Here is a 162,975-nt window from a genome sequence, read left to right as displayed (position 1 = left end):
GCCACCGCCTGATCACACTTAATAACGCCACGTTGATCACTCCTGTGCCTCCTGCTCAATGCTGAGCAGGACAGTTTGACTACGTGGGTCAAATTTGGATGCAAATACCTAGGTTTAGTGGCTCACTATTGGATGCAATTCAACAAGCTATGACAACGCGCTGGCCGAAACGATTAACGGGCTGTACAAGACCGAGTTGATTCACCGCCGTGCGCCTTGGAAAACGAAGGAGTCTGTGGAATTGGCAACTCTTGAATGGGTGTCTTGGTTCAACCACCACCGACTGCTGGAGTCGATTGGGTATATTCCACCTGCCGAGGCTGAGGCCAACTACTATCGGCAACTCGCTGAGAAGGCCAACACCGAAGTGTTAACTTAAACCAACTGGCCTCCTCGAAATGCGGGGCGATTCAGCTTCAACTAGCAATAGGAAGCGCTGTTTATAAACAAGCTCAAGAGCTAGTGATTCAAAAAGTGACCAAGCCGAAAAAAGGGATTGGCTTTGTGATCTAAGAAGGATTTTTTCGAAAGATTAGATTTTTTTCTTGCACTCCTCTTCTTCGAGAAATTTTTTAAGTTCCTCACTGCGATTTTTCATTTGCATGTATCCTAAAAATGTTGCCAAAGATTTGTGCCCTGTCATTGCGAGAATGTCCTCAAACTTGATTGATTCGTCCTCGCACATCCTGCTCGTCGCTTCGTGTCGTAAGTCGTGAAAACGAAAATTCTTGACCTTTGCACGCTTGCGTAGGCTTATGAATGCTTCGCATACAGCATCAGCAGATGGAAATTGGTGAAATATGCGATCTTCGCCAGCAGGGCAAGTTTGCTTTTGTGAGGCAATGATTTGGCGAGCTTTTGTAGATAGAAAAATTGTTCGTTTTATTTTGGTTTTTGAGTTCAATTTTGGAATTATCAAATCGAAACCATGATTACGAATGTCGCTGAATTTTGCAAGCGTGATTTCTTGTTCACGCATAGTGGTGTCTCGATATGCGAGGTACTCGTCAATCACTGAGTCAATTGTGAATTTTTTGCCGTTTGTGATGGGGGCGCCCCTAGCTAGGGTTTTGAGTTGTTCTTCGCGCCAAGCTATTGCGGTACTTTTTTTCGTGAAGCGTTTTTGAATTGACTTTTCGCCGCTCCGATTGATTCGTGCTTCGAACCGAATCTGACCAGACTTCAGCACGATCTTGCTGACGCCATCTTCTGAGAACTCTCGTGCTGTCATGTGTAAACCTTTAAGAATTTCCACGATTGTGGGTTTTCTGTGGGTTTTTGTAAATTATGAAGGTAAATTATTCTATAAGCCTATGAATTTGTTCGTTTTATGTAGAGTTTTTCCTTTGGTACGTACTCCCCTGCTAAGGGAGTATGGGGTGTAGAGCCTCATCGAGGGTTCGAATCCCTCCGTTTCCGCCAGCAAACCCTAAAAAGCCGTTGTTAATCAACGGCTTTTTTCATTTCTGTGTTTTAAAGATGTATTTCAAGACACATCGTCAAAGTCACACCGTCGACGGGCATTAGCCAATCTATATCAGGCCTCGTACAGAAGCCAACCGATCGGTACGCCGCTATCTAGACGTAACCACTCGGTCACGACATCGCGTTCGATGCTCACATTGATGGCGCCAGAGGGCAGAGGAATTTGTTGGTGCGTATAAAGTGGCCTGGCTTTGTGCTTGGGCGACGCACGTTGTGAGTGAGATAAAACGCGCCCATCTCTGTCCGTCACCAACACAGACAGCACCTGAATGTCTGCCAGTGTTTGCTTTAAGCGGGTTTCAAGATAATACGAAAAAATTGAGCGAACAAACTCAGATATCCATCAGTGCATGCGCGATCAAACCGGCAATGCTGATGCAATTGCTGCTGTGCACCACCGAGTTGGTGCTCCAAATGCAGTTGACGCCCGCCGTCTGGATGAGTTGCATGGCATCGTCAGAAAACAGCGCATGGATGACGGCCACATCTACAGACTGAGCCCCTGCCTGGCGCAGCAATCTCGCCGTTTGAGCGAGGGTGTGCCCACTGCTGGCGATGTCATCCAACAAGACAACCGCACGTCCGGTCACATCGACGTCGGGCAAAGCAATCTCAACGTGTCGATCGCCACGGCGGATTTTTTTGCACACCGCATGGTCGAGCCCATGTGGCTTGGACGCCTCGGTGATCCATTGTTCGGACTCTTCGTCAGGCCCCATCAGCAAGATATCGGGGCACTGCTGAAACGCGTAGTCAGACAGCAAAGACGCGGCGCTTAAGGCCAAGGCTTGTTGAGCTGGCACAGCCTCTTGTAATGTTGCGACGCGGTGCAGGTGCGGATCCACGGTGATCACCGCATTAAACAAATCAGCCAAGTGTTGTCCCACAATTTTTTGGCTGATGGCCTCACCAGGAAAAAAAGCGACATCTTGGCGCATATAGGCCAGATAAGGCGCGACCAACGTGAGGTGCTTGGCGCCGAGTTGGCGCGCTGTTCGTGCGGTCAATAAGAGTTCAAGTAATTTCGCGTTAGGGTTGTTGAGTGAGCGCAGCACCACCACGCGAGGTGGCAGATTTGGGGGCAGGCGAAGTTTGATTTCTCCATCCGGAAAAACATGTAGCGCCACTTGGCATCGCGATAACCCTGCGGCGTCCGCAATCTGTGTTGCCAATTCTATTTCGTCTTCAAAGTAAAGCAACATACTTGGCGTTTGCATCAAAACTCCACAAAGGCATGAGGCACATCGTCCGCGTTGCCAACGCTGTAGCCGGTCGATTTTTGACAGGCCTGACGGGCGAATTGCAAATCGGATGGAAATTGCGCGTAGACGCGGTAGAGCAAGTCACCGAGCTCAACTTTTTCACCCAACTTTTTGACCAGATCAACACCTGCTTGACGAACCTTGGGCGCTCCGGCAAAGCCTGCGATGCGTGCGAGTTGAAAATTGTCGATGCTGCTGACAACGCCCGCCCGCTCGGCGCAGACATCCAAACTTAAAGGCCCCAAGTTCAGATCGTTGTGATCGAACGGGTGGGCGCCTTGGGCTTGGATGATGTCATTCATTTTGCTCAAGGCGCGTCCTGAATCCAGAATATCGCGCGCGATTGCAAACCCATCTCCGCCGCGCACATCGGGGCTGAATTCGATCAGTCGCCCAGCCAGACGCAGAGATTTTTGGCGCAAATCGTTGGGCGCACGCGGGTCGTTCTCCAGCACCCGCATGACATCGCGCGCCTCAAGAACTGGGCCAATGCCGTAACCAATGGGCTGACGCCCATCGCTGATGACGACATCCAATGACAACTTCAAACGGTTCGCCACATATTCAAACAAACGCCTCAGTTTTTGGGCCTCTGGCATGGAGCGAACCTTGGCGGTCGGTCCGATGGGGATGTCCAGCACCAAGTGCGTGGAGCCTGCGGATATCTTTTTCGACAGAATGGACGCGACCATCTGCGCTGGCGAGTCCAAAGACAAAGGTCGCTCGACTGAAATCAGCACATCGTCCGCTGGCGACAGATGCGCGGCACCTCCCCAAGTGAGGCAGCCATGATGCGCTCGCACAATGGCTGCCATTTTTTCAAAAGGCAGTTCGACTTGGGCCAGCACTTCCATGGTGTCTGCTGTGCCGGAGGGTGAGGTGATGGCGCGCGACGATGTTTTGGGGCAGACCATGCCATGCGCTGCCACGATGGGTACGATCAACATCGAGGTGCGATTGCCTGGAATGCCACCAATGCAATGCTTGTCCACCACCAGTCGCTCTTTCCAGTCTAAGCGTCGTCCGGCTTCGATCATGGCCTGAGTCAGGTAGTAGACCTCTTCTCGGTCCAGCTCGTCTCGGTGGGTCGCCACCACAAAAGCGGTCAGTTCGATTTTGGAATAGTGGTGGTCGGCCACATCGTGAATGATGGCGCGAAAGTCATTGAGCTCCAATCGTTCACCCGCCAGTTTGCGATGCAAGGCTTGAATCGATGCCGGCGGGTCGGCTTGTGACACGGTCACCAGTTCACCGTTGGGTAAACCCAGTTGTGCAAAGGCCGCGTTGGAGAGGCCCAGCTCATTGCAAGTCAAGAAATCGCCGTTTTCGACCACATTCAGCGTAGCCAAAATGCTCGCCCCATTGGCGCACACTTCCACTTTGGACAGCGCCTTGAAACCTTCGGTGCGATAGATCTCGCAATCTTGGTGCATGTACGCCACGTTCTCGTGGTACGTGTCAATCGACATGCGCCGCAAGCTCAGGCGCCCACTGACAGGGCATTCGCTTTGGGGCGTCGTCGTCGTCTTTTTGAGTTTGCTCATAGGTCCAAGGTTAACGGACCATTTGGGTCATGTTCCACATGGGCAAGAAAATGCCTAGCAAGAGGGGGCAACCAAGCTGGCCACGAAGCATGTATTTGCATCGATGCGCCAATTTTTCTAAGGCGCCAGCGATTTGTTTTTGTGCGTGTCAGTTGGGAAAGATATGACGATTTATGTAGCAATTGTCGATTTAATGCGTAAAAGTTAAAAAATATCAATTTAAATTAATACTTAACAGTTATCTGTGTAATACTCTTGTTCATGTTTTGAGACCTTGATGACTACCTAGGCATTGAATGCTGCGGGTGAAAGAGGGGCAAGACGCTATACCGAATTGGCAGGAGTTTGAGATGAAAAACATGGAACATGATCAGGTAGGACACAGCACCAAAGCGCGACGTCGCCCTTATATGGTTGTGGTGTTGGTTCTCGTCACGATCCTAGTCTGTGTTTTTGGGTTTCTAAATTTGCGCAGCGCCCTGATCGAAAGCAAAGAGCAGTTAGCGGCGTCTTTTGCCCAGCGCATTCTTTCAGCGTTGATGCTCAATGACGAGCAGCAAGTGGCTTCATTGATGAAGTCTTTAGAGGGGGTTCCTGGTGTGCAAGTCGCTGAACTGGTGGCCAACAACGGCCAAACTTTAGCCAGCTATTCGCGTTCAGGTTTGCCAGTTGATTACGCCCAACAGGCTCAGTTTGAATTGGCGACGCACTTGGATGACAACAAACTTCACATCATGGTTCCGGTGTCGTTTGATACCCAAATCATTGCCAATTTGTATTTGTCGATCGACTTGTGGGCCTCGTGCGCGCCTTATTTTGTCTGGCTTGGTGGTGCCTTGTTTGTGTTCGCCGCGCTGTATCTGCTTGTCAAACAGCGCAATGTCAAGATTCGTATTGAAAAAATCACGCAGCCTCCTTCATCTGGGGGCGGTGGTACGACGTTTAATGTAGACAGCGCGATGCGCCAAGCACTGACAGAGGCGGACATCACGTTGAAGTACCTGCCGATCATGCGTTTGGCTGACAAGGGTTTATTTGGTGTTGAAGTGCTGGTGAGTTGGCTGCACCCATCTGGACAGCGATTGAATATTTCTCCAGCAGATTTCATCGCGCTGGCTGAGCAAAGCGGTATGTTTTTACCTTTTGGATCTTGGGTGATGACGACCGCTTGTCAGCAAGCTGCGATTTGGCATCGTCAACACGGTCCTTTGGTTTTGTCTCTGAATTTGTCAGCCAGCCAATTGCAAAATCCGACGGTGGTTGATCAAATTCATGAGGCGTGTGCTGCCGCTCAATTTCCACATCAATTTATTGAATTTGAAGTGAATGAGTCGCTTCTGTTGCGCCAGCCTGAATTGATGAAGCAAGCGGTTCAAAACTTTGTAGATAAAGGCATGAGTTTGACTTTGGATCGATTTGGTTCAACCCATCAATCTGTCGCGCTGTTACAAAGTTTGCCCATTCGGAAGATCAAGCTAGATCACAAAATGCTGGATATCGCTTCAGAAGACGCCGAACTCAGCAGCACATTGCACATGATGACTGCGTTTGCGATGGCCATGAATGTGAATGTCATGGTCGATGGGGTTAATTCAGCCGCACAACGCCAATCGTTGCACGCGATGGGATGTGTTTTGGGGCAGGGGGCTTATTGCGGTGTTGCCATGTCTGCGGATGAGTTCTCAGAGTTTTTAGCTTGCCGTTCTCTGATTGGGCCAGTACCTATGCCTTTTGTTCAAGCGCGGGCCTCAGAGCCGCTTGGGCGTGGGGCTGATTTTGTTCCGCAATCACCCATCACTGCTTAATTAAGAAAGCCCCTCTTCGGGGCTTTTTAACGTGTCGAACAAATTAGTTCGCACAGAGGATGTGTGCATTATTTGCACATCTTTATGCTTTCAACAGCTTAAAAACAAGGCAACACTTTGTCCGTGTCTATGGGTTTAGACAAATAGCCGACCGCTGGAAAGTGTCGGCTGATGCAGGCGCGCATTTGTTGCTCATCCGTGACCAAGTGAAGGTTGCTCTGAACGATGGCGCTTTTACGTGCCAAGGCTTGAATAGCCGAGGGTTGTAATCCGAGTGATTGAAGTGCGGCAAGACTGAGCGTGTCTTGACCCGGCATAAAGCAGGCAGAGAGTGGTAGATCGCCTACGCGAACAGGAACACCTGAGTAAATGTCGATCAAGTCACGAATCGATACGCCAATGACATCAGGCGCCGCGCTCATGGATGCCAAAGAAAACTGTTCCGAAGCATCAGCTACGTTTTGAGCCTCTGTGTTGCCTGTTCGCGAGCAATGCCAAATTGGATCAGCCCACAAAGATGTGGCGCATGTGACGAGTGCCAATGTGCTTAGGCAGCGGGCTAGTTTTGTGAGCCGGAGTTTCATGGTTGCAACATGGCGGTGTTAGCCGTCAAACCCTTTGGTGCGCAATCAGGGCATTTGTCACTTTGCTGCACGTTGCGTAAAAACTTAGGTAACTCTTGCCAAAAATCAGCGGGCGATCTGTCAGGGCGTTGTGACAGCCACAAAGACACAAAACCGGAAACAACGGGGGCGGCAAAGCTGGTGCCCACGCCGCGAAATTCTGTCATTGGCCGCTCAGAACCAAAGAAATCTAAATCGTAGGTGGCAATTTTGAGCTTGTTGACACTCCATGGCTCATCGCTGCTGAGCTTCTTGCCGCCACCAGGGGCATACACCACCGTACGTTTGTCTAGTGCTGAATAGACTTCAATTCGATTTTCAGCGTCAACGGCACCAACGGAAATCACACCTTGGCAATTGGCAGGTTCGGGCAACGGTTTTTGAAAGTTGTTGCCAGCGGCGGCCACAATGAATATTTTTCTGTCAATGAGTGTTTGGATGAGCTGCTGGAGGTCTGGGCCGCACACCGGACTGCCGCCTGCTAGGCTCAAATTGATGATGCGCGCAGGATTGGCATTGAGTGGCACGCCTGCTACCGGCAAACCTGCTGACCAAGCAATGGCGTCTAGCAAATCTTTACGACTCATGCCACATGCGCCAAACAAACGCACAGGTAAAACTCGGGCTGAGGTGTTGACGCCAAAAGCGCCATCGACCCCATTGCCTGCAACCAAGCTTGCGACTTCCGTGCCGTGTGTGCGAAAAGCAGCGGACATTAATTTGTTACCGCAACGTGCTTCGCGCTCATCAGGGCTGAAGTTGGGAGAACGACCACCTCGCAAATTATTGGGGGGCGACAACATGTCATAGCCTGGCAACAACACGCCTGCCAAACTGGGGTGATCGGCAATCACGCCGCTGTCGATGACTGCCACAACGATCGTGTTCAAGCCGGGCTTGACATGGTTGGTGTTGATGGCTGCGGGAGCGGGTTGTTTTGGGCGAGCCGCCCCTAAATGCCACGGTGCCTCCTGCGCCATAGATGCGCTAATGGCTAGCGTCAATGTCGCAATGAGAAATGAACCGTAACGTCGCATTGAGTTCCCTTGTTGTTGGAATAAGTAAATTAGATAATATTCATTAATTCATGACAATTTTAAACAAAATAGCTACTTAATTTTAATTTGACGTAGGTTTATTCTTGAAAAACTGCAGCTTCACAAGGCAATGTGATGGTGATGGTGGCCAAACCTTGCGTTGGAATGTGGCGCTTGATTTGACCTTGGTGCCTGTCGATCACGGTATCGATGAAATCTAGGCCGAGTCCAAATCCAGCGAGCAGGTGTTCGTCTGTTTTTGTCGCGACGGTATTTTTCAGGCTGATGCAAACTTCTTGCACACAAGGTTGTGAAATTTGGAGTGTGATGCTGCTGTGCTGTGGAGAAAACTTGACAGCGTTCACTAGCAGATTGACCAAAGCCCGGACCATCAGTCGGGTGTTCACCTTCACAAAAAGCGGCAAAGCTTCGCTCTCGTCCACGATGCTAAGTTGTTTGCTGAATGCGAGATCGCGTACTTTCTCAATGGCATCATTCAGCAACTCATCCACCAACACGGTTTGCAGGCTGTAGTGAGGCTGTTGTGCCGTGATGGTGAGGATGAAGTCGTCCATCATTTGCAGCAGCGTTTGTGAATGCTGAACAATCTTTTGCCGTTGCACACGCGCTTGGGGATCTTCGATCACGCCTTTCGGGGGGCGAGTTAATGACATGATGGAGGCGAGAGGCGTTCGCATGTCATGCGACAAAAACTGCAACGCTCGGTCGCGTTGATTTTGGTATTGCCGCAACTCTGTGATGTCCAGCAAGATCAGCAGATGAAAACTCTCGCCATTGGGTGCGTTGACAGACGTGCTTTTCAAATAAAAGTCTCGCAGACCGAGCGATGTTTCTAATTGAAAGGGGGGCGATGCGGTTGAGTCTGCCAAGGGTTGAGGCAGTTGTAGGGTTTCGAAAAAGATGGACCGCTGACTGCCTGGGGTCAGCTGCGTTTCGTTGAGCAATTGTTTGATGCGCTGGTTGCTCAACAGTAATTCATCGCGTTGGTCAAAGATGACCACGGCGTCGGGCATTTCATCAATGATGGCAGACAAAAAGTTCAGCTCGCTGCGCACCGAGTCGATGGCGTGGTCGAGCAGTTTGGCATGCTGTAAAACCACTTCATGTGAGTTCACGATGTCGTGTTGAATTCGATGCGTGTGTCTGAACTCACGCAGCAAAGTGGCTTTTTCTTGCACGAAATTCACAATTGCATCCAAGCGTCCCCAAGCCCAAAGCGGTTGCAAGATCACGGTGACCAATAAAAATGCGGTTGGATCGAGCCAGTAATTTTCTTGCGTCAATGCGGCATAGCTGGCGCCAACGCTGATGGCCATCAGCGTCACAGCAAACGCTAAGGCATGGTGAGGCGACAAGATCAACAAGCTCAAAAGCATCAAAATGACAGCGAAGCATGAAATACCAAACACCATGGATGACGGTGCCACATCAATCAAGGCTTGGTTCAGCGATGCATTGAGTACGCTGGCCAAAATGGCAACCCCGGGTGTGCTGGCGTTGTGTTGGCCCGAGTAGATCGTGGGGTAGCGATCGCCAAGACTGGGCGCTGTGACGCCAATCAATACGTATTTGTCTTTGAACAAAGGCAAAAAAGCATTGGATGTCAGGGCGTCAGACAGTGACACCAATGGAAAACCAATGCTTGGGTCGACCATGCGAAACCGTTGGTAAGGCTTGGTGTTTGTCCCATCCAGTCCTTGCAAGGCGAAAGCAAAGTGAGGCCATTGTTGCTCTCTTGCTTGGAAACCTCGGATCACGCCGTCCACATCAAACAAGGCGTTGATGTGCCCTAGCGTCACTGCCGCGTCGAGAGGTGCAACGGGTGGGGTGGGGCGAAAGTGATGTCGCGCATCGTCTTGCAGTTCAAACACCAGCGGCAAGACGGTGTTGTGGCGTTTCATTTGTTCGGCAAACGCAGGGTCTTGATCGCTTCGATCCAAAAAAAGCAGATCAAAGCCAATCGCTTTAGGACGATAGCGGTCGTCATCTAGCCGTTCAAGCAGCTGTGTGTAGCGATTGCGTTTGAGTGGCCACCCTCCAAGCTCTGTGAGCGAGCGATCATCGACGGCCACGATCACGATGTCTTGGGTGGCTTTGAACCCATGTAAGCGCATCAAATGGTCATACAAGACGTTGCCGAATGGTCGCGCTAAATCTGCAAATATCAGGATGGCGAGAATTCCGAGCACGGAGAGTGACGTGAGCCACCATTCGCGCCTGAGCAAGCTCTTTTGTTCGCGACGGCTATTCACTGCGCAGCCGTGGGGAGTGCGATCAATTCAAAAGCCCCAGACTGATGTACACCCGCTTGGTCTGCCGAGGCTTTTGCCAAGGGGTAGGACAGAGACCAGTTGTAATAACCAGGGCGCAGGTCTTTGACCGCAAATTTTCCATTCAACGCGGTGAGGTTGTGGGTGCGAATGACTTCTTGGTAAAGCGCGCCGTTTTGTCGATTCAGAGTGAATGCAATGGATGAGCCATCGGCCAGTGGCGTGTCAAACACGGCGCTGCATCGCGCTTGTTCTGTGCTGGCGGGGGCGGCACAAAAAGCCATCAGTGCAGGCGAGCCCAAAAGCCCGTTCTTTGAAACGGCCGCCACTTGATAGAACATCGCTTGGTTGATCAAGCGGTCGATTCTGAACTCTGGGGTGGCCCATTGCTGCGTTCGTCGCAGACCACTCAAATTGGCGGTGGTGGCGATGTCGGCTTGAAAGCTGCCTGCGTTGTCCATGTGCTGCAGTTGCACTGACACTTCGGTTGGATGGCTGGCCGATTTGGAGAAGCTGGCATAGCGCGGCGGCGGCAACAAAGCTTCGGGGTCAGAGGCTTTGCCTGAGGGGTCAATGGTGACGCCCATGCCCTGCGTCAAGTCAACGGATTCGAGGTCTGCATTGCCCTGAGTTTTGACAATGCCTTCGGTGACTTCAACCAAACTACTTTGGGTTTCTGGTGAAAAGCCAACGCGAAATTGGGTGCCTCGCACGCCCATGACCGAGCGTGGCGTTCGAATTTCAAAGGGCGTCAGGGGCGAGCGCTCTTTCATGACATCAAGTTCAACACGCCCATTGGCCAGTTCCAAGCGCACTTCTGGCGCTTTTTCTAGTGCGTTCTTGCGCAGGGTGCTGAGTTTCAGAACAGCGCCAGAAGGCAAGCGCATGATGGAACTGTCTTCTAGCAACAGCGCCGTATGGCAACCTGCGGGCACTTTGATCAGGGCGCCTTCATGCAGAGGGGTGCCAACGAGCAGCTTGGTACTGCCTTGCTCTGGGTTGTAGCTGCTCGCGCATGACATGCCCATCACACGCGCGACGGAGGACCAGTGCTTCACGCTTTGACGAGGAATGGACAAAGTTTGCCCGACGGTGATGCGATCGGCATCTTCAAGCAGGTTGATGCGTGCGACTTGACTGATGCCTGCTGAAGACACGAAATACTTGCGTGACAACTCTAGCAAAGTGTCGCCAGATTTGACTTTGTAGGCGATCAAGTCTTGTGCTTCATCGGAGGGCAACACACTCAAGGCGTGAGCATGAGTGACGAAAAGCGCCGTAACACCGAGCCATGAAATACCTAAGCCACGAGAGAGTCTAGTCATCGGGATGTCCTTCATGAACGGTCATCAATCGGTAACCGTAGCCGTGTACGGGGCGCAGGCGTAGGTGCATAGAGGTCGCCGATAAATCGAGCTTTTTGCGAATCCAAGCAATGTGCACGTCGAGTGTGCGCGACAGAGCCTGCATGTCGTTGCCCCACACTTCGTGGGTGAGTCGTTCGCGAGAGATGGCGCGCTCTGCGTTTTCGAACAAAAACAAAGCCAGCTTGAATTCTTTTTCCGACAAGGTTTGCGTTTTGTTTTGAAACGTGACGGTGTTGGCCACTTTGTTGAACTTGTAGTCCAGCAGGGTGCGTAGGCTCTCTTCGTCATTGCGGTCACGGTAGGTGCGACGCAGCAGCGCTGCAACACGGGCCAAAAACTCTTTAGGGCGAACAGGTTTGACACAGTAATCATCGGCGCCCGCGTTCAGTGCATCGGTGATGTCGAGTTCGTCAGAGCGGCTGGTCAAGAACAAAACAGGCTCTTGCAGCGATTTGACTTGGCGAATGTGTTTGAGTACGTCAAAGCCCGATAAGCGCGGCACACGCCAGTCGAGCACAAACAAATCAATGGTGTCTCGGCCAATGGCCTTGACCATGTCTTCTCCATTGCTGAACGTGCTGACGGCATGGCCTGCGCCCTCCAAAATCTCGCGCACGTGTTGGGCGAGATCTGGTTCGTCTTCAAGTAGTCCTATATACATCAATTTATTCTAATTGACGTATGTAGTGAATTACAAAGTGTTGGTTAATGCTTTTACAAGCGTATCGTCGATTTCAGGCATCACGCCAAACCAGGATTTGAAGGCGGGACGTGCTTGGTTGAGCAACATGCCCAAGCCATTGACGGTGGCATTGCCTCGCTGTCGTGCTGCGGCGAGCAAGGGGGTTTCCAGTGGCACATAAATGGCATCAGACACCAAGGCGGAGACCGGCAATTCGTGCAGCTGCAAATCTAGCTCGGGCTGGCCATGCATGCCTTGGTTGGTGGTGTTGACCAACAAAGCGGCACCTGCCAAGGCTGCGTGGCGTTGCGACCAATCGAAAGCTTTCACGGGCGTGCCAAACTCTTCGGCCAGTGCCTGTGCTTTGCCAAACGTGCGGTTGATCAGGCGAATTTCGGTGGCACCTTCGTCCATCAAACTCAACACAATGGCGCGCGCTGCGCCACCTGCGCCCAGTACGACGATGGGGCCCGCATCGGCACGCCAACTGGGTTGGGCGTCGCGCAGGCTTTGCAGGTAGCCAAATCCGTCGTTGTTGAAGCCATGCAAGGCGCCATCGGCTTGCACCACGATGGTGTTGATGGCGCCCATGCGCTGGGCCAGCGGTTGCACCCAATCCATGTAAGCCATGGCGGCAACTTTATGAGGAATGGTGAGGTTGCAACCCGCGAGTCCCAAGGCTTTGAGGCCGCGGATCGCGTCACCCAAGTTGTGGGGCTCGACCGGAAACAGGCCGTAAGCGCCCCGCAGTTGGTACTGACGAATCCAGTGGTTGTGAATCAGGGGCGAGCGCGAGTGGGCCACCGGCCAGCCCATGACGCCCGCCATGATGAATGTGTTGTCCATGTTGTTTTCAGTGTCAAAGAGCCGCAATGGTAGCCAATGAACGGCGCTTTTCGCTGACGAATCGGCGACGCCTCAGCCGGGTGAGCCGGTCGCCTTGCGCCAAGAATGTGTGTGGCTCAGTGCGCAGCGCGCGCGGCTTTGAACCAGTCCAAGCCCGCCGATGTACCGCCGGGTTGACCGCCCAAGCGTGGTCGGTATTCACAGCCCACCCAGCCTTGCCAGCCGCAGGCCTGCGAGACCTCGTCAATGACGGCAAACAAATACGGGTAGTTGAGTTCACCGATGTCGGGTTCGTGGCGCTCCGGCACGCCCGCGATTTGAAAATGTCCGACGCGTCCGGTGGGCAGGTATTGGCGAATCTTGCTCGCCACATCGCCCTCGACGATTTGGCAGTGGTACAGATCCATTTGCACCTTCAGGTTGTCGGCGCCGACCATGCCAATGATGTCGTGGGCGTGATCTTGGCGGTTCAAAAAGAAGCCCGGAATGTCACGGGTGTTGATGGGTTCAATCAACACATCGCGGCCCGCTTTGGCCGCCAAGGCTGTGGCCCATTGGAGGTTCGCCACATAGGTGCTCAAGTTGCTGGCGCGTGTCTGGCCCTCGCCAAGCAAGCCCGCCATGAGGTGAATGCGCGGGCAGTTCAAGGCGTCGGCATAGGTCAGCGCCAATTCGACGCCTTGGCGAAACTCAACCTCTCGCCCAGGGATGCTCGCCGTGCCGCGCGTATTGCTGTTCCATGCGGCATCGATGCTGGCTGCATCTGTGCCGCCGGGTGGGGCGTTGAACAGCACTTGTTGAAGCTGGTGGTCTTTGAGGCGCGCTGCCAATTCTTCTTTGGCAAAAGCGTAGGGAAACAAATATTCCACCGCAGTAAAACCGTCTTGGGCCGCGGCTTCAAAGCGGTCCAGAAACGGCAACTCGGGGTACATCATGGAAAGGTTGGCGGCGAATTGAGGCATGGGGCGTGTCCTTACCAACGCGCGCCAAAGGCGTCGCGCAGTTCTTGAAGTTGGGTCTGTGACAAGGGGGAAATGGGGGCGGGCGTCAGCGTGGCCAAACGCGCGGTTTCTTCCAGCTCTTCCAGCGTGGCCATGGCCGAGGCGGGCGAGTCGTGCCACACATTGGGGCCTAAGCGTGACAGCATGACGGCGCGAATCGGTGTGCCTTGTTGGCCGTAGCGCAAGATGGCGCGTTCTACCGCGTCTGCTGCGGCCACCGCACCGGGGCGGTGGTAGTCGATCACCGGCACATGACCGACTTTCATCACGAAGTAGGGCGTCACCGCGGGCAACAGTTCGCGTGGTTCTGCCGTGGTGTGCGTCACGTCATCGCGCAGCGTGAGTGCGACGCAGTGGGTGCTGTGGGTGTGAATCACGCAGCGAATGTGGGCGTCAAACTGACGCGCTGCCGCGTAAATGCGGGTGTGCAGCGCGATGGTTTTGCTGGCTCGGTCACCGCTGACTTGTTCGCCTTGCAGGTTGAGCTTGGACAAACGCGCGGGGTCTAAAAAACCCAAACAGGCGTCGGTCGGCGTGATCAAAAAACCATCGTCCAAACGCACGCTGATGTTGCCTGCCGTCGCATGCACATAGCCACGGGCAAACAAACTTTGTCCCACGCGACAGATTTCTTCACGGGCTTGGTTTTCAGTGAGTGCGGTCATGCCAACGCCTGTCACGCCAATTGCGCAAATGCTTTGGTGAAAAAGTCGTCTGTGCCAAAGTTGCCCGACTTCAAGGTCAGATGCACCGCACCATGGGGCGTGTGCGCGTGGCACCAAGGCACGCCCGGGTCAATTTGCGGGCCAATTTGCAACTGGGTGATGTGCAGGGCTTGCACGCAAGCGCCCGAGGTTTCACCGCCTGCCACTACCAGTTGCCGCACGCCCAGCGCGACCAAGCCATTGGCAATGGCGGCCATCGTGTGTTCCACCAGCGCACCAGCGGCTTCAACGCCCAACTGTGCTTGCGCTGCTTTCACGGCATCGGGCGCGGCGGATGAATAAATCAACACGGGGCCTGTGCTCAGGTGCGGTTGCGCCCAAACCAGTGCGCTGGCCACGACATCGGCGCCGCCTTGTGTGCTGCGCGCTAAGGCCAGTGGGTCTACCGCCAAAGCGGGGTGGCCTGAGGCTTGGAAATGCGCCACTTGGCGCAAGGTGGCCTGCGAGCAACTGCCCGACACCACGGCTTGCAAACCCTGCGCAGCAGGCAAGGTGCTGGACTGCGCCGTGGGGCTAAGCCCAAAGTTGGCCGGTAAACCAATGGCCACGCCTGACCCTGCGGTCAGCAGCGGCATGCCTTTCAACGCGGGCCCCAGTTTGAGCAAATCGTCGTTGGACACCGCATCGACCACGGCGATGGCGATGCCTTGCGCCTTCAACTCGCCGATGCGTTGTTGCACGGCGGCGGCACCTTGGGCCACGGTGCGGTGGTCAATCAAGCCAACCCGTTTTTGGCATTGCGCTTGCATGACGCGCACCAAATTGGCGTCGGTCATGGGCGTCAGCGGGTGGTCCTTCATACTGGACTCATTGAGCAGCACATCGCCCACGAACAAATAGCCTTTGAACACGGTGCGACCGTTGTCAGGAAAAGCGGGCGTGGCGATGGTGAAGTCGGTGTGCAAGGCCTGCATCAAGGCCTCGGTGACGGGGCCAATGTTGCCCGTGGGTGTGCTGTCAAAGGTGGAGCAGTATTTGAAATAAATCTGCTGTGCGCCTTGCGCTTGCAACCACGCCAACGCCGCCAACGATTGGGCAATGGCCTCAGCTGGGGCGATGGTGCGCGACTTCAAGGCGACCACCACGGCGTCCACATCGGCCGCCAACGGCTCGGTCGGAACGCCAATGGTTTGCACCACGCGCATGCCCGCACGCACCAAGTTGTTGGCCAGGTCGGTGGCGCCCGTGAAGTCGTCGGCAATGCAGCCGAGGTGAATCTGCTTGGCCATGGTTTATTGGAATCCCATGACGTGCGGCAGCCAGTTGCTCAAAGCGGGCACAAAGGTCAACACCACCAACACGACGCCGTGCGCCCACAAGAAAGGCGTGAGTTCGCGTGTCAAGTCAGACAAGGGCACGCGTGACACGTTGGATGTGACGAACAGCAAGCCGCCGACGGGTGGCGTGATCATGCCCAACGTCAGGTTGTAAATCACCACCATCGCGAAGTGAATCGGGTCAATGCCCACTTTGGCCGCCACAGGCGCCAAGATGGGAACCAACACCATCACACCTGGCAACGGCTCAATGAAGATGCCGAACAGCAGCAAGAACACGTTGATGACGATCAAGAACATCCAAGGCGAGAGGTGCATGTCGGCAATCCAACCGGCCACGATTTGCGGCACGCCTTCAATCGTCAAGATCCAAGCAAACGAGGCCGACATGCCGATGATCAACAGCACCGAAGCGGTCAACATGGCTGAGCGTGCCAAGATGTCTGGCACCGCTTTCCACTCCAAGGTGCGGTACACGTATTTGCCGCAGAGCAGGGCGTAGAACACGGCCACGACGGAGGCTTCAGTGGGGGTGAACCAGCCCGAACGCATGCCACCCAAAATCAGCACCGGCAACAAAATGGCGGGTGTGGCTTTCCAGGTGGTGAGCCACATTTCTTTGCGGCTGGGTTGTTCGTCATCGCCTTTGTAGTTGCGCACTTTCGAGACGTGCCAGTTGACCACGCACATGGCCATTGCAATCAAGATGCCAGGCATGATGCCCGCTACAAACAGCGCACCGACCGAGACGTTTTCGTCTGCTAAGGCATAAATGATCATGATGATCGATGGCGGAATGATGGGGCCGACGATGGCCGTCGACGCGGTCAATGCAGCAGCATAAGCACGGCCATAACCTGCTTTGTCCATCATGCGAATCAGCATGGAGCCAGGGCCTGCGGCATCGGCCAAGGCCGAGCCAGAAATGCCCGAGAAGAAGGTGAGCGACACCACGTTGGTGTAGCCCAAACCACCGCGCTTGTGACCCACAAATTGGCCCGCAAACTTCAGCAGCACTTCGGTGAGTGAGCCGCCACTCATCAGTTCAGCGGCCAAGATGAAAAACGGCACGGCCATGAGCGGGAAGCTGTCCACGCCGGTGAAGGTTTCTTTCAGTATGACGAGCAGTGGAAAGTTGCCCGACACCAATAAGGCGGTGACGGTGGAGAGCCCTAAAGCAAAAGCTACGGGTACGCCCACAGCTAAGTAGATGCAGGCGGAAATAAGGAGAATGACGCTGGCGTTCATAAGTGTGCAATCAAGGTCAGAGCGACGCGCTGGCGGTGGCGTCAAAGTGGGCGTCAGCGGCGAACTTGCGTTCAAGCACGTAGTCGCGCACGATCAACAGCCAGTGAATCAGGGTCATGGCTGCACCAATCGGTAACGCGGCATAAATGTAGGCAAATGAGATTTGCGTGGCCGGTGTTTGTTGGTATTGGGTACGGTCCATGTAGTCGATGCCATACCAAGTCAAGAACACAAACAAAGCTGCGAGCAACACAGCAATGAAGGCGCGTAGCGCGATGGCCATGGGGCGCGGCAAGCTGTCTTGCAAGTTTTCAACGGCAATGTGGCCGCCGTAGCGCAAGACAGGCCCGCAACCAATGAACGTGAGCCAAATCATCAAATGGCGGGCCACTTCTTCGGCCCACTCGATGGACACGTTGGTGGAGTAGCGCAGCACCACGTTGGCAAAGATGATGACCGACATCACGGCAAGCATGATGATGAGCATCCATCGGTTGGTGGCCACAAAGTAGCGTTCAAAGGTTTTCATAGCACGAGCCTTAGAGACTTAAAAAAGGCGGGTGGCCTTGCGCGCCTGAACGCGTTGCCCCCGCCTAGAATTTCCGCCCTTTTGAAAGGGCGGCCGTCTTATTTGACGTCTTGAATTTTGCGAATGTTGTCTGCGCCAAATTCTTTGGAGTAGCTGACATACACATCGCGCAGAGAGTTGCGGAAGGCTTGGCCGTCCACTTTGCGCACCACAGACATGCCGTCTTTTTCAAGTTGGGCGATGCCGTTGTTTTCGTCTTCGTTGACCTTCTTGCGTTGGGCCACCGTGGCACTCTTAGCTGCTGCGTAAAACACTTTCTTATCCGCATCGCTGAGCTTGTTCATCAAACGTGGCGAGGTGATCAGCAGAGCGGGCGAGTAGACGTGGCCGGTCAGCGACAAGTGCTTTTGCACTTGTGAAAACTTAGAAGCCAAGATCACAGGAATCGGGTTTTCTTGACCATCCACAGTGCCTTGTTGCAAAGCGCCAAATACCTCAGGGAAAGCCATGGGCGTGGGCTGAATGCCAAACGCGCGGTAGCCGTCCATGTGCACTTTGTTTTCCATGGTGCGCATTTTCAAACCCGCTGCATCTTCTGGTTTGACGATGGCATGTTTGCTGTTGGTCATGTGGCGGAAACCATTTTCAGTCCACGACAGAGCTACCAAACCTTTGGCTGGGAACTTGGTCAAGATGTCTTGGCCGATGGGGCCATCCATGACTTTGCGAGCGTGGTCGTAGTCACGGAACAGGAAGGGAATGTCTACGATTTTGACTTCAGGCACAAAGTTGCCGACGGGGCCTGTGGAGGTGTTCACCAAGTCCAAGGTGCCCAATTGCACAGCTTCGATCATTTCGCGCTCGCCGCCCAAGGCGCTGCTTGGAAATTGTTGGCACTTATAGCGACCTTGCGTGCCTTTTTCAACCTCGTCGCAAAACGCGGTGCTGCCCACGCCATAGTGCGAGGTTTGGGTGGTGGCATATCCAAGTTTCAAGACGGTTTGCGCTTGGGCGCCAGTAATACCGGCAGCCAGCAGGCTCAAGGCAATCAGGGAATGTTTCATGGGTTGTCTCCTTTAAAAGTTTGCTGAATTATGAATAGGGAATGTGGCTCAAGCGCTTGGGGTTTTCGCGCTCGGCAGTTCGATGCCTGGGAAGATTTTGATCACGGCGCTGTCGTCTTCGCGGGCGAAACCCGCGGTCGACGCTTGCATGAACATTTGGTGTGCGGTGCTAGAGAGTGGCAGCGGAAATTTGCTGACACGCGCCATGTCGAGGACCAGGCCTAAGTCTTTGACAAAAATGTCGACCGCAGACAGCGGGGTGTAGTCACCGGCCAGCACATGGGCCATGCGGTTTTCAAACATCCAGCTGTTGCCTGCGCTGTGGGTGATCACTTCGTACAAGGCTTCGGGCGCGACGCCCTCGCGCAGACCCAAGGCCATGGCTTCGGCCGCTGCGGCGATGTGCACGCCGGCCAGCAGTTGGTTGATGATCTTGACTTTGCTGCCCGCCCCCGCGTGGTCGCCCAGTTTGTAGACTTTGGCGGCCATGGCATTGAGCATGGGCTCGCATTGGGCATAGGCCTCGGGTTTGGCGGCGGTCATCATGGTCATGTCACCGCTGGCCGCTTTGGCGGCGCCACCAGAAATGGGGGCGTCGACGTAGCGCAAGCCCAGTTGTTCTAGGCGCGCTTCGAGGGCGACCGACCAGTTGGGGTCCACGGTGGAGCACATCACAAACACGCTGCCCGGTTTCATGGTGGCTGCGCAGCCGGTGCCGTCCCCATGTTTGCCAAACAGCACTTCTTCGGTTTGTACGGCGTTCACCACGACCGAGACCACCACATCGCAGGCGGCACCCAGTTCAGCCAAGCTGGCGCAGGCGTGGCCGCCGTCTTTGGCAAAGTCTTGGGCCGCTTCGACGCGGACGTCAAACACATAGGGGGCAAACCCAGCGCGGCGCAGTGAGCCCGCCATGCCTTTGCCCATAGCGCCTAACCCGATTAATCCGACCTTCAAATGTGTGTGTGGCATAGCTTGATTTCAGAAATTGGTGTGATTGTCATACAAATTCTGGAGCCTCTCTGCGGGCTTTTTTCTAGGATTTACCCTTAATTTTTAGGGATCAACACCTGAGCCAAGACGCTGCCTTCTTGTTGCCAGAAGCGGCTATCGGCTTGCTGAATACGTTTGGCGGCGTTGCGCATGTGAAGGGTAGCGAGGCGATGGGCTTGTTTGGCATCACCCTCAACAATGGCTTTGACGATGGCGTGGTGTTCCTGCCGAACCGCTTGTGCGAAGTCTGCGCGACGCGCTTCGTTGGCGCGTGTCACTTGCGTGCCGCCGCGCAAAAACTGACCGAGGAAGTCGAGTGTGCCGATCAGAAATGGGTTGCCTGCGGCTTTGGCAATGGCTTGGTGAAACAGCACGTCTTCTTCGACGCCATCTTTGCCGTTTGCCACGGCGAGGTCCAGTGCAGCAAGTGCGTTTTGCAGATCTGCCACATCGCTGGGGCTGCGGTGACTGGCGGCGAGTTGTGCGCATTCGGCTTCGAGCGCGCGTCTGACTTCAACGATTTGAAGTACAGCTTCGCGTGAGTCTGCCAAGCGCGGGTCAAAGTTGAGGGGCTCAAAGGCCGCTTGGTGGTGGACGTACACGCCGCTGCCTTGGCGCGACTCCACCAAGCCAATGGACTTCAAACGCGACAAAGCCTCACGCACCACGGTGCGGCTGACTTTGAACAGCTCCACGAGTTTGGCTTCCGTGGGCAGCTTTTCGCCAGGGCTGAGACGCCCTTCGCGAATTTCGTTTTCAAGGCGCTGCGCCACTTGCACCGACAGGCGTTCGGAGGAGACGACGGGCGTGAAAGAAGTTGTCATACAAATACATCCATTCCCACGATCATCGCAGAAATGTTGTGCCAGCTGCGGTTGTGGGGAACTTTGTTCTTGTTGCCTGTGACCAGCGTATTTAGGGGGCCATGCGGCATAGCTGATGTGGGCATTTATCTTCATATGTCGATATATTTGCTAATTTCTTTTTGGTAAGTGCTGGGTGAAGCGTTGCTCTTTGTAAGACGGCTCGCAAAGTGTGGCATGTGACAGTCGAACGGCGTTATCGCAAAATTGCACGATTTTGTAGTTATTTCATTTATTAAGACATACGTTGTATTTAAACTTATAAATATCGCTATAATTGCTTGCTGCCTCCGAGTTTTTTTAACTACAACTCGTCAATAATAAAATTGATAGTATGTAGTTTTTGATAGTTTGTTTGCTAAAATTTTGGCAAGGAGTTCATATGTCTAATCAATCTGATTCGCTTGAGAGTGTTGTTATCGGTGACGGTGTAGTCGTCAGAGGCACATTTACTGTGCCTTCTAAAGCCATTGTTAACGGTGTTATTGAGGGCGATTTAACAGCAGAAGAGGTCTTAATCGGCCCAACTGGAAAAATCACAGGCCGCGTTTCTGCCAAAGTGATCGATGTGCGTGGTCAACTCCACAACACCATCATCAGTGAGAAAAGCCTCATCGTGCGCTCGACCGGTAAGATTGCTGGCAAAGTTCAATATTCTGAAATTGAAATTGAAAAAGGTGGCGAAATCGAAGGTACTTTGAGCCAAGGTGCTGACGGTCCTGCGATTCAAATGGGCGCGACTGCTTCCGCAGCCTAAAACATTTTTCGACGTCTGACATGTTGTTACATCGATTGTTTGTAGGTGTTCGCCTGCTGCCGGGTCTGGTTTCCCAGGGATGGACCCGTCAGTATGAGGATGCCCGCATCATCTTGGAGCAAAACGGGGACTTGCATTACCTGAACATCAGTGCGCGTGTGCAGCGTCTGTTTGTTCGCGGTGGCATCGTTTCTGCAGGCGTGTTGCTTTTTATGGTGTTGGCCTTGGCTGTCACCAGCGTGAACCTGATGTGGAGTCGCTCTAAGCTAGAGCGTTCGCATGAAGAGGTGTACCGAGCCTTGCTCAGCAGTGCGTCTGAGAGCAACGGTGACTCCGGTGAGAAGCTGTCAATGAACGACGAGCAAATGGTGGCGTTGGCGCAAACCATTCGTGATCGTGACATCAGCATTCGTCGTTTCGTTGATACGTCCATGGTGGCGGTGTCACAAGAAAATTCATCGATGAAGTCGCAGTTGGAGTCTTCAGGACTGACTGAGAAAATCGTCAAAATCATTCAGCAAAATGCGGCCAATGGTGGTTTCAACTTAGACGACGATGTCAAAGGCAACCCATTGCTGCGCGGCAAAGTCGCTGACGAGCTGGCCACCAATCGCTCCTTGCGTGAAGTGCTGTACGCATTGCCCAGCTCAATGCCCGTGCCCAACTTCAGTGTGACCTCTGATTTTGGCATTCGTCGCCATCCTATTTCGGGGCAAACCCATTTCCACACCGGCTTGGACATGTTGAGCCAAACGGGCGATGAAAAAGTACACGCCGTGAAGCCTGGTGTGGTCGTGCTGGCCCAGTTCCATGCGCAATACGGCAACATGGTGGTCGTGCGTCACACCAATGGTGTGGAGTCTTTGTATGCACATTTGGCCAATATCGCGGTCAAGTTAGGCGACAAAGTGACGAATGAATCTGTATTGGGCAATATCGGCAGTACAGGTTCTTCCTCGACGGGCAAGCATTTGCATTTGGAAATTTTGATTGGCGGCTATCCTGTCAATCCACAAAAAGTTATCAGAACGGCTCAATATGTTCAGCAAATCCAAAACAAGCAGCTCTAATCTTTCTGCTGAAGTCCCCTCGGCGCCAGAAGTTGAAGAGGCTGTTCACGTAGAAATTCCACAGGTGTCAACACCTCCCGCACCCGCAGCAGCCAGTTCTGCACTAACTCAGCGAAATAGCATGATGGACATGATCACAACCACCGCCAGCAAACCTTCCATTTTGAGTGAGGGCTTTTCGTTCCGTGGCGAAATCAGTGCCAAAGGTGCGATCCATGTGGAAGGCGCTTTGAACGGTCAAATTCAAGTGGATGAATTGACAATCGGTGCACGCGGCCAAGTCGAGGGCGTGGTCACTTGCAGCAGTTTGCACATCAAGGGCAAGTTCTCAGGCACCGCGACTTGCAATGAGTTGATCGTGACATCGTCTGCTTCGGTGGATGGTCATGTGGTTTACCAAACGTTGTCGGTGCAAAAAGGTGCCTCCATCAAGGGTGAGTTGCTGCTGGTCAAGTGATCCCAAGTCATGCCGGTTTCTTTAGCTTGACGATGTTTTTATGAGTGATCACGACACGTCCATCGACGGCAGCCTTTTGCGACTGCAGCGGGAAACCCGTGGCTGGACCATGACCGATATGGCCGTGCGTTCGTGTTTGTCCATCAAACAAATTCGCCAGTTGGAAGAGGGCGGCTCAGAGTCCTTCTACAGCGACGCGGTCAAGTTGACAGCCGCGAAGAAAGTGGCGTCTTTGTTGGGTTTGGCCGTTGAGCAAGTGCTCGGTCAGCCGGCTCGCTCTTTGTCTTTAAGTTCGGATACATCGCCGCAGCCGTTGAACTTGGCAGATGACGCACCTTCAGAAGCCGAGGCTCGTGCAACAGTCACACCTGCCGAGCATGTACTTGCGCACCCCGAGCCGGAACTGACCGATGCTGCACAGGCCGCTGCACAAGCGTCGTCTGATTTGGACAATGCCCCTCAATCAACCCACACATCGTTGTGGGTGATGGCCGCTTTGTTTGCCGCTGCTTTGCTGGTGGCTGCTTGGATGAACCCAAGCGCAGAGCCTGTCGTGCCAGAGGCCGAGCCTCCTTTGCAGACGTTGCCCACAGAGGCTTCAGAGCCAGCCAGTTCTGTGGCTGATGCGGCGTCTGATGCGGTGAGCACCACGCCTGTTGCTTCTCAATCCCGTGTCACGGACGCTCAAGCTGCTTCGTCGGCGGCCGCATCACCTGCCATTCGCGCGTCAGACGCTGCCGAGACTGCATCTCGCTAAACACGCATTGGCGGGTCAGTCTTTCGACCCCAAGGCCAACGCTGCTGCTCGGGACGCAGCCAACTGTTGAGCATCTGGCGCTCCCAAAGACCAACCCCCCATCTGTTCGACACACAGCGCGTGCATGCCCTGAACCCAAGTGGCCGAGTCATTCAAGCAAGGGATGTAGCGAAACACCTCGCCGCCCGCATGCAAATAGGCCTCTTGCGCTTCTTGCGCGATCTCTTCGAGCGTTTCCAAGCAATCGCTGGTGAAGCCTGGGCAAATCAAATCCACGCGCTTGACGCCTTGTTCTGCCAACGCTACCAAAGTCGGTTCGGTGTAGGGCTCCAACCATTTGGCTTTGCCAAAGCGCGACTGGAAGGTGACCATGTATTGCGCCTTGGTCAGTCCCAGCGCTTCGCCCAGTAAGCGTGCTGTTTTGTAGCACTCGCAGTGGTAGGGGTCGCCCATGTGCAAGGTGCGTTCTGGCACGCCATGAAAGCTCATCACCAAACGCTCGGCTTGGCCGTGCTCGGCCCAATGCGCGCGGACACGGTCGGCCAATGCCGCGATGTAGCCAGGGTGGTCGTGGTAATGGTTGATGAATCGAAACTCGGGCAACAAACGTGTGCGCAACCCCCACTTGTAGATGGCATCGAACACACTGGCCGTTGTGGTGCCTGAATATTGCGGATAAGCGGGCAGTACCAAAATGCGTGTGAAGCCCTCGGCTTTCAGCGCGTCGAGTTGCGAAGCCATGGAGGGGTTGGCGTAGCGCATGGCATAACGCACGGTGATGTCTTGTCCGGCCGCATCAAACGCAGCTTGCAGAGCCTGCGCTTGTTGCGCGGTATGCACCTTCAGCGGAGAGCCTTCGGCTGTCCAGATCGTGGCGTATTTAGCGGCTGATTTGGCGGGACGTACCCGCAAGATGATCCCGTGAAGAATGGCCATCCAAATCAAACGTGGAATCTCGACCACCCGCGGATCACCCAAAAACTCAGCCAAGTAGCGGCGTACGGCGGCGGCAGTGGGCGCATCGGGTGTGCCCAAATTACACAGGAGCACGGCGGTGCGCGGTGTTTGGCCGTGCGAGAAGGGGGGTTCTTTGGCGAAAGCAGGTTTGATCAGCATGCGGTATTCTCGCCGACCTATGCTTCACCACTCCAAAATTCAGGCCATTACCCTCGACCTTGACGACACCCTGTGGCCCATCATGCCGGTCATTGTTCGCGCTGAGCAGTCCTTGCAAGATTGGTTGCAAGCGCACGCCCCGCAAACCGCGGCCTTGTGTGCACTGCCCGACACCAAACGCGCCATGCGTTTGCAGGTCGAGCAACGTTTTCCTGAGTTCAGCCATGACTTGAGTTTTTTGCGCCGCGAATCGATTCGTGCCAGCTTGGTGGCCGCGGGCGATTCGCCTGAATTAGCCGAGACGGCGTTTGACGTGTTTTTTGCGGCACGCAATGCGGTGTCGCTTTACCCCGGTGTGGCGGATGCCTTGGCCAAGCTGGCGGCGCGCTACCCCTTGGTGGCACTGTCCAATGGCAATGCCGATGTGTTTCGCACGGAGGCGGCGCCACACTTTCACTCAGCCGTCAGCGCGCGGGCTTTTGGTGTGGCCAAACCCGATGTGCGTATTTTTCATGCGGCAGCGGCACAACTCAACTTAGATCCTGAATGTGTCTTGCATGTGGGCGATGACGCGATGGCCGATGCGTTGGGTGCTTTGAATGCGGGCATGCAGGCCGTGTGGATCAATGCCGAGGGGCATGTTTGGGACGAAAAAATCGCTTCGCACGCATCGCTGCCTGCTGGACTCAACGCCTCACCCCACCCCGCATTACCCCACTTAAAGCAACCGCTGACCGTGCGGCATTTGTCCGAGTTGTGCGATCACCTCTTGGCCTGAGCGAACCGCGCCTTCTAAAGTGGAAGGGTAGGGGCCTGCCACGTAATCGCCACAGGCCCACAGATGGGGCGCAATGAAGCAGGCAGGTCGGTACAACTGCGGCGTGCAGGCCAGCGTGGCCCGTTTTTCCACCACGGTTTGCACCACGCTGAGCTGGGTGAGTCCCAGTTGCTGTTGCACTTGCTGCAGCACTTGGGCTGCCAAGGTTTCGCGTGTGCCCACGCTGGCGCTGACCACGCAGGCCAGCAAGCCAGGTTGTTGGGTCAAGGCGCCACGGTCAAAAATGAATTGCGCGGGGCCCGCTGCAGTCGCTTCCCCATCCATGGCCATCTGCTGGGGTGTGTCCGTTGTTTCACCGTCGCTGTGCAGCGCCATCATGGGTCGTGCCAAGCCTTGAAAGTTTGGGTCCTTGCAATGCAGGTAGACGGTGGCAATCGCCTCATGCGTTAAGGCCGCAGCATCTTGGGCCCATGTTGGGTTGATCTCCGCCGCCAGCCGCGCAGCCTCCCAAGGTGGGCAGGCCAGCAAGAGGGTGTGGTGCGCCGTGTTGCCCGCACATTCGGCGTGTCGTTTTTTCATCGCATCAGCCGTGATGCGATGCCCCATGTGCACCTTGACGCCGCGCGCCTTCAGCCATCGCAGCGCAGGCTCTGGCAGCAGCGCGCCCAAATCAACGCGTGGCACGAGCAAGTCGGAACTGCCCGCACCGCCTAGCAACGCGTCGTGCAGCACACGCAAAAACACGGTGGCACTGGCGCGGCGGATGGGGGTGTTCAGGGCCGACAAACACAGCGGCTCGATCAGCGTTTGCATCACCCGAGTCGGCAATCGCGACTGGGCACACAAGTCTGCCACCGTCCACTGTGCATCGCAGGTGAACCCCGCCCATTGCCATTGCGCACAGGCTTTCAATAACTGGACTTTGTCGCCCAGCGTCCAACCGCGTGCGCGGGCGATGCCGGCCAACACATTCAGGGGGGTGGGCCAGTCGGGCAATACCAAGCCACTGCCATCGGCGAAGCGCACATCCAGCGGCATGCGGTGCAGCACGTCCTCGACCGCAACGCCGACTTTTTGCATCAAAGCCAAGGTGTCGCGGTAGGCGCCAATCAGAATGTGCTGGCCGTTGTCCAGCGGCATGGCCTCTGAACCGCGATCGTGCGTGTGACTGGCATCTTCTGTGGGTGGTTCGGGCGCTTGGTTTTTTGAAAGTGCGTTGGGTGTTGGGCCCAAACTGCGGGCCCGTCCGCCTGCGATGGCGGCGGCTTCAAACAGTTCAACCTGCCAGCCTTGCTCGATGGCCGAGACCGCAGCGGCCAGTCCCGCCCAGCCTGCGCCGACGATGGAGAGGTGTTTCACAGCCAAACAGCGCAGCGCCGTGGTTTAAAAACGGCCCAAGGCTTGCATCTTCCAAGCCAGCCAAAGTTTGCGCAACGGGGTGAGCGCCACGCGTTGCTTGAGCACGGGGAATTTTTGGGCTTCGATCTCGCGCAGCAAGGTGCGGTAAATGCTGGCCATCATCAAGCCTGGTTTTTGCGTGCGCCAATCGGCGGCGGGCAACAAGGCCAAGGCTTCGTCGTACAAGGTGTGGGCGCGTTGGGCTTGGAATTGCATCAACGCTTGGAAGCGCTCAGAGTCGATGCGGTTGAGCACTTCGTGCGCTTTCACATCGAACTGTTGCAACTCTGACACGGGCAGGTAAATGCGTCCGCGCAGCGCGTCTTCGCCCACATCGCGAATGATGTTGGTCAGCTGAAACGCTTGGCCCAGCTTGTGGGCATACGCCGTGGTGGCCGCGTCAGTTTGGCCAAAAATCTTGGCCGACACCTCGCCCACCACGCCCGCCACCAGATGGCAATAGCGCGTCAAGTTGGGGTAGTCGAGGTAGCGGGTTTGGGTCAGGTCGAGCTCGCAGCCCTCAATCACCGATTGCAAGGGCGCCTCTTCAATGCCAAACGTGGCGCACCAAGGCATCAGCGCTTGCATGACGGGATGGGTGGGGTGGCCCGCAAACGCTTGGTGCACCTCGTTGTGCCACCACGCCAGCTTGCTGCTGGCCACGCCTGGGTCAGTCACTTCATCGACAACGTCGTCGATTTCGCGGCAAAACGCATAAAACGCGGTGATGGCTGCCCGCCGTGGCTGTGGCAAAAACAAAAAGGCGTAATAAAAGCTGCTGCCAGAGGCGGAGGCTTTTTGCTGAACGTAGTCTTGAGGTGTCATGTCGGGGTGAATTATCGGCGTTGCTGCGCGCACATTTTTCACTTACATCCGCCAACAGCGCCAAGCGATCCACAGCGCGTCGCTTTTGTGCAGGCGGGGGCGCGGCCACGCCGTGCCATCGCCGCCAAGTTGGTCTTGCAGCGCATCGAGTTTGTCGAGCAGCGCCAAACCGCCTTGCACCACGGCACGCAGCTCCCAACCCGCACGACCCGGCACGCGGTGCACCAAAGGCGCACCTTGTGCCATCAACGCGCGGGCAAAGACCAATTCTTCGGCGAGGGTGTGGCCTTCGGGCAGGTAGTCGCGTCCGCGCTGCACATCGAGTTGGCGGTCTTGCCAAAAGTTGATCAATTGCAAGGCGCTGCAAATGGCATCGCTTTGTGCCAAAGACGTGGCGTCGTGCACCCCATACAAGTGCAGCATCAAGCGGCCCACGGGGTTGGCCGAGCGGCGGCAGTAGTCGAGCAGTTCCACGCGGTCGCGGTAGTTCTGCCCTGCTTGGGTGTACGCCACGTCTTGCTCAAAGGCGTCCAGCAGGTCAAACAGCGGCTGGGCGGGCAGGGCGTGTTGCTGCACAGCTTCCTGCAGGGCGTTGAAGACCTGGGGCCAGCGGGTGCTGATTGGGGCGCGGGCCGTTACGTGAACATTTGTGTGACTATTTGGGCGAGCACTTGAGTGGGGCTCTAAACCCGTGCCTGAATCCATGCCCAAGCAGGCTTGCAAATCGGCGCGGTACTGCGCCAAATCTGCCAAGCGTTGGTTGGCGGGTGCGTCGCCCTCGTCGGCCAAGTCGTCTGCGGTACGGGCAAAGTGGTACAGCGCCACGATGGCAGGGCGCAGGCGGGCAGGGCACAGCCACGACGCGACGGGGAAATTTTCGTAATGCTCGATGGAAGACATGGTTGGGGCGATTGTGGCTTGCCCCAATCGGCTACATTACTAACCAGTTAGTCATTAGCGATCAAACCACCATGTTGCACACCCTCTTTTCTCGGGCCCGCGTGCCTGTCGCGCTCCTGTCCTTGGCTGTTTTGGCGGCCTGTCAAAAGCCACCTGTGGCGCAAGACCCCATTCGTGCCGTCAAAGTCATGACTGTGGGCGCGACGGCGAGCACCTCCGAGCTGGAGTTTTCGGGGGATGTGCGCGCGCGCGTGGAGTCGAGCTTGGGCTTTCGGGTGGGCGGCAAATTGCTCAGCCGTGCTGCTGAAATTGGCCAGCGCGTGCAAGCCGGCCAGCTGCTGGCGCAATTGGACCCACAAGATTACCGCTTGGCTGCCGAGGCTTCTACTGCGCAATTGGTGGCGGCACAAACCAACCGCGATTTGGCGGCGGCCGATTTGAAGCGTTACCAAGATTTGCGTGCGCAAGGCTTCATCAGCGCGGCCGAGTTGCAGCGCCGCGAAGCGACATTCGCTGCGGCACAAGCCCAGTGGCAACAAGCCCAAGCGCAAAACTCGGTGCAGGGCAACCAGTCGGGTTACACCCGCTTGGTGGCGGATGGTGCGGGCGTGATTACCGCCATTGATGCCAATGCCGGTCAAGTGGTGGCGGCGGGTCAGCCGGTGGTGCGTTTGGCTTTGGACGGCCCGCGTGACGTGGTGTTTGCGGTGCCTGAAGATAAATTGGCCTTGTTCAAAACCGGCCAAACCGTGGCCGTGCGTTTGTGGGGTCGCGACAAAACGCTGCAAGCGCACATTCGCGACGTGGCGGCCAGCGCCGATGCCGTGACGCGCACTTTCTTGGTCAAAGCTGCGCTGCCTCAAGGGGCCGATGCCGTGTTGGGTGCCACCGTGACCGTGGTGAAACCCGCCACATCGAGCACGGCTGCGGCCACCCTCAAGTTGCCCAGCAGCGCCCTGCGTCTAGATGGCAACACCACGGCGGTGTGGGTGTTGGACCCCGCCAGCATGACCGTGAAGTCGCAAGCGATTGACGTCAAAACCGCTGACGGCAACGATGCGGTGGTGAGCTCGGGCTTGAATGCCGGCGATCAGGTGGTGATGTCGGGCGTGCATGTGCTGACTGCGGGCCAAAAAGTGTCGATCTTCGGCGCTGGGAAGTGAGCTGACGATGGACAAGTTCAACCTCTCCAAATGGGCGCTGGATCATCCAGCGCTGACCCGCTACCTGATGGTGGTGCTGATGCTCTTGGGCGTGGCCGCCTACTTTCAGTTGGGCCAAGACGAAGACCCGCCGTTCACCTTCCGCGCCATGGTGGTGCGTACCTACTGGCCAGGCGCGACCGCCCAGCAAGTGGCCGAACAGGTGACCGACAAGCTGGAGCGCACGCTGCAAGAGGTGCCCTACGCCGACAAAATCCGAAGCTACTCCAAGCCCGGCGAGTCGCAAATTATTTTTCAAATCAAAGATTCGTCCAAGCCCGGTGATGTGCCGCAAGTTTGGTACGCCGTGCGCAAAAAGATTGGCGACATTCGTTACACCTTGCCGCAAGGCGTGCAGGGGCCGTTTTTCAACGATGATTTTGGCGATGTGTATGGCGTGATTTATGCCATCGACGCACCGGGCTTCAGCCCTGCCGAGGTGAAGAAGTTTGCGGACGATGTGCGTCAGGAATTGCTTTACGTGCCGGATGTGGCCAAAGTGGAGCAGTTTGGCGTGCAAGATGAAAAAATCTTCATCGACATTCCACAAAAACGCTTGGTCCAAATGGGCTTGGACATGAACGCTGTTTTGGCGCAAATTGTCCAAGAAAATGCGGTCGAAAACGCAGGCCTCGTGCAAGCGCCGTTGGACAACATACAACTGCGTGTCCAAGGACAGTTTCAAACCGAAGCTCAATTACGTGCCATGCCCATTCGCGGCAGCTCGGGCCAGCAGTTCAAGTTGGGCGACATTGCCAACATTCAGCGCGGCTACGCCGAACCCGCATCGGTCAAAGTGCACCACCAAGGCAAACCGGTGATCGCTTTGGGCGTGTCGATGGCCAAGGGCGGCGACATCATTGCGCTGGGCAAGTCTTTAGAGGCAGCCACGGCACGCATTGAGAAAACCTTGCCCTTGGGCGTGACCTTGGTGCAGGTGCAAGACCAGCCCAAGGCGGTGACCAAATCGGTGGGTGAATTTATCTCGGTGTTGATCGAGGCCGTGCTGATTGTGTTGCTGGTCAGTTTTGTGGCTTTGGGCTTGCACAAAGGCGGCCGCTTTGGCTGGTACGTGGATGTTCGCCCCGGTCTGGTGGTGGCCATCACCATCCCGTTGGTGTTGGCGATGACCTTTTTGGCCATGCAGTATTTGGGCATCGGTTTGCACAAAATCTCGCTGGGCTCACTCATCATCGCGCTGGGCTTGCTGGTGGATGACGCCATCATTGCGGTGGAGATGATGGTGCGCAAAATGGAAGAGGGCTACGACCGTGTGCGTGCCGCCACCTTTGCGTACGAAGTGACAGCCATGCCCATGCTGACGGGCACGCTCATCACCGCGGCTGGCTTTTTGCCCATTGGCATGGCTAAGTCGACGGTGGGTGAGTACACCTACGCCATCTTTGCGGTGACGGTGGCTGCGCTGGTGTTGAGCTGGTGGGTGTCGGTCTACTTTGTGCCGTATTTGGGTACTTTGCTGCTCAAGGTCAAACCGCACACCGAGAACGCCGCCGAGCACGAACTGTTTGACGGTCCGTTTTATGCCAACTTCCGCCGCGCCGTGACGTGGTGTGTGGCGCACCGCTGGAAAGCGATTGCTGCCACCGTGTTGATGTTTGCGTTGGGCATTGTGGGCATGGGCCGCGTGCAGCAGCAGTTTTTCCCCGATTCGAGCCGTCCTGAAATTCTGGTGGACCTGTGGTTTCCTGAGGGCACGTCTTTCAAAGCCAACGAGGTCGTGACGAAGGCCGTGGAACAGCGCATGCTTGAACAAGATGGCGTGCAAACCGTGAGCACTTGGATTGGCTCAGGCGTGCCGCGTTTTTACTTGCCCTTGGACCAAGTGTTTCCGCAGACCAACGTGTCGCAATTGATCGTGGTGCCGCAAGATTTGAAGCGCCGCGAATCCTTGCGCTTGGCTTTGCCCGCATTGCTGGCGCAAGAGTTCCCCGAAGCGCGAGCCCGCGTGAAGTTGTTGCCCAACGGGCCACCTGTGCCTTATCCCGTGCAGTTTCGCGTGATGGGCGCTGACCCCAAGGTGCTGCGCGAGCGCGCCGATGAGGTGAAAGCGGTCATGCGCCGTAACCCCGCCACACGCGGTGTCAATGACAACTGGAACGAAGCCATCAAAGTGGTCAAGTTGCAGATCGATCAGGCCAAAGCGCGCAGCTTGGGCGTGAGCAGTCAGTCCATCGCGCAAGCCATGCGCACCTTGTTTGTGGGCACCACAGTGGATCAGTTCCGCGAAGACAACAAGCTCATTGATGTGGTGCTTCGCCAGCCATTGAACGAGCGCGATGCCATCAGTGACTTGGCCAGCGCGTATTTGCCCACAGCCTCGGGCCGCATGATTCCGGCCACCGAGATCGTGCAGCCGGTCCTGACGTGGGAGCCGGGCGTGATGTGGCGCGAAAAACGTGAATACGCCATCACCGTGCAGTCCGACATCATTGAGGGCCTGCAAGGCGCTACGGTGACCAGCCAGCTTCATCCCGAATTGAAGAAGCTGGAAGAGGCATGGGCGCAGTCGGCCCAACCCAACTACCGCATTGAGGTGGCAGGTGCGGTGGAGGAAAGCTCCAAGGGCTCTAGCTCCATCTCGGCGGGCATGCCCATCATGTTGTTCATCACGTTCACCTTGTTGATGTTGCAACTGCACAGCTTCAGCCGCGCGCTGCTGGTGTTCATCACTGGACCGCTGGGTTTAATTGGTGTGGCGGGGGCTTTGCTGGTGCTCGATCGCCCCTTTGGCTTCGTCGCTTTGCTCGGCGTGATTGCCTTGATGGGCATGATTCAACGCAATTCGGTGATCTTGATTGACCAGATTGAGCAAGACCGAGCCGCGGGCATTCCGGCTTGGGAGGCGATTGTGGAGTCGGCGGTGCGCCGTTTACGCCCGATTGTGTTGACAGCTGCCGCTGCCGTGTTGGCCATGATCCCGCTCACACGCAGCGTGTTTTGGGGCCCGATGGCCGTGGCGATCATGGGCGGCCTGATCGTGGCGACCGTTTTGACCTTGCTTGCGTTGCCTGCAATGTACGCGGCGTGGTTTAAGGTCGAAAAGCCGTCTAAAATCTCCAGTTGACCGATTTCAAACGGGTGGTCTACCAAGGCCACCCGTTGTTGTTTGAAAGAAACCCGCGCGGGTGGCGAAATTGGTAGACGCACCAGGTTTAGGTCCTGACGTCCGCAAGGATGTGCGGGTTCGAGTCCCGCCCCGCGCACCACTTGATCTTGAAAATTGAAAGCAAGCGGCTCAAAAGCCGCTGCTGACCCTGCCAAATTAGGAGAAACCACATGGCTGTGACCGTCGAAACTCTGGAAAAACTGGAACGCAAAATCACGTTGACGCTGCCTGTCAGCGCCATCGCTGCTGAAGTTGATGTGCGTTTGAAGCGTGTGGCACGCCAAGTCAAGATGGACGGTTTCCGTCCAGGCAAAGTGCCCATGAACGTGGTCGCACAGCGCTACGGTTATTCCACCCAAATGGAAGTGATGAACGACAAAGTGGGCGAGGCTTTCAACTCGGCCATCCAAGAAGCGCAATTGCGCGTCGCTGGCCAGCCCCGCATCAACGAAAAAGAAGGTGCCCCCGAAGGCGAAATGCACTTTGACGCCATTTTCGAGGTGTACCCCGAAGTGAAATTGGGTGAATTGTCTGCGGTGACCGTTGAAAAAGTGTCTGCCGAAGTGACCGACGCTGCCATCGACAAAACCATCGACATCTTGCGCAAGCAACGCCGCACATTCGCCCAGCGTCCTGCTGACGGTGCTGCACAAGACAGCGACCGCGTCACCATCGACTTCGAAGGCAAGATCGACGGCGAGCCTTTCCAAGGCGGCAAAGCCGAAGACTTCCAGTTCTTGCTCGGCGAAGGCCAGATGCTCAAAGAATTTGAAGACGCTGTGCGTGGCATGAAATCGGGTGAAAGCAAGACTTTCCCTTTGAGCTTCCCCGCTGACTACCACGGCAAAGATGTGGCCGGCAAGCAATCCGATTTCTTGGTGACTTTGAAGAAAGTTGAAGCCGCCAACATGCCCGACGTGACCGACGAGTTGGCCAAGTCTTTGGGCGTGGCTGACGCCACCGTGGCCGGTTTGCGCGCTGACATCAAAAACAACCTCGAACGCGAAGTGAAATTCCGTTTGTTGGGTCGCAACAAGCAAGCCGCTTTGGACGCTTTGGCCAACCAAGCTGAACTCGACTTGCCCAATGCCAGCGTGCAAGCTGAACTCGAGCGCATGGTGGAAGGCGCTCGCGCTGATTTGAAGGCCCGTGGCATCAAAGACGCCGACAAAGCGCCGATTCCTGATGACGTGTTCCGTCCACAAGCTGAAAAGCGCGTGCGCATGGGCTTGGTGGTGGCCGATTTGGTTCGCACCAACAACTTGCAAGCCACGGCTGAGCAAATCAAAGCGCACATCGAAGAGTTGGCATCGAGCTACGAAAAGCCAGCTGACGTGGTGCGTTGGTACTACAGCGACATGAGCCGCTTGGGCGAAGTTGAAGCGGTCGTTATTGAAAACAACGTGACTGACTTCATCTTGTCTCAAGCGAAGGTGACCGACAAAGCGGTCTCGTTCGACGAATTGATGGGTCAATCCTGATCCGTCTTCGGTCATAAGGAAACAACATGAGCGCACTGGAAACACAAGCCTTGGGCATGATCCCCATGGTCGTCGAGCAGTCGGGCCGCGGCGAGCGGTCTTACGACATCTATTCACGTTTGCTCAAAGAGCGCGTGATCTTCTTGGTGGGCGAGGTGAACGATCAAACCGCCAACTTGGTGGTGGCGCAATTGTTGTTCCTTGAGAGCGAGAACCCCGATAAGGACATCTCGCTCTACATCAACTCCCCCGGCGGTTCGGTGAGCGCAGGCATGTCGGTGTTCGACACCATGAACTTCATCAAGCCGCATGTGTCCACGCTGTGTATCGGCATGGCCGCCAGCATGGGCGCGTTTTTGTTGGCAGCCGGTGAGAAGGGCAAGCGTTTCTCGCTGCCTAACTCCAAGGTCATGATTCACCAGCCTTTGGGCGGCGCCCGTGGTCAAGCGACCGAAATCGAGATTCACGCCCGTGAAATCTTGAAGACGCGCGACCAATTGAACCGCATCTTGGCTGAACGCACCGGTCAACCGCTTGAGAAAATCGAGCGCGACACCGAGCGCGACTACTACCTGAGCGCTGACGAGTCCAAAGACTACGGCCTGATCGATCAAGTGATCACCAAGCGCGGTTAATCGCGTTTTTCTCCCCTCTAAATACACATCCATGGCTGACAAAAAAGGCGCTTCTGGCGAAAAAACGCTCTACTGCACGTTCTGCGGTAAGAGCCAGCACGAAGTCAAAAAACTCATCGCAGGGCCTTCGGTCTTCATTTGCGACGAGTGCATTGACTTGTGCAACGAAATCATCCGTGACGAGTTGCCCAACGCTGATTTGACCAAGGAAGCGGGCAATGCGTTGCCAACGCCAGCCGAAATCAAAGCCAACCTTGACAACTACGTGATTGGCCAAGAGCCCGCCAAGCGCACCTTGGCGGTGGCTGTGTACAACCACTACAAGCGGTTGAAGCACAAAGAGGGCGCCAAGAAAGACGACGTGGAGCTCTCGAAGAGCAACATTTTGTTGATCGGCCCCACCGGCTCCGGCAAAACCTTGTTGGCCCAAACCCTGGCCCGCATGTTGGATGTGCCTTTTGTGATGGCCGACGCCACCACCTTGACCGAAGCCGGTTATGTGGGTGAAGACGTTGAAAACATCATTCAAAAGTTGCTGCAAAGCTGTAATTACGATGTCGAGCGCGCTCAGCGTGGCATCGTCTACATCGACGAAATTGACAAAATTTCACGCAAATCCGACAACCCTTCCATCACGCGTGATGTGTCGGGTGAGGGTGTGCAACAGGCCTTGCTCAAGCTGATCGAAGGCACCATGGCGAGCATTCCTCCCCAAGGTGGCCGCAAGCACCCGAACCAAGACTTCTTGCAAATCGACACGACCAACATCTTGTTCATTTGCGGCGGTGCGTTCGCGGGCTTGGAAAAAGTGATCGAAGGCCGTACCGAAGCCTCTGGCATTGGTTTTGGCGCCTCCGTCAAGAGCAAAGAAAGCCGTAGCCTGACTGAAGTGTTTGGTGAGGTGGAGCCGCAAGACATCATCAAATTCGGTTTGATTCCCGAATTGGTGGGGCGTATGCCCGTGATCGCGGCCTTGGCTGAGTTGACCGAAGATGCGTTGGTGCAAATCTTGACCGAGCCTAAAAATGCGTTGGTCAAACAGTACGGCAAACTCTTGGCCATGGAAGGCGCTGAGCTGGAGTTCCGTCCTGGCGCTCTGCGTGCGATTGCCAAAAAGGCCTTGATTCGCAAAACAGGTGCACGCGGTTTGCGTTCTATCCTTGAACAATCGCTGATCGACACCATGTTCGAATTGCCGAACTCGTCAAATGTCGAAAAAGTGGTGGTTGAAGAAGCCACCATTGAAGAGAATAAGCCGCCATTGCTGGTGTACCGAGAAGCCGCCAAGAAGGCTTAAAGATTCATCTCGGGGACAGCGCACATCGCCTGTCCCTTTTTAATTGGAAGGCTGACCATGTCTGGACAACCCCCGCTGCCCGCTACCCCTCTTGAACTGCCGTTGCTGCCTCTGCGCGACGTGGTGGTTTTCCCACACATGGTGATTCCGCTGTTTGTGGGGCGCCCCAAAAGCATCAAGGCCTTAGAAGCTGCGATGGCGGCCGAGCGCCGCATCATGTTGGTGGCCCAAAAAGCGGCCGCCAAAGACGAGCCTGCTGTGGGCGATATGTTTGAAGTTGGCTGCGTGTCGACCATTTTGCAAATGCTCAAGCTGCCCGATGGCACCGTCAAGGTGTTGGTCGAAGGCCAGCAACGCGCCAAAGTGGACGGCATCGAAGACGGTGAGTCGCATTTCACCGCCCACGTCACACCCATCGAAGTCGCTCCCGCAGAAGCTGGCAGCGAGGTCGAGGCTTTGCGCCGCGCCGTGATGCAGCAGTTCGACCAATACGTCAAACTGAACAAGAAAATCCCGCCTGAAATTTTGACATCCATCGCCAGCATTGACGATGCAGGCCGTTTGGCCGACACCATCGCTGCGCATTTGCCATTGAAGCTGGAAAGCAAACAAGTCGTGCTCGACCTGTCGAATGTGCGCGACCGTTTGACCAATCTGTTTGAGCAGTTGGAGCGCGAGGTTGACATCCTCAACGTCGACAAAAAAATCCGCGGTCGCGTCAAGCGCCAGATGGAAAAGAACCAGCGCGACTTCTACCTGAACGAGCAAGTCAAAGCCATTCAAAAAGAGCTGGGCGAAGGCGAAGAGGGCGCGGACATCGAAGAGATCGAGAAAAAGATCAAAGCGGCCCGCATGCCCCAAGAGGCACGTAAAAAGGCCGATGCTGAGCTGAAGAAACTCAAGCTCATGTCGCCCATGTCTGCCGAAGCGACGGTGGTGCGCAACTACATCGACGTGCTGATTGGCTTGCCTTGGAGCAAGAAAACCAAAATCAAGCACGACTTGGGCAATGCCGAAAGCGTGCTCAACGAAGACCATTACGGCTTAGACAAAGTCAAAGATCGCATCTTGGAATACCTCGCGGTGCAACAACGCGTCGACAAAGTCAAAGCGCCGATTTTGTGTTTGGTCGGGCCTCCTGGCGTGGGTAAAACCTCGTTGGGTCAGTCCATCGCCAAGGCGACGGGGCGCAAGTACGTGCGCATGGCCTTGGGCGGCATGCGCGACGAGGCGGAGATTCGCGGCCACCGTCGCACCTACATTGGCGCCATGCCTGGCAAGGTGCTGCAAAGCTTGACCAAAGTCGGCACGCGCAACCCCTTGTTCTTGCTCGACGAGATTGACAAGTTGGGCACCGATTTTCGTGGCGACCCATCGAGCGCCTTGTTGGAAGTGCTCGACCCCGAGCAAAACAATAAATTCGGCGATCACTACGTGGAAGTCGATTACGACTTGAGCGATGTGATGTTCGTGGCCACCTCGAATTCGATGAACATTCCACCGGCCTTGTTAGACCGCATGGAAGTGATTCGCTTGTCGGGTTACACCGAAGACGAAAAAACGCACATCGCCATGAAGTATTTGCTACCCAAGCAGCTCAAAAACAACGGCGTGAAAGACGAAGAGTTGGCGGTGGATGAAGCGGCCATTCGCGACATCGTGCGCTACTACACCCGCGAAGCGGGCGTTCGTTCGTTGGAGCGTGAACTCTCCAAGATTTGCCGCAAAGTCGTCAAAGCTTTGCTGCTCAAACAAATGACGCCACAGGTCAAAGTGACCGCCGACAACTTGGCTGACTTTTTGGGCGTTCGCAAATACTCTTACGGCCGTGCTGAGGCTGAAAACCAAGTGGGCCAAGTGGTCGGCTTGGCATGGACCGAAGTGGGCGGCGATTTGCTGACCATCGAAGCCGCCATCATGATCGGCAAAGGCACCATCACGCGCACCGGTTCGCTGGGCGATGTGATGAAAGAGTCGGTCGAGGCCGCTCGCACGGTGGTGCGCAGTCGGGCACGCCGTTTGGGCATCTCTGAAGAGCTGCTGGAAAAGCGCGACATTCACATCCACGTCCCCGATGGCGCCACGCCCAAAGACGGGCCCAGTGCCGGTGCGGCGATGGCTACAGCTTTGGTGTCCGCGCTCACGGGCATCCCTGTGCGTGCGGATGTGGCCATGACCGGTGAAATCACCCTGCGTGGTGAAGTGACTGCGATTGGCGGCTTGAAAGAGAAGCTCTTGGCTGCGTTGCGTGGTGGTATCAAGACCGTGATGATTCCTGAAGAGAACGTCAAAGACCTACAAGACATTCCTGAGAACGTCAAAAATGGGTTGGAGATTGTCCCCGTTCGGTGGATCGATAAAGTCTTGGAAGTGGCCTTGGAGCGCATGCCAACGCCCTTGCCCGATGAGGTGCCTGCTGTCGCAGCCGCTGTCACAGATGAGGCCACCAAAGCGACGGCAGTTAAACATTGACATTAAATGCCTGAAGTTTTTGGGTTGCGCTGATTTCTTGGAAAAAGTGCGCTAGAATACAAGGCTTATGCGGGAATAGCTCAGTTGGTAGAGCGCAACCTTGCCAAGGTTGAGGTCGCGAGTTCGAGTCTCGTTTCCCGCTCCAAATTCGATAAGGGAAGCAACAGCTTCCCTTTTTCGTCAAAGTAGATGGCGCGATAGCAAAGCGGTTATGCACCGGATTGCAAATCCGTTTAGCCCAGTTCGACTCTGGGTCGCGCCTCCAAAATCTTGCCGTTACTGTTCACGCAGTAGCGGCATTTTTTTCGTCTGCGCACTTCTGCATGCTTCCGGCACACTTTCAACGCTACAAGGCACTTATCCAAGTGCTTCATTGCGCCTTGTAGCCCATTCGAAATCCGCCCCAATGCTGGCCTGCCACCATGATGGGTACAGACAGGTCATGCATGATTTCACCTGTATCGCGTTTGTAGGTTTGCAGTAATAACTTTTGCGTGTGCGAACCGCAGCGGCTGCCGGTTCTATCACTGAAAATACGTTTACTGCGGCTGCTCACTAAATCTACGTCGTAGCGTCCGGTTAGCGGCTTGGCAAATTTATCGTTGTGCGTGGGCACGTAGCCGCGTTTGTTGGTGCAAATTGCAAACACCAGTTCGGGGCAGCTTTTCAACACGGTTTCCTGAATGGCGGGTAGAACTTGGTCGGTGAACGCATCAAACTTTGAGCTGTACTTTTGGGGGTTGGTGTTCACGATGGCTCCGTGCTCCAGACTCAGCAAATCAGCCTGACTGATCTTGCCCTGCGCCACACCTTCTTCAAACACCGCTTGCACCGCATCGGCTGCAGCACGCGCCACAGCGAACATGCGCCTGTGAATGGTTTCTAAATTCAACTCAACCAGCTTCTCGTAAAAGCCTTCGCTCAGTTCTGTCAGTCCCATGGTCTGGCGTTCTTGAGATTCGATGCGTAGGCCGAAGCTTGCTAATTCGTGTTGAATCTCGCCCAAATAGTTGGAGATGGTGTTCACTTCTTGCGCCGAATGGCTTGATGTTTGCACGATCCCGTCCATCTGTTCAGACAGCTCACTCGACGAATTCAAAATGCCTGAGAGGCGTTGGCCCACCTGCTCGATTTGCGTGACGTTGGCTTTTACATCGCTGAGCAACTCGTTCATGTTGTTCACTGCCAAGCCCGTTTGGCTCGCGATACCTCTCACACTTTCGTCAATTTCTTGAGTGGCTTCAAACGTCTTTTCAGCCAATTTACGCACTTCGTCGGACACAACGGCAAAGCCTTTGCCATGTTCGCCTGCTCGTGCGGCCTCAATGGCTGCATTCAAAGACAGCATATTAATTTTGTTGGCAATGTCTTGAATCAGCCGAACAACATGATCGATTTTTTGCGAGCTGGCTTGCAAATCCGTGATCGATGACGACACCATCTGCGTACGCGCACCCATGTGGCGCATTGATTCGATAGTGTTGTTCAACTCGACTTGGCCAAATTGAGAATTCTCACGGGCTTGTTGTGCCAATTGGGCGACCGACGCCGCATCTTTGCTGACACGGTTGGAGTTATGCGCCAGCGATTGCGAGGAGTCAGAAACTTGCGCACCCTTGTTGGCAAGGGCCTTCATTTCTTGGCTGATGGTGTTGGCTTGCCACGATAAATCTGCCAAGGTGATGGAGCTGTTCTCCACCACCAGTGTCATGTCGTGCACGATTTTGAGCAAATTCAAATGTCCTGCGTCTAGTTTTTCAAGTGCAGGCCCCAGCAAGGCATCGGCGCGCCAAGCAGACGAAACGGATGGTCCAGAAACGGATGTGTTGTGAACGTCGGTGTAGACCTGCTGGATGAAGTGATGGAGCTCTGCGATCAAGGCCTGCAAATGGCCCAATCCAGACTGAACGCTGCTTAGCATTTCAGCACTTTCGCCGTCTGTTGCGGACGGAACTGTGCTTGAGATGGCGAGCTCAAGCTGGCCCTGCTGCAAGGCTGCCATGCCTGCACCGACTTGGTCCATTGCCACTTTCTGACCTTGTAGATGCGTTGCGATAAACCTTGCAAGATCGTTCAACTCTGACGGCAACTGTTGCCACGATTCACCAAGAGATTCACTTTTTTGCAATGTCAGCTTGAGTGACCGAACACCCGCTACCACTGGGTGCAAAACAATCCAGCCTATCAACAACAGCAAGAGAACAGACATCACCAGCAAGCCCCCAAGCCAAGTGCCGGTTGTACTTTGGATCAATTCAATCGGAAGCAGTGACAGGATCAACCCGCCAAAGCATGCGATCAGCAAGGCGCTGATTAGTACAAAAAAGACAAGTCGTCTTTGGATGGAGTGCAGCACAAAAGCTCCGCAATAGGTTCAAATTTCAAGGGGCCTGAATAAACAGGCAATTTACAAATTATCAATCATCGCCATCGAATTCTCGGTTTTACGGCGTCGCTGCATCGATAGAACGGGCAGCCACGCCATCTGACATTTCTACGACGTGTTTGAGATGCCCATTTACAACATTTCGTCGACAAAATGACACGGACCACGGTTGCGCTTGGAGGTTGAGTGCATAGATGAAACTATAAAATTAGGTTCATGCAATTTCCTGATCACGTAAAGCTTTCCCGACATTTTTCGACGCGTCGTGAGGCGTTTGTGCAAGGCTTGAAGGATGCGTTGGGTGCCCCCGTGTTGGTGTTGTTCGCAGGGATGATCGGCTTCGGCGCGATGGGCCAAACGCATGGGTTTGATGCGTGGATGACGGGGCTGACGAGTTTGCTGATGTTCGCATTGCCCGGCCAAGTGGTGCTGCTGGAGATGCTGATTTCGGGGTCGTCGTTGTTGGCGATTGCCTTCGCGGTGACGCTGACATCGGCGCGTTTTGTGACGATGGTGGTAACGCTGTTTCCGCAACTGCACCGGCAAGATCGCAACCGTGGTTTGTACGCGTGGGTGCACTTGTTGGCGATGACGGCGTGGGCGGTGTCGATGCGCGAGTTCCCGAACATGTTGCCCAAGTACCGCTTGAGTTATTTCATTGGTCTTGGGCTGCCGTGCTGGATGGTGGCTTTGCCGGGCACGGTGTTGGGCTATCTGGCTGCAGGCTGGGTGCCTGCGGCGGTGACGCTGGGGCTGGTGTTCATCAACCCTTTGTTTTTCTTGCTGACGTTCACCGAGGTGAAGCCGTGGGCCAACCGCATCGCGATTGTGTTGGGCTGCGTGATAGGCCCAGGTTTTTATATGCTGGACGCGAACAGCAGTTTGCTCACCACCGGTTTGGTGGCGGGCACGCTGGCTTACGTACTGGACCGCAAGTGGCTGCGGCCTAAGCCGGTGGAGGTGTCGGCATGAGCGCCGTGGTTCAGTCCGCTGTGCAGGGGTGGGCTCCGTGGCTGGCGTTGAGTGCTGCATGCGTGGGCACGTATGCGTGCCGTGCGTTGGGTGTGAAGTTGTCGGGGCACATTCATGCCGAGAGTGAGTTCTTTAAGTGGATTTCTGCGGTGACTTACGCGATGGTGGCCGCCCTGACAATTCGCATGATCGTGATGCCTTTGGGCTTGTTGTCCACCGTGCCGTTGTGGCTGCGCGTGTTGATTTGTGCGCTGAGTTTGGGGGTGATGGTGTCTAGCCCCAAACGCCGCTTGGTGCCCGCGTTGTTGACGGGCACTTTGCTGATGTTGGCGTATGGGGTGACGCGCTGAGCGCCTCTATGTTGTCAATTCACCATGACCAATTTGCCCATCACGCCGCGTGAGCCCATGTCGGCATACGCCTGCTTGAGCTGCGCCATGGGCGGGGTGTTGTGGATGACGGGTTTGATTTTTCCGGCGCCGTACCACTGGGCCAGCTCTTGCATCATGGCGGCGTTGGCAGCGGGTTCGCGGCGCGCAAAGTCGCCCCAGAACACGCCCACGATGGAGGCGCCTTTGAGTAAGGCCAAGTTCCAAGGCAGCGCGGGAATGGGGCCTGCGGCAAAGCCGACCACCAAGTAACGGCCGCGCCATGCGATGGAGCGGAAGGCGGGCTCGGCAAACTCGCCGCCGACGGGGTCGTAAATGACGTCGGGGCCTTTGCCGTCGGTGAGGGCTTTGAGGGCGTCGCGCAAGTTCTCGGTGCTGTAGTTGATGGTGGCGTCGGCACCGATGGACGTGCAGAGCGCGCACTTTTCAGCGTTGGACGCCGCCGCGATGACGCGTGCGCCTGCGGCTTTGGCAATTTGAATGGCCGCTGTGCCCACACCGCCCGCAGCGCCGAGCACCAACACGGTTTCGCCCGCTTTGAGTTGGCCACGGTCCATCAGCGCGTGGTGCGAGGTGGCGTAGGTCATGATGAAAGCGGCGGCATCGACCGCAGGGAAGCCCGCGGGCAAAGGCATGCACAGCTTGGCGGGGGCCAAGGTGTGGGTGCCAAAACCACCGGTGCCGCTGAGGCAGGCCACGGCTTGGCCGACTTTGAGGTGGGTCACGCCTTCGCCCACGGCCTCGATGGTGCCCGCGTATTCAGAGCCGGGCACGAAGGGCAGGGGCGGCTTCATTTGGTATTTGTTTTGCACGATCAACAGATCGGGGAAGTTCAAGCTGGCCGCTTCGATGCGAATCAGCACCTCGCCTGCACCGGGTTGGGGCGTGGGCAGTTCTTGCCAAGTCAGGGCGTCGACGCCGATGGGGTTTTCACAAAGCCAAGCATGCACAGGAGTCTCCTTTGAGTGTTTGCGCAATGATAGGGGGCGGCCGCTGCTGGGGTTGTCTCAAACTCTACAATTGAAAAGCAATTAAAGGCTCGCATGAACATTTTGATTTCGAACGACGATGGCTTTCAGGCCCCAGGCATCGTGGCCTTGTACGAGGCGCTGAAAGATTTGGGGCGCGTCGAGGTGGTGGCGCCCGAGCACAACAACAGCGCTAAGTCGAATGCCTTGACCTTGCATTCCCCGCTGTACGTGCAAACCGCCGCCAATGGCTTTCGTTATGTGAACGGCACGCCCGCCGATTGCGTGCACATTGCGCTGACGGGTTTGTTGGACTACAGGCCCGATTTGGTGGTGTCAGGCATCAACAACGGCGCCAACATGGGCGACGACACGATTTATTCAGGCACCGTGGGGGCGGCGATGGAGGGCTATTTGTTTGGCATTCCGGCCATTGCGTTGTCTCAAGTCGAAAAAGGTTGGGGGCACATTGACGATGCCGCTGCTGCCGCCCGCGCCTTGGTGTTGCAGATGCAGCAGCAGGGGCAGGGGCAGGGGCAGGGGCAGATCAAGGGTGAGCCTTGGCTGCTGAATGTGAACATTCCCAACCAGCCACTGGCGCAACTCAAACCCCTGCGGGTGACGCGCTTGGGCCGTCGCCATTCAGCGGAGCGCGTGATCACACAAACCAGCCCACGCGGCGAAACCATGTATTGGATTGGCAGCGCGGGTGCGGCCAAAGACGACAGCGATGGCACCGACTTTCATGCCACGTTTGAAGGCCATGTGTCGGTGACGCCCCTGCATGTGGACCTCACCGAGCACGCCACCTTGCCCCTGTGGACCCAGCGTTTGAGCGAGAGCAAGACGGCATGAAACCCAGGCCAAGTTTTCCGGCGCGTTTAGACACCTCGAACGACTCAGCCAAGCCCAAGGCTTTGCTGGGTGCCACGCGTGTGGTGACACCGCAAACGGCGATGCGCGCTGTGTCAGCCCCCTTGGCCAGTCCGACCGGCATGGGCCTTGATTCGTCGGCGGTGCGCAGGCGCATGGTGCAAAAGTTGGCCGAGCAGGGCGTGCAAGACACCGTGGTGCTGGACGCGATGGGGCGCATTGAGCGCCACCGTTTCGTCGATTCGGCCTTGGTGAACCAAGCCTACGAAGACACGAGTTTGCCGATCGGTTTGGGACAAACGATCTCCAAGCCCAATGTGGTGGCCCGCATGATTGCGCTGCTGCGCGAAGCGCCCGGTTTGCAAGCGACGCCTGGCTCCCAAGCTGCATCTTTAGGGCGGGTGCTCGAAATTGGCACGGGCTGTGGCTATCAAGCGGCGGTGTTGTCGTTGGTGGCGCGTGAGGTGTACAGCATTGAGCGTTTGCGGGGCTTGCACGACAAAGCCAAAGAGAACTTGCGGCCCATGCGTTTGCCCAATGTGCATTTGATGTTTGGCGACGGCATGTTGGGTTATCCCAAGGGCGCGCCTTACAGCGCCATCATTGCCGCCGCAGGGGGCGAGGCGGTGCCGCAAGCGTGGATTGATCAATTGGCGGTGGGTGGGCGCATCGTGGCGCCCATGCAAACCACGGCGGGTCAGCAGGCCTTGGTGGTGATTGACAAAACGCCACAAGGCTTGCAGCAAAGTTTGCTCGAAGCGGTGCACTTCGTACCTCTAAAATCAGGCATTGCTTGACGACGGAGAAAAACGCATGTTACGTGCAGGAAAATGGGGTGCTGTTGCCCTGATGACAGCCTGTGTGCTGTCGGGGTGCGCCAATAAAACACGCCAAGCGCCTGTGGATGAACGCTCTTCCCAGATATCGCGATCGGCGACCAAGCCATTACCTGGCGCTGAAAACACGGGCAAGACGGGTTACTACACCGTCAAACCGGGCGACACCTTGATTCGCATTGGCATGGACAACGGCCAAACTTGGCGCGATTTGGTGCGCTGGAACAATTTAGAAAATCCCAATTTGATTGAAACCGGCCAAGTGCTGCGCATTGCACCGCCTGCGCCAGAAGTGACCGCGGCCAAGCCTGCGACCACGCCAGCCACCGCCAACGCGTCTGCGCCTGCTGCGGGTGTGGCCCCCGCGTTGCCTGCGGCCAGCGCCGCGTCTGCTGCGGCTGGGGTGAAACCTGCCGCGCCTGTGGCTGCCGAGGTTGAAGAGGCGGTGAATTTTCAGTGGCCCACCCGAGGCAATTTGATTGCTGGGTTTGACGAAGCCAAAAACAAAGGCTTGGACATTGCGGGCAAAGCCGGAGACCCCGTGCTCGCCGCTGCCGATGGTCGCGTGGTGTACGCCGGTGCGGGCTTGCGCGGTTACGGCAACTTGATCATTCTGAAACACAACAACACCTACTTGACGGCTTACGCGCACAACCAAACCTTGCTGGTGAAAGAAGACCAAGCCATCAAGCGCGGTCAAAAAATTGCCGAAATGGGCAACAGCGACGCCGACCAAGTGAAACTGCATTTTGAAATTCGCCGTCAAGGCAAACCGGTGGACCCCGCCAAATATTTGCCTGCGAACTGATGACCGATACAACGACAGAAAAGAAATGGCCAGACAACGCGCTGACCATTGAATCGATGGACCTCGAAGCCCAAGGCGTGGCACACCGCGCCGATGGCAAGGTGGTGTTTGTGGAAGGTGCCTTGCCCTTTGAGGTGGTGCGCGCCAACATTCATCGCAAGAAAAACAACTGGGAAATGGGCTCGTTGCTGGAGGTGATGCAAGAGTCGTCACAGCGCGTGACGCCGGGTTGTGAGAACTTCGGCTTGCACGCGGGTGCCTGCGGCGGCTGCAAGATGCAGCATCTCGACGCCACGGCACAAGTTGCCATCAAGCAGCGCGCGATGGAAGACAACCTGTGGCATTTGGGCAAAGTCAAACCCGAGACCATGTTGCGTCCGATTCAAGGCCCTGCGTGGGGCTACCGCTACCGCGCCCGTTTGTCGGTGCGTTATGTGGTGAAGAAGGGCGAGGTGTTGGTGGGTTTTCACGAGCGCAAGAGCCGCTATGTGGCGAACATGCGCAGCTGCCGCATCTTGCCGCCGCATGTAGACGCCATGCTGCTGCCCTTGCGTGCCTTGATTGGCAGCATGGAAGCGCGTGAGACTTTGCCGCAAATTGAATTGGCTTGTGGTGACCACGTCACCGCCTTGGTGTTGCGCCACATGGAGCCGTTGAGTGATGGCGATATGGCGCTGTTGCGCCAGTTTGCTGCCGAGCACGATGTGCAGTGGTGGTTGCAGTCCAAAGGCCCCGACACGGTGAAGTTGATGGACGAAGCCGGGGCTGTGCCGCTGTCTTACGCTTTGCCTGAATTTGGCATCACCATGCCGTTCAAGCCCACCGATTTCACGCAGGTCAACCCCCACATCAACCGCGTGTTGGTGACCCGTGCTTTGCGTTTGTTGGATGTGAAGCTCACCGAGCGCGTGATTGATTGGTTCTGCGGCTTGGGCAACTTCACTTTGCCTTTGGCGACGATGGCGCGTGAGGTGCTGGGCATTGAGGGCAGCGAGGCTTTGGTGGCGCGCTCGCGCGAGAACTTGGTGGTCAATCAAGCAGGGCGTCACACGCCTTTGGCGCCCACGCAGTTTGTGGCGCGCAATTTGTTTGAGATGACGCCTGAGTTGCTGATTCAAGACGGCGCGGCCGACAAGTGGCTGGTGGACCCCCCGCGCGAAGGCGCTTTTGCGTTGGCGCAAACCTTGGCAACGCTGCACGAGCAGCCTGAGTTGCGCCAAGGCTGGACGCCGCCCAAACGCATCGTCTACGTGAGCTGCAACCCCGCCACGCTGGCGCGAGACGCGGGTGTGTTGGTGAACTCGGCGGGTTACCGCATTTCTGCTGCGGGCGCGGTGAACATGTTTCCGCACACGGCGCATGTGGAGAGCATGGCGGTGTTTGATTTGGCTTGAGGCCGATCAGGCAGTGCTCACGCGCTGTTTCAATAGACGCAAAAAAGGCTGCTCATGAGCAGCCTTTTTGGTGGGCGCTGAACGCCTAGGGCGTTCGCGTTGGGTGCAATTTACTCGCGCTCACCGCTCGTCAAGCCCAATAGGGCCAACAAACCTTGGAAAACGTTGATGACGTCCAAGTACAGCGTCAGGGTGGCGCTGATGTAGTTGGTTTCGCCGCCGTCGAGGATTTGCTTCAGGTCATACAGCATGAAGGCGCTGAAGATGCCGATGGTCAACACCGAGATGGCCATCATGCCGGCCGACGAGCCAACGAACACATTGATGATGCTGCCCACCATCAGTACCATGGCACCGATAGTCAGCCATTTGCCCATGCTTGACAGATCACGCTTGATCACGGTGGACAAGCTGGCCATTAAGAAGAACACACCGGCTGTGCCACCAAAGGCGGTCATCACCAACTCAGCGCCGTTTTTGAAGCCCAGCACCATGGCGATCATGCGAGAGAGCATCAGGCCCATGAAGAAGGTGAAGCCCAACAACACATACACGCCTGTGACGCTGTGTTTGGTTTTTTCGATGGCGTAGATGAAGCCAAATGCGCCTGCGAGCATCAAGATCATGCCCAAGCCGCCAGAGAAGACATGGCTCAGACCCGTGGTCACGCCTAGCCAAGCACCCAGCACTGTGGGCAGCATGCTCAGAGCGAGCAAAACGTAAGTGTTGCGCATGACGCGGTTGCGCTGTTGTTCGTCTAAAACGTAATGGTCAGCAGTTTGGAATTGGTTGTACATACCAAGGTCTCCGAAAAACACCTGCACATGCAGATGTGGCGAATTCTAATGTGTCTGTTCCTTTGGGTTTACTTCCTACTTTTCTTGAGGTTTCTTTTGCTTTCAGCGGCTTAATTCGACCCTTCTCAGTCGGTATGCTTGAGCCCTTTTCAACTGACTTCTCGAATTGCCATGAAGACCAAACATTTCCTCGAATCCGCCGACATCAAAGCCATCGCAGCCGCTGCTGAAGCCGAAGCTTTGAAAAACAACTGGGCGGTGACCATTGCCATCGTGGACGACGGCGGTCATTTGCTGTCTTTGCAGCGTTTGGATGGCGCGGCGCCTATTTCTGCGCACATCGCCCCTTCCAAGGCCAACACCGCCGCTTTGGGGCGTCGCGAAAGCAAGATTTACGAAGACGTGGTCAACGGTGGTCGCATGTCTTTCTTGAGCGCCCCCAACCTCAAAGGCTTGCTTGAAGGTGGCGTGCCGATCATGAAAGACGGCCAGTGCATCGGCGCCGTGGGCGTGAGCGGTGTCAAGTCCAACGAAGACGCGCAAATTGCCAAGGCTGGCATTGCGGCCATCGGCCTGTAATCGTTGCTTGACTGGCGCTTGATTTAGTAAATCAAGCGTTCAGGGCTGATTTCTTGCAGGATGGTGGTGGCAATTTCTTCAATGCTCTTGTGCGTGGTGGACAGCCAGCGAATGCCAGCGCGGCGCATCATGGCCTCGGCTTCGGCCACCTCGTGCCTGCAGTTGGGCAAGCTGGCGTAGTTGGAGTTGGGGCGGCGCTCGTTGCGGATTTCACTCAGGCGCTCGGGCTGGATGGTCAGGCCAAAGATTTTCTTTTTGTGCGGCATCAAGGCGGGCGGGAGTTGGCGGCGCTCAAAATCTTCGGGAATCAGCGGGTAGTTGGCGGCTTTGAGGCCGTACTGCATCGCCAAATAGAGACTGGTGGGCGTTTTGCCGCTGCGGCTCACGCCCACCAAAATCACGTCAGAGGACTCTAAATCGCGGTTGAGTTGGCCGTCGTCGTGGGCCAGGCTGAAATTGATGGCTTCAATGCGGTCGTGGTATTCCTTGCTTTTGCTCACGTCCGAGAAGCGCCCAATGCGGTGGTTGGATTTGACGCCCAGCTCTTCTTCCAGCGGATTCACAAACGTGCCAAACATGTCCAACAGTCGGCCTTTGCAGCCTTCTTGAATGACTTTGAGCACGTCCATGTCGACCAAGGTGGTGAACACAATGGGCTTGCGGCCTTCGACTTCGGCGGTGTGGTTGATTTGGCGCACGGCTTGGTGGGCTTTGTCGACCGAGTCGACAAAGGGCAGGCGAATGTGGCGAAATTTGAACTCGAACTGCGCAAGAATGGCGTTACCAAAGGTCTCGGCGGTGATGCCAGTGCCGTCAGAGATGAAGAAAACGGTGGGATTGGGCATGAAAAACTTTCAAGTTCAAGAGCGGATTTGCACACGTTGGGTGCGCCAAAAGGTGAGGGCAGCCACCTACAATTGCCCATTATCTGAATTTCGCCACCGCTTCTCGGCAACCTATTCAAAAAACAACAAAGTTGCGCATTTGCGTGTGGCCGCGCCGGTTTTAACTTTTGGAGCTTATCCATGTCAGCACTGTTCAGCCCTACCGCTTTGGTGGTCCCGTTCGAAAACCTGAGAATGACCGACGTCGAGTCGGTCGGCGGTAAAAACGCCAGCTTGGGCGAGATGATTTCGCAATTGCCCTCGGGCGTGCGTGTCCCCACAGGCTTTGCCACCACGGCCCATGCCTTCCGCGAGTTCTTGGCTTACGACGGTTTGGTCGACAAAATCAATGCCCGTTTGGACAAACTCGACACCGAAGACGTGCGTGCTTTGGCCGAAGTTGGCGCCGAAATTCGCGCCATGGTGGAAGCGCAGCCTTTCCCTGCGGATCTGCAAAAAGCCATTTCAGAAGCTTTTGCAACTTTGTCCGCTGGTAACCCCGCGGCCACGTTTGCGGTGCGCTCCTCGGCGACTGCCGAAGATTTGCCAGACGCTTCGTTTGCAGGCCAGCAAGAAACCTTTTTGAACGTGCACGGCATCGATGAAGTGCTGCACAAGATGAAAGAAGTGTTTGCGTCGCTCTACAACGACCGCGCCATCAGCTACCGCGTGCACAAGGGCTTTGCCCACGCCGATGTGGCCTTGTCTGCGGGCGTGCAACGCATGGTGCGCTCGGACTTGGGCGCCGCCGGTGTGATGTTCACCATCGACACTGAATCGGGTTTTGAAGACGTGGTGTTCATCACCTCAAGCTATGGCTTGGGTGAAACGGTGGTGCAGGGCGCTGTCAACCCTGACGAGTTTTATGTGCACAAGCCCATGTTGCAAGCGGGCAAACGTGCGGTGATTCGCCGCAATTTGGGCTCCAAGCTCTTGCAAATGGAGTTCTCGACCGCCGAAGAGAAAAAAGCCACAGGCAAATTGGTGAAAACCACCGATGTGCCCACCGAGTTGCGCAACCGCTACTCCTTGACCGACGCGGATGTGGAGCAACTGGCTCGCTACGCGGTGGTGATCGAAGCGCATTACGGTCGTCCGATGGACATCGAATGGGGCAAAGACGGTACGGATGGTTTGCTGTATATCTTGCAGGCGCGTCCTGAGACGGTGAAGAGCCAAGCCAAGGGCCAGTCAGAGTTCCGCTACAAACTCAAAGGCCACAGCACCGTGCTGGCCGAAGGTCGCGCGATTGGTCAAAAGATTGGAACGGGCCCTGTGCGCTTGGTGCACAACATCAGCGAGATGGACACGGTCCAGCCTGGCGACGTGTTGGTGACCGACATGACCGACCCCAACTGGGAACCCGTGATGAAGCGCGCCAGCGCCATCGTGACCAACCGGGGTGGTCGTACCTGCCACGCTGCCATCATTGCGCGTGAGTTGGGTATTCCTGCGGTGGTGGGCTGCGGTGATGCCACCGAGCGCTTGAAAGACGGCACCTTGGTGACCGTGAGCTGCTCTGAAGGCGACACCGGCTTCATCTACGACGGTCTGCTGGAAACGGAAGTGACCGAGGTGCAACGCGGCACGATGCCCGAGATCAAAACCAAGATCATGATGAACGTGGGCAACCCACAGTTGGCCTTTGACTTCGCGCAATTGCCCAACCAAGGCGTGGGCTTGGCCCGCTTGGAATTCATCATCAACAACAACATTGGTGTGCACCCCAAGGCGATTCTGGACTACCCCAATGTGGATGCCGATTTGAAGAAGGCGGTGGAGTCTGTGGCCCGTGGCCATGCGTCACCTCGTGCTTTCTATGTGGACAAAGTGGCTGAAGGCATTGCCACCATCGCTGCCGCGTTTTGGCCAAAGCCCGTGATCGTGCGCATGTCCGACTTCAAGTCGAACGAATACCGCAAACTCATTGGTGGTAGCCGCTACGAGCCCGAGGAAGAGAACCCCATGCTGGGCTTCCGTGGTGCCGCGCGTTACATCAGCGAAGACTTCGGGGAAGCCTTTGCCATGGAGTGCGAGGCTATGCGCCGCGTGCGTACCGAAATGGGCCTGACCAACGTGCAAGTCATGGTGCCGTTTGTGCGTACTTTGGGCCAAGCGGAGCGTGTGACCAACTTGTTGGCCGAGCACGGTTTGAAGCGCGGCGAAAACGACCTGAAGGTCATCATGATGTGCGAAGTGCCAAGCAACGCCATCCTCGCGAACGACTTCTTGAAGTTCTTTGATGGCTTCTCGATTGGCTCCAACGACTTGACCCAACTCACCTTGGGCCTGGACCGTGACTCTGGCTTAGAGCTGCTCGCCGCTGACTTTGACGAGCGCGACCCCGCCGTGAAAGCCTTGCTGACGCAAGCGATCTCTGCGTGTTTGGCAAATGGCAAATACGTGGGCATTTGCGGCCAAGGCCCGAGCGACCACCCTGACTTCGCCCATTGGTTGGCCGATCAAGGCATCAGCTCGATTTCGCTGAACCCAGACAGCGTGATCGAGACCTGGAAATCTCTCGCCAAATAAGCCAACGCGGCGCAGCGTGACCAAGATCTCAGGGACTGTTGCACAACCGTCGTCTCATGGACGTGCGTTTTGGGGCGTGCTGTGCCTGTTTGGGGTCACGTTGCTTGCCATGGCGTGGGCGTGGCATTGGCCCGACCAGTCGTTGTTGCATTTTTGGTTGGTGGCTCAGGCCATGCCCGTGTTTTATGTGATCTTGGCATGGTGGGGGGCGCAAGCGCCAACAGAGGATCGCGATGCCGTTTAAACCTTGGCGCTGGCGTTTGGTTGTGGCGGGCTTGGTCGGGTTGGTCGTCTTGTCCGTTTGCTTGCTGATTGCGGATGTGATGGGCGTGTCCAAATCCGTCATCAATGGTTTCTTCTTGGTGGCTTCCATCATTGGTTACGCGACCATTGGTATGTTTTGTCGCACCACCATGGCCGATGAGTATTACGTGGCAGGGCGTCGCGTCAGCGCCCCGTTCAATGGCATGGCCACCGCGGCGGATTGGATGTCTGCCGCGTCGTTTTTGGGTGTGACCGGTCTGTTGTTGTCCGATGGCTTTGTGGGCGACGGTGTTCATGCCGGTGGTTTGGCTTATGTGTTGGGTTGGACGGGTGGTTTTTGTTTGCTGGGCTTTTTGTTTGCGGCCAAGCTCAATGCGTCGGGTGCGACCACCATTCCTCAGTTTTTAGGCCAACGTTTTGACAGCCCCGTGGTGCGCTGGCTGGCGGCTTTGGGGGCCATTTTGTGCTCCAGCATTTACTTGGTGGCACAGATTTACGGTGTGGGCTTGGTGGCTTCCATGCTGTCAGGTTTGACCTTTGAGCTGGGTGTTTTCTTGGCCTTGGGGGGCATTTTGTTGTGCTCCTTTTTAGGCGGCATGCGCGCGGTGACGTGGACACAAGTGGTGCAGTGCGTGGTGATCGTGGCGTCCATGGTGGCGGTCTCTGTGGCCGTCTCATGGCAGACGCAAGGGCATCCCGTGATTGCGGTGGCGGCGGCTCAGTCGTTGCAACAAATGGAGTCGCGCATCAAAGTGATTGAGGCAGACCCCGCCGAGATGGCGACGCGCGAGGTCATGGCCCAGCGCATTTGGGACCTCGACGCCAAGATGGCCGATCCGCTGAATGCCCGTGAGTTGGAGCACCAAGTGTTGGCCAAGCAGATTGCAAAAGCCAAGTCTGACAACGCGCCTTTGCGTGATATTCAGCGCTTGGAGACGAACCCAGCTTGGCGAGAAACGGGGGTCGATCGCTTGCTGCGGGCGTGGCAATCTGAGCGCGACAGTTTGGCGCAGGCCATCAAACATCCCGTGGGGTTTCAAGCGCCTCGACAGGAGGGGTTCACGCAGGGGTGGCTCAATTCGATGGCGCTGGTCTTTTGTTTGATGATCGGCACGGCCGCATTGCCGCACATTTTGGTGCGCTCTTACACCGCTGCCAGTCCTGCGCAGGCTCAGCAATCGATCGTTTGGGCCTTGGTGTTCATCGTGATTGTGTATTTGTGCGCTTCATCGTTGGCGGTCTTGCTCAAGTCGTTCGTGTTGAACGAATTGGTGGGCGCTCATTTGAACCAATTGCCCGAATGGGCCGACCGCTTGAAGTTGCGCAAGTTGGCCTTGCTGAGCATCACTGACTACAACAACGACGGGGTGGTGCAGTACGCCGATATTCGGTTGATTGAAGAGTATTTGGTGTTAGCAGTGCCTGAAATTGTGCGGATTTCCCCCGTGTTCACGGGCCTGATCGCCGCTGGCGCGCTGGCGGCCGCGTTGTCGACCGCTGATGGTTTGTTGTTGACCATTTCGAATGCGTTGGCGCAAGACTTGTATTTTGAAACCGTTAATCCACAAGCACCACCGTTACGACGCGTCATGCTGTCCAAAATTTTGTTGATGGTGGTGGCGCTGTTTGCCGCATGGTTTGCGACGAATCGACCGGTGAACATTTTGTTTTGGGTGACCTGTGCATTCTCGTTGGCGGCCTCGACGTTTTTCCCTGTGTTGTTGTTGGGCTTGTACTGGCCAGCGATGAGCCGCGCGGGGGCGGTGGCAGCGATGGTGTCGGGTCTTGCGGTGTCTTTTTATTACATCGTCGCCAATCACCCATGGGTTCAGTTGTATTTAGACCTTCAGCCTAGCGATACGTTGTGGTGGGGGTTGGAGCCTATTTGCGCCGGTGTTTTTGGCGTGCCGGTGGGTTTATTGATGGGATTCGTCTTCAGCAAGCGCTGGCCACAGAAAAATTGACTATACTAGTGGGCTTTCCCTTGCTGCACTGCGTCTGACGCCGCAAGCAGCTTCAACCCACAAGGAGTGTCCATGCGTCATTACGAAATCATTTTGTTGATCCACCCGGATCAAAGCGAGCAAGTTCCAGCGATGCTGGAGCGTTACAAAGGCATGATCACCGCAGGTGGTGGTGCTATTCACCGTATGGAAGACTGGGGCCGCCGCCAGTTGGCCTACATGATCAACAAGCTCGCCAAAGCTCACTACATTTGCTTGAACATCGAAGCTGACCAAGCTGTGATGTCTGAACTCGAACACGCGTTCAAGTTCAACGATGCTGTGTTGCGTCACCTGACCGTCTTGAAGAAGAAGGCTGATACAGCGCCTTCACTCATGATGAAGACAGTTGAGCGCGAAGAAGCCCGTAAGACTCAGCAAGCTGAGTTCGCAGGCTAATTTTTGCCTTATTGCAAGGTGTGAATCACGTTGTTTTGAACGCTTGCATCGCAGAGGTTTCGGCCATGCGGTACACCCCAGCAGGTTTGCCTGCACTTGATTTGAGGCTCGAACATGAGTCTGAAATCGAAGAAGCGGGGCACAAGCGACAAGTCAAAACAAGTGTCAAAACAGTCGCTTTGGGTGCTTTGGCTGAACGCTTAGTTCGTCATCCCTTAGGTAGCCTTTGGCAGTTCACCGGTTTTTTAGCCAGTCCTCGCAATAGCAAAAACGTCGTTCTTCATATTCAAGATTTTCAGCAAATTTCATAGGAGGCCCAGATCATGGCCACATTCAAGAAATTCAACAAAGACAAGCGCCCTAAGCGCAACACGCAATCTCTGCTCTTCAAACGCAAGCGCTTCTGCCGCTTCACCGTCACGGGCGTTGAAGAAATCGACTACAAAGACGTCGACACATTGCGCGATTTCATTGCCGAAAACGGCAAAATCATCCCCGCACGCCTGACCGGCACACGCGCCATTTACCAACGTCAGCTGAACACAGCCATCAAGCGCGCACGCTTTTTGGCCCTGGTGCCTTACAGCGACCAGCACAAGATCTAAGGAGCCCGACCATGCAAATTATTCTGCTCGACAAGGTCGTGAACCTCGGCAACCTCGGCGAAATCGTCCGAGTGAAAGACGGTTACGCACGTAACTTCTTGATCCCTTCAGGCCGTGCACGTCGTGCTACTGAAACTGCGATCAAAGAATTTGAAGTGCGTCGCGCTGAACTTGAAAAAGCTGCTGCTGAAAAGTTGGCTGCTGCTCAAGCGCAAGGCGAAAAATTGGCCGGTACATCGGTCAAGCTCAGCCAAAAAGCTGGCGTGGACGGCCGTTTGTTTGGTTCGGTCACCAACCACGACATCGCTGAAGCTTTGGCAAAAACCGGCTACGCCGTTGCCAAATCGCAAGTGCGTATGCCTACAGGTCCCATCAAGATTGTTGGCGACAGCACCGTGAGCGTGGCTTTGCACACTGACGTGGTGGTTGAGATCACTGTGTCTGTGTACGGCGAAACTGCTTAAGTTTCTTCCGCTCAGTCAGAAGCCGCTCTTAGGAGCGGCTTTTTTCTTTGTTTTCCCCAAATAGCGCACGGCTTATCCACAGAGTTATCCCAAGGCATCTGTTGCATGGGGCTTAGGATGCGTGTTTTACAGGATGCTTATGTCAGCCGCTTTGTCCAGCCTTGAAGAAGGCTTTTCCGCCGATCAACAAATCGCCCAGTTGCGCATTCCACCGCATTCGGTGGAGGCAGAGTCCAGTGTGCTGGGTGGCTTGCTGTTAGACAACGCGGCGTGGGACCGTGTGGGCGATTTGCTCGTCGATGGCGACTTTTACCGCTACGAACACAAGCAGGTGTATGCCGCCATTGGCGCGTTGGTGAACACCAGTCGCCCAGCTGACGTGATCACCGTGTACGAGCATTTGCAGGCCTTGGGCAAGGCCGAAGAAATTGGCGGCTTGGGCTACTTGAATGCCTTGGCGCAATACGTGCCGAGCGCGAGCAACATTCGCCGCTATGCCGAAATCGTGCGTGAGCGCTCGATTCTGCGCAAGCTGGTGACCGCCAGTGACGAAATTGCCACCAACGCCTTCAACACGCAAGGTCGTGCGGTGGCCCAAATCTTGGACGAGGCCGAGCAAAAGATCTTCAACATTGGTGAAGAAGGCTCGCGCATGAAGCAGGGCTTTCAGGCCATGCCTCAGTTGGTGGTAGATCTGTTGGACCGCGTTCAAGAAATGGCCGACAACCAAAACGACATCACCGGTGTGCCGACGGGCTTTGTTGACTTTGACCGCATGACCTCGGGCTTGCAGCCTGGCGACTTGATTGTGCTGGCGGCCCGTCCGTCCATGGGTAAAACCGCGTTGGCGATCAACATTGCCGAGCATGTGGCTGTCAATGAAGGCTTGCCCGTGGCTGTGTTCTCGATGGAAATGGGTGCGTCGCAGTTGGCGGTTCGTATTGTGGGTTCGATTGGTCGCGTGGACCAAGGTCACTTGCGTACGGGCAAGCTCAGTGACGATGAGTGGCCGCGTTTGACTGAAGCGATTGAGAAGCTGCGCAATGTGTCGCTGCACATTGACGAAACGCCGGGCCTCACGCCCAGTGAGTTGCGCGCCAACGCACGCCGATTGGCGCGTCAGTGTGGCAAGTTGGGCTTGATCGTGGTTGACTATTTGCAGTTGATGAGCGGCTCTAGCAGCAGCGGTGGTGACAACCGTGCCACTGAAATTGGCGAAATTTCAAGGGGCTTGAAGATGCTCGCCAAAGAGCTGCAGTGCCCCGTGATTGCCTTGTCCCAGCTCAACCGAAGCGTGGAACAGCGGACCGACAAACGCCCCATGATGAGTGACTTGCGCGAATCGGGCGCCATTGAGCAAGACGCGGACGTGATCATGTTCATCTACCGCGACGATTACTACAACAAAGAGTCCAAAGAGCCCGGCGTGGCAGAGGTCATCATTGGCAAGCAACGTAACGGCCCCACAGGCACCGTCAAGCTGGCCTTCTTGAAGCCGCTGACCAAGTTCGAGAGCTTGGCCAGTGGCTACAACAACGGAGACTTTTAAGTCTTAGAGCACATCGCTGGCAAAGTCTGCCAGTCGTGAGCGCTCACCGCGAGCGAGGGTGATGTGCCCGCCGTGTGGCCAGCCTTTGAAACGGTCCACGGCGTAGGTCAACCCTGACGAACCTTCGGTCAAGTAGGGCGTGTCGATCTGGGCCAAGTTGCCCATACAGACGATCTTGGTGCCTGGACCCGCACGGGTGATCAGTGTTTTCATTTGCTTGGGCGTCAAGTTTTGCGCCTCGTCAATGATCAAGTACTTGTTCAAGAACGTGCGCCCGCGCATGAAGTTCAGGCTCTTGATTTTGATGCGGCTGCGAATCAACTCATTGGTGGCTGCACGGCCCCATTCGCCTGAGGTGGTTTCGGTTTTGGCCAAGACTTCCAGGTTGTCGTCCAATGCGCCCATCCATGGGCCCATTTTTTCTTCTTCAGTGCCGGGTAAAAAGCCGATGTCTTCACCGACGCTGACCGTGGCGCGGGTCATGATGATTTCGGTGTAGCGGCGATCGTCCAAGACTTGCGTCAAACCCGCGGCCAAAGCCATCAAGGTCTTACCCGTTCCTGCTGTGCCGGTGAGGGTGACGAAGTCAATCTCGGGGTCGGTCAACATGTTCATCGCGAAATTTTGTTCGCGGTTGCGGGTGGTTACGCCCCACACGGCATTTTTGAGATGGTTGAAATCTTTGAGTGTTTTGAGCACCACATTTTTGCCACGAATCTCAGTCACCCGCGCGTACAGACTGGGCTCACCCGCCGCTTCGTAATACACAAATTGGTTGATGTGCAAGTCGGCCACGATGGGGCCGCTCAAGCTGTAAAACGTCTGGTTGCCACTTTGCCAGCTCTCCACCGATTTGGCGTGTTTGATCCAGAAGTCTTGGGGCAAGGCAATGGCGCCCGAGTACAGCAGGTCACCGTCTTCTAAGGTCTTGTCGTTTTGGTAGTCTTCGGCGGCCAATCCCAACGCACGTGCTTTGACGCGCATGTTGATGTCTTTGGAAACCAGCACCACCTCACGCGGTGCGTGAACTTGTCGCAAGGCTTCGACCACGCCCAAGATTTGGTTGTCAGCCTTGCCTTGGGGCAAGCTCGATGGCAACGTGAAATCGAGGACCTGTGTTTGGAAGAACAACCGACCGCCGACTTCGCGGTGGCCTGTGCCGTCTAATTTGATGCCCGTGGTGATGTCTGCGCCATGCGTGGCTACGAGTGCATCGAGCGTGCGACTGGTTTGGCGTGCGTTACGCGCGACTTCGGTCATGCCTTTTTTATGGCCGTCGAGCTCTTCCAGCACGATCATGGGCAAGAACACATCGTGTTCTTCGAAATTGAAGAGGCACATCGGGTCGTGCATCAACACGTTGGTGTCGAGCACAAACAATTTGGTCGGCCCTGTGTGCTTTGGCTTTTTCTGACGGGCAGGGCTGCTGCGTGTTGGGGTGGACTGGCGCTCTTCGTCGCGTTGTTTGGCGGCCGGTGCTTCTGCGTGGCGAGGGCTTTCGTGACGGGTGTCACGAACCTTGGTTGCGGGGGCTTGCGTTTTCGCTACAGGCGCTTTGGTTGGCTGGACTGAAGCCACGGGCTCCATGGGTGCTTCTTTTTCGTCGGTTCTGCGCGCCGATTTGTTTTTGGCAGGGGTATGGAGGGCTTCGGTATTCAGGAAAGCAGCGCGTTTGGCAGGGGCAGGAGGCAATGGCATGGAAGGGCTTTGTGTGAAGTAACGAAAAAGATGGACTCAAAAACGAAAAAGCCGCCTGGAGGCCAAGGCGGCTTGAAGAGAGTGCGTGTTCGCTTTTGTGAACGTCATAGAACCACTATAACCGAGCTCTGTGACGTTTCTAGGACAGGGTTAGGCGCCTGCTTTTTTCAAGGCTTTGACGGCCTTCAAAACATCATCCACGTGACCTGGCACTTTCAAACCGCGCCATTCTTCTTTGAGCAAGCCGTCAGGGCCGACCAAGAAGGTGCTGCGTTCAATGCCTTTGACTTTTTTGCCGTACATGATTTTGTTTTTGACGACGCCAAACATGTGACACATTTTTTCTTCAGTGTCTGCAATCAACTCGAACGGAAGTTCAAGTTTGGTTTTGAATTCGTCGTGCGATTTCATGTTGTCGCGTGACACGCCAAAGACGATGGCACCCGCTTTGACAAAGTCTTTGTACTTGTCGCGGAACTGCATCGCTTCGGTGGTGCAGCCGGGGGTGTTGTCTTTGGGGTAAAAGTACAACACCATCATTTGGCCGTTGTGGGAGTTGTTAGAAACCTTGATGCCACCTGTTGCATTGGCCTCAAATTCGGGAAGGGGTTTATTGACAACAATTGCCATAGCGCTCAATCAGGTGTGACAGTGGAGACGGCCGGATGAAGGGAGCGACTGTCTAGACAGCCCCCTTACGGCAACCCGCTATTTTAACTTAGAAAGATGAGCGGTATGCCCTTCATGCCATGCGCAGTTGCAGACGTACTTATTCATTACCTGCCGCGGGTTCAATCAACAACGCCGCCGCCACTTTGCGGCCTTCGCCCGCCAAAATGTTGTAGGTGCGACATGCTGCTTGCGTGTCCATCGTTTCGAGGCCGATGCGTTTGTTCATCAGCGCAATCAGCCACTCTGGTTTGGCAAAGCGCAGACGTTCGCCGCTGCCAAAAATGACAAGCTCCACATCGAGTTCTGCCAATTGTGTGAAATGTTGTGGGCCTAAATCTTCAAAGCGTGCGCATTGCCAATCCTCGCGAGTGCCCGCAGAGGTGATCAACATGCTGTGTTGTACCTTTTCACCTTGAATGGCCACCCAGCCAGGTCCGTAGCTGGTGACGGACAGGGTGTCGATGCGATCGGGTTGTAATTTCATAAATGCCTTGAGAACTGTGGTCAAATTATAGGTTTTCACCCTGTAAAAGAGCCCTCGGAGGGACTTTGAAGAAGATCCAAAAATCCAACAAGCTGTCCAACGTCTGTTATGACATTCGCGGTCCCATCATGGACCGAGCGCGTCACATGGAGGAGGAAGGCCACAAGATCATCAAACTCAACATCGGTAATTTGGCCGTGTTTGGCTTTGATGCGCCTGAAGAAATTCAGCAAGACATGATCCGCAACTTGCCCACCTCGGCGGGTTACTCCGACAGCAAAGGTATCTTTGGTGCGCGCAAAGCGGTGATGCATGAAACGCAAAAGCAAGGCATCAAAGGTGTCACGCTGGACGACATTTACCTGGGCAACGGTGCCAGTGAGTTGATCGTCATGGCCACCAACGGCTTGCTCAACGATGGCGACGAAATGTTGCTGCCCGCGCCTGACTATCCCTTGTGGACAGCGGCGGTGAGCTTGTCCGGCGGCACGCCCGTTCACTACCTGTGCGACGAAGCCAATGGCTGGATGCCCAGCATTGACGACATTCGCGCCAAGATCACGCCCAACACCAAGGGCATTGTGGTCATCAACCCCAACAATCCCACGGGTGCGTTGTATTCGGATGCGTTGTTGCTTGAGATCGTGGCTTTGGCGCGTGAACATGGCTTGATCATTTTTGCCGACGAGGTGTACGACAAAGTCTTGTATGACGACGTCAAGCACACACCGATTGGCAGCTTGAGCGAAGACGTGTTGACACTCACTTTCAACTCGCTGTCCAAGAGCTACCGCTCGTGCGGTTACCGCGCGGGTTGGTTGGTGGTATCGGGCGATAAGAAGCCTGCAGCCGATTACATCGAGGGCTTGAACATGCTCTCGAACATGCGTTTGTGCGCCAACGTGCCAGGGCAGTGGGCGATTCAAACGGCCTTGGGCGGCTACCAAAGCATCAACGATTTGGTGGGTGAGGGCGGTCGTTTGCGCAAGCAACGTGACTTGGCTTATGAACTCATCACAGCCATTCCCGGCGTGACATGTGTGAAGCCGCAAGCCGCGCTGTACATGTTCCCGCGCTTAGACCCCAAGGTCTACCCGATCAAAGACGACCAACAATTCTTCTTGGAAATGTTGGAAGAAACCAAGGTGATGTTGGTGCAAGGCACCGGCTTCAATTGGCCTGACACCGATCACTTCCGCATCGTGTTCTTGCCTCATGTGGATGACTTGCGTGAGGCCATCTTGCGCATCGCTAAATTCCTCGAAAACTACAGAAATAAAAACGCAGTATGAAACCGATTCAAGTAGGCCTGTTAGGCATTGGGACCGTAGGCAGCGGCACATTTGAAGTGCTGACACGCAACCAAGAAGAAATCCAACGTCGCGCTGGTCGCGGCATTGAAGTCACGATGGTGGCTGACCTCGATGTGGCGCGCGCCAAAAGCATCGTGGGTGCGAATGTGCAAGTGGTGGACGATGCGCGCAAGATCATCGCCAACCCAGACATCGACATCGTGGTCGAACTCATTGGCGGCTACGGCATTGCCAAGCAACTCGTGCTCGAAGCCATCGAGGCAGGTAAGCATGTGGTGACAGCCAACAAAGCTTTGCTGGCTGTGCACGGCACAGAAATCTTTGCAGCCGCCCACAAAAAAGGTGTGATGGTGGCGTTTGAAGCCGCTGTGGCTGGTGGTATTCCGATCATCAAAGCATTGCGCGAAGGTCTGACGGCCAACCGCATTCAGTGGCTGGCCGGCATCATCAATGGCACCACCAACTTCATCTTGTCCGAAATGCGCGACAAAGGCTTGACCTTTGACGACGTGCTCAAGCAAGCACAAGCCTTGGGCTATGCCGAAGCTGACCCGACCTTCGACATCGAAGGTGTGGACGCCGCGCACAAAGCCACGCTCATGTCGGCCATCGCGTTTGGCGTGCCTGTGCAGTTTGATAAGGCCTATATCGAAGGCATCACCAAACTCGAATCACAAGACATCAAATACGCCGAACAACTCGGCTACCGCATCAAGTTGTTGGGTATTTCCAAGCGCACCGCCGCAGGCATTGAGCTGCGCGTGCACCCTTGCTTGGTGCCTGCCAAGCGTTTGATTGCCAACGTCGAGGGCGCGATGAACGCCGTGATGGTGCACGCCGATGCCGTGGGCACCACGTTGTATTACGGCAAAGGTGCGGGTAGTGAGCCTACCGCCAGCGCCGTGATTGCCGACTTGGTCGACATCACACGTTTGCACACCGCAGACCCGTTGAACCGCGTGCCGCATTTGGCCTTCCAGCCTGACGCGATGAGCAACTTACCCATTTTGCCGATGGCCCAAGTGGTCACCAGCTACTACTTGCGCTTGCGTGTGGCAGACCAAGCCGGTGTGCTCGCCAAGGTCACAGGTATTTTGGCGAACGCCGACATCAGCATTGATGCCGTGTTGCAGCGCGAAGCCGGTGAGGGCGAGAGCCACACCGACCTCATCATCTTGACCCACGATTGCGTGGAAGCCAAGATGAACCAAGCCTTGGCTGAAATGCAAAAGCTGACCACCGTGTTGGCCCCGATCACCCGCATCCGCAAAGAAGAGTTGAACTGATGCTGTATTTGTCCACGCGCGGCCATGCCGAGCGCAAGCGTTTTTGTGAAATCCTCCTTGAGGGCTTGGCCCCTGATGGCGGTTTGTATTTGCCCGAACATTACCCACAGGTGGACGATGCCGCGCTCACGCGTTTGCGCACCACGTTCAAAACCCAAGGCTACGCAGCCTTGGCGTTTGAACTGCTGTCGCTCTACATCGACGACATTCCTGCCGCTGACCTGAAAGCCTTGTGCGCCAAGACCTACACCCAAGAGGTCTACGGCACTGAGGCCATCGTGCCAGTGCGCAAGTTAGATGATGGCTTGCTGGTGGAGGCTTTGTCCAATGGCCCCACGCTCGCGTTCAAAGACATGGCCATGCAACTGCTGGGCAACTTGTTTGAGTACGAGTTGGCGCGCCGTGGCGAAGAGCTGAATATTTTTGGCGCTACTAGTGGCGACACCGGCAGCGCCGCCGAATACGCCATGCGTGGCAAAAAAGGTGTGCGCGTGTTCATGACCAGCCCGCACGGCCGCATGAGCCCCTTCCAGCAAGCGCAAATGTTCAGCCTGATGGATGAGAACATTCACAACATCGCCATCGAAGGCGTGTTTGACGATTGCCAAGATTTGGTCAAAGCCGTGTCCAACGATTTGGACTTCAAAACCAAATACAAAATTGGCACCGTCAACTCCATCAACTGGGCACGTTTGTTGGCACAGGTGGTGTACTACTTCGCCGGCTATTTCCAAGCGACCACGGCCAACAGCCAAAAGGTGAGCTTCACCGTGCCCAGTGGCAACTTTGGCAACGTCTGTGCCGGCCATGTGGCCCGCATGATGGGCTTGCCTGTGGACACCTTGGTGGCCGCCACCAACGAAAACGATGTGTTGGACGAGTTCTTCCGCACCGGCGTGTACCGTGTGCGCGGCAGTGCCGACACGCACGAAACCTCCAGCCCATCCATGGACATTTCCAAGGCCAGCAACTTCGAGCGCTTTGTGTTTGATTTGCTCGGTCGCGATGCGGCGCTGACCAACGACCTGTTTGGTGCGCAAATCTCGAAGAACGGCAAGTTCGACCTGAGCGGCAACCCACACTTCGCAGAAGCCGCCACACGCTACGGCTTTGCCAGCGGCAAGAGCACACATGCCAACCGGTTGGCCACCATCCAAGACGTGCACAAGCGCTTCGGCGAAATGATTGACACCCACACGGCCGACGGCGTGAAAGTGGCGCGTGAACACCTCAAGGCCGGTGTGCCCATGATTGTTTTGGAAACCGCCTTGCCCATCAAATTTGCCGCCACCATCGTGGAAGCCTTGGGCCAAGAGCCCCATCGCCCTGCTAAGTTTGAAGGCATCGAAGCCTTGCCCAAACGCGTGCAGGTGATGAAGGCGGATGTGGCGCAAATCAAGGCCTACATCGCCAAGCACTGCGACCACGCATGAAAGTCGTCGCCTTTGCCGGTTACTCCGGTTCTGGCAAAACCACACTGGTCGAGCAGTTGATCGTGGAGATGCGCATGCGTGGCTTGCGTGTCTCGGTGGTCAAACACGCGCACCACAACTTTGAGGTCGATCAGCCCGGCAAAGACAGCTGGCGCCACCGCGAAGCGGGGGCGTTTGAGGTGGTGGTCGCGTCAAGCCAGCGCTTGGTGGTGCAACGCACCTTTGCGCAACCCACTCGGTTGTCCGTGCACCACTTGTTGGCTGAGGTGTATGAAGGCGTCGATTGGGTGTTGGTCGAGGGGTTCAAACAAAGCGACTTGCTCAAAATCGAAGTCTGGCGACATGCCTCGGGTCAGCCCGTGCGCTACCCCGATGATGATTTTGTGGTGGCCGTCGCCACCGATTCGCCCCAAGCGCTGCCTGAACCCACGCTTCGTCCCCTTTTGGATTTGAATGACGCCCAAGCCGTGTGCGCATGGCTGATCGATCACGAAGACCGTTTTCACTACAACCCACGCCCGATATGACACGTCCTGCACTGCGGTCTCTTGATGAAGCTTTGCCTCAATTGCTGGCGCAAGCCAAGCCGTTGCACACCAAGCAAACCGTGTCTACGTTTGATGCCGATGGCCGTGTGCTGGCACACGATGTGACCGCAGCCTTGCAAGTGCCACCCCAAGACAACAGCTCAATGGATGGTTATGCCGTGCGCGCAGCAGACTGTGCGCAAGCCGGTGCGGTGCTGCGTGTGACGCAGCGCATTCCGGCGGGCACACATGGCACGCAGCTCCATGCAGGCGAAGCCGCACGCATCTTCACGGGGGCACCTATTCCGCCCGGTGCAGATGCTGTGGTGATGCAAGAAGACTGCGAAGCCCGAGAGGGCGAGCAAGTCCAAGTGACCAAGGCCGTACCCGCAGGGCAGTGGATTCGCCGTTCGGGTGAAGACGTCACACGCGGCGCCACGGTGCTCACCCAGGGCACTCGCTTGACGCCTGCTGAGTTGGGTTTGGCCGCCAGCATTGGCTTGGCGCAGTTGCAGGTGTCTGCACGTCCGCGCGTGGCTTTGTTCTCGACGGGTGATGAGCTGGTCATGCCCGGCGATGTGGCGCCTGAAGCCATGCCTGCTGGCGCCATTTACAACTCCAACCGTTTCTTCTTGCGCGCCATGTTGCAGCGCTTGGGCTGCGAGGTGACCGATCTGGGCATCGTGCCCGACAAGCGCGACGCCACCATTGCCGCCTTGCGCGATGCAGCTTTGCACCACGATTTGATTTTGACCAGCGGCGGTGTGTCGGTGGGCGAAGAAGATCACATCAAACCTGCGGTGGAGAGCTTGGGCGAATTGAACCTGTGGCAACTCGCCATCAAGCCTGGCAAACCCTTTGCGTATGGCAAGGTGAACCGTGAAGCAGAAGGTGACGCTTGCCACTTCATGGGCTTGCCCGGCAACCCCGTGTCCAGCTTTGTGACCTTCTTGTTGTTGGTCCGTCCGTTTGTGCTGGCCTTGCAAGGTGTGACGAAAACCGAGATCGCACGCACCGACACGACGGCCCATTTCGATTGGCCCCGCGCGGACAAGCGCCGTGAGTTTTTGCGCGTTAAGCGCAACGCCCAAGGCGGCTTGGACTTGTTCCCTAACCAAAGCTCTGGCGTGCTCACATCGGCCGTGTGGGGCGATGGCGTGGTGGATAACCCTGCTGGGCAAACGATTTCAAAAGGCGATACCGTTCGCTTCATTTCCTTTGCGGAATGGCTGGCATGACTGGAGCGCCTCACGTGACTTTGAATGTCAACCTCAAATACTTTGCATCCATTCGCGAAGCCATCGGGCAGGGCGGTGAAACCCTGCGTACGCAAGCCACCACGCTCAACGCTTTGCGTGATGAGCTGATGGCACGTGGCGGTGCGTATGCGGAGGTTTTGGCGCCTGGCCGCGCTGTGCGCACGGCTTTGAATCAAGATCTGTGTGACGGCGACGCGGTCCTCAGCGAAGGTTGCGAAGTCGCGTTCTTTCCACCCGTGACCGGCGGCTAAACCTTCAGCAATTTCGCGAGGCGATTGATGACTTTCACTGTCAGCATCCAAACCCAAGACTTTGATGTGAGCCAAGAGCTCTCGGCCTTGCGTGCGGGTGATGCGCGCGTTGGGGCCGTCTGCTCTTTTCTAGGTACGGTGCGCGAGCGCAACGAGGGCAGTTCGGTGGCGAGCATGGAACTTGAGCACTACCCCGGCATGACCGAGAAGTCCATCTCGGCCATGATGGACGAAGCGAAGCAGCGCTTTGACATCTTTGCGGCCCGCGTGATTCACCGCGTGGGTTTGTTGCAGCCCGAAGACCAAATTGTGTTTGTGGCGGTGACCTCGGCGCACCGCGGCGAGAGCTTCAAGGCCTGTGAGTTTTTGATGGACTACCTCAAAACGCAGGCACCTTTTTGGAAAAAAGAAGTCACCCCCGAAGGCGCGCGTTGGGTGGATGCGCGTGTGAGTGACGACCAAGCGTTGGCACGCTGGGGCATTCAAGCCAGCAACAGCGCAGCGACCCAATAACACCCTTGTTGGGGCGACGCTTTGCGCTTTAGCCGCAGATTTTTATCTCGCGGCTAAGGCGTGCCGCAATCTGTCAAGCTGCACAGAGTTTGATGCACATCAAGGGCAAGGTTGGCTTTGTCTCTTGAAATAAGTCGTATCAGCCTCAGCTACGAGGCTATTCAATAGCTTGCTGCGGAGTTCCTATGCGCCTTGACAAACTCACCACTAAATTTCAAGAAGCCCTGTCCGAGGCCCAAAGCTTGGCCTTGGGCGGCGATCACGCCTACATCGAACCGTCTCATGTGTTGGTCGCCATGCTGCGCCAAGACGATGGCCCCAAATCATTGCTGCAACGCGCAGGTGCCAATGTGGTGGGCTTGCTGGCCGCGGCTGAATCGGCCATGAACCGCTTGCCCAAAGTTGAGGGCCAAGAGCAAGTGCAGGTTGGGCGTGACACCGTGTCGTTGGTGCAAGCGGCTGAAAAAGAAGCCATCAAACGCGGTGATCAGTTTGTGGCCAGCGAGTTGTTTTTGCTCGCCATGTGTGACAACAAGGGCAACTGGGGCAAGATGGCCACCGAAAACGGTTTGAGCCGTCGCTCTTTAGAGACGGCCGTGACGGCGGTGCGCGGTGGGCAAAAAGTGGACAACGCCGAGAGCGAAGGGCAACGCGAGTCGCTCAAAAAATACTGTGTTGATCTGACCGAACGTGCGCGCAACGGCAAGCTGGACCCCGTGATTGGCCGTGACGACGAAATCCGCCGTGCCATTCAGGTGCTGCAGCGTCGCACCAAAAATAACCCCGTGTTGATTGGTGAGCCTGGCGTGGGTAAGACCGCGATTGTGGAAGGCTTGGCGCAGCGCATTGTGGCGGGCGAGGTGCCTGACTCGCTCAAAGGCAAACGCGTGCTGTCGCTGGACATGGCCGCTTTGTTGGCCGGTGCCAAGTTCCGTGGTGAGTTTGAAGAGCGCCTGAAAAGCGTGTTGACCGAGTTGGCCAAAGACGAAGGCAAGACCATCGTTTTCATCGACGAGCTGCACACCATGGTGGGCGCAGGCAAAGCCGAAGGTGCGATGGATGCGGGCAACATGCTCAAGCCCGCTTTGGCGCGCGGTGAGTTGCATTGCGTGGGTGCCACCACATTGGACGAGTACCGCAAATACATCGAAAAAGATGCGGCGTTGGAACGCCGTTTCCAAAAGATCATTGTGGGTGAACCCACCGTGGAAGCCACCATCGCTATCTTGCGTGGCTTGCAAGAAAAGTACGAAGTCCACCATGGCGTGGAGATCACCGACCCCGCCATCGTGGCGGCGGCTGAGTTGTCACACCGCTACATCACCGACCGTTTCTTGCCCGACAAAGCGATTGACTTGATCGACGAAGCTGCGGCGAAAGTGAAGATCGAGATTGACTCCAAGCCCGAGGTGATGGACAAGCTCGACCGTCGCTTGATTCAGCTCAAGATTGAGCGCGAAGCTGTGCGCAAAGAAAAAGACGAAGCGTCCCAAAAACGCTTGGCCTTGCTGGAAGAGGAGATCACCCAGCTGGGCAAAGAAGCCGCGGATTTGGATGAAATCTGGAAGTCTGAAAAAGCGTCGGCCCACGGCGGCGCGCAGATCAAAGAAGAGATCGACCGCTTGCGTTTTCAAATTGAAGAGTTCACGCGCAAGGGCGATTTCAACAAGGTCGCTGAGTTGCAGTACGGCAAACTGCCCGAGCTTGAAAAACGCATGAAAGACGCCACTGCCAAAGAAAATGCCAAGCAGGCTAAGACCGGTGGTCATCGTCTGTTGCGCACGCAAGTGGGCGTGGAAGAGATTGCCGAAGTGGTGGCGCGTGCCACAGGCATTCCCGTGTCCAAACTCATGCAGGGCGAGCGTGAAAAGTTGCTGCAAATGGAAGACAAGTTGCACAACCGCGTGGTCGGCCAAGACGAGGCCATCACTGCGGTGGCCAACGCCATTCGCCGTTCACGCGCAGGCTTGGGCGACCCCAACCGTCCGACCGGCTCGTTCTTGTTCTTGGGCCCCACCGGCGTGGGCAAGACCGAGTTGTGCAAAGCCTTGGCGGGCTTCTTGTTTGACAGCGAAGACCACATGATTCGCATCGACATGAGCGAGTTCATGGAGAAGCACTCGGTGAGCCGTTTGATTGGCGCGCCTCCCGGCTACGTGGGTTACGACGAGGGCGGCTACTTGACCGAGGCCGTGCGTCGCAAGCCATACAGCGTGCTGTTGCTCGATGAGGTGGAGAAGGCGCATCCCGATGTGTTCAACATCTTGTTGCAAGTGCTGGACGACGGTCGTTTGACCGATGGCCAAGGCCGCACGGTGGACTTCAAAAATACCGTGATCGTGATGACGTCCAACATCGGCTCACCCATCATCCAAAGCATGGTGGGTGAAGACCCACAAGACATCAAGGACGCGGTGTGGGATGAGTTGAAAAACCATTTCCGTCCCGAGTTTTTGAATCGCATCGACGAGACCGTGGTGTTCCACGCTTTGGATGCTGACCACATCGCGCGCATTGCAGACATTCAGTTGAAGGTGTTGTCGGCGCGTTTGGCCAAGATGGACTTCGCTTTGCAGGTCTCTGCTGCCGCGTTGGCTGAGCTGGCCAAGGTGGGCTTTGATCCGGTGTTTGGTGCACGTCCCTTGAAGCGTGCGATTCAACAGCGGATTGAAAACCCCTTGTCGAAGTTGCTGTTGGAAGGCAAGTTCGGCCCCAAAGACACCATTGCCGTCAGCGTCGATCCGGTGCGTGCGCCGGGTGAGTTCGCGTTCACCAAAATCGCTTCGGTGATTTAAGCATGACCAAGGGCTGAGGCTGGGGGCTTGTCCCCCACTCGACGCGTCTTCAAAAGCGCAACAGGTAGGATCGTTATCCTCGCTTGTTGCGCTTTTTTTATGGCCCCGTCATGACCACACTTGCCCATACAGCCACCCCTTGGCGCGATGACGCTTCTGTCATTGGCTTGGTGGGCTTGGCACACGCCAGTTCTCACTTTTCGCACCTGTTGCTGCCTTTGATGTTCCCCGTGTTCATCAAAACCTTTGGGTTGAGCTATTCGGAACTCGGGTTTTTGATGTCGGTATTTTTTGTGGTGTCGGGGATGGGGCAGGCCTCGGCGGGCTTTGTGGTGGACCGCTTTGGGGCACGGCCCGTGATGTTTGGCTCATTGTTGGTCTTGGCCTTGGCTTGCATCGTGGCTTCTTTTGCACAAAGTTATGCAGGCTTGATGGTGGCGGCTGCCATGCTGGGATTGGGGAACTGTTCGTTTCATCCGGTGGACTTCACCATCTTGAATCAAAAAGTGTCGCCTCCGCGCTTGGGCTATGCCTTCAGCGCGCATGGGCTGACGGGTAATTTGGGCTGGGCTGCTGCGCCCGTGTTCATGGTGGGCTTGAGCACTTGGCTGGATTGGCGTGCTGCCTATGTGGGCGCAGGTTTGGTTTTCTTGGGTATTTTCTTGTTGCTGCTTTGGCAACGCGAGGCCATACAGACGCAGGCCACGCACCACCAACAGGCTGCGGGTTCTGAGCACACCTTGGCCTTTTTAAAAATCCCCGTGGTGTGGTGGTGTTTTGGTTTCTTCTTGCTGTCCACCATGACGCTGGCGGTGGTCCAAAGTTTCGCTGTGTCTATTTTGCAAGCCATGCACCATGTGACGTTTGAGGCGGCCACCATGACTTTGACCGCCTACATGTTGTGCGCGGCCTTGGGCATGTTGGTCGGTGGCTTCGTGGCTGCACGCTGGCCCCGTCAAAGCGACAAAGTAGTGGCCAGTTGCATGACGGTGGCTGCACTGTTGATGGCTTTGTGTGGCAGCGGTTGGTTAGACGCCAACGCCACCATGGTGATCTTGGCCGCCACGGGCTTGGCCATCGGCGTGGGCGGGCCGTCACGCGACATGATGATCAAGAAAGCGACACCCAAGGGCGCTACAGGACGGGTCTACGGCATGGTGTATTCCGGCCTTGATGTGGGCTTTGCCATGTCGCCGCTGATTTTTGGCGTGTTCATGGACCACGGCTGGTATGGCGCCACTTTGTTGGGCGCTGCTGTCGTGTTGTTGATGAGCGTGGGTGTGGCATTGGGTGTGGGTCGACGCACCGTGCATGGTTAAAACGAAAAAGAGGCAAACGATGACAAAACAAATTGCAGGCCACTTGCTGGTCGAGTGCTTGATTGAGCAAGGCGTGACGCACGCGTTTGGCGTGCCCGGTGAAAGTTATTTGGCGGTGCTGGATGGTTTTCATGCTTATCGCGATCGGATTCGGTTTGTGACCAACCGCCAAGAGGGCGGGGCGGCATTCATGGCCGATGCCCAAGGGCGTTTAACGGGGCGTCCGGGCGTGTGTTTCGTCACGCGCGGGCCAGGCGCTACCAACGCCTCGATCGGCGTGCACACGGCGTTTCAAGACAGCGCGCCGATGGTGCTGTTTGTAGGCGATGTGGGCAGCGACTTCCGTGACCGCGAAGCCTTTCAAGAGGTGGACTACAACAGCTTCTTTGGCCCCAGCACACGTGGCATGGCCAAGCGGGTTGAACGCATTGACGACCCTGCGCGCATTCCTGAATACGTGGCACGCGCCTTCGCCACCGCGATGAATGGCCGCCCTGGCCCCGTGGTGTTGGTGTTGCCAGAAGATATGCTGGTGCGTGAGGTTAATTCGCGCCCCTTGGCCCGCGTAGAGCCTGCGCAAGCATGGAGCGACCCCGGTGCGTTGCGCCAGTTGCGCGAGATGTTGTTGGCGGCGCAGCGTCCGTTTGTGATTGCGGGCGGCAGTGGGTGGACGCCGCAGTCCGCGCAAGCTTTGCAGCGCTTTGCGGAAAACTGGAAGTTGCCCGTGGGCAATGCCTTTCGTTTTCAAGACACCTTTGACAACCATCATCCGCAGTACGCGGGCGATGTGGGCATTGGCATCAACCCCAAGCTGGCGCAGCGCATTCGTGAGAGCGATTTGGTGTTGGCCATTGGCCCCCGTTTGGGTGAGATGACCACCAGTGGCTACACCCTGTTGCAAGCGCCCAAACCCACGCAAAAGCTGGTGCACATTCACGCCAGCGCTGAGGAGCTCAACCGCGTCTACCAAGCTGACTTGGCCATGCTCTCCACCATGAATGCTGCGGCCCGTTCGCTGGAAGTGTTGACCGCACCGTCCACCTTACCTTGGGAAGCATGGACTGAAGCGGCCCATGCCGACTACGAAGCCAACATGTTGCCGCAAGCGCTGCCGGGTGACATCGACATGCCCGCCATCATTGGTGTGGTCAACCGTTTGTTGCCCGATGACACGGTGTACACCAACGGCGCAGGCAACTTTGCCAGCTGGGTGCATCGCTTTCACAAGCACCACGGTTTGGCGCGCGGTGTGCGAACCCAATTGGCACCTACGGTGGGCTCCATGGGCTATGGCGTGCCTGCAGGCATTGCCGCCAACATCCTCACAGGTCGCACGGTGTTCACCATTGCGGGTGACGGTGATTTTTTGATGAATGGCCAAGAGTTGGCAACGGCCTCGCAACACGGTGCGAAAACGATCATCGTGCTGCTGAACAACGGCATGTACGGCACGATTCGCATGCATCAAGAACGCGAGTACCCGCATCACCAGAGCGGTTCGCATTTGCAAAACCCCGACTTCGCAGCGTTGGCGCAGGCCTATGGTTATGCGGGTGTGCGGATCACGCGCACGGATGAGTTTGAGGCCGCGTTGACCGATGCGCTGGCTCGCGAACAGGGCACATTGATTGAAGTGATGTTGGACCCTGAAGTCATCACCACGCGTGGCACCTTGAGCGCCATTCGTGACGCTGCCGTTCAAAAGCAGGTCAAGCCGGCTGCCCCATAACCCAGTTGTTTGAAGCTTGTGCGCAAGCTTCTCCGTCAAAGCAAAAGGGACGCCGAGGCGTCCCTTTTGTTTTCAGCGAAGACCGAATTACTTCAGGTGCTTGCCGATCAAGCCAGCCAATTCAAACATGGTGACTTGGGCTTTGCCGAACACGCCCTTGAGCTTGTCGTCAGCATTGATGTTGCGCTTGTTCGCTGCGTCTTGCAGGCCGTGCTTCTTGATGTAGACCCACAGCTTGCTGACCACTTCTGTGCGTGGCACAGGTGTGGCGCCGATCACGGCGGCCAATGCGGCGCTAGGCGTCATGGCTTTCATGAACGCTGCATTAGGCGTGCGCTTTTTAGCAGCTACTTTTTTAGCAGGAGCAGCTTTCTTTGCGACGACCTTTTTAGCTGCAGGGGCAGCTTTTTTGGCGGCTGGCTTTGCAGCAGCGACTTTTTTAGCGGGAGCAGCTTTTGCAGCTACGACTTTTTTCGCGGCGGGAGCAGCTTTTGCTGGTGCTTTTTTTGCCGGTGCTTTCTTTGCAGTTGCCATGGTTGATTTCCTTCTAGAAGTGGTTGTCATTGCCTCTGAGAGACGTGCTCTTTGAAACAAGTTGCATGCTAATTGAGAAAAATCTTCTTTCCAAGGGAAAAATCACTTTTTTCACATGAGATTGTTGTTTTTGCGACTGCGCTTTTGTGAGGTTTTTGAGTGTGCCGTTGTGCATGGCGTCTCTGTGCGTGAGCCACATCGCCATGGCATGACGGTAGATTGCAGTGCGTAGCTCGTTTTTAGGGCTTGTGTTTTGTAAAACAAGTTTTCATATTGTGAATATTCTCTGTGCTGCAGCGCGTCATTTTTTCTTGATATGAGAAATTGAATTTTGCTATTCGAAAAATGTTTTTTAAGTTGTTGATTTGTATGAATAAAAATATATTCTTATATAAGACATAAGACAAGATTCAACTCTTATAGAAGACTTATAGTTGAGCCATCGAGAAAGCCTTGCTTTGCAAAGCCCTCGCTAACAGCCATCAACTTAATGGAGTGAACCATGCCTCAATCTCTGAACGAACAACTCAGCCGCGAACAACAAATTGCCGCCCTCGAAAAAGACTGGGCAACCAACCCACGCTGGAAAGGCGTGAAGCGTGGCTACTCGGCTGCAGACGTTGTACGTTTGCGCGGCAGCATGCCCATCGAGCACACACTCGCCAAGCGCGGTGCAGAAAAGCTCTGGGACAAAGTCAACGGCGGCGCCAAAAAGGGTTACGTCAATGCCTTCGGTGCCATCAGTGCTGGTCAAGCCATGCAACAAGCCAAAGCTGGCTTGGAAGCTGTGTACTTGTCAGGCTGGCAAGTTGCTGCTGACGGCAACACATCTGAAACCATGTACCCAGACCAATCGCTCTACGCGTACGACTCTGTGCCCACCATGGTTCGCCGCATCAACAACACGTTCAAGCGTGCTGACGAAATTCAATGGGGCCGCGGCATCAACCCAGGCGACAAAGAATTCATCGACTACTTCTTGCCCATCGTGGCTGACGCTGAAGCCGGTTTCGGTGGCGTGTTGAACGCTTTCGAATTGATGAAGAACATGATTGCCTCTGGCGCAGCTGGCGTTCACTTTGAAGACCAATTGGCTGCCGTGAAAAAATGCGGTCACATGGGTGGCAAAGTGTTGGTGCCAACACAAGAAGCTTGCGAGAAATTGATCTCTGCACGTTTCGCAGCTGACGTCATGGGTACATCCACCATCGTGTTGGCCCGTACCGATGCTGAAGCTGCTAACTTGATCACTTCTGATCACGATGCCAACGACAAGCCTTTCTTGACAGGCGAGCGCACGCCAGAAGGTTTCTACCGCGTCAAAAACGGTTTGGAACAAGCCATCAGCCGCGGCGTTGCTTACGCCCCTTACGCTGACTTGGTGTGGTGCGAAACAGGCGTGCCAGACATTGGCTTCGCTCGCGAATTTGCACAAGCTGTGCACGCGGCATGCCCAGGCAAGCTGTTGTCATACAACTGCTCACCTTCGTTCAACTGGAAGAAAAACTTGGACGACAAGCAAATCGCTTCGTTCCAAGAAGACTTGTCGGCTTTGGGCTACAAGTACCAGTTCATCACCTTGGCCGGTATCCACATCAACTGGTACAACACCTTCCAGTTTGCCCACGCATACGCCAACGGCGAAGGCATGAAGCACTACGTCAACATGGTGCAAGAGCCTGAGTTCGCAGCGCGCGACAAGGGTTACACCTTCGTGTCACACCAGCAAGAAGTGGGCGCAGGCTACTTCGACGACGTGACCACCGTGATCCAAGGCGGTTCATCTTCTGTGAAGGCTTTGACAGGTTCTACTGAAGAAGAGCAGTTCCACTGATCGACTTCTCGAAGGCAAATGCTGGGCGGCGTAAAATCTGCTTCAGCGTTTAGATACTTCTTCCAAGCGCGGCCTTCGCCGCGCTTTTTTACTTTCAGACACATGGTTCAGATTACTCTCCCCGACGGTTCGCAACGTGAATTTCCAGGCCCCGTGACGGTGGCCGAAGTGGCTGCGTCGATTGGCGCTGGCTTGGCCAAGGCCGCTTTGGCTGGCAAGGTCGATGGCAAGGTGGTGGACACCAGCTTCACGATGGGCAGCAATGCGAACTTGGCCATCATCACGGTCAAAGACGCCGAAGGCTTGGAGGTGATTCGTCACTCCACCGCACACTTGTTGGCCTATGCGGTGAAAGAGCTGTACCCAGAAGCGCAAGTCACCATCGGCCCCGTCATTGACGACGGCTTTTTCTACGACTTCTCGTTCACACGTGGCTTCACGCCCGAAGACTTGGTCGCGATTGAAAAGCGCATGACCGAATTGGCCAACAAAGACGAGGCCGTGGTGCGGCGTGTGCTGCCACGCGACGAAGCGGTGGCGTATTTCAAAGGTTTGGGCGAGCATTACAAAGCCGAAATCATTGCCAGCATTCCGAGCAACGAAGACGTGAGCTTGTACCGCGAAGGCGCTTTTGAAGACCTGTGTCGCGGCCCGCACGTGCCAAGCACCGGCAAGCTCAAGCATTTCAAGCTCATGAAAGTGGCCGGTGCCTACTGGCGCGGCGACAGCAAAAACGAAATGCTGCAACGCATTTACGGGACGGCTTGGGCCAGCAAAGACGATTTGCAGCTGTACCTCAGGCGCCTAGAAGAAGCTGAGAAGCGTGATCACCGCAAGTTGGGCCGTGAGCTGGACTTGTTCCACATTGACGAGCACGCACCTGGCTTGGTGTTTTGGCACCCCAAGGGTTGGACCGTGTGGCAAACCATTGAGCAATACATGCGTCAGGTGTACCGCGACAACGATTACCTCGAAGTCAAAGGCCCGCAAATCATTGACAAATCGCTGTGGGAGAAAACGGGTCACTGGGACAAGTACCGCGACAACATGTTCACCACCGAGTCTGAAAAGCGTGACTACGCCTTGAAGCCCATGAACTGCCCCGGCCACATCTTGATCTTCAAGCAAGGCATCAAGAGCTACCGCGACCTGCCATTGCGCTACGGCGAGTTTGGCCAGTGCCACCGCAACGAGCCATCCGGCGGCTTGCACGGCATCATGCGCGTGCGTGGCTTCACGCAAGACGACGGCCACATCTTCTGTACCGAAGACCAAATCTTGCCCGAGTGCGACACCTTCACCAAGGTGCTCAAGAAGGTGTACGAAGACTTCGGCTTCACCAATATCTTGTATAAAGTTTCTACACGCCCCGAGGCTCGCATTGGCTCGGACGATTTGTGGGACAAGGCCGAAAAGGCCTTGATGGACAGCTTGACTGCGGCCGGTTGCGAGTACGTCATCTCTGAAGGCGATGGTGCCTTCTACGGCCCCAAGATCGAATACACGCTGAAAGACGCGATTGGCCGTGAGTGGCAGTGCGGCACGATTCAGGTTGACTTCAACTTGTCTGAGCGCTTGGATGCGGAGTACACGGCTGAAGACGGCTCACGCCAACGCCCCGTCATCTTGCACCGCGCGATCGTGGGCAGCATGGAGCGTTTCATCGGAATTTTGATCGAACAGCACGCCGGTGCCTTGCCCACTTGGCTGGCGCCCACCCAAGTTGCGGTGCTCAATATCACCGATTCACAGGCTGAATATTGCAAAGAAGTTGCGAAAACGCTGCGAAATCAAGGGCTTAGGGTTGATTTAGACCTGCGCAACGAAAAAATCACGTATAAAATACGTGAGCATTCAATGCAAAAGCTTCCCTACATCTTGGTCGTAGGCGACAAAGAGAAGGAAGCTGGCGCCGTCGCAGTGCGCGCCCGAGGCAACCAAGACCTCGGTGTGATGTCCCTCGAAGCCTTCTCTCAAAAGATCGCCTCCGACATCGCGCTCAAAAGCTGATTTCATTGAGAAATTGCCAAGAGTTGTGCGTCGCACACGTGTGTCGGTTTGTTTTTGATTTTTAAGGATAGTCACCATCGCTACAGAATTTCGCGACCGCCGCCAGCGCGAGGAACGCAAACACCGCCTTAACCGGGAAATCATGGCCCCGGAAGTCCGCCTTTCAGGTCCTGACAACGAACCCCTCGGTATCGTGAGCTTGGCTGATGCCTTGCGCATGGCCGGTGAGATCGACGTTGACTTGGTTGAAATTGCCGCCACGGCTGTGCCGCCGGTGTGCCGTTTGATGGACTACGGTAAGTTCAAGTACCAAGAGCAAAAGAAGGCTGCCGAAGCGAAGTCCAAGCAAAAGGTCATCGAGGTCAAGGAAATCAAATTCCGTCCCGGTACCGATGATGGTGACTACAACATCAAGATGCGCAACATCAAGCGCTTCTTAGATGACGGCGACAAATGCAAGATCACGCTGCGCTTTCGTGGCCGCGAGATCACGCACCAAGAAATCGGTATGGCGCTGTTGCAGCGCATCCGTGATGAGTTGGCGGACCTGATCGTTGTTGAGCAGTTCCCCAAACTCGAAGGGCGTCAGATGATCATGATGATCGCGCCTGGTAAACGTAAATCGGGTGGCGCCGCCAAACCCGCTGCAGAAGCCGCTTCGGCAGCTTCTGCATAAATTGGCAGCGCGGCATGCTGCCGCGCTTGAAAGGCAAGCAAATTAGTGTCTCGGGGCTTACAAGACTGCGCACCCTGCGTAGGCGCCTCGCGAGCACAAATTAAAGGAGCATCTAAATGCCCAAAATGAAGACCAAAAGCAGCGCTAAAAAGCGCTTCCGCGTTCGTCCAGGTGGTACCGTGAAACGCGGTCAAGCCTTCAAACGTCACATCTTGACCAAGAAGACGACCAAAAACAAGCGTCACCTCCGTGGTTCAGTGGCTGTGCATGAGACCAACATGGGTCACATGGCGCAAATGCTGCCCAAGTGCGGCCTGTAATTAACTGACGAACAAGGAGAAAAAATATGCCTCGCGTTAAACGTGGTGTTACGGCCCGTGCCCGTCACAAAAAAGTTCTGGCTTTAGCCAAAGGTTTCCGCGGTCGCCGCGGTAACGTCTTCCGTATCGCTAAACAAGCGGTGATGAAGGCTGGTCAATATGCTTACCGCGACCGCCGCACTAAAAAGCGAGTGTTCCGTCAGCTGTGGATCGCTCGTATCAACGCGGCTGCACGTCAGTGCGGCTTGACATACAGCCAATTTGCCAACGGCCTGAAAAAGGCTGCGATCGAAATCGACCGCAAGATGTTGGCCGACCTGGCCGTTCACGACATGGCTGCCTTCAGCAGCATCGTGGCTCAAGTTAAAGCCAAATTGGCCGCTTGATACCCGCTGAGGTGCGTTACGGTTTGTCATTCGTGTAATCCGTAACTTACCCACGAGCAAAGGGGTTGAGGCTACACAGCTTCAATCCCTTTTTTTGTTTTCTACATCCCCGAATTCTTATGAACGAGTTGGACTCTCTGGTTGCAAGTGCACAAGCGTTGTTTGCACAAAGCACGACCCCGGCTGATCTTGAAAACGCCAAGGCCCAATTCTTGGGTAAGTCAGGCCGCATCACCGAGATGATGAAAGGCATGGCCGCCTTGAGCGTCGAAGAAAAGAAATCGACCGGTGCCGCCATCAACGTGGCCAAGCAAGCGATTGAGGCAGCGCTCACAGCGCGCCGCCAAGCCTTGGCCGATGCCGAACTCGAAACCCAACTCAAAGCCGAAGCCTTAGATGTGACCTTGCCCGGTCGCGCCCGCATGGCTGGTGGCTTGCACCCTGTGACCATCACGCTCGAACGCGTCGAAGCCATTTTTGGCTCGATGGGTTTTGAAGTGGCTCAAGGCCCAGAGATTGAAACCGATTGGTTCAACTTCACCGCGCTCAACACGCCTGAAGACCACCCCGCACGTTCCATGCACGACACCTTCTATGTGGAAGGTGGCAGCGCCGAAGCGCCGAACTTGTTGCGCACGCACACCAGCCCCATGCAAGTGCGCCACGCGGTGCAACACGTCAAGCGCTACCAAGCGCGTTTGGATGCTGGTCAAGGCATGCCCGAAATTCGCGTCATCGCCCCAGGCCGCACCTACCGTGTGGACAGCGATGCCACGCATTCGCCCATGTTCCACCAATGCGAAGGCTTGTGGATCGGCGAGAACGTGAGCTTCAAAGACCTCAAAGTGGTCATCACCGATTTCTGCCGCACCTATTTTGAGAGCGACGATTTGGTGCTGCGCTTCCGCCCCAGCTTCTTCCCATTCACCGAGCCCAGCGCTGAGATTGACATTCAATTTCAAAGCGGCGCTTTGGCGGGCCGTTGGCTCGAAGTGGGTGGCTCAGGCCAAGTGCATCCGAACGTGGTGCGCAACATGGGCCTCGACCCTGAGCGTTTCATCGGCTTTGCCTTTGGCATGGGCATGGACCGTTTCACCATGCTGCGTTACGGCGTGAACGACTTGCGCTTGTTCTTCGATGGCGACATTCGCTTCTTGAGCCAGTTCCAATAACGTCACGCACACACGAGATTCATCATGCAATTCCCCGAATCCTGGTTGCGCGAATTCTGCAACCCCTCAATCACCACCCAAGAGCTGGCTGACACTTTGACCATGGCTGGTCTGGAAGTGGAGGAACTCCAACCCGTGGCACCGCCTTTCTCAGGCATCGTCGTCGGTGAAATCAAAGAAGCCGTGCAGCACCCAGACGCTGACCGCTTGCGCATTTGCCAAGTGGACGTGGGGCAGGGCGCTTTGCTCAACATCGTGTGCGGCGCACCCAATGCACGCGTGGGCATCAAAATTCCATGCGCCACTGTGGGCGCAGAGTTGCCACCTGGCGAAGACGGTAAACCTTTCAAAATCAAAGTGGGCAAGCTGCGTGGCGTGGAAAGCCAAGGCATGTTGTGCTCGGCCAAAGAACTCAAAATTGCCGATGACAACGGCGGTTTGCTTGAGTTGCCAGCCGATGCACCGTTGGGTCAAAACATCCGCGAGTACCTGAACCTCGACGACACCTTGATGACGTTGAAGCTCACGCCTAACTTGGCACATTGCTTGAGTGTGTATGGCATTGCCCGCGAAGTGTCTGCCCTCACAGGCGCGCCTTTGAAGGCCCCCACATTCCCAAGCGTTGCCGCGACAAACCAAGACACCTTGGCTGTGAAAATCAGCGCCCCCGATTTGTGTGGCCGTTTCTCAGGCCGCGTGGTGCGTGGCGTGAACACCCAAGCGCAAACGCCTGCATGGATGGTGAACCACTTGGCCCGTTGCGGCCAGCGCAGCGTGAGCCCCTTGGTCGACATCTCCAACTACGTGATGTTCGAGCTGGGCCGTCCATCGCACATTTTCGACCTCGACAAAATTCAAGGTGGCTTGGAGGTGCGTTGGGGCAAAGCCGGTGAACAGCTCAAGCTCTTGAATGGCAACACCGTCACCGTGGACGAAAAAGTAGGCGTCATCGCCGACGCGCATCAAGTCGAATCACTCGCTGGCATCATGGGCGGCGACGCTACAGCCGTGAGCGACGACACGCAAAACATTTACATCGAAGCAGCTTTCTGGTGGCCGTCAGCCATCGCAGGCCGTTCACGCCGCTTCAACTTCAGCACCGATGCGGGCCACCGCTTTGAGCGTGGTGTCGATCCTGAGTTGACTGTGGAGCACATCGAGCGCATCACTCAGTTGGTGATTGACATTTGCGGCACGCCCAACACGACCGTGGGCCCGATTGACGACCAACGTGTGAACATGCCTGTGGCCAAGCCTGTCACGTTGCGCGTGGCACGTGCTGAAAAAGTCATTGGCATGCCGCTGACCCAGCAACGCGTGGCGGATGCTTTGCGTGGCTTGGGCTTGCCTGTGATCGAAGAGCATGGTGATGCCACCTCCGGTGGCGGCACTGTCACCGTGCAGCCCCCATCCTTCCGTTTCGATTTGCAAATCGAAGAAGACCTGATTGAAGAAGTGGCGCGCATGGTGGGTTACAACAACCTGCCCACCACACCACCTTTGGCGTCCATCACGGCCAGCGCGTGCCAAGAAGCACATCGCAGTCCACACGCCTTGCGCCACCATTTGGCGGCCTTGGGTTACCAAGAAACCATCAACTACAGCTTTGTGGATGAGCGTTGGGAACACGAGTTGGCAGGCAATGCCAACCCCATCAAATTGCTCAACCCCATCGCCAGCCAGATGAGCGTGATGCGCTCCACCTTGTTGGGCTCCTTGCTCAACGTGGTGAAGTTCAACGTGGACCGCAAGGCCTCACGTGTGCGCGTGTTTGAAATTGGTCGCGTGTTCCACAAAGACGCTTCCGTGCAAAACACAGACACCACAGTGCAAGGCTTTGACCAACCCATGTACGTGGCAGGCATTGCCTTTGGCAGCGCTGCACCTTTGCAATGGGGCACCAAAGAACAAGCCGCAGACTTCTTCGACGTGAAAGCCGATGTGGAAGCCTTGTTGGCCCCCGCTGTGCCGCAGTTTGAAGCGGCTGAGCATCCAGCCATGCACCCTGGCCGCTGCGCCAAGGTCTTGGTCAATGGCCAAGCCGTGGGTCATGTGGGCGAGTTGCACCCCCGCTGGCGTCAAGGTTGGGACTTGGCTCAAGCCCCCGTGATGTTTGAACTCTCACTCGACGCGGTGTTGCAACGTGCTGTGCCCAAGTCCACGGGCGTGGCCAAGTTCTCTAACGTCGAGCGCGACATTGCAGTGATCGTCAAAGACAGCGTCACGCACGCCCAATTGATGGCGGCTGTGCATGCCGCCAAAACACAAGGCTTGCTGCGCAACGCCGTGTTGTTTGACGTGTATCGCCCCAAGGCTGAAAGCACGGCGATGGCCATGGACGAGAAAAGCTTGGCGGTGCGCCTCACGCTCAACAGCGATGAAGCCACCCTGAACGAAGCGCAAATCGAAGGTGTGGTGCAAGCTGTGCTGGATCAACTGACCACGCAAGTGGCGGCGCGTTTACGTGCTTGATGCGCGCACTTTAAAGTCAAGTCCTATGGAAATTTCTTTCGAGAGCTTAGAAACCCCAGCGTTGACCAAAGCGCAGTTGGCTGATTTGTTGTTTGAGCAAATTGGTTTGAACAAGCGCGAGTCCAAGGACATGATTGACGCCTTCTTTGATTTGATCGCGAAGAGCTTGGTCGAAGGCACGGATGTGAAAATTTCCAGTTTCGGGAATTTTCAAATTCGTACCAAAGCACCAAGACCTGGGCGTAATCCGCGTACCGGCGAAGCGATTCCGATTGAGGCGAGAAGGGCCGTCACGTTTCATGCGAGTCACAAGCTCAAAGAGCAAATTCAGGGCGACACACCTTCTAAAGTTGACGCATAAAGACACAAGAGGCCTTGATAGGCCTCTTTTTTATGACATAAACCCTATGCCCTATGATTCGCGGGCTTATCTTCGTGTAACCTCTACGCTCCCATTTACAAGCTACTGATTTTCATGGAGAAAACCCTTCCACCCATTCCAGCCAAACGCTACTTCACCATTGGTGAAGTGAGCGAGTTGTGTGGCGTCAAGCCGCATGTGCTGCGCTATTGGGAGCAGGAGTTCACGCAGCTGCGCCCCATGAAACGCCGCGGCAACCGCCGTTATTACCAACACCATGAGGTGTTGATGATTCGCCGTATTCGTGACTTGTTGTACGACCAAGGCTTCACCATCAGTGGCGCACGTAATAAATTGCAAGAGTTGGTGCAGGTCGAACGTGATCGTCGTCGTTTAGGTGGTGATACCTTGATCGATGTTGACTTGACCGATGAAGATGGCTTAGAGACGCATTTGCAAGACGATACGACCTACACCGATCAACCACCCCTGCAGGCCGTTGGCTTGAGTGACGATACGCTGCAAATTCTTCGCAAAGAACTTGCACAAATTCGCGAAATGCTCGCTGAGTCCCTCTGACTCGCGTTATAATTTTCCTCTGATTCGGTGTGTGGCGCAGCCTGGTAGCGCACTTGCATGGGGTGCAAGGGGTCGAAGGTTCGAATCCTTTCACACCGACCATTAGTTAAGACAGAGGCCTCTAAGTAGCGATACTCAGAGGCCTTTTTCATTGGACTTTTCGTCAAGCGATTCCATACGCTGGAGGCCTCAACACAGCGGCAGTCACTGTAAAGCTGGGTTACCCCGCACAAACCCTAGTGTTTTTTCAAAGGATTCCAAAGGGTTCGTGAGTAAACTGATTATGTTTCATAACAAGGAAGAGACGCTTTATGCACTTCATGGTTTCCTTGGCGCGGGTGTTTGCCATCCTCGCTGGTATTTTATTGACATTCATCACCTTGATGACTTGCTACAGCATTGTCGGACGTGAGTTTCTGGGCTCAGCTTTGCTGGGTGACTTTGAGCTTTCAGGTGCTGCAACGGGTGCAGCTATCGGTATGTTTATGCCTTGGTGTCAAGCTAAACGCGGCAACATTATTGTGGATTTCTTCACAGCTAAATGTTCAGACTCAAGTAACGAGGTCATGGATCGTTTGGGTGCTTTGCTACTTTCACTGTGCTTTGCCCTTTTGGCATGGCGTACAGCGCTTGGTGGCATGAGCGCCTACGCTTCCAATTCAGGCACGATGATTTTGGGCTTTCCTGAGTGGATCGTTTTTGCCGCCATGGTGCCGCCTTTTGTGCTGACTAGCTTGATTGCTTTAGGTCAAGTGTTTGTTGGCTTTGATGATGAGCTGGGAGAGTCAGCATGAGTAGTTTTCAAATCGTAGGTGCTGTCTTCGGCATCATGCTGGTCTTGATGGCTGTGCGCGTTCCTATTGCTGTATCGATGTTTTTTGCAGGTGGCTTTGGTTATGTGTTGCAAACAGGTTGGATGCCTTTTGCGAACTTTTTGAACAACCAAGCTTTTGCGCGCTTTGCCAGTTACGACTTGTCAGTCATTCCTTTGTTCATTTTGATGGGCCACTTTGCGACGCAAGGCGGTATCAGTAAGGCGTTGTTTGACTTCGCGGCAGGCGTTATGGGCCGTTTCAAAGGTGGCTTGGCAATGGCTGCTGTGTTGGCTTGTGCTGCATTTGGTGCTATTTGCGGGTCGTCTGTTGCCACGGCTGCCACCATCACTGGTGTGGCATTGCCAGAGATGAAGCGTCACGGTTACTCAGGGCGCTTGGCTACGGGTACTTTGGCTGCTTCTGGAACCTTGGGTATCTTGATTCCGCCCTCTGTGCCATTGGTCATTTATGCTATTTTGACCGAGCAAAACATTGCTAAATTATTTGCTGCAGCCATGGTGCCCGGCATTATTGCGATGTTAGGTTACATGGCTGCGATTGCCATTTATGTGCGTTTGGTGCCAGGTCACGCGCCAGAAGTGAACGAAGCATCTTCAGGCGTTACGCTGGAGTCCATCAAAGGCGTTGCGCCCATCATGGTGATCTTCTTGATTGTGTTTGGTGGTATTTACAGCGGTATGTTCACGCCAACCGAAGGTGCTGCCGTTGGTGCAGCCAGTACGTTTGTGGCCTCGCTGTTCAAAGGTGAAATCACCTGGGCCAAGTTCAAGCAGTGTTTCTATGCGACGGCAGACAGTTCCGCCATGATCTTTTTGATCTTCATCGGTGCGGACTTGATGAACGGCGCCTTGGCGTTGTCGCAAGCTTCGACGCAGTTGTCTGCCTTGATTCTCAATTTAGGCTGGGCACCCCTGTGGGTGATTGTTGGCATTTTGCTGTTCTATGTGCTGTTGGGGGCGGTGATGGATGAGTTGTCCATGATCTTGCTGACCATTCCAATTTTCTTTCCCATCGTGATGGGCTTGGACTTTGGCATGCCCAAAGAGTCAGTCGCCATTTGGTTCGGTATCTTGGTGTTGATGGTGGTGGAGTTTGGTTTACTGGCGCCGCCCGTTGGCTTGAATGTCTACGTGGTGAACGGCATGGCCAAAGATGTACCAATTGCAGAAAGTTACCGCGGCGTGATGCCTTTCTTGATCAGCGACACCGTGCGCACTTTGCTGATCTTGTTCTTCCCCGGTGTGTGTCTGTGGCTGGTGGCCTTGATCACCTAAGTCATGCCCTGAGGGGCATTGGATAGACGTAAAAAAGGAGGCCAAGGCCTCCTTTTTTTGATGCCTCAGACGGGTTTCGTTTGAGGCATGTCCAAGTCAGATTATTTGGTGTACTTGGCGATCAAAGCTTGCGCTTCATGAACCAGTTCAGTGCCGTTGGCACCTTTTTTGTCCATGTCTGCAATCCATTCGTTGCTCAAACTGGCTGAGGCGCGTTTCCAGTTGTCCAGCTCGGTCTTAGGAATGATGGTGATGGTGTGACCGCCTGCAACCATTTTGGCTTTGCCTGGAGTGTCGTTGTCAGCTTGGGTTTTACCCAGGAAAGCAGACAGTTCGCGGCCAGAATTTTTATCGATAACTTTCTTCAAGTCAGCAGGTAAAGACTCGTATTTGGCCTTGTTCATGGGCACCACAAACACGGTGGTGTAAAGCGCGTTTTCTGAGCGATCTGTCTCCGCGGTGTATCGCGCCAGTTCCTCAATCTTCAGTGTTTGTGCCACTTCGTAAGGAATCACAGCACCGTCGATCACGCCTTTGGACAAAGCATCAGGCACGGCGGGCACAGGCATGCCAACAGGTGTGGCGCCCATGCTGGCCAAAAGCTTGGTGGTCAAGCGGGTTGGGCCGCGCAACTTCAGGCCTTTGATGTCGGCCATGGTTTTGATTTGTTTTTTGGCGGTGAAGATATTGCCTGGGCCGTGAACGTGCATCGCCAACACCTTGACGTCTTTGAATTCGTCTTTGGCAAATTTTTCGTAATAGTCCCAAGCAGCGCGGCTGGTGGCTTCGGCGTTGGTCATCATGAAGGGCAACTCGAACACTTCCATCTTGGGGAAGCGGCCAGCGGTGTAGCCAGGCAGTGTCCAAACCACGTCTGCCACGCCGTCACGGGCTTGGTCAAACAACTGGGGAGGCGTACCGCCCATTTGCATGGCTGGATAAATTTGACATTGCAGGCGATCTTTGGAGTCACGGGCGATGTTGTCGCACCAAGTACGCAGCATTTTTGTGTGCTGAATTGAGGTTGGGCCTAAAAAGTGGTGCACTTTCAAAGTGATGGTTTCAGCGTGGGCTGCAACACCAGCGCTCAAAATGGCGGCAGCAATCGCTGCACGCTTAAATACGTGTGTCATCTCGTGGTCTCCGTTGGAAAATTTACTTGTTCATATTAATCCGACCGAGCGGTCGGTTAATTAGGGGAAAACCCACCGGCAGGTGGGTTCAGCTGATATCGACGTGGTGCACGCCAAATTTGCCGGCCTTGGCATCGGCGAAGTAATGCTGCAAAGTTTCTTTGACGGTGCGAAAGGCAATTTCGTCCCAAGGTATTTCATGTTCAGCAAACAAACGCGCTTCCATGGTTTCGTGACCGGGATCGAACTGATCGCTGGTGAGCTGGGCGCGGTAGAAAAAATGAACTTGGCCCACACGCGTGACGTTCATCAGGGTAAACAAGTCTTGCATCTCGAACTGCGCACCCGCTTCTTCCACGGTTTCACGCGCCGCACCTTGCGCCACGGTTTCGCCTAATTCCATGAAGCCCGCAGGCAAGGTCCATTTGCCCAAGCGCGGCTCGATGTTGCGTTTGCAAAGCAGCACTTTGTCACCCCATACGGGCACGGTGCCCACCACATTGAGTGGGTTTTCGTAATGGATGGTGTGGCACGCGTTGCAAACCGCGCGCTCGCGCGTGTCGCCGTCATCGGGCAAGCGGTAGGTCACTGCGCTGCCGCAGGCCTTGCAATGTTGAATCTGAGGACGATGCAGCATGCGTTGTGCGCTGTTAAGCCACGCGAACGGTGAGTTCGCCCAAGCCTGCCACGGCGCCCACCATGGTGTCGCCCGACACCACGGCATTCACACCTTCGGGCGTACCCGTGTAGATCAAGTCGCCCGGTTGCAGCTCCCACGCGGCAGACAAATGCTCAATGGTTTCTGCGACGTTCCAGATCAGTTGGCTGACGTTGCTGCGCTGGCGGTCTTGGCCGTTGACTTGCACGTAAATCTCAGCGTTCATCACGTCATCGGCTTGTTCAGCGGGCGTGATGGGGCCAATGGGGGCGCTCAGGTCAAAGCCTTTGCCAATGCACCAAGGGCGGCCTTGCTTTTTCATGTCGCCTTGCAAGTCGCGGCGTGTCATGTCCAAGCCCACGGCGTAGCCGTAGATGTGGCTCAGTGCGTCTGCCGCTTTGATGTTTTTGCCACCCTTACCAATTGCCACCACCAACTCAATTTCGTGGTGCAAATTTTTGGTCAGGCTGGGGTAGGGCATGGTGCCGGTTTCGCCCGCGTTGACCACCACCAGCGAGTCGGTGGGCTTCAAAAAGAAGAAGGGCGGTTCACGGCCGGTGAAGCCCATTTCTTTGGCGTGTTCTTCGTAGTTGCGGCCCACGCAGTAAATGCGGTGCACCGGAAAACGTTCGGTTTTGCCAACAACAGGCACAGACGCCACAGGCGGTGGTGTGAACAAATAGCTCATGAATGTGGTCTCGCGGTTTTGTTTTTGGGGTGTTGATCAGTCGGAAGACTTGGCCACCAGCGTGAAGTGCTCAACGACCGGTGCTTGGGCGAAGAAGGGGCCCACGATGGCGCGCCATTCGGCAAACGCGGCGGACTCACGAAAGTCCACAGTGTGGTTTTCGAGCGTGGCCCAGAAAATTTGCAGCACATAGCGCTCGGGCGACTCGACGCCACGGTTGATTTTGTAGCCTTCAAAGCCTTTGGCTTTAGCGATCACGGTCTCCACGCCCCGTTGAATGGCTTCGTCAAAAGCGGCTTGTTGACCAGGCTGGATGCGGATGTCGGCGAGTTCGAGGATCATGGTGGTGCGGCAAGTTAAAACGAGCTTTAAGTCTACCGCTCTCCATCGTGGGTCAGAGTCGTGTTCGCGATATCCTCAACGCCATGTCGCGACTTACCCCTTCTGTTGATGGTTTGACCTCTGATGTGCCGTCTCGGTCTTTGAGCGCATGGTTGCCCGCTGGCGTTCACGCGCTGTGCACCATGCGTGAGGGCGGCGTATCACCCGCACCGTTTGAGAGCTTGAACTTGGGCGATCACGTTCAAGATGATCCTGCGCATGTGGCCGAGAACCGCCGACGCTTGCAAGCGCGCTTGGACGGCGCTGTCCCTATTTTTTTACAACAGGTGCATGGCACGCAGGTGGTTGAGCTTCATGCGGACACCCCACAAGGCACAACTGCGGATGCGTGCCTCACCACCGATGCCGAGGTGGCCTGCACCATCATGGTGGCCGATTGCTTGCCGCTGCTGTTCACGGACGAGGCAGGGCACGTGGTGGCCGCTGCGCATGCGGGCTGGCGGGGTTTAGCCGCGGGCGTGATTGAGGAAACTGTGCAGGCTATGCGCGAGGCAAGCGGCGAGGCCCATGCGCCGCAGATGCTGCAAGCCCATGCACTGCGCGTTTGGTTGGGCCCCTGCATTGGACCCGATGCGTTTGAGGTGGGGCCTGAGGTGCGCGACGCATTCATGGCCCAGCACGCACCATCGGCTGCATTTTTTAAGCCCCATCCCAGCCATGCAAACAAATGGCTGGCTGATTTGGCGGGCTTGGCGCGTTCGCGTTTGCAGGCCTTGGGTGTTCACGTCGTGGCGGGCAATGACAGCACGTCGGCTTGGTGCACGGTCACGCAAGCTTCACAGTTTTTTTCTTACCGACGCGATGGCCAGACTGGGCGTTTTGCGGTCTGTATTTGGCGTCGCGTTGCAGCTTAATCGGGTGTTGACGCCGCCTCGCTGGATTGCGTCTTGGGTGTGACTTGCGTATTTAAGTTTTCATGTCTTTCGCGCTCGGCCATCTCACGGGCCTTGATGGCGCGTTTGCGTGCCGGTGAGCCCATGATGTAACCCACCACACCCATAGGGAGCGCGCCGTACAGCACAAAAGTGACGATGGCACCAAGCACGCTGCCCACAGGGCTGGTGGCCTCGGCCACCGCCATCATCAACGCCACGTACATCCACGCAATCAGAACTAAATACATCTAGGGGTTTTCTCTTGAGTTTGATATCTGTCAGAAATTCGAAGGGTTTTCGCTGACATACTGGAGACAGTTAAAAAAACTGATGTGACTGTATAGGAGACTGGTGATGGATCAGAATTCGGCCCTCAAAAGCTTGGGTGATAGCTGGGCCAAAGCCCTGGCGTCGTTTCAAACGTTAGGTGCAGGTGAGGGGAGCGCTCCGAGTTTGAGCTTTGCACCCGACAAGCTCGAAGCATTGCAAAAGCAATACATCAGTGAGGCCACTGAGCTGTGGAACCAGAGCTTGCATGGCAACCCAGCGGTCAAAGACCGACGTTTCTCTGCAGAGGCGTGGCAGCACAACCCGATGGCCTCATTTGCCGCCGCCGCTTATTTGCTCAACACCCGCACGATGATGGCCTTGAGCGAGGCCGCAGACACCGATCCCAAGACCAAGGCACGCATTCAATTCGCCGTCGAGCAATGGGCCGCAGCTTCGGCCCCCAGTAACTTTTTGGCTTTCAATGCCGACGCCCAGCAAAAGGCGATTGAAACCAAAGGCGAAAGCATTTCCAAAGGCATTCAAAACCTGTTGCACGACATGCAGCAAGGCCATGTGTCGATGACGGACGAGAGCCTGTTCGAGGTGGGCAAAAACGTTGCCACCACCGAAGGCAAAGTGGTGTTTGAAAACGAGTTCTTCCAACTCCTCGAATACAAGCCACTCACGCCTAAGGTGTATGAGCGTCCTTTCTTGTTGATCCCACCTTGCATCAACAAGTTTTACATCCTCGATTTGCAGCCTGAAAACTCTTTGATTCGTTACGCTGTGAGCCAAGGCCACCGCACTTTTGTGGTGAGCTGGCGTAATCCGGATGAAGATTTGCAGCACACCACATGGGATGACTATGTGGAAGACGTGGCCATCAAAGCCATCGAAGTGACGCAAGACATCGGCGGCGCCAAACAGATCAACGCCTTGGGCTTTTGCGTGGGCGGCACCATTTTGTCGAACGCCTTGGCCGTGTTGGCCGCACGCGGCGAAAAGCCCGTGGCCAGCGCCACCTTCCTCACCACCCTGATTGATTTCACCGACACCGGCGTGCTGGATGTCTTCATCGACGAAGCCTTCGTGAAATACCGCGAAGGTCAATTCGCCAACGGCGGCTTGATGAAGGGCAAAGACATGGCGTCGACCTTCAGTTTCTTGCGCCCCAATGATTTGGTGTGGAACTACGTGGTGGGCAACTACCTCAAAGGCGAAACGCCGCCACCGTTTGACTTGCTCTACTGGAACAGCGACGCGACCAACTTACCTGGCCCTATGTACGCTTGGTATTTGCGCAACACCTACTTGGAGAACAACCTCATCAAGCCAGGCACAGCGAAGGTGTGTGGCACCACCATCGACTACCGCAAAGTGGACATTCCCGTCTATATCTACGGCTCGCGTGAAGACCACATCGTGCCGATTGGCGGCTCGTACGCCAGCACCCAAGTGTTCCCAGGCAAGAAGCGTTTTGTCATGGGGGCGTCGGGTCACATCGCAGGCGTGATCAACCCACCCGCTGCGAAAAAGCGTTGCTACTGGACCGGCAGCGACATCACGTTTCCCAAAGACGCGCAGCAATGGATTGCCAAGGCCAAAGAGCACGCCGGCAGCTGGTGGCCTGATTGGGCCGATTGGCTCAAGGCACATGCTGGCAAGCAAATTGCTGCACCTAAAACGTATGGCAACAAGAAATACAAAGCCATCGAAAACGCACCTGGCCGTTACGTCAAAGAACGCGCCAGCAAGTAATTCACTGATTTTTTAAAACAACTGGAGACCTCCATGGAAGACATCGTCATCGTTTCAGCCGCCCGTACGGCTGTGGGTAAATTTGGCGGCTCACTCGCCAAAATTGCGGCCACCGATTTGGGTTCTATCGTCATTCGCGAAGCCTTGGCGCGTGCCAAGCTCGATCCCGCGCTGGTGGGTGAAGTCATCATGGGCCAAGTGCTGGCAGCTGGCGCGGGGCAAAACCCTGCGCGTCAAGCCTTGATGAAGTCAGGCATTCCTAACGCCGTGCCCGCGCTCACCATCAACGCCGTGTGCGGTTCTGGCTTGAAAGCCGTGATGTTGGCTGCACAAGCCGTGGCCTATGGCGACAGCGAGATCGTGGTGGCCGGTGGTCAAGAAAACATGAGCGCGTCAGGCCATGTGTTGTTGGGCTCACGCGATGGCCAACGCATGGGCAACTGGAACATGATTGACACCATGATCGTGGATGGTTTGTGGGACGTGTACAACCAATACCACATGGGCATCACCGCTGAGAACGTGGCCAAAGCCCACGGCATCACCCGCGACATGCAAGATGCTTTGGCGCTGGCCAGCCAGCAAAAAGCGTCCGCTGCGCAAGACGCAGGCAAGTTTGCCGACGAGATCGTCTCTGTTGGCATTCCTCAGCGCAAGGGCGATCCGGTGATGTTCAACACCGACGAATACATCAACAAAAAAACCAACGCCGAAGCGCTGGCCGGTTTGCGTCCCGCATTCGACAAAGCGGGTTCGGTGACGGCCGGTAACGCCTCTGGCATCAACGACGGCGCTGCCGCTGTGGTGGTGATGACCGCCAAAAAAGCCGCGGCCTTGGGCCTGACGCCTTTGGCGCGCATTGCCGCTTTCGGCACCAGCGGTTTGGACCCCGCCTTGATGGGCATGGGCCCTGTGTCGGCCTCACGCAAAGCCTTGCAACGCGCAGGCTGGAAGGCTGCCGATGTGGACCTCTTTGAATTGAACGAAGCCTTCGCCGCACAAGCCTGCGCTGTGAACAAAGAACTCGACATTGACCCCGCCAAAGTCAACGTCAATGGCGGTGCCATCGCGATTGGTCACCCCATTGGTGCATCCGGCTGCCGCATTTTGGTGACTTTGCTGCACGAAATGCAGCGCAGCAATGCCAAGAAAGGCTTGGCCGCGTTGTGCATCGGTGGCGGCATGGGGGTGTCTTTGGCCTTGGAACGCGCTTAAACAACGCGCCTAAGAAACGCGCCTAAGCGTTCATTTTCAGAATAAAAATTTTTCACAGACTCATCACTAAGGAGACAAAAAATGAGCAAAAAAGTAGCGTACGTCACAGGTGGTATGGGCGGTATCGGAACCGCGATTTGCCAGCGCCTGCACAAAGAAGGCTTCAAGGTCATCGCGGGTTGTGGTCCAACGCGTGATTTCAACAAATGGTTGGATGAACAAAAAGCACTGGGCTACGACTTCTATGCGTCAGTCGGTAACGTGGGCGATTGGGACTCCACCGTTGAAGCCTTTGCCAAAGCCAAGGCTGAGCACGGGCCCATCGACGTGTTGGTCAACAACGCCGGCATCACCAAGGACCGCATGTTCTTGAAAATGACCCGCGAAGACTGGAGCGCGGTGATGAGCACCAACCTCGACTCCATGTTCAACGTGACCAAACAGGTCGTGCCCGACATGGTTGAGCGTGGCTGGGGCCGCATCATCAACATCTCGTCGGTGAACGGTGAAAAAGGCCAAGCCGGTCAAACCAACTACTCGGCTGCCAAGGCCGGTATGCACGGTTTCTCCATGGCTTTGGCCCAAGAGCTGGCCACCAAAGGCGTGACGGTCAACACCGTGTCGCCTGGCTACATCGGCACAGACATGGTCAACGCCATCCGTCCTGACGTGTTGGAAAAGATCGTGGCCACCGTGCCCGTCAAACGCTTGGGCAAGCCCAGCGAAATCGCCTCCATCATTGCGTGGATGGCCAGTGACGATGGTGGCTACACCACCGGCGCTGACTTTGCGGTGAACGGCGGTTTGCACATGGGCTAAGCCTGTGCGGAACCCATGAAAAAGCCCGCTTCAAGCGGGCTTTTTCACGTCTGGCTGAACCGTTTATTTGTCCAGCTTCACCATTTGCATGGCCGAGGCAATCAGGCCCGACACCTCGGTCATGTTGCTGGGCACGATGAGCGTGGTTTTGGCGTCGGAGGCCACCTTGCCGTAAGCCTGCACCGCTTGCTCAGCCACTTTGAGCTGCACAGCTTGCTCGCCACCGGGTTGGCGAATAGCGGCTGCAATGCGCTCAATTGCTTGGGCAGTGGCGTCGGCCACAGCCGTGATGGAGGCGGCTTCGCCTTGGGCTTTGTTGATGGCAGCTTGCTTTTCACCTTCTGAGCGGGCGATGAAGGCCTCGCGCTCACCGGTGGCGATGTTGATTTGCTCTTGGCGACGGCCTTCAGAGGCCGCAATCAGTGCGCGTTTTTCACGCTCCGCCGTGATTTGCGATTGCATGGCGTGCAAGATTTCTTTGGGTGGCGTGAGGTCTTTGATCTCGTAGCGCAGCACTTTCACGCCCCAGTTCAGCGCCGCTTCGTCGATGGCCGCCACCACTTGCGCGTTGATGATGTCGCGTTCTTCAAAGGTCTTGTCGAGTTCGAGTTTGCCAATCACGCTGCGCAAACTGGTTTGCGCCAACTGTGTGACCGCCATGATGTAGTTGGACGAGCCGTAGCTGGCCAAACGCGGGTCGGTCACTTGGAAATACAAAATGCCGTCGACCTGCAACTGCGTGTTGTCGCGCGTGATGCAAATTTGGCTGGGCACATCGAGTGGAATTTCTTTGAGGCTGTGCTTTTGAATCACGTTGTCGATGAAGGGCACCACAAAGTTCAAACCGGGGGTGAGGCTGGCGTGGTACTTGCCCAGCCGCTCGACCACCCACGCGTTTTGTTGGGGAACCACTTTGACGGTTTTGACGATGAACAAAACAGCGATGACAAGCAGAAGAAGAGCGATTTCCATGGTCTGACCTTTTTGAAAGAACAAGTGTTAAATTTTTTCGAGGACCAAGCGGCTGCCCTCAATGGCCACGATTTTGTGCAGCCCAGGCGTGTGTGCGTTGCTTTGACAGCTGGCGGCCCACACGGCGCCGCGGTGTTTGACGTGTGTGAGGCCTTGCGCATCCCATGTGTCCACGTCGACGGTGGCCCCAATGTCGAGGTGAATGTGGGTGTCGGCCGCATCGGCACCTGCAGGGAGGTGCTTGCTTTTGAGGTTCCACAGCACCACGCCTGCGCCACCCACCAGCGCTGCGGTGATGACTTGTGCGGTCATGCCAAGCCCTGCATGCGCCGCCAAGGCCGCGGCGGCGGCACCCAGCGAGAGCATCAGCAAATAAAAGGTGCCGGTCAGCAACTCGGCAATCACCAAGGCACCTGTGGCCATCCACCAAAAGGTTGATGCATTCATGCTTTCATCCTTGAAATGCGTTGTTTTGGATTCACGCCTCATTGTGCCCAAGTTCACCCGAGGCTGGGGCGAGATAATCACCCCATGAATTCTCTTGATGCTCAGCGCTGGCGCACGTCAGTGGCGCCCATGATGGACTGGACTGACCGCCATTGCCGTTACCTTCACCGACTCCTCAGTCACCACACCTTGCTTTACACCGAGATGGTCACCACCGGCGCTTTGCGTCATGGCGACACGCAGCGTCATTTGCGTTTCAACGCCGAAGAGCACCCCGTGGCTTTGCAGTTGGGGGGCAGCGATGCGGCCGACTTGGCCCACGGCGCCAAGTTGGGTGAGCAGTGGGGCTACGACGAGATCAACCTGAACTGCGGTTGTCCGTCAGACCGCGTGCAGCGTGGCGCATTTGGTGCCTGTTTGATGAACGAGCCACGAACGGTGGCCGATGGCGTGAAGGCCATGTTGGATGTGGTGAGCGTGCCGGTGACGGTGAAGCACCGCATTGGCTTGGACCGTATTGAAAGCTACGACTTCGTGCGTGATTTCGTGGGCACAGTCAGCGATGCGGGTTGCCAAGTGTTCATCGTGCATGCGCGCAACGCGTGGCTTGATGGCTTGAGCCCCAAAGAGAACCGCGAAGTGCCACCGCTGCGTTATGAGCTGGCGTATCAGCTGAAAAAAGACTTCCCAAACTTGGTGATTTCAGTCAACGGCGGCATCACCACCAACGCCCAAATGGCTGAGCATTTGCAGCAGGTGGATGGCGTCATGCTGGGCCGCGAAGCCTATTACAACCCGTGGCTGCTGACCACTTGGGATGCGCAGTTTTACAACGACCACCATGCCATTCCCACCCGAGAAGCGGTGGAGGAGACGATGGTGGCTTACATGGAGCGCGCCTTCAAAGAAGACGGCTGCCCTTGGTACCCAATTGCCCGCCACATGTTGGGCCTGTACCACGGCGAACGTGGCTCGCGTTTGTGGCGTCAGGTGTGGAGCAACCACAAACTCAAGCCTTTGCCCCCTCGCGAGGTCTTGCAAATCGCACGCGAGGCACTGGCCCGTGGTGCCGCCGTGCCGCCTGACCGCCACGAGACGCACGACGATTCAGCCGCGACACAAAAGCTGCATGAAGAGCCCCATGCCCACTGAAGCTTTGCGCGCACAAAGCCGCAGCAAATTCGCTTTGGTCTTGATCTGGTTCACCCCCGTGCTGTGGACTGTCAATTTGATTTCTGCCCGATTGGCGCCCGGCGTGGTCTCGCCCCATGTGCTGGCGCTGGGGCGTTGGTTTTTAGCGGGTCTGATCTTGACGTGGCTGGCGCGCGCTGAGTTGTGGCGCATGCGTGACGAGGTGCGGGCGACTTGGCGTCAATCGGTGGTGTTGGGTGCTTGCGGCATGTGGATTTGCGGGGCATGGGTCTACATGGCGGGGGAGAGCACAGGTGCGATGAACATCTCGTTGATTTATGCCTCTTCGCCGGTGTTGATCGCCGTGGGTTCGGTGCTTTGGTTGGGCGAGCATTTCTCAAAGCGCCAAATGGTGGGCGTGGTGGTGGCCATGTCAGGCGTGGTCCATGTGGTGGTGCGTGGCGACTGGACGCATTTGTCTCAGGTCAACTTGGTGCCCGGGGACTTGTGGATCGTCGCGGCTTCCATGGCTTGGGCGGCTTACGCCTTGCTGCAAAAAAAGTGGCACAGCCCCTTGGGCTCCACGGCGCGTTTGGCCACCATTTGCATGGGCGGTGTGGCGGTGTTGTTGCCGTTTGCATTGTTTGAACTTGCGTCACCCGATACGCCTGTGTTGGGCTGGCACGCCTTAGGTTTGATCGTGGTCACCGCGTTGGTGCCCGGCTTGGCGGCCTATTGGATTTATGGCTGGACCCAAAAACTCTTGGGTGCCAGCCGTGTCGCCGTCACGCTGTACTTGGGGCCTTTGTACTCAGGCATTGCTGCTTGGTGGGTGCTGGGCGAGCCTTTGGGTCTGCACCATGTGGCAGGAGGTGCCTTGATTTTGTCTGGCGTGGCGCTGGTGATGGCCAGAAAACGGTCTGCGTGAATGACGTCAACGGTGTGAGGCGACGGGAACGCGTCGCTTCGCCGTTGTGCATTTAGAAGCTGAACATTTCCACTTCGCGTCGGTTGTTGTCAGCAATTTTGGCCAATTCAATGGCTGTCGCCGTGAGTTCTTCCGACGCGTTGGCGTTACTCGCGGCGATGTGACTCAAGTTGGCGACGTTCACATCGATCTCTTGCAAGGCGCTGCTTTGTTCTTCTACGGCGGCCGAGATGCGTTGCAGCATGCCATCTGTTTTGCCTGCGCCTTCTTCGATGCGGTTCATGTCTTCGTTCACGCCTGCCACGGTTTCCACGGCACGTTTGGCTTCCGTTGAGGCTTGCTTCACCAGTAGCGCAATCTCTTTGGTGCTTTCGGCGCTGCTGATGGCGAGTTTGCCCACTTCATCGGCCACCACCGCGAAACCTTTGCCTTGCTCGCCAGCGCGGGCGGCTTCGATGGCGGCATTCAAGCTCAAGAGGTTGGTGCGGTAGGCAATGCTTTCAATCACCTCAGAGATCTTGTTGATCTTTTGCGAGTTGGCTGCGATGTTCTGGACCACCTCGGCCATTTGCAACATTTTCTCTTTGCCACTGCGCACCAACGCCACGGACTCTCGCGATTGGTAGCTGGCCGATTCGGTGTTGCTCGACACCTCGGAAATGGAGTCCGCGCTCATGCGTAGCGCTGTGGACACTTGGCGAATGGCCGTGGTTTGTGTGTCCGCGCCGGCCGAGATTTGTTCCACGGCATGGCTGGTTTGGTTGGCTTGCGTGGCCAGCAACTGCGTGTTGGTGTTGATTTCTTTGAGGGTGCGTGCCAACGTGTCCAAAGACAGGTTGATGTTGTTTTTGAGTTGTTCCAAATCACCGCGACCTTGCGCTTGCACGCGGCTGGTCAAGTCGCCTTGCGAAACGCTGGACATGACATGGCCAATATCGCCCATCATGGTTTGCAGCGCATCGGTGGCTTGCTTGGCGCGATCGAGCGTGACTTTGAAATCCCCTTGAACTTGGGCTTGCACCTGCACATTGAAATGCCCGTTATAGAGCGATTGCATCACCCCATTCACCGCGCCCATGGTTTCTTTGATGCTTTGGGCGCTGTCGTTCACAGCCGACTTCATGGCGGCCAAATCACCGCGCAGCTCCGCTTGAATGCGTGTGTCGAAGTTGCCTGCGGCGATGGCGGCGACCACTTGGTTCACTTCGCGGATGGCGCGCTGTTGGGCGTCCAGCATTTGGTTGAAGGCCTGGGCGGTGAGGCCCACTTCGTCTCGGCCGTGCTGGGTCATGCGTTTGCTGAAGTCGGAGGTTTTTTCAACGTCGCTCAACAAGGTTTGCAATTGATTCAGCGGTTGCGTGATGGAGCGAGTGGTCGCCACAGCCACAAGGGCAGCCGTCACGATGGCGATGACAGCGAGGGTCAGCATGAAGGTTTTGCCGAGCAATGCTGTTTGTACGGCTTCAGCCGCGAAATAATCAATGGCTTCCTTTTGTGTCTGGGCAAACGCTTCCACGCTTTCTAAATAGTGCGCTTGGGGGCCCAGCATTTCGTTGACCAAGTATTTGCGACCTTCCTCGATACGGTTGGCTTTGATGAGTTCAATCAATTCCAGTTCATGTTCTTTGAACACTTGCCGTGCTTGGGTGATTTGCACCAAGGCGGTTTTGCCTTCGGGGGTTTCAATGGTGGCTTGGAGTTGTTTCAGCGCGTCTGTGATGATGGGGGCAGACAATTCAATTTTTTCAAGTTCAGCTGTCACCACTTTCGCGTCTGTGGCGATCAGTGCTGTCCGAATGGCACGAGACTGGCGGTTGACTTCGTTTTCAATGGTTTGCGCCAAACTAACCTTGGGCAAACGGTTGTGCGCGATCAAATCGGTGTCTGTGACAACTTGGTTGAGTTGATGGATCCCGATCAAGGCCAAAAGGATGAGCAGCGAGACCAAGGCCGCAAAAGCGAGTCCTAGCCGCGTGCCAATGCGCAAATTCTGGAAATTCAACATTTTCAAAGGGCGCAAGTGTTAACTTTGCGAGTTTTCATAAAAATATGATTTTAGTGAAAATAATCGCTGGTTTTGATCGGAGTGTGCGAGCCCGATACAGGGGCTAAACCCTAGGTTCTGCGCCTGTTGGCGCCTGCGTCGTGGCGTGCTTGACTGTCAGCTTGCCGCTTCGAGTCCATTGGCGAAGTGCGCCTGCATACGTGCCACGCTGGTTGGCGCGTCGTGTGCCAACAGCGCATCCATCACGGCTTGGTGTTCATTCAGCGACTCTTCAATGCGCCCGCTTTTGAGCAGCGAGTTGTGGCGGTTGAGCTTCATCACCTTGCGCAGATCGGCCACCATTTGGTCGCGCCAACGGTTGTCGGCAATTTCTAGCAGGCGCATGTGAAAGCGTTCGTTGATTTCAAAGAACTTTTCCCGGTCGTTCACGGCTTGCGCCAAGGCTAAGTGCAAAGTTTGCAACTCTTGCAGTTGTTCTGGCGTGGCCTGGGTGGCCACCACGCCCGCGGCATCGGCCTCTAACAAAGAGAGCAGGTGGTAGACATCGCGCTGGTCTTTGTCGTTGACTTCGGTTACGTACGCACCGCGGCGCACCTTCATGGTGACCAAGCCTTCGGCGGCCAGCACCTTCAGGGCTTCGCGCATGGGGGTTCGGCTGATGCCGTATTCCTCGGCCAAGCGCATCTCGTCAATCCAGCTGCCTGGCGCTAATTCACCCGAAAAAATGCGTTCGCGCAGAAGTTCGGCAACTTCTTCGTACAAGGCGCGAGGGGTGAGGGTGAGGGCTGACATGGAACGAGATTGTAAGTTCAGATAATATTTTGCATCAATAATTATGAATGATATGATTTCGCGGATTCCAAAAACCGTGGTTTCAACCCTAATTTTTAGAGTGATTTGACATGAGCCAAAAGCCGACCGAATTCAACGCCGCCAACCTCGAAGCTTGGGCGAAAGCCGCCGCCAAGTCCGCACCCGGAGGTGACGTCAGCGCCTTGAATTGGAAGACGCTCGATGGCATCAGTGTCAAACCGCTGTACACCGCAGAAGACACGCAAGACCTGCCTTACGCCAACACCTTGCCCGGTTTTGAGCCTTATTTGCGCGGCCCACAAGCCACCATGTATGCGGTGCGCCCTTGGACGATTCGCCAATACGCAGGCTTCTCCACCGCTGAAGAGTCCAATGCTTTCTACCGCAAGGCCTTGGCCGCCGGTGGTCAAGGCGTGTCGGTCGCGTTTGACTTGGCCACCCACCGTGGCTATGACTCAGACCACCCCCGTGTGACGGGCGACGTGGGCAAGGCCGGTGTGGCCATTGACTCGGTGGAAGACATGAAGATCTTGTTCAACGAAATTCCGTTGGACAAAGTGTCGGTCTCCATGACCATGAACGGCGCGGTGTTGCCCGTTTTGGCTGGCTACGTGGTGGCCGCTGAAGAGCAGGGTGTGAGCCAAGAGTTGTTGTCTGGAACGATTCAGAACGACATTCTGAAAGAGTTCATGGTGCGCAACACCTACATCTACCCGCCCGAGCCGTCGATGAAGATCATTGGCGACATCATTGGCTACACCGCCAAGCACATGCCCAAGTTCAACTCGATCTCGATTTCGGGTTACCACATGCAAGAGGCGGGTGCCAACCAAGCTTTGGAATTGGCTTTCACCTTGGCTGACGGCAAAGAGTATGTGAAGACCGCCATTGCCTCCGGTTTGGACGTGGACGCTTTTGCTGGCCGCTTGTCTTTCTTCTGGGCGGTGGGCATGAACTTCTATTTGGAAATCGCCAAAATGCGCGCTGCACGTTTGCTGTGGTGCCGCATCATGAAGGGCTTTGACGCCAAGAATCCCAAGAGCTTGATGCTGCGCACGCACAGCCAAACCTCCGGCTGGTCGCTCACCGAGCAAGACCCGTACAACAACGTGGTGCGCACCACCATCGAAGCCATGGCTGCGGTGTTTGGCGGCACACAGTCGCTGCACACCAACTCGTTTGACGAAGCAATTGCTTTGCCTACCGAGTTCTCTGCACGCATTGCGCGCAACACGCAGCTCATCATTCAAGAAGAGACCCACATCACCAACGTGATCGACCCATGGGCCGGTTCGTACATGATGGAGTCGCTCACCCAAGAAATGGCCGACAAAGCTTGGGCCATCATCGAAGAAGTCGAAACCATGGGCGGCATGACCAAAGCCGTGGACAGCGGCTGGGCCAAGTTGAAGATCGAAGCTGCCGCCGCTGAAAAGCAAGCGCGCATCGACTCTGGCAAAGACGTCATCGTGGGCGTGAACAAATACAAGCTCGCCAAAGAAGACCCCATCGAAACCTTGTCCATCGACAACGTGCGTGTGCGCGACGGTCAGATCGAACGTTTGCAAAAAATCAAAGCCACACGCGACACAGCGAAAGTGCAAGCCGCGTTGGACGCGTTGACTGCCTCTGCCGAAAGTGGCGAAGGCAACTTGCTCGACTTGTCCATCAAGGCCATTCGCCTGCGCGCCACAGTAGGCGAGGTGAGCGATGCGCTTGAAAAAGTGTTTGGCCGTCACCGCGCTGACACACAAAAGGTCACCGGTGTTTACGCTGCCGCTTACGACGATGGTGAAAACGTGGGAGACACCATGGAATATTGGAACCAGCTCAAAGCCGACATCGCCGCATTCGCTGACCAACAAGGCCGCCGTCCTCGCGTGATGATTTCTAAGCTGGGCCAAGACGGCCACGACCGTGGCGCCAAAGTGGTGGCCACCGCGTTTGCCGACCTCGGCTACGACGTGGACATGGGCCCCTTGTTCCAAACGCCTGAAGAGTGCGCGCGCCAAGCCATCGAAAACGACGTGCACGCCGTGGGTGTGTCCACCCTCGCAGCGGGCCACAAAACCTTGGTGCCCGCCATCATTGCCGAGCTGAAGAAGCAGGGCGCGGACGACATCATTGTGTTCGTGGGCGGCGTGATTCCACGCCAAGACTACGACTTCTTGTACGAAGCGGGCGTCAAAGGCATTTACGGACCAGGCACCCCCATTCCCGTCAGCGCCAAAGACGTTTTGGAACAAATCAAAAAGGCCATCGGGTGACACCTGAGCAGTTGCTCGACGGTTTGCTGCGAGGCAACGCTGCCGTGCAGCGGCGCGCTATGGCCAAAGCCATCACGCTTTTAGAGTCGACGCGCACCGATCACCGGGCCTTGGCCGATGACTTGCTCACGGCCATGCTGCCGCACACGGGCAAGTCGTTTCGCTTAGGGATAAGTGGTGTGCCGGGCGTGGGCAAGTCCACCTTCATTGAGGCGCTCGGCCTTTACTTGATTACTCAGGGCCATCGTGTGGCGGTGCTGACCATTGACCCATCGTCGACCGTGTCTGGCGGCTCTATCTTGGGTGACAAAACCCGCATGGAGTTTTTGAGCGTGCACGATCAAGCCTACATTCGCCCCAGTCCATCGAGTGGCACTCTGGGTGGTGTGGCCGAAAAAACGCGTGAGTCCATGCTGGTCTGTGAAGCCGCTGGTTACGACGTGGTCATTGTCGAAACCGTGGGCGTGGGCCAAAGTGAAACCGCTGTGGCCAACATGACCGATATGTTTGTGTTGCTGCAATTGCCCAATGCGGGCGACGACTTGCAAGCCATCAAAAAAGGCGTGATGGAGATTGCCGATTTGGTGGTCATCAACAAAGCCGATATCGACGCCACCGCCGCGACGCGCGCGCAGCTGCAAATCACCAGTGCCTTGCAACTGTTGGGCATGCATGGTGGCTCGGGCCATGCGCACCGCAACACCGAGGTGTGGCACCCCAAAGTCGTGCAGCTCAGCGCTTTGCTGAACCAAGGGGTGGATGCGTTTTGGGCCGCCGTGTGCGAGTTCAAAGCCTTGCAAACCCAGAACGGCCTCTTTGCCGAGCGCCGCCAACACCAAGCCTTGTCGTGGATGTGGGAACGCATCGACGCCGGTCTGAAACAAAACTTTCGGGCGCAGCCGCGTGTGCAAACACTGCTGCCCCAACTCAGCCAGCAAGTCGCTACGGGCCAATTGGCCGCGTCGACGGCTGCCCGTCAACTGCTCGGCGCTTATGAAACGAAAAGTCAAAGCGCTGGGTTAATTTGAAATCTTCCTGGAGAAAAGAGAGCCACCATGCAAGACATCATTGAACAACTGGAAAAAAAGCGCGCTGCGGCCCGCTTGGGCGGCGGGCAAAAGCGCATTGACGCGCAGCACGCCAAAGGCAAGCTCACGGCCCGCGAGCGCATCGAAGTCTTGCTGGACGAAGGCACCTTCGAAGAGTGGGACATGTTCGTCGAACACCGCTGCACCGACTTCGGCATGGAAGACAACAAAATTCCTGGCGACGGCGTGGTCACCGGCTACGGCATGATCAACGGCCGCTTGGTGTTTGTGTTCAGTCAGGATTTCACCGTGTACGGTGGTGCCTTGTCCGAAACACACGCCGAGAAGATTTGCAAAATCATGGACCAAGCCATGAAGGTCGGCGCTCCGGTGATCGGCTTGAACGACTCGGGCGGTGCGCGCATTCAAGAAGGCGTGGCCTCGCTCGGTGGTTACGCCGAAGTGTTCCAGCGCAACGTGATGGCCAGCGGTGTGGTGCCTCAGATCAGCATGATCATGGGCCCATCAGCCGGTGGCGCGGTGTACTCGCCTGCGTTGACCGACTTCATCTTCATGGTCAAAGACACGTCCTACATGTTCGTGACGGGGCCTGAAGTGGTGAAGACCGTGACCCACGAAGAAGTGACGGCCGAAGAACTCGGCGGTGCCCTGACCCACACCACCAAGAGCGGCGTGGCCGACATGGCGTTTGAGAACGACGTCGAAGCCTTGCTGATGCTGCGTCGCCTCTACAACTACCTGCCGCTGAACAACCGCGAAAAGGCACCTGTGCGCGCCAGCGGCGATCCATCGGGCCGCATGGACATGAGCTTGGACACCCTGGTGCCCGAGAACCCCAACAAGGCCTATGACATGAAGGAACTCATCGTCAAAACCGTGGACGATGGCGACTTCTTTGAACTGCAACCCGATTACGCCAAAAACATCCTGATCGGCTTTGCCCGCATGGAAGGCCAGACCGTGGGCATCGTGGCCAACCAGCCTTTGGTGTTGGCCGGTTGCTTGGACATCAAGAGTTCCATCAAGGCCGCACGTTTTGTGCGTTTTTGCGATGCGTTCAACATTCCCGTGGTCACGTTTGTGGACGTGCCCGGCTTCATGCCTGGCACCAGCCAGGAGTTTGGCGGCATCATCAAACATGGCGCCAAGCTGCTGTACGCGTACGCCGAGTGCACCGTGCCGAAAATCACCGTCATCACCCGCAAAGCCTACGGCGGCGCCTACGACGTGATGGCTTCCAAGCACCTGCGTGGCGACGTGAACTTTGCCTGGCCCAATGCCGAGATCGCGGTCATGGGTGCCAAGGGTGCGGTGGAAATCATCTTCCGTGAAGACAAGGGCGACCCCGAAAAGCTGGCGGCCAAAGAAGCCGAATACAAAGCCCGCTTTGCCAACCCCTTTGTGGCGGGCGCACGCGGCTTCATCGACGACGTGATCCAGCCGCATGAGACACGCAAGCGCATCTGCCGCTCGCTGGTCATGCTCAAAGACAAGAAGATTGAAAACCCATGGCGCAAGCACGGGAACATTCCGCTTTAAGCCCGAAGGAGAAGAAGAACATGTTTACCAAAATCCTGATTGCCAACCGTGGCGAAATCGCCTGCCGCGTCATTGCCACCGCCCAAAAAATGGGCATCAAAACCGTGGCCGTTTATTCCGAAGCAGACAAAGAAGCCCGTCATGTGATGCTGGCCGATGAGGCCGTTTTGATTGGCCCAGCGGCCTCGCGCGAGTCGTATCTGGTCGCTGACAAGATCATCGCCGCCGCCAAAGCCACAGGCGCACAAGCCATCCACCCCGGCTATGGTTTCCTGAGTGAGAACGCCGAGTTCTCCAAGCGCTGCGAAGACGAAGGCATCGCCTTCATCGGCCCACGCCACTTCTCGATTGCCGCCATGGGCGACAAGATCGAGTCCAAAAAGTTGGCGGGCGCTGCGGGCGTGAACTGCATTCCCGGCGTGAACGACGCCATCGAAACCGCTGAAAAAGCGGTTGAGATTGCCAAAGGCATCGGTTACCCCGTGATGATCAAGGCTTCGGCAGGCGGCGGCGGTAAAGGTCTGCGCGTCGCTTTCAATGACAAAGAAGCTTTTGAAGGCTTCACCTCCTGCCGCAACGAAGCGCGCAACAGCTTTGGTGACGACCGCGTGTTCATCGAGAAGTTTGTCGAAGAGCCTCGTCACATTGAAATCCAGGTACTGGGCGACAGCCACGGCAACGTGATTTATTTGAACGAGCGCGAGTGCTCGATCCAGCGCCGCCACCAAAAGGTGATCGAAGAGGCCCCATCGCCCTTCATCAGCGAAGCCACCCGCAAAGCCATGGGCGAGCAGGCCGTGCAACTGGCCAAGGCGGTGAAATACCAATCGGCCGGCACGGTCGAGTTTGTGGTCGGCAAAGACCAAAGCTTCTACTTCCTGGAGATGAACACCCGCTTGCAGGTGGAGCACCCGGTGACCGAAGCCATCACCGGCCTCGACTTGGTGGAGCAAATGATTCGCGTCGCGGCGGGTGAAAAACTCACGCTGACCCAAGCCGATGTGAAGCGCAACGGCTGGGCCATCGAGTGCCGTATTAACGCTGAAGACCCGTTCCGCAATTTCTTGCCCTCCACCGGTCGCTTGGTGCGCTTCCAGACGCCCAAGCAAACCATGTTCCAAGCCAACACCGCCGACCTGCTGGGCGTGCGCGTGGACACCGGCGTGCAAGACGGCGGCGAGATCCCGATGTTCTACGACTCGATGATCGCCAAGCTGATCGTGCACGGCAAAGACCGCAACGACGCGATCGCCAAAATGCGCGAAGCCCTGAACGGTTTTGTGATTCGCGGCATCAGCTCCAACATCCCCTTCCAAGCTGCTTTGTTGGCGCACCCCCGCTTTGTGTCGGGTGACTTCAACACCGGCTTCATCGCAGAGCAGTACAGCCAGGGTTTCCGCGCCGAAGACGTGCCGCACGACGACCACGACTTCCTCGCCGCATTGGCCGCTTTTGTCCGTCGCAAGTCACGCCAACGCGCAGCCAACCTCAGCGGTCAGTTGCCGGGCTACGACGTCAAGATTGGCCAGGACTACGCCGTGGTGGAGTTGGGTCAAGGTGGCAAAAACCGTTATGTGCAAGTGCATGTGGCCGAGTCGGCAGGCAAACATGGCGAAGCGCAGATCACCGTAGACGGCAAAACTTATGCGATCGAGAGCAACTCGCGTTTGAACGACATCCGCATTGAAGGCACTTGCAATGGCAAGCCGTTCACCGCTCAAATCGAACGCGGCACCTTGAAGAACCCGCTGGCCTTGCAAGTGCAACACAACGGCACCCGCATTGAAGCGCTGGTGATGTCGCCCCGCATGGCCGAGCTGCACAAGCTCATGCCCTACAAGGCACCGCCCGACCTGAGCCGCTTTGTGTTGTCACCTATGCCAGGTTTGCTGGTGGATGTGGCCGTGGCCGTCGGCCAAAAAGTGCAAGCGGGTGAGCGCGTGGCCGTGATCGAAGCCATGAAGATGGAAAACGTGCTCTTTGCCGCGCAAGACGGCGTGGTCAAAAAAGTGGTCGCTGCCAAAGGTGAATCGCTGACTGTGGACCAGATGATCGTGGAGTTTGAATAAATGACACGTCCCTTCAAGGTTCTTGGCGTCCAGCAAATCGCCATCGGCGGGCCTGACAAGTCGCGCCTGCAAAAACTCTGGGTCGACATGTTCGGCCTGGAAGTGACCGGCACCTTCAAAAGCGAACGTGAGAACGTGGACGAAGACATCTGCGCCATCGGCACCGGCCCGTTCAAGGTCGAGGTCGATCTGATGCAGCCGCTGGACCCTGAGAAAAAGCCCGCCGTGCACACCACGCCGCTCAACCACATTGGCTTGTGGATCGACGACTTGGCCGTGGCAGTGGAGTGGCTCACGTCGCAAGGCGTGCGCTTTGCCCCAGGCGGCATCCGCAAGGGCGCGGCCGGCTTTGACATCACCTTCATGCACCCCAAGGCGAATGACGAGTTCCCAATCGGGGGCGAAGGCGTGTTGATTGAACTGGTGCAAGCACCACCTGAAGTGGTGAAGGCGTTTGCAGCTTTGGCAGCTTCGCACGCTTAAATCGCAATCTGTGTGTTCGATCTGGACATGCCTCATTAAAAAGCCGTGACAGCGTCACGGCTTTTTTCATAGCTGGTTGTGCCAATGTGACAACCGATGTCACGCATACATAGATACCCGTTTGGCTAACGCATATGCCAACAAAGACGCACACGTCGCGACGACTGCGCATAGCCAATAGTGCGTCACTTGACCGTTGGGTTCGCTTTGTAGCAGCAGGCCACCAACCCATGCAGCCACCCCCATGGAGAACGATTGAACAGCGCCGTTGAGCGACATGAATGTGCCGCGGAATTTCGGATTGGCCGCCGAGGTGAGCAATGCCATACCAGGAATCATGCGGGCGTTCATGGCAAAGAACAGGGCGGTGGTGACCAGCAACACGACGGGCAGTGGCACAGGTTCCAGCAGCGTGATGGCAAACATCGGGATGATGGAGAACAACACGGCGCGTTGAAACGTTTCACGCTTGCCCAAACGGTCCGTCAAGCCCCCCACCCAGCGACCGCTGAACAGCGTGACGAGGCCACCACAAAAGTAGAGCCATGGAATTTCGTGGGGCGCCATCACGTGGTTGTTTTGCAAGTACAGGGTGATGTACGGGATGATGGTGAAAGTCGAAAACATCATGGTGGCTGACAAGAGCAGCGCCATGCGCTGGTTGGACTCGCCAAGCACTTGGCCCATGGCGTGCAGTACGTGTTTGTCTTTGGCGTGGGCCACATGGGCATCGAGTTTGGGCACGCTGTAGTTGGCTAACACACCCACAGCGATGCACATCACGCCAATGGCAAAGAAGGCGGTGTGCCAGCCCCAGAGGTTGGCAAATAGCAAACCCGCAGGCACGCCTGCGACGGTGGCGACAGAGAATGAGGTCATCACAATGCCTGTGGCACGACCACGGCGCTCGAACGGCACCACATCACCAATGATGGTCTGCGTCATGGTGGACAACACGCCACCAAAAAAGCCAGAGGCAATGCGTGCTGCCATGAGCCAGCCATAGGTGGGGGCCAAGCCGCAGGCCACGGTGGTGAGGGCAAACAACACGTACAGCGTTAGCAGCAAGCGTTTGCGGTCAAAGCGGTCCACAAAAGTGGTGGCCAACAAGCCCGACAAGCCTGCCGCCACGGTGTAGGCAGAGACCAGTAAGCCGAATTCCGCAAAGCTGATGCTAAACAGAAGGGTGAGTTGTGGCCCCAGCGGCATCATGATCATGAAGTCCACGATGTGTGTGAACTGAATGCCGGCGAGGGAGAGAAGCAACAAAAGCTCTTTGCGTTCGGATAAGTGTGTGTACATAGGGATGTTGAATGTCGCGCATTGGGAAGAAGGCGCTACCCCTCATCCCACTTTTAAGCTTGGGTGGCTTGTCGGGCTTTTGCTTTGGCAAGCGCCGCTTCGATGATGGCGCGTTTGCGATCCACCTCGGGGGCGTTTTCTGTGCCTCTGGTGTGGGCTGGCAGATCGGCCAATTTGTGCACGGCTTTGGCTTGCAAACGTTCGTCGTTTTCTTGGGCTTCACGCGCTAGGCGCACTTGGCGTGCGTCGTAGCGTTGGCGTGCCAGATCGGCCAAATTTTGCGGCCAAGCGGCCCAACCGGTGAGGGCCATGTCGACGGGTTCTAAGGAGATGCAATCGACGGGGCAGGCAGGAATGCACAGCTCACAACCCGTGCAATACGGCTCAATGACGGTGTGCATGCGCTTGTTGCTGCCCACGATGGCATCGGTGGGGCACACGCCAATGCACAAGGTGCAACCAATGCACCACGCTTCATCAATGATGGCGATGGTGCGTGGGCCCTCAAACCCGTTCTCTGGGTTCAGCGCTGTGATGGGTTGACCGGTGATGGCAGCCAAGCGTGCCACCCCCTCGGTGCCCCCTGGCGGGCATTGGTTGATGCCCGCTTCACCGCTGGCAATGGCCTCGGCGTAGCGCTGACAGTCTGGATAGCCGCAACGCGTGCATTGCGTTTGCGGCAGGGCGTCGTTGATGCGAAGCGCGAGACTCACTTTTTAGCAGCAGGCGCAGCCTTCTTAGCCGCAGGCGCCGCTTTTTGGGTCGCAGGCGCCGCCTTTTTGGCAGGTGCCTTGGCTACGGCTTTTTGAGGCGCGATGTCGTTGTGGGCCAAGATGAAGGCTTTGACGTGTGGGTAAACAATGTCACGCCAGCGACGGCCACTGAAAATGCCGTAGTGGCCTGCGCCTTTGGCTTCTAAATGGTCGTGGGCTTTACGTTCAATGCCGCTGCACAGGGTGTGTGCTGCCAAGGTTTGGCCTGAGCCAGAAATGTCATCCAATTCGCCTTCTACGGTCAGCAAGGCGGTGTTTTTGATGTCTTGCGGGCGCACCAGTTCGGCTTTGCCAGCCTCGTTTTTGACTTCCCATGTGCCGCGTACCAATTTGAACTCTTGGAACACCGTGTTGATGGTTTCCAAGTAGTAATCGGCATCCATGTCGAGCACGGCGTTGTATTCGTCGTAGAACTCGCGGTGCGATTCGACGCTGGAGTTGTCGCCCTTGATCAGGTCTTTGAAGTAGTCGTAATGGCTCTTCAGGTGACGGTCGGGGTTCATGGCCACAAAGCCGGTGTGCTGCAAGAAGCCAGGGTAGACGCGACGGCCTGCGCCAGGGAAGCTGTCAGGAACGCGGTAGATCACGTTGTTTTCAAACCAGCTGAAGCTCTTGTTGGTGGCCAAGTTGTTCACTGAGGTGGGCGACTTGGTGGCGTCAATGGGGCCACCCATCATGGTCATGCTCAAGGGTGTGGCTTCACCGCGGCTGGCCATCAACGAAACAGCAGCCAATACAGGCACCGTCGGTTGGCACACGCTCATGACGTGGCAGTTGCCGTAGTGGGCTTGCAGGTGGCGAATGAACTCTTGCACGTAGTTCACATAGTCATCGAGATGGAACTCACCATCGCTCAAAGGCACCAAACGGGCATTTTTCCAGTCGGTGATGTAGACCTTGTGGTCTTTGAGCATGGTTTTGACGGTGTCACGCAGCAGCGTGGCGTAGTGGCCGGAGAGTGGCGCCACGATCAAAACAGCGGGTTGGCCTTTGAGTTTGCCCAATGTGTTGGCATCGTCGGTGAAGCGCTTGAAGCGGCGCAGTTCACAAAATGGTTTGTCTATTTCAATGCGCTCATGGATGGCCACGCTGGTGCCGTCCACATCGACCGATTGAATGCCAAAGACTGGTTTTTCATAGTCTTTACCCAAGCGATACAGCAAGTCGTAACCGGCTGAAACACGCTGTGCCATGGGGTTATGCCCCAGCGCCGAGGTGTTGTGGCTGTACATCTTGGCGGCGGCCTGCGCAAAGTCTGCGAACGGCTCCATCAGGCTGCGTTGGGTTTCGAAGATTTGGTAAAGCATGGGTTTTGTCTCAAAAATGTTGCAATGCAATATAGCAGCAGAGACAGGGTTGAAAATGGAGTCTGTCCCCCAATTTACTTATTAACCATCACTGTCTAAGACCAACAATGACTCTGTCTACAAGCGCCCAACGCATGCCTGTCCTCTTTGTGGGGCACGGCAGTCCCATGAACGTCATTGACAACACGCCTTACCGAGATGCTTGGGTCCATGTTGGGCAACTGTTTGGCACGCGCTGGCCCAAACCGAAGCTGATTTTGTGCATTTCGGCCCATTGGCTCACGCAAGGTTGGTGGTTGACGGGCATGGACAAGCCTAAAACCATCCACGACTTCGGTGGTTTTCCGCAGGCCTTGTTCGAGCAGCAGTACCCCGCATCAGGCGCTCCGGCTTGGGTGTCTCAGACGGCGCGCTTGCTTCGCCAGCCCAACACAGGCGCACCGGTCGGCATTGATTTGCGGGAATGGGGCTTGGACCATGGTTGCTGGGGCGTGCTCAAACCCATGTTTCCAGAGGCGGACATTCCGGTGGTGCAGCTCAGCATGGATGACAGCCGTCCGCCTGCTGAACATTTTGCGTTGGGACAACAGCTCAAGGCTTTGCGTGAGCGGGGCGTCTTGATCGTGGCCAGTGGCAACACGGTGCACAACTTGCGCACCATGAACCGCTCAGCCTCTGATGACCAAGCGTATGACTGGGTGGTTCAGTTTGACCAATGGGTGGCCGCACAAATCAAAGACGGGCACTTGGCATCGTTGGTGAACTTTCAGCAACAAGGAGATATGTCGCAGATGTCGCACCCCAGCTATGACCACTTTTTACCCTTGCTGTACGCGGCAGGTGCGGTTGATGCGCAGGAGCCCGTAGAGTTCTTCAATGAGGGTTACCAGTTGGCATCGATTGCCATGCGCTCAGTGATTTGGGGCTGAATGACTGATGGGCGACGTCACCACCATACGCAAAGCTTCAGCCCATTGAAAAAGGGCCTGTGAAGGCCCTTTTTCGTGATTGCACGTCAAGCGTGCAAACGGTGTGCAGTTACATCACTTTCGCGATGGCTTGGCACACGTAGTCGATGTTCTTGCTGTTCAATGCAGCCACGCACATGCGACCTGTGTCGGTGCCGTACACACCAAACTCAGAGCGCAAACGCACCATTTGGTCTTTGTTCAAACCGGAGTAGCTGAACATGCCGATTTGGGTGGTGATGAAACTCATGTCTTGCTTCACGCCAGCGGCTTTGAGGCCATCGACCAGCTTTTGACGCATGGCTTTGATGCGCACGCGCATTTCGCCCAGTTCTTTTTCCCACAAAGCGCGCAGCTCGGGGTTGTTCAACACCGCAGCCACCACAGCGCCGCCGTGGATGGGTGGGTTGGAGTAGTTGGTGCGAATCACGATTTTGAGTTGAGACAACACGCGGCTGCATTCTTCTTTGTCGGCGCACAAGACGCTCAAGGCACCCACGCGTTCGCCGTACAAGCTGAAGCTCTTGGAGAACGAGGTGGACACGAAGAAACACAGACCTGCGTCGACAAACTTTTGAATCACAGCGCCGTCTTCGGCAATGCCGTGGCCAAAGCCTTGGTAAGCCATGTCCAAGAAAGCGGTGAGGTTTTTGGCCTTGACCACGGCCACCACTTGGTCCCATTGGGCGGCGGTGATGTCGTAACCGGTTGGGTTGTGGCAGCAAGCGTGCAACACCACGACGGTGCCTGCAGCAGCAGCGTTCAACGAAGCCAACATGCCTTCAAAGTTCACGCCGCGTTTTTCGGCGTCGTAGTAAGCGTAGGTGTCGACCTTGAAACCGGCGTTGGTGAACAAAGCGCGGTGGTTTTCCCAGCTTGGGTCAGAGATCAACACGGTGGCGTTGGGGCTCAAGCGCTTCAAAAAGTCAGCACCGATTTTCAAGCCGCCTGTGCCGCCAATGCCTTGCACGGTGGCCACGCGGCCAGAGGTGACGGGCTCAGAGTCAGCACCGAAGACCAAGCCTTTGACAGCGGCGTCATACGCCACGATGCCGTCGATGGGCAAGTAGCCGCGCGCTGTAGGCGTGGCCATCATGGTTGTTTCTGCGGCTTGGACGCATTGCAGCAGGGGCAGTTTGCCGTTGTCGTCGAAGTACACACCCACGCCGAGGTTGACCTTGTTGGGGTTGGTGTCGGCGTTGTATTGCTCGTTGAGGCCCAAGATGGGGTCGCGGGGTGCCATTTCGACGGCGGTAAACATTGACATCGTCAGTCCTTGATCACGGATAAAGAAAGGAGGTTGGGTGAACAAGTGCAGTCTGCGGTAGGCTTGCACGTTCGGCCTGAATTTTAAGGGTCAACCCGTACGGTTTTTTGAATTGCACGTTTTTTCGAGCTATACAGTTTTTACCCATCATGTCTGACACCGCAGAAACACGCCCTGACACATTGCCAGCCGCCGAGGTCCCCGCCTCTGAAGCCCCCAAGGGCACGATGGTCCGCTACCCCGGTTCGCCGTTTGAGCTGTTTCAGCCTTACCCCCCAGCGGGCGACCAGCCCGCAGCCATTGCTCAACTGATTGAAGGGGTGAACGACGGCGAGGTGTTTCAAACCCTGTTGGGTGTGACGGGCTCAGGCAAAACCTTCACCATGGCCAATGTGATCGCTCAGTTGGGGCGGCCTGCCATCATCTTTGCGCCCAACAAAACCTTGGCGGCGCAGCTCTACAGCGAGTTCCGTGAGTTTTTCCCCAACAACGCGGTGGAGTATTTCGTCAGTTACTACGACTACTACCAGCCCGAGGCCTATGTGCCGCAGCGCGATTTGTTCATCGAGAAAGACAGCGCTATCAACGAGCACATCGAGCAAATGCGACTCTCGTGTACCAAGAGCATCTTGGAGCGCCGTGATGTGATCGTGGTGGCCACGGTCTCTGCCATCTACGGTATCGGTGAGCCCGAGAGCTACCACCAAATGATCATGACCCTGCGTACTGGCGACAAAGTGGGCCAGCGCGACGCCATCGCCCAGCTGGTGCGCATGCAGTACGAGCGCAACGACCAAGATTTTTCACGCGGCAAATTTCGCGTGCGTGGCGACACGATTGATGTGTTCCCCGCCGAGCACTCTGAGCTGGCCATTCGCATTGAGTTGTTTGATGACGAGATTGAAAGCCTGCAACTGTTTGACCCCCTCACGGGCCGCATCCGCCAAAAGATTCCGCGCTTCACCATTTACCCATCCAGCCACTACGTCACACCGCGTGACCGCGTGTTGGCGGCGGTGGAGACCATCAAGGTGGAATTGGCCGAACGCTTGAAAGAGCTGGTGGGCATGAACAAGCTGGTCGAAGCCCAGCGCCTAGACCAGCGCACACGCTTTGATTTGGAAATGCTCAGCGAAGTGGGCCACTGCAAAGGCATTGAGAACTACACCCGCCATTTGTCGGGCGCGCCAGTGGGGGCGCCACCCAGCACCTTGACCGACTACATGCCCAAAGACTCCATCATGTTTTTGGACGAGAGCCACGTCATGATTGGCCAACTCGGCGGCATGTACAACGGTGACCGTGCGCGCAAAACCACGCTGGTGGAATATGGTTTCCGTTTGCCCAGCGCCTTAGATAACCGGCCCTTGAAGCTCGATGAGTTTGAAAAGCGCATGCGTCAAGTGGTGTTTGTCTCAGCCACGCCCGCCGACTACGAAAAGACCCACGCCAGCAAAGTGGTGGAGCAGTTGGTGCGCCCCACAGGCTTGGTGGACCCCTTGGTGGAAGTGCGCCCTGCGACGCATCAAGTGGACGATGTGCTGCAAGAAATCCGCATCCGCGTGGAGCTGAACGAACGCGTGCTCATCACCACGCTGACCAAGCGCATGGCCGAGCAGCTGACCGATTACCTCACCGACAACGGCGTGAAAGTGCGCTACATCCACAGCGATGTCGACACCGTGGAGCGCGTCGAAATTTTGCGCGACTTGCGCTTGGGTACGTTTGATGTGCTGGTGGGCATCAACTTGTTGCGCGAGGGTATTGACTTGCCCGAGGTGTCGTTGGTGGCCATTTTGGATGCTGACAAAGAAGGCTTCTTGCGCTCTGAGCGCAGCTTGATTCAAACCATTGGCCGTGCGGCGCGTAACCTGAGTGGCAAAGCCATTTTGTACGCCGACCGCATGACCGAGTCGATGAAAAAAGCGATTGGCGAAACCGAGCGTCGACGCACCAAGCAAATCGCGCACAACTTAGAAATGGGCATCACACCGCGCGGTGTGGTCAAGGGGATTCGCGATTTGATCGATGGCGTTTACAGCGAGAAGGCGGGCAAAGAAGCGCAAGAGCGCGAGCTGCAACGCGCCGCCATCGAAGACATGAGCGAACGCGATGTGGCCAAAGAAATCAAACGCTTAGAAAAGCTGATGATGGAACACGCCCGCAACCTCGAATTCGAAAACGCCGCCCGTGTGCGCGATCAACTGGCTGCGTTGCGCGAACAAGCCTTCGGTGGGGCAGGGCATGACAACGTGGCGGTCTTAGCGCAAAAGGCGTGATGCGCAAGGCAATGGGCACCTTAAACCGTTTTGTCTTTGACAAAGGTGGTTTTTCATGGAGTACCCGAGCAATTCAATGGGGATTAGGCTATACTTGACTCAATTAGTCGACAAAGCCCAACCACAGATAGGAGCTTGCCATGCGTCTCACCACCAAAGGTCGTTTTGCGGTCACCGCCATGATTGACTTGGCCTTGCGCCAAGCCAACGGTCCCGTCACTTTGGCTGCGATCAGCCAACGTCAGCAAATTTCATTGTCTTACCTGGAGCAGTTGTTCGGTAAGCTGCGCCGCCATGACTTGGTGGAGTCCACCCGCGGCCCAGGTGGTGGCTATTCGTTGGGCCGCAAAGCTGCAGACATCACGGTCGCCGACATCATTGTGTCGGTGGATGAACCCATTGATGCCACCCACTGCGGCGGCAAAGAAAACTGTTTGGGCGAAACCGGCCGCTGCATGACGCATGAGTTGTGGGCGTCGCTGAACCAGCGGATGGTGGAGTTTTTAGACTCCGTCACCTTGCAAAAGCTGGTCGACGACCAAATTGCCAAAGGCATCGAAATCGAAGACAAACCCATGGTTCGTCGTGCCATTTCACCTATGCCGGTGGCCAAGCCCATTCATGTGAATGCCCCTAATTCTGTTTTTGCACTGGGCAACGCATTTGCCAAAAGCTAAGCCCTGACAGTGATCAGCACCTCTCCCATTTTGTTCAAACCTCATTGAGTACGGCCATGACACCTCATTTCCCTATTTATCTCGACTACGGCGCCACCAACCCGTGCGACCCACGCGTTGTGGATGCCATGATTCCTTGGTTGCGCGAGCACTTTGGCAATCCCGCTTCTCGCAGCCACGCATGGGGCTGGGAAGCCGAGGCCGCAGTTGAAAAAGCCCGTGAAGATGTGGCCTCTCTCATTGGTGCTGACCCCCGCGAAATCGTGTGGACCTCGGGTGCCACAGAGTCGAACAACCTCGCGCTCAAAGGCGCGGCGCACTTCTACAAGTCCAAGGGCAAACACCTCATCACCGTGAAGACCGAGCACAAAGCCGTGCTCGACACCATGCGTGAGTTGGAGCGCCAAGGCTTTGAGGTGACTTATCTCGACGTGCAAGAAGACGGCATGCTCAGCATGGACGCGCTCAAAGCCGCCATTCGCCCCGACACCATTTTGATCAGCGTGATGTTCGTGAACAACGAAATCGGCGTGATCCAAGACATCGCTGGCATCGGCGCGATGTGCCGTGAAAAAGGCATCATCTTCCACGTGGATGCGGCGCAAGCCACGGGCAAAGTGGAGATCGACCTGACCACCTTGCCTGTTGACTTGATGAGCTTGGCCTCTCACAAAACCTACGGCCCCAAAGGCATTGGTGCTTTGTATGTGCGCCGCAAACCTCGCGTGCGCCTAGAAGCGCAAATGCACGGTGGCGGCCACGAGCGCGGCATGCGCAGCGGCACTTTGCCCACCCACCAATGTGTGGGCATGGGCGTAGCTTTCCGCATTGCCAAAGAAGACATGGCCAAAGACTTGGCCAAAGCCAAAGCTTTGCAAAAGCGTTTGCTCGATGGTTTCAAAGACATGGAGCAAGTCTTCATCAACGGCAACATGGAGCACCGTGTGCCGCACAACTTGAACATCAGCTTCAACTATGTGGAAGGTGAGTCGCTCATCATGGGCATCAAGGGCTTGGCGGTGTCGTCGGGTTCGGCCTGTACCTCGGCCAGCTTGGAGCCCAGCTATGTGTTGCGCGCCTTGGGTCGCAGCGACGAGTTGGCGCACAGCAGCTTGCGCATGACGATTGGCCGCTTCAGCACCGAAGAAGAAATTGACTACGCGATTGAAACCATCCGCCTCAACGTGGCCAAGCTGCGTGAACTGAGCCCCTTGTGGGACATGTACAAAGAAGGCATCGACATCAGCACCATCCAATGGGCTGCGCATTAATTAAGGAGATTCACCATGGCTTATTCTGAAAAAGTGGTTGACCACTACGAAAACCCCCGCAACGTGGGCTCCTTCGACAAGGGCGACGATTCTGTAGGCACCGGCATGGTGGGCGCGCCCGCGTGCGGTGACGTGATGAAGTTGCAAATCAAGGTCAACCCCGTCACGGGCGTGATCGAAGATGCACGTTTCAAAACCTACGGTTGCGGCTCTGCCATCGCTTCCAGCTCACTCGTGACCGAGTGGGTCAAGGGCAAAACTTTGGACGAAGCAGCGGCTTTGAAAAACAGCGAAATCGCTGAAGAGCTGGCGCTGCCTCCTGTGAAAATTCATTGCTCCATCTTGGCTGAAGACGCCATCAAGGCCGCAGTGGATGATTACAAAAAGAAACACGCTGCGGCTTAACCCAAGAAGAACACCATGGCGATCACATTGACTGAAGCCGCGGCACGACACGTGACCCGCTACCTTGCCAAGCGTGGCAAGGGTGTGGGCGTGCGCTTGGGCGTCAAAACCACGGGCTGTTCGGGCTTGGCCTACAAGCTCGAATACGTGGACGAACAAGAACCGGAAGACGTGGTCTTTGAAGACCACGGCGTGAAGGTGTTGATCGACCCCAAGAGCTTGGCCTACATCGACGGCACGCAACTCGACTTCGTGCGCGAAGGCCTGAACGAGGGCTTCAAGTTTTTGAACCCGAACGAACGTGACCGTTGCGGTTGCGGCGAATCGTTCCGTATTTAAATCTCAATAGCTTAAAGCGGGGCGCCACGTGAACGAATCGGCCAAGCCGTTGTCGGCGCAGCTCGCGGTCAGCGACTTTGAACTCTTTGGCGTTCCCACGCAGTTTGCACAAGACCGCGCCCAGCTTGATGCTCGCTGGAAAGACTTGCAACGCGAAGCCCACCCCGACAAATTTGCCTCTCAAGGCACTGCCGCACAACGTGTGGCCATGCAATGGTCGGTGCGCATCAATGAGGCCTACCAACGCCTCAAAGACCCGATGCGCCGCGCCGCCTATTTGTGCGAGCTGGGCGGTGCACCCATTCAAGCCGAGAACAACACCGCCATGCCCGCTGCATTTTTGATGCAGCACATGGAATGGCGCGAGGCCATGGACGATGCCACGGATGTAGCCGCGCTCGAAGCCTTGTTTGACGAAGTGCAGCAAGCCCATAAAACTGCCTTGCAGCAATGCGCCAAGCTCATTGACACCGCACACGACCTGCCCACAGCCGCGCAGCAGGTGAGGGGGCTGATGTTTGTCGAGAAGTTTTTGCACGACATCGAAGCCCGAATTGACCAACTAGACGCCTCCTGAAAGCGACAATACACACCTATGGCGTTGTTACAAATTTCCGAACCTGGCCAAGCGCCAGACCCACACCAGCGACGCATCGCGGTGGGTATTGACTTAGGCACTACCCACTCGCTCGTGGCTTCTATGCGCAACGGCTTTGCCGAGTGCTTGCCCGATGCAGAAGGCCATGTCATTTTGCCGTCTGCTGTGCGCTACCTTGAAAACGACGGCCGCCAAATTGGCCGTGCTGCATTGGCTTCGCAAGCTGAAGATCCGCAAAACACGCTGGTGTCTGTGAAGCGCTTCATGGGCCGTGGTGTGGCTGACATTGCTAACCGCAATCAGTTGCCCTACGTGTTTGTCGACAAGCCCGGCATGTTGGCCATTCAAACCCGCGTGGGTGAGAAGTCGCCCGTCGAGGTGAGCGCCGAAATTTTGGCCACCTTGCGCTTCCGTGCTGAAGACACCTTCAACGACGATTTGTACGGCGCGGTCATTACCGTGCCCGCGTACTTTGACGACGCCCAACGCCAAGCAACCAAAGATGCCGCGCAACTTGCGGGCATCAACGTGCTGCGCCTCATCAACGAGCCTACAGCTGCAGCCATTGCCTATGGTTTAGACCAAGCCAGTGAAGGCGTGTACGCCGTGTATGACCTTGGCGGTGGCACGTTTGATATCTCTGTGTTGCGTTTGACACGCGGCGTGTTTGAAGTGTTGGCCACCGGCGGCGATTCCGCTTTGGGCGGTGACGATTACGACCGCGCTTTGGTCGATTGGGTGCAAGCTCAAACCGGCTGCGTCATTGCAACGCCCGCTGATAAATCGAATGTGTTGGTGGCAGCGCGTGCTTGCAAAGAAGCTTTGTCTGTGGCTGATAGCGCCACGTTTGAAGTGGTCTTGTCGAGTGGCGCATTGCGCCACACCGTCACACGCGCTGAGTTTGAAGCAGCCACTGCCGCTTTGACCCAACGCACCTTGTCTGCCGTGCGCAAAGCTTTGCGCGATGCCAAGCTCAGCAAAGACGACATTCAAGGCGTGGTCATGGTGGGCGGCTCCACCCGCATGCCGCAAGTGCAGCAAGCCGTGGCTGACCTGCTGGGCTGCGCACCGCTGAACAACCTCAACCCAGACGAAGTGGTGGCCCTCGGTGCCTCCATTCAAGCCAACCAGTTGGCAGGAAACAACCCCGATGGTGAGTTGCTGTTGCTCGACGTAATTCCTTTGTCGCTGGGTATCGAAACCATGGGTGGTTTGGTGGAACGCATCGTGCCGCGCAACCAAACCATTCCCACCGCAATGGCGCAGGACTTCACCACTTACCAAGATGGCCAAACCGCCTTGGCTTTGCATGTGGTGCAGGGCGAGCGTGACATGGTGGCCGACTGCCGCAGCTTGGCGCGCTTTGAGCTGCGCGGTATTCCTCCCATGGCCGCAGGCGCTGCACGCATTCGTGTGACCTTCACGGTCGATGCCGATGGCATGGTGAGCGTGGGCGCGTTGGAGCAGCTCAGCGGCGTCACAGCCAACATCACCGTCAAACCGTCGTATGGTTTGTCTGACGACCAAATTGCAGCCATGCTGCAAGACAGTTTCAAAACCGCCGAGCAAGACATCAAAGCCCGCGCTTTGGTCGAGGCCCGCGTGGACGCCGACCGCATGTGGCTGGCCACACAAAGCGCCTTGCAAGCCGACGGCGATTTGTTGTCAGCTCAAGACCGCACACGCATCGACGCATTGATGGCAGCCACGCTAGACGCTAAAAAGCTAGAGGACGCAGCAGCCATTGAAGCCATCACCGAAGCGCTGGCCAAAGGCACAGAAGCTTTCGCAGCCCAACGCATGAACCGAGGCATTCAACACGCCTTGGCCGGACAAAACATCGAGAACATTTAAATGCCCATCATCAAAATTTTGCCCCACGCCGAACTCTGCCCAAATGGTGCTGAGCTGCAAGCTGCTGTCGGTAGCACCATCTGCGAAGTGCTGTTGGAGCACTACATCAACATCGAACACGCCTGCGATATGAGCTGCGCTTGCACCACCTGTCACGTCATCGTGCGCGAAGGTTTCAAGTCGCTCAACGAGGCCGATGAAAACGAAGACGACTTGCTCGACCGCGCTTGGGGCTTGGAGCCCAATTCACGCTTGAGCTGCCAAGCCATCGTGGCCCAGCAAAACTTGGTGGTGGAAATCCCCAAATACACCATCAACCACGCCAAAGAAAACCACTGACCATGCGCCAGATTTTTCTAGACACTGAAACCACGGGTCTTTCGGCCGAGAACGGTGACCGCATCATTGAAATCGGTTGTGTCGAGATGTTCAACCGCAAGTTGACCGGTCACAACTTGCATATTTATTTGAACCCCGAGCGTGATAGCCATGAAGATGCGCTGCGTGTCCACGGCATCACCAATGAGTTCTTGAAAGACAAGCCCAAGTTCGCCGAAGTGGTGGACCAGTTTTTGGCATACATCGCTGGCGCAGAAATCATCATTCACAACGCGCCGTTTGACATTGGCTTTTTGAACAAAGAGCTTGAGCTGCAAGGGCGCCCGCGTTTCACCACGTTCATCGATGGCGTCACCGACACCTTGGTGATGGCCAAAGAAATGTTCCCCGGCAAGCGCAACTCGCTGGACTCTTTGTGCGATCGCTTAGAAGTCGACAACTCCGGCCGCACCTTGCACGGCGCGTTGCTCGATGCCGAGCTGTTAGCCGATGTGTACATCAACATGACGCGCGGCCAAGACGCGTTGTTGATGGAGGTAGAGAGCGAAGACTCACAAACCCGTACGTTGGAAGTTGTGGACTTGAGTTTGTTCAAGTTGCCTGTGATTGCCGCATCAGAGCAAGAGTTGGTTCAGCACGCCGATCTTTTGACGCAACTCGATAAATCGAGCGGTGGGAAAACCGTTTGGCGAAACTCGGTAATTTCTGTGGCATAATATTGTTCTTTCCAGCGATGGATAAGGGCGATTAGCTCAGGGGTAGAGCACTGCATTCACACTGCAGGGGTCGCAAGTTCGAAACTTGCATCGCCCACCACAAATCCCAAAAAAAGCACTTGCGAATTTCGTAAGTGCTTTTTTTTCGTCCCATCAACGCCATGCGCAATGCTTCAGGCGCGATGAGAGGTGTGCGAGTAAGCGTGGATTTGTTCAAAGTCGATGAAGCCTTGCTCGACATTGGCTCCGGCCAGCTTAACGCGCAATAAATCGCCAACTTCTATGTTCCGGACCCAAGACACCAGCATGCCTTCTGCTGGGGGTGAAAAAATGCGCACCCATGTCCCGCTCGGCGTTTTTCCTGTGACCACCGCATCAAACACATGGCCGATTTGGTTCACCAACATCAAGGCAGCTTCCGACTTGCGCAAGCGCCGTTCTACTTTGCGCGCCGCATCTTCTTGTTGTGTGCAATGTGAGGCCAGCGCTTGAAGTTCTGCGCTGGTGTAGGGCGATTTCCCATGTATCAGCCAGCCTTTGATCATGCGCTGCGTGATCAGGTCAGGGTAGCGCCGGTTGGGGGCTGTGGAGTGTGTGTAATCTCGAACGGACAAGCCAAAGTGACCGATGGCCATGTCTGGCGTGTTTTCGACCACGTATTCTCCCGAGCCCATCAGTTTGATGATGACCAAGGACAAATCGGGGAAACGCAAAGGATCGGTGGCACGTTGCTTAGCCAAAAACGTTTCCAGCGCTTTGGCGTCTGGTTCTTGTGGCAATCGGTATTTGTAGCGGTGGGCCACTTCGACAATGCGTTGCCAACGCTCTGGCGAACGCACCACGCGGCGCAACGATGCGCCACCTCTTGCGGTCAGAAAATGGGCCGTGCAGGTATTGGCCGCAATCATGAATTCCTCAATCAGCTGCCGCGCACGGTTGTGCATTTGTTGCTCAATGGCCACCACATGCTCGCCTTCAAAGACGGCTTTGGGTTGAAAGGTTTCAAACTCCAGAGCGCCTTGTGCATGCCTTTTTTGTCGCAGCAACTGCGCTGTGGCGTCTTGCAAATGCAACTGTGCATCCATGCCCTCCAACGCTTGCGCGGCCATGGGCAAAGGACCTTGCCCATTCAACCAGCTTGACACGGCGTCATAAGCCAATTTCGCTTTGTTACAAACTTTGGCGCGGTAGACCTCACTGTGGCAAATTTCGGCTTCGGGGTTGATGTGCATTTCAATCACCACGGCCAAACGATCTTGGTGAGGGTTGAGCGAGGTGAGGTCGGTGCTGAGTCGCTCGGGCAACATCGGAAAGATGCGTGTCGAGGTGTAGACCGAGGTGGTGTTTTGTTTGGCATGCGCATCGAGTGCCGATCCTTGCGGCACCAAAACATCGACATCAGCCACGGCCACCCAAATTTTGACGATGCCATTGGGCAGCAATTCACCGACAGTGAGTTGATCGAGATCTAAGGAGTCGTCGTTGTCAATGGAGCACCAAGCGTATGGCGTCATATCGACGATGTGTGGGTCGTTGTCGTGTCCCGCTTGCGTGATGGCGTTGAGCTCTTGGCGTACCGCGGCAGGAAATTCGGGTGCCAGGCCCCGCTCAAGCATGGCTTGCGCGGCGATCAGCGACAGTTCAGAGCGACCCATGGTGTGTTGTTTGTGCATAGATCTTGAATGTAGCGCTTCGATCTGGCTCTGCCGGGCGGCGCGTGATGGCATGGGTGATCTATGCGACCATCATGACTTGCGAAATCCAACCATGGGTCAACCACAAAGGGGCATGCATGCATCACCAACAACGACGCGTTTTCGTCACAGGCACCACCAGTGGCATTGGCGAGGCGATCGCTCAAGCTTTTGCGGCGCAGGGTGCGTGGGTCATGGCGACGGGGGCGACGCATGCCAAGTTTGTGACGGGCGTGGTGTTGCCTGTGGACGGCGGGTATTTGATTTCGTGAACGATGGCGCAAGTTGCGCTACATAAAGGAGTGTTTCTATGACGATGGCATTTGTGGCGGTGTTGGTGGCTGGGGTTTTGCCCTTGGTGTGCGCGGGCATTGCCAAGGCGGGTTGTAAAGACTATGACAACCGCGACCCTCGGGCTTGGTTGGCCAAGCAAACGGGATTCAGAGCCCGCGCCAATGCGGCACAAGCGAACAGTTTTGAGGCGTTTCCATTTTTTGCAGCGGCTGTCGTGCTGGCCACCTTCACCCAAGCAGATGCCCGTTCGGTCAACCTCTTGGCCTTTATTTTTGTGGCGTCCCGCATGGCTTACATCGCCTGCTATTTGGCAGACAAGGCGTCGGCCCGCTCTGTGTTTTGGGCGGTGGGCTACGGTGCCACGATTTGGCTCTACGTTTTGGCGATTTGGTCTTGATTTTGGACTGCACGCCTCGATATGAGGGTTTATCTGAGTTGCTTTACCGTGCAGTCACTTCTTACAAGCACAATGGCGACTTGCTTTTTACTTGGCACCTTTCAATTGGGGCTCTTTCATGAAAACTTCTTCGTTTTTTAAGCCATTTTTAGCAGGGCTGATGGCCTTGGCCGCAGCGGCGGCGCTGGCGTTACCGACGCCCAAAGACATTGAGTTTGCCGTCAACGCAGGGCATCTCACGCAAGCGGAGTCCATGCTGCGCGAGGTGATTCAAGAAAAACCGCAAAGTGCCAAAGCGCATTACGAGTTGGGCCAAGTGCTCGCCCGTGAAACACGCTATGCCGATGCACACACGGAATTGAAAAAAGCCAAAGAGTTGGACCCCACCTTGAAATTCGCGGCCAACCCTGAGAAGTTCAATGAAACCTACGACAAAGTGAACCGCTTGGCGCAAAACGCCGCTTCGGGCCATGTGTCGTCTCCTGCTTTGAACACGCCTGCACCGGCCATGGCCGCGCCTGCGCCCGCAGCGCCAGCAGCGCCAGAGTCTGGGTTTTCGTTGAGCTACGTTTGGTTGGGCATTGCCGGTTTGGTGGTGTTCGCTTTGGTGTTGCGTCGCAACAAGCCTGCGCCTGCAGCCCCTGTGTACGCGCCTGCTGCACCCGCCGGGGCAGGCATGGCCCCGCGTGGCTTTGGTGCCCAGTTCACGCCCAATGCGCCCATGAACAACCCCAGCTATCCACCTGGCTACGGCCCGAACGTGCAGCCCACAGGTGGCATGGGCTCGGGCATTGGCGGTGCAGTGGTGGGTGGCTTGGCAGGTGTGGCCGCAGGTTACGCCTTGTCCAAGGCTTTAGAGGGCGACCATCGCACGGATCACGGCAACAACACGGCAGCTAATGCATCGGCTGCCAATAACGGCGGTTACGTGCCTTTTGACACGCCCGCACAACCCGACTTAGGCAGCTTCGATACAGGCTCTGGAAGCGACTGGGATGACGCGTCATCGGGCGGCGGTAGCGACGACAGTTGGTAATACGTCCTCACACCAGCGCTTGGGCGACCACCTGTTGTGTGACGGCCATGGCGGCCTTGTGGGTAGCGGTCATGGGTCTGCGTGCTGACCACACCAACATGAGCTGGCTGGTGAGCTTGGGTTTTTCAATGCGGTGGGTCGTGAAGTCGTGGGTGGTGCCGAAGTTGCGCAGCGTGTAGGGCGGCAGCACGGCGTAGCCCAACCCTTCTTTGACCAATTCCAAAATCGCGTTCAAGCCGTCAATTTCCAGCACGATCTTGGGTTTGCAGTTGATGCGCAGCATTTCGGTTTCGATCAGCAAGCGAAACGCGTTGGGGCGGCTGGGCACGATCAAGGGCAGCTCGGCCAAGTGAGCCAGTGGCATCACGGCTTTGAGCGCGGGTTCTTGGGGCTCGGCTTGGCGTTTTTTGCTGGCAATCAAAATCAGCGCATCGTCGTGCAGCACGGTCATGTCCAAATCGGGGGAGGGGGGCGGGTTGTACAACACAGCCATGTCCAAACGACCGGCACGCAAACTCTCCACCATCAGCACCGAAAAACCCTCGGTCAATGACAGTTGGGCGTGCGGCAGGGCCGCTCTGAATGACAAGGTCAAAGGCACCGTCACCAGCTTGGACAAGCTAGGCGGCAAGCCAATCGACACCCGCCCCGCCAAGGCGCCGCGCACGGAAGCCAGTTCTTCTTGCGCCACCGTCACTTGGTGCAAGATGCCTCGGCCATGCTCCAGCATCACCAAACCCGCCTCGGTCACGGTGACGCCACGGCCATTGCGCATCAGCAAATTTTGGTGCAACTCCACTTCGAGTTGGCGCACATGCCGACTCAACAAGGGTTGCGGAATGCCCAGCGCAGCAGCCGCTTTGGTGAAGCTGCCCAGTTCTGCCACGCGCACAAAAGATTCGATTTGTTTGAGTTCCATGAGTCGGCCTGTTTTGAATAACCGATTGTGCGTTATTTAATAACGTTATAGCAGCTAGTTCGCAATGGACTGCCTTTTGAGAAGGCAAATCTCTAGAATCGGCGCCATGCAAACCTCTACACCTCCTCTCGTGCTACGCGGTATTTCATCCATGGCGACCAAAGCGCTGCTTGGCGATTTGGTGCAGGCTTACCAAGCGCAAACGGGCGTGGTGGTACAGGTGGAATCCGTGGGCGGTGTCGACGCCGCCAAACGCGTGCAAGCGGGCGAGGCTTTTGATGTGGTGCTGCTGGCCTCGGACGCGATTCAGCGTTTGATTGCCTCGGGCCACGTGATGCCCGACAGCCGTAACGACTGGGTGCGTTCACCCGTGGCCGTAGCAGTGCAAGCGGGCGCTGCACGCCCAGACTTGAGCCACGAAGCGGCGGTGAAAGCGGCCGTGTTGGCCAGCCCCACACTCAGCTATTCCACAGGCCCGAGCGGCGTGTACCTTGAAAAACTGTTCGAACGTTGGGGCATTGCTGACGAGGTGAAAGCCCGCATCGTGGTGCCGCCCCCCGGCACACCTGTAGGCGCGTTGGTGGCCAGTGGCCAAGCCGCCTTGGGGTTTCAGCAGCTGAGCGAACTCATGGCGTTGCCTGGCATTGATGTGCTGGGCACTTTGCCCGCTGATGTGGCGTTCATCACCACGTTTTCGTCGGGCATTCCCAGCGTCATCGCCAACGACGCAGCCCGTGTTGCGGCCGTGCAGTCGTTCTTGACATTTTTGGCTTCTGCTGAGGTAGAAGCCGTCAAACGCCAACAAGGCATGGATTGGGCGACCGTTTAAACGCGACGCACTTTCAATCCTTTACAAATCCACCCGTTTCTTTTCACCTCCAACTTAAATCTGAAGGTTATTCATGTCACTCATCATCGACGTCCACGGTCACTACACCACCGCGCCCAAGGCGCTTGAAGAGTGGCGCAACCGCCAAATCGCCGGCATCAAAGACCCAGCGTCTATGCCTAAAGTGTCCGAGCTGAAAATCAGCGACGACGAGTTGCGTGAAACCATCGAGACCAACCAACTCGCCAAGATGAAAGAGCGCGGCTCTGACATCACCATCTTCAGCCCACGTGCCAGCTTCATGGCCCATCACATTGGCGATTTCCAAGTGTCATCCACTTGGGCTGCCATCTGTAATGAGCTGTGCTTCCGCGTGTCTGAGCTGTTCCCCAACAACTTCGTGCCTGCGGCCATGTTGCCCCAGTCACCCGGTGTGGACCCCGCCACGTGCATTCCTGAACTGGTCAAGTGTGTGGAGCAATACGGCAACGTCGGCATCAACTTGAACCCTGATCCATCAGGTGGTCACTGGACATCGCCCTCGCTGGCCGATAAGTCGTGGTACCCCATTTACGAAAAAATGGTGGAGTACGACATCCCCGCCATGATTCACGTGTCGACCAGCTGCAACGGCTGCTTCCACACCACCGGCGCGCATTACTTGAACGCAGACACCACCGCCTTCATGCAGTGCTTGACCTCAGATTTGTTCAAAGACTTCCCCACCTTGAAGTTCTTGATTCCGCATGGCGGCGGCGCTGTGCCTTACCACTGGGGCCGTTTCCGTGGTTTGGCGCAAGAGCTGAAAAAGCCTTTGCTGTCAGAGCACTTGATGAACAACATTTACTTCGACACCTGCGTGTACCACCAGCCTGGCATCGACTTGCTGACCAAAGTGATTCCGGTCAAGAACATCATGTTCGCGTCCGAGATGATTGGCGCGGTGCGCGGCATTGACCCAGAAACCGGTCACTACTACGACGACACCAAGCGCTACATCGAATCTACGCTCAACCTCAATGCCGACGAGCGCCACCAGGTGTACGAAGGCAACGCACGTCGCGTGTTCTCGCGCTTGGACACCAAGCTCAAGTCGCAAGGCCGTTAATTCATTCTCAGGAGATTTTTTATGTACGAACTCGGCGTTGTTTACCGCAACATCACCCGCGCGGATCGCGCAACGGCTGACGCTTTGGCGTCTTTGGGTTCCGCCACCGTGCACGAAGCCATGGGCCGTGTCGGTTTGATGAAACCCTATATGCGCCCCATCTATGCGGGCGCGCAAGTGTCGGGCACTGCGGTGACCGTGCTGTTGCACCCCGGCGACAACTGGATGATGCACGTCGCTGCTGAGCAAATTCAGCCCGGCGACATCGTGGTGGCAGCCATCACGGCGGAATGCACCGATGGCTACTTTGGCGACTTGTTGGCGACCTCGTTCATGGCCCGTGGCGCGCGCGCTTTGGTCATCGACGCCGGTGTGCGTGATGTGAAAGAGCTGACCAAGATGGGCTTTCCCGTGTGGAGCAAAGCCATCAGCAGCAAAGGCACGATCAAAGCCACCGTGGGTTCGGTGAACATTCCTGTCGTGTGTGCAGGCATGCTCATCACGCCCGGCGACGTGATCGTGGCCGACGACGACGGTGTGGTCTGCGTGCCCGCCGCCATGGCTGCGAAAACCTTGGCCACGGCACAAGCCCGCGAAGCCAACGAAGGCGAGAAGCGCGCCAAGTTGGCCTCTGGCGTGTTGGGTCTGGACATGTACAAGATGCGCGAGCCTTTGGCCGCTGCAGGCCTGAAGTACATCGACTGACGCTTACAACAAGGTTCGGCATGTACACACTTTGTCGCGTTTTGAAGGCTGGTATCGCAGCTGCAGTCTGCTCTGTCACCTTGTCTGCGATGGCGCAGGCTTATCCCAGCAAGCCCATCAAAGTGGTGGTGGGCTATGCCGCGGGCGGCGCGGTGGATGTGGTGGCGCGCACCATCGGCCAAAGCCTCTCCACCAGCATGGGCCAGCCTGTGATCGTGGAAAACAAACCGGGTGCAGGCACCAACATCGCCGTCAAGTCGGTGGTCACGGCCGAGCCCGATGGCTACACGATGATGATGGCGGCCAACGCTTTGGCTGCCAACATGTCGCTGTACCAACCCGCTCCGTTTGATGCCGAGCGTGACTTGGTGGCTGTGTCACTCATCGGTCGTGTGCCTGTGGTGATTGCGGCCAACCCCAATGCGCCCTACACCAACATCAAGCAGCTGATAGATGCGGCCAAAGGCAAGCCCAACAGCATTGCGTTTGGCACACCTGGCAATGGCTCTACGCCGCACATGGCGATTGAGTTGTTCGCCCGTGCTGCTGGCATTGATTTGCAGCACATTCCCTACCGTGGCGGTTCGCCAGCCATCACCGATGTCATCGGTGGCCAGTTGCCACTGGTGGCGGTCAACGCGTTGGAGGTGCTGCCTCATGTCAAGAGCGGCAAGCTCAAAGTGTTGGCCGTGCTCAGCCCCAACCGCAGCGCCATCTTTCCCGATGTGCCCACCATTGCCGAGTCTGGTTTTCCTGGCTTTGAGGCCTCTGTGTGGTACGGCTTGGTGGCCCCTGCGGCCACGCCCAAACCCATCGTGAACAAGCTGCATGACGAAGTGCAAAAAGCTTTGCAAACCAAAGAAGTGCGCGAGCGCATGAACGCCGTGGGCGGCGAAGTCGTGCCCGGCAGCTCCGAGATGTTCACCAACCTAATTCGCTCCGAACGCCAGCGTTACGCCAAGCTGGTGCGCGAAGCCAACATTCAACCTGATTGAGACTAAGAGGAGCACCATGGAATTTCAAAAGACCCCCGGCTGGATGGACTGGTACACAGGTCCCAGCAAACCCAAATTCAAATTGCCCGCAGGTGCCGTCGATGCCCACTGCCACGTGTTTGGCCCTGGCCACGAGTTCCCCTACGCACCTGAGCGCAAGTACACCCCGTGCGACGCGTCGAAGGCGCAGCTCTATGCTTTGCGCGACCACCTCGGCTTTGCGCGTAACGTGGTGGTGCAAGCCACCTGCCACGGAGCAGACAACCGTGCCATGGTCGATGCCTTGGTCAGCTCTGGCGGCAAAGCGCGTGGCGTGGCCACCGTCAAGCGCAGCGTGACCGAAGACGAATTGCAAGCCATGCATGACGCAGGCGTGCGCGGCGTGCGCTTTAACTTTGTGAAACGCTTGGTCGACTTCACACCCAAAGACGAATTGCTTGAAATTGCCAAACGCGTACAGATGTATGGCTGGCATGTGGTGATTTATTTTGAAGCGGTGGACTTGCCCGAGTTGTGGGACTTCTTCACCGCCTTGCCTACAAACATCGTGGTCGACCACATGGGCCGCCCCGATGTGACCAAGCCTGTGGATGGCCCCGAGTTTGAGCTGTTTGTGAAGTTCATGCGCGAGCACAAAAACGTGTGGAGCAAAGTGACTTGCCCTGAGCGTTTGTCGGTGGCTGGTCCCAAGGCTTTGAACGGGGAGCAAAACGCTTACCAAGACGTGATTCCCTTTGCCAAGCGCATCGTGGACGAGTTCCCCGACCGCGTGATTTGGGGCACCGATTGGCCACACCCCAACCTCAAAGACCACATGCCTGATGACGGCTTGCTGGTGGACTTCATCCCGCACATCGCCACCACCGAAGAACAGCAACGCAAGTTGTTGGTGGACAACCCGATGCGCTTGTACTGGCCTGAGGAGACTTTTTAATGGCACTCGACAAACCCTACACAGACGTTCCCGGCACCATCATTTTTGATGCCGAGCAATCGCGCAAAGGCTACTGGCTCAACCAGTTCTGCATGTCGCTCATGAAGGCTGAGAACCGCACGCGTTTCAAAGCCAACGAGCGTGCTTACCTCGACGAATGGGCCATGACCGAAGAGCAAAAGCAGGCCGTGTTGGCCCGCGATTTGAACTGGTGCATGCGCACCGGCGGCAACATTTACTTCCTCGCCAAAATCGGCGCGACCGACGGTTTGAGCTTCCAACAAATGGCGGGCTCGATGACCGGCATGACCGAAGAGGAATACCGCAACATGATGATTCACGGCGGGCGCTCGGTCGAAGGCAATCGCGTGATTGGTGAAAACGGCGATGCCCAAGCGCAGAACCAACCCCAAGGTGCCGCAGGAAAAAGCGCCGCCACAAACAAGGCTTGAACATGGCAAAAATCACCGCATCCGTTTACACCTCCCACGTGCCCGCCATTGGCGCGGCCTTGGACCTCGGCAAGACGCAAGAAGACTATTGGAAACCCGTCTTCGCTGGCTATGACTTCTCCAAACAATGGATGAAAGACAACAAGCCAGACGTGATCTTCTTGGTCTACAACGACCACGCCACTGCGTTTAGCTTGGACATGATTCCCACCTTTGCCATCGGCACAGCCGCTGAATACACGCCTGCTGACGAAGGCTACGGCGCACGTCCTGTGCCCAAAGTCAAAGGCTATCCCGAGTTGGCCTCGCACATCGCGCAGTCTGTGATTCAACAAGACTTCGACTTGACCATCGTCAACAAGATGGATGTGGACCACGGCTTGACCGTGCCGCTGTCCTTGATGTGCGGCGAGCAAGACCCCGTCAAAGGCGCTTGGCCTTGTCCCGTCATCCCATTCGCCGTGAACGTGGTGCAGTACCCCGTGCCCAGCGGTCAGCGTTGTTTCAACCTCGGTCAAGCGATTCGCAAAGCCATTGAGAGCTACGACGAAGACATCAACGTGCACATCTGGGGCACAGGCGGCATGAGTCACCAGTTGCAAGGCGCGCGTGCGGGCCTGATCAACCGCGAGTGGGACAACAACTGGCTCGACCTGATGATCAACGACCCCGTGGCTTGCGCCGCCGTGCCGCACATCGACTACGTGCGCGAAGCGGGTAGCGAAGGCATTGAGTTGGTGATGTGGCTCATCGCACGTGGTGCGATGTCTGACATTCAAGACGGCAAAGCCACAGGCCCTGCGCCTAAATTGACGCACCGTTTCTACCATGTGCCTGCATCGAACACCGCTGTGGGTCACGCTATTCTTGAGAACGCATAAGAGGAAAAGAACATGAGCAAAACCATCAAAGTCGCCTTGGCGGGCGCAGGTGCTTTCGGCATCAAACACTTGGACGGCATCAAAAACATCGACGGCGTGGAAGTCGTGTCATTGATCAGCCGTGATTTGGAAAAAACCAAAGAAGTCGCTGACAAATACGGCATCCAACACGTCACCACCGACTTGGCCGACAGCTTGGCCTTGCCCGAAGTGGATGCTGTGATTTTGTGCACGCCCACTCAAATGCACGCCGCACAAAGCTTGGCTTGCTTGAAAGCAGGCAAACACGTGCAAGTGGAAATTCCTTTGGCCGACAGCTGGAAAGACGCAGAAGAGGTCGCGCGCGTGGCCAAAGAAAAAGCCTTGGTTGCGATGTGCGGTCACACCCGTCGCTTCAACCCCAGCCACCAGTGGGTGCACAACAAAATCAAAGCAGGCGAATTCAACATCCAACAAATGGATGTGCAAACCTACTTCTTCCGCCGCACCAACATGAACGCCTTGGGCCAAGCCCGTAGCTGGACCGACCACTTGCTGTGGCACCACGCTGCCCACACCGTGGACTTGTTCGCTTACCAAGCTGGCAGCCCCATCGTCAAAGCCAATGCCGTGCAAGGCCCCATCCACCCCACACTGGGCATCGCGATGGACATGAGCATTCAGTTGCAAGCGGCCAACGGTGCAATTTGTACCTTGAGCTTGTCGTTCAACAACGATGGCCCCTTGGGCACGTACTTCCGTTACATCGGCGACACGGGCACTTACTTGGCGCGTTACGACGATCTGTACACTGGCAAAGAGGAACAAATCGACGTGTCCAAAGTGGCGGTGTCCATGAACGGCATCGAGTTGCAAGACCGTGAGTTCTTCGCTGCCATCAAAGAAGGCCGCGAGCCGAATTCCAGCGTGGCTCAAGTGCTGCCTTGCTACAAGGTGCTGCACGAGTTGGAGTTGCAGCTCAACGCTTAAAACACCGAACGACGCGGTGTTGAGACCTCAAAAAGGGAGACTGTTGGGTCTCCCTTTTTTTACATCACAGGAGACGCCCATGACATTGCAGCACGGTATCAAACCGAATTTGACGCAGTTTATGCATCAACTGGCACAGGTGTTTTTGGTCGGGCTGACCATTGGCATGATGCGCACCGTCATTCCTGCTTTGGCTGAGTCTGATTTTGGGGTTCCCAAAAATTCATTTTTGCTCTTGAGTGCTTTTGTGGTGGCATTCGGTTTGGTCAAGGGCGTGATGAATTTTGTGGCCGGACGCTTGTCAGAGCGAATGGGCCGCAAACACGTCTTGTTGTTGGGTTGGCTTTTTGCGCTGCCAATTCCCGTCATGATCTGGTGGGCGCCAAGTTGGAACTGGATCGTTGCCGCCACAGTTTTTCTGGGCATCAATCAGGGCATGACTTGGTCGATGACCCAAACCGCCAAGCTCGACATCACGCATTTGAATGAGCGTGGACTCACGCTTGGGTTGAACGAGTTTGCAGGCTATTTGGGCGTGGCTTTGGCGGGCATCGCCACGGCCTACCTCGCTGCGCAATTCGGTGCGCGCCAAGCCTTGTTGGTGTTTGGCTTGGGCGTCATTGTGTTGGCGCTTGTGTTGACGCAATATTGGATCAAAGACACCTTGCCTTGGGCCAATTTAGAAGCGGCGCGCTCTGCCACAAATCTAGCGCCGACCCCGCGCACTTTGGATATCTTCATGCGCATGAGTTGGCGAGACAAGCGTTTGATGGCCTTGAGTCAAGCAGGATTGGTTGAAAAGTTTGTCGATGCTTTGGTCTGGGTGCTTTACCCCGTTTACCTTTATCAGCGAGGGGTGAGCTTGCCCCATGTGGGTTGGATCATTGGTGTTTACGGCATCGTTTGGGGGTGTTCGCAACTGTTCACGGGGCGACTGTCTGATCGTTTTGGACGCCATCGTTTCAATGTGTGGGGCATGTGGATTTGTGGTGCAGGCGTGGCCTTGATGGTCATGGGTGAAGGCGTGACGTGGTGGGTCGCCTCCGCTGCTATTTCAGGTTTTGGCATGGCCTTGCTGTACCCCAATCTGTCAGCGGCGGTGGCTGACATTGCACCCCCTGCGTGGCGAGGAACGGCCATCGGTATTTATCGATTTTGGCGTGACCTCGGTTATGGCATTGGGGCTTTGGGCTTGGCGTTGACGGCGCATCTGACGGGGCAGATCGAAGCTGCATTCTGGTTTGTGGCCATCTCCATGTTTGCTTCTGGGGCCTTGCTGTTTGTATGGGGTGAAGAAACACATCCCCGAAGTGCTTGATCATTCTCGTCAATCAAAGTGAGCAATTCGGCCATTGCGGCACAAACAGCCGCTGCTTAGACTGAATTTGAACTTCTGGAATTTCTATGCTTCCCCACACATCTCATTCACCGTCTGCTGACGTGACGCAGCAAGCACCTTTGCACGGCGTGCGCGTGCTCGACCTGACCCGCTTGCTACCCGGCCCCATGTGCGCGCTGCATCTGGCCGATCTCGGTGCAGAGGTGATCAAGGTCGAAGACACGGGGGCTGGCGACTATGCCGCCGAGGCCGTGCGTCAGTTGGTGAACCGCAACAAACGTTCGATCTGCATCAACCTCAAGCAAGCCAGTGGCGTGGCCTTGTTGTTGCGCCTGTGCGCGCAAGCGGATGTGTTGATTGAGGGTTTTCGTCCTGGTGTGATGGCGCGACTCGGTGTGGGTTACTCGGTCATCCAAGCCGTCAACCCAAAGCTGGTGTATTGCAGCATCAGTGGCTACGGACAAACAGGGCCCGAGAAAGACGCGCCAGGGCACGATGTGAACTACAGCGCATTGGCAGGCGTGGCCGATCAAATGGGCACCGCCCAAGATTTGGCACTCTCCAATGTGCCCGTCGCCGATTTGTTGGGCGGCACCATGACCGCTGTGATGGGCATTTTGGCCGCCTTGTTCGACGCATCGCGCACAGGCAAGGGGCGCCATGTCGACGTGGCTATTGCCGACGGTGTGTTGGCGCATGCGGTGGTGCCTTTGGCGGGTGTCAACACGCGTGGCACAGCCCAGCCTGCGGGGGCAGACAAACTCACCGGTGCGTTGCCGTGCTACGCCATGTACCGAACCAGTGACGCGCGTTTTGTGGCGCTCGGCGCGCTAGAGAAAAAGTTTTGGGACACCTTTTGCGATCTGATTGAACGTGCAGACCTCAAGCCCTTGCACCATCCCCTCACACCCGAGCAGTCGCAGTGGGTGCGCCAAGAGTTGACCGCGCTCATCGGTGCGCAAACGTGGGCTGATTGGCATGACAAATTAGCAGGCTCAGACTGCTGCGTCACGCCCGTGCTGAAGTTGGAAGAAAGTCTGTTGCATCCGCAGTTTGTGGCGCGCGGCATGGTGTTGCCAGGACACACCGCAGCGGGCCAACCCTTCGTGCAATTTGGCAGCCCCGTTCAGATGACGGGCTTTGACTTTGAAATTCGTTACCCCGCCCCCGCACAGGGGCAGCACACGAAAGAAATTTTGTTGCAAGCGGGTTATGCGGGTGATGAAGTCGAGGCCTTGATCGCACAAGGCACGGTCGCTTGACGCCTTTAAACTGAGCGCACCATGGCTGCCACCACTCACCACACCGTCGCGATTGCCCAAGTGACGCAAATTTTGCAAGGGGCCATGCAACGCGGGTTAGACGTCAACGCCTTGTTGTTGCGTGCCGGCATTTCGCCCAGCTTGTTAGATTCCCCCTTGTCACGCGTGACACAAGGCCAATATGCGGCCCTGATGCTGGTGTTGCGTCGCGTCATGCGCGATGAGTTGTGGGGCCTGTGCAGCCGCCCGTTGAAGCTCGGCAGCTTTGTGCAATCGTGTCGCATGCTGGTGCATTGCCGGACCTTGGGTGAGGTTTTGACAGAAGGCTTTCAGTTCTATCACCTCATGCTCGACGACTTTGTGCCACGCCTAGAAGTGTCACGAGGCGTGGCCTCCGTACGCCTGACGCATCGCGTCGCGCACACGCCCCAACTGGCCTATGCCAAACGCACGTTTGGTTTTTACAGTTACGGTTTGGCCTGTTGGTTGGTGGCCAGACGCATTCCATTGCTCGAAGTGATTTATCCAGAAACTGACGCGCTGTACAAGTCAGATGCAGGCCGCTTGTTTCAAGCGCCCCTGCGTTTTGAGCGCGAGTCGATGGGCTTTCGTTTTGATGCCTCTTGGCTGGATTTGCCGGTGGTGCAAACCCCGCAAAGCTTGGCTGAATTTTTGCGACAAGCCCCCGCGAGTTTGATCGTCAAGTACCGCGATCAAACCAGTTTGACCGAGCGCATTCGCCGTTTGCTGCGTCGCAGCTTGGCGCAAGAATTACCCTCCTTGGACGACGTGGGGAGCGCCTTGGCCATGACCCCGCAAACCTTGCGCCGTCGCCTGCGTGATGAAGGGCAGGGCTACCAAAGCATCAAAGATGATTTGCGTCGTGACGTGGCCATTGAGTACTTGGGGCAACCCGATTTGACCTTGCTCGATATTGCCAATCGCCTTGGGTTTTCAGAGGCCAGCACCTTCCATCGCGCCTTCAAAGGTTGGACCGGCGTCTCGCCTGGCGCCTATCGCCAAACGCATTTGGCGTCGACGTTCAGCGACTGACGTCGCTTGTTTTTCGCGTGCTGTGCACGCTCCGTGAAAACCCTTAACTGATCTTTTTTGCCAATCATTTTGGTGTGATCGGTGATTGAGTTTGCGTCGGTTCAGTTTCAAACTGAGCGCCAACGCAACACAATTTTCAGGAGCACAAATGACCCGCATGCAAAGAGCCGTTCACGTGGTGGGCGTCGGAATGATCCCGTTCACCAAGCCCGGTGCCAGTGAGCCCTACACCGTCATGGGCGCTCGCGCTGCCAAGTTGGCGCTCGACGATGCAGGCGTTGGCTACGAACACGTTCAGCAAGCCTACGTGGGCTATGTGTACGGCGACTCCACCTCTGGTCAAGCGGCGATCTATGGCGTGGGCTTGAGCGGTATTCCCGTCTTCAACGTCAACAACAACTGCGCCAGTGGCTCTAGCGCTTTGTTCTTGGCTCGACAAGCGGTGGAGAGCGGCATGGTCGAATGCGCCATTGCCTTGGGCTTTGACCAAATGGTGCCCGGTGCCTTGAAGGGCGCGTACGACGACCGTCCATCGCCTATGCAGCGCTTCGCCGATGTCATGAACACGCATCAGGGCTACCAAAGCGATGTGCCGCGTGCTGCGCAATTCTTTGGTGGTGCAGGCCGCGATTACATGGGGCAATACGGCATTCGCCGTGACACCTTTGGCCGCATCTCCGTCAAGGCGCGTCAACATGCCGCGCGCAACCCCTTGGCCGTGTTCCGTCAAACCTTGACCTTGGATGAAGTCATGGCGTCGCCCAGCGTGTTTGACCCCTTGACCCGTTACCAGTGCTGCCCCCCCACCTGCGGTGCGGCGGCGGCCATTGTGTGCTCGGCAGACTTCGCCAAGAAGCACAAGCTCGACATGCGTGTGGTCATTGCCGCGCAAGCCATGACCACCGACACCCCCAGCACCTTCGAGACCAACGACATGCGCCGCGTGGTGGGCTACGACATGACCGCCGCCGCCGCTAAGCAAGTCTACGAAGCTGCAGGCATTGGTCCCGACGCGTTAGACGTGGTGGAGCTGCACGATTGCTTCACCGCCAACGAACTCATCACCTACGAGGCCTTGGGTCTGACGCCTGAAGGCACGGCCGAAAAATTTATTTTGGAAGGCGACAACACGTATGGCGGGCGCGTGGTCACCAACCCCTCCGGCGGCTTGTTGTCCAAAGGCCATCCTTTGGGGGCGACGGGGTTGGCGCAATGTGCCGAGTTGGTGTGGCAACTGCGCGGGCAAGCCGACCAGCGCCAAGTCGAAGGGGCGCGATTGGCGCTGCAGCACAACCTCGGTTTAGGCGGTGCATGCGTGGTGACTTTGTACCAAGCCGTTTGAGAGGCTGCCCATGATTGACAAGAAATTCATCGGGCACACCATGCCCGCTTTTGAGGTACTGGTGGAGACCGGTCGCTTGCGGTTTTTTGCCAAGGCCACCGGTCAGACCGACCCGGTCTACAGCGACGAAGTCGCAGCGCGTGCCGCCGGACATCCGGCCTTGCCTGTACCGCCCACTTTTTTGTTTTGCTTGGAGATGGAGTCGCCCGACCCAGCCGCGATCCGCAATCTGTTAGGCATGGACTACCGCAAGCTGCTGCACGGCGAGCAGGGCTTCACCTTCCACCGCATGGCCTATGCGGGCGATGTGCTGCGCTTTGAGCAGCGCATCGAAGACATCTACGACAAAAAAGGTGGCGCGCTTGAGTTTGTTGTGCGCAAAACCCGCGTGACCAACCAGTGTGGCGAGCCTGTGGCCGATCTGCGCACCGTGAGCGTTTTGCGCCATGGATAAGGAAACCCCAATGACCCTACCTAGCTTTGACACCCTTCAAGTCGGCGACGCCATTCCCGTGCTGGCGCTGCCACCCGTGTCACGCCTGACGCTGGCGCTGTATTGCGGCGCATCCGGTGACCACAACCCGATCCATGTCGATACCGACTTTGCGCACAGCGCAGGCATGCCCGACGTGATCGCCCACGGCATGCTGTCCATGGCTTGGCTGGCGCGCTTGCTGACCAACTGGGTGCCGCAAGCCGCCATTCGTGACTACAGCGTGCGCTTTGCTGCGATGACCCAGGTGCACGAAAAGATCACCTGCACCGGCGAGGTGACCGAGAAATTCGAAGCGAACGGCGAGCGTCGCGTGCGCTTGGCGCTGACCACGGTCAACGCCGATGGCCAGATCAAGCTGGCGGGCGACGCGGTTGTTGCGCTGGCCTGAACCCATTTTTAAAAACACATCTCCAAGGATTTTTTATGACTCGCAAACTCGAAGGCAAAGTGGCCCTGGTGTCTGGCTCCGGTCGCGGCATTGGCCGTGAAATCGCGCTCAAGCTCGCCAGCGAAGGCGCACGCGTCGTCATCAACGACCTCGACCAAGCGCCTGCCGAAGAGACGGTGGCCGACATCATCGCCAGCGGTGGCCAGGCCGTGGCTTGTATCGGTAGCGTGATCGAAGCTAACTTTGGCGAGCGTTTCGTCAAGACCGCGCTCGACGCCTTTGGTGGCATCGACATCATCGTCAACAACGCCGGCTACACCTGGGACAACGTGTTGCAAAAGATGAGCGACGAGCAGTGGGAAGCCATGCTGGCCGTGCACCTGACGGCGCCGTTTCGCATCTTGCGTGCTGCCTCGGGCTTCATTCGCGAAGCCGCCAAACGCGAGGCCGAAGCGGGGACACCCGTGCACCGCAAGGTGGTCAACATTTCGTCCACGTCGGGCGTGTACGGCAACGCAGGCCAAGCTAACTACGCGGCGGCCAAGGCTGGTATCAACGGCTTGACCAAGGCCATGGCCAAAGAGTGGGGCCGCTACAAGGTCAACGTCAACAGCGTGGCCTTTGGCCTGATCATGACGCGCCTGACACAGCCTCTGACAGCTGGCGAGGCGAGCGTGGACATTGGTGGACGCACCATTGCGGTGGGTGTGCAGCCCGACCGCCTGAAGGCTGCCGAGTCCACCATCCCGCTGGGCCGTGGCGGCACACCCGAAGAGGCGGCTGGCGCGGTTTACATGTTCTGCATCCCCGAGTCCAACTACGTCAGCGGCCAAGTGTTGGTCTGCGGCGGCGGCCGTCCTTAAAGAAGCGTATGGACAGCATCCTCACTTTCCCCCGCAGTGTGTTTCGTGATGACCACGAAATGCTGCGCACGACCGTGCGCCGCTTTCTGGAGCGCGAATGCAAACCCCGTCAGGCCCAGTGGGACAAGGACGGCCGGGTCGACCGCGAAACTTGGCTCAAGGCCGGTCGCGAAGGTCTGCTGTGCGCCACCATGGACCCCGAGTGGGGCGGTGGCGGCGGTGACTTTGGCCACGCGGCCGTGATCGTCGAAGAGATCGGACGCTCCGGCGTGGGCGGCTTGGGCTTTGGCTTGCACTCGGACGTGGTGGCGCCCTACATCGAGCGCCTAGGCACACCAGAACAAAAAGCGCATTGGCTGCCCAAGTGCGCCACCGGCGAAGTCATCTTGGCGATTGCCATGAGCGAGCCCGGCGCGGGCAGCGACCTCAAGGCGATCCGCACCACGGCGCGACGCGAAGGCGACGAGTACATCATCAACGGCGCCAAGACCTTCATCTCGAACGGCTTGAACTGCGACCTGGTCGTGGTGGTGGCCAAGACCGAGCCCGAGCTGGGTGCCAAAGGTGTGTCGCTCATTTTGGTGGAGGCCGACCGCGCCGGTTTTCGCAAAGGCCGCAAGCTCGAAAAAATGGGCCAAGAGGCTGCCGACACTGCTGAGATGTTTTTTGAAGACGTGCGCGTGCCCGTGACCAACATCTTGGGCGAAGAGAACAAGGGCTTTGCCTACCTGATGCAAGAATTGGCGCAAGAGCGCTTTGTGATCGCGCTGGGCGCAGCCGCCAAGATGGAAGCCATGTTTGACGAGACCGTGCGCTACACCAAGGAGCGTGTGGTCTTTGGCAAGCCGCTGTTTGACTTTCAGAACACCCGCTTCAAGCTGGCCGAGATCAAGGTGCGAACCACGGCTGTGCGCATGATGGTGGACCAGTACCTCGCCGAGCACCTGCGCCGCAAACTCACCGTGCAAGAAGGTGCGATGGCCAAACTCTTTGCGACCGAAGAGCTGGGTAAGGCGCTGGATGAGTTGCTGCAGCTGTATGGCGGCTACGGTTACATGATGGAGTACCCCATCACCCGCGCTTTTGTGGACTCGCGTGTGACCCGCATCTACGGCGGCACCAGCGAGGTCATGAAAGAGCTGATCTCGCGCAGCCTGTGAGCCCATTGCCCTTGTGTACCCCTACACCTCACCAGCCGGGAGACCCAGCCATGCAACGATCGCCTTTACCCCATTGGCCTAAAGGGGTCCCGCGCGCGCTGTGCCTGCCGCAGGTGCCGCTCACGCATTACTTGCAAGTCGCGGCCGAGCGCTACCCCAACAAGCCCGCCGTGATTTTTTGCGGCAGCACGTTGAGCTATGCGGCGTTGCTCGCGCGTGTCGAGGCGCTGGCTGGGTACCTCACCCAGCGGCTGGGCGTGCAGCGTGGTGACAGGGTCTTGCTGCTGAGTCAGAACTGCCCGCAATACATGGTGGCCTACTACGGCGTCATGCGCGCTGGGGCCGTGGTGGTGCCGGTCAACGCGATGTGCACACGAGACGAAATTCGTTATTACATGCAAGACAGCGGCGCTCGCATGGCGATGGTGGCACAGGAGTTGTTGCCCCAAGTCATGCCCTTGCTGCAACCCGGCGAGGCAGATGCCCTGCAGGCTGTGTTGGTGCACGCGTATTCAGAAGGACTGCCTGAGCAAGCGGTCAGCGACGAAGTGCCCGACGTGGTGTTGGCGCCACGCCAATGGACCGAGGCCTCAGGTCTGCACGGGCTCGAAGAGGCCATCGCACAGGCGTTGTCCGCGCCCCCACAACATCCCGACAGTCAGGACCTGTGTGTGTTGCCCTACACCTCGGGCACCACCGGCCATCCCAAGGGATGCATGCACACCCATGCCACGGTGCTGGCGTCGAACATGGCCTCGCAGGTTTGGCGTGGGCTGCACATGGACTCGGTGTTTCTGGCCGTTGCGCCGTTGTTCCACATGCTGGGCATGCAGGGCGGCTTGAACGTGCCGGTCACGCTGGGCGCCACGGTTGTCATGTTGCCGCGTTGGCACGCCGCGGCAGCCGCGCGCCTGATCGAGCATCACCGTGTCAGCGCCTGGGCCGCGCCACCGGCCATGCTGATCGATTTCTTTTCCAACCCAGCCGCAGCGCAGCGCGACCTGAGCAGCTTGGCCGTGTTGTCGGGCGGCGGCGCCGCCATGCCAGAGTCGGTGGCCAATTTGTTGCAAGAGCGTTTTGGCATCGCCTACAACGAAGCCTACGGCATGACCGAGACCGCGTCCTTTTTGCTTGGCAATCCGCTGGCCCGCGGCAAGCGTCAGTGCTTGGGTGTGATCACACCGGGCGTGGACGCGCGCATCGTGGACCCCGAAACCTTGCGCGAATTGCCGGTGGGCGAGGTGGGTGAATTGGTGGCTTGCGGCGCTCAGCTCATGCGCGGCTACTGGCAAAACGAGCCCGCCAACCAGACCTCATTTTTCGAGCTCGATGGCCAAACGTTTTTTCGCACAGGCGACTTGGCCAGTGTCGATGAAGAAGGCTATTTCTTCATGCGTGACCGCCTCAAACGCATGGTCAATGTCTCGGGTTTCAAGGTTTGGCCAGCTGAAGTGGAAAACACCATGTACGAACACCCAGCCGTGCACGAGGCCTGCGTGATTGCCGTGCCCGATGCCAAGCGCGGCGAGAACGTCATGGCCCTGCTGGTGCTCAAGCCGGCATTCAAAGGCCAACTCACCGAGCAAGCCGTCATCGACTGGGGGCGTGAACGCATGGCCGTTTACAAAGCCCCGCGCATTGTGCGCTTCGTCAGCAGCTTGCCCAAGTCGAGCACCGGAAAAATTCTGTGGCGTCAGTTGCAAGAGGCGGAGCGTGACAGCACGACCCTTGCAAGCGCTGAAACGTCAACTTCTCATCCTTTGTGAAAGACGCTTGTCATGACTGATTTCAAAACCATCCAATTCAAAGTCAGCAACCAGGTCGCCACGCTGACGCTGGACAACCCCAGCAAGCGCAACGCGTTAGACCCGGCCATGCGTGTGGAGGTGTCGGAGGTGGTGATGCAAATTCGCCGAGACCCGAGCATCCGTGCCTTGATTTTGACGGGGGCGAATGGCCATTTTTGCGCAGGGGGTGATTTGAAAAACATCGCCACCGTGGGGCTGGACAACCAGGGCTGGCGTCAACGCTTGCAAGATTTGCATGCGTGGCTGCAAGAGTTGCTCACGTTGGATCGCCCCGTCATCGCGGCGGTCGATGGTGCTGCGGCAGGCGCAGGTTTCAGCTTGGCGTTGGCCGCTGACTTTGTGCTGGCCACGCCGCGTGCACGGTTTTGCATGTCGTTTTTGAAGGTGGGCTTGGTGCCCGATTGCGGCGCTTTTTACACCTTGCCCCGCATCGTGGGCGTGCAACGTGCCAAAGAACTGATGTTGTCCGCCCGCGACGTGGAAGGCCCCGAAGCCTTGCAGCTGGGCTTGGTGATGGAGCTGCATGAACCCGATGCTTTGATGGCACGTGCCCAAGCCTTGGCCGCTAGCTTTGTGCACGCCTCGCCCATGGCGGTGAGTTTGATCAAACGCACGTTTGCTGGCTGGGGTGGCGAGTTGTCAACCTCGCTGGAAAACGAAGCCAATGCCCAAGCCTTGGCCATGGGCACCCAAGAACACAAGACCGCGGTGAACCGCTTTTTGAACAAAGAGCCACTGCCGTTTCAGTGGCCTGTCAACGAATAAACACATCACGCAATCAAAAAAGGAAATGAAGATGAGCAGCACACAAACAAACAACGCACGCATGGTCGAAGGCAAAGTGGTGGTGGTCACCGGTGCCGGTGGCGGCATTGGCCGTGATATTGCCTTGGCCATGGCCCGCGAAGGTGCCAAAGTGGTGGTCAACGACATTGGCGCTTCGGTGTCCGGTGAAGGCAACGACGCAGGCCCCGCGCAAGCTGTGGTGAACGAACTCAAAGCCTTGGGTGCAGAGGCTGTGGCCAATACTGACAGCGTGTCTGAAGCGGCGAGTGCAGGCCGCATCATCCAAACCGCGCTGGACACCTTTGGCCGCGTGGATGTGGTGGTCAACAACGCCGGCATTTTGCGTGACCGTTTCTTCCACAAAATGAGCGTGGACGAGTGGGACGCCGTCATCAAGGTTCACCTCTACGGCGCCTTCCACGTCAGCCGCGCTGCCGCCACGCATTTCAAAGAACAGGGCAGTGGCAACTACATCCACATGACGTCCACCTCGGGCTTGGTCGGCAACTTTGGCCAAGCCAACTATTCCGCAGCCAAGTTGGGCGTGGCGGCTTTGTCGAAGTCCATCGCGTTGGACATGCAAAAGTTCAACGTGCGCTCCAACTGCATTTCGCCTTTTGCTTGGAGCCGCATGATTGGTTCCATCCCCACCGAAACGCCCGAAGAGCAAGCCCGTGTGGAGCGCATCAAGCAAATGACGCCCGCCAAGATTGCGCCATTGGCCGTTGCGCTCGCCAGCGACAGTTCGGCGCATGTGAATGGGCAGATCTTCGCGGTGCGTAACAACGAGATTTTTCTGATGAGCCAGCCGCGTCCGGTGCGCTCAGTGCATCGCAGCGAAGGCTGGACGCCGCAAACCGTGCTCAACCACGCCATGCCCGCCCTCCAGTCCAGCTTCTTCGACCTGGAGCGTTCGGGTGACGTTTTCAGCTGGGACCCCATCTAAGGAGATGACGATGAGCGACAAAAACACAGGCGTTCTTGTGCAGCATCAAGCCGCACTGGCCGACGGCCGGTTCCTGATTCAAAAGTGCGGTGACTGCGGTCAGCACATTTACTTTCCGCGTGAAATCTGCCCGCATTGCGGCAGCGATGCGGTGCAATTTGTCAGTCCCAGCGGGCAAGGCACGGTCTACGCCGTGACCACGGTGCGCCGCAAGCCAGCCGATGGGGGTGACTACAACGTCAGCCTGATTGACCTCGACGAAGGCCCACGCCTGATGAGCCGCGTGGATAACCTGAAACCGGATGACGTGAAGATTGGCCAGCGCGTGACAGCGCGTGTGGTGGTGGCCGATGACAAAGGTGTGGTGGTCTTCGACGCCGTAGGAGGTGCAGCATGAGTGACGGATTGAAAGCCTTGCGCGGCAGCGCTGCGATTGCCGGTGTGGCCACCTTTGGGTGTGGCGAAGCCCATGGTTTTTCCGAGATGGAGTTGTTGGCACGCTCGGCGCACGCTGCGGTGGCCGATGCGGGCTTGAAGATGAGCGACATCGACGGTCTGTGCACCGCCAGCGTGGGCTCGACCATGTGGCCCATGCCGGTCATCGAGTACTTGGGCATTCGCCCGAGCTTCATCGACGGCACCATGGTGGGGGGCTCAAGTTTCATTGCGCACCTGTTGCCGGCCATGCACGCCTTGCAATCCGGCCAGTGCAATGCCGTGTTGGTTTGCTATGGCAGCACGCAACGCACCGCCACTTTTGGGCGACGCGAGATCGCGCAGGCTCGCCGTTGGATGGACCCGCAGCCTTATGAAACGCCTTACGAACCTTTCAACCCGCCCAGTGCTTATGCCCTGGCTGCTTCGCGCCACATGCACTTGTACGGCACCACACGACGCGACTTGGCCGAAGTGGCTGTGGCCGCACGCAAGTGGGCGCAGCTCAACCCGGAAGCCTTCATGCGCGATCCGCTGTCCATCGACGATGTGCTCAACGCGCGCATGGTGAGCGATCCCCTGTCGGTGCGCGATTGTTGTTTGGTCACCGATGGCGGCGGCGCTTATGTGCTGGTGCGCGCCGACCGTGCCAAGCACTTGGCCAAGAAGCCGGTGTATGTGCTGGGCAACGGCACCGCCTGCTGGAACCGTCAGATCTCGGCCATGCCTGACATCACGGTCACCGCAGCCAGCGAGTCAGGTCGCCAAGCCTATGCCATGGCAGGCCTGAGCGCCAAAGACATGGACGTGGTGGAGCTGTACGACGCCTTCACCATCAACACCTTGTTGTTCTTGGAAGACCTGGGCTTTTGCGCCAAAGGCGAGGCGGGTGCGTTTGTGCAAAACGGCGGCATTGCACCGGGCGGACATTTGCCGGTCAACACCAACGGCGGTGGCTTGTCGTGCGTGCATCCGGGCATGTATGGCATTTTCACGCTCATCGAAGCTGTGCGCCAGTTGCGCGGCGAGGGCGGTGAACGCCAAGTGTCGGGCGCGCACATCGCGCTGGCCCATGGCAACGGCGGCACCTTGTCGAGCCAATCAACGGCCATTTTGGGAACGGCGGATGCGCTGTGACGCACCTCGCTTTTTTGACGCATTCACTTTGGAAGACACCCCATGATTCGTGACCCAGAAACCCTGAACGCCTTGCTTGACACGGTGAACCGATTTGTCCGTGAACGCCTCGTGCCTGCCGAAGCCTTGGTGGCTGAGACCGACGAAATTCCAGAAGACCTCGTGCAAGAGATGAAAGACATGGGTCTGTTCGGCCTGACCGTGCCCGAGTCTTATGGCGGCCTAGAGCTGACCATGGAAGAAGAAGTCATGGTCATGTTGGCGATGGGGCAAACCTCGCCGTGCTTTCGCTCGTTGTTTGGGACCACCGTTGGCATTGGGTCGCAAGGCATTTTGTTCGACGGCACGCCCGAGCAAAAAGCCAAATACCTGCCCAAACTTGCGACGGGGGAGTTGATCGCCTCGTTCGCCTTGACCGAGCCCGATGCCGGTTCTGATGCCGCCTCGCTGCGCACCACGGCCATTCGCGGCACTGATGCCGAGGGCGACCATTACATCGTCAACGGCACCAAGCGCTACATCACCAACTCGCCCCATGCCGGCATCTTCACTTTGATGGCGCGCACCAACCCAGCCGACAAAGGTGCGGGCGGTGTGTCGGCTTTCATCGTCGAGGCCAACACACCTGGCATCACGATTGGCAAGGTCGATAAAAAAATGGGCCAACGCGGCGCGCACACCGCCGATGTGATTTTTGAAAACTGCCGCGTGCCAGCCAGTCAACTCATTGGCGGCAAGGAAGGCCAAGGCTTCAAAACCGCGATGAAGGTGTTGGAGAAAGGGCGCATCCACATTGCCGCCATTTGTGTGGGCGTGGCCGAGCGCATGCAACGCGATGCGCTGAACTACGCCATTGACCGTAAGCAATTCGGCCAATCGATTGCCGAATTTCAGTTGGTGCAAGCCATGTTGGCCGACAGCCAAGCCGAAATTTACGCATCACGTTGCATGGTGATTGATGCAGCCCGCAAACGCGACGAAGGCCTGCCTGTGGCCACCGAAGCCTCGTGCTGCAAATTGTTCGCATCCGAAATGTGCGGTCGCGTGGCGGACCGTGCGGTGCAAATTTTTGGGGGTGCAGGCTACTTGAGCGAATACGGCATTGAGCGTTTCTACCGCGACGTGCGTCTGTTCCGTTTGTACGAAGGCACCAGTCAGATTCAACAAATTGTGATTGCGCGCAACTTGGTGCGCGAAGCCACACGCTGAAGTTCGTTCACTATAAAAAGGAGACAACCATGAAGACTTTCCTCACGCGCCGCGCTTGCATGACGGCTGTGGCCCTTGGTGCTTTGACGGCGGCCATACCTGCCATGGCGCAAAGCCCATTTCCGAGTCAGCCCATCAAAATGATCGTGCCTTACCCTGCGGGTGGAGCCACCGATGCTTTGGGGCGCATGATGGCGCAAAAGTTGGGTGAGGCATGGAACACCTCTGTGGTGGTGGAAAACAAACCCGGTGCAGGCGGCACGATTGGCAACAACGCCGTGGCCAAAGCGCCCGCAGATGGCTACACGATTTTGATGACCATCACCGCCATCATTCAGCAACCTTTGTTGATGACGTTGCCGTACGACCCCTTGAAAGACTTCGCGCCTGTGGTGCAAGTGGCGAAAAGCCCCAGCATGTTTGCGGTGCCCTTGAACTCACCCGCCAACACGCTGAAAGACTTCATCACCTTGGTCAAAGCCAACCCTGGCAAGTACAACTATGGCACGTATGGCGCGGGTACCTCGTCCCACATCCAAGGCGCGTTGCTCAACTTGCAAGGCAAGCTCGACATGGTGCATGTGCCGTTTCAAGGGGCGGCACCTTTGGTCAACAACATGGTGGGCGGTCAATTGACCTCGGCTTTCATTGACTCGGCCTCTGCGCGCGCGCACCTCAAATCATTCAAGCCCTTGGCCGTGACGGGCACCCAGCGCATAGCCGCGTTGCCCGATGTGCCGACGTTCAAAGAGTTGGGCTTTCACTCGTACGAACCCTTGGGGTGGTTTGGCATGCTCTTGCCCGTCAACACGCCTGCGGCCATCGTGACCAAGTATTCCGAGGAGTTCAACCGCATCTTGCGCATGCCCGATGTGGTGGCGCGCATCGAAGGCTTTGGTTTGGGTGTGGGCGGTGGGAAACCCGAAGAGTTTGCGCAAGTGATGAAGTCCGATGCGCAGGTCTACGCCACCATCATCAAAGACGCTGGCATCAAGCTCAGCCAATGATCAGGAGACAAAACACATGAGTCACTTTCAATTTTTGGGCATGCAAGGTTTGCAGCAATCTGCACGCCGCTGGATGGCGCTGCTGCTCTTTTGCCCACTCGCCGTGTTGGCACAAACGTCGGGTCAAACGGTGCGCTTGGTGGTCGGCTATGCCGCAGGCGGACCGGTCGATGCGGCGGCTCGCTTGTTTGCACCGGCGCTGTCGCGTGAATTGGGTCAACCCGTGGTGGTTGAAAACAGAGCGGGTGCTGGCGGTGCCATGGGCGGCGATGCTGTGGCCAAGGCTGCACCGAATGGTTTGCTGTTGTTTTTTGCAGCAAGCCCCACGATGACGATCAGCCCGCACATTTTGAAATCCATGCCGTTTGACCCAGCCAAAGATGTGACGCCCATCGCGCCCATCTTGAGCTATGCCAACGTGTTGGTGGTCAACAAAGACCAGCCGTTCAAAACCGTGCCCGAGCTCATCAGCTATGCCAAAGCCCATCCCAACAAGTTGGCTTATGGCTCGGCAGGCATGGGGGCGTCTAACCATTTGAGCGGTGAGTTGTTCGCCTTGCGCACCGGCACCACTTTGACGCATGTGCCCTACAAAGGCAACGCGCCCGCCATGACCGATGTGATCGGTGGGCAAATCAACATGATGTTTGACATCATTGGCAGCGCCCGCAACTACGTGTCGTCAGGGCGTGTGTTGGCCGTGGCCGTCACCTCGCGTGAACGCAATGTGTCGATGCCCGATGTGCCCACCATGCGCGAAGCCGGTTTGGCCGATTACGAAGTGGGTGGTTGGTATGGCTTGTACGGTCCAGCCAAGTTACCCGCTGACATGGTGCAACGGTTGAACGAAGCTACGCGCAAAGCCTTGGCAGGCGACGAGTTGAAAGCCAAATGGGCTGAGCAAGGCTATGACTTGTGGGTGGGGTCTCCCCAACTGCTGGCCGACCGTGCTGCGCGTGAGTTGGCGTTGTGGGCCACGGTGACCAAGGGCATTCAGGTTCAGTGATCGCCATGAACTTCCAATTCATTCATCAACTGTTTGATGCGCGCGTAGCGCAAGCGCCATCGCAAGTGTTTCTTTCCACACCAACGGCTGATTTCACTTTGGCAGAGTTGTCCGTTTTGGTCGACCGTTTGGTGCTGGAGTTGCAGTCTGACGGCGTGCGTGCGGGCGACCGCGTGCTCATCGTGGCTGAAAACTGTCCTGAGCATGTGGCCTTGATTTTGGCGTGCAGCAAAGTCGGGGCGTGGTCTTGCGGGGTGAATGCCCGCATGTCGCGCGGCGAAGTGAGTTTGTTCGTGCAGAAGGCGGACCCACGCGTGATGTATTTCACCAGCGAGGTGTCGAGCGCCGCCCGGGCTCATGCGCAAGAGGCAGATGCCCGTGGCAGCGTGCTGACGGGGTTGCAGCGCAGTGCTGTGCGCGAGGCGGCTGTGGCAGAGGTGGGTGAGTTGGCGCAGCGTGTGGCGGCCATCATTTTCACGTCTGGCACCACGGGCACACCCAAAGGTGTGTTGGTGTCGCACCAAGGTTTGTTGCAGTTTGGGCGTGTGTCGACCGAGTCGCGCCAACTCACACAAGCGGACCGCTCGTATGCCTATTTGCCCATGACGCACATCTTTGGCTTGGGCACTGTGTTGATGGCTTCTTTGTATGCGCGCGCGGGCTTGGTCATGCGCAGCGCGTTTGATCCTGCCGATGTGTTCAAGGCCTTGGCACAAGGCGGCGTGACGCAGCTGCAAGGGCCGCCTGCGATGTTCACGCGTTTGTTGGCTTGGCTGGACGAGCAAGGCATTCAGCATCCTGTTTGTCCTGACTTGCGCTACGTCTACACAGGTGCAGCACCGTTGGATTTGAAGCTCAAGCGCGCGGTGGAGGAACGTTTCTCTCAGCCTTTGCACCACGGCTATGGCTTGTCTGAATACGCCGGTGCTTTGTGCCTAGGTCGTTTGAATGTGGCTCGGGACGACACCTCGGCCGGTTATTTGGTTGACGGCGCTGAACTGCGCATCGTCAACGAACAAGGCCAAGCTGCGGCAGCGGGCGAGCGCGGCGAGATTTGGATGCGCGGTGTTGGCTTGATGCCCGGTTACTTTCGCGATGCCGACGCGACCGCGCAAGTGATGCGTGAAGGCGGCTGGTACGCCAGTGGCGACACAGGTTACTTGGATGACGCCGGTGCTTTGTTTGTGGTGGGGCGCTTGAAAGAAATGATCATTCGCTCAGGCTTCAATGTGTACCCCGGCGAGGTGGAGTCGGTGTTGGCCCAATTCCCAGGTGTGCAGCGCGCAGCGGTGGTGGGGCGTGCCGTGTCGGGCGGGAATGAAGAAATCATGGCCTTCCTAGAAATGCAGCCCAACGCCAAACTGGACCGCGCGGCTTTGGATGTGTTTGTCGCCGATCACTTGGCCCCCTACAAACGCCCGGCACATACGGTGGTGAGCGATGTGTTCCCCATGACCTTGAGCGGCAAAGTGCTCAAGCGCGAGCTTTTGGCTTCCTTTGAAGCGTCACCTCAATAAGGACCGTTCTGTGTATTTGACCCAAGGTTTACATCGCGCCGTACAACGGCACCCAGACACCATCGCCTTGACGCATGTGAGCGACGCAGGCGAACGGCACTGGACTTTTGCCGAAGTCTTGGATGCAGTGGGGCGTCAAGCGGCTTATTTGCAGGCCCGTGGCATTCGTGCCAACGACCGTGTGGCGCTGTTGTCGCCCAACTCCGACCAGCTGATTCAAGCCATTCTGGCGTGCTGGTGGTTGGGGGCGGTGGCGTGTCCCATGAACACGCGTTGGAGCGAAGCGGAACTTGCGTATGCGTTGCACGACAGCGATGCCGTGCTCTTGTTGCACGACCTCAGTTTGCCTGTGCCTCAAGGTTTTTCGCCTTGCTTGAGTTTGAATGATTTGGCGAACGCTTGCGCAACCATGCAACCCGTGCCCGATACGCGCACCGGTGGATCTGCGCTGGCCGCGCTGCTCTACACCGGCGGCACCACGGGGCGGTCAAAAGGCGTGATGTTGACGCACGCCAACTTCTGGTCTGCCTCTATGACGCGAGGCGCTGAACTCAACAATCCGCCAGATTCGGTGTCGTTGTTGGTGGCTCCCTTGTTCCATGTGGCGGGCTTGGGGCGCATGATTGGCCAGATGATTGTGGGTGGCCGTTGGCTGACGATGGCGCAGTTCCGCACACCCGCCGTGCTGGCCGCGATTGCGCGTTTTGGCATCAACGACACCATCATGGTGCCCAGCATGTTGCAAGCGTTGTTGGACGACGAAAATTTTGATGCCGCCAAGTTGCAGTGTTTGGATCGTATTGCGTTTGGCGCAGCGCCCATGCCGCCTGATTTGTTGAACCGTGCGTTGGCCACTTGGCCTCAGGCGGAGTTCTTTCAAGCCTATGGACTGACCGAAACCGCAGGCGCCGTGTGCATCAACTTGCCCATCAACCACCGCGCGCAGGGCGAAGCGCTTGCGCTGCTGAACTCCGTCGGGCGAGCGGGCTTGGGCGCTGAAATTCAGGTGGTCAATGACGCGGGCGAAGAAGCGCCACGCGGTCAAGTGGGGGAGATTTGGGTGCGCGGCCCCATGATCATGCAAGGCTATTGGAAGCAGCCCGATGTCACCACAGCCGCATTTGTGGACGGCTGGTTTCGGACTGGCGATTTAGGGCGCATGCGTGAAGACGGGTATTTGTTCATCGTGGATCGCCTCAAAGACATGATCATCACCGGTGGCGAAAACGTGTACTGCGCCGAGGTGGAGGCCGTGTTGCGCCAACACGCGGATGTGGCCCAGGCGGCTGTGATTGGTGTGCCCGATGTGAAGTGGGGCGAGGCGGTGCATGCGGTCATCGTTTTGACGAGCACGGCGAGTTTGTCAGCCGATGACATGGTGGCCGCTTTGCGCGCGGATTGTCACCAACAACTTGCGGGTTACAAATGCCCACGCAGCTTCAGCTTCGTGACGGAGTTGCCGATGTCGGCTGCCGGAAAAATTCTCAAAAACGCATTGCGTGAACGTGTGCGTGCATGAAACCCGTCACGATCACCAACCCCTTGGACGTGTTTTCGCAAACACCCTTCATGCGTTTGCTCGACATGAAGCGGGCGTTCTCACAAAACGGGCAGGCCCGCATCACGTTGGACCCGTCTGCGGATGTGGGCAATGTCATCGGGGCGGTGCACGGCGGCGTCGTGTCGACCATGCTCGATGTGGCGATGGCCAGCGCGGCGGTGTCTTGCGTGAACTTCACCCGCACGGTGGTGACGCTCAATCTGACCACCAATTTTTTAGCGCCAGGGCGTGGCTTGCTGACCGCAGATGGTCAGGTGCTGCACCACGACAACGCGGTGGTCTGGTGCAGCGCCAAGGTCACCGATGCCGATGGCCAAACCATTGCGCAGGCTCAAGGTTCCTTTCGATTTTTAGAGCTTCCCAAACCCGCTGTCTCGATTCACCCATGAGGAAATAACGATGAAGTCATCTCTTTTGAATCGCATGCGTCGTCACGCATTGCTTGCTGTGTGCGGCTTAGGCCTTTGTGGCGTTGGCATGGCCGCGTGGGCCGCTGACCCTTTCCCGTCCAAGCCCATTTCTTTGGTGCTACCGTTCCCACCGGGTGGCTCGGTCGATCCCGTGTTTCGTTCCTTGGCCGAAGCCGCGTCGCGTGAGCTGGGGCAGCCGGTGGTGTTGATGCACCGGCCCGGCGCGGGCGGCATCATGGGCACGGCTTCTGTGGGCGCGATGCACGAGGCCGATGGCTACACCTTGGCGGTCATGCACAACTCGGTGATCCGTGCGCCGCTGGTGCAAAAGGTGAACTTTGATCCTTTGCGTGACTTCACCTACATCGCGGGTTTGTTTGGGTTGAGCACGGGTGTGTCGGTCGCCATGGATGCCCCTTGGAAGAATTTGGGAGAGCTTTTGGCCGATGCGAAAAAGCAGCCCGGTGTGCTGAGTTGGGGCAATGTGGGGGCGATCAGCATCAACCGCATTTATGCCGAACGACTTGGCAAACTCGCCGGCACAAGCTTCAACATGGTGCCATTCAAAGGCGGCTCAGAAGCGTTCACCACGCTCATTGGTCGGCATTTGGATGTGTATGGCGACCCGGGCTTTGGCGCTCAGGTGCAAGGAGGCAAAGTTCGCTTGTTGGCGACCTTCACAGCGGAACGTCTCAAACGTTACCCCAACGTGCCCACGGTCAAAGAGCTGGGCTATGACTTGGTGATTGAATCGCCCATGGGGCTGGTGACGCCCAAAAATCTAGACCCCAAGATTGCCGCGCGTTTGGCGAGTGCGTTCAAAAAAGCGGCCTCTGACCCAGTCTATTTGAACCAACTGGAACAGTTTGACTTTCAAGCGAATTGGACGTCTGGCGACGAATACGCGGCGTATGCACGTTCGCAATTTGAGCGCGATGCCAAGATGCTGAAAGAAATTGGCTTTAAACCTGAGTGAACTTTATGACGACTTTGAACTTTGATTTTTCTGGCAAACATGTGTTTGTCGCCGGTGGCTCCAGTGGCATCAACTTTGGCATTGCGCAGGCGTTTTCGAAAGCCGGTGCGCGCGTGTCGTTGATCAGTCGCTCGGCAGACAAGGTGGCTGCTGCGGTGGCGCAACTGACCTCTACCGGCGCGCAAGCGTGGGGCACCTCCGCGGATGTGCGACAGCCTGCGGCCTTGGAGTCGGCGTTTGCACAGGCGGCAGAAAAATTTGGACCGATTGATGTGTTGATTTCCGGCGCTGCGGGCAACTTCTTAGCCAGCGTGCTGGACATGTCGCCCAACGCCTTCAAGACGGTGATCGACATTGATTTGCTGGGTAGTTTTCATGTGGTGCGCTTGGCGCATGCGTATTTGCAAAAGCCAGGCGCTTGCGTGATTCAAATTTCTGCAGGCCAAGCTTTTATTCCCACGCCTTACCAAGCTCATGTGTGCGCGGCCAAGGCGGGGATTGACATGCTCACGCAAGTGCTGGCGTTGGAGTGGGGTGCGCAAGGCATTCGCATCAACTCCATCGTGCCAGGGCCGATTGCCGACACAGAAGGGCTCAAGCGCCTGGCGCCCACCGATGACACCCTGTCTGCCATGACCCAACGGGTGCCCCTCAAACGCTTGGGCGCGATCAAAGACATTGCGAACATGTCCATGGTGCTGGCCAGTGATTTGGGCGCGTTCATCACCGGCACCATCATTCCTGTGGATGGTGGTTTGGCGTTGACGGGGCCACGCGATTTCAGCGCCGCTGCAGCCGCATCGCGTCAGGAGAAGACATGAGTCACCCAGACAAAGCGGCTCAGACCGATAAGCCGCGCAGTGGCCCAGAGCGCCATGTGCCCTTCACCGATCATTTGGGGCTGTGCCGCGAAAAAGCGCACGACGGCGAGGCGGTGATTTCGGTCGAATTACGCGACGAACTTTTGAACAACCATGGCGGCGGACACGGCGGTGTGGTCATGACGTTGTTGGACAGCGCCATGGCACACGCCGCGTTGTCGCGCGTTGACTACGCCCGCGAAGTGGTGACCGTGGACATGAGCATTTCCTTCATGCGTCCCGCTGCGGGACGCCTCGTCGCCACGGGCCGTGCGATAGGCGGTGGCCGCTCGGTGTGTTTTTGTGAAGCCCGCGTGGTGGATGCCACAGGCCAAGTGGCGGCACAAGCCATGGGCACGTTTCGTTACCGCGATCCGCGGTAACGGGTGAGGTGCTGCGTTAGGTGTGTGACGCACGACTCCGTGCCACCGCATGTTTGGCAGCTAAGTAGCCAAACGTCACCCCGGGCCCAATGGTGATGCCCGGCGCTGGATACACACCACCCATGACGGAGTGCATGTCGTTGCCCGCCGCATACAAGCCGTCAATCGCCACGCCTTGCGCGTTGAGCACACGCGCATCGCCATCGGTGAGCAAGCCTGTGGCCGCACCAATGTCGCCGGGGTAGAGCGCCACCGCGTAGAACGGGCCATCGCGTAACGCACCCAAACAGGGGTTGGGGCCGTGCCATGTGGCGTCGCCGTTGGCGCGTTGGTAGTCGGTGGTGCCGCGTTGGAAATCTTCGTCCACGCCGTTGTCGGCGAATGTGTTAAAACGATCGATGGTGGCTTTGAGTTTGTCAGTGGGCACATTCAGTTGCTGCGCGAGCTCAGCCAAGGTCTTGCCTTGCTTCAAATAACCATCGGCCAAGAACGGTTCAAGGCCTTTACCGCCGGGGCGAACCATGCCAATGCCATAGCGCTTCAAGGCGCCTGCATCGCACACCAACCACGATGGCACGCTGGGCGTGGTGGCGTGGTGAGCTTGCATGGCAATGCCAAACAAGTGGTACGAGGTGGATTCGTTCAGGTAGCGTTGACCTTGGCTGTCCACGGTGAGCATGCCGGGCTTGCCGCGGTCCATCACAAAGTGTGGAAACACGGCGATGCTGCCATCGGCGCGTTGGCGTGTGGAGACGGGCGCCCAAAACGCGTGGCTCAAACCACCGCTGCCGAGTTGGCCACCCGCTTGCAGGGCCAAGTCTTGTGCCTTGCCGGTGTGGCCGGGGCCTGCTGGGCACCATGCTTCTTTGGCACCGGGCAACATGTCTGCACGGCGTGTGGTGTGACGGTTGAAACCACCGCTGGCCATGACCACGCCGCCTTTGCTGTGCACCGTGCGTTTGACCATGCTGCCATCGGGCAGGGTTTGTTGCAGGGCCACGCCTTGAATGGTGTTGCCGTCTTGCAAGAGTTGCGTGGCTTCGGTGTTGGTCACCAGCATGCCTTGGCGTTGGATGTAGCTGTAGAGCATGCGCGCAATCATGGCGTTGCCCATGACCAAGCGCGTGCTGCGTGGGTGCAGCAGTTTGTCGAGGAAGTGGCGCACGATGATGCGTACGCTGTAGCTGAACGACTTCCACGTTTCCGTCAAACGCAGCAAATGGAAGATGTCGTCGCGGTCCACCATCATGCCGCCGAGCACGGTGAACTCGGGGATGGGGTTGCGCACGAGGGGCAGGTTGGGGCCGAGCAATTTGCCATCAAACGGCTGTGGCTCAATCGCACGGCCACGCAACACCGAGCCTTCGAGTTCAGACAAATAGTCGGGATGCAACATGCGCACTTGGAATTGCAGTGCGCTGTTGGCTTCGAGTTTGGCGACGGCGTGCGGGCCGTTGTCGATGAACGCTTGACGCAACTTGGCATCCGAGCGTTCGCCCACGGCGAGGTTCAAAAATGTGGCCACACGCTCGGGCGTGTCGTCTGGGTTGACTGCTAAACCGCGTTGGGTGCCGGGCACCCACGTGGTGGCTGCCGACAAAGCGGTGGTGCCGCCCACATGGGCCATGCGCTCGACCAACAGCACGCGTGCGCCGTCAATCGCAGCGTTGAGTGCGGCGGAGAAGCCTGCACCGCCAGAACCAATCACCACCAAGTCCACGGTGTCGTGGTCTTTGAATTGCGAGAGGTCGGTGGTGATGCGATGAGAAATGCGCTGATCAAGGGGATGCAAGGCGTCTCTCATGGCTCACACCTCCAACAAAAAATTGACCATCAACTCGCGCACTTGCGCAAACATGTCGGCGCCCGTGACGGTCTTGCAACCTTTGGCGCGCGCTGCCGCAATCAAAGGCGTGATGGCGGGGGCGGTGATGACGCAGCCCACAAACATGTCGCCATGAATCTTGGTGGTGTCAATCGGTGTGGGGTCGGCTTCTTTCATGCCGATGGGCGTGGCGTTGACGGCGACATCAAAGCCTGTGGGGTCGGGGCTGCCAAGTGTGAACTTTTCAAGATGGGTGACTTTGCCCAGCTTCAAGGTGTTGAGGCGGTCGATCAGCGATTGGCGGCGTTGGTCGTCGGGGTCGTGAATGGCCAATTCGCTCACGCCGGCCAACACCAAGCTGTGTGCAATGGCAGAGCCCGCGCCGCCTGCGCCCACCAGCAAAGCGCGTTTGTTTTTTAACACGCAACCGTTTTTTTCCATGGCGCGCACATAACCCAAGCCGTCGAACATGTCGCCATGCCAGCGGCCTTGTGCGTCGCGACGCACGGTGTTGACGGCGCCCAAGAAGGCAGCGCGCTCAGACAGCGCATCGCAAAACGCAGCGCACGCAAATTTGTGCGGCACGGTGACGATGAGGCCGTCGATGTTTTGCGCGCGTTGGGTGCCGGCCCACCAATCGGTCAAGTCAGCGGGGGAGACGTGGGCGGGGATGCAGATGGCGTCGCGGCCATGCGACTCAAAAGCTTGGGTCACGCCAAAAGGCGATTTCACTTGGGCAATGGGGTCGCCCACAATGACGTGAACGCGTGTGGCGCCGCTGAAGTTTTCAAGCATGGTGATTCAAAGTGAAGTGGATGAATGTGGCGCAGTTTATCCAAAAATGGAATTGCGTTCAACTTTTGAATCAAATTCATTTTTCGTGATAAAGTGCCGTTCAATATCCATTTCCAAACAGCACTATGAGCGGCGTACTTGAAAGAACTTTGGGCATCTTGGAGCTCTTGTCTGAACAAGGGCAGGGCGTCGAGCTGGCTGTGTTGGCTGACAAGCTCAACATGCCCAAGAGCGCCGCGCACCGCCTGTTGGCCGACTTGGTGCGCTTCGGCTATGTGCGCCAAACCCGCGACATGGGCGATTACATGTTGACCACCAAGCTGGTGTCTCTGGGCTTGAGCTACCTCAGCAAAACAGGCGTCATTGATGTGGCCCAACCGCTGCTCGACCGCTTGGCCGAACAAACGGGTGAGCTGGTGCGTTTGTCGGTGGTCGATGGCGACCGCCTGACGTGGGTGGCCCGCGCACAAGGCGCTCGCCAAGGCCTGCGCTACGACCCCGACATGGGCAGCATTGCCCGTTTGAGCTGCTCGTCGTCGGGCTTGGCTTGGTTGTCCACCATGAAGGATGATGATGCGTTGGCCTTGGTGTCGCAACAAGGTTTGGGCTCGCCCCAAGACTTTGGCCCGAATGCGCCCAAGAGTTTGAAAGCCTTCCTGAAGGTCTTACAAGACACCCGCAAACAAGGCTTCAGCTTGACCGAAGAAACCTACACCGCAGGCCTCAACGCCATCGCCGCGCCTGTGGGTTTGGCTGGGCAGTTGCCCATGGGCACCATCAGTGTGGCGGGCCCGTCGGCACGTTTGACGCGTGAGCGCATGTTGGCGTTGGCGCCTGATTTGTTGTCATGCGCGGCGCAATTGGCAGCGGCCAGCGGCGCATCGCCCATGTTGGCGCGCGGCACCAGCCATGTGCGCTTGCAACCCATTTACGCCGCTTGATGGACTGGGACACGCCACGATGACCACCCCTTCAATCGACACCGTTGCAGCCAAAGCTTGGGACTGCGATTTACTCGTGGTGGGCTCGGGCGCAGGTGCGCTGTCCACCGCCGTGACTGCGACACACCTTGGCCTCAAAGTCATCGTGGTCGAGAAAGACCCGCACTACGGTGGCACCACCGCTTGGTCGGGTGGTTGGATGTGGATTCCACGCAACCCATTTGCCATCCAAGCGGGCATCACCGAACCGATTGAAAAACCGCTTTCGTACTTGCGCCACGAGTTGGGCGAGCAGTTTGACGAAACACGCGCGCGCACCTTCCTCACGCATGGCCCACGCATGGTGCGCTTCTTTCAAGAACACACCGCCTTGCAGTTCATCGATGGCAACTTGATTCCAGATTTCCACGGCAAGACCGAAGACGCTGCCTTGGGTGGCCGCTCGGTGTGTGCCGCGCCGTTCAATGGCCGCTTGTTGGGTCAGCATGTGAAACAGCTCAAAACGCCGTTGTACGAGATGACCTTCCTCGGCATGGGCATTGCCTCGGGGGCTGACATCCGTCACTTCTTTAACGCCTTGCGTTCATGGGGTTCGTTCTTTCATGTGGCTAAGCGTGTCACGCGCCACCTGTTGGACTTGGCGCTTCACGGTCGAGGCATGCAATTGGTCAACGGCAATGCCTTAGTGGCGGGTTTGGCCAAATCTGCCTTTGATGCGGGTGTGGATATTCGCGTGAACAGCCCTGTGGTGCGTTTGGTCACAGAAGCAGGTGCTGACGGTGCGCAAAAAGTGCGTGGTGCCGTGGTGATGCACAACGGCGAAGAGCAAGTCATTCGCGCCAAGCGCGGTGTGATGTTGGCAACAGGGGGCTTTCCGCATGACCCGCAGCGCAAGAGCCAACTGCTGCCACACGACCCGACAGGTCAACAACATTTCTCAGCCGCCTCGCGCGGCAATACCGGCGATGGTTTGCGCTTAGGTGAATCGGTGGGCGCTGTGGTGGCGAACGATTTGAAGCACGCGGCTGCGATGGCGCCCGTGTCGTTGGTGCCACGCAGGAACAAGACGGAGGAGGGAACCACCGCCCATTTCCCGCATTTGATTGAACGCGGCAAGCCCGGCCTGATTGCCGTGACACGTTTTGGCAAACGCTTTGTGAACGAAGCCGACTCGTACCACGACTTCATGCAAGGGTTGATTCAAGCCTTATCTGAAGGTGAGCCCGTGCAAGCCTGGTTAGTGGTAGACCACCGCTTCATCCGTCGCTGGGGTTTGGGTGCGGTCAAACCTGCACCCGTGCCCATGCACGGCATGTTGGCCAATGGTTACTTGAAACGTGGCAACACCTTGGCGGAGTTGGCAGATGCGTGTGGCATCGACGCCGCGGCTTTGCAACACACCGTGGCGCGCTACAACACCCAAGCAGACATCGGTTACGACGGTGAATTTGCCAAAGGCCAAACCGCTTACAACCGTATGCAAGGCGACGCCACGCACGCAGGCCGCAACCCCAACATGGCGCCCATTCAAGACGGCCCGTTTTACGCGGTACGCATCGTGGCTGGCAGCTTGGGCACGTTTGCCGGTTTGCGCTGCAACGAACACGCGCAAGTGCTCAACGCGCAAGGCCAGCCCATCGACGGTTTGTACGCGGGTGGCAACGACCTATCGAGTGTGATGGGCGGCAACTACCCGAGTGGCGGCATCACCCTAGGCCCCGCCATGACCTTTGGTTATTTGGCTGCGCATCATGCGGCCCGCTTGTCACCTGACTTCGCATCTTCCGAACATCCATTTTTGAAAAGGACTTCTCCCATGTATTACGAACTCGCCACCATGACGCTGCCTTTTGGCACCGCTGCCCAAGCCGCTGCCAACGTGCAAACTTTTGCCGCGCAAGGTCAAGGTGAATTGCTGGGCTGCTGGTTCACCGACATCGGTGTGCTCAACCAAATGATTGTGTTGCGCGGCTTTGACGACTTGGCTACTTTGCAAGCCGAACGCAACCGCACGCAACACAACGCCAGCCCCTTTGGCTGTGGCGACATCTTCCAAAGCTTGGAGCAACACAGCTACCAAGGCTTCCCTTGGATGAAGCCCGTGCGCCCCAGCGCGGAGAGCGGCATCAACGGTCCTGTGTACGAAATCCGCACCTACGGCATCAAACCCGGTGGCGTGCAACCCACGATTGATTTGTGGGAGCAAGCCATTCCTGCGCGCGACAAAATTTCGCCCTGCGTGGTGGCCATGGTCGCTTTGGATGGCCCGCTGCGCTTCACCAACATCTGGGCTTACCCAACGATTGATGCACGCAGCAAAGCACGCGCCGATGCCGTGGCTCAAGGCATTTGGCCACCCAAAGGCGGCCCTGCCAACTTAACCACCCACATGGTGTCCACCATCGCGTTGCCCACTGCGGTGTCGCCATTGAAATAAATCTCCAAGGCTGCACATCATGCGTACCTATTCGCTCGCGTACTTAACGGCCAATGCCTCGACGGTTCCTGAAGCCATCAGCATTGCCGCTCAGTTGGGCTATGGTTTTGTGGGCTTGCGTTTGCAACCCAATGGGCCTGGCGCACCGTTTCAAAGTTTCATCACCGATGCGGCCGTGCAACGCGAAACCTTGGCACGCATGGCCGACACGGGTGTGCAGGTGTTTGACCTTGAAATCATCCGCATCGGCGAGCAGTTTGACCCCGTGGTGCACCGCCCCTTGTTAGAGGCAGGGGCCGCACTCAAAGCCCGTGCGGTGTTGATTGCTGCCGACGACAGCAACGAGCAACGCTTGGCTCAAAACTACGCGCAACTGTGTGAGTTCATGCAACCCTACGGCCTCACCGCAGATTTGGAGTTCATGCCGTGGACGGGCGTGAAAGATGCACAAGCCGCGATGCGTGTGGTCAAACAAGCCTGCACGCCGAAGAACGCTGGCATCTTGGTCGATGCTTTGCACTTTGGTCGCTCCACCACCAGCTTGGCAGACATCGCTGCTATTCCACGCGAGCTGTTGCACTATGCACAAATGTGCGATGCGCAAGCGGGTTTGAGTTTCACGACTGAAGAATTAATTCACACCGCGCGCCAAGAACGTTTGCTGCCAGGTGAAGGCACCATCGATGTCAAAGGGTTGTTTGCCACCTTGCCGCAAGACTTGCCAGTGAGCGTGGAAATCGTGAACCTTGAGCGTTCGAAGTCGATTGGTGACAAGGCTTGGGCTGAACTGTGTCTCAACGCCACTCAGAAAGTTTTAGGCGATGCCTAATTGCGTTTGCCACGCTGCCTCACATCAACGGCCGCAAACTTTGCGCGACTTCGCGCAACACAGGCAGCACGCGGTTCACGGCTTCCTTCGACGTTTCATGCTGAATGGGCATGCTCACGGTCAGCGCGCCTTGCACATTCCCTTTGTGGTCTCGCAAGGGCACCGCCACGCCGCGGTACGCCAAGTCGAGCTGCTGCTCGGACAAGGCCCAGTCTTGCGTGCGAATGCGGGCCAGCTCCGTGCGCATGCGCTTGGGGTCGGTGATGGTGTGCGAGGTGAAGGCTTTGAGTTCGTGGTTGGCCAACCACGCGTCGGACTCTTCCTCACCCAACAGCGCAAGCAGCAACACACCCGCACTGGTGAGGTGACAGGGCACACGCGCACCCAGCGCGAAACTGGTGTTCATGCTGCGGTTTTGTCCGTTGCGTGCGATGTAGACCAAGTCGTAACCGTCGAGCACGGCGACAAACGAAATTTCTTGTGTGCCCATCGCCAAGCGTTGCAACGAGGGTTGCACGATGCGCGGCAGGCGTGCCGATTCCAAGTACGACTGGCCCAGTCGCATGACCTTGGGCGTGAGCCAAAACAGCTTGCCGTCGGTGGACACAAAACCCAAATGCAAGAGCGTCAACAAGTAGCGCCGCGCGGCGGTGCGCGTGAGGCCGCAGCGTTGGCCCGCTTGTGTGGCCGTCAAGCGCGGGTTGTGTTCGTCAAAGGTTTGCAGCATGGCGAGGCCTTTGTCCAGACCCGCGATCCAGTCTTTCTTGTCCATGCCCGTGGGGTGCGTCAAAAGTGTGTTCATAACGTGTGCAGGGGGAAACCCGTGATGCGTTCGATGATCGCACAATATCGTTCGACAATCGCGCAAATTAATGCGAATATTACGATAAGTCAAAATTTTCCAACTAAATTGCATACATCCAATTCTTTTGAATGGTGCGCCACAGATTTCATCACCCCGAGCCACCAAACAAAGGCTCAATTTCAAACCCAAAGAGGAGACATCCATGAATAAACGTTCCACCTTAAAAGCTGTTGCAGCTGCCGCTATTTTTACGTTGGCTGGCATCGCGCATGCTCAGCAAACCATCAAGATTGCCAACATCGTTGAACTTTCGGGACCTGGCACCACAGCCGGTACGGTGTTTAAGAACGGCGTGGAGTTGGCGGTCAAAGAGATCAACGAAGCCGGCGGCATCTTGGGCAAGAAAATCGAGAACTACACCGTAGACACACAAACCAACCCTGGCGTTGCCAAGGGCTTGACACAAAAAGCTGTGGATGACGGCGTGTTCGCCATTTTTGGCCCCGTCTACTCTGGCTCCATCATGGTGTCCATGGCTGAGTCCAAGCGCGGCGAAGTGCCTAACTTCACCGGTGGCGAAGCCGCTGCCATCACAGCCCAAGGCAACCCTTATGTGTTCCGTACGGCTTTTGGTCAAAGTACTTCGTTTCCTAAGCTTGCCAAGTTCATCAACACCAAAGCCAAAACCTTGGCGGTGATTTATGTGAACAACGACTTCGGTAAAGGTGGTCGCGACACATTGACCAAGCTGTTGGCTGATGGTCCAACCAAAATCGTGGCAGATATTTCGACAGATGCCGGCCAAGTTGACTTTTCAGCCGCCGTGTTGAAAGCCAAGCAAAGCAACGCCGACGCGATCTTTGCGTACACCAACGAAGAAGAGTCCGCACGTTTGTTGCGTGAATTGAAAAAGCAAGGTTGGAACAAGCCTGTGATCGGTGAGACCACATTGACTGGTCAAAAAGTGATCGAACTGGCGGGTGATGCGGCCAACGGTGCCATGGCCCACGTTGGCTTGACAGTAGACGCGCCTAATCCAGAAATGTTGAAGTTCAAGGCCAAGTACTACCAAGCCTACGGCAGCATTTCTGACCACAACGGCATCAAGGGTTACACCGGCATGTATGTGCTCAAAGCCGCCATCGAAAAAGTGGGCAAGCTCGACCGCAAGGCCGTGGCGCAAGCACTGCACGGCATCAGCATCAGCGCCAAGAAAAACCC

153 protein-coding genes, 5 tRNA genes and 1 pseudogene (1 of these 159 only partly in view) are annotated in these 162,975 nt (G+C 56.7%); 112 read left to right on the top strand and 47 right to left on the bottom strand.

Annotation, left to right across the window (positions count from 1 at the left end; translation table 11 throughout):
• Positions 1 to 139 precede the first annotated feature (139 nt).
• Positions 140 to 379: pseudogene (locus C5F52_RS08150) on the top strand (integrase core domain-containing protein); the annotation flags it as partial.
• Between the two features lie 153 nt (positions 380 to 532).
• On the opposite strand, the gene C5F52_RS08145 reads toward C5F52_RS08150, so the two are convergent.
• The 3 genes from C5F52_RS08145 to C5F52_RS08130 form a co-directional block, all read right to left on the bottom strand.
• The gene (locus C5F52_RS08145; protein ID WP_161499669.1) at positions 533 to 1,255 is read right to left on the bottom strand and encodes a tyrosine-type recombinase/integrase; all 723 of its coding nucleotides are present in this window, start codon (positions 1,253 to 1,255) and stop codon (positions 533 to 535) included.
• Positions 1,256 to 1,817: 562 nt separating this feature from the next.
• Positions 1,818 to 2,702 carry a ribose-phosphate diphosphokinase gene (locus C5F52_RS08135; RefSeq protein WP_104797793.1) on the bottom strand — a complete coding sequence of 295 codons (885 nt, stop codon included), beginning with the start codon at positions 2,700 to 2,702 and terminating at the stop codon, positions 1,818 to 1,820.
• Positions 2,702 to 4,291, bottom strand: coding sequence for a thymidine phosphorylase family protein (locus tag C5F52_RS08130; RefSeq protein WP_104797792.1), 1,590 nt, complete (start codon positions 4,289 to 4,291; stop codon positions 2,702 to 2,704). The genes C5F52_RS08135 and C5F52_RS08130 overlap by 1 nt, the downstream gene beginning before the upstream one ends.
• 350 nt (positions 4,292 to 4,641) lie before the next feature.
• Here C5F52_RS08130 and C5F52_RS08125 point away from each other — a divergent pair, with 350 nt between their 5' ends.
• A complete protein-coding gene (locus tag C5F52_RS08125) occupies positions 4,642 to 6,096 on the top strand; it encodes an EAL domain-containing protein (protein WP_161499668.1) in 1,455 nt (484 codons plus the stop codon).
• A gap of 98 nt (positions 6,097 to 6,194) precedes the next feature.
• Here the strand turns inward: C5F52_RS08125 and C5F52_RS08120 are convergent, their stop codons facing one another.
• From C5F52_RS08120 to C5F52_RS08055, 14 genes are all read right to left on the bottom strand, one after another.
• Positions 6,195 to 6,518, bottom strand: a complete 324-nt coding sequence (locus C5F52_RS08120) for a hypothetical protein (RefSeq protein ID WP_104797790.1) — start codon at positions 6,516 to 6,518, stop codon at positions 6,195 to 6,197.
• 158 nt (positions 6,519 to 6,676) lie between these two features.
• Entirely contained in the window at positions 6,677 to 7,756 is a 1,080-nt protein-coding gene (locus C5F52_RS08115; RefSeq protein WP_104797789.1) for a S8 family serine peptidase, read from the bottom strand.
• Positions 7,757 to 7,854: 98 nt separating this feature from the next.
• Positions 7,855 to 9,966 (bottom strand): CHASE2 domain-containing protein, encoded by a 2,112-nt coding sequence (locus tag C5F52_RS08110; protein WP_161499667.1) that lies wholly within the window; start codon positions 9,964 to 9,966, stop codon positions 7,855 to 7,857.
• Between the two features lie 59 nt (positions 9,967 to 10,025).
• Positions 10,026 to 11,372 carry a FecR domain-containing protein gene (locus C5F52_RS08105; RefSeq protein WP_161499666.1) on the bottom strand — a complete coding sequence of 449 codons (1,347 nt, stop codon included), beginning with the start codon at positions 11,370 to 11,372 and terminating at the stop codon, positions 10,026 to 10,028.
• Positions 11,365 to 12,075 carry a response regulator transcription factor gene (locus C5F52_RS08100; protein WP_104797786.1) on the bottom strand — a complete coding sequence of 237 codons (711 nt, stop codon included), beginning with the start codon at positions 12,073 to 12,075 and terminating at the stop codon, positions 11,365 to 11,367. Before C5F52_RS08100 ends, C5F52_RS08105 begins: the two co-directional genes overlap by 8 nt.
• Positions 12,076 to 12,105: 30 nt before the next feature.
• Complete coding sequence (locus tag C5F52_RS08095; protein ID WP_104797785.1) at positions 12,106 to 12,942, bottom strand: shikimate dehydrogenase; 837 nt, start codon at positions 12,940 to 12,942, stop codon at positions 12,106 to 12,108.
• Positions 12,943 to 13,058: 116 nt separating this feature from the next.
• Positions 13,059 to 13,904: a 2-oxo-tetronate isomerase gene (gene otnI, locus C5F52_RS08090; protein ID WP_104797784.1), complete on the bottom strand. Its 846-nt coding sequence runs from the start codon at positions 13,902 to 13,904 to the stop codon at positions 13,059 to 13,061.
• Positions 13,905 to 13,915: 11 nt separating this feature from the next.
• Positions 13,916 to 14,608: an aldolase gene (locus C5F52_RS08085; protein ID WP_104797864.1), complete on the bottom strand. Its 693-nt coding sequence runs from the start codon at positions 14,606 to 14,608 to the stop codon at positions 13,916 to 13,918.
• A gap of 11 nt (positions 14,609 to 14,619) precedes the next feature.
• Entirely contained in the window at positions 14,620 to 15,897 is a 1,278-nt protein-coding gene (otnK, locus tag C5F52_RS08080) for a 3-oxo-tetronate kinase (RefSeq protein WP_104797783.1), read from the bottom strand.
• A gap of 3 nt (positions 15,898 to 15,900) precedes the next feature.
• The gene (locus C5F52_RS08075) at positions 15,901 to 17,193 is read right to left on the bottom strand and encodes a TRAP transporter large permease (RefSeq protein ID WP_104797782.1); all 1,293 of its coding nucleotides are present in this window, start codon (positions 17,191 to 17,193) and stop codon (positions 15,901 to 15,903) included.
• A gap of 16 nt (positions 17,194 to 17,209) precedes the next feature.
• Complete coding sequence (locus C5F52_RS08070; protein ID WP_104797781.1) at positions 17,210 to 17,722, bottom strand: TRAP transporter small permease; 513 nt, start codon at positions 17,720 to 17,722, stop codon at positions 17,210 to 17,212.
• A gap of 98 nt (positions 17,723 to 17,820) precedes the next feature.
• Entirely contained in the window at positions 17,821 to 18,786 is a 966-nt protein-coding gene (locus tag C5F52_RS08065) for a TRAP transporter substrate-binding protein (protein WP_104797780.1), read from the bottom strand.
• A 48-nt stretch (positions 18,787 to 18,834) separates the two neighbouring features.
• Positions 18,835 to 19,758, bottom strand: a complete 924-nt coding sequence (gene ltnD / locus C5F52_RS08060; RefSeq protein ID WP_104797779.1) for an L-threonate dehydrogenase — start codon at positions 19,756 to 19,758, stop codon at positions 18,835 to 18,837.
• A gap of 77 nt (positions 19,759 to 19,835) precedes the next feature.
• Complete coding sequence (locus C5F52_RS08055; RefSeq protein WP_104797778.1) at positions 19,836 to 20,603, bottom strand: FadR/GntR family transcriptional regulator; 768 nt, start codon at positions 20,601 to 20,603, stop codon at positions 19,836 to 19,838.
• Positions 20,604 to 21,024: 421 nt separating this feature from the next.
• Here C5F52_RS08055 and C5F52_RS08050 point away from each other — a divergent pair, with 421 nt between their 5' ends.
• The 4 genes from C5F52_RS08050 (at position 21,025) to C5F52_RS08035 (ending at position 23,683) form a co-directional block, all read left to right on the top strand.
• A complete protein-coding gene (locus tag C5F52_RS08050; RefSeq protein ID WP_104797777.1) occupies positions 21,025 to 21,399 on the top strand; it encodes a polymer-forming cytoskeletal protein in 375 nt (124 codons plus the stop codon).
• A 20-nt stretch (positions 21,400 to 21,419) separates the two neighbouring features.
• Complete coding sequence (locus tag C5F52_RS08045) at positions 21,420 to 22,469, top strand: M23 family metallopeptidase (RefSeq protein WP_104797776.1); 1,050 nt, start codon at positions 21,420 to 21,422, stop codon at positions 22,467 to 22,469.
• Between the two features lie 130 nt (positions 22,470 to 22,599).
• Positions 22,600 to 22,926 (top strand): polymer-forming cytoskeletal protein, encoded by a 327-nt coding sequence (locus tag C5F52_RS08040; RefSeq protein WP_161499665.1) that lies wholly within the window; start codon positions 22,600 to 22,602, stop codon positions 22,924 to 22,926.
• A 40-nt stretch (positions 22,927 to 22,966) separates the two neighbouring features.
• Positions 22,967 to 23,683 (top strand): RodZ family helix-turn-helix domain-containing protein, encoded by a 717-nt coding sequence (locus tag C5F52_RS08035; protein WP_104797774.1) that lies wholly within the window; start codon positions 22,967 to 22,969, stop codon positions 23,681 to 23,683.
• 15 nt (positions 23,684 to 23,698) lie between these two features.
• Here the strand turns inward: C5F52_RS08035 and hemH are convergent, their stop codons facing one another.
• Positions 23,699 to 24,799, bottom strand: a complete 1,101-nt coding sequence (hemH, locus tag C5F52_RS08030; protein WP_201746980.1) for a ferrochelatase — start codon at positions 24,797 to 24,799, stop codon at positions 23,699 to 23,701.
• Between the two features lie 19 nt (positions 24,800 to 24,818).
• Between hemH and C5F52_RS08025 the strand changes: the two genes are divergently transcribed.
• On the top strand, positions 24,819 to 25,577 hold the full coding sequence (locus C5F52_RS08025; RefSeq protein WP_104797773.1) for an HAD family hydrolase: 759 nt from the start codon (positions 24,819 to 24,821) through the stop codon (positions 25,575 to 25,577).
• Here the strand turns inward: C5F52_RS08025 and C5F52_RS08020 are convergent.
• Genes C5F52_RS08020 through C5F52_RS08010 form a run of 3 tightly spaced genes read right to left on the bottom strand, consistent with a single transcriptional unit; the run spans position 25,518 to position 28,700 of the window.
• Positions 25,518 to 26,936, bottom strand: coding sequence for an FAD-dependent oxidoreductase (locus tag C5F52_RS08020; protein ID WP_369951941.1), 1,419 nt, complete (start codon positions 26,934 to 26,936; stop codon positions 25,518 to 25,520). The two genes, C5F52_RS08025 and C5F52_RS08020, sit on opposite strands and share 60 nt — an antisense overlap.
• 24 nt (positions 26,937 to 26,960) lie before the next feature.
• On the bottom strand, positions 26,961 to 27,800 hold the full coding sequence (hpnD, locus tag C5F52_RS08015) for a presqualene diphosphate synthase HpnD (RefSeq protein ID WP_104797771.1): 840 nt from the start codon (positions 27,798 to 27,800) through the stop codon (positions 26,961 to 26,963).
• A gap of 42 nt (positions 27,801 to 27,842) precedes the next feature.
• The gene (locus C5F52_RS08010; RefSeq protein WP_104797862.1) at positions 27,843 to 28,700 is read right to left on the bottom strand and encodes a squalene/phytoene synthase family protein; all 858 of its coding nucleotides are present in this window, start codon (positions 28,698 to 28,700) and stop codon (positions 27,843 to 27,845) included.
• A 71-nt stretch (positions 28,701 to 28,771) separates the two neighbouring features.
• Between C5F52_RS08010 and C5F52_RS08005 the strand changes: the two genes are divergently transcribed.
• From C5F52_RS08005 to C5F52_RS07965, 9 genes are all read left to right on the top strand, one after another.
• On the top strand, positions 28,772 to 29,863 hold the full coding sequence (locus C5F52_RS08005) for an efflux RND transporter periplasmic adaptor subunit (RefSeq protein ID WP_104797861.1): 1,092 nt from the start codon (positions 28,772 to 28,774) through the stop codon (positions 29,861 to 29,863).
• Positions 29,864 to 29,870: 7 nt separating this feature from the next.
• Positions 29,871 to 32,987 (top strand): efflux RND transporter permease subunit, encoded by a 3,117-nt coding sequence (locus C5F52_RS08000; protein ID WP_104797770.1) that lies wholly within the window; start codon positions 29,871 to 29,873, stop codon positions 32,985 to 32,987.
• 55 nt (positions 32,988 to 33,042) lie between these two features.
• Positions 33,043 to 33,129, top strand: a tRNA-Leu gene (locus C5F52_RS07995).
• A gap of 70 nt (positions 33,130 to 33,199) precedes the next feature.
• Positions 33,200 to 34,510 (top strand): trigger factor, encoded by a 1,311-nt coding sequence (gene tig / locus C5F52_RS07990; protein ID WP_104797769.1) that lies wholly within the window; start codon positions 33,200 to 33,202, stop codon positions 34,508 to 34,510.
• Positions 34,511 to 34,536: 26 nt separating this feature from the next.
• Positions 34,537 to 35,145, top strand: coding sequence for an ATP-dependent Clp endopeptidase proteolytic subunit ClpP (gene clpP / locus C5F52_RS07985; RefSeq protein WP_104797768.1), 609 nt, complete (start codon positions 34,537 to 34,539; stop codon positions 35,143 to 35,145).
• Positions 35,146 to 35,176: 31 nt separating this feature from the next.
• On the top strand, positions 35,177 to 36,442 hold the full coding sequence (gene clpX / locus C5F52_RS07980; protein WP_104797767.1) for an ATP-dependent Clp protease ATP-binding subunit ClpX: 1,266 nt from the start codon (positions 35,177 to 35,179) through the stop codon (positions 36,440 to 36,442).
• 57 nt (positions 36,443 to 36,499) lie between these two features.
• Positions 36,500 to 38,914 carry an endopeptidase La gene (gene lon, locus C5F52_RS07975; protein ID WP_104797766.1) on the top strand — a complete coding sequence of 805 codons (2,415 nt, stop codon included), beginning with the start codon at positions 36,500 to 36,502 and terminating at the stop codon, positions 38,912 to 38,914.
• A gap of 69 nt (positions 38,915 to 38,983) precedes the next feature.
• Positions 38,984 to 39,059: transfer RNA gene (locus C5F52_RS07970), tRNA-Gly, on the top strand.
• Positions 39,060 to 39,105: 46 nt separating this feature from the next.
• Positions 39,106 to 39,179: transfer RNA gene (locus C5F52_RS07965), tRNA-Cys, on the top strand.
• Between the two features lie 105 nt (positions 39,180 to 39,284).
• On the opposite strand, the gene C5F52_RS07960 is transcribed toward C5F52_RS07965, so the two are convergent.
• Positions 39,285 to 40,937 carry a methyl-accepting chemotaxis protein gene (locus C5F52_RS07960; RefSeq protein ID WP_161499664.1) on the bottom strand — a complete coding sequence of 551 codons (1,653 nt, stop codon included), beginning with the start codon at positions 40,935 to 40,937 and terminating at the stop codon, positions 39,285 to 39,287.
• Positions 40,938 to 41,516: 579 nt separating this feature from the next.
• Here C5F52_RS07960 and C5F52_RS07955 point away from each other — a divergent pair.
• Positions 41,517 to 42,272, top strand: a complete 756-nt coding sequence (locus tag C5F52_RS07955; RefSeq protein ID WP_104797764.1) for an AzlC family ABC transporter permease — start codon at positions 41,517 to 41,519, stop codon at positions 42,270 to 42,272.
• Positions 42,269 to 42,622 carry an AzlD domain-containing protein gene (locus C5F52_RS07950; RefSeq protein WP_104797763.1) on the top strand — a complete coding sequence of 118 codons (354 nt, stop codon included), beginning with the start codon at positions 42,269 to 42,271 and terminating at the stop codon, positions 42,620 to 42,622. Before C5F52_RS07955 ends, C5F52_RS07950 begins: the two co-directional genes overlap by 4 nt.
• Before the next feature lie 14 nt (positions 42,623 to 42,636).
• Here C5F52_RS07950 and C5F52_RS07945 read toward each other — a convergent pair whose 3' ends face one another.
• Positions 42,637 to 43,611 (bottom strand): NADPH:quinone oxidoreductase family protein, encoded by a 975-nt coding sequence (locus C5F52_RS07945; protein ID WP_104797762.1) that lies wholly within the window; start codon positions 43,609 to 43,611, stop codon positions 42,637 to 42,639.
• Between the two features lie 93 nt (positions 43,612 to 43,704).
• On the opposite strand from C5F52_RS07945, the gene surE reads away from it, so the two are divergent.
• The 4 genes from surE to rlmD are packed head-to-tail and all read left to right on the top strand — an operon-like array spanning position 43,705 to position 47,540.
• Entirely contained in the window at positions 43,705 to 44,484 is a 780-nt protein-coding gene (gene surE, locus C5F52_RS07940) for a 5'/3'-nucleotidase SurE (protein WP_104797761.1), read from the top strand.
• Entirely contained in the window at positions 44,481 to 45,299 is an 819-nt protein-coding gene (locus C5F52_RS07935; protein ID WP_104797760.1) for a protein-L-isoaspartate(D-aspartate) O-methyltransferase, read from the top strand. Before surE ends, C5F52_RS07935 begins: the two co-directional genes overlap by 4 nt.
• Positions 45,300 to 45,315: 16 nt before the next feature.
• Positions 45,316 to 46,146 carry a peptidoglycan DD-metalloendopeptidase family protein gene (locus C5F52_RS07930; RefSeq protein WP_104797759.1) on the top strand — a complete coding sequence of 277 codons (831 nt, stop codon included), beginning with the start codon at positions 45,316 to 45,318 and terminating at the stop codon, positions 46,144 to 46,146.
• On the top strand, positions 46,146 to 47,540 hold the full coding sequence (gene rlmD, locus C5F52_RS07925; RefSeq protein ID WP_104797758.1) for a 23S rRNA (uracil(1939)-C(5))-methyltransferase RlmD: 1,395 nt from the start codon (positions 46,146 to 46,148) through the stop codon (positions 47,538 to 47,540). Before C5F52_RS07930 ends, rlmD begins: the two co-directional genes overlap by 1 nt.
• Before the next feature lie 110 nt (positions 47,541 to 47,650).
• Here the strand turns inward: rlmD and C5F52_RS07920 are convergent, their stop codons facing one another.
• Positions 47,651 to 48,337, bottom strand: coding sequence for a Bax inhibitor-1 family protein (locus C5F52_RS07920; protein WP_104797757.1), 687 nt, complete (start codon positions 48,335 to 48,337; stop codon positions 47,651 to 47,653).
• 171 nt (positions 48,338 to 48,508) lie between these two features.
• Here C5F52_RS07920 and C5F52_RS07915 point away from each other — a divergent pair, with 171 nt between their 5' ends.
• Positions 48,509 to 48,916, top strand: coding sequence for a heme-binding protein (locus C5F52_RS07915; RefSeq protein WP_104797756.1), 408 nt, complete (start codon positions 48,509 to 48,511; stop codon positions 48,914 to 48,916).
• Positions 48,917 to 48,939: 23 nt separating this feature from the next.
• Here the strand turns inward: C5F52_RS07915 and C5F52_RS07910 are convergent, their stop codons facing one another.
• Positions 48,940 to 49,761 (bottom strand): pyruvate, water dikinase regulatory protein, encoded by an 822-nt coding sequence (locus tag C5F52_RS07910; protein WP_104797755.1) that lies wholly within the window; start codon positions 49,759 to 49,761, stop codon positions 48,940 to 48,942.
• 180 nt (positions 49,762 to 49,941) lie between these two features.
• On the opposite strand from C5F52_RS07910, the gene ppsA reads away from it, so the two are divergent.
• The 8 genes from ppsA (at position 49,942) to dnaB (ending at position 57,616) form a co-directional block, all read left to right on the top strand.
• Positions 49,942 to 52,332 (top strand): phosphoenolpyruvate synthase, encoded by a 2,391-nt coding sequence (gene ppsA, locus C5F52_RS07905; RefSeq protein WP_104797754.1) that lies wholly within the window; start codon positions 49,942 to 49,944, stop codon positions 52,330 to 52,332.
• Positions 52,333 to 52,348: 16 nt separating this feature from the next.
• Positions 52,349 to 52,576 (top strand): hypothetical protein, encoded by a 228-nt coding sequence (locus tag C5F52_RS29660; RefSeq protein ID WP_146100050.1) that lies wholly within the window; start codon positions 52,349 to 52,351, stop codon positions 52,574 to 52,576.
• Positions 52,566 to 54,560, top strand: a complete 1,995-nt coding sequence (locus C5F52_RS07900) for a VC_2705 family sodium/solute symporter (RefSeq protein ID WP_104797753.1) — start codon at positions 52,566 to 52,568, stop codon at positions 54,558 to 54,560. Before C5F52_RS29660 ends, C5F52_RS07900 begins: the two co-directional genes overlap by 11 nt.
• Before the next feature lie 72 nt (positions 54,561 to 54,632).
• Positions 54,633 to 54,998 (top strand): 30S ribosomal protein S6, encoded by a 366-nt coding sequence (rpsF, locus tag C5F52_RS07895; RefSeq protein ID WP_100134240.1) that lies wholly within the window; start codon positions 54,633 to 54,635, stop codon positions 54,996 to 54,998.
• A gap of 20 nt (positions 54,999 to 55,018) precedes the next feature.
• Positions 55,019 to 55,309 carry a primosomal replication protein N gene (gene priB, locus C5F52_RS07890; RefSeq protein WP_369951935.1) on the top strand — a complete coding sequence of 97 codons (291 nt, stop codon included), beginning with the start codon at positions 55,019 to 55,021 and terminating at the stop codon, positions 55,307 to 55,309.
• A gap of 12 nt (positions 55,310 to 55,321) precedes the next feature.
• On the top strand, positions 55,322 to 55,603 hold the full coding sequence (gene rpsR / locus C5F52_RS07885; RefSeq protein WP_044397946.1) for a 30S ribosomal protein S18: 282 nt from the start codon (positions 55,322 to 55,324) through the stop codon (positions 55,601 to 55,603).
• 11 nt (positions 55,604 to 55,614) lie between these two features.
• On the top strand, positions 55,615 to 56,067 hold the full coding sequence (gene rplI, locus C5F52_RS07880) for a 50S ribosomal protein L9 (protein WP_104797751.1): 453 nt from the start codon (positions 55,615 to 55,617) through the stop codon (positions 56,065 to 56,067).
• 139 nt (positions 56,068 to 56,206) lie between these two features.
• Entirely contained in the window at positions 56,207 to 57,616 is a 1,410-nt protein-coding gene (gene dnaB, locus C5F52_RS07875; RefSeq protein ID WP_104797750.1) for a replicative DNA helicase, read from the top strand.
• Between the two features lie 3 nt (positions 57,617 to 57,619).
• Here dnaB and C5F52_RS07870 read toward each other — a convergent pair whose 3' ends face one another.
• The 3 genes from C5F52_RS07870 to C5F52_RS07860 form a co-directional block, all read right to left on the bottom strand.
• Positions 57,620 to 59,314: a PhoH family protein gene (locus tag C5F52_RS07870; RefSeq protein ID WP_104797749.1), complete on the bottom strand. Its 1,695-nt coding sequence runs from the start codon at positions 59,312 to 59,314 to the stop codon at positions 57,620 to 57,622.
• A gap of 150 nt (positions 59,315 to 59,464) precedes the next feature.
• Positions 59,465 to 59,944 (bottom strand): peroxiredoxin, encoded by a 480-nt coding sequence (locus tag C5F52_RS07865; RefSeq protein ID WP_104797748.1) that lies wholly within the window; start codon positions 59,942 to 59,944, stop codon positions 59,465 to 59,467.
• Between the two features lie 139 nt (positions 59,945 to 60,083).
• On the bottom strand, positions 60,084 to 60,470 hold the full coding sequence (locus tag C5F52_RS07860) for an Mth938-like domain-containing protein (RefSeq protein ID WP_104797747.1): 387 nt from the start codon (positions 60,468 to 60,470) through the stop codon (positions 60,084 to 60,086).
• 65 nt (positions 60,471 to 60,535) lie between these two features.
• Here C5F52_RS07860 and C5F52_RS07855 point away from each other — a divergent pair, with 65 nt between their 5' ends.
• From C5F52_RS07855 to C5F52_RS07810, 10 genes are all read left to right on the top strand, one after another.
• Entirely contained in the window at positions 60,536 to 61,762 is a 1,227-nt protein-coding gene (locus C5F52_RS07855) for a pyridoxal phosphate-dependent aminotransferase (protein ID WP_104797746.1), read from the top strand.
• Complete coding sequence (locus C5F52_RS07850) at positions 61,759 to 63,069, top strand: homoserine dehydrogenase (protein WP_104797745.1); 1,311 nt, start codon at positions 61,759 to 61,761, stop codon at positions 63,067 to 63,069. The genes C5F52_RS07855 and C5F52_RS07850 overlap by 4 nt, the downstream gene beginning before the upstream one ends.
• Positions 63,069 to 64,502: a threonine synthase gene (gene thrC / locus C5F52_RS07845; RefSeq protein WP_104797744.1), complete on the top strand. Its 1,434-nt coding sequence runs from the start codon at positions 63,069 to 63,071 to the stop codon at positions 64,500 to 64,502. Before C5F52_RS07850 ends, thrC begins: the two co-directional genes overlap by 1 nt.
• A complete protein-coding gene (gene mobB / locus C5F52_RS07840) occupies positions 64,499 to 65,029 on the top strand; it encodes a molybdopterin-guanine dinucleotide biosynthesis protein B (RefSeq protein ID WP_104797743.1) in 531 nt (176 codons plus the stop codon). The genes thrC and mobB overlap by 4 nt, the downstream gene beginning before the upstream one ends.
• Positions 65,026 to 66,267: a gephyrin-like molybdotransferase Glp gene (gene glp / locus C5F52_RS07835; RefSeq protein ID WP_104797742.1), complete on the top strand. Its 1,242-nt coding sequence runs from the start codon at positions 65,026 to 65,028 to the stop codon at positions 66,265 to 66,267. The genes mobB and glp overlap by 4 nt, the downstream gene beginning before the upstream one ends.
• A gap of 20 nt (positions 66,268 to 66,287) precedes the next feature.
• Positions 66,288 to 66,539 carry a molybdopterin converting factor subunit 1 gene (gene moaD / locus C5F52_RS07830; protein WP_369951940.1) on the top strand — a complete coding sequence of 84 codons (252 nt, stop codon included), beginning with the start codon at positions 66,288 to 66,290 and terminating at the stop codon, positions 66,537 to 66,539.
• Between the two features lie 27 nt (positions 66,540 to 66,566).
• Positions 66,567 to 67,052 (top strand): molybdopterin synthase catalytic subunit MoaE, encoded by a 486-nt coding sequence (gene moaE / locus C5F52_RS07825; RefSeq protein WP_104797741.1) that lies wholly within the window; start codon positions 66,567 to 66,569, stop codon positions 67,050 to 67,052.
• 185 nt (positions 67,053 to 67,237) lie between these two features.
• Positions 67,238 to 69,847, top strand: coding sequence for an ATP-dependent chaperone ClpB (gene clpB, locus C5F52_RS07820; protein WP_104797740.1), 2,610 nt, complete (start codon positions 67,238 to 67,240; stop codon positions 69,845 to 69,847).
• 110 nt (positions 69,848 to 69,957) lie between these two features.
• Positions 69,958 to 71,166 carry an MFS transporter gene (locus C5F52_RS07815; RefSeq protein WP_104797739.1) on the top strand — a complete coding sequence of 403 codons (1,209 nt, stop codon included), beginning with the start codon at positions 69,958 to 69,960 and terminating at the stop codon, positions 71,164 to 71,166.
• Positions 71,167 to 71,185: 19 nt separating this feature from the next.
• The gene (locus C5F52_RS07810; protein WP_104797738.1) at positions 71,186 to 72,895 is read left to right on the top strand and encodes a thiamine pyrophosphate-binding protein; all 1,710 of its coding nucleotides are present in this window, start codon (positions 71,186 to 71,188) and stop codon (positions 72,893 to 72,895) included.
• An 87-nt stretch (positions 72,896 to 72,982) separates the two neighbouring features.
• On the opposite strand, the gene C5F52_RS07805 is transcribed toward C5F52_RS07810, so the two are convergent.
• Positions 72,983 to 73,429: an SWIB/MDM2 domain-containing protein gene (locus tag C5F52_RS07805; protein ID WP_104797737.1), complete on the bottom strand. Its 447-nt coding sequence runs from the start codon at positions 73,427 to 73,429 to the stop codon at positions 72,983 to 72,985.
• A 502-nt stretch (positions 73,430 to 73,931) separates the two neighbouring features.
• On the opposite strand from C5F52_RS07805, the gene aceA reads away from it, so the two are divergent.
• The 12 genes from aceA (at position 73,932) to C5F52_RS07745 (ending at position 85,349) form a co-directional block, all read left to right on the top strand.
• On the top strand, positions 73,932 to 75,263 hold the full coding sequence (gene aceA, locus C5F52_RS07800; RefSeq protein ID WP_104797736.1) for an isocitrate lyase: 1,332 nt from the start codon (positions 73,932 to 73,934) through the stop codon (positions 75,261 to 75,263).
• 102 nt (positions 75,264 to 75,365) lie between these two features.
• The gene (thrS, locus tag C5F52_RS07795; protein ID WP_104797735.1) at positions 75,366 to 77,273 is read left to right on the top strand and encodes a threonine--tRNA ligase; all 1,908 of its coding nucleotides are present in this window, start codon (positions 75,366 to 75,368) and stop codon (positions 77,271 to 77,273) included.
• Positions 77,274 to 77,340: 67 nt separating this feature from the next.
• Entirely contained in the window at positions 77,341 to 77,949 is a 609-nt protein-coding gene (gene infC, locus C5F52_RS07790) for a translation initiation factor IF-3 (RefSeq protein ID WP_100134219.1), read from the top strand.
• 116 nt (positions 77,950 to 78,065) lie between these two features.
• Entirely contained in the window at positions 78,066 to 78,269 is a 204-nt protein-coding gene (gene rpmI / locus C5F52_RS07785; RefSeq protein ID WP_100134218.1) for a 50S ribosomal protein L35, read from the top strand.
• A 26-nt stretch (positions 78,270 to 78,295) separates the two neighbouring features.
• Positions 78,296 to 78,655: a 50S ribosomal protein L20 gene (gene rplT, locus C5F52_RS07780; protein WP_100134217.1), complete on the top strand. Its 360-nt coding sequence runs from the start codon at positions 78,296 to 78,298 to the stop codon at positions 78,653 to 78,655.
• Between the two features lie 119 nt (positions 78,656 to 78,774).
• The gene (gene pheS, locus C5F52_RS07775; protein ID WP_100134216.1) at positions 78,775 to 79,827 is read left to right on the top strand and encodes a phenylalanine--tRNA ligase subunit alpha; all 1,053 of its coding nucleotides are present in this window, start codon (positions 78,775 to 78,777) and stop codon (positions 79,825 to 79,827) included.
• 24 nt (positions 79,828 to 79,851) lie between these two features.
• Positions 79,852 to 82,299 (top strand): phenylalanine--tRNA ligase subunit beta, encoded by a 2,448-nt coding sequence (pheT, locus tag C5F52_RS07770; protein ID WP_104797734.1) that lies wholly within the window; start codon positions 79,852 to 79,854, stop codon positions 82,297 to 82,299.
• Positions 82,300 to 82,324: 25 nt separating this feature from the next.
• The gene (locus tag C5F52_RS07765; RefSeq protein WP_104797733.1) at positions 82,325 to 82,660 is read left to right on the top strand and encodes an integration host factor subunit alpha; all 336 of its coding nucleotides are present in this window, start codon (positions 82,325 to 82,327) and stop codon (positions 82,658 to 82,660) included.
• A gap of 114 nt (positions 82,661 to 82,774) precedes the next feature.
• The gene (locus tag C5F52_RS07760; protein WP_104797732.1) at positions 82,775 to 83,239 is read left to right on the top strand and encodes a MerR family transcriptional regulator; all 465 of its coding nucleotides are present in this window, start codon (positions 82,775 to 82,777) and stop codon (positions 83,237 to 83,239) included.
• Between the two features lie 25 nt (positions 83,240 to 83,264).
• Positions 83,265 to 83,341, top strand: a tRNA-Pro gene (locus C5F52_RS07755).
• Between the two features lie 209 nt (positions 83,342 to 83,550).
• Positions 83,551 to 84,033 (top strand): TRAP transporter small permease, encoded by a 483-nt coding sequence (locus tag C5F52_RS07750; protein ID WP_104797731.1) that lies wholly within the window; start codon positions 83,551 to 83,553, stop codon positions 84,031 to 84,033.
• On the top strand, positions 84,030 to 85,349 hold the full coding sequence (locus tag C5F52_RS07745; RefSeq protein ID WP_104797730.1) for a TRAP transporter large permease: 1,320 nt from the start codon (positions 84,030 to 84,032) through the stop codon (positions 85,347 to 85,349). The genes C5F52_RS07750 and C5F52_RS07745 overlap by 4 nt, the downstream gene beginning before the upstream one ends.
• A gap of 101 nt (positions 85,350 to 85,450) precedes the next feature.
• On the opposite strand, the gene C5F52_RS07740 is transcribed toward C5F52_RS07745, so the two are convergent.
• From C5F52_RS07740 to C5F52_RS07725, 4 genes are all read right to left on the bottom strand, one after another.
• Positions 85,451 to 86,482 (bottom strand): TRAP transporter substrate-binding protein, encoded by a 1,032-nt coding sequence (locus C5F52_RS07740; protein WP_104797729.1) that lies wholly within the window; start codon positions 86,480 to 86,482, stop codon positions 85,451 to 85,453.
• An 88-nt stretch (positions 86,483 to 86,570) separates the two neighbouring features.
• Positions 86,571 to 87,119, bottom strand: a complete 549-nt coding sequence (locus tag C5F52_RS07735; RefSeq protein WP_104797728.1) for an NUDIX hydrolase — start codon at positions 87,117 to 87,119, stop codon at positions 86,571 to 86,573.
• 13 nt (positions 87,120 to 87,132) lie between these two features.
• Complete coding sequence (locus C5F52_RS07730; protein ID WP_104797727.1) at positions 87,133 to 87,828, bottom strand: fumarylacetoacetate hydrolase family protein; 696 nt, start codon at positions 87,826 to 87,828, stop codon at positions 87,133 to 87,135.
• A 36-nt stretch (positions 87,829 to 87,864) separates the two neighbouring features.
• Positions 87,865 to 88,170: an antibiotic biosynthesis monooxygenase gene (locus C5F52_RS07725; RefSeq protein WP_104797726.1), complete on the bottom strand. Its 306-nt coding sequence runs from the start codon at positions 88,168 to 88,170 to the stop codon at positions 87,865 to 87,867.
• 83 nt (positions 88,171 to 88,253) lie between these two features.
• Here C5F52_RS07725 and pgeF point away from each other — a divergent pair, with 83 nt between their 5' ends.
• Positions 88,254 to 89,084 carry a peptidoglycan editing factor PgeF gene (gene pgeF / locus C5F52_RS07720; protein ID WP_104797725.1) on the top strand — a complete coding sequence of 277 codons (831 nt, stop codon included), beginning with the start codon at positions 88,254 to 88,256 and terminating at the stop codon, positions 89,082 to 89,084.
• Here pgeF and C5F52_RS07715 read toward each other — a convergent pair.
• Positions 89,081 to 89,353 (bottom strand): hypothetical protein, encoded by a 273-nt coding sequence (locus C5F52_RS07715; RefSeq protein WP_236657770.1) that lies wholly within the window; start codon positions 89,351 to 89,353, stop codon positions 89,081 to 89,083. The two genes, pgeF and C5F52_RS07715, sit on opposite strands and share 4 nt — an antisense overlap.
• A 106-nt stretch (positions 89,354 to 89,459) precedes the next feature.
• On the opposite strand from C5F52_RS07715, the gene C5F52_RS07710 reads away from it, so the two are divergent.
• The 3 genes from C5F52_RS07710 to phbB all read left to right on the top strand — a co-directional run bounded on the left by C5F52_RS07710 (position 89,460) and on the right by phbB (position 93,167).
• Entirely contained in the window at positions 89,460 to 91,133 is a 1,674-nt protein-coding gene (locus C5F52_RS07710; RefSeq protein ID WP_104797724.1) for an alpha/beta hydrolase, read from the top strand.
• A gap of 33 nt (positions 91,134 to 91,166) precedes the next feature.
• Entirely contained in the window at positions 91,167 to 92,348 is a 1,182-nt protein-coding gene (locus C5F52_RS07705) for an acetyl-CoA C-acetyltransferase (RefSeq protein ID WP_104797723.1), read from the top strand.
• An 81-nt stretch (positions 92,349 to 92,429) separates the two neighbouring features.
• A complete protein-coding gene (phbB, locus tag C5F52_RS07700; protein WP_104797722.1) occupies positions 92,430 to 93,167 on the top strand; it encodes an acetoacetyl-CoA reductase in 738 nt (245 codons plus the stop codon).
• Between the two features lie 63 nt (positions 93,168 to 93,230).
• Here the strand turns inward: phbB and C5F52_RS07695 are convergent, their stop codons facing one another.
• Positions 93,231 to 94,139: an SPFH domain-containing protein gene (locus C5F52_RS07695; protein ID WP_100131908.1), complete on the bottom strand. Its 909-nt coding sequence runs from the start codon at positions 94,137 to 94,139 to the stop codon at positions 93,231 to 93,233.
• A gap of 27 nt (positions 94,140 to 94,166) precedes the next feature.
• The gene (locus C5F52_RS07690) at positions 94,167 to 94,586 is read right to left on the bottom strand and encodes an NfeD family protein (RefSeq protein ID WP_104797721.1); all 420 of its coding nucleotides are present in this window, start codon (positions 94,584 to 94,586) and stop codon (positions 94,167 to 94,169) included.
• An 84-nt stretch (positions 94,587 to 94,670) separates the two neighbouring features.
• Here C5F52_RS07690 and dusA point away from each other — a divergent pair, with 84 nt between their 5' ends.
• Positions 94,671 to 95,738 (top strand): tRNA dihydrouridine(20/20a) synthase DusA, encoded by a 1,068-nt coding sequence (gene dusA, locus C5F52_RS07685; protein ID WP_104797720.1) that lies wholly within the window; start codon positions 94,671 to 94,673, stop codon positions 95,736 to 95,738.
• Entirely contained in the window at positions 95,728 to 96,645 is a 918-nt protein-coding gene (locus tag C5F52_RS07680) for a DMT family transporter (RefSeq protein WP_104797859.1), read from the top strand. Before dusA ends, C5F52_RS07680 begins: the two co-directional genes overlap by 11 nt.
• A 52-nt stretch (positions 96,646 to 96,697) precedes the next feature.
• Here the strand turns inward: C5F52_RS07680 and C5F52_RS07675 are convergent, their stop codons facing one another.
• Together C5F52_RS07675 and C5F52_RS07670 are read right to left on the bottom strand one after the other, a co-directional pair.
• Complete coding sequence (locus C5F52_RS07675) at positions 96,698 to 98,650, bottom strand: methyl-accepting chemotaxis protein (protein ID WP_146100049.1); 1,953 nt, start codon at positions 98,648 to 98,650, stop codon at positions 96,698 to 96,700.
• Between the two features lie 156 nt (positions 98,651 to 98,806).
• Entirely contained in the window at positions 98,807 to 99,442 is a 636-nt protein-coding gene (locus C5F52_RS07670) for a GntR family transcriptional regulator (protein ID WP_104797718.1), read from the bottom strand.
• Between the two features lie 110 nt (positions 99,443 to 99,552).
• Between C5F52_RS07670 and scpA the strand changes: the two genes are divergently transcribed.
• The 5 genes from scpA to C5F52_RS07645 are packed head-to-tail and all read left to right on the top strand — an operon-like array spanning position 99,553 to position 106,870.
• Entirely contained in the window at positions 99,553 to 101,730 is a 2,178-nt protein-coding gene (scpA, locus tag C5F52_RS07665; protein ID WP_104797717.1) for a methylmalonyl-CoA mutase, read from the top strand.
• On the top strand, positions 101,727 to 102,758 hold the full coding sequence (gene meaB / locus C5F52_RS07660; protein WP_104797716.1) for a methylmalonyl Co-A mutase-associated GTPase MeaB: 1,032 nt from the start codon (positions 101,727 to 101,729) through the stop codon (positions 102,756 to 102,758). The genes scpA and meaB overlap by 4 nt, the downstream gene beginning before the upstream one ends.
• 27 nt (positions 102,759 to 102,785) lie before the next feature.
• A complete protein-coding gene (locus C5F52_RS07655; protein WP_104797715.1) occupies positions 102,786 to 104,318 on the top strand; it encodes an acyl-CoA carboxylase subunit beta in 1,533 nt (510 codons plus the stop codon).
• 20 nt (positions 104,319 to 104,338) lie between these two features.
• On the top strand, positions 104,339 to 106,387 hold the full coding sequence (locus tag C5F52_RS07650) for an acetyl/propionyl/methylcrotonyl-CoA carboxylase subunit alpha (protein WP_104797714.1): 2,049 nt from the start codon (positions 104,339 to 104,341) through the stop codon (positions 106,385 to 106,387).
• A complete protein-coding gene (locus tag C5F52_RS07645; protein ID WP_104797713.1) occupies positions 106,388 to 106,870 on the top strand; it encodes a VOC family protein in 483 nt (160 codons plus the stop codon).
• 99 nt (positions 106,871 to 106,969) lie between these two features.
• On the opposite strand, the gene C5F52_RS07640 is transcribed toward C5F52_RS07645, so the two are convergent.
• The 3 genes from C5F52_RS07640 to C5F52_RS07630 form a co-directional block, all read right to left on the bottom strand.
• The gene (locus C5F52_RS07640) at positions 106,970 to 108,136 is read right to left on the bottom strand and encodes an MFS transporter (protein ID WP_315227106.1); all 1,167 of its coding nucleotides are present in this window, start codon (positions 108,134 to 108,136) and stop codon (positions 106,970 to 106,972) included.
• Between the two features lie 89 nt (positions 108,137 to 108,225).
• A complete protein-coding gene (gene rsxB / locus C5F52_RS07635) occupies positions 108,226 to 108,885 on the bottom strand; it encodes an electron transport complex subunit RsxB (RefSeq protein WP_104797711.1) in 660 nt (219 codons plus the stop codon).
• The gene (locus C5F52_RS07630) at positions 108,882 to 110,252 is read right to left on the bottom strand and encodes a polyhydroxyalkanoate depolymerase (protein WP_104797710.1); all 1,371 of its coding nucleotides are present in this window, start codon (positions 110,250 to 110,252) and stop codon (positions 108,882 to 108,884) included. Before C5F52_RS07630 ends, rsxB begins: the two co-directional genes overlap by 4 nt.
• Before the next feature lie 107 nt (positions 110,253 to 110,359).
• Here C5F52_RS07630 and ygiD point away from each other — a divergent pair, with 107 nt between their 5' ends.
• Complete coding sequence (gene ygiD / locus C5F52_RS07625) at positions 110,360 to 111,181, top strand: 4,5-DOPA dioxygenase extradiol (protein WP_104797709.1); 822 nt, start codon at positions 110,360 to 110,362, stop codon at positions 111,179 to 111,181.
• Between the two features lie 109 nt (positions 111,182 to 111,290).
• Here the strand turns inward: ygiD and C5F52_RS07620 are convergent, their stop codons facing one another.
• Positions 111,291 to 112,487: an amino acid aminotransferase gene (locus C5F52_RS07620; RefSeq protein ID WP_104797708.1), complete on the bottom strand. Its 1,197-nt coding sequence runs from the start codon at positions 112,485 to 112,487 to the stop codon at positions 111,291 to 111,293.
• A gap of 149 nt (positions 112,488 to 112,636) precedes the next feature.
• Between C5F52_RS07620 and uvrB the strand changes: the two genes are divergently transcribed.
• The 10 genes from uvrB (at position 112,637) to C5F52_RS07570 (ending at position 121,065) form a co-directional block, all read left to right on the top strand.
• Complete coding sequence (gene uvrB / locus C5F52_RS07615; RefSeq protein ID WP_369951933.1) at positions 112,637 to 114,766, top strand: excinuclease ABC subunit UvrB; 2,130 nt, start codon at positions 112,637 to 112,639, stop codon at positions 114,764 to 114,766.
• A gap of 140 nt (positions 114,767 to 114,906) precedes the next feature.
• A complete protein-coding gene (gene iscR, locus C5F52_RS07610; protein ID WP_104797707.1) occupies positions 114,907 to 115,443 on the top strand; it encodes a Fe-S cluster assembly transcriptional regulator IscR in 537 nt (178 codons plus the stop codon).
• A 56-nt stretch (positions 115,444 to 115,499) separates the two neighbouring features.
• Positions 115,500 to 116,714 (top strand): IscS subfamily cysteine desulfurase, encoded by a 1,215-nt coding sequence (locus tag C5F52_RS07605; RefSeq protein ID WP_104797706.1) that lies wholly within the window; start codon positions 115,500 to 115,502, stop codon positions 116,712 to 116,714.
• A 15-nt stretch (positions 116,715 to 116,729) separates the two neighbouring features.
• Complete coding sequence (gene iscU / locus C5F52_RS07600) at positions 116,730 to 117,119, top strand: Fe-S cluster assembly scaffold IscU (protein WP_104797705.1); 390 nt, start codon at positions 116,730 to 116,732, stop codon at positions 117,117 to 117,119.
• Positions 117,120 to 117,134: 15 nt separating this feature from the next.
• A complete protein-coding gene (iscA, locus tag C5F52_RS07595) occupies positions 117,135 to 117,458 on the top strand; it encodes an iron-sulfur cluster assembly protein IscA (protein WP_104797704.1) in 324 nt (107 codons plus the stop codon).
• A 28-nt stretch (positions 117,459 to 117,486) separates the two neighbouring features.
• The gene (gene hscB, locus C5F52_RS07590) at positions 117,487 to 118,035 is read left to right on the top strand and encodes a Fe-S protein assembly co-chaperone HscB (protein ID WP_236657769.1); all 549 of its coding nucleotides are present in this window, start codon (positions 117,487 to 117,489) and stop codon (positions 118,033 to 118,035) included.
• Between the two features lie 18 nt (positions 118,036 to 118,053).
• Positions 118,054 to 119,910: a Fe-S protein assembly chaperone HscA gene (gene hscA / locus C5F52_RS07585; protein WP_104797703.1), complete on the top strand. Its 1,857-nt coding sequence runs from the start codon at positions 118,054 to 118,056 to the stop codon at positions 119,908 to 119,910.
• Positions 119,911 to 120,249: an ISC system 2Fe-2S type ferredoxin gene (gene fdx, locus C5F52_RS07580; protein WP_104797702.1), complete on the top strand. Its 339-nt coding sequence runs from the start codon at positions 119,911 to 119,913 to the stop codon at positions 120,247 to 120,249.
• Between the two features lie 2 nt (positions 120,250 to 120,251).
• Positions 120,252 to 120,965: a DNA polymerase III subunit epsilon gene (gene dnaQ, locus C5F52_RS07575; RefSeq protein ID WP_104797701.1), complete on the top strand. Its 714-nt coding sequence runs from the start codon at positions 120,252 to 120,254 to the stop codon at positions 120,963 to 120,965.
• A 25-nt stretch (positions 120,966 to 120,990) separates the two neighbouring features.
• A tRNA-Val gene (locus C5F52_RS07570) sits at positions 120,991 to 121,065 on the top strand.
• Between the two features lie 73 nt (positions 121,066 to 121,138).
• On the opposite strand, the gene C5F52_RS07565 is transcribed toward C5F52_RS07570, so the two are convergent.
• Positions 121,139 to 122,638 carry an RNB domain-containing ribonuclease gene (locus C5F52_RS07565; RefSeq protein ID WP_104797700.1) on the bottom strand — a complete coding sequence of 500 codons (1,500 nt, stop codon included), beginning with the start codon at positions 122,636 to 122,638 and terminating at the stop codon, positions 121,139 to 121,141.
• A 119-nt stretch (positions 122,639 to 122,757) separates the two neighbouring features.
• On the opposite strand from C5F52_RS07565, the gene C5F52_RS29865 reads away from it, so the two are divergent.
• The 3 genes from C5F52_RS29865 (at position 122,758) to C5F52_RS07550 (ending at position 124,386) form a co-directional block, all read left to right on the top strand.
• Positions 122,758 to 122,931 (top strand): hypothetical protein, encoded by a 174-nt coding sequence (locus C5F52_RS29865; protein WP_161499663.1) that lies wholly within the window; start codon positions 122,758 to 122,760, stop codon positions 122,929 to 122,931.
• Positions 122,932 to 122,969: 38 nt separating this feature from the next.
• A complete protein-coding gene (locus C5F52_RS07555) occupies positions 122,970 to 123,350 on the top strand; it encodes an MAPEG family protein (RefSeq protein ID WP_104797698.1) in 381 nt (126 codons plus the stop codon).
• 118 nt (positions 123,351 to 123,468) lie between these two features.
• A complete protein-coding gene (locus C5F52_RS07550) occupies positions 123,469 to 124,386 on the top strand; it encodes a M48 family metallopeptidase (RefSeq protein WP_146100048.1) in 918 nt (305 codons plus the stop codon).
• A 7-nt stretch (positions 124,387 to 124,393) separates the two neighbouring features.
• Here C5F52_RS07550 and C5F52_RS07545 read toward each other — a convergent pair whose 3' ends face one another.
• Positions 124,394 to 125,305, bottom strand: a complete 912-nt coding sequence (locus tag C5F52_RS07545) for a LysR family transcriptional regulator (RefSeq protein ID WP_104797696.1) — start codon at positions 125,303 to 125,305, stop codon at positions 124,394 to 124,396.
• A 106-nt stretch (positions 125,306 to 125,411) separates the two neighbouring features.
• On the opposite strand from C5F52_RS07545, the gene C5F52_RS07540 reads away from it, so the two are divergent.
• From C5F52_RS07540 to C5F52_RS07395, 30 genes are all read left to right on the top strand, one after another.
• Positions 125,412 to 126,134, top strand: a complete 723-nt coding sequence (locus tag C5F52_RS07540; protein ID WP_104797695.1) for an extracellular solute-binding protein — start codon at positions 125,412 to 125,414, stop codon at positions 126,132 to 126,134.
• A gap of 73 nt (positions 126,135 to 126,207) precedes the next feature.
• Positions 126,208 to 127,242, top strand: coding sequence for an amidohydrolase family protein (locus C5F52_RS07535; protein ID WP_104797694.1), 1,035 nt, complete (start codon positions 126,208 to 126,210; stop codon positions 127,240 to 127,242).
• Positions 127,243 to 127,263: 21 nt separating this feature from the next.
• Positions 127,264 to 127,947, top strand: a complete 684-nt coding sequence (gene ligK, locus C5F52_RS07530; RefSeq protein ID WP_104797693.1) for a 4-carboxy-4-hydroxy-2-oxoadipate aldolase/oxaloacetate decarboxylase — start codon at positions 127,264 to 127,266, stop codon at positions 127,945 to 127,947.
• A gap of 20 nt (positions 127,948 to 127,967) precedes the next feature.
• Positions 127,968 to 128,942: a tripartite tricarboxylate transporter substrate binding protein gene (locus tag C5F52_RS07525; protein ID WP_104797692.1), complete on the top strand. Its 975-nt coding sequence runs from the start codon at positions 127,968 to 127,970 to the stop codon at positions 128,940 to 128,942.
• 16 nt (positions 128,943 to 128,958) lie between these two features.
• Positions 128,959 to 129,876, top strand: a complete 918-nt coding sequence (locus C5F52_RS07520; protein ID WP_104797691.1) for an amidohydrolase family protein — start codon at positions 128,959 to 128,961, stop codon at positions 129,874 to 129,876.
• The gene (gene ligA / locus C5F52_RS07515) at positions 129,876 to 130,328 is read left to right on the top strand and encodes a protocatechuate 4,5-dioxygenase subunit alpha (protein WP_104797690.1); all 453 of its coding nucleotides are present in this window, start codon (positions 129,876 to 129,878) and stop codon (positions 130,326 to 130,328) included. The genes C5F52_RS07520 and ligA overlap by 1 nt, the downstream gene beginning before the upstream one ends.
• 2 nt (positions 130,329 to 130,330) lie before the next feature.
• Positions 130,331 to 131,209: a class III extradiol dioxygenase subunit beta gene (locus tag C5F52_RS07510; protein WP_104797689.1), complete on the top strand. Its 879-nt coding sequence runs from the start codon at positions 130,331 to 130,333 to the stop codon at positions 131,207 to 131,209.
• Between the two features lie 12 nt (positions 131,210 to 131,221).
• Positions 131,222 to 132,178 (top strand): Gfo/Idh/MocA family oxidoreductase, encoded by a 957-nt coding sequence (locus tag C5F52_RS07505; RefSeq protein WP_104797688.1) that lies wholly within the window; start codon positions 131,222 to 131,224, stop codon positions 132,176 to 132,178.
• Between the two features lie 79 nt (positions 132,179 to 132,257).
• A complete protein-coding gene (locus C5F52_RS07500) occupies positions 132,258 to 133,496 on the top strand; it encodes an MFS transporter (protein ID WP_104797687.1) in 1,239 nt (412 codons plus the stop codon).
• An 86-nt stretch (positions 133,497 to 133,582) separates the two neighbouring features.
• Entirely contained in the window at positions 133,583 to 134,779 is a 1,197-nt protein-coding gene (locus tag C5F52_RS07495) for a CaiB/BaiF CoA-transferase family protein (RefSeq protein WP_104797686.1), read from the top strand.
• A gap of 21 nt (positions 134,780 to 134,800) precedes the next feature.
• Entirely contained in the window at positions 134,801 to 135,832 is a 1,032-nt protein-coding gene (locus C5F52_RS07490) for an AraC family transcriptional regulator (protein WP_104797685.1), read from the top strand.
• A 157-nt stretch (positions 135,833 to 135,989) separates the two neighbouring features.
• Positions 135,990 to 137,174, top strand: coding sequence for a lipid-transfer protein (locus tag C5F52_RS07485; protein ID WP_201746985.1), 1,185 nt, complete (start codon positions 135,990 to 135,992; stop codon positions 137,172 to 137,174).
• A gap of 10 nt (positions 137,175 to 137,184) precedes the next feature.
• Positions 137,185 to 137,628, top strand: coding sequence for a MaoC family dehydratase N-terminal domain-containing protein (locus C5F52_RS07480; protein ID WP_104797683.1), 444 nt, complete (start codon positions 137,185 to 137,187; stop codon positions 137,626 to 137,628).
• Between the two features lie 10 nt (positions 137,629 to 137,638).
• Entirely contained in the window at positions 137,639 to 138,058 is a 420-nt protein-coding gene (locus C5F52_RS07475; RefSeq protein WP_104797682.1) for a MaoC family dehydratase, read from the top strand.
• 35 nt (positions 138,059 to 138,093) lie between these two features.
• Positions 138,094 to 138,921, top strand: a complete 828-nt coding sequence (locus C5F52_RS07470) for an SDR family NAD(P)-dependent oxidoreductase (RefSeq protein WP_104797681.1) — start codon at positions 138,094 to 138,096, stop codon at positions 138,919 to 138,921.
• Between the two features lie 8 nt (positions 138,922 to 138,929).
• Positions 138,930 to 140,081, top strand: a complete 1,152-nt coding sequence (locus tag C5F52_RS07465; protein ID WP_104797680.1) for an acyl-CoA dehydrogenase family protein — start codon at positions 138,930 to 138,932, stop codon at positions 140,079 to 140,081.
• Positions 140,082 to 140,131: 50 nt separating this feature from the next.
• Entirely contained in the window at positions 140,132 to 141,847 is a 1,716-nt protein-coding gene (locus C5F52_RS07460; RefSeq protein ID WP_104797679.1) for a long-chain-fatty-acid--CoA ligase, read from the top strand.
• A gap of 12 nt (positions 141,848 to 141,859) precedes the next feature.
• On the top strand, positions 141,860 to 142,654 hold the full coding sequence (locus C5F52_RS07455; RefSeq protein ID WP_104797678.1) for an enoyl-CoA hydratase/isomerase family protein: 795 nt from the start codon (positions 141,860 to 141,862) through the stop codon (positions 142,652 to 142,654).
• Positions 142,655 to 142,715: 61 nt separating this feature from the next.
• Positions 142,716 to 143,621, top strand: coding sequence for an SDR family NAD(P)-dependent oxidoreductase (locus C5F52_RS07450; protein WP_104797856.1), 906 nt, complete (start codon positions 142,716 to 142,718; stop codon positions 143,619 to 143,621).
• A gap of 10 nt (positions 143,622 to 143,631) precedes the next feature.
• Positions 143,632 to 144,018 (top strand): Zn-ribbon domain-containing OB-fold protein, encoded by a 387-nt coding sequence (locus tag C5F52_RS07445; protein WP_104797855.1) that lies wholly within the window; start codon positions 143,632 to 143,634, stop codon positions 144,016 to 144,018.
• Entirely contained in the window at positions 144,015 to 145,193 is a 1,179-nt protein-coding gene (locus C5F52_RS07440; protein WP_104797677.1) for a thiolase, read from the top strand. The genes C5F52_RS07445 and C5F52_RS07440 overlap by 4 nt, the downstream gene beginning before the upstream one ends.
• 42 nt (positions 145,194 to 145,235) lie before the next feature.
• Positions 145,236 to 146,402 carry an acyl-CoA dehydrogenase family protein gene (locus C5F52_RS07435; RefSeq protein ID WP_104797676.1) on the top strand — a complete coding sequence of 389 codons (1,167 nt, stop codon included), beginning with the start codon at positions 145,236 to 145,238 and terminating at the stop codon, positions 146,400 to 146,402.
• Positions 146,403 to 146,431: 29 nt separating this feature from the next.
• The gene (locus C5F52_RS07430; RefSeq protein ID WP_104797675.1) at positions 146,432 to 147,409 is read left to right on the top strand and encodes a tripartite tricarboxylate transporter substrate binding protein; all 978 of its coding nucleotides are present in this window, start codon (positions 146,432 to 146,434) and stop codon (positions 147,407 to 147,409) included.
• A 40-nt stretch (positions 147,410 to 147,449) separates the two neighbouring features.
• On the top strand, positions 147,450 to 148,415 hold the full coding sequence (locus C5F52_RS07425; RefSeq protein ID WP_104797674.1) for a tripartite tricarboxylate transporter substrate binding protein: 966 nt from the start codon (positions 147,450 to 147,452) through the stop codon (positions 148,413 to 148,415).
• Positions 148,416 to 148,420: 5 nt separating this feature from the next.
• The gene (locus C5F52_RS07420; protein WP_104797673.1) at positions 148,421 to 149,932 is read left to right on the top strand and encodes a class I adenylate-forming enzyme family protein; all 1,512 of its coding nucleotides are present in this window, start codon (positions 148,421 to 148,423) and stop codon (positions 149,930 to 149,932) included.
• 10 nt (positions 149,933 to 149,942) lie between these two features.
• Complete coding sequence (locus C5F52_RS07415) at positions 149,943 to 151,451, top strand: class I adenylate-forming enzyme family protein (RefSeq protein ID WP_104797672.1); 1,509 nt, start codon at positions 149,943 to 149,945, stop codon at positions 151,449 to 151,451.
• Positions 151,448 to 151,882 (top strand): PaaI family thioesterase, encoded by a 435-nt coding sequence (locus C5F52_RS07410; RefSeq protein WP_104797671.1) that lies wholly within the window; start codon positions 151,448 to 151,450, stop codon positions 151,880 to 151,882. The genes C5F52_RS07415 and C5F52_RS07410 overlap by 4 nt, the downstream gene beginning before the upstream one ends.
• A 10-nt stretch (positions 151,883 to 151,892) precedes the next feature.
• Positions 151,893 to 152,879, top strand: a complete 987-nt coding sequence (locus C5F52_RS07405; protein ID WP_236657768.1) for a tripartite tricarboxylate transporter substrate binding protein — start codon at positions 151,893 to 151,895, stop codon at positions 152,877 to 152,879.
• Between the two features lie 5 nt (positions 152,880 to 152,884).
• Positions 152,885 to 153,700 carry an SDR family oxidoreductase gene (locus C5F52_RS07400; protein ID WP_104797669.1) on the top strand — a complete coding sequence of 272 codons (816 nt, stop codon included), beginning with the start codon at positions 152,885 to 152,887 and terminating at the stop codon, positions 153,698 to 153,700.
• A complete protein-coding gene (locus C5F52_RS07395) occupies positions 153,697 to 154,122 on the top strand; it encodes a PaaI family thioesterase (RefSeq protein ID WP_104797668.1) in 426 nt (141 codons plus the stop codon). The genes C5F52_RS07400 and C5F52_RS07395 overlap by 4 nt, the downstream gene beginning before the upstream one ends.
• Positions 154,123 to 154,138: 16 nt before the next feature.
• Here C5F52_RS07395 and C5F52_RS07390 read toward each other — a convergent pair whose 3' ends face one another.
• Positions 154,139 to 155,926 carry an FAD-dependent oxidoreductase gene (locus C5F52_RS07390; protein ID WP_201746979.1) on the bottom strand — a complete coding sequence of 596 codons (1,788 nt, stop codon included), beginning with the start codon at positions 155,924 to 155,926 and terminating at the stop codon, positions 154,139 to 154,141.
• A gap of 3 nt (positions 155,927 to 155,929) precedes the next feature.
• Entirely contained in the window at positions 155,930 to 156,742 is an 813-nt protein-coding gene (locus C5F52_RS07385; protein WP_104797667.1) for a shikimate dehydrogenase, read from the bottom strand.
• Positions 156,743 to 156,867: 125 nt separating this feature from the next.
• Between C5F52_RS07385 and C5F52_RS07380 the strand changes: the two genes are divergently transcribed.
• Genes C5F52_RS07380 through C5F52_RS07370 form a run of 3 tightly spaced genes read left to right on the top strand, consistent with a single transcriptional unit; the run spans position 156,868 to position 160,949 of the window.
• Positions 156,868 to 157,683, top strand: coding sequence for an IclR family transcriptional regulator (locus tag C5F52_RS07380; RefSeq protein ID WP_104797666.1), 816 nt, complete (start codon positions 156,868 to 156,870; stop codon positions 157,681 to 157,683).
• 19 nt (positions 157,684 to 157,702) lie between these two features.
• On the top strand, positions 157,703 to 160,120 hold the full coding sequence (locus C5F52_RS07375) for an FAD-dependent oxidoreductase (protein WP_104797665.1): 2,418 nt from the start codon (positions 157,703 to 157,705) through the stop codon (positions 160,118 to 160,120).
• Positions 160,121 to 160,139: 19 nt separating this feature from the next.
• Entirely contained in the window at positions 160,140 to 160,949 is an 810-nt protein-coding gene (locus tag C5F52_RS07370; RefSeq protein ID WP_104797664.1) for a sugar phosphate isomerase/epimerase, read from the top strand.
• Between the two features lie 19 nt (positions 160,950 to 160,968).
• On the opposite strand, the gene C5F52_RS07365 is transcribed toward C5F52_RS07370, so the two are convergent.
• Entirely contained in the window at positions 160,969 to 161,721 is a 753-nt protein-coding gene (locus tag C5F52_RS07365) for an IclR family transcriptional regulator C-terminal domain-containing protein (protein WP_104797853.1), read from the bottom strand.
• Positions 161,722 to 161,956: 235 nt separating this feature from the next.
• Here C5F52_RS07365 and C5F52_RS07360 point away from each other — a divergent pair, with 235 nt between their 5' ends.
• Positions 161,957 to 162,975 carry the 5' portion of an ABC transporter substrate-binding protein gene (locus tag C5F52_RS07360; protein WP_104797663.1) on the top strand. 127 nt of this gene lie beyond the right edge of the window, so only the first 1,019 of its 1,146 coding nucleotides appear in the window; it begins with the start codon at positions 161,957 to 161,959; its stop codon lies off the right edge, out of view.

It is taken from the genome of Limnohabitans sp. TS-CS-82 (assembly GCF_002943475.1).
Note: the sequence above shows the minus strand (reverse complement) of the source record. Positions and strands in the feature narration are given on the sequence as shown.

Coding starts and splice junctions, on each gene's coding strand:
- C5F52_RS07505 (WP_104797688.1), top strand. CDS start 131,222: ATGAGCAAAACCATCAAAGTCGCCTTGGCGGGCGCAGGTGCTTTCGGC.
- dusA (WP_104797720.1), top strand. CDS start 94,671: ATGAATTCTCTTGATGCTCAGCGCTGGCGCACGTCAGTGGCGCCCATG.
- C5F52_RS07715 (WP_236657770.1), bottom strand. CDS start 89,353: ATGTATTTAGTTCTGATTGCGTGGATGTACGTGGCGTTGATGATGGCG.
- C5F52_RS07690 (WP_104797721.1), bottom strand. CDS start 94,586: ATGAATGCATCAACCTTTTGGTGGATGGCCACAGGTGCCTTGGTGATT.
- hpnD (WP_104797771.1), bottom strand. CDS start 27,800: ATGACACCTCAAGACTACGTTCAGCAAAAAGCCTCCGCCTCTGGCAGC.
- C5F52_RS07480 (WP_104797683.1), top strand. CDS start 137,185: ATGATTGACAAGAAATTCATCGGGCACACCATGCCCGCTTTTGAGGTA.
- C5F52_RS07495 (WP_104797686.1), top strand. CDS start 133,583: ATGCTTCCCCACACATCTCATTCACCGTCTGCTGACGTGACGCAGCAA.
- C5F52_RS07870 (WP_104797749.1), bottom strand. CDS start 59,314: ATGCCATTGCCTCCTGCCCCTGCCAAACGCGCTGCTTTCCTGAATACC.
- dnaB (WP_104797750.1), top strand. CDS start 56,207: ATGTCAGCCGCTTTGTCCAGCCTTGAAGAAGGCTTTTCCGCCGATCAA.
- C5F52_RS07405 (WP_236657768.1), top strand. CDS start 151,893: ATGAAGTCATCTCTTTTGAATCGCATGCGTCGTCACGCATTGCTTGCT.
- C5F52_RS07430 (WP_104797675.1), top strand. CDS start 146,432: ATGAAGACTTTCCTCACGCGCCGCGCTTGCATGACGGCTGTGGCCCTT.
- C5F52_RS07670 (WP_104797718.1), bottom strand. CDS start 99,442: ATGTCAGCCCTCACCCTCACCCCTCGCGCCTTGTACGAAGAAGTTGCC.
- C5F52_RS07535 (WP_104797694.1), top strand. CDS start 126,208: ATGTCACTCATCATCGACGTCCACGGTCACTACACCACCGCGCCCAAG.
- C5F52_RS07805 (WP_104797737.1), bottom strand. CDS start 73,429: ATGGCAACTGCAAAGAAAGCACCGGCAAAAAAAGCACCAGCAAAAGCT.
- C5F52_RS08050 (WP_104797777.1), top strand. CDS start 21,025: ATGTCTAATCAATCTGATTCGCTTGAGAGTGTTGTTATCGGTGACGGT.
- C5F52_RS07695 (WP_100131908.1), bottom strand. CDS start 94,139: ATGGAAATCGCTCTTCTTCTGCTTGTCATCGCTGTTTTGTTCATCGTC.
- C5F52_RS07410 (WP_104797671.1), top strand. CDS start 151,448: ATGAAACCCGTCACGATCACCAACCCCTTGGACGTGTTTTCGCAAACA.
- C5F52_RS07620 (WP_104797708.1), bottom strand. CDS start 112,487: ATGTCAATGTTTACCGCCGTCGAAATGGCACCCCGCGACCCCATCTTG.
- C5F52_RS07425 (WP_104797674.1), top strand. CDS start 147,450: ATGCAAGGTTTGCAGCAATCTGCACGCCGCTGGATGGCGCTGCTGCTC.
- C5F52_RS07510 (WP_104797689.1), top strand. CDS start 130,331: ATGGCAAAAATCACCGCATCCGTTTACACCTCCCACGTGCCCGCCATT.
- C5F52_RS08125 (WP_161499668.1), top strand. CDS start 4,642: ATGAAAAACATGGAACATGATCAGGTAGGACACAGCACCAAAGCGCGA.
- C5F52_RS29865 (WP_161499663.1), top strand. CDS start 122,758: ATGCATCACCAACAACGACGCGTTTTCGTCACAGGCACCACCAGTGGC.
- C5F52_RS07725 (WP_104797726.1), bottom strand. CDS start 88,170: ATGATCCTCGAACTCGCCGACATCCGCATCCAGCCTGGTCAACAAGCC.
- otnI (WP_104797784.1), bottom strand. CDS start 13,904: ATGCCTCAATTCGCCGCCAACCTTTCCATGATGTACCCCGAGTTGCCG.
- rpmI (WP_100134218.1), top strand. CDS start 78,066: ATGCCCAAAATGAAGACCAAAAGCAGCGCTAAAAAGCGCTTCCGCGTT.
- C5F52_RS07400 (WP_104797669.1), top strand. CDS start 152,885: ATGACGACTTTGAACTTTGATTTTTCTGGCAAACATGTGTTTGTCGCC.
- rpsF (WP_100134240.1), top strand. CDS start 54,633: ATGCGTCATTACGAAATCATTTTGTTGATCCACCCGGATCAAAGCGAG.
- C5F52_RS07520 (WP_104797691.1), top strand. CDS start 128,959: ATGGAATTTCAAAAGACCCCCGGCTGGATGGACTGGTACACAGGTCCC.
- C5F52_RS07675 (WP_146100049.1), bottom strand. CDS start 98,650: ATGTTGAATTTCCAGAATTTGCGCATTGGCACGCGGCTAGGACTCGCT.
- C5F52_RS08065 (WP_104797780.1), bottom strand. CDS start 18,786: ATGAAACATTCCCTGATTGCCTTGAGCCTGCTGGCTGCCGGTATTACT.
- thrS (WP_104797735.1), top strand. CDS start 75,366: ATGGTTCAGATTACTCTCCCCGACGGTTCGCAACGTGAATTTCCAGGC.
- C5F52_RS07735 (WP_104797728.1), bottom strand. CDS start 87,119: ATGCTGCATCGTCCTCAGATTCAACATTGCAAGGCCTGCGGCAGCGCA.
- lon (WP_104797766.1), top strand. CDS start 36,500: ATGTCTGGACAACCCCCGCTGCCCGCTACCCCTCTTGAACTGCCGTTG.
- clpB (WP_104797740.1), top strand. CDS start 67,238: ATGCGCCTTGACAAACTCACCACTAAATTTCAAGAAGCCCTGTCCGAG.
- tig (WP_104797769.1), top strand. CDS start 33,200: ATGGCTGTGACCGTCGAAACTCTGGAAAAACTGGAACGCAAAATCACG.
- C5F52_RS08075 (WP_104797782.1), bottom strand. CDS start 17,193: ATGAACGCCAGCGTCATTCTCCTTATTTCCGCCTGCATCTACTTAGCT.
- iscA (WP_104797704.1), top strand. CDS start 117,135: ATGGCGATCACATTGACTGAAGCCGCGGCACGACACGTGACCCGCTAC.
- C5F52_RS07740 (WP_104797729.1), bottom strand. CDS start 86,482: ATGACACACGTATTTAAGCGTGCAGCGATTGCTGCCGCCATTTTGAGC.
- scpA (WP_104797717.1), top strand. CDS start 99,553: ATGAGCCAAAAGCCGACCGAATTCAACGCCGCCAACCTCGAAGCTTGG.
- C5F52_RS07710 (WP_104797724.1), top strand. CDS start 89,460: ATGGATCAGAATTCGGCCCTCAAAAGCTTGGGTGATAGCTGGGCCAAA.
- C5F52_RS07475 (WP_104797682.1), top strand. CDS start 137,639: ATGACCCTACCTAGCTTTGACACCCTTCAAGTCGGCGACGCCATTCCC.
- ligA (WP_104797690.1), top strand. CDS start 129,876: ATGGCACTCGACAAACCCTACACAGACGTTCCCGGCACCATCATTTTT.
- C5F52_RS08035 (WP_104797774.1), top strand. CDS start 22,967: ATGAGTGATCACGACACGTCCATCGACGGCAGCCTTTTGCGACTGCAG.
- C5F52_RS07815 (WP_104797739.1), top strand. CDS start 69,958: ATGACCACACTTGCCCATACAGCCACCCCTTGGCGCGATGACGCTTCT.
- ltnD (WP_104797779.1), bottom strand. CDS start 19,758: ATGCCACACACACATTTGAAGGTCGGATTAATCGGGTTAGGCGCTATG.
- C5F52_RS07375 (WP_104797665.1), top strand. CDS start 157,703: ATGACCACCCCTTCAATCGACACCGTTGCAGCCAAAGCTTGGGACTGC.
- C5F52_RS07920 (WP_104797757.1), bottom strand. CDS start 48,337: ATGTACAACCAATTCCAAACTGCTGACCATTACGTTTTAGACGAACAA.
- C5F52_RS07525 (WP_104797692.1), top strand. CDS start 127,968: ATGTACACACTTTGTCGCGTTTTGAAGGCTGGTATCGCAGCTGCAGTC.
- surE (WP_104797761.1), top strand. CDS start 43,705: ATGAACATTTTGATTTCGAACGACGATGGCTTTCAGGCCCCAGGCATC.
- ygiD (WP_104797709.1), top strand. CDS start 110,360: ATGACTCTGTCTACAAGCGCCCAACGCATGCCTGTCCTCTTTGTGGGG.
- thrC (WP_104797744.1), top strand. CDS start 63,069: ATGCTGTATTTGTCCACGCGCGGCCATGCCGAGCGCAAGCGTTTTTGT.
- C5F52_RS08010 (WP_104797862.1), bottom strand. CDS start 28,700: ATGTCTTCCATCGAGCATTACGAAAATTTCCCCGTCGCGTCGTGGCTG.
- pgeF (WP_104797725.1), top strand. CDS start 88,254: ATGTCGCGACTTACCCCTTCTGTTGATGGTTTGACCTCTGATGTGCCG.
- C5F52_RS07915 (WP_104797756.1), top strand. CDS start 48,509: ATGAAGACCAAACATTTCCTCGAATCCGCCGACATCAAAGCCATCGCA.
- rpsR (WP_044397946.1), top strand. CDS start 55,322: ATGGCCACATTCAAGAAATTCAACAAAGACAAGCGCCCTAAGCGCAAC.
- hscA (WP_104797703.1), top strand. CDS start 118,054: ATGGCGTTGTTACAAATTTCCGAACCTGGCCAAGCGCCAGACCCACAC.
- otnK (WP_104797783.1), bottom strand. CDS start 15,897: ATGGCCAAGCAGATTCACCTCGGCTGCATTGCCGACGACTTCACGGGC.
- C5F52_RS08100 (WP_104797786.1), bottom strand. CDS start 12,075: ATGTATATAGGACTACTTGAAGACGAACCAGATCTCGCCCAACACGTG.
- C5F52_RS07750 (WP_104797731.1), top strand. CDS start 83,551: ATGCACTTCATGGTTTCCTTGGCGCGGGTGTTTGCCATCCTCGCTGGT.
- uvrB (WP_369951933.1), top strand. CDS start 112,637: ATGTCTGACACCGCAGAAACACGCCCTGACACATTGCCAGCCGCCGAG.
- C5F52_RS08095 (WP_104797785.1), bottom strand. CDS start 12,942: ATGGACAACACATTCATCATGGCGGGCGTCATGGGCTGGCCGGTGGCC.
- C5F52_RS08105 (WP_161499666.1), bottom strand. CDS start 11,372: ATGACTAGACTCTCTCGTGGCTTAGGTATTTCATGGCTCGGTGTTACG.
- rlmD (WP_104797758.1), top strand. CDS start 46,146: ATGACCGATACAACGACAGAAAAGAAATGGCCAGACAACGCGCTGACC.
- C5F52_RS08135 (WP_104797793.1), bottom strand. CDS start 2,702: ATGCAAACGCCAAGTATGTTGCTTTACTTTGAAGACGAAATAGAATTG.
- C5F52_RS07850 (WP_104797745.1), top strand. CDS start 61,759: ATGAAACCGATTCAAGTAGGCCTGTTAGGCATTGGGACCGTAGGCAGC.
- C5F52_RS07435 (WP_104797676.1), top strand. CDS start 145,236: ATGATTCGTGACCCAGAAACCCTGAACGCCTTGCTTGACACGGTGAAC.
- C5F52_RS08025 (WP_104797773.1), top strand. CDS start 24,819: ATGCTTCACCACTCCAAAATTCAGGCCATTACCCTCGACCTTGACGAC.
- C5F52_RS07395 (WP_104797668.1), top strand. CDS start 153,697: ATGAGTCACCCAGACAAAGCGGCTCAGACCGATAAGCCGCGCAGTGGC.
- clpX (WP_104797767.1), top strand. CDS start 35,177: ATGGCTGACAAAAAAGGCGCTTCTGGCGAAAAAACGCTCTACTGCACG.
- C5F52_RS07370 (WP_104797664.1), top strand. CDS start 160,140: ATGCGTACCTATTCGCTCGCGTACTTAACGGCCAATGCCTCGACGGTT.
- C5F52_RS08055 (WP_104797778.1), bottom strand. CDS start 20,603: ATGACAACTTCTTTCACGCCCGTCGTCTCCTCCGAACGCCTGTCGGTG.
- C5F52_RS07385 (WP_104797667.1), bottom strand. CDS start 156,742: ATGCTTGAAAACTTCAGCGGCGCCACACGCGTTCACGTCATTGTGGGC.
- C5F52_RS08130 (WP_104797792.1), bottom strand. CDS start 4,291: ATGAGCAAACTCAAAAAGACGACGACGACGCCCCAAAGCGAATGCCCT.
- glp (WP_104797742.1), top strand. CDS start 65,026: ATGACACGTCCTGCACTGCGGTCTCTTGATGAAGCTTTGCCTCAATTG.
- C5F52_RS08070 (WP_104797781.1), bottom strand. CDS start 17,722: ATGAAAACCTTTGAACGCTACTTTGTGGCCACCAACCGATGGATGCTC.
- rplT (WP_100134217.1), top strand. CDS start 78,296: ATGCCTCGCGTTAAACGTGGTGTTACGGCCCGTGCCCGTCACAAAAAA.
- C5F52_RS07930 (WP_104797759.1), top strand. CDS start 45,316: ATGTTACGTGCAGGAAAATGGGGTGCTGTTGCCCTGATGACAGCCTGT.
- C5F52_RS07900 (WP_104797753.1), top strand. CDS start 52,566: ATGCCGTTTAAACCTTGGCGCTGGCGTTTGGTTGTGGCGGGCTTGGTC.
- C5F52_RS07420 (WP_104797673.1), top strand. CDS start 148,421: ATGAACTTCCAATTCATTCATCAACTGTTTGATGCGCGCGTAGCGCAA.
- C5F52_RS07705 (WP_104797723.1), top strand. CDS start 91,167: ATGGAAGACATCGTCATCGTTTCAGCCGCCCGTACGGCTGTGGGTAAA.
- C5F52_RS07455 (WP_104797678.1), top strand. CDS start 141,860: ATGACTGATTTCAAAACCATCCAATTCAAAGTCAGCAACCAGGTCGCC.
- fdx (WP_104797702.1), top strand. CDS start 119,911: ATGCCCATCATCAAAATTTTGCCCCACGCCGAACTCTGCCCAAATGGT.
- C5F52_RS07545 (WP_104797696.1), bottom strand. CDS start 125,305: ATGGAACTCAAACAAATCGAATCTTTTGTGCGCGTGGCAGAACTGGGC.
- C5F52_RS07765 (WP_104797733.1), top strand. CDS start 82,325: ATGGAAATTTCTTTCGAGAGCTTAGAAACCCCAGCGTTGACCAAAGCG.
- C5F52_RS07935 (WP_104797760.1), top strand. CDS start 44,481: ATGAAACCCAGGCCAAGTTTTCCGGCGCGTTTAGACACCTCGAACGAC.
- C5F52_RS08045 (WP_104797776.1), top strand. CDS start 21,420: ATGTTGTTACATCGATTGTTTGTAGGTGTTCGCCTGCTGCCGGGTCTG.
- C5F52_RS07960 (WP_161499664.1), bottom strand. CDS start 40,937: ATGGACCAAGTCGGTGCAGGCATGGCAGCCTTGCAGCAGGGCCAGCTT.
- C5F52_RS08005 (WP_104797861.1), top strand. CDS start 28,772: ATGTTGCACACCCTCTTTTCTCGGGCCCGCGTGCCTGTCGCGCTCCTG.
- C5F52_RS08115 (WP_104797789.1), bottom strand. CDS start 7,756: ATGCGACGTTACGGTTCATTTCTCATTGCGACATTGACGCTAGCCATT.
- C5F52_RS07910 (WP_104797755.1), bottom strand. CDS start 49,761: ATGCCCAATCCCACCGTTTTCTTCATCTCTGACGGCACTGGCATCACC.
- pheS (WP_100134216.1), top strand. CDS start 78,775: ATGAACGAGTTGGACTCTCTGGTTGCAAGTGCACAAGCGTTGTTTGCA.
- rplI (WP_104797751.1), top strand. CDS start 55,615: ATGCAAATTATTCTGCTCGACAAGGTCGTGAACCTCGGCAACCTCGGC.
- ppsA (WP_104797754.1), top strand. CDS start 49,942: ATGTCAGCACTGTTCAGCCCTACCGCTTTGGTGGTCCCGTTCGAAAAC.
- C5F52_RS07650 (WP_104797714.1), top strand. CDS start 104,339: ATGTTTACCAAAATCCTGATTGCCAACCGTGGCGAAATCGCCTGCCGC.
- C5F52_RS07365 (WP_104797853.1), bottom strand. CDS start 161,721: ATGGACAAGAAAGACTGGATCGCGGGTCTGGACAAAGGCCTCGCCATG.
- C5F52_RS07490 (WP_104797685.1), top strand. CDS start 134,801: ATGGCTGCCACCACTCACCACACCGTCGCGATTGCCCAAGTGACGCAA.
- C5F52_RS07470 (WP_104797681.1), top strand. CDS start 138,094: ATGACTCGCAAACTCGAAGGCAAAGTGGCCCTGGTGTCTGGCTCCGGT.
- C5F52_RS07460 (WP_104797679.1), top strand. CDS start 140,132: ATGCAACGATCGCCTTTACCCCATTGGCCTAAAGGGGTCCCGCGCGCG.
- C5F52_RS07860 (WP_104797747.1), bottom strand. CDS start 60,470: ATGAAATTACAACCCGATCGCATCGACACCCTGTCCGTCACCAGCTAC.
- C5F52_RS07550 (WP_146100048.1), top strand. CDS start 123,469: ATGAAAACTTCTTCGTTTTTTAAGCCATTTTTAGCAGGGCTGATGGCC.
- iscR (WP_104797707.1), top strand. CDS start 114,907: ATGCGTCTCACCACCAAAGGTCGTTTTGCGGTCACCGCCATGATTGAC.
- aceA (WP_104797736.1), top strand. CDS start 73,932: ATGCCTCAATCTCTGAACGAACAACTCAGCCGCGAACAACAAATTGCC.
- ligK (WP_104797693.1), top strand. CDS start 127,264: ATGTACGAACTCGGCGTTGTTTACCGCAACATCACCCGCGCGGATCGC.
- C5F52_RS07760 (WP_104797732.1), top strand. CDS start 82,775: ATGGAGAAAACCCTTCCACCCATTCCAGCCAAACGCTACTTCACCATT.
- C5F52_RS07950 (WP_104797763.1), top strand. CDS start 42,269: ATGAGCGCCGTGGTTCAGTCCGCTGTGCAGGGGTGGGCTCCGTGGCTG.
- C5F52_RS07565 (WP_104797700.1), bottom strand. CDS start 122,638: ATGCACAAACAACACACCATGGGTCGCTCTGAACTGTCGCTGATCGCC.
- hemH (WP_201746980.1), bottom strand. CDS start 24,799: ATGCTGATCAAACCTGCTTTCGCCAAAGAACCCCCCTTCTCGCACGGC.
- phbB (WP_104797722.1), top strand. CDS start 92,430: ATGAGCAAAAAAGTAGCGTACGTCACAGGTGGTATGGGCGGTATCGGA.
- C5F52_RS07955 (WP_104797764.1), top strand. CDS start 41,517: ATGCAATTTCCTGATCACGTAAAGCTTTCCCGACATTTTTCGACGCGT.
- mobB (WP_104797743.1), top strand. CDS start 64,499: ATGAAAGTCGTCGCCTTTGCCGGTTACTCCGGTTCTGGCAAAACCACA.
- C5F52_RS07445 (WP_104797855.1), top strand. CDS start 143,632: ATGAGCGACAAAAACACAGGCGTTCTTGTGCAGCATCAAGCCGCACTG.
- C5F52_RS07645 (WP_104797713.1), top strand. CDS start 106,388: ATGACACGTCCCTTCAAGGTTCTTGGCGTCCAGCAAATCGCCATCGGC.
- C5F52_RS08085 (WP_104797864.1), bottom strand. CDS start 14,608: ATGACCGCACTCACTGAAAACCAAGCCCGTGAAGAAATCTGTCGCGTG.
- pheT (WP_104797734.1), top strand. CDS start 79,852: ATGCAATTCCCCGAATCCTGGTTGCGCGAATTCTGCAACCCCTCAATC.
- C5F52_RS07730 (WP_104797727.1), bottom strand. CDS start 87,828: ATGAGCTATTTGTTCACACCACCGCCTGTGGCGTCTGTGCCTGTTGTT.
- C5F52_RS07450 (WP_104797856.1), top strand. CDS start 142,716: ATGGTCGAAGGCAAAGTGGTGGTGGTCACCGGTGCCGGTGGCGGCATT.
- moaE (WP_104797741.1), top strand. CDS start 66,567: ATGACTTTCACTGTCAGCATCCAAACCCAAGACTTTGATGTGAGCCAA.
- C5F52_RS07555 (WP_104797698.1), top strand. CDS start 122,970: ATGACGATGGCATTTGTGGCGGTGTTGGTGGCTGGGGTTTTGCCCTTG.
- C5F52_RS08040 (WP_161499665.1), top strand. CDS start 22,600: ATGATCACAACCACCGCCAGCAAACCTTCCATTTTGAGTGAGGGCTTT.
- C5F52_RS07655 (WP_104797715.1), top strand. CDS start 102,786: ATGCAAGACATCATTGAACAACTGGAAAAAAAGCGCGCTGCGGCCCGC.
- C5F52_RS07500 (WP_104797687.1), top strand. CDS start 132,258: ATGACATTGCAGCACGGTATCAAACCGAATTTGACGCAGTTTATGCAT.
- C5F52_RS07540 (WP_104797695.1), top strand. CDS start 125,412: ATGCAAACCTCTACACCTCCTCTCGTGCTACGCGGTATTTCATCCATG.
- C5F52_RS07745 (WP_104797730.1), top strand. CDS start 84,030: ATGAGTAGTTTTCAAATCGTAGGTGCTGTCTTCGGCATCATGCTGGTC.
- C5F52_RS07630 (WP_104797710.1), bottom strand. CDS start 110,252: ATGCTTTACCAAATCTTCGAAACCCAACGCAGCCTGATGGAGCCGTTC.
- C5F52_RS07680 (WP_104797859.1), top strand. CDS start 95,728: ATGCCCACTGAAGCTTTGCGCGCACAAAGCCGCAGCAAATTCGCTTTG.
- C5F52_RS08000 (WP_104797770.1), top strand. CDS start 29,871: ATGGACAAGTTCAACCTCTCCAAATGGGCGCTGGATCATCCAGCGCTG.
- C5F52_RS07865 (WP_104797748.1), bottom strand. CDS start 59,944: ATGGCAATTGTTGTCAATAAACCCCTTCCCGAATTTGAGGCCAATGCA.
- C5F52_RS07485 (WP_201746985.1), top strand. CDS start 135,990: ATGCAAAGAGCCGTTCACGTGGTGGGCGTCGGAATGATCCCGTTCACC.
- C5F52_RS07380 (WP_104797666.1), top strand. CDS start 156,868: ATGAGCGGCGTACTTGAAAGAACTTTGGGCATCTTGGAGCTCTTGTCT.
- C5F52_RS07440 (WP_104797677.1), top strand. CDS start 144,015: ATGAGTGACGGATTGAAAGCCTTGCGCGGCAGCGCTGCGATTGCCGGT.
- iscU (WP_104797705.1), top strand. CDS start 116,730: ATGGCTTATTCTGAAAAAGTGGTTGACCACTACGAAAACCCCCGCAAC.
- clpP (WP_104797768.1), top strand. CDS start 34,537: ATGAGCGCACTGGAAACACAAGCCTTGGGCATGATCCCCATGGTCGTC.
- C5F52_RS08120 (WP_104797790.1), bottom strand. CDS start 6,518: ATGAGCGCGGCGCCTGATGTCATTGGCGTATCGATTCGTGACTTGATC.
- C5F52_RS07605 (WP_104797706.1), top strand. CDS start 115,500: ATGACACCTCATTTCCCTATTTATCTCGACTACGGCGCCACCAACCCG.
- dnaQ (WP_104797701.1), top strand. CDS start 120,252: ATGCGCCAGATTTTTCTAGACACTGAAACCACGGGTCTTTCGGCCGAG.
- C5F52_RS07810 (WP_104797738.1), top strand. CDS start 71,186: ATGACAAAACAAATTGCAGGCCACTTGCTGGTCGAGTGCTTGATTGAG.
- C5F52_RS07390 (WP_201746979.1), bottom strand. CDS start 155,926: ATGAGAGACGCCTTGCATCCCCTTGATCAGCGCATTTCTCATCGCATC.
- C5F52_RS07465 (WP_104797680.1), top strand. CDS start 138,930: ATGGACAGCATCCTCACTTTCCCCCGCAGTGTGTTTCGTGATGACCAC.